The sequence below is a fragment of the Micromonospora sp. L5 genome (assembly GCF_000177655.2).
In the GTDB taxonomy this organism is placed as follows: Bacteria; Actinomycetota; Actinomycetes; order Mycobacteriales; family Micromonosporaceae; genus Micromonospora; species Micromonospora aurantiaca.
Genome location: NC_014815.1, coordinates 277,766 through 504,191, shown reverse-complemented (window position 1 = coordinate 504,191; position 226,426 = coordinate 277,766). Strand labels below are relative to the sequence as shown.

General features: G+C 72.6%; 213 protein-coding genes, 1 tRNA gene, 1 pseudogene and 1 riboswitch (2 of these 216 cut by a window edge). Of the genes and pseudogenes, 82 read left to right on the top strand and 133 right to left on the bottom strand.

Features of this window, described 5'->3' with window-relative positions; all coding sequences use genetic code 11:
- Positions 1–479 carry the 5' portion of a M23 family metallopeptidase gene (locus tag ML5_RS02500; RefSeq protein ID WP_013473627.1) on the bottom strand. 232 nt of this gene lie to the left of the window's left edge, so 479 of the gene's 711 nt are visible here — the first part of the coding sequence; the start codon lies at positions 477–479; its stop codon lies off the left edge, out of view.
- A 402-nt stretch (positions 480–881) separates the two neighbouring features.
- On the opposite strand from ML5_RS02500, the gene ML5_RS02495 reads away from it, so the two are divergent.
- The 3 genes from ML5_RS02495 (at position 882) to sucD (ending at position 3,810) form a co-directional block, all read left to right on the top strand.
- The gene (locus ML5_RS02495; protein ID WP_013288515.1) at positions 882–1,286 is read left to right on the top strand and encodes a cobalamin B12-binding domain-containing protein; all 405 of its coding nucleotides are present in this window, start codon (positions 882–884) and stop codon (positions 1,284–1,286) included.
- 455 nt (positions 1,287–1,741) lie between these two features.
- Positions 1,742–2,920, top strand: a complete 1,179-nt coding sequence (gene sucC, locus ML5_RS02490; RefSeq protein ID WP_013288514.1) for an ADP-forming succinate--CoA ligase subunit beta — start codon at positions 1,742–1,744, stop codon at positions 2,918–2,920.
- A 2-nt stretch (positions 2,921–2,922) separates the two neighbouring features.
- Positions 2,923–3,810 carry a succinate--CoA ligase subunit alpha gene (sucD, locus tag ML5_RS02485; protein WP_013288513.1) on the top strand — a complete coding sequence of 296 codons (888 nt, stop codon included), beginning with the start codon at positions 2,923–2,925 and terminating at the stop codon, positions 3,808–3,810.
- Between the two features lie 56 nt (positions 3,811–3,866).
- Here the strand turns inward: sucD and ML5_RS02480 are convergent, their stop codons facing one another.
- Positions 3,867–4,136 (bottom strand): hypothetical protein, encoded by a 270-nt coding sequence (locus ML5_RS02480; RefSeq protein WP_013288512.1) that lies wholly within the window; start codon positions 4,134–4,136, stop codon positions 3,867–3,869.
- Between the two features lie 158 nt (positions 4,137–4,294).
- Here ML5_RS02480 and ML5_RS02475 point away from each other — a divergent pair, with 158 nt between their 5' ends.
- A complete protein-coding gene (locus ML5_RS02475) occupies positions 4,295–5,611 on the top strand; it encodes a DUF6350 family protein (protein ID WP_013473626.1) in 1,317 nt (438 codons plus the stop codon).
- Positions 5,612–5,681: 70 nt separating this feature from the next.
- Here ML5_RS02475 and ML5_RS02470 read toward each other — a convergent pair whose 3' ends face one another.
- Together ML5_RS02470 and ML5_RS02465 are read right to left on the bottom strand one after the other, a co-directional pair.
- Positions 5,682–6,242, bottom strand: a complete 561-nt coding sequence (locus tag ML5_RS02470) for a DUF4190 domain-containing protein (RefSeq protein ID WP_013473625.1) — start codon at positions 6,240–6,242, stop codon at positions 5,682–5,684.
- Between the two features lie 34 nt (positions 6,243–6,276).
- Complete coding sequence (locus tag ML5_RS02465; protein ID WP_013288509.1) at positions 6,277–6,573, bottom strand: CD225/dispanin family protein; 297 nt, start codon at positions 6,571–6,573, stop codon at positions 6,277–6,279.
- A gap of 178 nt (positions 6,574–6,751) precedes the next feature.
- Here ML5_RS02465 and purN point away from each other — a divergent pair, with 178 nt between their 5' ends.
- The 3 genes from purN to ML5_RS02450 all read left to right on the top strand — a co-directional run bounded on the left by purN (position 6,752) and on the right by ML5_RS02450 (position 9,540).
- Entirely contained in the window at positions 6,752–7,372 is a 621-nt protein-coding gene (gene purN, locus ML5_RS02460) for a phosphoribosylglycinamide formyltransferase (protein WP_013288508.1), read from the top strand.
- On the top strand, positions 7,369–8,943 hold the full coding sequence (gene purH, locus ML5_RS02455; RefSeq protein WP_013473624.1) for a bifunctional phosphoribosylaminoimidazolecarboxamide formyltransferase/IMP cyclohydrolase: 1,575 nt from the start codon (positions 7,369–7,371) through the stop codon (positions 8,941–8,943). The genes purN and purH overlap by 4 nt, the downstream gene beginning before the upstream one ends.
- Positions 8,944–9,090: 147 nt before the next feature.
- Complete coding sequence (locus tag ML5_RS02450; RefSeq protein ID WP_013473623.1) at positions 9,091–9,540, top strand: hypothetical protein; 450 nt, start codon at positions 9,091–9,093, stop codon at positions 9,538–9,540.
- A gap of 220 nt (positions 9,541–9,760) precedes the next feature.
- On the opposite strand, the gene ML5_RS02445 is transcribed toward ML5_RS02450, so the two are convergent.
- The 5 genes from ML5_RS02445 to ML5_RS02425 all read right to left on the bottom strand — a co-directional run bounded on the left by ML5_RS02445 (position 9,761) and on the right by ML5_RS02425 (position 15,419).
- A complete protein-coding gene (locus ML5_RS02445) occupies positions 9,761–10,789 on the bottom strand; it encodes an ABC transporter ATP-binding protein (protein WP_013288505.1) in 1,029 nt (342 codons plus the stop codon).
- Positions 10,773–11,810, bottom strand: a complete 1,038-nt coding sequence (locus tag ML5_RS02440) for an ABC transporter ATP-binding protein (RefSeq protein WP_013473622.1) — start codon at positions 11,808–11,810, stop codon at positions 10,773–10,775. The genes ML5_RS02445 and ML5_RS02440 overlap by 17 nt, the downstream gene beginning before the upstream one ends.
- A gap of 7 nt (positions 11,811–11,817) precedes the next feature.
- Complete coding sequence (locus ML5_RS02435) at positions 11,818–12,774, bottom strand: ABC transporter permease (RefSeq protein WP_013473621.1); 957 nt, start codon at positions 12,772–12,774, stop codon at positions 11,818–11,820.
- A gap of 18 nt (positions 12,775–12,792) precedes the next feature.
- On the bottom strand, positions 12,793–13,731 hold the full coding sequence (locus ML5_RS02430) for an ABC transporter permease (protein ID WP_013473620.1): 939 nt from the start codon (positions 13,729–13,731) through the stop codon (positions 12,793–12,795).
- A gap of 89 nt (positions 13,732–13,820) precedes the next feature.
- Entirely contained in the window at positions 13,821–15,419 is a 1,599-nt protein-coding gene (locus tag ML5_RS02425) for an ABC transporter substrate-binding protein (protein ID WP_013473619.1), read from the bottom strand.
- A gap of 390 nt (positions 15,420–15,809) precedes the next feature.
- On the opposite strand from ML5_RS02425, the gene ML5_RS02420 reads away from it, so the two are divergent.
- Together ML5_RS02420 and mdh are read left to right on the top strand one after the other, a co-directional pair.
- A complete protein-coding gene (locus ML5_RS02420) occupies positions 15,810–16,673 on the top strand; it encodes a bifunctional methylenetetrahydrofolate dehydrogenase/methenyltetrahydrofolate cyclohydrolase (protein WP_013288500.1) in 864 nt (287 codons plus the stop codon).
- A gap of 98 nt (positions 16,674–16,771) precedes the next feature.
- Positions 16,772–17,722 (top strand): malate dehydrogenase, encoded by a 951-nt coding sequence (gene mdh, locus ML5_RS02415; protein WP_013288499.1) that lies wholly within the window; start codon positions 16,772–16,774, stop codon positions 17,720–17,722.
- 124 nt (positions 17,723–17,846) lie between these two features.
- Here the strand turns inward: mdh and ML5_RS02410 are convergent, their stop codons facing one another.
- The gene (locus ML5_RS02410) at positions 17,847–18,644 is read right to left on the bottom strand and encodes an MBL fold metallo-hydrolase (RefSeq protein ID WP_013473618.1); all 798 of its coding nucleotides are present in this window, start codon (positions 18,642–18,644) and stop codon (positions 17,847–17,849) included.
- A gap of 139 nt (positions 18,645–18,783) precedes the next feature.
- On the opposite strand from ML5_RS02410, the gene ML5_RS02405 reads away from it, so the two are divergent.
- The gene (locus tag ML5_RS02405) at positions 18,784–20,001 is read left to right on the top strand and encodes an NADP-dependent isocitrate dehydrogenase (RefSeq protein ID WP_013288497.1); all 1,218 of its coding nucleotides are present in this window, start codon (positions 18,784–18,786) and stop codon (positions 19,999–20,001) included.
- Positions 20,002–20,313: 312 nt separating this feature from the next.
- Here the strand turns inward: ML5_RS02405 and galT are convergent, their stop codons facing one another.
- From galT to cysC, 3 genes are all read right to left on the bottom strand, one after another.
- Complete coding sequence (gene galT, locus ML5_RS02400) at positions 20,314–21,387, bottom strand: galactose-1-phosphate uridylyltransferase (RefSeq protein ID WP_013473617.1); 1,074 nt, start codon at positions 21,385–21,387, stop codon at positions 20,314–20,316.
- Positions 21,384–22,172 (bottom strand): DeoR/GlpR family DNA-binding transcription regulator, encoded by a 789-nt coding sequence (locus ML5_RS02395; RefSeq protein WP_013288495.1) that lies wholly within the window; start codon positions 22,170–22,172, stop codon positions 21,384–21,386. Before ML5_RS02395 ends, galT begins: the two co-directional genes overlap by 4 nt.
- Positions 22,173–22,350: 178 nt before the next feature.
- The gene (gene cysC / locus ML5_RS02390) at positions 22,351–23,880 is read right to left on the bottom strand and encodes an adenylyl-sulfate kinase (RefSeq protein WP_013473616.1); all 1,530 of its coding nucleotides are present in this window, start codon (positions 23,878–23,880) and stop codon (positions 22,351–22,353) included.
- A 370-nt stretch (positions 23,881–24,250) separates the two neighbouring features.
- Between cysC and ML5_RS02385 the strand changes: the two genes are divergently transcribed.
- The 5 genes from ML5_RS02385 (at position 24,251) to ML5_RS02365 (ending at position 28,285) form a co-directional block, all read left to right on the top strand.
- The gene (locus ML5_RS02385; protein WP_013288493.1) at positions 24,251–25,165 is read left to right on the top strand and encodes an ABC transporter ATP-binding protein; all 915 of its coding nucleotides are present in this window, start codon (positions 24,251–24,253) and stop codon (positions 25,163–25,165) included.
- Positions 25,158–26,036 (top strand): ABC transporter permease, encoded by an 879-nt coding sequence (locus ML5_RS02380; RefSeq protein ID WP_013288492.1) that lies wholly within the window; start codon positions 25,158–25,160, stop codon positions 26,034–26,036. The genes ML5_RS02385 and ML5_RS02380 overlap by 8 nt, the downstream gene beginning before the upstream one ends.
- Complete coding sequence (locus ML5_RS02375; protein ID WP_013288491.1) at positions 26,033–26,992, top strand: ABC transporter ATP-binding protein; 960 nt, start codon at positions 26,033–26,035, stop codon at positions 26,990–26,992. Before ML5_RS02380 ends, ML5_RS02375 begins: the two co-directional genes overlap by 4 nt.
- A complete protein-coding gene (locus ML5_RS02370) occupies positions 26,992–27,702 on the top strand; it encodes an ABC transporter permease subunit (protein ID WP_013288490.1) in 711 nt (236 codons plus the stop codon). Before ML5_RS02375 ends, ML5_RS02370 begins: the two co-directional genes overlap by 1 nt.
- Before the next feature lie 157 nt (positions 27,703–27,859).
- On the top strand, positions 27,860–28,285 hold the full coding sequence (locus tag ML5_RS02365) for a hypothetical protein (protein ID WP_013288489.1): 426 nt from the start codon (positions 27,860–27,862) through the stop codon (positions 28,283–28,285).
- A gap of 118 nt (positions 28,286–28,403) precedes the next feature.
- On the opposite strand, the gene valS is transcribed toward ML5_RS02365, so the two are convergent.
- From valS to ML5_RS02345, 4 genes are all read right to left on the bottom strand, one after another.
- Positions 28,404–30,968: a valine--tRNA ligase gene (valS, locus tag ML5_RS02360; RefSeq protein WP_041784054.1), complete on the bottom strand. Its 2,565-nt coding sequence runs from the start codon at positions 30,966–30,968 to the stop codon at positions 28,404–28,406.
- Between the two features lie 82 nt (positions 30,969–31,050).
- Positions 31,051–32,130 carry an IS110 family transposase gene (locus tag ML5_RS02355; protein WP_013473518.1) on the bottom strand — a complete coding sequence of 360 codons (1,080 nt, stop codon included), beginning with the start codon at positions 32,128–32,130 and terminating at the stop codon, positions 31,051–31,053.
- Positions 32,131–32,548: 418 nt separating this feature from the next.
- Positions 32,549–33,250: a TIGR03089 family protein gene (locus tag ML5_RS02350; protein WP_013473614.1), complete on the bottom strand. Its 702-nt coding sequence runs from the start codon at positions 33,248–33,250 to the stop codon at positions 32,549–32,551.
- Positions 33,251–33,277: 27 nt separating this feature from the next.
- Entirely contained in the window at positions 33,278–33,856 is a 579-nt protein-coding gene (locus tag ML5_RS02345; protein WP_013473613.1) for a TetR/AcrR family transcriptional regulator, read from the bottom strand.
- Between the two features lie 88 nt (positions 33,857–33,944).
- Here ML5_RS02345 and ML5_RS02340 point away from each other — a divergent pair, with 88 nt between their 5' ends.
- Both ML5_RS02340 and ML5_RS02335 read left to right on the top strand, forming a co-directional pair.
- Positions 33,945–34,319: a DUF4267 domain-containing protein gene (locus ML5_RS02340; RefSeq protein WP_013283693.1), complete on the top strand. Its 375-nt coding sequence runs from the start codon at positions 33,945–33,947 to the stop codon at positions 34,317–34,319.
- A 95-nt stretch (positions 34,320–34,414) separates the two neighbouring features.
- Entirely contained in the window at positions 34,415–35,497 is a 1,083-nt protein-coding gene (locus ML5_RS02335; RefSeq protein WP_013473612.1) for a hypothetical protein, read from the top strand.
- On the opposite strand, the gene ligD (ML5_RS02330) is transcribed toward ML5_RS02335, so the two are convergent.
- The gene (gene ligD, locus ML5_RS02330; RefSeq protein ID WP_013473611.1) at positions 35,430–36,338 is read right to left on the bottom strand and encodes a non-homologous end-joining DNA ligase; all 909 of its coding nucleotides are present in this window, start codon (positions 36,336–36,338) and stop codon (positions 35,430–35,432) included. The genes ML5_RS02335 and ligD (ML5_RS02330) overlap by 68 nt on opposite strands.
- Positions 36,328–37,266 (bottom strand): non-homologous end-joining DNA ligase, encoded by a 939-nt coding sequence (gene ligD / locus ML5_RS02325; protein ID WP_041784406.1) that lies wholly within the window; start codon positions 37,264–37,266, stop codon positions 36,328–36,330. The genes ligD (ML5_RS02330) and ligD (ML5_RS02325) overlap by 11 nt, the downstream gene beginning before the upstream one ends.
- Positions 37,267–37,353: 87 nt before the next feature.
- Between ligD (ML5_RS02325) and ML5_RS02320 the strand changes: the two genes are divergently transcribed.
- Complete coding sequence (locus ML5_RS02320) at positions 37,354–38,346, top strand: Ku protein (RefSeq protein WP_013473609.1); 993 nt, start codon at positions 37,354–37,356, stop codon at positions 38,344–38,346.
- A gap of 48 nt (positions 38,347–38,394) precedes the next feature.
- Here ML5_RS02320 and ML5_RS02315 read toward each other — a convergent pair whose 3' ends face one another.
- A complete protein-coding gene (locus ML5_RS02315) occupies positions 38,395–38,787 on the bottom strand; it encodes a PPOX class F420-dependent oxidoreductase (RefSeq protein WP_013283688.1) in 393 nt (130 codons plus the stop codon).
- Between the two features lie 63 nt (positions 38,788–38,850).
- On the opposite strand from ML5_RS02315, the gene ML5_RS02310 reads away from it, so the two are divergent.
- From ML5_RS02310 to ML5_RS02290, 5 genes are all read left to right on the top strand, one after another.
- Complete coding sequence (locus ML5_RS02310; RefSeq protein WP_013473608.1) at positions 38,851–39,603, top strand: FKBP-type peptidyl-prolyl cis-trans isomerase; 753 nt, start codon at positions 38,851–38,853, stop codon at positions 39,601–39,603.
- 139 nt (positions 39,604–39,742) lie between these two features.
- Positions 39,743–40,591, top strand: coding sequence for a hypothetical protein (locus tag ML5_RS02305; protein ID WP_191971201.1), 849 nt, complete (start codon positions 39,743–39,745; stop codon positions 40,589–40,591).
- Positions 40,592–40,614: 23 nt separating this feature from the next.
- Positions 40,615–41,277, top strand: coding sequence for an HAD family phosphatase (locus tag ML5_RS02300; RefSeq protein ID WP_201766731.1), 663 nt, complete (start codon positions 40,615–40,617; stop codon positions 41,275–41,277).
- 41 nt (positions 41,278–41,318) lie between these two features.
- Entirely contained in the window at positions 41,319–42,455 is a 1,137-nt protein-coding gene (locus ML5_RS02295; RefSeq protein ID WP_030274411.1) for a glutathione-independent formaldehyde dehydrogenase, read from the top strand.
- Positions 42,456–42,545: 90 nt separating this feature from the next.
- Positions 42,546–43,559 carry an NADPH:quinone reductase gene (locus tag ML5_RS02290; protein WP_013283683.1) on the top strand — a complete coding sequence of 338 codons (1,014 nt, stop codon included), beginning with the start codon at positions 42,546–42,548 and terminating at the stop codon, positions 43,557–43,559.
- A gap of 180 nt (positions 43,560–43,739) precedes the next feature.
- On the opposite strand, the gene ML5_RS02285 is transcribed toward ML5_RS02290, so the two are convergent.
- Positions 43,740–45,389 (bottom strand): fatty acid--CoA ligase, encoded by a 1,650-nt coding sequence (locus ML5_RS02285; RefSeq protein WP_013473605.1) that lies wholly within the window; start codon positions 45,387–45,389, stop codon positions 43,740–43,742.
- Positions 45,390–45,474: 85 nt separating this feature from the next.
- Between ML5_RS02285 and ML5_RS02280 the strand changes: the two genes are divergently transcribed.
- Positions 45,475–45,966 carry an NUDIX domain-containing protein gene (locus tag ML5_RS02280; protein ID WP_013283681.1) on the top strand — a complete coding sequence of 164 codons (492 nt, stop codon included), beginning with the start codon at positions 45,475–45,477 and terminating at the stop codon, positions 45,964–45,966.
- 7 nt (positions 45,967–45,973) lie between these two features.
- Here the strand turns inward: ML5_RS02280 and ML5_RS02275 are convergent, their stop codons facing one another.
- Both ML5_RS02275 and ML5_RS02270 read right to left on the bottom strand, forming a co-directional pair.
- Entirely contained in the window at positions 45,974–47,641 is a 1,668-nt protein-coding gene (locus ML5_RS02275) for an MDR family MFS transporter (RefSeq protein ID WP_013283680.1), read from the bottom strand.
- Positions 47,642–47,694: 53 nt separating this feature from the next.
- Complete coding sequence (locus tag ML5_RS02270; RefSeq protein WP_013473604.1) at positions 47,695–48,252, bottom strand: type 1 glutamine amidotransferase domain-containing protein; 558 nt, start codon at positions 48,250–48,252, stop codon at positions 47,695–47,697.
- 126 nt (positions 48,253–48,378) lie between these two features.
- Between ML5_RS02270 and rfaE2 the strand changes: the two genes are divergently transcribed.
- Positions 48,379–50,217, top strand: a complete 1,839-nt coding sequence (gene rfaE2, locus ML5_RS02265) for a D-glycero-beta-D-manno-heptose 1-phosphate adenylyltransferase (RefSeq protein ID WP_013473603.1) — start codon at positions 48,379–48,381, stop codon at positions 50,215–50,217.
- Entirely contained in the window at positions 50,214–51,086 is an 873-nt protein-coding gene (locus ML5_RS02260; protein WP_013283677.1) for a glycosyltransferase family 2 protein, read from the top strand. Before rfaE2 ends, ML5_RS02260 begins: the two co-directional genes overlap by 4 nt.
- Here ML5_RS02260 and ML5_RS02255 read toward each other — a convergent pair.
- Genes ML5_RS02255 through ML5_RS02245 form a run of 3 tightly spaced genes read right to left on the bottom strand, consistent with a single transcriptional unit; the run spans position 51,061 to position 53,265 of the window.
- Entirely contained in the window at positions 51,061–52,218 is a 1,158-nt protein-coding gene (locus ML5_RS02255) for a glycosyltransferase family 9 protein (protein WP_013473602.1), read from the bottom strand. The two genes, ML5_RS02260 and ML5_RS02255, sit on opposite strands and share 26 nt — an antisense overlap.
- 7 nt (positions 52,219–52,225) lie before the next feature.
- Positions 52,226–52,762, bottom strand: coding sequence for an Hsp20/alpha crystallin family protein (locus ML5_RS02250; protein WP_013473601.1), 537 nt, complete (start codon positions 52,760–52,762; stop codon positions 52,226–52,228).
- Positions 52,759–53,265: a DUF2231 domain-containing protein gene (locus ML5_RS02245; RefSeq protein ID WP_013473600.1), complete on the bottom strand. Its 507-nt coding sequence runs from the start codon at positions 53,263–53,265 to the stop codon at positions 52,759–52,761. The genes ML5_RS02250 and ML5_RS02245 overlap by 4 nt, the downstream gene beginning before the upstream one ends.
- Positions 53,266–53,432: 167 nt before the next feature.
- On the opposite strand from ML5_RS02245, the gene ML5_RS02240 reads away from it, so the two are divergent.
- Positions 53,433–54,053: a pyridoxamine 5'-phosphate oxidase family protein gene (locus ML5_RS02240; protein WP_013473599.1), complete on the top strand. Its 621-nt coding sequence runs from the start codon at positions 53,433–53,435 to the stop codon at positions 54,051–54,053.
- A gap of 39 nt (positions 54,054–54,092) precedes the next feature.
- Here the strand turns inward: ML5_RS02240 and ML5_RS02235 are convergent, their stop codons facing one another.
- Together ML5_RS02235 and ML5_RS02230 are read right to left on the bottom strand one after the other, a co-directional pair.
- Positions 54,093–54,677, bottom strand: a complete 585-nt coding sequence (locus tag ML5_RS02235) for a DUF3592 domain-containing protein (protein ID WP_013473598.1) — start codon at positions 54,675–54,677, stop codon at positions 54,093–54,095.
- Positions 54,678–54,719: 42 nt separating this feature from the next.
- The gene (locus ML5_RS02230; RefSeq protein ID WP_013283671.1) at positions 54,720–56,894 is read right to left on the bottom strand and encodes an acyltransferase family protein; all 2,175 of its coding nucleotides are present in this window, start codon (positions 56,892–56,894) and stop codon (positions 54,720–54,722) included.
- Between the two features lie 129 nt (positions 56,895–57,023).
- Here ML5_RS02230 and ML5_RS02225 point away from each other — a divergent pair, with 129 nt between their 5' ends.
- Positions 57,024–57,851 (top strand): TrmH family RNA methyltransferase, encoded by an 828-nt coding sequence (locus ML5_RS02225; protein ID WP_013473597.1) that lies wholly within the window; start codon positions 57,024–57,026, stop codon positions 57,849–57,851.
- A 53-nt stretch (positions 57,852–57,904) separates the two neighbouring features.
- On the opposite strand, the gene ML5_RS02220 is transcribed toward ML5_RS02225, so the two are convergent.
- Entirely contained in the window at positions 57,905–58,342 is a 438-nt protein-coding gene (locus ML5_RS02220) for an Atu4866 domain-containing protein (protein ID WP_236619346.1), read from the bottom strand.
- A 93-nt stretch (positions 58,343–58,435) separates the two neighbouring features.
- On the opposite strand from ML5_RS02220, the gene ML5_RS02215 reads away from it, so the two are divergent.
- On the top strand, positions 58,436–59,299 hold the full coding sequence (locus ML5_RS02215) for a helix-turn-helix transcriptional regulator (RefSeq protein ID WP_114919315.1): 864 nt from the start codon (positions 58,436–58,438) through the stop codon (positions 59,297–59,299).
- 821 nt (positions 59,300–60,120) lie between these two features.
- On the opposite strand, the gene ML5_RS02210 is transcribed toward ML5_RS02215, so the two are convergent.
- Positions 60,121–60,194 (bottom strand) — tRNA-Thr (locus ML5_RS02210).
- A 132-nt stretch (positions 60,195–60,326) separates the two neighbouring features.
- Here ML5_RS02210 and ML5_RS02205 point away from each other — a divergent pair.
- Positions 60,327–62,057, top strand: a complete 1,731-nt coding sequence (locus ML5_RS02205; protein ID WP_013473594.1) for a metallophosphoesterase — start codon at positions 60,327–60,329, stop codon at positions 62,055–62,057.
- A 102-nt stretch (positions 62,058–62,159) separates the two neighbouring features.
- Here ML5_RS02205 and ML5_RS02200 read toward each other — a convergent pair whose 3' ends face one another.
- The 6 genes from ML5_RS02200 to tmk all read right to left on the bottom strand — a co-directional run bounded on the left by ML5_RS02200 (position 62,160) and on the right by tmk (position 68,191).
- Positions 62,160–63,002, bottom strand: a complete 843-nt coding sequence (locus ML5_RS02200) for a regulatory iron-sulfur-containing complex subunit RicT (protein WP_013473593.1) — start codon at positions 63,000–63,002, stop codon at positions 62,160–62,162.
- A gap of 260 nt (positions 63,003–63,262) precedes the next feature.
- Entirely contained in the window at positions 63,263–63,931 is a 669-nt protein-coding gene (locus ML5_RS02195; protein WP_013473592.1) for a hypothetical protein, read from the bottom strand.
- Entirely contained in the window at positions 63,931–64,236 is a 306-nt protein-coding gene (locus tag ML5_RS02190; protein ID WP_013283662.1) for a hypothetical protein, read from the bottom strand. Before ML5_RS02190 ends, ML5_RS02195 begins: the two co-directional genes overlap by 1 nt.
- Before the next feature lies 1 nt (position 64,237).
- Positions 64,238–64,567: a YbaB/EbfC family nucleoid-associated protein gene (locus ML5_RS02185; protein ID WP_013473591.1), complete on the bottom strand. Its 330-nt coding sequence runs from the start codon at positions 64,565–64,567 to the stop codon at positions 64,238–64,240.
- Positions 64,568–64,700: 133 nt separating this feature from the next.
- Positions 64,701–65,972: a DNA polymerase III subunit delta' gene (locus ML5_RS02180; RefSeq protein WP_013473590.1), complete on the bottom strand. Its 1,272-nt coding sequence runs from the start codon at positions 65,970–65,972 to the stop codon at positions 64,701–64,703.
- Complete coding sequence (tmk, locus tag ML5_RS02175; RefSeq protein WP_255348692.1) at positions 65,969–68,191, bottom strand: dTMP kinase; 2,223 nt, start codon at positions 68,189–68,191, stop codon at positions 65,969–65,971. The genes ML5_RS02180 and tmk overlap by 4 nt, the downstream gene beginning before the upstream one ends.
- Positions 68,192–68,339: 148 nt before the next feature.
- Between tmk and ML5_RS02170 the strand changes: the two genes are divergently transcribed.
- On the top strand, positions 68,340–69,548 hold the full coding sequence (locus ML5_RS02170) for an amino acid deaminase/aldolase (protein ID WP_013473588.1): 1,209 nt from the start codon (positions 68,340–68,342) through the stop codon (positions 69,546–69,548).
- A gap of 79 nt (positions 69,549–69,627) precedes the next feature.
- Here the strand turns inward: ML5_RS02170 and ML5_RS02165 are convergent, their stop codons facing one another.
- On the bottom strand, positions 69,628–70,203 hold the full coding sequence (locus tag ML5_RS02165; RefSeq protein ID WP_013473587.1) for a TetR family transcriptional regulator: 576 nt from the start codon (positions 70,201–70,203) through the stop codon (positions 69,628–69,630).
- A gap of 219 nt (positions 70,204–70,422) precedes the next feature.
- Between ML5_RS02165 and ML5_RS02160 the strand changes: the two genes are divergently transcribed.
- Positions 70,423–71,739, top strand: coding sequence for a D-arabinono-1,4-lactone oxidase (locus ML5_RS02160; RefSeq protein ID WP_041784052.1), 1,317 nt, complete (start codon positions 70,423–70,425; stop codon positions 71,737–71,739).
- 60 nt (positions 71,740–71,799) lie between these two features.
- On the opposite strand, the gene ML5_RS02155 is transcribed toward ML5_RS02160, so the two are convergent.
- The 7 genes from ML5_RS02155 to ML5_RS02125 all read right to left on the bottom strand — a co-directional run bounded on the left by ML5_RS02155 (position 71,800) and on the right by ML5_RS02125 (position 80,639).
- Positions 71,800–72,753, bottom strand: a complete 954-nt coding sequence (locus tag ML5_RS02155; RefSeq protein WP_236619345.1) for a DUF559 domain-containing protein — start codon at positions 72,751–72,753, stop codon at positions 71,800–71,802.
- 100 nt (positions 72,754–72,853) lie between these two features.
- Positions 72,854–75,670, bottom strand: a complete 2,817-nt coding sequence (topA, locus tag ML5_RS02150; RefSeq protein WP_013473584.1) for a type I DNA topoisomerase — start codon at positions 75,668–75,670, stop codon at positions 72,854–72,856.
- 268 nt (positions 75,671–75,938) lie between these two features.
- Positions 75,939–76,547: a hypothetical protein gene (locus tag ML5_RS02145; protein WP_013473583.1), complete on the bottom strand. Its 609-nt coding sequence runs from the start codon at positions 76,545–76,547 to the stop codon at positions 75,939–75,941.
- Positions 76,538–77,080: a hypothetical protein gene (locus tag ML5_RS02140; RefSeq protein ID WP_013473582.1), complete on the bottom strand. Its 543-nt coding sequence runs from the start codon at positions 77,078–77,080 to the stop codon at positions 76,538–76,540. Before ML5_RS02140 ends, ML5_RS02145 begins: the two co-directional genes overlap by 10 nt.
- Positions 77,081–77,181: 101 nt before the next feature.
- Positions 77,182–79,530, bottom strand: a complete 2,349-nt coding sequence (locus tag ML5_RS02135) for a sodium-translocating pyrophosphatase (RefSeq protein WP_013283651.1) — start codon at positions 79,528–79,530, stop codon at positions 77,182–77,184.
- A 321-nt stretch (positions 79,531–79,851) separates the two neighbouring features.
- Positions 79,852–80,289, bottom strand: a complete 438-nt coding sequence (locus tag ML5_RS02130) for an ATP-binding protein (RefSeq protein WP_013283650.1) — start codon at positions 80,287–80,289, stop codon at positions 79,852–79,854.
- The gene (locus ML5_RS02125; RefSeq protein ID WP_013283649.1) at positions 80,289–80,639 is read right to left on the bottom strand and encodes an STAS domain-containing protein; all 351 of its coding nucleotides are present in this window, start codon (positions 80,637–80,639) and stop codon (positions 80,289–80,291) included. Before ML5_RS02125 ends, ML5_RS02130 begins: the two co-directional genes overlap by 1 nt.
- A gap of 91 nt (positions 80,640–80,730) precedes the next feature.
- On the opposite strand from ML5_RS02125, the gene ML5_RS02120 reads away from it, so the two are divergent.
- The 3 genes from ML5_RS02120 to ML5_RS02110 all read left to right on the top strand — a co-directional run bounded on the left by ML5_RS02120 (position 80,731) and on the right by ML5_RS02110 (position 84,493).
- On the top strand, positions 80,731–83,250 hold the full coding sequence (locus ML5_RS02120; protein WP_369752217.1) for a DEAD/DEAH box helicase: 2,520 nt from the start codon (positions 80,731–80,733) through the stop codon (positions 83,248–83,250).
- 256 nt (positions 83,251–83,506) lie between these two features.
- On the top strand, positions 83,507–83,713 hold the full coding sequence (locus ML5_RS02115; protein WP_013283647.1) for a hypothetical protein: 207 nt from the start codon (positions 83,507–83,509) through the stop codon (positions 83,711–83,713).
- 201 nt (positions 83,714–83,914) lie between these two features.
- A complete protein-coding gene (locus ML5_RS02110) occupies positions 83,915–84,493 on the top strand; it encodes a hypothetical protein (protein ID WP_013283646.1) in 579 nt (192 codons plus the stop codon).
- A 54-nt stretch (positions 84,494–84,547) separates the two neighbouring features.
- On the opposite strand, the gene ML5_RS02105 is transcribed toward ML5_RS02110, so the two are convergent.
- From ML5_RS02105 to ssd, 7 genes are all read right to left on the bottom strand, one after another.
- Positions 84,548–84,994 carry an Rv3654c family TadE-like protein gene (locus ML5_RS02105; RefSeq protein ID WP_369752215.1) on the bottom strand — a complete coding sequence of 149 codons (447 nt, stop codon included), beginning with the start codon at positions 84,992–84,994 and terminating at the stop codon, positions 84,548–84,550.
- A 44-nt stretch (positions 84,995–85,038) separates the two neighbouring features.
- Entirely contained in the window at positions 85,039–85,467 is a 429-nt protein-coding gene (locus tag ML5_RS02100; protein ID WP_013473579.1) for a TadE family type IV pilus minor pilin, read from the bottom strand.
- Positions 85,468–85,529: 62 nt separating this feature from the next.
- A complete protein-coding gene (locus tag ML5_RS31340) occupies positions 85,530–85,697 on the bottom strand; it encodes a DUF4244 domain-containing protein (protein ID WP_013283643.1) in 168 nt (55 codons plus the stop codon).
- A 23-nt stretch (positions 85,698–85,720) separates the two neighbouring features.
- Complete coding sequence (locus ML5_RS02095) at positions 85,721–86,449, bottom strand: type II secretion system F family protein (protein WP_013473578.1); 729 nt, start codon at positions 86,447–86,449, stop codon at positions 85,721–85,723.
- Positions 86,449–87,357: a hypothetical protein gene (locus ML5_RS02090; protein WP_041784399.1), complete on the bottom strand. Its 909-nt coding sequence runs from the start codon at positions 87,355–87,357 to the stop codon at positions 86,449–86,451. Before ML5_RS02090 ends, ML5_RS02095 begins: the two co-directional genes overlap by 1 nt.
- Positions 87,354–88,565 carry a TadA family conjugal transfer-associated ATPase gene (locus tag ML5_RS02085; RefSeq protein WP_013473577.1) on the bottom strand — a complete coding sequence of 404 codons (1,212 nt, stop codon included), beginning with the start codon at positions 88,563–88,565 and terminating at the stop codon, positions 87,354–87,356. The genes ML5_RS02090 and ML5_RS02085 overlap by 4 nt, the downstream gene beginning before the upstream one ends.
- A complete protein-coding gene (ssd, locus tag ML5_RS02080; RefSeq protein ID WP_013473576.1) occupies positions 88,562–89,665 on the bottom strand; it encodes a septum site-determining protein Ssd in 1,104 nt (367 codons plus the stop codon). The genes ML5_RS02085 and ssd overlap by 4 nt, the downstream gene beginning before the upstream one ends.
- Before the next feature lie 247 nt (positions 89,666–89,912).
- Between ssd and ML5_RS02075 the strand changes: the two genes are divergently transcribed.
- The 3 genes from ML5_RS02075 (at position 89,913) to ML5_RS02065 (ending at position 92,759) form a co-directional block, all read left to right on the top strand.
- The gene (locus tag ML5_RS02075) at positions 89,913–90,608 is read left to right on the top strand and encodes a hypothetical protein (protein WP_013283638.1); all 696 of its coding nucleotides are present in this window, start codon (positions 89,913–89,915) and stop codon (positions 90,606–90,608) included.
- A gap of 42 nt (positions 90,609–90,650) precedes the next feature.
- Entirely contained in the window at positions 90,651–91,619 is a 969-nt protein-coding gene (locus ML5_RS02070) for a phosphotransferase enzyme family protein (protein ID WP_013473575.1), read from the top strand.
- Positions 91,620–91,952: 333 nt separating this feature from the next.
- Complete coding sequence (locus ML5_RS02065; RefSeq protein ID WP_013283636.1) at positions 91,953–92,759, top strand: HAD family phosphatase; 807 nt, start codon at positions 91,953–91,955, stop codon at positions 92,757–92,759.
- Positions 92,760–92,772: 13 nt separating this feature from the next.
- On the opposite strand, the gene ML5_RS02060 is transcribed toward ML5_RS02065, so the two are convergent.
- Positions 92,773–93,519: a hypothetical protein gene (locus tag ML5_RS02060; protein WP_013473574.1), complete on the bottom strand. Its 747-nt coding sequence runs from the start codon at positions 93,517–93,519 to the stop codon at positions 92,773–92,775.
- A gap of 222 nt (positions 93,520–93,741) precedes the next feature.
- Between ML5_RS02060 and acs the strand changes: the two genes are divergently transcribed.
- From acs to ML5_RS02035, 5 genes are all read left to right on the top strand, one after another.
- The gene (gene acs / locus ML5_RS02055; protein ID WP_013473573.1) at positions 93,742–95,730 is read left to right on the top strand and encodes an acetate--CoA ligase; all 1,989 of its coding nucleotides are present in this window, start codon (positions 93,742–93,744) and stop codon (positions 95,728–95,730) included.
- Between the two features lie 232 nt (positions 95,731–95,962).
- Positions 95,963–98,746, top strand: coding sequence for an immune inhibitor A domain-containing protein (locus ML5_RS02050; protein WP_225319751.1), 2,784 nt, complete (start codon positions 95,963–95,965; stop codon positions 98,744–98,746).
- 356 nt (positions 98,747–99,102) lie between these two features.
- Positions 99,103–101,505, top strand: a complete 2,403-nt coding sequence (locus ML5_RS02045) for an immune inhibitor A domain-containing protein (protein WP_030274498.1) — start codon at positions 99,103–99,105, stop codon at positions 101,503–101,505.
- A 170-nt stretch (positions 101,506–101,675) separates the two neighbouring features.
- Positions 101,676–102,014 carry a hypothetical protein gene (locus ML5_RS02040; RefSeq protein ID WP_013473570.1) on the top strand — a complete coding sequence of 113 codons (339 nt, stop codon included), beginning with the start codon at positions 101,676–101,678 and terminating at the stop codon, positions 102,012–102,014.
- Positions 102,015–102,145: 131 nt separating this feature from the next.
- The gene (locus ML5_RS02035; protein WP_013283630.1) at positions 102,146–103,078 is read left to right on the top strand and encodes an alpha/beta fold hydrolase; all 933 of its coding nucleotides are present in this window, start codon (positions 102,146–102,148) and stop codon (positions 103,076–103,078) included.
- A gap of 1 nt (position 103,079) precedes the next feature.
- On the opposite strand, the gene ML5_RS02030 is transcribed toward ML5_RS02035, so the two are convergent.
- Both ML5_RS02030 and ML5_RS02025 read right to left on the bottom strand, forming a co-directional pair.
- Positions 103,080–103,445, bottom strand: coding sequence for a hypothetical protein (locus tag ML5_RS02030; protein WP_013283629.1), 366 nt, complete (start codon positions 103,443–103,445; stop codon positions 103,080–103,082).
- Positions 103,442–106,666, bottom strand: coding sequence for an SseB family protein (locus ML5_RS02025; RefSeq protein ID WP_013473569.1), 3,225 nt, complete (start codon positions 106,664–106,666; stop codon positions 103,442–103,444). The genes ML5_RS02030 and ML5_RS02025 overlap by 4 nt, the downstream gene beginning before the upstream one ends.
- Before the next feature lie 152 nt (positions 106,667–106,818).
- Here ML5_RS02025 and mycP point away from each other — a divergent pair, with 152 nt between their 5' ends.
- Positions 106,819–108,033, top strand: a complete 1,215-nt coding sequence (mycP, locus tag ML5_RS02020; protein WP_013473568.1) for a type VII secretion-associated serine protease mycosin — start codon at positions 106,819–106,821, stop codon at positions 108,031–108,033.
- A gap of 61 nt (positions 108,034–108,094) precedes the next feature.
- On the opposite strand, the gene ML5_RS02015 is transcribed toward mycP, so the two are convergent.
- Positions 108,095–108,388, bottom strand: coding sequence for a WXG100 family type VII secretion target (locus tag ML5_RS02015; protein ID WP_013473567.1), 294 nt, complete (start codon positions 108,386–108,388; stop codon positions 108,095–108,097).
- A gap of 20 nt (positions 108,389–108,408) precedes the next feature.
- Positions 108,409–108,726 (bottom strand): WXG100 family type VII secretion target, encoded by a 318-nt coding sequence (locus tag ML5_RS02010; protein ID WP_041784049.1) that lies wholly within the window; start codon positions 108,724–108,726, stop codon positions 108,409–108,411.
- Between the two features lie 245 nt (positions 108,727–108,971).
- On the opposite strand from ML5_RS02010, the gene eccE reads away from it, so the two are divergent.
- From eccE to rarD, 4 genes are all read left to right on the top strand, one after another.
- A complete protein-coding gene (eccE, locus tag ML5_RS02005) occupies positions 108,972–110,774 on the top strand; it encodes a type VII secretion protein EccE (RefSeq protein ID WP_013473565.1) in 1,803 nt (600 codons plus the stop codon).
- 67 nt (positions 110,775–110,841) lie between these two features.
- Complete coding sequence (locus tag ML5_RS02000; RefSeq protein WP_013283623.1) at positions 110,842–111,228, top strand: phage holin family protein; 387 nt, start codon at positions 110,842–110,844, stop codon at positions 111,226–111,228.
- Between the two features lie 104 nt (positions 111,229–111,332).
- Positions 111,333–111,821, top strand: coding sequence for a GNAT family N-acetyltransferase (locus tag ML5_RS01995; protein WP_013283622.1), 489 nt, complete (start codon positions 111,333–111,335; stop codon positions 111,819–111,821).
- Entirely contained in the window at positions 111,818–112,744 is a 927-nt protein-coding gene (gene rarD / locus ML5_RS01990) for an EamA family transporter RarD (protein WP_013473564.1), read from the top strand. Before ML5_RS01995 ends, rarD begins: the two co-directional genes overlap by 4 nt.
- A gap of 91 nt (positions 112,745–112,835) precedes the next feature.
- Here the strand turns inward: rarD and ML5_RS01985 are convergent, their stop codons facing one another.
- Positions 112,836–113,525 (bottom strand): anti-sigma factor, encoded by a 690-nt coding sequence (locus ML5_RS01985; RefSeq protein WP_013473563.1) that lies wholly within the window; start codon positions 113,523–113,525, stop codon positions 112,836–112,838.
- On the bottom strand, positions 113,522–114,091 hold the full coding sequence (locus ML5_RS01980; protein WP_013283619.1) for a sigma-70 family RNA polymerase sigma factor: 570 nt from the start codon (positions 114,089–114,091) through the stop codon (positions 113,522–113,524). The genes ML5_RS01985 and ML5_RS01980 overlap by 4 nt, the downstream gene beginning before the upstream one ends.
- Before the next feature lie 170 nt (positions 114,092–114,261).
- Between ML5_RS01980 and ML5_RS01975 the strand changes: the two genes are divergently transcribed.
- Entirely contained in the window at positions 114,262–116,388 is a 2,127-nt protein-coding gene (locus ML5_RS01975; protein WP_013473562.1) for a PhoX family phosphatase, read from the top strand.
- A gap of 117 nt (positions 116,389–116,505) precedes the next feature.
- On the opposite strand, the gene ML5_RS01970 is transcribed toward ML5_RS01975, so the two are convergent.
- The gene (locus ML5_RS01970) at positions 116,506–117,288 is read right to left on the bottom strand and encodes an IclR family transcriptional regulator (RefSeq protein WP_013283617.1); all 783 of its coding nucleotides are present in this window, start codon (positions 117,286–117,288) and stop codon (positions 116,506–116,508) included.
- Between the two features lie 153 nt (positions 117,289–117,441).
- Between ML5_RS01970 and ML5_RS01965 the strand changes: the two genes are divergently transcribed.
- Positions 117,442–118,644 (top strand): MFS transporter, encoded by a 1,203-nt coding sequence (locus tag ML5_RS01965; RefSeq protein ID WP_013473561.1) that lies wholly within the window; start codon positions 117,442–117,444, stop codon positions 118,642–118,644.
- Positions 118,645–118,785: 141 nt separating this feature from the next.
- On the opposite strand, the gene ML5_RS01960 is transcribed toward ML5_RS01965, so the two are convergent.
- The 22 genes from ML5_RS01960 to ML5_RS01855 form a co-directional block, all read right to left on the bottom strand.
- Positions 118,786–119,826 (bottom strand): polyprenyl synthetase family protein, encoded by a 1,041-nt coding sequence (locus tag ML5_RS01960; RefSeq protein WP_013473560.1) that lies wholly within the window; start codon positions 119,824–119,826, stop codon positions 118,786–118,788.
- 87 nt (positions 119,827–119,913) lie between these two features.
- A complete protein-coding gene (nuoN, locus tag ML5_RS01955) occupies positions 119,914–121,467 on the bottom strand; it encodes an NADH-quinone oxidoreductase subunit NuoN (protein WP_013283614.1) in 1,554 nt (517 codons plus the stop codon).
- Positions 121,464–122,996, bottom strand: a complete 1,533-nt coding sequence (locus ML5_RS01950) for an NADH-quinone oxidoreductase subunit M (RefSeq protein ID WP_013473559.1) — start codon at positions 122,994–122,996, stop codon at positions 121,464–121,466. Before ML5_RS01950 ends, nuoN begins: the two co-directional genes overlap by 4 nt.
- A gap of 64 nt (positions 122,997–123,060) precedes the next feature.
- Positions 123,061–125,022: an NADH-quinone oxidoreductase subunit L gene (gene nuoL / locus ML5_RS01945; RefSeq protein WP_013283612.1), complete on the bottom strand. Its 1,962-nt coding sequence runs from the start codon at positions 125,020–125,022 to the stop codon at positions 123,061–123,063.
- Between the two features lie 7 nt (positions 125,023–125,029).
- Complete coding sequence (gene nuoK / locus ML5_RS01940; RefSeq protein ID WP_013283611.1) at positions 125,030–125,329, bottom strand: NADH-quinone oxidoreductase subunit NuoK; 300 nt, start codon at positions 125,327–125,329, stop codon at positions 125,030–125,032.
- Positions 125,330–125,384: 55 nt separating this feature from the next.
- Positions 125,385–126,155, bottom strand: a complete 771-nt coding sequence (locus ML5_RS01935; RefSeq protein ID WP_013283610.1) for an NADH-quinone oxidoreductase subunit J — start codon at positions 126,153–126,155, stop codon at positions 125,385–125,387.
- A complete protein-coding gene (gene nuoI, locus ML5_RS01930; protein WP_013283609.1) occupies positions 126,152–126,799 on the bottom strand; it encodes an NADH-quinone oxidoreductase subunit NuoI in 648 nt (215 codons plus the stop codon). Before nuoI ends, ML5_RS01935 begins: the two co-directional genes overlap by 4 nt.
- Position 126,800: 1 nt before the next feature.
- Positions 126,801–128,156 carry an NADH-quinone oxidoreductase subunit NuoH gene (nuoH, locus tag ML5_RS01925; RefSeq protein ID WP_013283608.1) on the bottom strand — a complete coding sequence of 452 codons (1,356 nt, stop codon included), beginning with the start codon at positions 128,154–128,156 and terminating at the stop codon, positions 126,801–126,803.
- Positions 128,153–130,594 (bottom strand): NADH-quinone oxidoreductase subunit G, encoded by a 2,442-nt coding sequence (locus tag ML5_RS01920; protein ID WP_013473558.1) that lies wholly within the window; start codon positions 130,592–130,594, stop codon positions 128,153–128,155. Before ML5_RS01920 ends, nuoH begins: the two co-directional genes overlap by 4 nt.
- The gene (gene nuoF / locus ML5_RS01915) at positions 130,594–131,910 is read right to left on the bottom strand and encodes an NADH-quinone oxidoreductase subunit NuoF (protein WP_013473557.1); all 1,317 of its coding nucleotides are present in this window, start codon (positions 131,908–131,910) and stop codon (positions 130,594–130,596) included. The genes ML5_RS01920 and nuoF overlap by 1 nt, the downstream gene beginning before the upstream one ends.
- Complete coding sequence (gene nuoE, locus ML5_RS01910; protein WP_013283605.1) at positions 131,907–133,001, bottom strand: NADH-quinone oxidoreductase subunit NuoE; 1,095 nt, start codon at positions 132,999–133,001, stop codon at positions 131,907–131,909. Before nuoE ends, nuoF begins: the two co-directional genes overlap by 4 nt.
- Positions 132,998–134,323, bottom strand: coding sequence for an NADH-quinone oxidoreductase subunit D (locus tag ML5_RS01905; protein ID WP_013473556.1), 1,326 nt, complete (start codon positions 134,321–134,323; stop codon positions 132,998–133,000). Before ML5_RS01905 ends, nuoE begins: the two co-directional genes overlap by 4 nt.
- Positions 134,320–135,051: an NADH-quinone oxidoreductase subunit C gene (locus tag ML5_RS01900; protein WP_013473555.1), complete on the bottom strand. Its 732-nt coding sequence runs from the start codon at positions 135,049–135,051 to the stop codon at positions 134,320–134,322. The genes ML5_RS01905 and ML5_RS01900 overlap by 4 nt, the downstream gene beginning before the upstream one ends.
- Complete coding sequence (locus tag ML5_RS01895) at positions 135,048–135,728, bottom strand: NADH-quinone oxidoreductase subunit B family protein (RefSeq protein ID WP_013283602.1); 681 nt, start codon at positions 135,726–135,728, stop codon at positions 135,048–135,050. Before ML5_RS01895 ends, ML5_RS01900 begins: the two co-directional genes overlap by 4 nt.
- Before the next feature lie 11 nt (positions 135,729–135,739).
- Complete coding sequence (locus tag ML5_RS01890) at positions 135,740–136,105, bottom strand: NADH-quinone oxidoreductase subunit A (protein ID WP_013283601.1); 366 nt, start codon at positions 136,103–136,105, stop codon at positions 135,740–135,742.
- A 134-nt stretch (positions 136,106–136,239) separates the two neighbouring features.
- Positions 136,240–137,514 (bottom strand): geranylgeranyl reductase family protein, encoded by a 1,275-nt coding sequence (locus tag ML5_RS01885; protein ID WP_013473554.1) that lies wholly within the window; start codon positions 137,512–137,514, stop codon positions 136,240–136,242.
- Positions 137,515–137,648: 134 nt separating this feature from the next.
- The gene (locus ML5_RS01880) at positions 137,649–137,867 is read right to left on the bottom strand and encodes a hypothetical protein (RefSeq protein ID WP_013473553.1); all 219 of its coding nucleotides are present in this window, start codon (positions 137,865–137,867) and stop codon (positions 137,649–137,651) included.
- Positions 137,868–137,941: 74 nt separating this feature from the next.
- On the bottom strand, positions 137,942–138,652 hold the full coding sequence (locus tag ML5_RS01875; RefSeq protein ID WP_013283598.1) for a demethylmenaquinone methyltransferase: 711 nt from the start codon (positions 138,650–138,652) through the stop codon (positions 137,942–137,944).
- 99 nt (positions 138,653–138,751) lie between these two features.
- Positions 138,752–140,008: a hypothetical protein gene (locus ML5_RS01870; RefSeq protein WP_013473552.1), complete on the bottom strand. Its 1,257-nt coding sequence runs from the start codon at positions 140,006–140,008 to the stop codon at positions 138,752–138,754.
- Positions 140,009–140,450: 442 nt separating this feature from the next.
- On the bottom strand, positions 140,451–141,641 hold the full coding sequence (gene mqnC, locus ML5_RS01865) for a cyclic dehypoxanthinyl futalosine synthase (protein WP_013283595.1): 1,191 nt from the start codon (positions 141,639–141,641) through the stop codon (positions 140,451–140,453).
- Between the two features lie 73 nt (positions 141,642–141,714).
- A complete protein-coding gene (locus ML5_RS01860) occupies positions 141,715–142,125 on the bottom strand; it encodes a type II toxin-antitoxin system VapC family toxin (RefSeq protein WP_013473551.1) in 411 nt (136 codons plus the stop codon).
- A complete protein-coding gene (locus ML5_RS01855; protein WP_013283593.1) occupies positions 142,122–142,400 on the bottom strand; it encodes a type II toxin-antitoxin system Phd/YefM family antitoxin in 279 nt (92 codons plus the stop codon). The genes ML5_RS01860 and ML5_RS01855 overlap by 4 nt, the downstream gene beginning before the upstream one ends.
- 104 nt (positions 142,401–142,504) lie before the next feature.
- On the opposite strand from ML5_RS01855, the gene ML5_RS01850 reads away from it, so the two are divergent.
- Positions 142,505–143,155: a hypothetical protein gene (locus ML5_RS01850; protein ID WP_143766922.1), complete on the top strand. Its 651-nt coding sequence runs from the start codon at positions 142,505–142,507 to the stop codon at positions 143,153–143,155.
- A gap of 12 nt (positions 143,156–143,167) precedes the next feature.
- On the opposite strand, the gene paaE is transcribed toward ML5_RS01850, so the two are convergent.
- The 5 genes from paaE to paaA are packed head-to-tail and all read right to left on the bottom strand — an operon-like array spanning position 143,168 to position 146,876.
- The gene (gene paaE / locus ML5_RS01845) at positions 143,168–144,280 is read right to left on the bottom strand and encodes a 1,2-phenylacetyl-CoA epoxidase subunit PaaE (RefSeq protein WP_013473549.1); all 1,113 of its coding nucleotides are present in this window, start codon (positions 144,278–144,280) and stop codon (positions 143,168–143,170) included.
- Positions 144,277–144,753, bottom strand: a complete 477-nt coding sequence (paaD, locus tag ML5_RS01840) for a 1,2-phenylacetyl-CoA epoxidase subunit PaaD (protein ID WP_013283590.1) — start codon at positions 144,751–144,753, stop codon at positions 144,277–144,279. The genes paaE and paaD overlap by 4 nt, the downstream gene beginning before the upstream one ends.
- Positions 144,754–144,808: 55 nt before the next feature.
- Positions 144,809–145,531 carry a 1,2-phenylacetyl-CoA epoxidase subunit PaaC gene (paaC, locus tag ML5_RS01835; protein WP_013473548.1) on the bottom strand — a complete coding sequence of 241 codons (723 nt, stop codon included), beginning with the start codon at positions 145,529–145,531 and terminating at the stop codon, positions 144,809–144,811.
- Positions 145,528–145,815, bottom strand: a complete 288-nt coding sequence (gene paaB, locus ML5_RS01830) for a 1,2-phenylacetyl-CoA epoxidase subunit PaaB (protein ID WP_013283588.1) — start codon at positions 145,813–145,815, stop codon at positions 145,528–145,530. The genes paaC and paaB overlap by 4 nt, the downstream gene beginning before the upstream one ends.
- A complete protein-coding gene (paaA, locus tag ML5_RS01825; RefSeq protein ID WP_013283587.1) occupies positions 145,812–146,876 on the bottom strand; it encodes a 1,2-phenylacetyl-CoA epoxidase subunit PaaA in 1,065 nt (354 codons plus the stop codon). The genes paaB and paaA overlap by 4 nt, the downstream gene beginning before the upstream one ends.
- 359 nt (positions 146,877–147,235) lie before the next feature.
- Here paaA and ML5_RS01820 point away from each other — a divergent pair, with 359 nt between their 5' ends.
- Together ML5_RS01820 and ML5_RS01815 are read left to right on the top strand one after the other, a co-directional pair.
- A complete protein-coding gene (locus tag ML5_RS01820; protein WP_013473547.1) occupies positions 147,236–148,216 on the top strand; it encodes a hypothetical protein in 981 nt (326 codons plus the stop codon).
- The gene (locus tag ML5_RS01815) at positions 148,216–149,151 is read left to right on the top strand and encodes a hypothetical protein (protein WP_013283585.1); all 936 of its coding nucleotides are present in this window, start codon (positions 148,216–148,218) and stop codon (positions 149,149–149,151) included. Before ML5_RS01820 ends, ML5_RS01815 begins: the two co-directional genes overlap by 1 nt.
- A 67-nt stretch (positions 149,152–149,218) precedes the next feature.
- Here ML5_RS01815 and ML5_RS01810 read toward each other — a convergent pair whose 3' ends face one another.
- The 5 genes from ML5_RS01810 to ML5_RS01790 all read right to left on the bottom strand — a co-directional run bounded on the left by ML5_RS01810 (position 149,219) and on the right by ML5_RS01790 (position 152,830).
- Positions 149,219–150,070, bottom strand: coding sequence for a menaquinone biosynthetic enzyme MqnA/MqnD family protein (locus ML5_RS01810; protein ID WP_013283584.1), 852 nt, complete (start codon positions 150,068–150,070; stop codon positions 149,219–149,221).
- Positions 150,071–150,206: 136 nt separating this feature from the next.
- Positions 150,207–151,463: an MFS transporter gene (locus tag ML5_RS01805; RefSeq protein WP_013473546.1), complete on the bottom strand. Its 1,257-nt coding sequence runs from the start codon at positions 151,461–151,463 to the stop codon at positions 150,207–150,209.
- 41 nt (positions 151,464–151,504) lie between these two features.
- Positions 151,505–152,086 (bottom strand): helix-turn-helix transcriptional regulator, encoded by a 582-nt coding sequence (locus ML5_RS01800; protein WP_013473545.1) that lies wholly within the window; start codon positions 152,084–152,086, stop codon positions 151,505–151,507.
- Positions 152,087–152,141: 55 nt separating this feature from the next.
- A complete protein-coding gene (locus tag ML5_RS01795; protein WP_013473544.1) occupies positions 152,142–152,462 on the bottom strand; it encodes a helix-turn-helix transcriptional regulator in 321 nt (106 codons plus the stop codon).
- Complete coding sequence (locus ML5_RS01790; RefSeq protein ID WP_013473543.1) at positions 152,459–152,830, bottom strand: type II toxin-antitoxin system RelE/ParE family toxin; 372 nt, start codon at positions 152,828–152,830, stop codon at positions 152,459–152,461. Before ML5_RS01790 ends, ML5_RS01795 begins: the two co-directional genes overlap by 4 nt.
- A gap of 222 nt (positions 152,831–153,052) precedes the next feature.
- Here ML5_RS01790 and ML5_RS01785 point away from each other — a divergent pair, with 222 nt between their 5' ends.
- Positions 153,053–155,098: an AAA family ATPase gene (locus ML5_RS01785; RefSeq protein WP_013283581.1), complete on the top strand. Its 2,046-nt coding sequence runs from the start codon at positions 153,053–153,055 to the stop codon at positions 155,096–155,098.
- Between the two features lie 104 nt (positions 155,099–155,202).
- On the opposite strand, the gene ML5_RS01780 is transcribed toward ML5_RS01785, so the two are convergent.
- From ML5_RS01780 to ML5_RS01765, 4 genes are read right to left on the bottom strand one after another with little or no spacing between them, the layout of a single operon-like run.
- Positions 155,203–155,802 carry a hypothetical protein gene (locus tag ML5_RS01780; RefSeq protein WP_013473542.1) on the bottom strand — a complete coding sequence of 200 codons (600 nt, stop codon included), beginning with the start codon at positions 155,800–155,802 and terminating at the stop codon, positions 155,203–155,205.
- 4 nt (positions 155,803–155,806) lie between these two features.
- On the bottom strand, positions 155,807–156,160 hold the full coding sequence (locus ML5_RS01775; protein ID WP_013283579.1) for a YbaB/EbfC family nucleoid-associated protein: 354 nt from the start codon (positions 156,158–156,160) through the stop codon (positions 155,807–155,809).
- A gap of 9 nt (positions 156,161–156,169) precedes the next feature.
- Entirely contained in the window at positions 156,170–157,096 is a 927-nt protein-coding gene (locus ML5_RS01770; RefSeq protein ID WP_013283578.1) for a WXG100 family type VII secretion target, read from the bottom strand.
- A gap of 9 nt (positions 157,097–157,105) precedes the next feature.
- On the bottom strand, positions 157,106–157,426 hold the full coding sequence (locus tag ML5_RS01765) for a type VII secretion target (protein ID WP_013283577.1): 321 nt from the start codon (positions 157,424–157,426) through the stop codon (positions 157,106–157,108).
- A 149-nt stretch (positions 157,427–157,575) separates the two neighbouring features.
- On the opposite strand from ML5_RS01765, the gene ML5_RS01760 reads away from it, so the two are divergent.
- From ML5_RS01760 to ML5_RS01745, 4 genes are all read left to right on the top strand, one after another.
- Positions 157,576–158,463, top strand: coding sequence for an ABC transporter ATP-binding protein (locus tag ML5_RS01760; RefSeq protein ID WP_013283576.1), 888 nt, complete (start codon positions 157,576–157,578; stop codon positions 158,461–158,463).
- A 9-nt stretch (positions 158,464–158,472) separates the two neighbouring features.
- Positions 158,473–159,210 carry an ABC transporter permease gene (locus ML5_RS01755; RefSeq protein ID WP_013283575.1) on the top strand — a complete coding sequence of 246 codons (738 nt, stop codon included), beginning with the start codon at positions 158,473–158,475 and terminating at the stop codon, positions 159,208–159,210.
- A gap of 93 nt (positions 159,211–159,303) precedes the next feature.
- Positions 159,304–160,062 (top strand): VOC family protein, encoded by a 759-nt coding sequence (locus tag ML5_RS01750; RefSeq protein ID WP_013473541.1) that lies wholly within the window; start codon positions 159,304–159,306, stop codon positions 160,060–160,062.
- Positions 160,063–160,472: 410 nt separating this feature from the next.
- Positions 160,473–161,552 carry an IS110 family transposase gene (locus ML5_RS01745; RefSeq protein ID WP_013473518.1) on the top strand — a complete coding sequence of 360 codons (1,080 nt, stop codon included), beginning with the start codon at positions 160,473–160,475 and terminating at the stop codon, positions 161,550–161,552.
- 44 nt (positions 161,553–161,596) lie between these two features.
- On the opposite strand, the gene ML5_RS01740 is transcribed toward ML5_RS01745, so the two are convergent.
- From ML5_RS01740 to ML5_RS01725, 4 genes and pseudogenes are all read right to left on the bottom strand, one after another.
- Positions 161,597–162,376 carry an ABC transporter ATP-binding protein gene (locus ML5_RS01740; RefSeq protein WP_013473540.1) on the bottom strand — a complete coding sequence of 260 codons (780 nt, stop codon included), beginning with the start codon at positions 162,374–162,376 and terminating at the stop codon, positions 161,597–161,599.
- Positions 162,373–163,467 carry a FecCD family ABC transporter permease gene (locus ML5_RS01735; RefSeq protein ID WP_369752213.1) on the bottom strand — a complete coding sequence of 365 codons (1,095 nt, stop codon included), beginning with the start codon at positions 163,465–163,467 and terminating at the stop codon, positions 162,373–162,375. Before ML5_RS01735 ends, ML5_RS01740 begins: the two co-directional genes overlap by 4 nt.
- Positions 163,468–163,544: 77 nt before the next feature.
- On the bottom strand, positions 163,545–164,477 hold the full coding sequence (locus ML5_RS01730) for an ABC transporter substrate-binding protein (RefSeq protein ID WP_013473539.1): 933 nt from the start codon (positions 164,475–164,477) through the stop codon (positions 163,545–163,547).
- A 107-nt stretch (positions 164,478–164,584) separates the two neighbouring features.
- Positions 164,585–164,678: riboswitch (cobalamin riboswitch) on the bottom strand.
- 120 nt (positions 164,679–164,798) lie between these two features.
- A pseudogene (locus tag ML5_RS01725) lies at positions 164,799–166,118 on the bottom strand (M14 family metallopeptidase); the annotation flags it as partial.
- 205 nt (positions 166,119–166,323) lie between these two features.
- Between ML5_RS01725 and ML5_RS01720 the strand changes: the two are divergent.
- Positions 166,324–167,664 carry a C39 family peptidase gene (locus ML5_RS01720; protein ID WP_013473537.1) on the top strand — a complete coding sequence of 447 codons (1,341 nt, stop codon included), beginning with the start codon at positions 166,324–166,326 and terminating at the stop codon, positions 167,662–167,664.
- Between the two features lie 84 nt (positions 167,665–167,748).
- On the opposite strand, the gene ML5_RS01715 is transcribed toward ML5_RS01720, so the two are convergent.
- From ML5_RS01715 to mqnE, 3 genes are read right to left on the bottom strand one after another with little or no spacing between them, the layout of a single operon-like run.
- A complete protein-coding gene (locus ML5_RS01715; protein ID WP_013473536.1) occupies positions 167,749–168,033 on the bottom strand; it encodes a DUF4229 domain-containing protein in 285 nt (94 codons plus the stop codon).
- A 26-nt stretch (positions 168,034–168,059) separates the two neighbouring features.
- Positions 168,060–168,488 (bottom strand): hypothetical protein, encoded by a 429-nt coding sequence (locus ML5_RS01710; RefSeq protein ID WP_013283567.1) that lies wholly within the window; start codon positions 168,486–168,488, stop codon positions 168,060–168,062.
- Between the two features lie 7 nt (positions 168,489–168,495).
- The gene (gene mqnE, locus ML5_RS01705) at positions 168,496–169,665 is read right to left on the bottom strand and encodes an aminofutalosine synthase MqnE (RefSeq protein WP_013283566.1); all 1,170 of its coding nucleotides are present in this window, start codon (positions 169,663–169,665) and stop codon (positions 168,496–168,498) included.
- 222 nt (positions 169,666–169,887) lie between these two features.
- On the opposite strand from mqnE, the gene ML5_RS01700 reads away from it, so the two are divergent.
- The 4 genes from ML5_RS01700 to ML5_RS01685 all read left to right on the top strand — a co-directional run bounded on the left by ML5_RS01700 (position 169,888) and on the right by ML5_RS01685 (position 176,070).
- The gene (locus tag ML5_RS01700; RefSeq protein ID WP_201766720.1) at positions 169,888–171,528 is read left to right on the top strand and encodes an NlpC/P60 family protein; all 1,641 of its coding nucleotides are present in this window, start codon (positions 169,888–169,890) and stop codon (positions 171,526–171,528) included.
- Between the two features lie 109 nt (positions 171,529–171,637).
- Positions 171,638–173,275: a hypothetical protein gene (locus ML5_RS01695; protein ID WP_013473534.1), complete on the top strand. Its 1,638-nt coding sequence runs from the start codon at positions 171,638–171,640 to the stop codon at positions 173,273–173,275.
- A gap of 189 nt (positions 173,276–173,464) precedes the next feature.
- Entirely contained in the window at positions 173,465–175,354 is a 1,890-nt protein-coding gene (locus tag ML5_RS01690) for a DEAD/DEAH box helicase (protein ID WP_013473533.1), read from the top strand.
- A 95-nt stretch (positions 175,355–175,449) separates the two neighbouring features.
- Complete coding sequence (locus ML5_RS01685; protein WP_013473532.1) at positions 175,450–176,070, top strand: putative glycolipid-binding domain-containing protein; 621 nt, start codon at positions 175,450–175,452, stop codon at positions 176,068–176,070.
- 16 nt (positions 176,071–176,086) lie between these two features.
- Here ML5_RS01685 and ML5_RS01680 read toward each other — a convergent pair whose 3' ends face one another.
- Genes ML5_RS01680 through ML5_RS01670 form a run of 3 tightly spaced genes read right to left on the bottom strand, consistent with a single transcriptional unit; the run spans position 176,087 to position 178,535 of the window.
- Positions 176,087–177,181 carry a PLP-dependent cysteine synthase family protein gene (locus ML5_RS01680; RefSeq protein WP_013473531.1) on the bottom strand — a complete coding sequence of 365 codons (1,095 nt, stop codon included), beginning with the start codon at positions 177,179–177,181 and terminating at the stop codon, positions 176,087–176,089.
- Positions 177,182–177,191: 10 nt separating this feature from the next.
- Positions 177,192–178,034: an SDR family oxidoreductase gene (locus ML5_RS01675; protein WP_013473530.1), complete on the bottom strand. Its 843-nt coding sequence runs from the start codon at positions 178,032–178,034 to the stop codon at positions 177,192–177,194.
- 42 nt (positions 178,035–178,076) lie between these two features.
- Positions 178,077–178,535 (bottom strand): Lrp/AsnC family transcriptional regulator, encoded by a 459-nt coding sequence (locus ML5_RS01670; RefSeq protein WP_013283556.1) that lies wholly within the window; start codon positions 178,533–178,535, stop codon positions 178,077–178,079.
- A gap of 257 nt (positions 178,536–178,792) precedes the next feature.
- Between ML5_RS01670 and ML5_RS01665 the strand changes: the two genes are divergently transcribed.
- Positions 178,793–179,059 (top strand): BldC family transcriptional regulator, encoded by a 267-nt coding sequence (locus ML5_RS01665; RefSeq protein ID WP_013473529.1) that lies wholly within the window; start codon positions 178,793–178,795, stop codon positions 179,057–179,059.
- Between the two features lie 57 nt (positions 179,060–179,116).
- Here the strand turns inward: ML5_RS01665 and ML5_RS01660 are convergent, their stop codons facing one another.
- Positions 179,117–179,761, bottom strand: coding sequence for a UbiX family flavin prenyltransferase (locus tag ML5_RS01660; protein ID WP_013283554.1), 645 nt, complete (start codon positions 179,759–179,761; stop codon positions 179,117–179,119).
- 142 nt (positions 179,762–179,903) lie between these two features.
- Here ML5_RS01660 and ML5_RS01655 point away from each other — a divergent pair, with 142 nt between their 5' ends.
- Positions 179,904–180,869: a terpene synthase gene (locus ML5_RS01655; protein WP_013473528.1), complete on the top strand. Its 966-nt coding sequence runs from the start codon at positions 179,904–179,906 to the stop codon at positions 180,867–180,869.
- Positions 180,870–180,888: 19 nt separating this feature from the next.
- Here ML5_RS01655 and mqnP read toward each other — a convergent pair whose 3' ends face one another.
- From mqnP to ML5_RS01640, 3 genes are all read right to left on the bottom strand, one after another.
- Complete coding sequence (gene mqnP, locus ML5_RS01650) at positions 180,889–181,794, bottom strand: menaquinone biosynthesis prenyltransferase MqnP (protein WP_013283552.1); 906 nt, start codon at positions 181,792–181,794, stop codon at positions 180,889–180,891.
- Complete coding sequence (locus ML5_RS01645) at positions 181,794–183,251, bottom strand: menaquinone biosynthesis decarboxylase (RefSeq protein ID WP_030273542.1); 1,458 nt, start codon at positions 183,249–183,251, stop codon at positions 181,794–181,796. The genes mqnP and ML5_RS01645 overlap by 1 nt, the downstream gene beginning before the upstream one ends.
- A 94-nt stretch (positions 183,252–183,345) precedes the next feature.
- Positions 183,346–183,900 (bottom strand): carboxymuconolactone decarboxylase family protein, encoded by a 555-nt coding sequence (locus ML5_RS01640; protein ID WP_013473526.1) that lies wholly within the window; start codon positions 183,898–183,900, stop codon positions 183,346–183,348.
- 63 nt (positions 183,901–183,963) lie between these two features.
- On the opposite strand from ML5_RS01640, the gene ML5_RS01635 reads away from it, so the two are divergent.
- Complete coding sequence (locus ML5_RS01635) at positions 183,964–184,434, top strand: MarR family winged helix-turn-helix transcriptional regulator (RefSeq protein ID WP_013473525.1); 471 nt, start codon at positions 183,964–183,966, stop codon at positions 184,432–184,434.
- Positions 184,435–184,443: 9 nt separating this feature from the next.
- Here ML5_RS01635 and ML5_RS01630 read toward each other — a convergent pair whose 3' ends face one another.
- Positions 184,444–185,925 (bottom strand): ATPase, encoded by a 1,482-nt coding sequence (locus ML5_RS01630; protein ID WP_013473524.1) that lies wholly within the window; start codon positions 185,923–185,925, stop codon positions 184,444–184,446.
- Positions 185,926–186,021: 96 nt separating this feature from the next.
- On the opposite strand from ML5_RS01630, the gene ML5_RS01625 reads away from it, so the two are divergent.
- Entirely contained in the window at positions 186,022–186,246 is a 225-nt protein-coding gene (locus ML5_RS01625; protein ID WP_013283547.1) for a hypothetical protein, read from the top strand.
- Here the strand turns inward: ML5_RS01625 and ccsB are convergent.
- From ccsB to hemL, 6 genes are read right to left on the bottom strand one after another with little or no spacing between them, the layout of a single operon-like run.
- Positions 186,215–187,189, bottom strand: a complete 975-nt coding sequence (ccsB, locus tag ML5_RS01620) for a c-type cytochrome biogenesis protein CcsB (protein ID WP_013283546.1) — start codon at positions 187,187–187,189, stop codon at positions 186,215–186,217. The genes ML5_RS01625 and ccsB overlap by 32 nt on opposite strands.
- A complete protein-coding gene (locus ML5_RS01615; protein ID WP_013473523.1) occupies positions 187,189–188,808 on the bottom strand; it encodes a cytochrome c biogenesis protein ResB in 1,620 nt (539 codons plus the stop codon). Before ML5_RS01615 ends, ccsB begins: the two co-directional genes overlap by 1 nt.
- Positions 188,808–189,719 (bottom strand): cytochrome c biogenesis CcdA family protein, encoded by a 912-nt coding sequence (locus tag ML5_RS01610; protein WP_013473522.1) that lies wholly within the window; start codon positions 189,717–189,719, stop codon positions 188,808–188,810. Before ML5_RS01610 ends, ML5_RS01615 begins: the two co-directional genes overlap by 1 nt.
- The gene (locus ML5_RS01605; RefSeq protein ID WP_013473521.1) at positions 189,719–190,294 is read right to left on the bottom strand and encodes a TlpA disulfide reductase family protein; all 576 of its coding nucleotides are present in this window, start codon (positions 190,292–190,294) and stop codon (positions 189,719–189,721) included. Before ML5_RS01605 ends, ML5_RS01610 begins: the two co-directional genes overlap by 1 nt.
- Positions 190,294–190,941, bottom strand: coding sequence for a histidine phosphatase family protein (locus ML5_RS01600; RefSeq protein ID WP_013283542.1), 648 nt, complete (start codon positions 190,939–190,941; stop codon positions 190,294–190,296). Before ML5_RS01600 ends, ML5_RS01605 begins: the two co-directional genes overlap by 1 nt.
- Before the next feature lie 3 nt (positions 190,942–190,944).
- Positions 190,945–192,282: a glutamate-1-semialdehyde 2,1-aminomutase gene (hemL, locus tag ML5_RS01595; protein ID WP_013473519.1), complete on the bottom strand. Its 1,338-nt coding sequence runs from the start codon at positions 192,280–192,282 to the stop codon at positions 190,945–190,947.
- 157 nt (positions 192,283–192,439) lie between these two features.
- Between hemL and ML5_RS01590 the strand changes: the two genes are divergently transcribed.
- Both ML5_RS01590 and ML5_RS01585 read left to right on the top strand, forming a co-directional pair.
- Positions 192,440–192,772 (top strand): STAS domain-containing protein, encoded by a 333-nt coding sequence (locus ML5_RS01590; RefSeq protein WP_013283540.1) that lies wholly within the window; start codon positions 192,440–192,442, stop codon positions 192,770–192,772.
- Positions 192,773–193,148: 376 nt separating this feature from the next.
- Entirely contained in the window at positions 193,149–194,228 is a 1,080-nt protein-coding gene (locus ML5_RS01585; protein ID WP_013473518.1) for an IS110 family transposase, read from the top strand.
- Positions 194,229–194,254: 26 nt separating this feature from the next.
- Here the strand turns inward: ML5_RS01585 and ML5_RS01580 are convergent, their stop codons facing one another.
- Positions 194,255–195,847 carry an ABC transporter permease gene (locus ML5_RS01580; protein WP_013473517.1) on the bottom strand — a complete coding sequence of 531 codons (1,593 nt, stop codon included), beginning with the start codon at positions 195,845–195,847 and terminating at the stop codon, positions 194,255–194,257.
- A complete protein-coding gene (locus ML5_RS01575) occupies positions 195,844–196,806 on the bottom strand; it encodes an ABC transporter ATP-binding protein (protein WP_013473516.1) in 963 nt (320 codons plus the stop codon). Before ML5_RS01575 ends, ML5_RS01580 begins: the two co-directional genes overlap by 4 nt.
- Positions 196,807–196,859: 53 nt before the next feature.
- Between ML5_RS01575 and ML5_RS01570 the strand changes: the two genes are divergently transcribed.
- Entirely contained in the window at positions 196,860–197,384 is a 525-nt protein-coding gene (locus ML5_RS01570) for a GbsR/MarR family transcriptional regulator (protein WP_236619344.1), read from the top strand.
- A gap of 4 nt (positions 197,385–197,388) precedes the next feature.
- Here the strand turns inward: ML5_RS01570 and ML5_RS01565 are convergent, their stop codons facing one another.
- Both ML5_RS01565 and ML5_RS01560 read right to left on the bottom strand, forming a co-directional pair.
- Complete coding sequence (locus ML5_RS01565; RefSeq protein ID WP_013473514.1) at positions 197,389–197,946, bottom strand: two-component system response regulator; 558 nt, start codon at positions 197,944–197,946, stop codon at positions 197,389–197,391.
- Positions 197,943–202,307 carry a HAMP domain-containing protein gene (locus ML5_RS01560; protein WP_013473513.1) on the bottom strand — a complete coding sequence of 1,455 codons (4,365 nt, stop codon included), beginning with the start codon at positions 202,305–202,307 and terminating at the stop codon, positions 197,943–197,945. Before ML5_RS01560 ends, ML5_RS01565 begins: the two co-directional genes overlap by 4 nt.
- A gap of 170 nt (positions 202,308–202,477) precedes the next feature.
- On the opposite strand from ML5_RS01560, the gene ML5_RS01555 reads away from it, so the two are divergent.
- Complete coding sequence (locus ML5_RS01555) at positions 202,478–204,538, top strand: SpoIIE family protein phosphatase (protein WP_013473512.1); 2,061 nt, start codon at positions 202,478–202,480, stop codon at positions 204,536–204,538.
- Between the two features lie 451 nt (positions 204,539–204,989).
- On the opposite strand, the gene ML5_RS31130 is transcribed toward ML5_RS01555, so the two are convergent.
- Positions 204,990–206,465: an FAD-binding oxidoreductase gene (locus ML5_RS31130; RefSeq protein WP_049800088.1), complete on the bottom strand. Its 1,476-nt coding sequence runs from the start codon at positions 206,463–206,465 to the stop codon at positions 204,990–204,992.
- A gap of 100 nt (positions 206,466–206,565) precedes the next feature.
- Here ML5_RS31130 and ML5_RS01540 point away from each other — a divergent pair, with 100 nt between their 5' ends.
- A complete protein-coding gene (locus tag ML5_RS01540; protein ID WP_013473510.1) occupies positions 206,566–208,659 on the top strand; it encodes a S9 family peptidase in 2,094 nt (697 codons plus the stop codon).
- 84 nt (positions 208,660–208,743) lie between these two features.
- On the opposite strand, the gene ML5_RS01535 is transcribed toward ML5_RS01540, so the two are convergent.
- The 10 genes from ML5_RS01535 to ML5_RS01490 all read right to left on the bottom strand — a co-directional run bounded on the left by ML5_RS01535 (position 208,744) and on the right by ML5_RS01490 (position 217,760).
- The gene (locus tag ML5_RS01535) at positions 208,744–210,255 is read right to left on the bottom strand and encodes an FtsX-like permease family protein (protein ID WP_013473509.1); all 1,512 of its coding nucleotides are present in this window, start codon (positions 210,253–210,255) and stop codon (positions 208,744–208,746) included.
- Positions 210,252–210,953 carry an ABC transporter ATP-binding protein gene (locus ML5_RS01530; protein WP_013283530.1) on the bottom strand — a complete coding sequence of 234 codons (702 nt, stop codon included), beginning with the start codon at positions 210,951–210,953 and terminating at the stop codon, positions 210,252–210,254. The genes ML5_RS01535 and ML5_RS01530 overlap by 4 nt, the downstream gene beginning before the upstream one ends.
- Entirely contained in the window at positions 210,950–211,486 is a 537-nt protein-coding gene (locus ML5_RS01525; RefSeq protein ID WP_013473508.1) for a PadR family transcriptional regulator, read from the bottom strand. Before ML5_RS01525 ends, ML5_RS01530 begins: the two co-directional genes overlap by 4 nt.
- A 72-nt stretch (positions 211,487–211,558) precedes the next feature.
- Positions 211,559–212,125: a TIGR03086 family metal-binding protein gene (locus ML5_RS01520; RefSeq protein ID WP_013473507.1), complete on the bottom strand. Its 567-nt coding sequence runs from the start codon at positions 212,123–212,125 to the stop codon at positions 211,559–211,561.
- A gap of 54 nt (positions 212,126–212,179) precedes the next feature.
- Positions 212,180–213,718, bottom strand: coding sequence for a SpoIIE family protein phosphatase (locus tag ML5_RS01515; protein WP_013473506.1), 1,539 nt, complete (start codon positions 213,716–213,718; stop codon positions 212,180–212,182).
- A 2-nt stretch (positions 213,719–213,720) separates the two neighbouring features.
- Positions 213,721–215,067, bottom strand: a complete 1,347-nt coding sequence (locus tag ML5_RS01510) for a sensor histidine kinase (RefSeq protein ID WP_013283526.1) — start codon at positions 215,065–215,067, stop codon at positions 213,721–213,723.
- Positions 215,064–216,077 (bottom strand): SpoIIE family protein phosphatase, encoded by a 1,014-nt coding sequence (locus tag ML5_RS01505; RefSeq protein ID WP_013473505.1) that lies wholly within the window; start codon positions 216,075–216,077, stop codon positions 215,064–215,066. The genes ML5_RS01510 and ML5_RS01505 overlap by 4 nt, the downstream gene beginning before the upstream one ends.
- The gene (locus ML5_RS01500; protein ID WP_013283524.1) at positions 216,074–216,493 is read right to left on the bottom strand and encodes an ATP-binding protein; all 420 of its coding nucleotides are present in this window, start codon (positions 216,491–216,493) and stop codon (positions 216,074–216,076) included. Before ML5_RS01500 ends, ML5_RS01505 begins: the two co-directional genes overlap by 4 nt.
- On the bottom strand, positions 216,490–216,900 hold the full coding sequence (locus tag ML5_RS01495; protein ID WP_013473504.1) for an STAS domain-containing protein: 411 nt from the start codon (positions 216,898–216,900) through the stop codon (positions 216,490–216,492). The genes ML5_RS01500 and ML5_RS01495 overlap by 4 nt, the downstream gene beginning before the upstream one ends.
- On the bottom strand, positions 216,900–217,760 hold the full coding sequence (locus ML5_RS01490; RefSeq protein WP_013473503.1) for an STAS domain-containing protein: 861 nt from the start codon (positions 217,758–217,760) through the stop codon (positions 216,900–216,902). Before ML5_RS01490 ends, ML5_RS01495 begins: the two co-directional genes overlap by 1 nt.
- Positions 217,761–217,919: 159 nt before the next feature.
- On the opposite strand from ML5_RS01490, the gene ML5_RS01485 reads away from it, so the two are divergent.
- Positions 217,920–218,276, top strand: a complete 357-nt coding sequence (locus tag ML5_RS01485; protein WP_013473502.1) for an STAS domain-containing protein — start codon at positions 217,920–217,922, stop codon at positions 218,274–218,276.
- Between the two features lie 10 nt (positions 218,277–218,286).
- Here ML5_RS01485 and ML5_RS01480 read toward each other — a convergent pair whose 3' ends face one another.
- Positions 218,287–219,555 carry an MFS transporter gene (locus ML5_RS01480; RefSeq protein WP_013283520.1) on the bottom strand — a complete coding sequence of 423 codons (1,269 nt, stop codon included), beginning with the start codon at positions 219,553–219,555 and terminating at the stop codon, positions 218,287–218,289.
- Between the two features lie 49 nt (positions 219,556–219,604).
- On the opposite strand from ML5_RS01480, the gene ML5_RS01475 reads away from it, so the two are divergent.
- The 5 genes from ML5_RS01475 to ML5_RS01455 all read left to right on the top strand — a co-directional run bounded on the left by ML5_RS01475 (position 219,605) and on the right by ML5_RS01455 (position 222,385).
- The gene (locus ML5_RS01475; RefSeq protein WP_013473501.1) at positions 219,605–220,288 is read left to right on the top strand and encodes a FadR/GntR family transcriptional regulator; all 684 of its coding nucleotides are present in this window, start codon (positions 219,605–219,607) and stop codon (positions 220,286–220,288) included.
- A 40-nt stretch (positions 220,289–220,328) separates the two neighbouring features.
- On the top strand, positions 220,329–220,799 hold the full coding sequence (gene mscL / locus ML5_RS01470; protein WP_013473500.1) for a large conductance mechanosensitive channel protein MscL: 471 nt from the start codon (positions 220,329–220,331) through the stop codon (positions 220,797–220,799).
- Between the two features lie 77 nt (positions 220,800–220,876).
- Entirely contained in the window at positions 220,877–221,125 is a 249-nt protein-coding gene (locus ML5_RS01465) for a hypothetical protein (RefSeq protein ID WP_013283517.1), read from the top strand.
- Between the two features lie 29 nt (positions 221,126–221,154).
- Positions 221,155–221,520: a hypothetical protein gene (locus ML5_RS01460; RefSeq protein WP_013283516.1), complete on the top strand. Its 366-nt coding sequence runs from the start codon at positions 221,155–221,157 to the stop codon at positions 221,518–221,520.
- A 79-nt stretch (positions 221,521–221,599) separates the two neighbouring features.
- Positions 221,600–222,385, top strand: a complete 786-nt coding sequence (locus ML5_RS01455) for a DUF3800 domain-containing protein (RefSeq protein WP_013473499.1) — start codon at positions 221,600–221,602, stop codon at positions 222,383–222,385.
- 7 nt (positions 222,386–222,392) lie between these two features.
- On the opposite strand, the gene ML5_RS01450 is transcribed toward ML5_RS01455, so the two are convergent.
- Positions 222,393–223,607 carry a benzoate/H(+) symporter BenE family transporter gene (locus tag ML5_RS01450; RefSeq protein ID WP_013473498.1) on the bottom strand — a complete coding sequence of 405 codons (1,215 nt, stop codon included), beginning with the start codon at positions 223,605–223,607 and terminating at the stop codon, positions 222,393–222,395.
- A 58-nt stretch (positions 223,608–223,665) separates the two neighbouring features.
- Between ML5_RS01450 and ML5_RS01445 the strand changes: the two genes are divergently transcribed.
- From ML5_RS01445 to ML5_RS01430, 4 genes are all read left to right on the top strand, one after another.
- A complete protein-coding gene (locus ML5_RS01445) occupies positions 223,666–224,229 on the top strand; it encodes a helix-turn-helix domain-containing protein (protein WP_013283513.1) in 564 nt (187 codons plus the stop codon).
- Positions 224,230–224,322: 93 nt separating this feature from the next.
- Positions 224,323–225,042, top strand: a complete 720-nt coding sequence (locus ML5_RS01440; RefSeq protein ID WP_013283512.1) for a PP2C family serine/threonine-protein phosphatase — start codon at positions 224,323–224,325, stop codon at positions 225,040–225,042.
- 52 nt (positions 225,043–225,094) lie between these two features.
- A complete protein-coding gene (eis, locus tag ML5_RS01435; protein ID WP_013473497.1) occupies positions 225,095–226,294 on the top strand; it encodes an enhanced intracellular survival protein Eis in 1,200 nt (399 codons plus the stop codon).
- Positions 226,295–226,333: 39 nt separating this feature from the next.
- A protein-coding gene (locus tag ML5_RS01430) for a ZIP family metal transporter (RefSeq protein ID WP_013473496.1) crosses the window boundary here: on the top strand, positions 226,334–226,426 show its beginning. The gene runs 657 nt beyond the window's last position; 93 of the gene's 750 nt are visible here — the first part of the coding sequence; it begins with the start codon at positions 226,334–226,336; its stop codon lies beyond the right edge, outside the window.

Below are 226,426 nucleotides of genomic sequence, written 5' to 3'. Positions count from 1 at the left end.
CTGCCGTCGGAGTGCTGGACGATGACGGCGTAGCCGTAGCCGCCGAACCAGCCGGCCTTGGTGACGGTGCCGGCGTGGACCGCCTTGTAGGGCGTGCCCTCCGGGGCGACCAGGTCGATGCCGGTGTGCAGCTTGCCCCACCGCATGCCGTAGGGGGACTTGAAGTCGTAGCCGTGCAGCGGCAGGAGCCACGGGTCCTGCTCGGCGGCCTTGCTGTCGGAGCGGTCGGCACGGGACGGGCGCTCCGCGCTGTCGGCGCGGGCGGCGGCGTCCTGGCTGGCGATCGAGGCCTGCCGGAGCTCGTCGAGGACCGACGGGCTGACGCTCTTGGCGTCGGGGAGGGCGTTCGCGCCGATGGCGACGATGCCGGCGCCGACGAAGGCGGTGGTGACCACCGCGGCGTAGCGGCTCCGCGGGGGGGTGGGTACGCGGCGGCGGCCGCGATAGCGATCGGGCTCAGACGACAGGCGCTGGCGCACGCACACCCTCCGTTGTCGGGGATCCGATGCGACTCCGGACCGTTCGGTGAAGCTCGGTCGAACCTCCGGTGCCGCGTCGTCACCCGTCCGTGGACCTGATGACAACCGTGGACACGTTAGCCAACCGCCACTCCTGTCACAAGCCGAAGCGCCGAAATGCTGATTCGTTATGTCCAATTCCATCCGACCTTGTCATAGCTCGTGCCGCCGGTCGGATGGTATGTCGACTGCCCATTCGTCGCGGACAGTGACCGAACGGCGGAGGTGTCCGGCTTTCCGCGTACCCGGGTGGGCGGTAGTGGGCCGGCTCGTATGTGGGAAGGTCCGGCCCGGCTTCCCGCCTCCGGTCCGGCCGGGTTACCGTTCGTTCAGGTCAGGAGTGCCGGTGAAAGGTGTGCGCAGATGAGCTCTCGTATCCGGGTCGTCGTCGCGAAGCCCGGCCTGGACGGCCACGACCGGGGGGCGAAGGTGGTCGCCCGCGCCCTGCGTGACGCGGGCATGGAGGTCATCTACACCGGCCTGCACCAGACGCCCGAGCAGATCGTCGAGACCGCCATCCAGGAGGACGCGGACGCGGTCGGCCTGTCGGTGCTCTCGGGCGCGCACATGACGCTGTTCAAGCGCGTCGTCGAACTGCTCACCGAGCGGGACGCCACCGACATCGTGGTGTTCGGCGGCGGCATCATCCCCGAGGCCGACATCCCGGAGCTGGAGCGGCTCGGCGTCGCGAAGATCTTCACCCCGGGCGCCACCACCGGCTCGATCGTCGAGTGGGTGCGGGAGAACGTCGCCCAGCCGGTCGGCTGACCCCGCCCGGTTCCCGGCCCCTGCGTGCCCGGCCCCCGCGTTTCCGGCTCCGGGCACGGGGGGAGGGGCCGGACGCACCCCTCACACGCCCGGCCCCTCTATGCACGATGCCCCGCCGCCACCCCTCGACCGACAGGGCATCGGCCGCTCCCGTCGCCGCGCTTGACCAGCGCGCCGACATCACACTCAACGACGCCCCCGACGGGCGGTTACGCCCGGGCCCGGACATCCCCCGGACGGCTGACGCCCCCGTGCGCCGGGGCCTCAGTGATCGGCCCGGCCGAGCCCGGTCTGTGCATTACCGCACACCCCGCACCCGCTCGGTTGCCGCCCGTTCCCATCTCGTTAGGCTGCGGCAAATGGCCTGTCTCATCTGATGACAGGCGTCAAACTGATTTTCCGAAGCTGGTGGCGGCGCGACGGCGCGCCGCGGAGACGGGACGGGACGCGCAATCGTGGACCTGTACGAGTACCAGGGGCGGGACCTGTTCGAGCGGCACGGCTTGCCCGTGCTCGCCGGCGGCGTCGCCACTACCCCGGAGGAGGCCCGCGCGATCGCCGAACGCCTCGGCGGCCGGGTGGTCGTCAAGGCGCAGGTGAAGGTCGGTGGCCGCGGCAAGGCCGGCGGCGTGAAGCTGGCCGAGGGCGCGGAGGAGACGGTGGCTCGGGCCACCGACATCCTCGGCATGGACATCAAGGGTCACACCGTCCACAAGGTCATGATCACCGTGACCGCGGACGTGGCCGAGGAGTACTACTTCTCGTACCTGCTCGACCGGGCGAACCGCACCTTCCTCTGCATCGCCAGCGTGGCCGGCGGTATGGACATCGAGCAGGTCGCGGCCGAGACCCCGGAGCGGGTCGTGAAGGCGCCGATCGACGCCAACACCGGCGTGGACGAGGCCAAGGCGCGCGAGATCGTCACCGCGGCCGGCTTCCCGGCCGAGATCGCCGACCAGGTGGTCGAGGTCGCGGTCAAGCTGTGGCAGGCGTTCGTGGCCGAGGACGCCACGCTCGTCGAGGTGAACCCGCTGGCCACGACCAAGGACGGCAAGCTGCTGCTCCTGGACGCCAAGGTCACCCTGGACGAGAACGCCGGGTTCCGGCACCCGGACCACGAGGCCCTGGTCGACCAGGCGTCGGTGGACCCGCTGGAGCAGGCCGCGAAGGCCAAGGACCTCAACTACGTCAAGCTCGACGGCGAGGTCGGCATCATCGGCAACGGCGCGGGCCTGGTCATGTCCACGCTCGACGTGGTCGCGTACGCGGGCGAGCGGCACGGCGGCGTCAAGCCGGCCAACTTCCTCGACATCGGCGGCGGCGCGAGCGCCGAGGTGATGGCGAACGGCCTGGAGATCGTCCTGTCCGACCCGTCGGTCAAGAGCGTCTTCGTCAACGTCTTCGGCGGCATCACCGCCTGTGACGCGGTCGCCAACGGCATCGTGCAGGCGCTGGCGCTGCTGGAGCAGCGCGGCGAGAAGGCCACCAAGCCGCTCGTCGTGCGCCTCGACGGCAACAACGCCGAGGCCGGCCGGGCGATCCTCGACGGCGCGGCCAACCCGCTGATCCAGCGGGTCGACACCATGGACGGCGCGGCCGAGCGGGCCGCCGAGCTGGCAGCTGCGGGGGTCTGACAATGGCTATCTGGCTGACCAAGGACTCCAAGGTCATCGTGCAGGGGATGACCGGTTCCGAGGGCTCCAAGCACACCCGGCGGATGCTCGCCGCCGGCACCAACGTGGTCGGCGGCGTGAACCCGCGCAAGGCCGGCACGACCGTCGACTTCGACGGCACCGAGCTGCCCGTCTTCGCCTCCGTCGCGGACGCGATGAAGGAGACCGGCGCGGACGTCACCGTCATCTTCGTGCCGCCGCAGTTCACCAAGGCCGCCGTGGTCGAGGCGATCGACGCCGGCATCGACCTGGCCGTGGTGATCACCGAGGGCGTGCCGGTGCACGACACCGCCGCGTTCTGGGCGTACAACCGGGCCCAGGGCGAGCGCACCCGGATCATCGGCCCGAACTGCCCGGGCATCGCCTCGCCGGGCGCGTCGAACGCCGGCATCATCCCGGCCGACATCACCGGCTCCGGCCGGATCGGCCTGGTCAGCAAGAGCGGCACGCTGACCTACCAGATGATGTACGAGCTGCGCGACATCGGCTTCTCCACCTGCGTCGGCATCGGCGGTGACCCGATCATCGGCACCACCCACATCGACGCCCTGGCCGCCTTCGAGGCGGACCCGGAGACCGACGCGATCGTCATGATCGGTGAGATCGGCGGCGACGCCGAGGAGCGGGCGGCCGAGTTCATCAAGGCCAACGTCACCAAGCCGGTGGTCGGCTACATCGCCGGCTTCACCGCCCCGCCCGGCAAGACCATGGGCCACGCCGGCGCGATCATCTCGGGCTCGGCGGGCACCGCCGACGCCAAGAAGGCGGCGCTGGAGGCGGTGGGCGTCAAGGTCGGCAAGACCCCGACCGAGACCGCCAACCTGATGCGGGAGATCATGTCCGGCCGCTGAGCGGCCGAGCGACGTGTCGAGGGGGCCGACCGGGGAACCGGTCGGCCCCCTCGCGTTCAGCGATACCAGTACGGGTAGTACGAGTTGCCCCGGGCGCGCACGATGGCGCTGGCGACGATGTTGATCACGCCGAACGCGATGGCCAGCCAGCCGAGCAACTGCGACCGGCCGTTGCGCCGGGCGTCGCGGATCGACAGCGCGCCGAAGACGATGCCCAGGATCCCGCAGCAGAGCAGGCCGAAGACGATGCCGAGGACGCCCCAGAGCGTGGTCCGGTCCCGGCCGACGGCCGGTGGCGGCGGGGGCGGCGGATACGGAGCGTGCACGGCTTCCTCCGAGCGGTCGGCGCCGCGACGGGAACGGTCGCGTCTGAGGCCGAGGCTAGACCGGATCACCACCGCGGGACCGGGGTTCGGCGAACTCGCCACGCTGCCGACCCGGTATCGGACTGCCGTCCTTCCCGCGGCGTGCCAGAGTAGACACGATGTCACGCGTCACCCCTGACCAGCCCCGCCGTCCGGCCACCGGTCCCCCCGCCGGCGCCCGGCCGCCCGGCCGTGCCCGCCCGGCCGCGCGGGTGCCCGCACCCCGATCGGGTGAGGAGCCCCGCAGCCGGGCCCCGCTGCCGGTCGCCGCCGGGGTGGCCGCGCTCTGGGCGGCGCTGACCTCCTGGCTGCCGGTGTCCGCCGTGCTGGGCCTCGCCCAGCTCAGCGAGGACGCCGGATCGTTCGGCGGCGCGTTGCGCGCCGGCCTGGCCGGCTGGCTGCTCGGGCACGGGGTGCCGTTGCAGACCACCGCCGGGCCGCTCGGCCTGGCGCCGCTCGCGCTCAGCGCGCTCGCCGTCTGGCGGCTCACCCGCGCCGGGGTGCACGTCAGCCGGGCCGTCGGCGCGCGCGGGGCCGGCTCACCCCGCCAGGCGCTCACCGTCGCGGTCGCCGTCGGCATCGGGTACGCGCTGCTCGGCGCACTCGCCGCGTTCGCTGTCGACGCGGGCGGCCTGCGGGTCTCCCCGGTCACCGCCGCGCTCACGTTCGCCGCGTTCGGCGTACCCGCCGCCCTGGTCGGCGCGCTGCGCACCACAGGTGTCTGGGCGCTGCTGGCCGAGCGCTGCCCACCGCCGGTGCGCGACGGTCTGCGTACCGGACTGGTGGCGGCGCTGCTGCTGTGCGGCGCGGGTGCCGGTGCGGCCGGGCTGGCGGTGGCCACCGGTGGCGGCGACGCGGCCGACATGATCGGGGCGTACCGGACCGGGGTGGCCGGTCAGGCGGGCATCACACTGGTCAGCCTCGCCTACGCGCCGAACGCGACCGCCTGGTCGGCGAGCTACCTGCTCGGCCCTGGGTTCGCGGTCGGCACCGACACCGCCGTCCGCACGAGTGAGGTCTCCGTGGGCGCGCTGCCGGCCGTACCGCTGCTGGCGGGCCTGCCGCGCGGCCCGATGGACGGGCTCGGTGGCGCGCTGCTGGCCGTGCCGGTGCTGGCCGCGATGGCGGCCGGCTGGCTGCTGGCCCGGCGGCTGCTGCGCGCGGCGGCCGAGGAACGCACCGAGGTGGGCTGGCCGGCGCTGCTGCTGCCGGCCGCGCTCGCCGGACCGGTCGCGGGCGCGCTGCTGGGGCTGTTCGCGGCGGCCTCCGGCGGGTCGCTCGGCGGTGGCCGGCTGGCCGAGGTCGGGCCGTCACCGTGGGCGGTGGCCGCGGTGGCCACGCTCGTGATCGGAGTGGGCGCGGTGCTCGGCGCCGCCGCCACCCGCACGCTGACCTGCCCGACCCCTCCGCCCCGCGCCACCCCGGCTCCCCGCTGACCTCGCGGCGCGGCTCGGGAACGCGAGAGGGGCGCCCACCGGATGGTGGACGCCCCTCGTCGGACGCCGGTCAGGCGCCGAAGTTGTTCATGTTGATCGCCGCGCCCGCGATGGCGCTGACGATGCCGACGACCACGCCGACGGCACCGCAGATCAGGGCGGCCCGGGCCTGGCCGGCGTTGCTGGCCTCACCGGCCTGGACCTTCTTCTGGCCCAGCACGCCGAGGACGACGGCGACGATGCCGGCCGGGACGCCCAGCAGCGGGCAGCACAGGCCGAGCACGATCGACGCGATGCCGACGATCATGCCGGCCAGGCCCATGGTGTTGTTCTGGCCCTGGCCCTGCCCCGGCCCGCTGGGGTAGCCGGCGGCCGGGTACTGCGGCGCGGCGCCGTACGGCTGCTGCTGCGCGTACGGGTCCTGGCCGTAGGCGGGCTGACCCGACGTGGGCTGGCCGTACGGCTGGCCCGAGGTCGGCTGCTGGCCGTACTGCGGCTGCTGCCCGTACGGGGGCTGCTGGCCGTACTGCGGGGCCTGCGGCGGCTGCGCGTACGGGTCGTGCGGCTGCGCGTTCGGATCCTGGTTCGGCTGCTGGCCGTACGGGTCCTGTCCGGGGTAACCGGGCTGCATGTCTGGTGCTCCTCAGATCGGTTCGGGTTGTCGGTCAGTTGCTGCCGCTGTTGCCGGCGAGACCAGCAAGGCCGCCGAGGAGGCAACATCCCACCACGATGATGCCGATCCAGATCAGGCCGACGATGAGGGCCCACTTGGACCACTTCTTGGACTCGGCGGCGGCGGCTTGGGCGCCCGCGTAGTCACCCTGCTGGATCAGCGGGTTGACCTTCGACGCGTTGATGATGGCCGGGATCGCGAGCGGCCAGAACAGGAAGATCGCGACGATGGACATCGTCATGTTGTTGTCGATCTGCTGCGGCTGCTGCGGGGGGTATCCGGGCTGCATGCGAAGTACTCCTCGGTCCGGTGGCACGCGGCGTGCCGGGTTCACTGGGGGTGCGGGCCGGGCACGGGGCCGGACACCGGGCGACCGGCAGCGTACCGCGATCACGCCACCGGGGAGGTCACCCGATGAGCCGCCGCCCCGCGGCCGGGCCGCCTGACCTGCCCGATAGGGTTGCCCGGTGACCGAGCCCGCGTCCGTCGCCCGCCTCGTCGTCCTCGTCTCCGGTTCCGGCAGCAACCTCCAGGCGCTGCTGGACGCCACCGCCGACCCCGGGTACGGCGCCCGGGTGGTCGCCGTCGGCGCCGACCGGGACGGGATCGCCGGCCTGGACCGGGCCGCCGCAGCCGGTGTGCCGTCCTTCGTCGAGCGCGTCAAGGACCACCCCACCCGCGCCGACTGGGACAAGGCGCTCGCCGCGCGGGTCGCCGAGCACCGGCCCGACCTGGTCATCAGCGCCGGGTTCCTCAAGCTGGTCGGTCCGGAGTTCCTGGCCGCGTTCGGCGACCGCTACCTCAACACGCACAACACGCTGCTGCCGGCGTTCCCCGGCATCCACGGCCCCCGCGACGCGCTGGCGTACGGCGTCAAGGTCACCGGGGCCACCCTGTTCTTCGTCGACGCCGGCATGGACACCGGCCCGATCGTGGCCCAGGTCGCCGTGCCGGTGCAGGACGACGACGACGAGGACACGCTCACCGAGCGCATCAAGTCCGCCGAGCGGCGCCAGCTCGTCGAGCAGGTCGGCCGCCTGGTCCGTGAAGGTTGGACGATCACCGGCAGAAAGGTCACCATCCCGTGAACGCCACTGAGGACGCCGGCCGCCGCCCGATCCGGCGCGCGCTGGTCAGCGTCTACGACAAGACCGGCCTGGCCGAGCTGGCCCGTGCCCTGCACGAGGCCGGCGTGGAGATCGTGTCGACCGGGAGCACCGCGTCGACGATCTCCGGCGCCGGGGTGCCGGTGACGCCGGTCGAGCAGGTCACCGGCTTCCCGGAGATCCTCGACGGGCGGGTCAAGACGCTGCACCCGAAGATCCACGGCGGCCTCCTCGCCGACCTGCGCAAGGACGCGCACGCCGCGCAGCTCGACGAGCACGGCATCGCCGGCATCGACCTGCTGGTCTCCAACCTGTACCCGTTCCAGGCCACCGTCGCCTCCGGCGCCGACACCGACGAGTGCGTCGAGCAGATCGACATCGGCGGTCCGGCGATGGTGCGGGCCGCGGCGAAGAACCACGCCTCGGTGGCGGTGGTGACCGACCCGGCCGCGTACCCGGCGGTGGTGGCCGCGCTCGCGGAGGGCGGCTTCACGCCGGCCCGGCGCCGGGCGCTGGCGGCCCGCGCGTTCGCCGACATCGCCGACTACGACGTCGCGGTGGCCGACTGGTTCGCCACCACCGTGTCGCCGGCCGAGGACGGCTGGCCGGAGTTCGCCGGGCTGGCACTGCGCCGCCAGGCGGTGCTGCGGTACGGCGAGAACCCGCACCAGGCGGCGGCGCTCTACACCGACCCGGGCGCGCCGGCCGGGCTGGCCCAGGCCGAGCAGCTGCACGGCAAGGAGATGTCCTACAACAACTACGTCGACGCGGACGCCGCCTGGCGGGCCGCCAACGACTTCGCGGACCAGCCGGCGGTGGCGATCATCAAGCACGCCAACCCGTGCGGCATCGCTGTCGGTGCGGACGTGGCCGAGGCGCACCGCAAGGCGCACGCCTGCGACCCGGTCTCCGCGTTCGGCGGCGTGATCGCGGTGAACCGGCCGGTCGACGCGGCGATGGCCGGCCAGGTCGCGGAGATCTTCACCGAGGTGCTCGTGGCGCCCGGCTTCGACGAGGACGCGCTGGAGCTGCTGCGGGCCAAGAAGAACCTCCGCCTGCTGCGGGCGCCCGAGTTCGCCGTGCGGCCCGCGGAGTGGCGGCAGGTCAGCGGTGGCGTGCTGGTGCAGACGCGGGACGCCGTCGACGCGCCCGGCGACGACCCGTCCGGCTGGACGCTCGCGACCGGCGACCCGGCCGACGAGGTGACACTGCGCGACCTGGCGTTCGCCTGGCGGGCGGTCCGCGCGGTCAAGAGCAACGCGATCCTGCTGGCCCGCGACGGCGCCACCGTCGGTGTCGGCATGGGCCAGGTCAACCGGGTGGACTCGGCGCGGCTGGCGGTCAGCCGGGCCGGTGACGAGCGGGCCCGCGGCTCGGTCTGCGCCTCGGACGCGTTCTTCCCGTTCGCCGACGGTCCGCAGATCCTCATCGACGCCGGGGTGCGGGCGATCGTTCAGCCCGGCGGATCGATCCGGGACGAGGAGACCATCGCGGCCTGCAAGGCGGCCGGCGTGACCATGTACCTCACCGGCACCCGGCACTTCTTCCACTGACGAGTCCGGCCTCCGGGTGCGTCGGTCGTCCATCCGACGACTGACGCACCCGGACGTCGTGCCGTTGCCCGCCGCGGGAGGCGGTTGCTAGCGTGTGGGCGGCGACGATCGAGCGTCTCCGCTGTCTGTGAGCCCGGCAGGTGTGCCATGCGCGTTCGCGACCGGTTGACCGCCGTCGTCGTCACGCTGGCGTTCGTCCTGGCCGGACTGGGAGCGGCAGCCGCACCCGCCGTCACCGCACCGGCCGTCGCCCCGATCGTCGAAGCGCTCGCCGCCGCACGGCCCGCTCCCGACGTCGCACCACCCGTCGAAGCGCTCGCCGCCGAGCCGGCCGCCGCCTCGGCGAGCGGAACGAGCCCGGCCGCGCTGCGTGCCGCGTACCCCCGAATCTCCTGGTCGGAGCTTGCCGCCGGGCCGTGGGACGACCACGGCGGCGGTCTCGGCTACGCCGACGGACCGGACGACCTGGCCCCGGCCGCGCTCCCGCGCATGGCCGGTCCGGCGGTGCCGGAGCCGGTCGTGCCCGCGCCCCGGCCGCCTGTCGTGCCGCTGCCGCCGCGCGGCCCGCTCGCCGCGCGCGCCCCGCCGGCCGCCTGAGCCGCACCGAACCCGCAGCCCGCACCGGGACGCGCGCTCGCGCCGCACCGGACACCGCCGCGTCGACCCGGCGGTCTCCGCCGCGAGCTGCCGTCCACCGGTACGGCGGCGCGCCTCACGCCGCCGGGCCGCCTCGGGTTCGTCCCGGGTCCGCCTTCCGCACGCGTGCCCGCATCGGAGGCCCCGCCCCCTCTTCCTCCGGGGGACGGGGCCTTCGTCGTCACGCCTCGGTGCGTACCTCGGCGAAGTGGCAGGCGCTGGGGTGCGGGTCCGCCGCGCGCGGTACCGCCTGCGGGTCCTGCGTCGCGCAGACCTCCTCGGCCTTCCAGCAGCGGGTCCGGAAGTGGCAGCCGGACGGCGGCTCGGCCGGGCTCGGCACGTCGCCGGTGAGCCGGATGATGGTCCGCCGGTCGCGGGCCTCCGGGTCGGGCACCGGCACCGCCGACAGCAGCGCCTGGGTGTACGGGTGGGTCGCGCGCTGGTAGATCTGCTCCTCGGTGCCGATCTCCACGATCCGGCCCAGGTACATCACCGCCACCCGGTCGGAGATGTGCCGGACCACCGACAGGTCGTGGGCGATGAAGATGTACGACAGCCCCAGCTCGTCCTGGAGCTGCTCCAGCAGGTTGATCACCTGGGCCTGGATGGAGACGTCCAGGGCCGACACCGGCTCGTCGCAGACGATGATCTCGGGCCGCAGCGCGAGCGCCCGGGCGATGCCGATGCGCTGCCGCTGACCGCCGGAGAACTGGTGCGGGTAGCGGTTGACGTGCTCCGGGTTGAGCCCGACCACGTCCAGCAGCTCCTGCACCCGCTGCCGCCTGCTGCGCTTCGGTGCCGCCTCCGGGTGGATCTCGAACGGCTCGCCGATGATGTCGCCGACAGTCATGCGCGGGTTCAGCGAGGTGTACGGGTCCTGCATCACCATCTGCATGTTCCGCCGCAGCCGGCGCAGGTCCGCCCCTGCCGCCCGGAGCAGGTCGCGCCCCTCCAGCGTGACCCGCCCGGCGGTCGGCGTCTCCAGGCGCATGAGCAGCCGGGCCAGCGTGGACTTGCCGCACCCGGACTCGCCGACCACGCCGAGCGTCTCACCGCGCCGCAGCTCGAACGAGACGCCGTCGACCGCCTTGACCTGGCCGATGGTCTTCTTGAACAGCACGCCCTGGCTGATCGGGAAGTGCTTGACCAGCTGGTCGACGGCGAGGATCGTCTCGCCGCGCACCTTGGCGGGTTCAGCCGTCGCGGTCATCGTGCACCTCCTGGGCGAAGTGGCACGCGCTGGTCCGCCCGTCGGCGAGCACCAGGTCGTGCGGCACCTCGTCCACACAGACCGGCTGGACGTACGGGCACCGGGGGTGGAACGGGCAGCCGGACGGGATCGCCATCAGGTTCGGCGGCAGCCCGCGGATGCTGGACAGCGCCTGGCCGCGCACGTCCAGGCGCGGGATCGACTCCAGCAACCCCTTCGTGTACGGGTGGGCCGGCGCCCGGTACAGCGCATGCACGTCGGCGTGCTCGACGATGCGGCCCGCGTACATGACCGCGATCCGGTCGGCGACGCCGGCGACCACGCCCAGGTCGTGGGTGATCAGGACGAGCGCCATGCCGAGATCCCGGCGCAGGTCGGCCAGGAGGTCCATGATCTGCGCCTGCACCGTGACGTCCAGCGCGGTGGTCGGCTCGTCGGCGATCAGCACCTTCGGGTCCAGCGCCAGCGCCATCGCGATCATGACGCGTTGCCGCATGCCGCCGGAGAACTGGTGCGGGTAGTCGCCGAGCCGCTTCGCCGCGGCCGGGATCCGGACCAGATCCATCAGTTCGACGGTGCGCCTGCGCGCGTCGGCCCGCGACATCCCGGCCCGCTCGCGCAGCGACTCGCCGATCTGCCAGCCGACCGGGAAGACCGGGTTCAACGCCGACAACGCGTCCTGGAAGATCATCGCGATCTCGGCGCCGCGGATCTGCCGGCGCTCCTCCTCCGGGCGGGTGAGCAGGTCCCGCCCCTGGTAGAGGATCTGCCCGGCGCGCACGTACGCGGGCGGGGTGTCCAGGATGCCCATGATCGCCTGGGCGGTGACGGACTTGCCGGAGCCGGACTCGCCCAGCACCGCGAGCGTCTCACCGGCGTCCAGGTGGTACGTCACCCCGTTGATCACCCGGGCCACGCCCTCCCGGGTACGGAACTCGACGTGCAGGTCCCGTACCTCCAGCAGGTGCCCGCCGGGCGGCGTGGGTGAGGCCGGCGTGGGCCGGACCGCGTTCTGCGTCATGAGGAAGTCACCGCAGCTTCGGGTCGAAGGCGTCGCGGATCGCGTCGCCGAGCATGATGAAGGCGAGCACGGTCAGGGCCAGGAACGTCGACGGCACGATCAGCGGTGTCGCCGACTCGCGCATGTGCACCCGGCCGGCGTCGATGTCGATGCCCCAGGAGATGGTCGGCGCCTTCAGGCCGATGCCGAGGAAGCTCAGCGTCGCCTCGGCCGCGATGAACGACCCGAGCGCGATGGTGAGCACCACGATGGCCGGGGCGAGCGCGTTCGGCAGGATGTGCCGCCACATGATCCGGCCGTTGCCGGCCCCGAGCATCCGGGCTGCGGCCACGTAGTCCTGCTCACGGGCGGTGATCACCGAGGAACGGACCACCCGGGCCGCGGTGGTCCATCCGAGCAGCGCCAGGACGAGGATCACCGCGAACAGGCGTACCGTCTCGCCGCTCGTGCTCACGCGCTTGAGCAGCACGATCGCGGCGAGCAGCAGCGGGATCCCGAGCACGATGTCGATCACCCGGGACAGCACCGCGTCGACCCACCCGCCGAAGTAGCCGGCGACCATGCCGACGACGAGCGCGATCACGCCGGTGATCAGCGCGGAGAACGCGCCCACGAGCAGCGAGGCGCGGGCGCCGTAGACCGCGCGGGCGAACGTGTCGCAGCCCTGGAAGTCGTACCCGAAGACGGCTCCGCCGGACGGCCCGGCGTGCTGCCGCGACAGCACGCAGTCGCGCGGGTCGTTGGCGGCGAACAGCCCCGGCGCCACGGCCATCGCGGCGACCAGCACCACCAGGAGCAGGCTGATCCAGAAGACCGGGTTGCGGCGCAGGTCCCGCCAGGCGTCACCGGCCAGGCTGCGGGCCCGGTCCGGCCGCCCGGCCCGCCCGGGCGTGCCCGGTTCGCCTGACACACCGCGTCGCGCGGCCTGGTTCTCGGTAGCCGCCACCGTCTCGAAGTCGCTCACTGCGGCACCTCGCTGCGCTCACTCATAGCGGATCCTCGGGTCGAGGACGGCGTAGAGCACGTCCACCACCAGGTTGGACAGCAGGTAGACCACGACGAGCACGCTGACGATGCCGACCACAAGCGGGCCGTCCTCGGTGCGGATGCCGCGGAACAGGTTGAAGCCGACGCCCGGGACGTTGAACACGCCCTCGGTGATGATCGCGCCGCCCATCAGGTTGCCCAGCTCGACGCCGAGGAAGGTGACCACCGGGATGAGCGAGTTGCGCAGCACGTGCACGCCGACGATGCGGCGCCGCCGCAGGCCCTTGGAGCGGGCGGTGCGGACGTAGTCGGCGCGCAGGTTCTCGGTCACCGAGGTACGCGTCAGCCGCAGCGCGGTGGCCAGCGACAACGAGCCGAGCACGATGCCGGGCAGCAGCAACGCGTAGAAGGAGGGTTGCGCTCCGGCGGTGGGCGGGAAGATCGGCCAGCGTACGCCGAGGAAGTACTGCGCCAGCGGGGCCAGCACGATGGTGGGGATGCCGAGCACCAGCAGCGTGAGCACGAGCGTGGCGTGGTCGAACACGCCGGAGCGGCGGATCGCCGCGATCACGCCGGCGGTGACCCCGAAGATCACCGTCACGGCCATCGCGATCACCGCGAGCTTCAGGGTGACCGGCCAGGCGGCGGCGAGGATGTCGCTGATCTGCCGCCCGGTCAGCGACTGCCCGAGGTCGCCCTGGACCAGGCCGCCCAGGTAGTCGAAGTAGCGGTAGAAGAAGCCGCCGACACCCGTCGCGTCCAGGTGGTACTTCTCGGTCAGGTAGGCCCGCTGCGCGGCGGTCACCGGCCGCTCCCCGGCGAGGGCCTGGATCGGGTCGCCCTGCCCGGCGAACATCAACGCGTAGACGATCAGCGTGGTCCCGAAGAAGGCGAGGACCATCTGGAGTAGTCGCCGCAGGATGAAGCGGAGCATGCTGGCAAGTCTGCCGAAATCAGGCTAAATACGTGCCAATGCGAGGGCCGGGCCACCCGGTGGGGGTGGCCCGGCCCGTCAGCGGGGTGTCAGGCGCGTTCGATCTTCAGCAGATCCACCCGGTCGAAGAGGTCCACGTGGACGTTCTTGACCTTGGTCGAGTGGCCGAAGTTGTTCTGCCCGTACCGCAGCGGGATCACCGGCATGTCCTGCGCGAGCAGGTCCTCCGCCGCCTGGTACTTCTTGATCGCCTCGTCCTCGGTCGCCGCGCGGGCGCCCTCGGCGAGCAGCTTGTCGAACTCCGGGTTGCTGTAGCCGTAGTAGTTCGACGAGCCGGTGGTGCTGTACAGCGGGCCGAGGTAGTTCTCCATGGACGGGTAGTCCATGACCCAGCCCATCCGGAACAGGCCGACCGGCTGCTTCTGCTTGAGCTTGGTCAGCAGGTCCGCGAACTTCGGCTCGGCGGTGCCCACGCACTCCACACCCAGGTTGGCCTTGAGCTGGTTGCATGTGGCGTCGATCCAGTCCTTGTGGCCGCCGTCGCCGTTGTAGGACAGCTCGATCTTCTTCGGGCCGCCCGCGGCCTCGTACATGGCCTTGGCCTTGACCGGGTCGAACGCGCCCGCCGTGCCGATGGTGTTCTCCCGGTAACCGGCGACCACCGGCGAGACGAACGAGCGAGCCGGCTGCTGCGAGTCCTTGAAGATCGACTTGGTGATCTCGTCCCGGTCGATCGCCATCGAGATCGCCTTGCGCACCTCGGGCTTGCTGAACTCCTCCTGGAACGTCGGGAAGGCCAGCACCTGCAGCGACGAGGCCGGGCTCTGCTGGAAGCGGTCGCCCAGGTCGGTCGCGGCGGTCGACAGGTTCTCGGTCGGGATCGTCTTGATCACGTCGAGGTTGTCCGACAGCACGTCCGCGTACGCCGCGGTCGGCTGCTGGTAGATGCGGAACTCGACGCCGCCGACCTTGGGCTGCTGGCCCGGGAACGCGTCGTAGCGCTCCACCTCGACCTTGGCGTCGTGCTGCCAGCTGCCCTTCATCTTGAACGGGCCCTGGCCGATCGGCGCCTGCTCGTAGCCCTCGGCGAGCACGCCCGGGGCGGAGAAGGCCGCCTTGGGCAGCGGGTAGAAGGCGGTGTAGCCGAGCATGGACTTGAAGTCCACGTACGGCTGGCTGAGCGTCACGGTGAAGGTCAGGTCGTCGACCTTCTTCAGGCCGCTCATCGTCGTCGCCTTCGGGCTCTCGCCCTGGAGGTCGTCGTAGCCGGCCACCTTCTCGAAGAAGTAGCTGGAGTTCTGACCGTTCGGCGCGTATGCGCCGTAGTTCCAGGCGTCGATGTAGTTGTCGGCGGTGACCTTCTCGCCGTTGTGGAACGTGTAGCCGGGCTTCAGCTTGACCGTCCAGACCTTGTTGTCGGACGTCGTCACCGAGTCGGCCGCCACCTCGTGCGGCTTGTTCGCCTCGTCGTAGTCGACGAGCGGGCTGAACAGGGCCGACAGGACCTGGGAGCCGCTCGTCTCGTTGGTGTTTGTGGGCACGAGGTGCTGCGGCTCGGCGATCTCGATCCGCACGGCCGCATCGGAGTCGCCGGCACCGCCGCCGCCACCGCCCGAGCCGCAGGCCGTCAGGCCGAGCGTCACCGCGAGCGGAAGCGCGGCCCAGGCCGCGAGCCTACGAACACGCATGGAGTCTCCTCATCTCCTCACGCTGCGCGGTCGTCCCGGCGCTGGGTGACTCTGCGCAACGAGCGGTAACGGTAGGTCGCGATCCGGCCCGTCGACAACTAGTGCGTGGTCAGCTGATGACGGATCGTGTTCGGCGGGCCTTGCCGCTGTTGTCCGCGCGTGCTAAACCTCGCCCCTACCTGGCCTTTTATTCGCCCCTGGTGGTCCGTTCGAGGTCGGTCAAGCGCGTCTGCGACGTCCGGCCCGCCTGTCCGGTCCCTGCCCGTCCGGGCGTGTCAGGGCCGCCGTGTCACGGTGACTGGTCACTCTCCGTGAGTTAGGGCACGTTGCGGAGCGTGATCGTCGGCCGTCGTCGTCCGGGCCCGCCCGCAGCCGTGAGACGATCACGACGTGACGGCGACGATCCTGGACGGCAAGGCCACCGCGGCGGAGATCAAGGACGAGCTACGGGCCCGGGTGAAGGCGCTCGCGGAACGCGGCATCACCCCTGGCCTCGGCACCGTGCTGGTCGGGGAGGACCCCGGCTCCCAGGCGTACGTCAACGGCAAGCACCGTGACTGCGCCGAGGTCGGCATCGCCTCGCTGCGGGTCGCACTGCCGGCCGACGCCAGCCAGGAGCAGCTCGACGCGGCGCTGGCCGAGCTGAACGCCGACCCGGCCTGCCACGGCTACATCGTCCAGCTCCCGCTCCCCGGGCACCTCGACACCCAGCGCGCGCTGGAGTCGATCGACCCGGACAAGGACGCCGACGGGCTGCACCCGGTCAACCTGGGCCGGCTCGTCCTCGGGTACGACGCGCCGCTGCCCTGCACCCCGCGCGGCATCGTGGAGCTGCTGCGCCGGCACGACGTGCCGCTGCGCGGCGCGAACGTGGCTGTCGTCGGCCGGGGCAACACGGTCGGCCGCCCGCTGGGCCTGCTGCTGACCCGGCGCAGCGAGAACGCCACCGTGACGCTCTGCCACACCGGCACGCTCGACCTGGCCGCGCACACCCGCGCCGCCGACGTCGTGATCGTCGCCGCCGGTGTGCCCGGGCTGCTCACCGCCGACATGATCAACCCGGGCGCGACGGTGGTGGACGTCGGGATCACGCGGGTCATCGGCGAGGACGGCAAGGGCCGCTACACCGGCGACGTGGACCCGGAAGTCGCCGAGGTCGCCGGGAAGCTGGTGCCGATGCCCGGCGGCGTCGGTCCGATGACCCGGGCGATGCTGCTGACGAACGTGGTCGAACGGGCCGAGCGGACCGCCTGACACCCACCCAGGTCATAACCGTCCGCCCCTGACCCGATCGGTGCCAGGATGGCTGATACGGTCCGGAAAACCGACTGGTATCAGGGAGTGGGACGACCATGGGTAAGAAGGTCACTGTCGTCGGCGCCGGCTTCTACGGCTCGACCACCGCACAGCGCCTGGCCGAGTACGACGTCTTCGACACCGTCGTGATCACCGACATCGTGGAGGGCAAGCCGGCGGGTCTCGCGCTCGACCTCAACCAGTCCCGCGCGGTCGAGGGCTTCGAGACCAAGGTCGTGGGCGTCACCACCGGCCCGAACGGCGAGGGCTACGAGGCCATCGAGGGCTCGGACGTCGTCGTCATCACCGCCGGCCTGCCGCGCAAGCCGGGCATGAGCCGGATGGACCTGCTGGAGACCAACGCCAAGATCGTCCGGCAGGTCGCCGAGAACGTCGCCAAGTACGCTCCGAACGCCGTCGTCATCGTGGTGTCGAACCCGCTCGACGAGATGACCGCGCTGGCCCAGCTCGCCACCCAGTTCCCGAAGAACCGGGTGCTCGGCCAGGCCGGCATGCTGGACACCGCCCGCTTCACCAACTTCGTCGCCGAGGCGCTGAGCGTACCGGTGAAGTCGGTACGGACCCTGACGCTCGGCTCGCACGGCGACACGATGGTCCCGGTGCCGTCGAAGAGCACCGTGAACGGCAAGCCGCTGCGTGACGTCATGCCGGCCGAGCAGATCGAGGAGCTGGTCGTCAAGACCCGCAACGGTGGCGCCGAGGTCGTCGCGCTGCTCAAGACCGGTTCGGCGTACTACGCCCCGTCCGCCGCCGCGGCCCGGATGGCGAAGGCCGTCGCCGAGGACTCCGGCGCCGTCATGCCGGTCTGCGCCTGGGTCGACGGCGAGTACGGCATCTCCGGCGTCTACCTGGGCGTCGAGGCCGAGATCGGCGCCGAGGGCGTGAAGCGGGTCGTCGAGACCGACCTGGACGCCGACGAGCTGGCCGCGCTGAAGGAGGCCGCCGAGGCGGTCCGCGCCAAGCAGGGCGACGTCGCCAGCATGTGACGCCCGTCCCACCGCATCGAAGGCCCGCCGGCTCCGCCGGCGGGCCTTCTGCCGTCCCACCCGCGGTTCTCCCCGTCGATCATGAAGTTGACGGCGTAGTCGATCTCCAATTCCGCCGTCAACTTCATGATCGACGGGGTGGGGGGTGGAGGGTGAAGGGGGCGGTCAGGTGGGGAGTGGCCAGGACGGTGGGGGAGAGGGACGTGAGCAGGTGCTGCCGGGAGTGGCGGGCCGTGGGCTGGTCCTCCTCGTGGGCGTACGCCAGCTCCGGGTCGACCAACTGGATCGCGTGCACCAGCAGGTCGCCGGTGATCAGGAGGCGCTCGTCATCCGCCTCGATGAGCACCGACTGGTGACCCGGCGTGTGGCCGGGCGTGTGCAGCAGCCGTACCCCCGGGGTGAGGGGCGTGTCGCCGTCGACCACCCGCAGCCGGCCGGCGGCGCGCAACGGCGTGAGCAGCCGGGCCGGCAGTTCCGGGTGGAACAGCTCCAGCGCGTCCACCTCGGCGCGCTGGACCAGATGGTCCGCGTTCGGGAACAGCGGACCGGCCCAGCCCACGTGATCGGTGTGCAGATGGGTGAGGACCACGGTGCGGACGTCGGCCGGGCCGATCCCGGCGGCGGCCAGCTCGGCCGGCAGCCGGCCCGGCACCGGCGCCCAGCTCGCGGCGAGCGAGTCGGCCGGGCCGATACCGGCGTCGACAAGCGTGACCGGCCCGTCGCCGGCCCGCACCGCGAACGCGCGGAACCGCAGCCACCACCTGCCGTCGTCGGTGACGGCACCCGGATCGAGCCGGTCGGCAGCCGCCCAGTGCGCCTGGGTGGCACCGGGAAACGCCTCGCCGCGGGGCTGGAAGAAGGGCCCCTCGCCGTCGGAGAGCGCGGTGACCGTGATAGACCCGATGGTGCGGCTGCGCGGCATCGGACGATGATGCCAGCGGCCCGAGGCGCGGCGCAGCCCGCTTTTCCGGCGGCCCACCCGGGCCGCCTGGGGACTGCCGGCCAGTTTCCAGTACGCTCGTACTGCTTGAGCACGTGTCCCCCGAGAGGAGCGCCGGCCGATGGCGAAGATCAAGGTAAACAACCCGGTCGTGGAGATCGACGGCGACGAGATGACCCGGATCATCTGGAAGCAGATCCGGGAGCAGCTGATCCTGCCCTACCTCGACGTCGACCTGCACTACTACGACCTGTCGATCCAGCACCGTGACGCCACCGACGACCAGGTCACGGTCGACGCCGCCAACGCCATCAAGGAGCACGGCGTCGGCGTCAAGTGCGCCACCATCACCCCGGACGAGGCCCGGGTGGAGGAGTTCGGCCTGAAGAAGATGTGGCGGTCGCCGAACGGCACCATCCGCAACATCCTCGGCGGCGTGGTCTTCCGCGAGCCGATCATCATGTCGAACGTGCCGCGGCTCGTCCCGGGCTGGACCAAGCCGATCATCATCGGCCGCCACGCGCACGGCGACCAGTACAAGGCCACCGACTTCGTCGTCCCCGGCCCCGGCACTGTGACCATCACCTACACCCCGGCCGACGGCGGCACGCCGATGGAGATGGAGGTCGCCAACTTCCCCGGCGGCGGCATCGCCATGGGCATGTACAACTACGACGAGTCGATCCGGGACTTCGCCCGCGCCTCGTTCCGGTACGGCCTGGACCGCGGCTACCCGGTCTACATGTCGACCAAGAACACCATCCTCAAGGCGTACGACGGCCGGTTCAAGGACATCTTCGCCGAGGTGTTCGAGAACGAGTTCAAGGCCGAGTTCGAGGCCGCCGGCCTCACCTACGAGCACCGGCTGATCGACGACATGGTCGCCGCCGCGCTCAAGTGGGAGGGCGGATACGTCTGGGCCTGCAAGAACTACGACGGTGACGTGCAGTCCGACACCGTCGCGCAGGGCTTCGGCTCGCTCGGCCTGATGACCTCGGTGCTGCTGTCCCCGGACGGCCGCACCGTCGAGGCCGAGGCCGCCCACGGCACCGTCACCCGGCACTACCGGCAGTACCAGAAGGGCGAGAAGACCTCGACCAACCCGATCGCCTCGATCTACGCCTGGACCCGGGGCCTGGCCCACCGGGGCAAGCTGGACGGCACCCCGGCGGTCACCGAGTTCGCCGACACGCTGGAGAAGGTCATCGTGGACACCGTCGAGGGTGGCCAGATGACCAAGGACCTCGCGCTGCTCATCTCGCGGGACGCCCCGTGGCTGACCACCGACGAGTTCATGAACGCGCTCGACGAGAACCTGGCGCGCAAGCTCGCCGCCTGACGTGCAAGGAAGGGCCCCTTCTTAACGCCTCGCGTTGTAGAAGGGGCCCTTTTTAACACCTCAGGCCCGCCGGGGCGGCGTGACCTCGTTCGGTGCGCCCTCGTTGACAAGGTGGACGAGATGCCAGTCGCGTCCATGAAGGTGGGCCGTGGCCGCGCGCCGGCCGGCCGACCTTCGAGGCTGCTGAGCGCAGCCAGCCGTCCCTTCCCTGCGGGGGGTCCTGTCCCGGGCCCCCCGCGCCCCCTGCTCGGGCCGCGGCTGTTAAGAAGGTGCCCTTCCTCTACCGCAGGCGTTAACAAGGGGCCCCTCCTTTCATCCGGCGCGGAGCAGTTCGGCGGCGCGTTCCGGGGCGATGTCGTTGATGAACACGCCCATGCCGGACTCCGACCCGGCGAGGTACTTCAGCTTGTCCTTGGCCCGCCGGATGCTGAACAGCTGAAGGTGCAGGTGGCCCAGCTCCCTGTCGATCCGTACCGGCGCCTGGTGCCACGCCGCGATGTACGGCATCGGCAGGTCGAACAGCCCGTCGAAGCGGCGCAGCAGATCCAGGTAGAGCGGCCCGAAGGCGTCCCGCTCGGCGTCGTCGAGCGCCGGGATGTCCGGCACCGGCCGGTGTGGCGCCACGTGCACCTCGAACGGCCAGCGCGCCGCCGCCGGGACGTACGCGGTCCAGTGCTCGTTGCTCGTCACCACCCGGTCCCCGGAGGCGCGTTCGGTGGCCAGCACGTCGGCGTAGAGGTTGCCCCCGGTGCGGTCGGCGTACCGGCGGGCGGCGGCCAGCATCGTGCGGGTGCGCGGCGTGACGAACGGGTACGCGTAGATCTGCCCGTGCGGGTGGTGCAGGGTCACCCCGATCTCCACGCCCCGGTTCTCGAACGGGAAGACCTGCTCGACGCCGGGCAGCGCGCTCAGTGCGGTGGTGCGGTCGGCGAGCGCGTCCAGCACCGTCCGCACCCGGTGCGGGGAGAGGCGGGCGAAGGAGGCGTTGTGGTCGTCGGTGAAGCAGACCACCTCGCACTTTCCACGTCCGGGGCGTACCGGGGTGAACGGCGTGATCTCGGCCGGCTCGTCGGCCACCCGCTGGCTCAGCGAGGGGAACCGGTTCTCGAAGACCACCACGTCGTAGTCGGGTGCCGGGATCTCACTGTGCCGCTCACCGCGGGACGGGCACAGCGGGCACTGGTCGGCCGGGGGCAGGAACGTGCGGGTCTGCCGGTGCACCGCCACCGCCACCCACTCGTCGGTCAGCGGGTCGTACCGCAGCTGCGAGGCGGGCGGGGGAGGGGGCAGGTCCCGCCGGTCCGGCTGGTCGCGGACCGCGTCGTCCCGCTCGTCGAAGTAGATCAGCTCGCGGCCGTCGGCCAGCGCGATCTGCGTACGCTTCACTCCGCCCCCCTCGTCGTGGGCACCGTCACCAGCTCACCCACCCTGTCGTCGAGTACCCGTCGGGCCTCGGGTGCCAACCGGTCGTCGGTGACCAGCACGTCCGCCGCCTCCAGCGGCACGATCGACGAGATGCCGACGGTGCCCCACTTGGTGTGGTCGGCGAGCACCACGAGCCGGTCCGCCGCTGCCACGAGCGCCCGGTTCGTGTCCGCCTCCATCAGATTGGGGGTGGTGAAACCGGCCCGTTCGCTGATCCCGTGCACGCCCAGGAAGAGCAGGTCCAGGTGGAGCGCGGCGATCGCGGCCACGGCGAGCGGGCCGACGAGCGCGTCCGACGGTGTGCGTACGCCGCCGGTGAGCACCACCGTCTGGTCGGGCCGGCCGCCGACGTGCAGGGCCTCCGCCACCGGCAGCGAGTTGGTGACCACTGTGAGGCCGGGCACGTCCACCAGCCGCCGGGCCAGCTCGGCGGTGGTGGTGCCGGCGGAGAGCGCGATCGCGGCGCCGGGCCGGACCAGCCCTGCGGCATGCTCGGCGATGGCGGCCTTCTCCGCCGACTGGCGGACGGACTTGGCGTGGAAGCCGGGCTCGTCGGTCGAGCCCGGACCGGCCGGCGTCGCGCCCCCGTGCACCTTGGCGAGCAGGCCCTGCTCGTGCAGCGTGTCCAGGTCGCGCCGGATGGTCATGTCGGAGACGCCGAACTCGGCCGCCAGCTCGGTGACCCGGACGCCGCCGGCGCGGCGCAGTCGTTCCAGGATGGCCGTCTGCCGCTGCCGCGCCAGCATCCCCGGCTCACCTCCGCGCCTCACCGACCCACGCGGGCGCTCCACGCGGTCGAACGTGTTCCAACAAAGACGAACACTACCGCGCAACGAGGGGTGATGCGAGACCGCCGCCGTCCGGAAGCCGGACGACGGCGGTCGAGGGTGCTGGAGTGCCGGGACTCGGCCGGCGGTCAGGCGGTCACGCGGGCTGGAGGCGGGGCTCCACCCAGCCGGTCTCGGTCAGGTGCTCCATCACCTTCCCGATGGCCTCCTCGACGCTCAGATCCGAGGTGTCCACCACCAGGTCGGCGTCGGTGGGCGCCTCGTACGGGTCGTCGATGCCGGTCATCCCGGTGATCAGGCCGGCCCGGGCGCGGGCGTACAGGCCCTTGCGGTCGCGCTGCTCGCAGACCGCCAGCGGCGTCGCCACGTGGACCAGCAGGAAGCCCGCCCCGGCCGTCTCCGCCATCTCCCGGGCGGTGGCGCGGGCCGCCGCGTACGGAGCGATCGGGCAGCAGATGCCGACGCCCCGGTGCCGGGCGATCTCGGCGGCCACCCAGCCGATCCGGCGCACGTTGAGATCCCGGTCGGCCTTGCTGAACCCCAGCCCGGCGGAGAGTTCCCGCCGCACCACGTCGCCGTCGAGCAGCGTGATGGTGCGGTCGCCCTGCTCGCGGAGCACGTCGGCCAGCCCTCGGGCGATCGTCGACTTGCCCGAGCCGGACAGGCCGGTCAGGAAGATCACCAGCCCTCGGTGCCGCCGCGGCGGGCGCGCCCGGGCCAGTTCCTTCGCCACCGCCGGCGGGGTGTGCCACTCGGGCAGCGGGAAACCCCGGTCCAGCAGGTCGTCGATCTCGCGCGCGCTCAGCGCCAGCCGCCGGTTGCGCGGCGGGATGTCCTCGCGCCAGCGCCACTGCCCGTCCCGGTTGTCGTAGGCCAGCTCGCGGGGGACCAGCACGCGCAGACCGGCGCCGGAGAGCATGCCCTCGGTGGAGAGCAGGTGGGTCACGCCGTACGCGGCGGCGACCCGGGCCCGCAGCAGCGCGTCGCTGATCTCGTCGCGCCGCCGGGCCAGCGGCACCGCCACGAGCGTCGCCGGGGGCATCCGGTCGCGGGCGGCGAACACGCTGCGCACCAGCGACTCGGCCGGCAGGCCGCCGATCGACTCCTCGCCCACCGGGATCATCACCAGCAGGTGCGCGCCGAGCGTACGGGCCGCGTGCGCGATCTGCGCCAGCTGCGGCCGGTGCAGGGGACGGTCGGCGAACACGCCGAGCACCCGGCCCGGCGGCAGCAGTCCGCGTACCTCGTCGGGGCCGCGCCGCAGCCGCTGGAACGGCCCGTGGCCGCCGTCGCCCAGGCGGCGCACCGTGCCGCCGACACCCACCATGCCCTCGCGGCCCGGCCAGACGTCGGTCACGTCCATCGCCGCCACCGGCGCGCCCTCGCCGTCGGTGAGCACCACCGCCCGGCGGGCCGGGTCGGCCGGGTCCAGCCCGTCGGCGAGCGCCGCCGGCACCTGGAGTGTCACCGGCACCGGCCACGGCGTGCCGTCGGCCAGCCGGCCGCGCCGGTTCAGCGAGGACAGGTCGGCCCGGCTCATGAAACCGGTGAGCGGTGCGTACGCCCCGCTCAGCAACAACTGGAGATCGGCCAGCTCAGCGGGTCTGGGCGCGTACGACGGCGCATCCCGCAGAACGTCCTCGGGCAGCAGCCACCCGTTGCTCATCGAACCCCCAACTCACCGGCCGGCACACAGTTTCGCAGCCCACCGGCGATCGGTCGAGAGCGCCACCCGGCCTCCCGGTGATCGCCTGTTCCGGCGACCGTGCCGAGGACGAGTCGGGGTCACCGAATCCTTACCGGCGGGCCGCGGCCGGTCGATCGTGCGAACGGCTGCCTGCGCGCGCCGACCGGCCGAGCGCGCGGTCCCGTATCCGCCGGACCGCTCGGCGGAGACGGGACCGGAGCCGGCGCGAGTCCTCCACCCGAGGCGCGCCGCCGCTCCCGCCACCTAAGGGCCGCGGAGGCCGAGGATCAGGGGATCGCAGGGGTCAGGAGAGGCTCCGGCGAGGCACCGGAGTTCTACGCTGAACGGCGTGACACTGCTCGCGACCGAGTCGCTGACCAAGACGTACGGAGGCCGGGTCACCGCGTTGGCCGACCTCACCGTGTCGGTCGAGCCGGGGATCATCGGGCTGGTGGGCGCGAACGGCGCCGGCAAGTCCACTCTGATCAAGATCCTGCTGGGTCTGCTCCCGCCGACCAGCGGCCGGGTGCAGGTGCTCGGCCTCGACCCCACCACCGACCCCGCCGCGGTCCGCGCCCGGGTCGGCTACATGCCCGAGCACGACGCCCTCCCGCCCGACCTGTCCGCCGCCGAGCTGGTCACCCATCTGGGCCGGATCAGCGGGCTGCCGCGCACCGTCGCCCGCGAGCGGGCCTCCGAGGCGCTGCGCCACGTCGGTCTGCACGAGGAGCGGCACCGGGCCGTCGGTGGCTACTCCACCGGCATGAAGCAGCGGGTCAAGCTCGCCCAGGCGCTCGTGCACGATCCCGACCTGCTGCTGCTCGACGAGCCGACGAACGGCCTCGACCCGGCCGGCCGGGACGCCATGCTCGCGCTGATCCACCGGATCGGCACCGAGTTCGGCATCTCGGTGGTGGTCTGCTCGCACCTGCTCGGCGAGGTGGAGCGGATCTGCGACACGCTCGTCGCCATCGACGGCGGCCGGCTGCTGCGCGCGGACCGGGTGTCCGCCATGACCACCGCCACCGACGTGCTCGCGGTCGAGGTGAGCGAGGGCACGGAGGAATTGGCCGCCCGGCTCACCGCGCTCGACCTGCCGGTGACCCGCGACGGGCGGCTGCTGCTCGTCCCGCTCGCCGACGACGCCACCTACGACCAGATCCTCGGCGCGGTCGCCGAGCTGGACCTGCCGCTGCACCGGCTGGACCAGCGGCGGCACCGGGTGGCCGAACTCTTCGCCGCGAGGGAGCCCAGCCATGTCTGACGCGACCGGGGTCATCCACGACATCGGCTACCAGCGCTACACCGGTCCGCGGCTCGGCCGCCGGCAGGTCTTCGGCGCGCTCTACCTGCACGGCGTGCGTACCGTCTTCGGGCTGGGCCGCAGCGCCAAGGCCAAGATCTTCCCGTGGCTGGTCGTCTCCGTGGTCACAGTGGTGGCCGCCGGCGTCACCGCGGTACGCAGCCAGATCGGCGAGGTGGTGATGACGTACGCCCAGTTCGCCGACGCGATGAGCTGGCTGGTCATCTTCTTCGCCGCGGTGGCCGCGCCCGAGCTGGTCTCCCGCGACCTGCGCAGCGGCGTGCTGCCGCTGTACTTCTCCCGGCCGCTGCCGCGCGGCGACTACGCCCTGTCCAAGCTGCTGGCGCTGGTGACCGCGCTGTGGCTGCTGCTCGGCGGCCCGCAGCTGGTGATGTTCCTCGGCGCCGCGTTCACCACGAACCGGGGTGTACGCGGGGTGTGGGACGAACTGCTCGACCTGCTGCCCGGGCTGCTCTACGCCGGGCTGTGGGCGGTGGTGTTCGCCTCGATCGCCCTGCTCGTCGCCTCGCTCACCGGCAAGCGCGCGTTCGCCGCCGGCGGCATCGTGGCGGTCTTCCTGATGACCACGCCGGTCGTGGGCGTGCTGTCCATCCTGCCCTCGCGGACGATCAACGAGCTGGCCTTCGTGGCCTCTCCGCCGACGCTCGTCGGCGGCGTGGGCAACTGGGCGCTCGGCGACCGGCTGACCCAGGGACGGGGCGGCATGCCGATCGGCGACTTCGGGCCGGTCTACGCCGTGGCCGCCGTGCTGCTGGTCGCCGCCTGCGTCAGCCTGCTGCTCCTGCGATACCGGAAGGTGGCCGCCCGATGACGGCGATCAGCACCCAGTCGACGGCCGGCGCGCCCGCCGCCGCGACGAGCACGCTCGACCTGGCGGGCGTCTCCCGCTGGTACGGCAACGTGGTGGCGGTCAACGACGTCACCATGCGGCTCGGCCCCGGCGTGACCGGCCTGCTCGGCCCCAACGGCGCCGGGAAGACCACGCTGCTGCACATGATGGCGGGCTTCCTGTCCCCGTCGCGCGGCACCGTGACGCTGGACGGGGAGCCGACCTGGCGCAACCCCGCCGTCTACCGGCGGCTCGGCCTGGTCAGCGAGCGCGAGGCGGTGCACACGTTCCTCAGCGCGTACGAGTTCGTGCTCGCCAGCGCCAAGCTGCACCGGCTGCCCGACCCGGAGGCCGCCACCCGGCGGGCGATCGAGCTGGTCGAGATGGAGGACGCGCAGACCCGCCGGATCGGCACCTACTCCAAGGGCATGCGGCAGCGCACCCGGGTCGCCGCCGCGCTCGTGCACGACCCGCAGGTGCTGCTGCTCGACGAGCCGTTCAACGGGATGGACCCGCGCCAGCGGCTGCACATGATGGCACTGCTGCACCGGCTCGGCGACGCGGGGCGGACCATCCTGTTCAGCTCGCACATCCTGGAGGAGGTCGAGCAGGTCTCCGGCACGGTCCAGGTGATGGTGGCCGGCCGGCTCGCCGCCTCCGGCGACTACCGGACCATCCGCCGCCTGATGACCAACCGGCCGCACGTGTTCGGGGTGCGTTCCACCGACGACCGGGCGCTGGCGGTGGCGCTGATGGCCGAGGCGTCGGTCTCCGGCGTCGAGCTGGACCGAACCGGCCTGACGGTCAAGGCCGGCGACTACGGCGCGTTCACCCGGGCACTGCCCCGGATCGCGCTCCGGCACGGCATCCGGGTCCGGCAGCTCCTGCCGGAGGACGAGTCGCTGGAGAGCGTCTTCTCGTATCTGGTGGAGGCATGATGTCGACAGTCACCTGGATCACCGCGCGCGGCCTGTTCGGCCGGAGCCGGTTCCTCATGCTGCTGCCGTTGCCGCTGGTCCTGATCGGCCTGGCGGTGCTCTGCCGGTCGCTCGGCGTCGACCCGGGCCAGTGGGGACCGCCGGTGCTCGTCGGCCTCGGCCTCGCGGTGGTGCTGCCGGTGGTGGCGCTGATCGTGGGCACCGGCGTGCTCGGCGCGGAGATCGACGACGGCACCGTCGTGCACATCCTCACCAAGCCGCTGCCGCGCTGGCAGATCGTGCTGCCGAAGCTGGCGGTCGCGGCCGGCGTCACAGCGGTCACCGTCGGCGTCCCGATCTACGTCGCGGGCGTTCTCGCCGATTCGGTACGCCTCGGACTCGCACTGGTCGCCGCCTCGGCGGCGGGCGCGCTGGCGTACTCGGCGCTGTTCCTCGCGCTGAGCCTGGTGACCCGGCGGCCGGTGCTGCTCGGCCTGGTCTACGTGCTGATCTGGGAGGGGCTGCTGGGCCGGTTCGTCGGCGGCACCCGGGTGCTGTCGATCCAGCAGTGGGTGATCGCCCTGGCCGACCGGATGGCGCCGACGCCGCTGCTCGGCACCACCGTCTCGGTGCCGGTCGCGGCGGTGCTCACCGCCCTGGTGGCGGTCGGGTTCACAGTGCTGGCGATCGACCGCCTGCGCTCGTTCAGCGTGGCCGGCGAGACGAGCTGAACCCCGGGGCGGAACCCGTTTTCCGGCACGAGCGCCGGAAAACGGGTTCTGCCCTGCCGTGTCCGGTCTGTTAGTTTGCGGCGGCTACGCACACCGACACGGGGAGAACACCTTGCGTTCAGCTCGCCTCGCCCTGCTGGCTCCGGCCGCGGTCGCGATGATCGTCATGTCCGGCTGCGATGACGACAAGCCCTCGGCCGGGCCGGCGGCGCCCTCCGCCCCCGCCGCCACCTCCGTGCCGCCGGTGACCCCGGCGCCGGCGGGCCTCGACGAGGCCACCCGGAAGACCTGCGCGACGGCGGAGAAGGACATCACGGCCGCGCTGAAGGAGGTGGCCGAGGCGGAGAAGATCGGCCCGCCGGCCGGCCACTCGGCGGTCAGCGCCCAGTACTCGGCGGGCGCGGCCACGCTCTACACGCACGCCTTCACCAGCAGCGACGAGGTGAACGCCGCGGTGAAGGGGGTCGCCACCGCCATGACCGACCTCGCCGACACCTGGGCCAAGGCGCCGGGCAAGGCGCCGAGCAAGGCGGATCTGACCACCGCCCGGGACAAGCTCAAGGCGGCCTGCGCGGCCGAGTGAGGCATGCACCGCCGAGGGGCCGGCCCGGTCGGCCCTCCGGGGTGTTAAGAAGGGCCCCTTCTACAACGCCAGGCGTTAAGAAGGGGCCCTTCCTTACATCCGGCCGCCGTGCGGCGGTTCAGAACGCGCAGGCGATGACCAGTTCCGTGGTGCGGTCCGGCAGCAGGTCCAGCTTCGCGATCCGGCCCGCGGCCCGCAGGTCGTCGGCGACGGTCCCGAGCCGGTCGAGCACCGCCGCCGGTCCGAGCGCCTCGGCCAGCGGCACGTCCGCCTTCATCGACAGCTTCCGTTCCGACTTGGCGCGGCGCACCTGACCCAGCGCGTCAGCGGCCAGCCGCAGCAGCTCCGGGTCACCCGGCGCCTCCATGGCGCGGCCCACCTCGTACGTGGTCGGCCACGGTGAGCGGTGCACCGACCCGTACCGCCACCACGACCAGACCTCCTCGGTCACGAACGGCAGCACCGGCGCGAACAGGCGCAACTGCACCGACAGCGCGGTCGCCAGCGCCGCCCGGGCCGAGTCGGCGGCCGGCCCGGTGCCGTAGGCGCGCTCCTTCACCAACTCGATGTAGTCGTCGCAGAACCGCCAGAAGAACGCCTCGGTGGCCATCAGGGCGGCCGTGTGGTCGTACCCGTCGAAGGCGGTGGTCGCGGTCGCGACCACGCCGGACAGTTCGGCGAGCATCGCGGTGTCCAGCGGTTGGGTCGCCGCGGCCCGCAGCGCGTCGGCGGCGCCCAGCCCGAGCGCGAACCGCGACGCGTTGAGCAGCTTGGTGGCCAGCCGGCGGCCCACCTTGACCTGGGCCGGGTCGAAGGCGAGGTCCATGCCCGGCTTGCCGTTGGCGGCCCAGTAGCGGACCGCGTCGGACCCGTTGCGCTCCAGCAGCGCCATCGGCGTGACCACGTTGCCCTTGGACTTCGACATCTTCTTGCGGTCCGGGTCGAGGATCCAGCCGGAGAGCACAGCTGTGTGCCACGGCAGCGCGCCGTGTTCCAGGTGGGACCGGGCCACAGTGGCGAACAGCCAGGTCCGGATGATGTCGTGCCCCTGCGGGCGCAGGTCCATCGGGAAGACCCGGGCGAACAGGTCCGGGTCGGTCTCCCAGCCGCCGACGATCTGCGGGGTCAGCGACGAGGTGGCCCAGGTGTCCAGCACGTCCGGGTCGCCTGTGAAACCGCCCGGCTCACCGCGCTGCGTCTCCTCGTATCCGGGCGGCGGCTCGCTCGTCGGATCGATCGGGAGCATCGCCTCGTCCGGTGTGAGAGGGTGGGACCAGTCCGGCTCGCCAGCGTCGTCGAGCCGGTACCACACCGGCACCGGCACGCCGAAGAACCGCTGCCGGCTGACCAGCCAGTCACCGGTGAGACCGCCCACCCAGTGCTCGTACCGGTGCCGCATGTGCTCCGGCACCCAGCGCAGTTCCCGCCCCCGGGCCAGCAACTCCTCGCGCAGGCCGGCGTCCCGGCCGCCGTTGCGCAGATACCACTGCCGGGTCGAGACGATCTCCAGCGGCCGGTCGCCGCGCTCGTAGAACTTCACCGGGTGGGTGATCGGCCGCGGCTCGCCGACCAGGTCGCCCGCGTCGGCGAGCAGCTCCACGAGCGTCCGCCGGGCGCCGTTCACCGTCTGCCCGGCCAGTGCCGCGTAGGGCTCCGCCGGCACGCCGGCCGGCGGCTCCGGCAGCAGGCGTCCGTCCCGGCCGATCACCACGCGGGTGTCCAGCCGCAGTTCCCGCCACCAGGTCACGTCGGTCAGGTCACCGAACGTGCAGACCATCGCGATGCCCGTGCCCTTGGCCGGGTCCGCCAGCGGGTGCGCGCGCACCGGCACCTCGACCCCGAACACAGGGGTACGCGCAGCGGCGCCGACCAGGTCCGCGTACCGCTCGTCGTCGGGGTGGCAGACGAGCGCCACGCAGGCCGGCAGCAGCTCCGGCCGGGTGGTGTCGATCAGCACCTCGCGGCCGTCCGGCCCGGTGAACCGCAGCCGGTGGTACGCGCCGGGCCGCTCCCGGTCCTCCAGTTCCGCCTGCGCGACGGCGGTGCCGTACCCGACGTCCCACAGCGTCGGCGCCTCGGCCTGGTACGCCTCGCCCCGCGCCAGGTTGCGCAGGAACGCGCGCTGGCTCGCCGCGCGGGCCGCCGACCCGATCGTGGTGTACGTCAGCGACCAGTCCACCGACAGCCCGAACCGCCGCCACAGCGCCTCGAACGCCTTCTCGTCCTCCACAGTGAGCAGCTCGCACAGCTCGATGAAGTTGCGCCGGGAGATCGCTGTCGGGTTCTTCCGGGCCGCGTCGTCCACCGGTGCGGCCGGCGGGCGCCAGTCCTTGTCGTACGGCAACGACGGGTCGGGACGCACGCCGTACACGTTCTGCACCCGGCGTTCGGTGGGCAGCCCGTTGTCGTCCCAGCCCATCGGGTAGAAGACGGTGCGTCCGCGCATCCGCTGGAACCGGGCCACCGTGTCGGTGTGGGTGTACGAGAAGACGTGACCCATGTGCAGCTCGCCCGACACGGTCGGCGGGGGAGTGTCGATCGCGTATACGTCCGACCGCTCCTTCGTGCGGTCGAACGCGTACGTGCCGTCCTCCTGCCAGCGGCGGGCCCAGGTCTCCTCGAGGCCGTCCAGGCTCGGACGCTCGGGGACGCCGCCGCGAGGGCTGATCGTCGTGTCGGTCATCAGCCGATGGTAGGCAGCCACCCTGCCGCACTCCACGACTTTCCCCACCCCGCGCGTCCTCGTCGATCTGTGAGTGGGGTTGTCAAGGGGTTTGGTGGTGGGTGGTGATGGTGCGGTAGAGCTGTCGGGCGATGTAGCGCTTGAGGCAGCGGGTGATTTCTCTGGTGGTGCGGCCTTCGGCGTGGCGTCGGGTGATGTAGTCGCGTGTTTCGGGGTGGATGCGTCGGCGGGTCAGGGCGATGGTGTGCAGGGCGCTGTTGAGGGTTCTGTCGCCGCCGCGGTTGAGGCGGTGTCGGTCGGTGCGGCCGCTGGCCACGGGGATGGGGGCGGCGCCGGCGAGGGTGGCGTAGGCGGCTTCTGAGCGGACGCGGCCGGGGTGGGACCAGGCGGTGAGGGCGATCGCGGCGGTGACGGGTCCGACTCCGGGTTGGTCGAGCAGGGGCGGGCACAGTTCGGTGACGAGGGCTCGTAGGCGCTGGTGGTTGTCGGCCAGTGTGGCGTCGAGGATGTGGATGTGCCGGGCGAGGGTGACCAGTTCGCGGCGGCGGGTGTGTTCCTCGCAGGGCAGGGCGGTGGTTTCGGGCAGTTCGAGGGCGGCCAGGCGGGCGATCTGGATGGTGGTGGACAGCCCGCGTAGCGCCTCGCGCAGAGTGTCGTCAGCGGTCAGGATCAACGCTTTGACCAGGTTGACCGCGGCGGTGCGGGCATCGGTGTGGTGCCGGCGGCAGATCAGCAGCAGACGCAGGGCCTCGCGTGGGCCGTCGCTGCGGGGCACGGCGATGCGCTCAGCGGGCAGCGCCAGCACCGTATGGGCGGCGGCGACCGCGTCCAGCTGGTCGGACTTGCCGCCCCGACGACGGGCCGCAGCGGGGGGCTTGGGTGCCTCGCAGACGGGTTCGTCAGCAGCGGTCAGCAGCCGGCACAGCCCTTGCCCGTGTGACCGGGTGCCCTCCACCGCCCACAACCGGCGCCCCTGCGGTGGGGTGTGCGCGACGGCGAAGGCCAACAACCGGCTCAACCCGTCCGGGTCAGTGGACACCGTGACCTGCGCCAACACCCCACCGAGTCGGTCCACCACGGCGGCGGTATGCGTATCGGTGTGAGTATCGACCCCCACCACCACGTCATAGCGATCCGCGACCCGTTCTACGATCCTTCTCATCTCGGATTGTTGCTCCTTTGCCAGCGACGACCGGGACAGTCGGCGTCGGCTCGGGAAGACATCACCTCGGCGGCAAATCTGTGATGGGCCACGTGTGCTCGCACGGGCAGGCTTCTGATCAGGCCAGCAGGGTGGGCCGGGCCGGCGCCGACGATCACCCGGGGACAGGTCTTGCACAAGGCACACCCACACCACAGGCGGCCGGATCAACGAAGAGCCACCCAAGTGATCACCAACGCCGAACCCTAACGGCAATCAGCCGAACCGATCACCACAGACATAGAAGCGTCATGCAGTTGCTGCCCTGACAAAAGTCGCAACCCGGGCATCAGGAGGGCCGAAACCGCAAGATCGACGAGAGCGAGAGCGAGAGCGAGGGCGGTAGGCGCGGCGCGGGCGGGGAGGGCGGGGCTAAGGGCTAGGGGGTGGGGGTGGGGGTGGGGGTGGCGTGGATCAGGACCGTGGCGCCTGCCGAGAGGGGGGCCAGCAGCCACTTCAGGGGCTGCTCGTCCTCGGTCGGGTCGATCACGAGGCGATCACCTTGGTGCAGGTTCATCTGGGTGGCGATCTCGGCGGCCAGACGGCGCCACGCGCCGAAGCTGGTGCCGTCGGGCGTGGCCGGGCCAGCCGGGTCGACGGCGACGTAGTCCGGCGGGTCGGTGGGGTGCCGCAGCACCTCGGCCGACCAGTCCAGCCAGCCCGGTGGCACCTCGGCCAGCTGCCCCGGCCCGGTGCCCACCAGGTACCGGTGCGTCCCCTCGGGCACGTCCTCCAGCCAGTCGTCGAGGCGTTCCGGGGTCACGAACACCGCGTCGTACGGCCGGTCCGCGCCGGGTTCGAGGACCGGCAGCCCGGCCAGCGCACGGGGACGGAATGACACCGTGAGCCCGATCGACCAGGCGCCGATCAGCACCGCCGCGGTACGCCAGTGCGGCGGCAGCAGCACCGCCACCCGGTCACCGGGGCGCAGCCCGCACCCGTCGCGCAGCAGCCCGGCACTACGGGCCGCCCACCGGCCCAACTGCGGCCCGGTCAGCTCGGTTCGCTCGCCGGTGGCGTCGTCGAGATAGGTCAGCAGTGGCTCGTCGGTCGCGACGGCGGCGGGTGCGCGGGTGGCCATCGGATGTACTCCTCCCTGGCGGTCAGCTCACCCTAGCCGGGCGAACCGGTCGACCAGGAGGGCCAACCGCCGCTCGTGTTCGTCCCGCCGCAGACGGCCGCCGCGCATCAGCGTGACCTGGCCGTGCAGCGCGCTCCAGAACGTCTCGGTGAACGTCTCCAGGTCGTCGTCGCCGGTGAACGGGCGCAGCGTCTCGGCCAGTTCGGCGAAGGCCCGGACCAGCTCGACGGGTGTGTCCTGGCTGGCGAAGGAGAGGGCGACGGGGAGGGTGAAGATCGCGTCGTAGAGCGCGGGCCGGCGTTCGGCGAACGCGGCGTACGCCGTGGCGATGGCGGCCACCGCGGCCCGCGGGTCGGTGGCGGCGGCCCGGGCGGCGGCGAGTTCGACTGCCAGTTCGGCGCAGCCCTCCAGGGCGACGGCCGCCATGATGGCGTCCTTGCCCTTGAAGTGGCTGTAGAGGACGGGCTGGCTGTACTCGATCTCGGCGGCGAGGCGGCGGGTGGTGACCGCGTCCCAGCCCTCCGACTCGGCGAGGTCCCGGGCGGCGGTGATGATCGCCCGTTCGCGTTCCGCCCGCTCCCGCTCCCGGCGCGCCTGAATCGACATGACCGGCACTCTAGCACCGCTAGCCAATCTATCGGCGCTCTGCTAGCTTCGCTCTCATCCCTAGCAGCGCTAGAATCTTGGAGTCGGCATGCTCACCCTCGTCGCCTACGGGCTCGCCATCGTCCTCAGCCTCTTCATCGTCCTGATCGGCGCGCGCTTCCTCCTCGTTCCCCGAGCCGCCGCCGCCGGCTACGGCGTCCCCGCCGCGGAGGGCACGGGAGATCCCGCGTACCTCACGATCAAAGGGCTGCGTGACCTCACCTACGGCCTGGTCGGCCTCGCCCTGATCGCCTTCACCAGCGCCGACGCCGTCGCCTGGTTCATGCTCGTGGTCGCACTCGCTCCGCTGGGCGACACCCTCATCGTGCTGCGGCACGGCGGCTCCCGGGCGACCGCCTTCGGCATCCACTTCGCCACCGCCGTGGTCGTCCTCCTCGACGCCGCGCTGCTGTTCGCGCTCTAGCCGGGCCCACCGGTCCGCGACCGTCGACTTTGGTCGCGGGCCCGGTCGTCCGACGGCCGTATCGGGGGGCCGGGTGGCTGCGGGACCGTGCGGGCATGACGACCGAACCCCCGCGCCGGCGGCTGGTGCCGGCGATCGCACTGCTGCTGCTCGCCCCGTGGACCGCCGAGTGCTCCTGGGGCGGCTTCACCCTCACCGGCATGCCGTTCGTGGTGCTGGTGCTCGCCCCGATGTACGGCGGGGCCGCGCTGCTGATCCGCGAGACGGCCCGGCGGTTCGGGCTCGGCTGGCCGGGGATCGCGCTGCTCGCTGCCGCGTTCGGCGTGATCCAGGCCGGCCTGGTCGACCAGTCGTTGTTCAATCCGGGGTTCCTGGACGACACCGAGTTCGCCGACACCCGGGCCGCGGCGGAGGCCACGCTGGTGCCCGGTCTCGGGTTCAGCGCGAGGCAGGCAGTCGACTACGTGGGCAACCATGTGGTGCTGACCGTCTGCGCGCCGATCGCGCTCGTCGAGTCGTACCTCGGCGCGGGCCGCCGGGCGCGGCCCTGGCTGGGCCGACCGGGGCTGACCGCGGCGGCGCTGCTCTGGCTCGGCGGCAGCCTGCTGGTGTTCGCCGACGACGGCGGCCGCAAGAACTTCCTGGCCTCGCCGGTCCAGTTGGCGGTCGCCACCGGCGTGGCACTGGCCCTCATCACCGCCGCCCTGCTCCGCCACCGGCACGCCGGGCCACCGCCCGACGCGCCGACGCCCGCCGGGCCGACGCCCGCAGGCCGACCGCAAACCGAAGCCGGCCCGCCCCGGCCGCTCCGGCCCGCGCTGGTCGTGGCGGCGGCGTACGTGGGTTCCACGATCGCCCCGGGATGGCCGGGAGTGGTGCTCGCCCTCGCACTCGCCGGGATCGCCGCCGCCCTGCTGACGCGCTGGTCCCGGCGACCCGGCTGGGGGCAGCGGCACGTGCTCGCCACCGGTACGGCAGGCCTGGTCGTCGCCGCAGCGCTCGCGTACACCGTGCCGACCTATGCCCCGGCGAACCCGGTGGCGGCGCTGGTGGGTGACGTGGCGATCAGCGTGATCGTGCTGCTGCTGGTGGGCGGCGCGTGGTGGCGGGTCACGGCAGTTCGGGACCGCCGTCGAGCAGCGGCGCCAGCAGGTCGCCCTGCTTCTCCACCCGCTTGAGCACCTCACCAGCGGTGTACGGCCGCGTCGACGGCCGCTTCCCCGCCGCCCCGGCCTCCACCTCGTCCCAGGTCAGCGGCGTGGACACCGAGGGCACCGACTGGGCCCGCAGCGAGTACGGCGCCACAGTCGTCTTCGCCGCGTTGTTCTGACTCCAGTCGATGAAGATCTTGCCGGGGCGCAGGTTCTTCGCCATCTTCGACACGACCAGCTTCGGGTGTGCCTGCTCCAGCTCCTGCGCGATGCGCTTGGCGTAGTCGGAGACGAAATCGGCGTCCTGCGTGCCGGCGATAGGGCAGCAGAGCTGCATGCCCTTCTTCCCGGACGTCTTCGGGAACGAGGAAATCCCGTCGGAGGCCAGCCGGTCGCGCATCAGCAGCGCCACCCGGCAGCACTGCTTGAGCGCGGCCGGGGCGCCCGGGTCCAGGTCGACCACCATCATGTCCGGGTGGGCGCCGATCTTCCACTGCGGAGTGTGCAGCTCAAGCGCGGCCAGGTTGGCCAGCCACACGAGTGTGGGCAGCTCGTCGCAGACCACGTAGTCGATGGTCTCCCGCCCCTTCGTGGACCCGGGGGCGGGCAGGTTCTCGGTGCGTACCCAACCGGGGGTCGCGGCGGGTGCGTTCTTCTCGAAGAACGAGCCGCCGTCGACGCCGTTGGGGAACCGGATCCGGGTCAGCGCGCGGTCGCTCAGGTGCGGCAGCAGCACCGGGGCGATCCGGGTGTAGTAGTCGATCACCTCGCCCTTGGTGAAGCCGGCCTTCGGGAACAGCACCTTGTCCAGGTTGGACAGCTCCAGTGGGCGCCCCTCGACCTCGACCTTCAACCGCTCAGAGGGCATCGTCGACCTCCTCGGGCGGCTTGTCCGGGCGCAGGCGCAGGATGCGCGGGAAGCGCAGCCGGCCGTCCGGCGTGCGCTGGCCGTACTTGACCTCCACCACGATCCGGGGAGTTACCCAGATCGCGCCCCGGGCATCCTCGCGCGGCACGCCGGCGGCGAACGGCGAGTCGGTGGCGCGCAGTGGTTCCAGCTCGCGCAGCAGTTCCCGTTCGAGCGCCGCGCCGATCCCGCCGCCGACCCGCCCCCGGTAGACCAGCCGTCCGTCCGGGCCGGGCACGCCGACCAGCAGGCCACCGACGCGCCGCGCGCCGGGCCGCCAGCCGCCGACCACGAAATCGGCGGTGACCTCCAGCTTGACCTTCACCCAGTCCGGCGAGCGCACGCCGGGCCGGTAGAGCGAGTCGACCCGCTTGGCCATCACCCCTTCCAGCCCGTGCTCGCCGGCCGCCGCGTAGGTGGCCGGGCCGTCGCCGAAGACCGGCGGCACCGCCCACCGGGCGGCGCCGAGCCCGAGCGACTCCAGCGCCGCCCGCCGCTCCCGCCACGGCCGGGCGGTCAGGTCGACGCCGTCGAGCCGCAACAGGTCGAAGATCATGTATGTGACGGGTGCTGTCGCCGCCAGCCGCGCCGCCTTGGCCGGGTTGCGGACGTGCATCCGCTCGGCGAGCGCGGTGAACGAGGGCTGCCCGTCGGTGAAGAGGACGACCTCGCCGTCGAGCAGCGCATCGCCGACCTGCTCGGCCAGGTTGAGCAGTTCCGGGTACGCGGTGGTGATCTCGACGCCGGAGCGGGCGTAGAAGTGCCTGTCGCCGCGCGAGATGTCGGCGAGCGCGCGGACGCCGTCCCATTTGAACTCGTACGACCAGGCGGCGCCGGCCGGGAGCTGCCCGGTCGTCGCGAGCATCGGCTTCAACGGCGCGCCGGGCACCTCCTGACTGTAGTTGCGCACGGAAGCGCGTGCGTCCCGTTCGATCGTTTGCGATTCTGGTTGTCAACCGGGGAGAGGAGCGCGGGAATGCGGGCGATCTGGAAAGGAGCGGTGTCGTTCGGCCTGGTGTCGATCGGGGTGAAGGTCTACTCGGCCACCGAGGAGAAGGACATCCGTTTCCACCAGGTGCACCGTGAGGACGGCGGCCGGATCCGCTACAAGCGCACCTGCTCGGTCTGCGGCGAGGAGGTCACCTACGACGACATCGCCAAGGGGTACGACATCGGCGGCGGCGAGATGGTGATCCTCACCGACGAGGACTTCGCCGACCTGCCGTTGAGCACGTCGCACGCGATCGACGTGCTGGAGTTCGTACCGGCCGAGCAGGTCGACCCGATCCTCTACAACAAGGCGTACTTCCTGGAGCCGGAGGGCTCGGCGACCAAGCCGTACGTGCTGCTGCGTGACGCGCTGTCCGACTCGGAGCGGGTGGCGATCGTCAAGGTGGCGCTGCGCCAGCGGGAGCAGTTGGCCACGCTGCGCGTCCGCGAGGGCGTGCTGCTGCTCAACACCATGCTGTGGCCGGACGAGATCCGCCGGCCCGACTTCGGTTTCCTGGACGAGGACCTGAAGGTACGCCCGCCGGAGCTGGCGATGGCCAGCTCGCTGATCGACTCGATGGCCGGGGAGTTCGAGCCGGACGCGTTCACCGACGACTACCGGGCCGCGTTGCAGGAGGTCATCGACGCGAAGGTCGAGGGCCGCGAGGTGGTGCAGCCGGAGGAGGAAGAGGCCGCTCCGGCCGCCGCCGTGGACCTGATGGCCGCGCTGAAGGCGTCGGTGGAGCGGGCCCGGGCGGCCCGGGGCGAGGCGCCGTCCGGTGGCGGCGCCGAGCCGACGCCGATCTCGTCGGCCCGCTCGGCGAAGAAGGCCGCGAAGAAGGCGCCGGCGAAGAAGGCCGAGCCTGCGAAGAAGACCACTGCCAAGAAGGCGCCCGCGAAGAAGACGGCGGCGAAGAAGGCCGAACCGGCCAAGAAGACCGCCGCCAAGAAGACGCCCGCGAAGAAGAAGACCGCCTGACGCGTACGGCGATCGCCCCGCCCCCGGTGGCGGGCGGGGCTCCGCCGTTCAGCCGCGGCCGAGCTTCTCGGTGGGGGTGACGCGGACGATGACGCGCTCCTCGCCGGGGCGGCGCCAGGGGTAGGTGTCCTGGCCGAGGTACTTCTTCGCCATCCGGTCGATGTGCTCGTCGGCGCCTTCGGTGACGAACTCGACGGTGCCCTTGATCCAGAGCGTGCGGAAGTCGTCGGCCTTGTCCGCCACCGACACCGCGACCACCGGGTTGCGGGACATGTTCAGGTACTTCTGCCGGCCCTTGGCCGTGTTGAACACGATGTGCTCGCCGTCGGTGTCTACCCAGACCGGGGTGACGTGCGGGGTGCCGTCGGCCTCGATCGTCGCCACGTGCGCGAGCTGCGGCTCGCCGAGCAGGGCCAGGTCTTCTTCGCTGAGGATCGCCATGGTCGGAACGTACCCCGTGCGGTGCCCCCGTATCGGGCATCGTGTCCGGATCGTGGCGGCCGTATGGGCACGCTGGGGCTCCGGGCGGGTACCGTGTGCGCTGGCCTCGGCGGCGGCCCGCCGGGGGCGCACCCACCCACCCTGCAGGGAGTCGACGTGAGCGAGCGTGTGGAGAACCGGTCGGCGGGCCAGGCCCCGGCCACCAAGGCACAGCGGCGGCTGGCCGCCCAGCTGGCCGAGAAGAAGGCAGCCGAGGCGCGTCGCCGCCGGCAGTCGATCCTCGGCGCGGCGGTCGGCGTGCTCGCGGTGGTGGCCCTGGTCGGCGGTCTGGTCTGGCTGAACAGCGGGGACGACGACAAGACGTCCACCGCCGGCTCCTCGGCCAGCCCCACCGCGCCGGCCGAGCCCACCGCGGCGCCCGCTCCGGAGCTGCCCGCCGGTTTCGACCCGGCGCTGAAGACCAAGCCGACAGTGCAGGCCGGTACCGGCGAGCTGAAGAAGCTCACCGTCACCACCCTGGTCAAGGGCACCGGCCCGGCGGTGAAGGCCGGGCAGAACATCACCACGAACTACGTGGGCGTGTTCTACAAGGACGGCAAGCAGTTCGACGCGTCCTGGGACAGCGGCCAGCCGGCCACCTTCCAGATCGGCGTGGGCCAGGTCATCAAGGGCTGGGACCAGGGCCTGGTCGGCGTGCCGGTGGGCAGCCGGGTCCAGCTGGACCTCCCGGCCGAGCTGGCGTACGGCAACGACGCCGCGGGCGGCCGTCCGGCCGGGCCGCTGCGCTTCGTCGTCGACGTGCTGGCTGCGCAGTAGATCACTCCGGGCTTCCGTCCGGTCACCCAGCGGCAGTAGGTTCATGGTCACCACGGGCGGCACGTTCGCCCGTGGTGATCTGCCCACCGACGCGGAGGTGCACGTGGCGGCGCTGGACGAGTCCGGGGTGACCCGGCAGATGTGGACGCTCTACGAGCCGGTCCACGCGGTGACCTACTTCCACCCCCGGGCCCGGGCCGCGTTCGAGGCGGTCGGGCTGCGGGGCTACTGGCGCGGCTACTTCGCCGGCCGGGCCGCGCCGCTCGGGCCGGTCGACGCGCCGACCGTCACGGCCGCCTTCTTCAGCTTCGCGCCGGCCATGGTGGCTCGCGCGCTGCCCTCGGTGTGGCGCCTGGCCACCCCGGAGGAGACGCTGCGGGCCCGGCTCACCGGTGGCGTGCAGGCGCTCGCCGAGTTCACCTACGAACTGCCCGAGTCGCACCTGGTCGAGGCCGCCGACCTGCTGGAGGAGGCGGCCGGCCGGGTGGACGTCGCGGGCCGGGTGCTCGGCGCGGTCAACGCCGCGCTGCCCCGGGGCGAGTACCCGCTGGCCCGGCTCTGGCAGGCCGCCACCACGCTGCGCGAGCACCGCGGCGACGGCCACGTGGCGGCGCTGGTGACGACCGGGCTGGAACCGGCCGAGGTGGTGGCCTGGCGGTGCCGGGTCGACCAGTCCCGCGAGTTCCACCAGCCGGCCCGGGGCTGGACCGACGAGCAGTGGACCGCCGCCGAGCAGCGCCTGGTGGACAAGGGCTGGCTGACCGCCGACATGGACCCCACGCCGTACGCCACGGAGACGTTCCGCGTGGTCGAGGAGGCCACCGACCGGGCCGCCGCTGGTCCGTGGCGGGCGCTGGGCGCGGAGCGTACCGGCCGGCTGCGGGAGCTGCTGGAGCCGATCGCGACGCGCTGCCGCACGATCATCCCGGCCAAGGCCCCGATCGGCCTTCCGGCTCAGCGTTCGGCCGGAGCGGCGCTGCCACGGTGAGTCCGGCCGCCGGCTGGGGCAGGATGGTCGGCGTGGTGGACGCGGTGCTCTTCGACCTGGACGGCGTGATCGTGGACTCCGAGCCGGTCTGGGAGGAGGTCCGGCGGGCGTACGTGGCGCGGCACGGTGGCGTCTGGCAGCCGGACACCCAGCGCCGGCTGATGGGCATGAGCACCGCCGAGTGGGCCGCCTACCTGAGCGGTGAGCTGGGCGTCGACAGGTCGGCCGAGCAGGTCGCCACCGAGGTGGTGACCGAGATGGCCCGGCGGTACGCGCAGCACGTACCGCTGATCGACGGCGCCGACGCGGTCGTGCGCCGCATCGCCGCGCGGTGGCCGCTGGGGCTGGCCAGTTCCTCACCGACCCGGCTGATCGCGGCGGCGCTGGACGCGACGGGCCTGGCCGGCGCGTTCGGCGCGACGCTGTCGACCGAGGAGACCGCCCGGGGCAAGCCCGCGCCCGACGTGTGGCTCGCGGTGGCGCAGCGGCTGGGCGTCGACCCGGCCCGGTGCGTGGCTGTGGAGGACTCGTCGAACGGGGTCCGCTCGGCGGCCGCCGCCGGGTGCCGCGTGGTGGCGGTGCCGCACGCGTCGTACCCGCTCGACCCGGACGCCGAGGCGCTCGCGGCCGTGCTGCTCCCCTCGATCGGCGCGCTCACGCCCGAGGTGGTGGCGGGGATCGACTGAACCACCCACCCGCCGCCGCCACCCGGCCTACGGTCGGTGACATGAGGGCTGTGGTGTACGAGGGGCCGCACGAGGTGGCCGTCAACGAGGTCGACGACCCCCGGATCGAGGATCCGAACGACGTGGTCGTCCAGGTCACGACGACCGCGATCTGCGGTTCGGACCTGCACATGTACGAGGGACGGACGGCCGCCGAGCCGGGCATCGTGTTCGGCCACGAGAACATGGGCGTGATCGTCGAGACCGGGCCGGGCGTGACGAGCCTGCGCGTGGGCGACCGGGTCTCGATGCCGTTCAACGTGGCGTGCGGGTTCTGCCGCAACTGCCGGGAGCAGCGCACCGGTTTCTGCCTGACGGTGAACCCGGGCTTCGCCGGCGGCGCGTACGGCTATGTGTCGATGGGGCCGTACCGGGGTGGGCAGGCCGAGTACCTGCGGGTGCCGTTCGCCGACTTCAACTGCCTGAAGCTGCCGCCGGGCACCGAACACGAGAACGACTACGCGATGCTCGCCGACATCTTCCCGACCGGCTACCACGGTGTGGCGATGACCGGGCTGCGGCCGGGCGAGAACCTGACAGTGATGGGCGGCGGGCCGGTCGGACTGATGGCCGCGTACTCGGCGGTGCTGATCGGGGCGTCCGAGGTGTTCGTGGTGGACCGGGTGCCGGACCGGCTGCGGCTGGCCGAGTCGATCGGCGCCACAGCGATCGACTTCAGCGCGGGCGACCCGGTCGAGCAGATCCGGGACCGGACCGACGGGGTGGGGACCGATCACGGCGTGGACGCGGTGGGATACCAGGCGTCCGCGCCCAGCGGCGAGGAGCAGCCGGCGCTGGTGCTGAACACGCTCGTGGAGGTGGTGCGCGCGACCGGGGCGATCGGCGTGGTCGGGCTCTACCTCTCGGCGGACCCGGGCGCCCCGGACGAGCACTCCGCCCGGGGTGAGCTGCTGTTCAAGGTGGGCAAGCTGTTCGAGAAGGGCCTGCGGATCGGCACCGGGCAGGCGAACGTGAAGACGTACAACGCGTACCTGCGGAACCTGATCACGGCGGGGCGGGCGACGCCGAGCTTCGTGGTGAGCAAGGAACTGCCGCTGGACGCGGCGCCGGAGGCGTACCAGCGCTTCGACCGCCGCGAACCGGGCTACTCGAAGGTCGTGCTCAAGCCGGCCGCCTGACGAGCCGTCGTACGGTGGCCGGGTGCGCCCGGACCGAATGTTCGGGCGGCTGCCGGGTAGCGCACCCGGGAGGACGGCGGAGGGACGGCGATGAAGGCGATCGTGTACGAGCGCAGCGGGGACGCCTCGGTGCTCCAGGTGGTCGAGCGGCCGGTGCCGGAACCCGGACCGGGCGAGGTGCTGGTCCGGATGGCCGTGTCGGGGGTGAACCCGACCGACTGGAAGGCCCGCCAGGCGTGGCCGCTGCCGGCCGGCTGGCAGATCCCGCACCAGGACGGCGCCGGGGTGGTCGAGGCGGTCGGCGAGGGCGTGGACCGGACGCTCATCGGTGAGCGGGTCTGGGTGTGGGAGGCGGCGTGGCAGCGGCCGTGGGGCACCGCCGCCGAGTACACGCTGGTCCCGGTCCGGCACGCGGTGCCGCTCGGTCCGGCCTCGTTCGACCTGGGCGCGGCGCTCGGCATCCCGTTCATGACCGCGCACCGCTGCCTGACCGCCGGCGAGTTCATGCCGGACAAGCTGCACGCCGGCGCGTTGAGCGACCACGTGGTGCTGGTGCAGGGCGGCGCGGGGGCGGTGGGCAACGCGGCGATCCAGCTCGCCCGGTGGGCCGACGCGTGCGTGATCACCACGGTGAGCAGCCCGGAGAAGGCGCAGCTCGCGGCGGCGGCGGGTGCCAGCTTCGTGATCAACTATCGCGAGCAGGACGTGGTCGAGGAGGTCCGCAAGGTCGCGCCCGACGGGGTCCACACGATCGTGGAGGTGTCCGCCGCCCGCAACGCCGCCGCCGACGTACGGATGCTGCGCACCGGCGGGGCGGTCTGCGTGTACGCCGACGACGGCGGTGGCGAGGTGACGTTGCCGATCCGGCCGCTGATGGGCCCGAACGCCCGCTGGCAGTTCGTGCTGATCTACACCGCGCCGAAGGTGGCGAAGGCGCAGGCGGTCACGGACATCGCGGCGGCGGTGGCGCAGGGCGCGATCCGGGTCGGTGAGGAGGCCGGGCTGCCGCTGCACCGGTATCCGCTGGCGGAGGCCGCCGCCGCACAGCAGGCGGTGCAGGACAGCGTGGTGGGAAAGGTGCTGGTGAGCACCGCCGACGAGTAGGCGACCGGATTTCCCCGACAGCCGGACAGACGCGAACAAGTTTCGCAACAATGACGGTGCGGGTCACCCCGTAACGGACGGGCGGCCCCGGCGCGGTGCGAACGCCGGGGCCGCCCTCTGGGAGGAATGTCCGTTGGGAACGCGTTCCTACCCGTGTAGGCGACGGTACGCCGCGAAACGTTACGACGCGGTCAGTTCCCGCACGTCGAGCCCGCCGTCGGCGTACCGCGAGCGCACCACCTTCTTGTCGAACTTGCCGACGCTCGTCTTCGGCACCGCGTCGATGAACGCCCAGCGCTCCGGCAACTGCCAGCGGGCCACCGAGCCGGCGAGGAAGTCCCGCAGTTCCTCCGCGGTCACCGAGGCGCCCTCGCGGATTACCACCGTGGCCAGCGGCCGCTCGTCCCAGCGCTCGTCCGGTACGCCCACCACGCACGCCTCCAGCACCGCCGGGTGGGCCATCAGGGCGTTCTCCAGCTCGACCGAGGAGATCCACTCCCCACCCGACTTGATCACGTCCTTGGCGCGGTCGGTGAGCGTGATGTAGCCGTCCGGCGAGAGCGTGCCGACGTCACCGGTCCGCAGCCAGCCGTCCCGGAACTTCTCCTCCTCCGGGGCGTCGTCGCCGATGTACCGCGCGGTCACCCACGGCCCGCGTACCTCCAGCTCGCCCACCGACGTCCCGTCGGCGGGCAGCGGCTCGCCGGCCGGGCCGACGATCCGCGCCGTCACGCCGGCCGGAACACGGCCCTGCGTGTAGCGGTAGCGCCAGGCGTCGTCGCCGGTGGCGCCGGCCGGTGCCCGGGAGACCGAGCCCAGCGGCGACATCTCGGTCATGCCCCAGGCGTGGATGACGTCGATGCCGTACCGGTCGTGGAACGCGTGCATCAGCGCCGGAGGGCAGGCCGATCCGCCGACGATGACCTCCTTCAGCGAGGAGAGATCCACCTCGTGCGCGTCCAGGTAGGCCAGCAGGTCGGTCCAGATGGTCGGCACCGCCCCGGCGAGCGTGGGGCGCTCGGCGGCGATCATCGCGGCGATCGGCTCGGCCTGGAGGAACCGGTCCGGCATGATCAGCGAGGCGCCGGACAGGAACGCCGCGTACGGCAGGCCCCAGGACATCGCGTGGAACATCGGCACGATCGCCAGTTCCCTGTCGTTCGGGCCGAGCCCGAAGCCCTCCGGCATGCAGACCTGGAGCGAGTGCAGGTAGATCGAGCGGTGCGAGTAGGCGACGCCCTTGGGGTTGCCGGTGGTCCCGGAGGTGTAGCAGAGGGCGGCGGCGTCACGCTCGTCCACCTCCGGCCAGTCGAAGTGGTCCGGGCGGTCGGCCAGCAGCGCGTCCCAGTGGTGCACTGTGATCCGGTCGCCGGCCGCGGTCAGCAGCGGCGCCGGGTCACCGCCGCCGACCACCACCACGTGCGCCACGGTGGTCATCTCGCCGATCACCCGGGCGAGCAGCGGGATGAGCGTGGTGTCGACGAGGACCACCCGGTCCTGCGCGTGGTTGGCGATGTAGGAGACCTGGTCGGGGAAGAGTCGGATGTTGAGCGTGTGCAGCACCGCGCCCATGCTCGGTACGGCGAAGTACGCCACCAGGTGCTCGTTGTTGTTCCACATGAACGTGCCGACCCGCTCGTCGCCGGTCACCCCGCACTCGTCGCGCAGCGCGTGGGCCAGCCGGGCGGCGGCGCGGCCGACCTCCGCGTACGTCATCCGGCGGGGTTCGGCGCCGGTCCAGGTGACCACCTCCGCCGCGCCGTGCACGGTGGAGCCGTGTTCGAGGATCCGGGCGACCTGGAGAGGGGCATCCATCATCGTGCTACGCATGGGTAACAACGTAGTGGCGGCGGTCACATCTGCGGAACCCCCCGGAATCGCCGAGGTGATCACGGATGATGCGTAGATTGTCCGGGTGAGCATCTCGTGGGCCGACTCGTACGTGGGGCAGCTCCGCGCCCTGGCCGGTGACCGCACCCTGATGTTCGTCGGCGCCCGCGCCGTGGTGCGCGACAACGCCGCCCGGGTGCTGCTGATCCAGCGTTCCGACAACGGCCAGTGGGCCCTGCCGGCCGGCGCCATGGAACTCGGCGAGTCGATCGCCGACTGCGCGGTCCGGGAGGTCCGGGAGGAGACCGGGCTGCGGGCGCTGCGGGTCAGCGCGTTCGCGCTCTACACCGGCCCGGACCGCACCCACACCAACATGTACGGCCACACGTACCAGGTCTTCACCACGGCGTTCCGGGTCGACGAGTGGGACGGCGAGCTGGCCCGGTTCACCGACGAGACCACCGACTCGGGCTTCTTCCGCCCGGCGGACTTCCCGCACCCGCTGTCGTCGAGCGTGCACGAGACGCTCGCCGACCTCGACGTGTTCGAGCAGACCAACCGGCTGATCCTCAAGTAGCCGCCTGTCACAGCATCGTCTGCGACTTCGCCTCCATGTCGGCGGCGGCCTCGTCCTTCGACTCCTTGGTCAGCGGCTTGCCGCCGGGCGCGGGCGCCTTCCCGCCGAGCGGGTCGGCACCGCCGGTGGCACCCTGCGGGCCGGTGCCGCGCAACTGAAGGTTCGGCATGGCCAGCGTGACCAGCACGGCGATCACGGCGATCAGGCCGGTGGTCAGGAAGACCAGGTGCAGCGACTCGACGAACGCGGCCTGGACGGCGGCGCGTACCGGGGCGGGCAGCGCGAGGATCGCCGCCGGGTCGTTGATCGAGAAGTCCCCGCCGGCCGTCACCGCGGCCCGCTGCTCCGGCGGGAGCTGCGCCAGCGCACCGGGCAGCCGCGCGGACATCTCGGCGGTGAGCCGGGACGACAGCACCGCGCCGAGGATGGCCACGCCGAACGATCCGCCGAGCGACCGGAAGAACGTCGCCGACGAGGTGCCCGCGCCCAGGTCGCGCACGCTCACCGCGTTCTGCACGGCCAGGATCAGCGACTGCATGCACAGGCCCAGCCCGACGCCGATCACCACCATGTAGCCGAACGCGAGCCAGAGCGAGGTGGCCACCTGGAGCTGCTGGAAGAGCAGCATGCCGACCACCAGCACGGCCGCGCCCGCCACCGGGAACCACTTGTACCTGCCGATCCGGCTCATCGCCCGGCCGGTGAGCACCGAGGTGACGATGACGCCGGCCATCATCGGCAGCATCAGCAGACCGCTGCGGGTCGGCGAGGCGCCCTTGACGATCTGGAGGTACAGCGGGATGAAGATGATCGACCCGAACATCACCAGACCGAGCACGAAACCCGCGCCGTTGGCGAGCGCGAACGTGGCGCTGCGGAACAGCCGCAGCGGCAGGATCGGCTCCTTGGTCCGGGCCTCCTGGGCGACGAACAGCACGCCCAGCACCGCGCCCGCGGCGAACAGCCCGACGATCACGCCGGAGCCCCAGGCGTACTCGGCGCCGCCCCAGCTCAGCGCCAGCAGCAGGCAGCTCACGCCGGCCACCAGCAGCGCCGCGCCGATCCAGTCGACTGTGTGCTCCCGCCGCTCGAACGGCACCAGCCGCATCACGTGCCAGCAGACCACGATGGCGAGGATCGCCAGCGGCACGTTGATGTAGAAGATCCACCGCCAGTTGTTCTCCGCGAAGTAGCCGCCGACCAGCGGTCCGGCCACCGACGACACACCGAACACGGCGCCGAACAACCCCTGGTAGCGGCCACGCTCCCGGGGCGACACCACGTCCGAGATGATGGTGAACGCCAGCGTCATCAGGCCGCCCGCGCCCAGGCCCTGCACGCCCCGCGTGACGATCAGCTGGGTCATGTCCTGCGACAGCCCGGCCAGCAGCGAGCCGAGCAGGAACATCCCGATCGAGAACAGGAAGACCGGCCGGCGTCCGTACAGGTCGGCCATCTTGCCGTACAGCGGCGTCGAGGCGGTCGAGGCCAGCAGGTACGCGGTGACCACCCACGAGTAGTGGTTGATGCCGCCCAGCTCGCCGACGATGGTCGGCAGCGCGGTGCCGACGATGGTCTGGTCCAGCGCCGCCAGCAGCATGCCGGTCATCAGACCGAACATCAGCAGGCGGATCTGTCGGGCGGGCAACGCGGGACGGGCGGCCTGGGCGGTCATCCCGCTTCCTATCCCACCGGGGGCGGATCATGCCCCCGGTGGGCGTACGAGTTTCATCGGGCGGCGTGCCGCCCCTCGGCGAACTCCTCGACGATCTTGGCGCAGAACGCCGGCAGGTCGTCCGGCTTGCGGCTGCTGACCAGCCCGTTGTCGGTGACGACCTCCTGGTCGACCCACTTGGCGCCGGCATTGGTGAGGTCGGTGCGCAGGCTCGGCCAGGAGGTGATGGTGCGGCCCCGCACCACGTCCGCCTCGACGAGCGTCCACGGGCCGTGGCAGATCACGCCGACCGGCTTGCCCGCGTCGAAGAACGCCCTGACGAACCGGACCGCCTCCGGGTCCGTCCGCAGGAAGTCGGGGTTCGCCACGCCACCGGGCAGGACCAGGCCGTCGTACGCCCCGGCGTCCGCCTCCTCGGTGGTGACGTCGACCTGGTACTGCTTGCCGTGGTCGAGGTGGTTGAAGGCCTGGATCGTGCCGGACTCGATGGAGACCAGCTCGACCTGGGCGCCGGCGTTCTCCACCGCCTCCCGGGGCTTGGTGTACTCGACCTCCTCGACGCCGTCGGCGGCCAGGAAGGCGATGCGCTTGCCCTGAAGTGTCGCTGCCATGCTGTTCTCTCCTCTCCGGGGTACGTCTGAGACGGTTCCCCCGCCCGATGCCGCGAAACCGGACGCATCGGGTGGCCCGCGTCGCACCAAGGTTTGGCCCGACGGCCCGGGGGGATCCGCAGAGGCATGGCAGGAGCAGCAGCGGAAGAGCGCCGGCTGGCCACCGTCGTGGCGAGCTGGCAGCAGCGTCCCGTGCTGGTCGTCGGGGACGCCATGCTGGACGAGTGGCGGTTCGCCGAGTCGGAGCGGCTCTGCCGCGAGGCGCCCGCGCCGGTCCTCACCCTGCGGCGGCGGATCTCCGCTGCGGGGGGCGCCGCCAACACGGCGGTGAACGTCGCGGCGCTCGGCGGCCGGGCCGCGCTGGTCGCCCCGGTCGGCGCCGACGTAGCCGGCGACGAGCTGCACGACTGCCTGGACCGGGCAGCGGTCTGGGACCGCACGGTGAGCCAGCCCGGCCGGCCCACCCCGGTCAAGCGGCGGATGCTCGCCGGCAACCAGATCCTGCTCCGCGAGGACTCCGGCGGTCCGGAGGACGGGCTGGACGCCGACGGCGTGGCCCGCCTGCTGACCGCGCTGCACTGCGCCACCGAGGAGCTGCGGGCGGTGGCCGCCGGTCAGCCGCTCACGCTTGTGGTCTGCGACTACGGCCTGGGCGCGCTGCCGTCGGCGGTACGCGCCTGGCTGGTCGCCAACCGCGACCGGTACGGCACCGTGGCGCTCGACGCGCACGACCTGGCCGACTGGCGCGGGCTGAACCCGACAGTGGTGACGCCGAGCTTCGCCGAGGCGACCCGGCTGCTGGCCCGCGCCGCCGCCGGGTTCGCGCACGCCGAGCGGGGCGCCGTCCCCAGCGGTGACGTGCACCTGAACCACCCGGCGGAGGCCGACGGCCCGTCCGAGCTGATGGTGGGCGCCGCGCCCGGCGGGTCCGGTGAGCGCGTACCCGGCAGCCCGCACCCGACCTCCGGTACGCCCGCAGCCGAGGTCCCCGCCGGCCCGACCGGCGAACCGGTGCCGGGCGAGGAGCGGGTGGCGCTGACCGGCGACGGGCTGAGCGTCACCGGGACCGGCGTGACTGTGAGCGCGGCGGCCGGCGCCGGCGTGGACCGGGCCGTGCTGGCCGAGTCACGCCTGCCCGAGCTGCGCGAACACACCGGCGCCGACGTGGTGGCGGTGACCCTGGACACCGAGGGCGCGGTGGTCGGCGGCGCCGAGGGCGAGCCCCGGCGCAGCCACAGCACCCCGGTTCCGGCCAGTCACGCGGTGGGTGCCGGGGACGCGTACCTGGCGGCCATGACGCTGGCGCTCGCCGCCGACGCGGGCCTGCCCACCGCCGCCCAGCTCGCCCAGCTCGCCGCCACCATCACTGTGGCCGACACCGGCACCTGCGTGTGCCGCCGGCAGGACCTGCTGGCCGCGCTCGGCACCGGCGCGGACGAGGGCGGGCATCCGGCGCTGGTCGGCGCCGACGAGCTGGCCGCCCTGGTGGACGAGCACCGGCAGGCCGGGCGGTCGGTGGTGTTCACGAACGGCTGCTTCGACGTGCTGCACCCGGGGCACGTCCGCTACCTGACCCAGGCCCGCGCGCTCGGCGACCTGCTCATCGTGGCGGTCAACTCGGACGGCAGCGTACGGCGGCTCAAGGGCCCGGATCGGCCCGTCAACCCGGTCGAGGACCGGATCGCCCTGCTGGCGGCGCTGGCCTGCGTCGACCACGTGGTGGTCTTCGAGGAGGACTCGCCGGCCCGGCTGATCGAGGCGGTCCGGCCCGACGTCTACGTCAAGGGCGGCGACTACCCGCCGGAGATGGTGCCGGAGGCGCCGCTGGTACGGCGGCTGGGCGGGCAGGTGCGCACGCTCGGGTACGTACCGGACCGCTCCACCTCGGCGATCATCGACCGGATCCGCGCCCACCCGGTCGGCGACCCGGTCGGCGACACGGTCGGCGAGGGCAGGCCGGCGTGACCCGTCCGCTCGACCCGGGCACGCCCGGACGGTTCCGGCACCACCGGCGGCTCGACGTGCTGATCCCCACCCGCAACCGGCCCGCCGAGCTGGCGGTCACGCTGTCCGGGCTGGCCGCTCAGGAGGGCGTACCCGGGTTCGGGGTGGTGGTCAGCGACCAGTCCGACGGCGATCCCGCGTACGCCCACCCGGCCGCCGCCACGATGGTGCGGGCGCTGCGGCACCGGGGGCATCCGGTGCTGCTGACCCGGCGGCTGCCCCGGCGCGGCCTGGCCGAGCACCGGTCGTACCTGCTGGCCCAGTCGGCGGCCGACGCGGTGCTCTGCCTCGACGACGACGTGTGGCTGGAGCCGGGCGCGCTGTCCCGCCTGGTCACCGCGCTCGACGAGTTGGGCTGCGGGTTCGTCGGCAACGCGGTGCACGGCCTCTCCTACGCCGACGACGTCCGCCCGGAGACGCACCAGCACTACGAGGAGTGGACCGGGCCGCCGGTGCCGGAACGCATCCAGCCCGGCACGCCGGAGTGGCACCGGGCGTCCATCCACCCGGCGGCGAACCTGCTGCACGTCACCGAGAAGCTCGACCTGGCGGCGGACGAGTGGCGGGCGTACAAGATCTCCTGGATCGGCGGGTGCGTGCTCTACGACCGGGCCAAGCTCGTCGAGGCCGGCGGCTTCGACTTCTGGGAGCGGCTGCCCGAGCGGCACCAGGGCGAGGACGTCGCCGCGCAGCTCGCGGTGCTGGAGCGCCACGGCGGCGCCGGGGTGCTGCCCAGCGGGGCCTATCACCTGGAGTCGCCGACCACAGTCACCGAACGCGACGTGGAGGCGTGGGAGGTCGTGCTCAGCGAGTCGCCCGCGGAGGTGTGAGCAGCTCGCGGGCCGCCTCGACCACCTCGGCGACTGGTACGTCGGCCACGAACGACACCCGGTGCGGGCACTCGCCGTCGCCCGGCCGGTGCGGGTAGATCCCGGGTGTGCAGTCGACGCCGCAGACCGGGCAGTGGGTGGTCCAGGCCGCGATCGGGCGGTGCCGCCCGCGCAACGGCGACGCCCCGTTGATCAGGTTGCCGACCCAGAAGACACCCACTGTCGGCGCTCCCACGGCGGCGGCCAGGTGCAGCGGGCCGGTGTCGTTGGAGACCACGAGCGCGCAGTCCGCGTACGCGGCGGCCAGCGCGCCCAGGCTGAGCGTGCCGACCTGGGGACGCACCGGCACCCCGGCCGCCGCCACCACCGCGTCGACCGTCTCCTGCTCGGCCGGGGTGCCGGTGACCAGCACCTCGTACCCGTCTCCGGTCAGCTCGCGGGCGACCTCGGCGAAGCGTTCCGGCGGCCAGCGTCGCCGCGTGTCGGTGGCGCCCGGGTGCAGCGCGACCCGCGGCCGGGTGGGTTCGCCGAGCACGGCGGCGGCCTCCGCCCGGTCGGCGGCGGTGACCGCGAGCGACGGGGTGATCGTGGTGGCGGGCGCGCCGACCAGGGCGACCACCTCCAGGTAGCGGATCACCTCGTGCTGGTAGTAGACGTAGCGCAGCCACCGGTCCAGCGGCGGCGCGCCCTCGGCCCGCAGACCGGCGGTGACCCGGGCGCCCAGCCCGGCCACGAACGGGTTCGAGTTGCCGCCGCCGCCGTGCACCTGCAACGCCAGGTCGAATCGTTCGGCGCGGGCGGCGGCCAGGAACGCCGGGACGTCACCCGGCGACTCGCCGGGCCCCGGGTCGCGGATGCCGGGCGCCGCCGGTACCACCAGCACCCGGTCCACCGGGCCGGGCCGGTCGCGCCAGAGCGCCGCGTGCCACGGCGCGCCGAGCAGCACGATCTCGGCCGACGGGTACGCGGACCGCAGCGCGTCCAGCGCGGGCAGCACGAAGATGAAGTCACCGAGCGCGTTGGCGCGCAGCACGGCGATCCGTTCGACGTCAGGGACGCGCTCGCCCACCGGCCCGAGCGCCGACGGCTCCAGGTCGCGGCGCGGCGAGCGGGAGTCAGGCGGGCTGGTCACGCGGCCCCTACGGCCTGTCGATCTCGTCGAGCGCGGTGTCCGGGTGGTGCAGCTCCCGGTCCGCGGCCGGGTCGGCGGGCATCGGCGTACGGTCGGCGCCCGGTCGCGGGCCGGTCCGGCCGACGGTGATGGTGCGCGGCGCGGGCCGGGTCGCCCGGGGCAGGTGGACCCGGAGCAGGCCGTGGTCCATCACCGCGTCGATCCGGTCCGGGTCCACGCGGGACGGCAGGTCCACGCGGTACTCGAAGCCCCGGGTGGTGAACCCGCCCGGGATGCCGTGGTCGGCGTTCACCTCGGCCTCCGACCGGGCGCGTACGCACAGCTCCCGGTCGTCCAGCTCGACGGTGACCTCCTCCGGCGCCACGCCGGGAAGCCGGACGACTACCTCCCAGCCGTCGGCCGTCTCGGCCAGATCCACGTCCTGGCTGCCGGAGCGTCCGCCGACCAGCCGGCTCAGCTCGGAGCGCAGCGACTGGAGTTCGCCCATCGGATCCCAGCCCTGCTGGCGACCACGCCAGCCCCGTCCGCTGCCCTGTTCCGTCATCGCGCGTCTCCGATCCGCTGTGTCGCCGAGGAGGGTCGCAGCGAGCTGGGCGCGTTGAGATCGTGCTCCGGGTCGACGCCGACACCGAGCCGGTCCACCAGTTCGCCACCGAGCCACGCGCTCACGCCGAGGATCGCCAGGGCGACCACCTCGATGGCGACGAGCGCGCCCCCGGCCGCCCGGGAGTCGGCGTTGAGCCGGACCGCCCAGACCGCGGCGAACAGCAGGATGACCGCCACGTTGGCGGCGGCGTGGGTGACACCGACCCGCTTGGCGCGGGTGCCGGCCGGCAGGGCGAGCAGGTCGAACGCCCCCGCCGCCGCGGCCAGCAGGCCGCCGATCAGACCGACGGTGATGTTCCAGTACGCGACCTCGGCCAGGAAGCCGGGCCCGCCCACGGTGTCCACCACGTCGAAGATCACCGCGGTCACGAAGAGCGCCACCGGGAACATCACGAGCATCGGATGCACGGGATGGCCGAGCACCTTGAGTCGGCTCTCCATCTCGGCCTCCATCCGTCGCGTCCGGACGCACGCTGCGAACCGGTCCCTACCCGCCGGCTCCGGGGGCAAACCCGGCGCTCGACGCGCTCTCCTAGGCTGACAGTGGCGGATCACGGCCCGTCGCGGGCCGGAACCGTCGTCGAGGTCAACGGACGGGGGAGGAAGACGTGACGACCCGGGAGATCACCAGCGAGGCCGAACTACGCGAGCTGATCGGCACACCGATGCCGCGGGCGGCCGCCAAGGACCGCCGTACGCTGCACGAACGCGACCGGGAGTGGCTCGCCGCCTCGCCGTTCTGCCTGATCGCCACCGCCGGCGCGGACGGCACCTGCGACGTCTCCCCCAAGGGTGACCCGCCCGGTTTCGCGCTGGTGCTCGACGACACCACGATCGCGATCCCGGAGCGGCCCGGCAACCGGCGGGCCGACGGCTACCGCAACGTCCTGGCCAACCCGCACGTCGGGTTGATCTTCCTGATCCCCGGCCGCACCGACACGCTGCGGATCAACGGCCGGGCCCGGCTGATCTCCGACGCGCCGTGGTTCGCCGACATGGAGGTGAAGGGCCACCGGCCGCTGCTCGCCGTCGAGGTCGCGATCGAGCAGATCTTCTACCACTGCGCGAAGGCGTTCCTGCGCTCCGAGCTGTGGCAGCCGGAGACCTGGCAACCGGACGTGCTGCCGACGCGGGCCCGGCTGATCAAGGAGGTGGAGGCCCCGGCGGAGAGCCTGGCCGACCTGGAACGCCACTACGGCCCGGCCTACCTGGAGACGCTCTACCGCTGACCCCGTCGCCGGCGGCCGGCACCGAGCGTTGCGCTTGCGTCAGCGCCGGGCGTTGCGCTTGCGTTTGCCCCGGCCGGTGTAGCCGCGACCGTCTCCGACCGGCGTCGGCGCCACCCGGCGCGGCCGGTCGCGGCGCGCCGCGTCGTGGCTCGCCCGGCCGGCGCGGTCGCCTGGTCGGGCGGCGCGCCGGATGCGGGACAGCGTCAGCACCACCCCGGCGCCCAGGGCGAACAGCCCGACCACACCGAGTACGCCCTGCACCCGCCCGCGATGCCCGCTGAGCTGCCCGAAGTCGGTGACGAAGTCGTTCGGGTCCGCCGGGTTGACCCAGATCGGCACCTCGGTGCCCGCGGCCCGGCACACCTCGAAGCAGGGCACCTCCTGCGAGTGCGTCCGGCCGTCGACCGCGTAACTGAAGTACATGGTGCGCGACGAGGAACTCCGGTTTCCACCGCTCTTTGTCACCTGGTCGACCACCGTCGCCTGTGTGGGCGTACCCCGCTCGCGCAGCGTCACTCCCCAGTCGTCGAGCGCCATCTGGGTGTGGAACGGCAGCCAGAGCAGGGCGCCACCGGCGACCGCCAGCAGCACGTACGCGAGGCTGAGCCAGAGCGGCCGACGCATGATCACGCCGCCATCGTGGCCGGGCGCCGCAACCCCGGCGACCTACCCGGCCGGGGTGAAGCGCGCGGGCACGCCGACGTCGGACAGGGCACGGGCGAGGTGCGGCGCGGTCGTCTTCACGTACGCCGCGCCGATGTGCGAGCCACCCCGGTAGATGAGCACGTTGCCGAACACCACAGGGCACCTGTCGGTCGGGCAGACGGCGTCGAACAGGTCGATCATCTTGACCTTCGGCGCGCCCGCGACCGCCTGCCGCTGCATCCGGTAGGCCGGGTCCTGGTCGTGCTTCTCCCTGTCGAACGCGCAGGCGGACAGGCGCTTGCGGTTCTTGTCGGCGCACGCCACCGCCGCGCCCGGATGCGGGTTGTTGGCGAGGACGACGACCTTGGTCCCCACCGAGTCGAGCTTCTTCCACGAGGCCCGTACGCCGGACACCATCGCCGCGACGGTGGCGCGCTCACCCCCGCTGTCCAGGGCCGTCGACGCCGACTGCGAGGTGACCACGTAGTCGGGGCGCTCCTGCACCAGGCGGTCCAGCAGCGCACGGTTCCACTCGATGCAGTCGGTGTACGGCTTGCCGGACCCGTCGCCCTTGAGCACCTGGGCGCTGGTGAAGGCGCATCCCGCCTTCGCCATGATCAGCAGCTTCCAGTCGTTCTGGGCGGCGAGCACCTGGAACGCGGGCAGCCACTGGTCCATCTTCGAGTCGCCGACGAGCGCGACGGTGGTGGACCCGTTCGGAACGCCGTACGTGCAGGACAGCACCTCGGCGCCCTCGACCTGCTGGAAACACTTGTCCCGGTTGGTGTCCGGCACGTCCATGAAGCCCTGCCGGATCTGCAGCGGGTCCGGCGTGATCGCGTCGAACCGCTCCGGGACCGGGCCGATCGGCGCCGTGCCGGGCGCTGTCGACAGCAGCGCCGCGCCCGGGGCGTACCGGCCCTTGGTCGTGGTCGCGGCGGCGGCCCACGCGCCCATCAGCACCAGGACCAGACCGGCGCAGATGCCGGCGAGCGTGAAGTTGCCGCCCAGGCTCAACGCCAGACGCGGCGACGTGGAGATCTTCCGCGAGTACCGCAGCGGGTTCTCGACCAGCCGGAAGGTGAGCCAGGCCGGGATCACCGAGGCGAGCGCCACCACCAGGCCCTCGGTCACCGACAGGTCACCGAAGTGCGCGGCGGCCACCACGAGCATCGGCCAGTGCCACAGGTACAGCGAGTACGACAGGTCACCGATCCACTGGAACGGACGCATGCCGAGCACCAGCACCGGCCCTCGGGAGCCGGCCGCGGCACCGGCCGCGATCACCGCCGCCGCGCCGAGCGTGGGCAGCGCCGCCGCGTACCCCGGCCATGCGGTCTTCCCGCTGACCAGCAGCGCCGCCGCCACGATCGCGGCGAGGCCGAGCCACCCGAGGACGACAGCCACCGACCGGGGCATCCGCGCGGCGCGGACCGCCAGCAGCGCGACCGCCGCGCCGACCGCGAGCTCCCACAGCCGCGTGGTGGAGACGAAGAACGCGCGCTCGGGCGAGTTCGCCGTCTCGACGATCGACCAGACGAACGACGGCACCGCCAGCACCGCGAGACCGACCCACAGGACCGGCCGTACGTTCGCCCGCCGGAGCCTGCGCGCGGCGAGGATGGCCAGCACGATCAGCAGCGGCCAGAGGAGGTAGAACTGCTCCTCCACGGCGAGCGACCAGAAGTGCTGGACCGGCGACGGCGCGACGTCCTCGGCCAGGTAGTCGACCGCGCGGTCGGCGAACCGCCAGTTGACGACGTAGGTCGCCGCGGCGGCGATGTCGCCGCCGATGACCTGCCACTCACCCCGGGGTACGAACAGCCGGACCGCGACGGCGGTGGCCGCCAGCACCACAGTGGCCGCGGGCAGGATCCGCTTGGCCCGGCGCGCGTAGAAACCGGTGAGCGAGACCCGTCCGCTGCGCTCGATCTCCGAGATGAGCTGCCCGGTGATGAGGAAGCCGGAGATCACGAAGAAGACGTCGACGCCGACGAAGCCACCGGGGATGAACGGCAACCCGGCGTGGTAGAGCAGCACCAGCCCCACGGCGACAGCCCGGAGCCCGGCGACGTCTGCCCGGAACCGGCTCGGCGTCGCCTCCCTGCCCGGCTCGCGTCCGGTCGCCGTGCCGGCCGGTTCCTCGGCGGGCGAACCTTCCCGATCGGCAACTTTCGTCAACGGCGGGGAAGTCATCGCGATCCTCAAACTCTGCGGGCTGGGGGCGAGGGAACGATAGCGGCTGGTCACTCGGCGGGACAATCGCGCCGCGTCACCACCTCACCGGCGCGTGACCTCGAACCCGGATGCGGTTGAATCGGCTGCGTGGCGAAGACCCTGACGATCACCACCCGCAACGCGAGCTTCCAGCAGTGGCAGGCGCTGCTGACCAACCGCACCAAGCGGCAGCGTTCCGGGGAGTTCCTGGTCCAGGGGGTGCGCCCGATCACGGTGGCCCTGGAACAGGGCTGGGAGATCCGTGCCCTCCTCCACCCGGACCGGCAGCCCCTGTCCCGCTGGTGCCGCGACCTGCTCGACCGCGCCGACGCCAGGCGGGTGGCCCTCGCGCCGGAGCTGATGCGGGAACTGAGCGGCAAGGAGGAGGAGTCACCCGAACTACTCGCAGTCGTGGCGCAGCCCGCTGACGACCTGGCCCGCATCCCGGTCGGGCCGGCCATGCTCGTGGTGGTCTTCGACCGCCCCAAGACCCCGGGCAACATCGGCACGCTGATCCGCTCCGCTGACGCCTTCGGCGCCTCCGGCGTGATCATCACGGGCCACGCCGCCGACCCGTACGACCCGAAGGCGGTCCGGGCCACCACCGGGTCGCTGTTCGCCCTGCCCGTGGTGCGCGTCCCCAGTCACCGCGACGTCCTGGACTGGGTCGCCGCGGTGCGCGCGGACGGCCTTCCGCAGGTCCAGATCATCGGTACGGACGAGCACGGGGACGTGGACGTCGCCGAGCACGACCTGACCGGCCCCACTCTCCTGCTCATCGGCAACGAGACGCACGGGCTCAGCAAGGGCTGGCAGGAGGCCAGCGACCGGATGGTGCGCATCCCGATCGTGGGGGCGGCGAGTTCCCTGAACGCGGCGGCGGCCGGGACCGTGGCGCTGTACGAGGCGGCCCGGCAGCGCGCCGAGCGCCGGTAGCGGTTGCGCCGCCACCGGACGCCCGACGCTCCCCTGTCCGTCGGCGTTCTCCCCTACCCGGACGGGCGGGTGGACGCCCGCCCCGCGACCGCCTGCCGGTGGGCCGCACTGCCCTCCCGATAGAACAGGTAGCCGCCGTGGTGCAGGACGTCGCCGTCGAACCGGCCGTCGGCGGTGAACCCGCTGTCGTCCCAGTAGTCGATGTGCTCGCCGGTCACCTCGTACCGGCCGGTGTAGGCGCTCGCCCGGTCGCCGCGCGCCTCGTCGTACCGGCCGTCGGGCAACAACTCCTGCCGGATGTGGCCGTCGGCGGTGACCCACATCCCGACGTACGGATGAAGGGCCTCGGAGACCGAGGGCCGCGCCGGCGTCGCGGACGGGGCGGCCTGCGGTACGGGCGGTGTCTCCGTGCCGCAGGCGGTGAGCGCCGCCGTCAGGAGGACGGTGGCGGCCTTGCGGTGGCTGGTGCCGGACATCTGTGTGGATTCCATGAGTCCACGGTGCGGAGTACGGCCGGTCGCAACCACGGTGCGTCACACCCCGGCTGGGCCTCCTGGCGGCCGACCGCCCGCGGTTATGTTGGGGTGGTGGACGGCAGCAACCCGCTCGGCGAGTTCCTGCGCGCCCGGCGTGAGACGACCAGCCCGGCGGAGGCCGGCATCGTCTCCTCGGGCCGGCGCCGGACGCCGGGTCTGCGGCGCGAGGAGGTCGCCCAGCTGTCCGGGGTCAGCGCCGACTACTACGCCCGCCTGGAGCAGGGGCGGGAACAGCACCCGTCGGAACAGATGCTGAACGCCCTGGCCCGCACCCTCGGACTCGACGCCGAGGAGGCGGCGCACCTGCACCTGCTGGCCAGGAGCGGCCGCAAGCCCGCCCGCAGGGGTACGCGGGAGACCGTCCGGCCGAGCCTGCTGCGCCTGATGGACGGCTGGCTGCACACACCCGCGCTGATCGTCGACCGCAGGATGGACGTGCTGGCCGCCAACCGGCTCGGACGCGCCCTGTTCGCCAAGCTGTTCGAGGCCGATGAGCCCAACCTCGTCCGGTTCGTCTTCCTCGACTCGGCGGCCCGTTCCTTCCATCCCCACTGGGACCGGGTCGCGCAGTCCAGCCTGGGCGCGCTGCGGGCCGCCGCAGCCGACATGCTCGACGACGCGCGGCTCACCGAACTGGTCGGGGAACTCTCGCTGAAGAGTCCGGAGTTCCGCCGGCTGTGGGCCCGCCACGACGTACGGGGAAAGACGCACGAGGCGAAGCTGTTCCACCATCACGACGTCGGCGAGCTGACCCTCACGTACGACTCCTTGACCGTCGCCGGGGCGACGGGCCAGCAGCTGGTCGTCTACCAGGCCGAGCCCGGCAGCCGGTCGGCGCAGGCGCTGGCGCTGCTGGGCACGGTGGCCGCCGACCTGCCCGCTCCGGGCAGAAGAACTCGGGCGGCCTCGTAACGGCGTCTACAGCCGACACGCTAGCGATGATCCCGACTGTTCTCCTGATGGGATTTCCCAGCGACGCTAGGACGATCATCCGATGCGACAGGAGCATCCGCAGCGCGTACCCGACCGCACCGACCGGCCCGGTGTCGAGGGCAGGTGGGCGGTCGCCCGCTGGCGGCGCGCCCTTGCGGTTCTCGCGCCGCTGGTCGCAGCGGTGCTCGGCGCCGCGATGGCCACGCAGTGGGAGGTCGGCGGCGGCCGAGCCGTCAGCTCTCTCCCCGCTCCGGCGCGATGGATGGCCGAGAACCTGCCGTTGTTCGACGGTGGGGAGCCGGCCTGGATCTGGCGTGGTCCCTTCTTCGTGTCGATGCTGCTGACGCTGCCGCTCGTCTGGACGGTGACGGGCCACGCCACCGCGACGCCTCGGCGCCTCACGAGATACGGGCTCCTCGCCGCGGCCATCGCGATCGGCCTGGAGTACAACAGCCCCGGATACGGGTGGATGTTCGACCTCGTGGCCCTGCTGACGGCGCTGGCGGGCACCGTCTGGTGCGGGCTGCAGGGGCTGCGTCGCGGTGTGCTGCCACGCCGCGTCGCGTGGGCGCTCATCGCGGCACTGCCGTTGACGCCACCGGCCGGCTTCCTCACGTTCTGGTACCTGCCGCCTGGCCTGACCATGGGCGTACTGCTGGCCTGGGCGGCTGCCGCCGGCTGGCCCGGCCGGCCGAAGCAGCCGCGGCGCGGACGATTTACGGACCGGCACCCGTCGGCGGAGGGGCGATCGCCCTCGGGAAACGGCGAAGCCCAGGTCGATGACCTGGGCTTCTGTACCGAGCCGCCTGACGGAATCGAACCGTCGACCTACGCATTACGAGTGCGTCGCTCTAGCCGACTGAGCTAAGGCGGCAACGACCGCCAAGTGTACGGCACGCCCGACCGGAAGCCGAACCGGATCCCCCGCCTCCGAAGCCGGACACCCGACCACATCCGCCCCGGTACGGGAGAGACTTCGCGCCCGGTCCGGACTACCCTGCGGCGGGTGACCGACGAACCGCCGCGACCACCGGCTCCCGAGGCGCGTCCCGGCGAGCGTGCCACCCGCCGCCCCCGCAGCATCGACCCCCGGGAGCTGGGTTTCACCCCCCGCCGGCCGGTGCCCTGGCTCGCGCCACTGCTCCTGATCAGCACCGGCCTGCGTACGTTGCTGGCCATGCTGTTCGGGGCGTACCTGGACAAGCGCGAGTTGCAGAACGCGTTCAGCGACGGCACGTTCCGGCAGGTCGGGCCGGACGGTGGGCTCTGGCTCGACTACGTGGCCGACCTGGGTGACGGCTTCGACGCCACGTACTCGGTGGCGTACCTGCTCGCCCAGCCGGAGCTGACAGTGGACGGGCACACCCTTCCCCGCGCACAGACGCTGGTAATGGGCGGCGACCAGGTCTATCCCGCGGCGGGCTACGAGGCGTACGAGGACCGGTGCAAGGGTCCGTACCAGGCGGCGCTGCCTGTTGCCCCGCCGGAGCAGCCGAAGCTGTTCGCAGTGCCCGGCAACCACGACTGGTACGACGGCCTGACCGCGTTCCTGCGCCTGTTCGTGCGTACCCGGGACCGGCACTTCGCCGGCTGGGGCACCGGCCAGTCCCGCTCGTACTTCGCCGTCGAGCTGCCGGCCGGCTGGTGGCTGCTCGGCCTCGACGACCAGTCCGGCTCGTACCTGGACGACCCGCAGCTCACCTACTTCGACGAGGTGGCCCGCAAGCTCACCCCGGAATCCAAGGTGATCCTGGCGGTGCCGGCGCCGACGTGGGTCAAGGCCGTCGACCACCCCAACGCGTACGACTCGATCGACTACTTCATCCGTACCCTCGTCGCGCCGACCGGGGCGCAGGTACGGGTGCTGGTCTCCGGCGACCTGCACCACTACGCCCGCTATGCCGGGACGGACCGGCAGCTCATCACGTGCGGCGGCGGCGGCGCCTACCTCTACCCCACGCACCGGCTGCCGGAGAAGCTGGAGGTGCCGCCGCGTGACACGCTGACCCGGCGGGCCAGCAACACCCGGGAGTACGACCTGGCTGCGCGCTATCCGGACAAGGCGCGCTCCCGCCGGTACGGCTGGGGGATCTTCGCCCGGCTGCCGTTCCGCAACCCGGGCTTCACGACGCTGCTCGGCACGCTGCACACGCTGCTGATGCTGGCCATGGCCGGGGTGGCGGTGCAGCAGGTGGGCACCACCGAGCAGCGGCTGTTCAGCGTGCCGCTGGCGATCATGCTGGTGGTGGCGATGATGGGCGCGGTGTTCTTCGCCAAGCCGCCCACGGCGGGCGGGAAACGGCACGCCCGGCACTGGATCCTCGGGGTGGCGCACGGGCTGGCCCAGGTGGCGCTCGCCGCCGGCGGCACGTGGGTCTGGTTGCAGCTGCCGTTCTACGACTGGCCGTGGCCGCTGCCGGCGGTCGCCGCGGTGGTGCTCTACGGGCCGCTGAGCGGGCTGGTCGCCAGCCAGCTCGTGGCGCTCTACCTGCTGGTGGCGGGCGCGTTCGGGGTCAACCTGAACGAGTTGTTCGCGGCGCAGGGCATCGAGGACTCGAAGGCGTTCCTGCGGTTCCGGATCGACCCGAACGGCACGCTGACGATCTACCCGATCGCCGTGGACAAGGTGTCGCACGACTGGCAGCTGAACCCCGACCAGTCCCCCACCGCCTCCTGGCTGACCCCGAAGACCCCGCTGACCCCCCGCCTGGCCGAACCCCCCATCGTCATCCGCTGACCCCGGCCCCCACCCCGTCGATCATGAAGTTAACGGCGAATTCGATCACCATTTCGACCGCTAACTTCATGATCAACGGGGAAACGGTGGGGAGGGGGACGGTCAGGGCTGGGGGTAGTGCTGGTCGTGGGCCTGCCTCGGGCCGCACACCGACGCGCGGGAGCACATCGAGCGGGAGCCGTCGGCGTCCAGCCGGACCGTGACCGCGTCGCGCGGAACACTGTGGCCGACCACCTTGCCCTCGCCCTGCGGAGTGGACACCCGGCTGCCGACCGCCGGGGCCGACTCCTGGAACTTCTGGTACAGCGGGTGCTCGTACTTCAGGCAGCACATCAGCCGCCCGCACGCCCCGGAGATGCGCAGCGGGTTGAGCGGCAGGTCCTGGTCCTTCGCCATCCGGATGGTCACCGGCTCGAAGTCGGTGAGGAACGTGGCGCAGCACAGGTCGCGCCCGCAGGAACCGATGCCGCCCTGCACCCGGGCGGAGTCGCGGGCGGACAGCTGCCGCAGCTCGACTCGGCAGTGCAGCGTGGCGCCCAGGTCGCGGACCAGCGAGCGGAAGTCGACGCGGTGCGGCGCGGTGAAGTAGATGGTGGTGCGGTCACTGCCGTTCTCCGGCGTGGCCAGGACGTGGTCCACGGCGACCACCTTCATCGGCAGGCCGTGTTCGCGGATCAGCCGCTTGGCGGCGACCTTCGCCTCGGCCTTGCGCCGGCGCAGCATCTCGTCGCGGCGCAGGTCGTCGTCGCCGGCGATCCCTGCGAGCTTCGGGAAGCTGTCGGTGTCCTCGCTGACCCACTGCGCGGCCCACACGCACTCGGCCACCTCGGGCCCCTCGTCGGTGGGCACCAGCACCCGGTCGCCCACCTGCGGGCGCAGCTCGCCCGGGTCGAGGTAGTAGAGGCGCCCGTACCGGTTGAAGCTGACCGCGCAGAGCATGCCCATACGCCACACCCTACGCGGATCGACGACCGCCGCACGGCGCACCTGTCGCCGCCCGGTCACCCACCGCAGCGATCATCGACCTCGACCCGGCCGAACCGGCCCCATCGCCTCGCCCGGACGGCTGAATCTCCGGCGGGCCCCTGACAAACACCGCCCGGGCGCGTTGAGTGAAGGCATACCTGCGGGGGGTGCAGGGGAAGGCCACGGCGCCGCCGCCGTCACCCGGCCACGGCCGGTCCGGTGCGCGGCGCCGTGGACCGTCAGTAGCCGATCCGGGTGGTGCCGCCGTAGCGCGGAGCGGTGGTGGCGCGGTCCCGCCACGGCGTCTCGGCCAGGCTCGGCCCCCACTGGCGCAGCAGCGTCTCCGCGCCGTCGTAGGCCACCCCGAGCACACCCAGGACCCTCGTCGCGATCTCGGCCGCCGCCGACGCCCCGGCCCGTCCGGCCTCGGCGCCGGGCCGCGTCGCCGCGTGCACCGCGACCGCCTCGGCCGAGCCCAGCACCTCGGCCAGCGCCCGGGCCAGCGCCGCCCGGCTGCCCTCCACCCAGCCGGCCAGCGCGTCGGCGTAGCCCGCTGTCGACTCCAGCCGCCCGACCAGGCTGTCCGGCCCCTCGTCCAGGTGCCGCATCAGGGCGGCACGTGCCTCGTCGTACGCCGACGCGGCAGCGCCGGACCAGGCGACCTGGTCGGCCAGCAGCGCGCAGGTGTCGTCGTACCCCCGGACGAGCCGGCGCACCGCGTGGCCGGCGCCGGTCAGCGGCGCGGGATGCAGGTCGAGGAACTCGCGCACGGCCGCGCCGGGAAGCACCTGCATGCGGCGCAGCAGCGGCCAGAGCCGGTGCCCCTCGGGCGCGCCGGCGGCCAGCAGCGTGTCGACGCGGCCGAGCAGGTCGAGCCCCGGCTCGGCGAGGCGGTCGAGCGCGTCCATCAGGCCTCCCGGGCCAGCCGCCGGGCGACCGCGTCGTCGGCGGCGGCGTAACGGTCGGCGGCGCTGCGCAGCGCCGCCGCTGCGGCGGCCAGCCGGACGGCGGCGGCCTGCGCCTCGCGCGCCCGGTCGGCAGTGGCCACTGTCCACTGGCGGTGCAGCGCACGGCCCACCTCACCGGGGCGGCCGGCGGCGTGCGCGCCGAACGCGGGATGCGGCGGGTCGGTGGCGGTCACCGTGCGGGACAGGGTGGCGAGGGTCGCGCCGGCCTCGTCGAGACGGGCGGCCAGGGCACGCAGCGTCTCCATGTCAGGCCCCCGCCAGCGGCCGGTACGCCGCGAAGGTCTCGTTGTGCAGCTTCTCCCGCGCCCACTGCGCCGCGTCGGCGGCGGCGGTGACGGCGGCCTGCACCGAACCGGCCACGTCGCGCGGGCTGCGGTGGTGCAGCGGGCCGAGGAAACGCACGTCGGTGATGCGCCCGCCGGCGGTCACCACCACCTCGACGAGCCCGTCGGGTGAGCGGACGGTGACCTCGACCGTCGCGACCGCCTGGTCGAACTCGGCCTGCAGGTTCTCGATCCGGCGGTAGCGCCGCACCGCCTCCTCGATCCAGGCCTCGTCGATCTCGCCCCGCGGCATCGGCGGACTCCTCCCGGCCGGTCGGCCCGACCCTCACTGAGCGTGCCGCCTCGGTCACCGCGGCATCACCGGACCGTACCGCACGCCAATCGCGCGTGTCGATGCCCTGTGGACAGTGCGGAAAGTGCCCGGCTCAGCCGCGCCAGAGGGCCAGCATCATCGCCTCCACCGCGATCCGCGGCTTGACGTTGGCCTCGATCGCCGCGCGGCACTCCAGCACCGCCTCCAGGCGGCGCAGCGAGCCCTCGGCGTCCCACTTCTGCGCGCCCGCACCGGCGAGCGACGCCGTGTCGGTGTGCACCGGGGCGACCGGCGCCCGCCACGCCATGGTGAGCGCGTCCCGGTAGAACCCGGCCAGGTCGACCAGGGCGCGGTCGAGCGCGTCCCGCTGGGCACGGGTGGCACGCGACTTCTGCCGCTTCTCCAGATCCTTGAGCTGACCGGCCGCGCCGCGCATGGCGCCGGCCGCGCCCCGGCCGGTGCCGCCCGCGCCGAGCGCGGTCTGCAACGCCGTACGCTCCGCCTCGTCGATCTCCGCGACGGACGCGGCGGCCTCCGCCTCGGCGGCCTCGATGAGCGCCGAGGCCGCGTCGAACGCCGCGCCCACGCCGGTCAGCCGACGCGGTACGGCCAGCACCGCGTCACGCCGCTGCCGGGCCTCCGGGTCGCGGGCCAGCCGCCGGGCCCGGCCCACGTGCCCCTGCGCCGCCGCGGCGGCCCACTCGGCCACGTCCGGCGCGACGCCGTCGCGGCGGACCAGCACCTCGGCCACCGCTGCCGGCGGCGGCTGCCGCAGGGGTACGACGCGGCAGCGCGACCGGATGGTCACGGAGATGTCGTCCGGGTGGGTGGACGGGGCGCAGAGCAGGAAGACGGTACGCGGCGGCGGCTCCTCGATCGCCTTGAGCAGCGCGTTGCCGGCGGCCTCGGTGAGCCGGTCGGCGTCCTCGATGATCACGATCTGCCACCGGCCGCCGGACGGCGCGCTGGCCGCCCGCAGCACCAGCGCGCGCATCTCGCCGACGCCGATGGACAGGCCCTCGGGCACCACGAGGCGGACGTCCGCGTGGGTGCCGGCGAGCGTGGTGTGGCACCCGGGGCAGGTGCCGCACCCGGTGCCGTGCACGCACTCCAGCGCGGCGGCGAACGCGCGGGCGGCCACCGAGCGGCCCGATCCGGGCGGCCCGGTGAAGATCCAGGCGTGGGTCATGCCGCCGCCCGGGTCGGCCGGCGCAGCCGGGCCCGGGTCGCCGTCGTGCTCCTCGGCGAGCGCGTCGAGGTCGTCGTGCCCGCCCGCGGGGGACGTCACCGGCGCGCGCAGCAGGGCGGCGGCCGAGGCGGCGGCCCGCCGCAGCATGGCCACCGCCTCGTCCTGCCCGACCAGATCGCCGAAGACGTCGGTCATCGTCGGGGTTGCTCCATCGTCACCAGCTCCGCGTCGGATAACTCGGGCTGGACCGAGGTGTCCGGGCCCTGCGCCGGACGGGGGTGCACGATGCCGGCCGGATCGGTGAGCAGCTCGCCCACCCGGCGGGCGACCGCGTCGGCGGTCTCGTCGATCGGGCGGGACGCGTCGAGCACCAGGTATCGCTTCGGGTCACCGGCGGCGAGGTCGAGGAAGGCGTACCGGACCCGCTCGTGGAACGTCAGCGACTCGGCCTCCAGCCGGTCGGTGCCCTCGTTGCGGTCCTCGACCCGGCTCAGGCCGGTCCGCGGCTCGACGTCGAGCAGCACCACCAGGTCGGGCTTGAGGCCGCCGGTGGCCCAGGAGGAGAGCCAGGAGACCTCGTCCACCGGCAGCGTCCGGCCGGCGCCCTGGTAGGCGAGCGACGAGTCGACGTACCGGTCGCTGATCACCACAGCGCCGCGCACGAGCGCCGGGCGGACGACAGTGGCCACGTGGTGCGCCCGGTCGGCGGCGTAGAGCAGCGCCTCGGCGCGCGGCGACGGCGCCTCGCCGGGGTTGGTGCCGAGCACCAGGGAGCGGATCCGCTTGCCGACCGGTGTGGCGCCCGGCTCGCGGGTGACCACCACGTCGCGGCCCTGCGCGCGCAGCCGCTCGGCCAGCTCGGCGAGCTGGGTGGACTTGCCGGCGCCCTCGCCGCCCTCGAAGACCACGAACAGGCCGCTGGAGACGAACGGCTCGGCCGGCATCAGCGGGCGGCCCCGGATCGATCCCCAGAGGTCGGCGAGGACCGGTACGCCCTTCTTGTCGTCCATCTGCCCGAACGCGCTGATGCCGGCGATGATGCCGGCCGCGCCGGCGGCGAGCAGCAGCAAGCGGGTGGAGGAGATGGAGATGCCCAGGTCGGCGATGGTGAGCTGGCGGGAGCTGCCGACGCCGACCAGGAGGCTGCTGAGCGCGATGGCCAGGATCAGCACCAGCCGGGTGCCGATCTGCACCACCGCGAACACCCGGCCGCGCACCTCGTCGGCCACCTCGCCGCCGAGCAGCGTGGTGCCGGCCAGGAACGCCATGCCGGCGCCCGCGCCGACCAGGATCGCGCCGAGGATGGCCATGGACAGGTGGATGGCGAAGGCGAGCACCAGCACCGAGGCGCTGGCGAGCACGATGCTCATGCCGAACCAGCGGCGGCGGGACATGTCCCGCACGATCATCGGCCCGAGCCCGATGCCGAGCGCCAGACCGACGAAGATCGCGCCGAAGAGCAGCGAGAACGCGGCGTCACCGGCGCCGAGCGAGTTGGCGAAGAACTTGCCCGTGCCGACCACGATCCCGCCGCCGGCGAACGCGCCGAAGATGCCCAGCACCAGGCCGCGGACGAGCGGGGTCTGGCCGATGTATTTCCAGCCCTCGGAGAACTGCCGGAACATGCTCTGCTCGGTGCGCTCCGCCTCGCCGCGCTGGGCCTCGCTGATCTCCTTGATCCCGAACGCCACCACGAGCGCGGTGGCCAGCCGGGAGAAGGCGTTGAACCAGAGCGCGAGCTGGGCCGGTTCGGCCCAGTTCGGCAGGTCGCCGCCGAACGCGCCGGGCAGGCCGCGGGTCAGCACGGCCAGGGCGACGGCCGCCGCGACCGGCGTCAGGCCGTACGTGGTGATCAGCGTGAGCTGGTTCGCCGCCTCCAGCCGGGTACGCGGGATGAGGTTGGGGACCGCCGCCTCCTTGGCCGGGATCCACAGCAGGGTGATCGACTCGATCAGGAACGTGGCGATCAGCGCCCAGCCGACCACCAGCCCGCCCGCGGCGCCGGTGAGCGCGTACAGCGGGATCGAGGCGAACAGCACGAAGCGCAGCAGGTCGCAGATGACCATGGTCCACCGGCGGTCGAACCGGTCGGCGAGCACGCCCGCCACCGGGCCGAGCACCAGCGCCGGGAGCAGCCGGATCGCGGTCACGCCACCGAACGCGGCGCCCTGGGCGGTGCTGCCGGAGACCTGGGAGGCGGCGAACAGCGCGGTGGCGAGCAGGCCGAGCCAGTCGCCGAAGGAGGCGGCGCTGAGCACGATCCACAGCCTGCGGAACGGCCGGATGCGCAGCACCGACCGGATGGCGGCGACGCCCGAGTGGTCGGCGGCTGTCCCGGACGACACGCCGGGCGACTCGCCGTTGTTCTGGCTTTCGATGGCCGTACCTCCACGTGCCGGCCCAGGTCTGGGCATCCCCGGTGGAACACTCTAGTCGCGCAGGAGGGGTCGTCCCCCGCGACATTCACCTGCTCGCCGAGCCTAGGCCGCCGGGACCACCGCCCGCAGCCCGGACAGACGCGAGGGTATTTCGCATTGCCGTCCAGACAGTTAGCGTGCAGACGTGGCCATCGACCGTGACAAACTTCGCGATCGTCTCGACCGGGCGACCGCTCACCTCGACCCGCCGTACGCGGTGGTCGACCTCACCGCGTTCGACGCCAACGCCGAGGCGCTCGTCGGCCGGTCCGGCGGCAAGCCGCTGCGCGTGGCGAGCAAGTCGGTACGCGTCCGCGAGCTGCTGACCCGGGCGCTCAAGCGGCCCGGCTGGCACGGCGTGATGGCCTTCACGCTGCCCGAGGCGCTCTGGCTGGTCCGCTCCGGGGTCAGCGACGACGTGCTCGTGGCGTACCCGACGGCCCACCGGGGCGGCCTCGCCGACCTGGCCGCCGACCCGGCGCTCGCCGACGCGGTGACGCTGATGGTCGACGACACCGCACAGCTCGACCTGATCGACCGGGTGTGCCCGCCCGCGGGCCGCCCCGCGCTGCGGGTCTGCCTCGACCTGGACGCCTCCTGGCGCCCGCTGGGAGGCCGGGTGCACGTCGGCGTGCGCCGCTCCCCGGTACACAGCGCGACGGCGGCCGGCGCGCTCGCCGCCGCCGTCGCCGGCCGGCCGGGCTTCCGGCTGGTCGGCCTGATGTCGTACGAGGCACAGATCGCCGGCCTCGGCGACGCGCCACCCGGACAGGCGATGCTCGGCTCGGCGATCCGGGTCGCGCAGCGCGGGTCGTACCGGGAACTGCTGGCCCGCCGCTCGGCCGCGGTCGGCGCCGTCCGCGAGCACGCCGACCTGGAGTTCGTCAACGGCGGCGGCACCGGCAGCGTGGCCGCCACCAGCGCGGACCCCGCGGTCACCGAGGTCACCGCGGGCTCCGGCCTGTACGGGCCGACGCTGTTCGACGCGTACCGTGCCTGGCGGCCCACCCCGGCGGCGTTCTTCGCCTGCGCGGTGGTCCGCCGCCCGGCGCCCGGGCTGGCGACGGTGCTCGGTGGCGGCTGGATCGCCTCCGGCCAGGCGGCGACCAGCCGGCTGCCCCGGCCGTGGCTGCCGGACGGGCTGAAGCTGCTCGGCGCGGAGGGCGCCGGCGAGGTGCAGACCCCGCTGGCCGGGAAGGCCGCCGACGGCCTGCGCGTCGGCGACCGGGTGTGGTTCCGCCACGCCAAGGCGGGCGAGCTGTGCGAGCACGTCAACGAGGTGCACCTGGTCGAGGGGGACGCGGTGGTCGCCACCGTGCCGACCTACCGGGGCGAGGGGCACGCGTTCCTCTGAGCCGCCCGCGGCTCTGCCCCACCACGTGACGACGGCGGGTCCCGACGCACTCTCGGGAACCCGCCGTTCAACGTGCCGCTCAGCCCTGGTGGGCAACCTCCGTGGGGGCGTTCACCTGCCGGTGCAGGTACTCCCGGATGAGCGCCTTCGCCTCGACCAGCACCCGCTCGTCGCCGTCGGTGCGGCGGCGGAAGGCCAGCTTGATCAGGGCATCAGCGGCCTCCACCGCGACCTCCAGGTGGAACCGCAGGTCGGGCACCCCGGCGAGGCCGAAACGCTCGGTGAGTACGCGGGCGAGCTGCTCCGCGATGACCCCGTTGTTGTCCCGCTGGTCGTCCAGCAGGTGCAGGTCGACCACGTCGCCGAAGTGCAGGGTACGGAAGCCGGGAACGGTGCGGTGCATCGAGATGTACTCGTCGATCGCCGCGTCGACCCCGTCCCACCAGTGGGTCAGGTCGTCCGAGGAGAACCGCTCGTCGAGCCGCTGGAGGTAGGACTCCATGGTGCGCAGGGTCAGTGCCTGCACGATCGCCCGCTTGTCCGGAAAGAACTGGTAGACCGACCCGATCGCCACCTCGGCACGCTCGGCGAGCAGGGTCGTGGTCAGCCCTTCGTACCCCACCTCGTCGACGAGCTCGGCGCAGGCGTCCAGCATCCGCTGGACCCGCGCGACACTTCGGCCCTGCACCGGTACTCGACGCAGCGGCCCGGTCGTGGCGGCTGGTGTGGACACTCGGCGCCACCCCCCTTCGACGGATGAACATATCTGCACGTCACGAGTCTGTGACTACCGGTACAACGAGCCGGGCTCGATTGCGGTATTTACCAGGCACAACGTTCCTGATATGAATTCAGTTCATATTCATGTCGAGGAGTGGCCGCGATGACCGGTACCACCGCCACCTGGTCCAACTGGGCCGGCAACCAGCACAGCACCGCGCTCCTCACCGTGCGCCCGCGTAGCGTCTCCGACGTCGTCGAGGCGGTCCGCCAGGCCGCCGCGGCGGGCCGGACCGTCCGGGCCACCGGCAGCGGCCACTCGTTCACCGCCACCGCCGTCGCCGACGGGCACCGGATCGACCTCGCCGAGCTGGAGACCGACGTCACAGTCGACGTGGCGCGCCGCCTGGTCACCGTACCGGCCGGGATGACGTTGCACACGCTCAACGATCTGCTCGCCGGGCACGGCCTCGCGATGCCGAACCTCGGCGACATCGACGCCCAGACCATCGCCGGTGCGCTCTCCACAGGCACCCACGGCACCGGGGCGAAGCTGGGCTGCCTGTCCACCTTCGTGGCCGGGCTGACGCTGGTCACCGGCACCGGCGAGGTGCTGCGCTGCTCGGCCGAGGAGAACCGCGACGTCTTCGACGCCGCCCGGGTCGGGCTCGGCGCGGTGGGCGTGCTGGTCGAGGTCACGCTGCGCTGCGTGGACGCCTTCGTGCTGCGCGCGCACGAACGCCCGGCCCCGCTCGCCGAGGTACTCGACGACCTGCCCGGCCTGTACGACGCGCACGACCACGCCGAGTTCTACTGGTTCCCCTACACCGACCGGGTGCAGGTCAAGACAAACGACCGGGTACCCGCCGACGACCGGCCGCTGCCCCGCTGGCGCGGCTGGCTGGACGACGAGTTCCTCTCCAACACCGTCTTCGCCGGCGCCTGCCGCCTCGGCCGCGCCGTACCCGCCCTCGCACCCCGGATCAGCGCCGTCTCCGCCCGCGCGCTCACCGAACGCACCTACACCGGCCGCTCCGACCGGGTGTTCTGCACACCGCGCCGGGTCCGCTTCGTGGAGATGGAGTACGGCCTGCCACGCGAGGCGCTGCCCACCGCGCTGGCCGAGCTGCGCCGGATCGTGGACCGGCTGCCGTTCAAGGTGCTGTTCCCGGTCGAGGTGCGGTTCACCGCCGCCGACGACATCTGGCTGTCCCACTCGTACGGGCGGGACTCGGCGTACATCGCCGTGCACCAGTACGTGGGCATGCCGTACGAGCCGTACTTCCGCGCGTTCGAGCAGGTGGCGACCGAGTTGGGCGGCCGGCCGCACTGGGGCAAGCTGCACTGGCGCACCGCCGAGTCCCTCGCGAGCGCCTACCCGAGATTCGCGGACTTCCAGTCCGTCCGCGCCCGCCTCGACCCCCACAACCTTTTCCAGAACCCCTACCTGACGCAGGTCCTGGGCGCTTGAGGATCTTGGAAGGAAAGGGCCCTTATCGGGGCCGTTTTCTTCCAAGATCTCGGCTGGCGGTCACCCCGGCCAGCCGGCCGCCCGCAGGGCGGCGCGGAGTTGGGCGATCACCTCTTCGGGACGGGCGCGCAGGACCCAGGCGGGGAACCGGAGAACACGGTCGCCCTCGACCCACAGGTCGTTCTGCCGCCGCATGTCCGCCCAGGCGTGTGCCGGATCGAGATGCTGCCCGCCGTCCACCTCGACGTGCACCCGCCACTGCTCGAAGTACGCGTCGAGGTAGCGCCGCCGGCCGGCGGAATCCCGGCGGACCACCTGACGGCTCGGTTCGGGCAGGCCGGCACGGCGGACGAGACCGAGCAGGTCGAGTTCGCCCAGGGAGTGCGCACCCCCGGCCGCATCCGTGGCGGTGGACAGGATCAGCCGTCGTCGGCGGACCCGGGGCATCCGCTCCACCACCTCGTGCACGTCGTCGCCACCCACCAGACGCTGCTGGAAGGCAGCCGCGACGATCGCACGGGCCCTGGTGTCGGTCGGTGCCCACTGCGCGGCGTCGACGATCGACCGGGCCGCCGCCGTCCGGGGCGGCGCCGCGACCGGCACCACGTCGGAATCGGGCAGGTGGGTCGTCCGGTGCGCCAGCACACCGGCCGGCAGCGGTGATCGACGGGTCGTGGCTGGCAGAAGCAGGTGGACCACCCGTTCAGAAAACCCGCGCAGCCCGCCCGCCTGAGCCGCGGTCATGCCGCCCAGCAGCGCGGTGGGCCCGGCCGCCAGCACCGCGATCCACCGGAGTTGCGCGGGACCGACCGGGCCGTTGTGCGCGACGAGAACCGCGCGATGCGCCTGTCGCCACCGGCCGGTCGTCACCCGGTGGCGGATCGCCCTACGCGTGAGATGCGCTCGTGCCTGCTGAAGGCTGAGCACGTCCTCCTGCCGGAAGAGCAGCCAGGTCAGTTCGTCCGCGTCATCCGACGGCAGCGCCCGCCGCATCCCCGCCCAGGAGTTCCCCACCCACCCACGGTGCCCCCGACGCGGCCCTTCCGCCGCCCCTGTGGACAACCACCAGATCTTGGAAGGAAACGGCCTCCATGAGGGCCCTTTCCTTCCAAGATCACTCGTTCGGGGTTGAGGTCGCCTTCTTGGGGGCGGCCTTCTTCGCGGGAGCCTTCTTGGCGGCCGTGGTCTTCTTGGCCGCCGTGGTCTTCTTCGCCGCCGTCGTCTTCTTGGCCGGGGCGGCCTTCTTCGCTGCCTTCTTCTTCGGCGCCGGGCCCTTCGCGCGCTTCTCGGCCAGCATCTCCGACGCCTGCTCCAGCGTCAGCTCCTCCGGCGTCTGCCCGCGCCGCAGCGACGCGTTGAACTCGCCGTCGGTCACGTACGGCCCGAAGCGCCCGTCCTTGATCACCAGCGGCTTCTCGGTGAGCGGGTCGTTGCCCATCTCCCGCAGCGGCGGCGCGGCGGCCCGGCGCTGACGCGTCTTCGGGGCGGCGAGCAACGCCAGCGCCTCGTCCAGCGTGACGGTGAACATCTTGTCTTCCGAGTCCAGCGAACGGAACTCGTCACCGCGCTTGACGTACGGGCCGTAGCGGCCGTTGTTGGCGAACACCTCGACGCCGTCCGGGGCCACGCCGATCAGCCGGGGCAGGCGCAGCAGCTGCAACGCCTGCTCCAGGGTCAGGCTGTCCGGCGTCTGCGAGCGCAGCAGCGACGACTTGCGCTCGCCGCTGGCCACGTACGGGCCGAACCGGCCGGACTTGAGCACGATCGGCTCGCCGGTCGACGGGTCGTCGCCGAGCTTGCGCTCACCGCCGCCGCCGAGGAACAGCTCGTGCACCTTCTCCGGGGTCAGCTCGTCGGGCGCCAGGCCCTCCGGGATCGGCGCCCGGTCACCCTGCGAGCCGCTCTCCTCGCCCTCACCCGGGGCCGCCGGTGCCGGCGTCGGCGCCTGCTGCTCGCCGGGCAGCGCCCGCTGGAGGTACGGCCCGTAACGGCCGACCCGGACGACGACCTCGCGGCCCTCGTCGTCGGTGAACAGCGGGATGGAGTTGACGCTGCGCGCGTCGATCTCGCTGAGGTTCTCGGTGACCAGCTTCTTCAGGCCACCGGCGTGCGCGATGGCCTGGTCGCCGGTGCCGTTGGTGCTGCCGAAGTAGAAGGAGGTGAGGAAGTCGACGGCGGCGTGGTCACCACCGGCGATCTCGTCCAGCTCGTTCTCCATGCTGGCGGTGAAGTCGTAGTCGATCAGGCGCGGGTAGTGCCGCTCCATCAGCCCGATCACCGCGAACGCCAGGAACGACGGGATCATCGCCTGGCCGCGCTTCACCACGTACCCGCGGTCCTGGATCGTCTGCATGATCGACGCGTACGTGGAGGGCCGCCCGATGCCCAGCTCTTCGAGCGCCTTGACCAGCGACGCCTCGGTGTAGCGGGAGGGCGGCTGGGTGTGGTGGCCCTGCGCGGCCAGCTCGTCGGCGGTCAGCGGCTGGTCCTTGACCAGCGTGGGCAGCCGCCGCTCGGCGTCCTCGGCCTCGGCGTTCTCGTCGTCGCTGGACTCGACGTACGCGCGCAGGAAGCCCGGGTCGGTGATGGTCTTGCCGGTCGCGCCGAAGTCGGCCTCCTCCTGCGCGGAGGAGACGGCGCGGATGCGCACCGACACGCTGGAGCCGACCGCGTCGGTCATCTGCGAGGCGATGGTGCGCCGCCAGATCAGCTCGTAGAGCTTGAACTCCTCGGCGGACAGCTCCTTGGCCACCTCGCCCGGGGTGCGGAAGTTGTCGCCGGCGGGACGGATCGCCTCGTGCGCCTCCTGCGCGTTCTTCACCTTGCCGGTGTAGCGGCGCGGCTCCGGCGGCACGCTGCGCTCGCCGTACAGCTCGACGATCTGCCGACGGGCGGCCGCGATGGCCGTCTCGGACAGGTTCACCGAGTCGGTACGCATGTAGGTGATGTAGCCGTTCTCGTACAGGCGCTGCGCGGTGCGCATCGTCTGCTGCGACGAGAACCGCATCTTGCGGGCCGCCTCCTGCTGGAGCGTGGAGGTGATGAACGGCGCGTACGGGCGGCGGCGGTAGGGCTTCTCCTCGACCCGGGTGACGGTGAACGGCTGGTCGGCCAGGCGGGCCGCCAGCCCTCGGGCCCCGCCCTCGTCGAGGTGGACGACACCCGCACCGGCGCGAACGCGACCCGTGGTCGGCTCGAAGTCCTTGCCGGTGGCGATCCGGTCACCGTTGAGCGCGACGAGCGTGGCGTTGAACGTCCGCGGGCCCTCGCCCGGCTTCGCCACGGCGAGCGTGGCCAGGATGTCCCAGTACTCGGCGGTGCGGAACGCCATCCGCTGGCGCTCCCGCTCGACCACGATGCGCGTCGCCACCGACTGCACCCGGCCCGCCGACAGCTTCGGCATGACCTTCTTCCACAGCACCGGCGAGACCTCGTAGCCGTAGAGGCGGTCGAGGATGCGCCGCGCCTCCTGGGCGTCGACCAGGTCGCGGTCGATCTCCCGGGGGTTCGCCACGGCGGCCTGGATGGCCGGCTTGGTGATCTCGTGGAAGACCATCCGCTTGACCGGCACCTTGGGCTTGAGCGTCTCCACCAGGTGCCAGGCGATGGCCTCGCCCTCGCGGTCCTCATCCGTCGCCAGGAAGATCTCGTCGACCTCCTTGGCCAGCTTCACCAGCTTGCTGATCTGCTGCTTACGGTCGGGCGAGACCACGTAGAGGGCGTGGAAGCCGTTGTCGACGTCGACGCCGAGGCGCGCCCAGGGCTCACCCTTGTACTTCGCCGGGACGTCGGCGGCGTTGCGGGGCAGGTCCCGGACGTGGCCGAAGCTGGCCTCCACGACGTACCCCGGGCCGAGGTAGCCCGAGATCGTCTTGGCCTTCGCCGGTGACTCGACGATGACCAGACGGGTGGTTCCAGCGTTGCTCGGCACGTCTCTCCCCGACCTCACTCCTACGCCATGCCCGCTTCGGGCCGTGTTGCGCCACCCGGACCACAGGCGGTCCGGATGTCCAACGTAACGCGCCGTCCGCGTTCCGGGTTTCGTGGGCGGCAAACGGGCCGCCCTCCCGGCGACCGCCGGCCGCACCCTGCCGGACGGCGTCACGGTACACCGTGGGTAGGGCGACAGGCGGGTCACTGTGACGATCGCGTACCCCCGGCGGAGCCCTCCCCGGGTGTCCGGCTTCGGACAGCGGCGGTCAGCCCCGAGAGCCCGGCCAGTCCGCCACCGGCGCCGTCGCCGGCCGTTCCCCCACCAGCTCGGCGAGCCGCGACATCCGCCGTCCGCCGATCCGGAACGCGGGCCCGCCCTCGTCCGGCTCCACGAACGCGGCCGGCAGACCCACCGCCGCCAGCGCGGCGCGGACCACCGGCCAGGACTGCTCGTCGGCCGGTCCGAGCCGCAGCCGGAATCCGGCCGGCTCGGCCGTGCCGGCGGCGGCCGCCCAGAGCCGCAGCCGCCGCCCGTCCAGGTGGAAACGGGCCGGTGGCCGCTTCACCGCGCCGCGCAGCCAGGCCCGCGCGAGCGGCGCCAGCATGCTCGTGTACGCGGTGCGCACCCGGTGCCGCCCATCCTCGGTCGGCTCCCAGCTCGCCGGCACACCCCGGGCGCCCAGCTCGGCCACCAGCACGTGCACCCGCCAGGCGGCGTCGACCACCACGGAGATCCGGGCCGTGCCGCCCATCCGCCCCACCTCACCCGGCCCGGCGAGCAGGCCGGCGAGGTCCGCCAGCGCGGGATCGGCCGCCTCGGTGGAGAACAGCGAGGGCTGGCGGGCCGGTTTCGGGGTGGGAGGGGTCAGCGACACTCCGGGACCTCGTCGAAGGCCTCTTTCAGCTCGGTCGAGTTGAGTTTGCTGGTGTCCAGCGCGCTCGCGTCGTACTCCTTGTTGAGCGTGCCCACGGCGGCGCGCACGCCGTCGTAGAACGGACCGGCCTGGGCGGTGTCGAGCCGGTCGATGGCGGACCGGGCCCGGCCGTACGCGTCACGCATCTTGCTCAGCGACCCGAGGAACCCGGCGGACACCTCGGCGCCGCGTTCGGCCTCGGGCACGCCCGCCTCCTCGACCTTGCGCCGGGCCGTCTCGCTGGCCTGCTCGGCACCGGCGAAGAGCCGGACCAGGTTCTCCTTGGCCTGCGCCGGCGTGGTCTGCGCGGTCATCTGCTGCTGCGTGCTGCTGGTCAGTTTGGAGATCTCCGCGCGCCACGGGGTGAGCGCCTGGCACACCGACGCGGCCCAGACCCGGGGGTTGGGACCGCCGCCGCATCCGGCGACCACGAGGACCAGCGTGGCCAGGACCACCGTGAGCTTTCCGGCGGTTGCCGCCCGGCGCGTACGCATGCGATGCAGCGTACGACCTCCGGGCGGAACCGCCACCGGTCAGGTTTGCCGGGCACGGGGTTCCCGGCCGGCCGGGGCCGGCCGGGAACCGTCGCGTGCGATCAGGCGTTCACCGTCTCCGGACGCTGGTCCGGGGTGCCGGCCCCGCTGTCCTCGTCGGTCATCGCCACACCCTTGCGCTTGCTGAACACCACTGCGGCCGCGATGATCAGCGCGGCCACCACGGCGATCGTGATGCGCAGCGCCGGGTTCTTGTCGTCGCCCACGCTCCAGGCCACCACGGCCGGGGCGATCAGCAGCGAGACCAGGTTCATCACCTTGATCAGCGGGTTGATCGCCGGGCCGGCGGTGTCCTTGAACGGGTCACCGACGGTGTCGCCGATGACTGTGGCGGAGTGCGCGTCGGAGCCCTTGCCGCCGTACGCGCCGTCCTCCACCAGCTTCTTGGCGTTGTCCCAGGCGCCACCGGAGTTGGCCAGGAACACCGCCATCAGCGTGCCCGCGCCGATCGCGCCGGCCAGGTACGCGGCCAGCGCGCCCGGGCCGAGGCCGAAGCCGACAGCGATCGGGGCCAGGATGGCCAGCAGGCCGGGGGTCATCAGCTCGCGCTGCGCGTCCCGGGTGCAGATGTCCACGACCTTGCCGTACTCGGGCCGCTGGGTGCGGTCCATGATGCCGGGCAGCTCGCGGAACTGGCGGCGTACCTCCATCACCACGGCGCCGGCCGAGCGGGAGACCGCGTTGATGGCCAGGCCGGAGAAGAGGAAGACCACCGCCGCGCCGATGATCAGGCCGACCAGGTTGCGCGGGTTGGACACGTTGAGCGAGTTGAGGATCTCGGTCCCGACGTCGCCTACGCCCGCGTCCTCGTACGCCGAGCGAAGCGTGTCGGTGTACGAGCCGAACAGCGCGGTGGCGGCCAGCACCGCCGTGGCGATCGCGATGCCCTTGGTGATCGCCTTGGTGGTGTTGCCGACGGCGTCCAGCTCGGTGAGCGTCCGCGCGCCGTGCTCGTCGATGTCGCCGGACATCTCGGCCACGCCCTGCGCGTTGTCGGAGATCGGGCCGAACGTGTCCATCGCGACGATGACGCCGACGGTGGTGAGCAGGCCGGTGCCGGCCAGCGCGACCGCGAACAGGGACAGCGTGATCGAGCTGCCGCCGAGCAGGAACGCGCCGAAGACGCCGGCGCCGATCAGCAGCGCCGAGTAGACGGCCGACTCCAGGCCGACGCTGATGCCGGCGAGGATGACGGTGGCCGGGCCGGTCTGCGAGCTCTTGCCGATGTCCTGCACCGGGCGCCGGTTGGTCTCGGTGAAGTAGCCGGTCAGCGCCTGGATCGCGGCGGCCAGCACGATACCGATCACGACCGCGCCGATGGCGACCAGCCGCGGGTTGCGGTCGACGTCGGTCAGCCCGCCCTCCAGCTCGGCGAACGTGGCCGGCAGGTACGCGAACGCGGCGATCGCGACGAGCACCGCGGCGATCAGCGCGGACAGGTAGAAGGCCCGGTTGATCGCGGTCAGGCCGTTGCGGTCGCTGGCGCGCAGCCGGGTGATGAAGACGCCGACGATCGCGACCAGCACGCCGATGGTGGAGATGATCAGCGGGAAGACCAGGCCGGTCTCGCCGAACGCGGCCCGGCCGAGGATCAGCGCCGCGACGAGCGTGACCGCGTACGACTCGAACAGGTCGGCGGCCATGCCGGCGCAGTCGCCGACGTTGTCGCCCACGTTGTCGGCGATGGTGGCGGCGTTGCGCGGGTCGTCCTCCGGGATGCCCTGCTCGACCTTGCCGACCAGGTCGGCGCCGACGTCGGCGGCCTTGGTGAAGATGCCGCCGCCGACCCGCATGAACATGGCGAGCAGCGCGGCGCCGAAGCCGAAGCCCTCCAGCACGGTCGGGGCGTCACCCCGGAAGATCAGCACGACCAGCGCCGCACCGAACAGGCCGAGGCCGACGGTGAGGAAGCCGACCACGCCGCCGGTGCGGAAGGCGATCTTCATGGCGGCCTCGCGGCCACCTTCCCGCTCCCGCGCGGCCGCCGCCACCCGCAGGTTGGCGCGGGTGGCCAGCCACATGCCGGCGCCGCCGATGAACGCGCTGAACAGCGCACCCACCACGAAGAACGCCGAGCGGCCGGCCTTCACGAGCGTTTCGTTGCCGTCGGTGTCGTGCACCGGCAGCAGGAAGAGCAGCACGACGGCGATCACCACGAAGATCGCCAGCGTGCGGAACTGCCGCAGCAGGTACGCCGACGCGCCCTCCTGCACCGCGCCGGAGATCTCCTGCATGTTGGTGGTTCCCTTACCGGCCGCCAGGACCGCCCTGGTGAGGGCGGCCGCGAAGACGAGCGCCACCAGCGCGATGACCGCGGCGATGACGACGTACGTCACGTTGGCTCCGGTAAGGGACAGTGCGCCGCCGTCGGCGGCCAAGGTCCCGGACATCTATGTCCTCCTGTACCGAACAACTCGCGCCGACCTGTGGAGACGCACGGGCCGACGCCTGGATGCGGACTCGCAAGCGCGCGCCGACCCACTCCGGCGGACCAGCGATGAACTCCCGTTCCCGCTGGCTACGGGACGGGATCACTTGCTGACAACCCGCGTACTGTAGCCCTCTGGCGTGGCGGAGGTCACACCGAGGGGGCACCGTGTCTCGATGATCTTCGTAACTGTGTTATGCGAAGAAATCTGATATATGGCGCGGCCAATACGACGAGGCCGCGCTCCCCCTTCGGGGAGCGCGGCCTGCGTGTGCGTTTCGGGTCAGGCGCGGCCGGCCGGCCAGGACATCCGTACCTCGGTGCCGACGCCGTCGTCGACCGGACGGACCTGGAGATCCTCCACGAAACCGGCGAGCAGCGCGAAGCCCACCCCGGTGGTGAGCGCGTCCTCGCTGAGCGACTCCTTGGCCAGCTCGTCCGGGCCGAGCGCGGCCAGGCCGAGGCCCGCCTCGATCGGGGCCCGGTCCACCACCCGGACCGTGTAGCCGCCGCCGTCGGACATCTCCACGTACACCGGGTCGGCCAGGCCGTACTGCCGGTGCAGCGCGACCGCCCGGGTGCACGCCTCACCGATGGCCAGGCGCACCTCGTCCAGCAGGTCCTCGCGTACGCCGGCCCGCCGGGCCACCGCGACGCCGACCAGGCGGGCGGTGCGCACGTGCACCGGGGCCGGAGAGAAGGACAGCTTGACGGTCGCCATCACGCGCCGGTGGAGTCGGCGGCGATGGCCGCGTCGACCGTCGGATGCAGCGGGAAGACCTGGTCCAGGGCGGTGATCCGGAAGATCTTGAGCAGCGGCTCCTTGTCGCAGACCAGCGCGAAGGAGCCACCGGCCGAGCGCAGCCGCTTGAGCGCGCCCACGAGCACACCCAGACCGGTCGAGTCGAGGAAGTCCACCCGGCCGAGGTCGACCACCACGTGGCGGGCCCCGCCGTCGATCAGCTCCAGGAGCCGTTCCCGCAGGCGGGGGGCGGTGTAGACATCCACCTCACCACCGACCTCGAGCACCGTGTGCTCCCCCACGGCGCGGGTCGCCAGCGACAGCTCCATCGGTCCCTCCTCGGTAAACTCTCCTGGGCATCTAACCATCTCCCCGTGCGGCCCCCTCGGTCACCGGCCACGCCCTCCCCATACCCCCACCCTGCGGTTCCCAATTCCGAACACCAGTGCGAGAGTGCAGGACGTGACCGACCACAGCCCCGGCCCGCGGCGTGCGCCGGGCGAGCTGCTGCGCCGGCTGCGGCTGCGTCACCCCACCGACCCGGTCACCCACGTCGAACGCGTCCCGGCCCGCGCCGGCGAGCCCGTCGGGTGGCCCGGCTGGGCACCGGAGGAACTGCGGGCGGCGTTCGCGCGGCGCGGCGTCACCGCCCCGTGGCGGCACCAGGCCGAGGCCGCCGAGCTGGCGTACGCGGGCCGGCACGTGGTGGTCGCCACCGGCACGGCGTCCGGCAAGTCCCTGGCGTACCAGCTTCCCGCGCTGAGCACGCTGCTCGCCGACCCGCGCGCCACGGTCCTCTACCTGGCGCCGACCAAGGCGCTCGCCGCCGACCAGCTCCGCGCCGTCGCCGGTCTCGAACTCGACGGGGTACGCCCCGCCACCTACGACGGGGACACTCCGCGCGCCGAGCGGGAGTGGATCCGCCGGCACTCCCGGTTCGTGCTGACCAACCCGGACATGCTGCACCACGGCATCCTGCCCGGGCACGCCCACTGGTCCGGGTTCCTGCGCCGCCTCGCGTACGTGGTGGTCGACGAGTGCCACACCTACCGGGGCGTCTTCGGCTCACACGTCGCGCACGTACTGCGGCGGTTACGGCGGCAGTGCGCGCGCTTCGGGCGTACCCCCGTCTTTCTGCTGGCCTCCGCAACCTCGGGTGACCCGGCGACGGCGGCCGGGCGGCTCACCGGCCTGCCGGTCACCGCCGTCACCGAGGACACGTCGCCGCGCGGCGGGGTGACGTTCGCGCTCTGGGAGCCGCCGCTGCTGCCGCCCACCGAGTCGTCCGTCGACGCCGACCTCGTCCAGGTCCGGCGCTCCGCGCTGCGGGAGACCGCCGACCTGCTCGCCGACAGCGTGGTCGAGGGGGTACGCACGCTCGCGTTCGTGCGGTCCCGCCGGGGCGCCGAGGTGGTCGCCGCGAACGCCCGGCGGTCGCTCGACGAGGCGGTACCCGGGCTGGGCGACCGGGTGGCCGCCTACCGGGCCGGCTACCTGCGCGAGGAGCGCCGCGAGCTGGAACGGGCGCTGCTGCACGGCGACCTGCTCGGCCTCGCCTCCACCAACGCGCTCGAACTCGGCGTCGACCTGGTCGGGCTGGACGCGGTACTGATCTGCGGCTGGCCCGGCACCCGCGCGTCGCTGTGGCAGCAGGCCGGGCGGGCCGGGCGCTCCGGCGACGAGGCGCTCGCCGTGCTGGTGGCCCGGGACGACCCGCTCGACACCTACCTGGTGCACCACCCGGAGGCGCTGTTCGGGCGACCGGTCGAGGCGACGGTACTCGACCCGGCCAACCCGTACGTGCTCGCGCCGCAGCTCGCCTGCGCCGCCCACGAGTCCCCGCTCACCCCGGCCGACCTGGACCTGTTCGGGGAGGGCGCGAAGGAGGCGGTGGACTCGCTGGTCGAGGCGGGGGCGCTGCGGCAGCGACCCACCGGCTGGTACTGGCGGCACCGGGAACGCCCCGAGGTCGACCTGCGCGGCGAGGGCGGCGCACCGGTGTGCGTGGTGGAGGAGTCCACCGGCCGGCTGCTCGGCACCGTCGACGGCGGGTCGGCGCACTTCCTGCTGCACACCGGCGCGGTCTACCTGCACCAGGGCGTCTCGTACGTGGTCGACTCGCTCGACCTGACCGACGGGTGCGCGCTCGTGCACGCCGAGGAGCCGGACTGGTCCACCCACGCCCGCGATGTCACCTCGCTGTCGGTGGTGTCGGTCCGCTCGTACGTGGACGCCGGACCGGTCGGCCTGTTCCTCGGCGAGGTGGACGTGACCAGCCAGGTGGTGTCGTACCAGCGGCGGCGCATCGCCACCGGCGAGGTGATCGACACCCGCCCGCTGGACCTGCCCGCGCGGGAGCTGCGCACCGTCGCGGTGTGGTTCACGCTCTCCCCCGAGTCGCTGACCGCCGCCGGTGTCGAGGCGGCTGACGTGCCGGGCGCGCTGCACGCCGCCGAGCACGCCGCCATCGGCCTGCTGCCGCTGATGGCGACGTGCGACAGGTGGGACATCGGCGGGCTGTCCACCGCCCTGCACCCGGACACCGAGGCGCCGACCGTCTTCGTCTACGACGGCCACCCCGGCGGGGCGGGTTTCGCCGAGCGGGCGTACGGCACCGCCGCCGCCTGGCTGCGCGCCACCCGGGACGCGATCGCCGAGTGCGGGTGCGAGACCGGGTGCCCGTCGTGCGTCCAGTCCCCGAAGTGCGGCAACGGCAACAACCCGCTGGCCAAGGCGGAGGCGGTGAAGGTCCTCGACGTGGTGCTGACCAACCTCGCCACGGCCGGCGGCGAGGCGGCGGTGGCCGGCCCGGAGGCGGTGACCGGCCCGGAGGCGGTGACCGGCCCGGGCTCGGGCGGCCCGGAGCGCGGCGAGGTGTTGCCCCGGCAGGACGACCGGGCGGCCCGCCCAGCTCAGGCGGCCGGTGCCCCACCCGCCTGACCGCACCGGGCCGGTTGGGGCTGCCCGCCGCCACTTCGGGGAGGTTGCGGTATCGACAGGTGCTGGACCCCGCCACTTCCCCGAACTGGTGTCGATCAAGCTGGGCCGTGCGGCTCCGCGGGTGCCCAGGTGTCTGGTTGGTGGGACGGGTGCATGAGGGTAGGGCCGTCGGGGCATTGATGCATGGGAGCGCTTCCATGCATCATTTCTGGTAGCGCGCAGGTGACCCGAGACCCGTCCCGCCGGAGGTGCCGCCGTGGCCGACACGATCGCCGAGACCGTCGAGCTGCTCTACACCATCGACCAGGAAAACCTCACGCCCGACCAGCAGATAGCGCTGGGCACCGCGATGGCCACGCTCGCCCAGGCGGAACGGCTGGAGCAGATCAACGAGCGTCTGCGCGGCATCCATCAGGTGCTGAACAGCTGGGCGATGAAGGCCACGGTCGACGGCGGCCGCTGACCTTGCGTCCCGCCTCCACTTCCGGCGCGCGGTCGCGCAGTCCCGGCCCGCGCCGGTCACGGCAACGGCGCCATGCTTCGCCTCATGCCACCGTGCGGCTCCTGCGTGCGGGCCCGTCCGTCCAGGCAGCGGTGGGTGCGCTCGGGCGAGCGGTCGTCGGCCCGCTGTGCAAGACTCCGGCGACCCCTCGAAGGAGAGCCCATGTCGCCCGACAACCTGCAGGCCCAGCACCGGTTCATCATCCGTCAGCGACTCCGGATGATGGTCAACCAGTACGAGGTGCACTCGGTCGCGCCCGACGGCTCCGAGGGTGGGCTGCTCGCGTTCGCGCAGCAGAAGCGGCTCGCCTTCAAGGAGCAGGTGACCATCTACACCGACGACTCCAAGCAGTACCCCCTTCTCGGCTTCAAGGCCCGTCAGCGGCTCGACCTCGGCGCCACCTACGACGTGACCGATCACGCGGGCAACCCCATCGGGCTGTTCCGCAAGGACTTCGCCCAGTCGCTGCTGCGCTCGACGTGGCACGTCGAGCAGCCCGGCCTGCCGCCCGCCACCGGGCAGGAGCGCAGCCTGCCGGTCGCGCTGCTGCGCCGGTTCGTCGACTCGCTCTCCTGGCTGCCGTACCACTTCGACTTCATGGCCGGCGGCCAGCCGGTGTTCTCGGTCGACCGGAAGTGGGGTCTGCGGGACCGGTACAACGTGGAGATCCAGCACCCGCAGATCGACCGTCGGCTGGTGATCGCCATGGCGGTCGGACTGGACGCCCTCCAGTCCCGCTGACCTGCGGCACTCGGGCCCGGCCCGGCTCTCGGTTCCGGCACTGGCGTCCGCCCGTCAGGACCGGGCCGGGCCGGCCCGGGACGTCGCGACGGCGTCCCGGGCCAGCCCCGGCAGCGGGGCGACGCGTACCCGCGCCGTGACGATCAGGTCCAGTCCGTCAGCCCGGCATCCGGTCATCCGGCCGCCGTTGGCCGAGACCAGGTCGGCGGCGCGAGCGCACGCGACGCCGGCTCCGTCGAGCACCTGCACGGCACCGGCCAGCGCACCGAAGTCCGCCGCGTTGCGGGCCTGATGCCGGGCGCACCGGGCCGCCCCGACCGCGGCGCCGAACACCCCGACCAGCACGAACACCATTCCGATCGCGAGCAGGCACACGGTCGCGCCGCCCCGGTCGGTCGAGGACGTCCTCACACCAGGCTTCCCACGCTCCCCTCTCCCCGCAGGCCCGCCCACCCGGGATCTGCTCGCCCCGCGCCTGCTCGGGTCGGCCCGGCCTCCCACGACGACCTGGCGGAAGGACGAGTCGGCCCAGGCACCGCCGGCTCTCACGGCACCGGCCCCGGCGCTCCGGGTTCCACTGCGGCCACCGCCTCCGCCGACACGACCAGCCGGGGCAGCCGCGTACCGAACGTCCGGACCGGTGCCCGGACCGTCGCCGTGACCCGATCGCCTGTCACAGTCACCGACACCTCGGCGCCGTCCGGGGCGTACCGGGTTGCGGCAACCGTGCCGGGCTCGCCCCGGGCCGCCGCGAGCGCCGCCTCCCGGGCCGCGTCGACACACGCGACCCGGGTACCCACAGCGTTCACCGCGGTCAGACCGGCGACGAGGAGCAGCATGAGCGCCGGCAGGCCGGCCGCCAACTCGGCGGTGAAGGAACCCCGCTCGCACGCGACCCACGAGCGCCACCGGCGCCGCACCTCCCCGGCCCGGGTGCCGACGGCGTCCCGGGTCGAGCCGGGCTCGGTCGACACGTCGAGTGGGACTGCTGGTTCGTGGAGCCACCCACCACCACGGCCGGCCCGCCGGCGCCCGATCACTTCAGGGCCCGGTCGATGACGGCGGTCAGCGCGGACTGCACGTTGCCGGAGGTGAGCACCTTCAGCAGGATCCCGGCGAAGGCGACCGCGGCGAGGGTGCCCACCGCGTACTCGGCGGTGTTCATACCGGCGTCACCCCGCAGGCGGGTGAGGAGCTTGCGCATGTCGTACGTCCCTTCTCGATGGTTCACAGCACGTCGCCGAGCACGGCGACGATCACCGGCACCAGACCGGCGAGAATGAAGGCGGGCAGGAAGCACAGCCCGAGCGGCAGCACGATGAGCACGCCCGCGCGGCGGGCCGCCGCCTCGGCCGAGGTCGACCGTTCGGCGCGCAGGTCGTCGGCCAGCCGGGTCAGCGCGCGAGCCAGTGCGGCGCCGCTGTTCGACGAGCGGACCGCCGCCGCGACCACGGGTTCGGCCCCGGTGACGCCTTCCAGGTGCGCCCAGGCCTCGCCGGGGCTGCCTCCGAGCCGTAGCGTCCGGCCGACCCGGCCGAGCCGGTCCGCGAGTGGCCCGCCGAGCGCCTCGGCGACGGCGAGCACCGAGCGGTCGACCGGCGCGCCCGCCCGCAGCGCGGCCGCCAGCAGGTCCGCGGCGAGCGGCAGGTCGGCGGTCTCCCGCAGCCGCCGTTCCCGGGCGGCGCGCGGCTCGATCCGGCGTAGCAGACGGTCGGCGGCGGCACCGGCCAACAGCCCGAGGAACACGCCCGTGACACCGCCGACCACCACCGCCACCGCGATTCCGGCCAGCGCTGCGCCGAGGCGTACCCGATCCGGCCACCACGCCGGGCGAGTGGGCGGCGGCGTCGGAGCGAGCCGGCGCAGCCGCCGTGCCGGGCGGACGACCGGACCGGCGACGACCAGGAGCGACGCGGCGCCGCCGAGACACACGGCGGCCAGTACCTGCCGTGACATCAGGCGGCCCGCCCGGGCGTGACGCCGAGTCGCTCGGCCCAGAGCAACCCGCCGACCTGCAACACGACTGCCGCCACCGCACTGCCGGCACCCACCGGCGTGTGCAGGAGCACCGCCACCGGGTCCACCCCGATGCCGTAGCCGAGACCTATGCCGCCGAGCGGCAGCGCGGCGAGCAGCCACGCGGTCGCCCGAGCCCCGGCGGCCTGGGCGGCGGCAGCGGCAAGGCCCCGGTCGGCGGCGCGGGCGTCGGCCTCGATCCGTTCCAGCAGATCGGCCAGCGGCGCACCCGTCTGGTCGGCCAGCCTCCCGGCGGCCCGGGCCAGCCGCGCGACGCGTCCCGGGCCGTCGTCGACACCGCCGTCGACGGGTAGCCCGGCCCGCAGGTCGGCGGCGACGGCGGCGAGGCGGTCGAGATCGCGGCGGTGCGCGAGGGTGGCTGTCCGGTGGGTACGTCGGCGCAGCACCGCCCGGGCCGCGAGCACGCCGTAGGTGGCGAGCACCAGGGCGGCCACCGGACCGCCGAGCAGTGCCCCGGTCACGGCCCCGCACAGCGCCGCCACTGGCAGCACGCGTCCGGCGGAGAGCGGCGGCGCAGGAGCCGACGCCGGAGAGGGTGTCACCGGAGCCGGCACGAGGCCCGTCCATCGCCGTACCTGATGCCCGACACCGGGTCGACGCCGTTCCCGGCCCCGGCCGGGAGGCCGTGCGGACGCCTTCGGCCCGGCGTCGAGCGGACGTCGTCGCAGGTCCGGGAATGCTGGACGTGCGCCCTTCACCCGCTCGACCGGGATGTCCGCACTGCCCAGGACCGCCAGCCGCCGGGCGCGAGCGGCCCGTACCGGCCAGGCGACGGCGACCGCCGCAGCCACCAGGAGCAGGACCGCCGGCCAGAGGTGGCCGGTCACGACGGTTCTGCCGGACCGGGCCACGCCGCCTGGAGGATCGGCGGTACCGGCGCTCCCCGCTCCCGCAGCAGGCCGGCGAGCAGCAGGGCCGCCGGGGCAAGACCCCGGCCGCGCGCCCAGGCCGGAACCACCGTCACCACCCGGTCGGGCCCGTCGGGCAGCAGCAGGCCGATGGAGTCGAGGACGCGCCCCTCGCCAGTACGGCGGAGCTGGAGGACGACCTGCAACGCGGCGGCGACCTGGGCGTGCAACGCGAGCCGGGGCAGGCCGCCGAGCATCCCGAGCGCCTCCAGCCGGGCCGGAACGTCGGCCGGGGCGTTCGCGTGCAGCGTTCCCGCCCCGCCGTCGTGGCCGGTGTTCAACGCGGCGAGCAGGTCGACCACCTCGGCGCCCCGGCACTCGCCCACTACCAGCCGGTCCGGCCGCATCCGCAGCGCCTGCCGGACCAGGTCGCCGAGCCCGACGGCTCCGGCGCCCTCGACGTTCGCCGTCCGGGCCTGCAACCCGATCACGTGCGGGTGCACCGGGCGCAGCTCGGCGGCGTCCTCCACCAGCACGATCCGCTCGGTGCCAGGTACCAGCCCGAGCAGCGTGTTGAGCAGCGTCGTCTTGCCGGATCCCGTGCCGCCGCTGACCAGGTACGCGAGGCGGGCCTCCACGAGTGCGGCGAGCAGCGGGGCGATCGGCCGGGGCACCGTGCCCCTCTCGACGAGTTCGTCGAGGGTGAACGGCCGCTGCCGGAAGGTACGCAACGACAGGTAGGGCCCGTCGGTCGCCACCGGAGGCAGCACCGCGTGCAGCCGGGTGCCGTCGGGCAGGCGCGCGTCGGCGTACGGGGAGGCGTCGTCGAGCCGACGCCCGGCGGCCGAGGTGAGGCGCTGCGCCAACCGGCGTACGTCGTCGAGCGTGCCCAGCGGCACGGCGACCTGCCGTAGTCCCCGTCCCCTGTCGACCCAGACCCGCACCCCGTTCACCAGCACGTCGGTGACCTGCGGGTCGGCGAGCAGCGGCGCCAGTGGACCGGCGCCGACCAGGTCGTCGTGCACCCGGTCGGCGATCCGCAGCAGCGTGGTGTCGCCGAGCACCGCCGTCGCCGGTTCGGCGCGTACCGCGGAGACGATCGCCGCGGGCGTGACCGGGGTGGCCTCGGCGGCGAACCGGTGCCGGACCCGGGCGGCCAGCTCCCCCGGGTCGGCCGGCGCGGTCATGCCGCACCCGCAGCCGGCGACCCGACCAGCTCGTCCACGATCCGCTGGCACAGCGCGGCGAGCGGCCCCTTCCCACTCGCGCCCGGCGCCTCGCCCCGCTCCAGCCCACGGCACAGCCCCGGCTCGGGTCGCAGCGTGCCGGCGAGCGGCAGCCCCAGCGCCCGGGACACCTCGGCCGCGCGCAGCCGGCCGGGCGCCGGACCACGCACGATGACCGACAGGTCGACGCAGTGCGGCGCGGCGACGGCGGCGACCCGGGCCGCGGCGGCCGCCGCCCGCAGCTCGGCCGGTACGACGAGCAGCGCCCGGTCGGCGGCCTGGAGCGCGACCACAGCCGCGTCGTCGAGGTGCCGGGGCAGGTCGAGTACGACCAGGTCCCGCCCGCGTCGGCCGGCGTCGACTGTGGCGGCCATCGCCTCGGCCGGCAGGTGCCGCAGGTCGCCCCGGTCCCAGGAGAGCACCACCAGGTCGCCCCGGCTGGGCAACGCGCGGATCAGCGACGGCGGGTCGACCCGCCCGTCCGTGCCGGCCAGCTCGGGCCAGCGCAACCCGTCGAGCTGCTCCCAGCCGAGCACCAGATCGAGACCGCCGCCGAGCGGGTCGGCGTCGACGAGCAGCGTGCGGAGCCGGGACCGGGCCGCGCTGACGGCGAGCCCACCTGCAAGCACGCTGGCTCCGGCGCCGCCCCGGCCGCCGAGCACAGCCACCACCCGGCCCTGATCCGGGCCCGCCGGACCGGCCACGCACTCGGCGAACCGGTCGACCAGCCAGGGCTCGGCCGCCGGCAGCGTCGCGACGTGCTCCGCGCCGATGAGTTCGGCCAACTCCGTACCCGGATCGAGCTCTCCGGAGCGACCGACCAGGACCGTGCGGGCGCGGCGGGGAAGGCGCGCCCGCAGGCAGGCCGCCGCCTGGTCGGCGCCGATGAGCACCAGCGGCGCCGGCGCCCAGCGGGCCCGGGCGGCGGCCGGGTCGGCCGCCAGCTCGACCTCGGTGCCGCCGGCCGCCGCGAGTCGCAACAGCTCGTCGAGAAGGTCGCCGTCGGAGGTGACGAGCAGGGGCAGGCGACGGTACGGCGGGAGCGGGGTACGGGGCGGCATGGCGGCCTCCATCGGTCGGACTCGGACGTGCCGCGGTGCAGCCTGCCCGGCCGAGGGATGCGGGACCGGTGCCCTGTGGACAACGGAGGGCGTTGTGGACAGACCTCGGTGGCCCGGTTGATCTGCTATGTGCCGGAGACGGAGGCAACGAGTGGCCCGTCGGCCATTGACGACAGGGATGATCAGTAGCGGATAATCGGGGCCCCTCGCCGCTCGATGAACGGCACCGGCTTGCGGAATCGAGGCCATGACCGATTCGCCGCACCCCCTCACGCCCCCCTCGGTACGACCCCATTCACGGTCCGCCCCAACGGCCGGCGGCGAGATCTGGCTCCGCGATCCGTCGCCGACGCTGCTCGCCGCCATCGCCATCGGGCTCGTGGTCGTGGTGCTGGCGAGCATCGTCAGCGTCTTCGCCACGCCGCGTCGCCCCGACCTCCCGCCGCCGCTCGAGGGCCAGGCGATCCTGGCGTCCCCGACGAGGGCGGGGTCGGTGACGGAGACGCCCGCCGAGTCCTACGCGCCGCCGTCGGTGTCGTTCTCCAGCCGCGCCGTCGCGCCCAGCCGCACCGCCGCACCGACCCGCCGCCCCACCCCGAGCAGCCGGCCGACCTCGCCGAAGCCGTCGATCCCCCGGTCGAAGCCGCCGGTGGTCGGCCCGGGGGAACTGGCCCCACTGCCGGCCTCGCGTGAGTCGCGGCTGCGCTCGCACGGCGGTGGCCCGTCGACCTTCATCGACTTCGTCAACAGCCACGGGTCGACAGTCGTGGTCCACTGGATCAACTACGATGGCCGTCGACAGCAGTACGCGGTGCTGCGGCCCGGGCAGTCCTACCGGCAGCAGACGTACGTCGGTCATCCGTGGGTCGTGGCCGACGAGCGGGGCCGAGGCTTGGTGTGCTTCGAGCCGGACCGGCAGACGCTGCGCGCGGTGATCCGGTAACTCCCTTGCCGGGCCCGGCCGGCGGCTGCGACGCTCCGCCGGGTGATCGACAAGCCGGACATCGACGAGCGGCTGCTGGCGGCCGAGGTCGCCGCCGCCTGGTCGGTGGACGTCGTCGACCTGGCGTTCATGCCGGTCGGACTCGACGGGCACGCGTGGGCGTACCGGGTGGAGACGTCCGACGGCGGGCGCTGCTTCCTGAAGGTGCGCCGCGGCGACTTCACTCCGGCCGCCGTCCTGCTGCCCGGCTTCCTCCGGACGCAGGGCCTCCGGCAGGTGGTCGCGCCGCTGGACCTTCGCCTCGATGGCGGGGTTGCACGTCGGTTCGGGGACTACCGACTACTGCTCTACCCGTTCCAGGACGGCGACAGCCTGTGGGGCCGCGGTCTCACCGACCGCCAGTGGACCGAGTACGGCGATTTCCTGGGCCGGCTGCACCGGGTCACGCCGAGCGCTGAGGTAGCAGCCGTCCTGCCGGTCGAGACGTACCGATCGAGCGCGGGCGACCGACTGCGGACCCTCGGCGGGCAGGCCGCAACGAGCGAGGTCCTGGGCGCCTTCTGGAAGCGGTATGGTGCCGCGCTGCGCCGGTTGGCGGAGACTGTCGACGACCTGGCGTCGCGCGTGACGCCGGGACAGCACGTCATCTGCCACGCCGACATCCATCCCGGCAACCTGATCGCCGACGGCGACGGTCCGCTGCACGTCGTGGACTGGGACGCGCCGATCCTCGCGCCGCGCGAGCGGGACCTGATGTTCGTCCACAGCGCCGACTTCGGCGACCACCCGATAAACGCGCACCGGGCTGAACTCTTCCGCGAAGGCTACGGGGCGCTGGAGCCGGACCCGGTCCTGCTGAGTTACTACCGCGGCGAACGGCATCTCGACGATGTCGCCGCGTTTCTGGGCAGCATCCTCGGTCCCGAGGCGAGTGCGGAGTCCCGGGCCAACGATCTGCACTGGCTCATCCGCATCGCCGAGGCGGTCGCCGACCCCGGCTACGCGCCCTGAGCTGACGCGGAACGCTCGTCCCGCAAAGGGACGACCCCCGTCGGGGGGAGACGGGGGTCGTCTTGTGGTTCGGCTCCGGGGGGGTCGAGCCGAACCGACTCAGCGGTCACGGGGGGTGCAACCGCCGAGGCCCATCGGCGCCGGGTCTGCGAACTCCCGCCGCGAGGACAAGCATGCCGCAGTCGACCCTTATACGTCGAGTGTTGTTCACTCCACGCAAAGCTAAATTCATCGATAGCCGCCTGTGACCGCCGTCACTCCACCGGGTGCTCATCGGCTTTCGCGACCCGGGCGGACGCCTCCGCGCCTTCCGTCGGGCTAGACTTTCGCGCCGTGGGCCGCAGCGCCGCTTTCTTCGATCTCGACAAGACCGTCATCGCCAAGTCGAGCGCCTTGGCGTTCGGTCGGCCGTTCTACCGGGACGGGCTGATCACCCGGCGTGACGTGGTCAAGTCGGCGTACGCGCAGTTGATGTTCCGGCTGGGCGGCACCGACGAGCAGACCATGGCCCGCACCCGGGACTACCTGGCCACGCTCTGCAAGGGCTGGCCGGTGGAACAGGTCCGCCAGATCGTCGCGGAGACACTGCACGAACTGATCAACCCCTACGTGTACGCCGAAGCGGCCGCCCTCATCGAGGAGCACCAGGCCGCCGGGCGGGACGTGGTGCTGGTCTCCGCGTCGGGCGACGAGATGGTCCGGCCGATCGGCGAGCTGCTCGGGATCACCGACGTGATCGCCACCCGGATGGGCGTGGTCGACGGCCGGTACAGCGGCGAGGTCGAGTTCTACGCGGCCGGTCCGAGCAAGGTCGAGGCGGTCAGCGAACTGGCTCTTGAGCGGGACTACGACCTGGCCGACTCGTACGCGTACTCCGACTCGTACTCCGATCGGCCGCTGCTGGAGTGCGTGGGGCATCCGACGGTGGTCAACCCGGACCGGGCGCTGCGCAAGCTGGCGGTGGAGAACGCGTGGCCGGTGCTGGAGTTCCGGCACCCGATCCCGCTGGGCCGCCGGCTGCGCGAGCGACCGGCGGTGCCGGTCGCGGCGGCGGCGCTCGGCGTGGGCGTCGGCGTGGCCATCGGCATCGCCTGGTACGGCCGGCACCGGCGCACCCGCGCCGCAGCACCCACCGCCTGACACCCCGCGCGCGTCAGGACGCGGCGAGGATCTCGTCGCCGATCAGCGTGATCTGGTCGGCGCCGACCTCCACCGCCTTCATGTAGTGCCGCAGCCAGGAGCGCAGGCCGTCGGGCGTGCCGGTGGCGAACGCGCCGGCCGCGCCCACGTACTCCGGTTCGCGCTCGCGGTGCCCGACGTCCACCGCGACCAGCCCGCGGGGGTCGAACCCGGTGGAGATCAGCACCAGCCGGGCGGCGGCACGGGCCACCACCCCGGACGGACCCGGGAACGGGCGCAGGTTCAGCAGCTCGCCGTGTACGACGGCCGCCAGCACCAGCGGTGGCACCTTGGTGCCGCCGGCGACGAGGGCGGCCAGGCCGTCGAGGCGGGCCGCGACCACCGGGTCGGCGACCGGGCGGCCCAGTTCCTCCTCGGTCACCACGTCGCGGGCGGCGAGTACGTGCAGCCGGGCCATCACCTGCCGGGGAGCCTTGGGCCAGAGGTCGCTCAGCCCGGGCAGCGCCCCGGCGACCCGGAGCGCGCCCTGGAGCACCGGGTCGGTGACGGTGCCGGCGCGTACCTCCTCGCGGTCGTGGACGCGGCCCTCCAGCGCGGCGCTGGCCACTGCCGAGCGGAGGCTGACCTCGGCGGCGACCTGGCCGCCCTGGCGGCGCAGCGCGCGGTGCCGGTGGGCCAGGTCGACCCGCTCGCGGGCCTGCTCGACGGCGGTGGCGACGTCGGCGAGCGCGAGCAGCGGGGCGAGCGGATCGGTGGTCACCCCGTCACGCTAGCGACCGCCGGGCTCCTCCCAAGCCGGGGGTTGTCAATAAGGGGCCCTTCCTCTACCGGAGGCGTTAAGAAGGGGCCCTTCCTTACACCTCGGCGCGAGGGAAGGGCCACTGGGCGCGCGGTGAGGGGCCGGACGGTCGCGAGCGGGGTACGGCGGGACTAACCTTCCCCGGAGTAGGAGACGCAGGTCACGCGACGAAGGAGTCACCGCATGAGCGAGGCATTGGCCAACTTGCTGAACGAGACGCGCCAGTTCCCGCCGCCGGCTGAACTCGCCGCGAACGCCAACGTGACCGCCGAGGCGTACGAGGAGGCGGCCGGGGACCGGCTGGCCTTCTGGGAGCGCCAGGCCGGCCGGCTGGCCTGGGCCCAGCCGTGGGAGCAGGTGCTCGACTGGTCGAACGCCCCGTTCGCGAAGTGGTTCACCGGGGGCAGGCTCAACGTGGCGTACAACTGCCTGGACCGGCACGTCGAGGCGGGCCTCGGTGACAAGGTGGCGATCCACTGGGAGGGCGAGCCGGGCGACACCCGTACCGTCACCTACGCCGACCTGCACAAGCTCACCTGTCAGGCGGCGAACGCGCTGACCGAGCTGGGCGTGACCGCCGGTGACCGGGTGGCGATCTACCTGCCGATGATCCCGGAGGCGGCGGTGGCGATGCTCGCCTGCGCCCGGATCGGCGCCACGCACAGCGTGGTGTTCGGTGGCTTCTCCGCCGACGCGCTGACCAACCGGATCCAGGACGCCAGCGCCAAGGTGGTGATCACCGCGGACGGCGGCTTCCGCCGGGGCAAGCCGTCGGCGCTCAAGCCGACGGTGGACGAGGCGGTGGCGAACTGCCCGTCGGTCGAGCACGTGCTGGTGGTCCGGCGTACCGGTGAGGAGGTCGCCTGGTCGGCGAAGGACCACTGGTGGCACGAGACGGTGGAGACGGCGTCGCCGGAGCACGAGGCGCAGGCGTTCGACGCCGAGCACCCGCTGTTCATCCTCTACACCAGCGGCACGACCGCCCGCCCGAAGGGCATCCTGCACACCACCGGCGGCTACCTGACCCAGACGTCGTACACCACGCACGCGGTGTTCGACCTGAAGCCGGAGACGGACGTCTACTGGTGCACGGCCGACATCGGCTGGGTGACCGGGCACTCCTACATCGTGTACGGCCCGCTCTCCAACGGCGCCACCCAGGTCATGTACGAGGGCACGCCGGACACCCCGCACAAGGGCCGGTTCTGGGAGGTCGTCGACAAGTACAAGGTGACCATCCTGTACACCGCGCCGACGCTGATCCGCACCATGATGAAGTGGGGCGAGGACATCCCGGCCGGGTACGACCTGTCGTCGCTGCGCCTGCTCGGCAGCGTCGGTGAGCCGATCAACCCGGAGGCGTGGATCTGGTACCGGCAGCACGTCGGCCGCGGCGAGCTGCCGGTGGTGGACACCTGGTGGCAGACCGAGACCGGCGCCATCATGATCTCGCCGCTGCCCGGCGTGACCGAGGCGAAGCCCGGCTCGGCGATGAGCCCGCTGCCCGGCATCGTCGCCGACGTGGTCGACGACCAGGGCCAGTCGGTGCCGAACGGCGGCGGCGGATACCTCGTGCTGAAGGAGCCGTGGCCGTCGATGCTGCGGACGATCTGGGGCGACGACAACCGGTTCCTGGAGACGTACTGGTCCCGGTTCGGCGCCGGTGCGAACACCGGGGACGAGTGGGTCTACTTCGCCGGTGACGGCGCGAAGAAGGACGACGACGGGCACATCTGGCTGCTCGGCCGGGTGGACGACGTGATGCTGGTGTCCGGCCACAACATCTCCACCACGGAGGTGGAGTCGGCGCTGGTCAGTCACCCGTCGGTGGCGGAGGCGGCGGTGGTGGGCGCGACCGACCCGACCACCGGCCAGGCGATCGTCGCGTTCGCCATCCCGCGCGGCAGCGCGGAGATCTCCGGTGACGCGGGCGAACAGCTCATCGCCGAGCTGCGCAACCACGTGGCGAAGACGCTCGGCCCGATCGCCAAGCCGCGGCAGATCATGCTGGTGCCGGAGCTGCCGAAGACCCGCTCCGGGAAGATCATGCGCCGGCTGCTGCGGGACGTGGCGGAGAACCGGTCGCTCGGCGACGTGACCACGCTCCAGGACTCCTCGGTCATGGAATTGATCTCGTCGGGGATGAGCGGCGGGAAGTCCGACGAGGACTGACGTCGACCGACGACGAGGGGGCGGGCCGCCGGACGGTCCGCCCCCTCGTCGCATCCGGGATCCGCGCCGGTCGATCGGGGGATCCGGGACTGACCTGATCGGCCAGAGGGCCTGATCAACTCTGTCGATGTCGCTCGTCGTCGGTTACGTTCAGCCAACCGGCGGATTTCGACGAGCGTCACTGAGACGGCCGGTCCCCACCATTCCCTACGAACGGAGTGGCATGCTCCCCATGTCGCAGCACAGGGCACGGCGACGCTTACTCGTCGCGCTGCCCGCCATCGCGCTCGCGGCCACGTCGCTGACCGTGACGGGCAGCGCGGCGGCCCAGCCGGCCCGCTCCGCACCGGTCACGATCGGGGCGGACGAGCACTACATCAACTACGCCGAGCCCGAGGTCCAGCCGGACACCGGCGGCAAGGAGGTCAAGGGCCGCGACGGCGTCTTCTCCTCGCCTGCGGACGAGGCCCGCGCCTACGACCGCAAGTACGCCGGGGGCAACCCGATCGCGGCCCGCGAGCTGGCCAAGCTGGAGGCCAAGTCCATCCGGACCGGCCACAGCCCTCGGAAGATCAAGAAGGCCAAGAGCACGCAGACCGCCAAGCTGCTGACGCTGCTCGTCGAGTTCAACGACAAGGCCAACGACGACTTCACCGACGTGATGGTCCCGAAGACGGTGTTCGAGGACCGCACCTGCGTTCCCGGCACCGTGCAGAACGGGCCGCGGCACAACACGATCCCGAACCCGGCCACGCTGCCGCACAAGGACAACAACTCGATGTGGGTGCCGGACTTCTCTCCGGCCCACTACGACAAGATGCTGTACAGCAAGAAGGGCATCACCGAGCGGGTCCGCAAGGACCTGAAGGGGCCGGACGGCAAGCCGGGCATCAGCCTCGCCGGGCGGACCATGCACAACATGTACCTGGAGATGTCCAAGGGCGCTTACACCGTGGACGGGCAGGCCAGCCCGTGGATCACGGTGCCGCACTCGGAGGGCTGGTACGCCGCCTCGCGCTGCTTCCAGGACGAGAACGGCAACTGGGTCGCCGGGCGTGAGCAGTCGATGAACGGCCACCCGGACAACCCGCAGGGCGCGGGCCGGCTCGCCACCGACGCGATCGACGCGCTGGCCGCGGCCGACCCGAACTTCCCCTGGGCCGACTACGACATCGAGGACCAGAGCGACCGCGACGGCGACGGCAACTACCACGAGCCGGACGGCGTGATCGACCACCTCGTGCTGGTGCACGCCAACCAGGGCAAGTCCCGCGGCGGCGGCGACGTCGGCATCTACTCGGTCTGGGCGCACTCGTCGACCGTGACCGGTGGCTACACGATTCCGGGCACCAACCTGAAGGTGTCGAACTACATCGTGCAGCCGGAGGACGCCGGCGTCGGCGTCTTCGCCCACGAGTTCGGGCACGACCTGGGCCTGCCGGACCTCTACGACACCTCCGGCAACGCCGACTCCGACGTGGACTTCTGGGACCTGATGGCGTCCGGCTCGCACTCCGGCGAGATCTTCCAGGCGCTGCCCACCCACATGGGCCTCTGGGACAAGTGGGTGCTCGGCTGGGCCGAGCCGAAGACGTTCGGGCCGGGTGACCGGTCCAAGCTGGTCAAGCTCGGGCAGACGTCGCGTACGCCGGTCGGCACCGAGGACGGCATCAAGATCGACCTGCCGGACAAGGTGATCTCGCTGGCCACGCCGCACAGCGGCTCGAACATGTGGTACTCCGGTGCCGACCAGAACTGGGCCGACGTCAAGCTCAGCCGCACGGTGACCGTCCCGAACGCCGCTGATGCGAAGTTCTGGATGTGGAACAACTACGTCATCGAGGCGGACTGGGACTTCGGCTTCGTCGAGGTCTCCACCGACGGTGGCGCCACCTGGAGCGAGCAGAAGGTGTACGCCGAGGGCGGCGCGCTGGTCTCCACCAACGACGGCTACGCCGACCCGAACGGCCGCATGGTCGACTTCGGCAACAAGAAGTACGGCCTGACCGGCAGCACGAACGGGTGGCGGCACGACTACGTCGACCTGTCGTCGTACGCCGGGCAGACCGTGCAGGTGCGGCTGCGCTACGCCACCGACGAGGCGTTCGTGGAGCGCGGCTGGTTCGCCGACGACTTCTCGGTGACCGGCGGCGGCGCCACCACCTGGAGCGACGACGTGGAGAGCGGCGCGGCGGGCTGGACCCAGACCGGTGGCACCTTCACCGACACCAGCGGCGCGGGTTGGTACATCGACTCGGGCACCCAGGTGAAGTCGCACTACTACCTGGCCGAGTGGCGTAACTTCGACGGCTTCGACAAGGGCCTGAAGTACACCTACGACACCGTCTACTCGCACGAGGCGTGGAAGGTCGACCGGATCGCGTACAACGCGCCGGGCATGCTGGTCTGGTACCGGGACACCCAGCTCGGCGACGTCAACCACGTCACCGCGCAGATGACCGCGCTGCCCAGCTACGGCGCCAAGGGCGGTCTGCTGATCGTCGACTCGCACAACGACCCGCTGCGCCGCAAGGGCGTCGCGGCCGAGAAGGACCCGTCGGTGCTGAAGAACCTGCCCAGCCGGCCGCAGTCCTCCAACGCCGCGTTCGGCCTGAAGCCGACGTACCCGTTCAAGGAGTGCCTGGAGGCGGCGGACGAGCCGTACAGCGAGTACTGCACGAAGTTCGGCCCGCAGGCTCCGGTGCGCGGCTTCACCGACGCCAAGGGCTGGTACCCGGGCATCGAGATCCGTGACGGCGCCGCGTACGCGCGGGACAACGACGCCTCGGTGGTCGTCCCGTCGCGGGGCAACCAGCAGTACACGACCCGGGTGGTGAACCCGGACGGCACCCCGGCGACGGACTACTACGGTTCGACGCTGGGTGGCGGGGCGATCGTGCTCGGCACCGGCAACCCGGGTGACGCGGGCGTCCAGTACGGCGTCTCGATCATCATCAAGCGGGCCGCCAAGGACAACTCGTACGCCACTGTGTACGTGGTTCCGCCGCGGAGCTGAACCGCACGTTCAAACCGGAACCGGAATGACCGAAAAATGAGCTGAACAGGCTCGATGGGGGAAGGGTCGGGAGCGCGAGCGCTCCCGACCCTTCCGCGTTACCGCTTAATCCATGACTGTCACTGCAATCCATGATCCAGGCATCGCTGCTGGTCAACGGCTCGGTGACAGGCAGGCGTGTGACGGTGAAAAGCATCCCCAACAAAAAGTTGCTACAAATCGACGCACACATCTTCCCACCAGTCGCAGCAGTGTCTATGTTCACCCTTGGTCCCACTAGTGGGACGTTCCACCGGCCCGTACCCCCAGTTGGGCCGGTTCCCTCACACCGGAGGTACCACGTGCGCAAAGTCGCAGTGGGTCTGCTCGGGCTTTCGCTGACCGCGACGGGACTGGTGGCAGGCACGTCCGCCAGCGCCGCGCCGACGCCGAAGTTGCCGGCCGCCGCCCCGTCGGTGGCCGAGCCTGCGCAGGCTGAGCACGACCTGCCCAACCCGCTCGAGGAGAAGCGGCGCGCGCTGCGCCAGGAGGGCCTCAGCGAGGTCCTGTCCGGCAGGGCGAAGGCCCAGAAGATCAACGGCAGCACGGTCGTCAAGGTCGGCGAGCGGGCTGCCGAAGGTGCCGCGGCGGGCAGGTCCGCCAAGAGCACCAAGGCCGGCAAGGGTCCGACCAAGGACCAGTACGTCGAACTCTCCCGCGAGCGGACCGACAAGATCTTCGTCATCCTCGCGGAGTTCGGCGACGAGCGGCACCCGAACTACCCGGACCAGGACACCGACCCGGACACCCCGGGCCCGTCCCGGTTCGACGGTCCGCGCGTCAACCAGATCCCGGAGCCCAACCGGGCGGTGGACAACTCCACCGTGTGGCAGGCCGACTACAGCGCCGACCACTTCCGGAAGCTGTACTTCGGCACCGCCCCCGGTGACGAGTCGGTGAAGCAGTACTACGAGGCCCAGTCCTCGGGTCGGTACAGCGTCGACGGCGAGGTCACCAACTGGGTGAGGGTGCGGTACAACGAGGCCCGCTACGGCCGTTCCGACGGCTACCCGTGCGCCTCGAACGTCTGCACCAACACCTGGGCGCTGGTCCGCGACGCCGCCAACCAGTGGGTCGCCGACCAGAAGGCGCAGGGCCGCTCCGACGCGGAGATCGCCGCGGACGTCAAGGCGATGGACGAGTGGGACCGGTACGACTTCGACGGCGACGGCAACTTCAACGAGCCGGACGGCTACATCGACCACTTCCAGATCGTCCACGCCGGCGGCGACCAGGCCGACGGTGACCCGTACCAGGGTGAGGACGCCATCTGGAGCCACCGGTGGTACGCCTTCGCCAGCGACCAGGGCAACACCGGCCCGGAGAACTTCCCGGCCGGCGGCACCCAGATCGGCAACACCGGCGTCTGGATCGGTGACTACACCATCCAGCCGGAGAACGGTGGCCGGAGCGTCTTCTACCACGAGTACGGCCACGACCTCGGTCTGCCGGACGACTACAACGTGGTCAGCGGCGGGGACAACAACAACGAGCACTGGACCCTGATGGCCCAGAGCCGGCTCGGCGCCAAGAACGACGGCGGCATCGGCGAGCGCGGTGGCGACCTCGGCGCCTGGAACAAGCTCCAGCTCGGCTGGCTCGACTACGAGGTCGTCGTGGCCGGGCAGAAGCGCACCCTGGAGCTGGGCCCGCAGGAGTACAACTCCAACAAGGCCCAGGCCGCCGTGGTGGTGCTGCCGCAGCGGGAGTACACGTTCCAGAACGGCAAGCCGTTCGAGGGTACGAAGCAGTTCTTCTCGGGCAACGACGACGACCTGAACAACACGATGACGCGCACTGTCGACCTCACCGGGAAGACCAGCGCCGCGCTGTCGATGAAGGGTCGCTACAGCATCGAGGCGGACTACGACTACCTGTTCTTCGAGGCGTCCACCGACGGTGGCCAGACCTGGACCTCGCTGGCCGGTACGGCCAACGGCACCCCGCTGAAGGAGATCTCCCCCGGGCGCTACGCCCTGGACGGCTCCAGCAACGACCAGTGGGTCGACGTCAACATCCCGATGGACGCGGTCGCCGGCAACGTCGTGCAGTTCCGGCTCCGCTACCAGACGGACGGCGGTGTCTCCGAGGGCGGCTTCTACGGTGACGCGATCACCGTGACCGCCGACGGCCAGACGGTGCTCACCGACGGCGCCGAGGCCGGTGCGAACGGCTGGACCCTCAGCGGCTTCAGCATCGTCGAGGAGACCTACACCCGTAAGTTCGACAACTACTACATCGCCGGCAACCGGTCGTACGTCTCGTACGACAAGTACCTCAAGACCGGCCCGTACTTCTTCGGCTACGCGAACACCCGCCCGGACTACGTGGACCACTACGCGTACCAGGAGGGTCTGCTGATCTCCTACTGGAACCTCCGGTTCGCGGACAACGACACGTTCGCGCACCCGGGTGAGGGTCGGAACATGATCATCGACGCGCACCCGCGGCCGATCTACAACCTGACCGGGCAGCCCTGGCGGGCCCGCGTCCAGGTCTACGACGCGCCGTTCAGCCTGAAGAAGGCCGACTCGTTCACGCTGCACCTCAACAGCCAGCCGCAGTACATCCGCGGCCAGGCGGCGCAGCCGCTGTTCGACGACACCAAGCAGTACTGGTACCCGGAGCTGCCGAACCACGGCGTCAAGCTCCCGGCCACCGGCACCAAGATCAAGGTTCTGGAGCAGAACGGCACCTCGGTGAAGGTCCGCTTCTCCTGATCCACTGATCGACGCACCACGCGATGCCCGGGCGGTTCACCCGCCCGGGCATCGCCCTTTCCGGGGAACCCGGCGTACCCCACCCGCGTCCCATCCGTTCGACACCCGCACCACGCTGCCGGCCGCTCCGCGATGGCGCTGATCGCCGGCGCGGCCGAGACGGAGGATCCGTGTCCGACGACCACCAGCCGGCCGCGAGCGGCCCCGCCTCGCCCTCCGGCCGCCCCACGCCGCTGTCCGCCACCGACCTGCCGACGCTGCGCCGGCCCGCCGGCCCGCCGAAGAGACCGACTGACAACCGGCCCACGGGCGTCGTCGCCGGCTGGATCACCCGGGGCGGTCCCGGGCCGTGCTACGGGCTGATGGACGAGAACGGCACGGAGTACGCGGTGTACGGCCCGAACGCCGGCGAGCTGCGCAAGGGCGACCTGGTCACGCTGCGGCTCACCGCGCGGGACCGCTCCGTCGACTGCGGACCCGGCATCCCGATGCGGATCATCGAGGAGTGACAGGCAGTATCGATGCCCTCACGCACCCGGTGGACGGCCGGGGATGCGGTTCCGGGTGACCGCCCGGAGAAATCCCTGATCCTGGTCACCTGCGGGGCCGGTGGGTGACCGGCGGCCCTAGGCTGTGCCCCATGACCGACCAGCGCGGCGGACCCGTCGACGAGTCCTGCGTCCTGCCCGAAGGGCCGTGGACGCACCGGTTCGTCGGCGCCAACGGCAGCCGGTTCCACGTCGTCGAGGCGGGCACCGGCCCGATGGTGCTCTTCCTGCACGGCTTCCCCGAATACTGGTACGCCTGGCGCGAGATGCTGCCGGCGGTCGCCGACGCGGGCTTCCGCGCGGTCGCTGTCGACCTGCGCGGTTACGGTGCGAGCGACAAGCCACCCCGGGGGTACGACGGCTACACGCTCGCCGCCGACGTCGCCGGCCTGATCCGGGCACTCGGTGAGCGGTCGGCCACCGTGGTCGGCACCGGCGCGGGCGGGCTCATCGGCTGGACCGCCGCCTCCTTCCACCCGACCCTGGTCCGGCGGCTCGTGGTGCTCGGCGCGCCGCATCCGCTGCGGCTGCGGGCGGCCATCTTCGCCGACCCGCGCGGCCAGTTCACCTCGGCCACCGCGACGCTGAAGTTCCAGCTCCCCCGCTACGAGCACGTACTGGCCCGCGACGGTGCCGCCGAGGTGGAGGAGATCCTGCGCCGGTGGGGTGGCCCGCGCTGGGTGTCCGGCCCGGACTTCGCCGACTACGCCCACTGCTGCCGGGTGGCGATGCAGATCCCGCAGGCCGCGTTCTGCGCGATGGAGGGCTACCGCTGGGCGTTCCGCTCCGTGCTGCGGCTGCACGGCTACCGCTTCGTGAAGCTGATGCAGAAGCCGCTGGTCACGCCGACCCTGCAACTGCACGGCGCGCTCGACCGGGCCTCGCTCCCCCGTACCGCCCAGGGCTCCGGCCGCTACGTCACCGCCCCGTACGAGTGGCGGCTGCTCGACGACGTGGGCCACTTCCCGCACGTGGAGGCCCGGGACGTGGTGCTCGGCGAGATCCTGCGCTGGGCGAAGTCCTGACTCAGACCCGCTGCTCGCCCAGGTCGGCCACCTCGGCCGCCGGCGCCCAGCCCTGATAGACGCCGAAGTCGAACGCCTCCAGCCCCATCGCCTCGGCCACCGGCCAGCGCCCGCCGGTGTACTCCAGCCGCAGCCAGCCCTCGTGCTCGGCCAGCACGATGAACGGCTGGCCCTGCCAGGTGCAGGTGGTCCGCACGTACGCCAGATCGTCGACCTCGGCGGCCGGCACCACCCGGACGTACCGGCCGGGGCGCACCTCGGTGAATCCCTCGTCCGGGCCGGGCTGGTACAGACGGATGTCGTCGCCGTCGGGGCTGGCCTGGTACTCCCGCCCCCGCCAGCGGGCCACGTAGCCGTCCCGGCTCACGCCTCGCCCGCCTTCCGCCACAGCAGCTCGTCGGTGTCCAGGACCGCGACCAGCCTGCTGTCACCGTCCGCGCCGACCCGCCACAGCTCGGCGCCGTGGGGGAGCCGGGCGCTGTCCACCTTGAACTCGGCGATCACGTCGCTGCTCTCCCCCGGCGCGAAGCCGTTGCCGCGGAACGGGGACCGCTCGATCACCCAGCCCTCCATCGCCCGCATCGCCGCCTCGTTCGGGCCGCCGTACGGGATCCGGTAGAGGCTCGGCCGGTAGGCGGGCCAGCGCAGCAGGTAGATCTCGTCGTCGTCCGGGGAGAACGGCGAACCGGGGTGGCCGAGGCCGAGCGCGCGGTACAGCTCCGCCGGGGTACGCAGGTGTGCCAGTTCCCCGGCCCGGTGCACGAATCCGGAGACCCGGTCGTAGCCACGCTCCAGGTAGTACGCGAGCTGGCTCGCCGCGATCGCCTTCTGCATGGTCACCGGCCGGTCCGCAGTGGTCGTGGGCGCCTCCGGACGCTGCCGCTCCGCCGACTGCGGCGCGGCGGCCGGCTCCGGGTCGTCGCCGAGGCCCACCTCGGCCGCCCAGTTGGCGAGCGCGAGGACCTGCTCCCCCGGGTACGTCGCGCCGACCGGGCTGCCCGGGTTGACCCGGAACGACCACGCCACGTCCGGCCACCTGCGGATGAGCTGGACGAACTTGACCCGTACCGTCTCGATCCGGCCCTCGGTGTGCTCGGCCAGGCGTTCCGGCGAGGTGTAGACCGAGACGCACCTCCCGCCGTCGACCTGGTCGGCGTGCCAGACGAAGCCGGGGTCACCCGGCCGGCTGCCGGTGGCCGAGTCGGGCGCGACCGGCAGCAGCACCCGGGCCAGCAGCAGGGTGGTGAGGAAGCCGTCGGTGCTGCCGCTGCCCGCGGCGGCCAGCAGGTCCTCCTCGACGTCGTTCGCCGGTACGAACTCGGCGGCCGATTCGTCGCCTGACGGCTGATCGTCAGTCGTTTCGGAGGCCGCGGGCCCCGCCGTGTCCGGCGCCTGCGTGGACAGCGCCACGGTCGGCTCACCGGGCGCGAACAGCGACGTGGTGACCTGTTCGTCGCCGGTCGCCGGCTCGAAGAGGGACACGGTCGGCTGTTCCGCCGGCACGGGGTCGGACAGCGACGCGGTCGGCTCGGCCGGCGGGCTGGTCAGTGGCGCAGTGGGGTCGTCCGGCGCGGGGTCCGACAGCGACGTCGTCGACTCGGACGGCACCGGATCGAACAACGAAACGGTCGGCTCGGCCGGTGCCGGGTCGAACAGCGAGACCGTCGGCTCGGCCGACGGCGACGGCGCGGTGGCGTCCGCTGCGGGAGCCGGCGGCTCGAACAGCGACGCCGTGGGCTCGGACTCCGTCGTGAGCGACACCGTCGGCTCGGCCTCGCCCGGGCCGGCCGGCGGCGCGGTCGGCCCGGTCGGCACCCGGTCGAACAACGAGACAGTCGGCTCGGCCGGGGCCGACGGCGTGAACAGCGGCGCGGTGGCCTCGCCTGCCGGGGACGGCGGCTCGAACAGCGACCTCGTGGGCTCGGACTCCGACGCGAGCGACACGGCCGGCTCGTCGCGCGGCGCACTCCGGTCCGTGGCGCCGGTGGCCCCGGCATGGGCCGGCGTCGGCTCGGTGAGGTTCACCGTGTCGTCGGCGACCGGCGGGTCCACGGGAAGCGGCACCGTCGGGTCGGTGGTGCCGGCCCACGGCGTGGCCGCCCTCTCGGCCGGTTCCGCGCGCACCGGACCGGTCGGCTGCGCCGACCAGGGCGGCGCGGGCTCGGTCAGGTCGCGGGCCTCGATGACGGTGCCCTCGATGACGATGGGTGTGAAGTCGCGGCGTGAGGCGGGCGGCGCGGAGACCGGTTCGGCGATCGACGGAGGCAGCTCCTCCACCGGCTCGTCGATCGTCTCCCACCGCGTCGTCTCGCCCTCGGTGCCGCCCGGGGCGGTCTCCCATCCGTCAGCAGCGGCGGCGGTAGCGGGGCCGGCGTCCGCCGCGGTGGCCGGTCCGGCGTGCCGCCGGGGCAGCGCCTCGGTGGCGTCCTCGGACGGGCGGGTCGGCCGGAACGCCTGAGTCGCCTCCTCCGACCGGGGCACTCGCGACGGCTCGTCCGTCCGGGCCGGGAAGGCGTGGGTCGGGCCCTCGCGTACCGGCTCGTTCAGCGGCCGTCGGCGCGGGAACGGCTGCCCGCCGGCGAACCGCGTCGGCGGGGTGGCCCGGTCGCCGGCCCGGCGCGACGGGTCCAGCGGCGACGGGCGCCGGGCCGAGCGGCCACCGGACGAGGGTTCGAAGAAGGAGCGGGACGGCGGCGGCGCGGAGGCATCCGGTGGCTCGTCGACGGGTGCCGCCGGGGCGGTGGTGAACGGGTCCGGCTCGTCCGGCCGGCGGCGCAGATCGGTGAGCCAGCCGTCGAGGGCGTCCGCATCCGACTCGGTGCCGGGGGCGGTCCGGCTCGGGACGTCGCCGTCCGGCGCCCGGCGGCGGGGCGGCACGGTGGGCATCCGCCGCCCCAGGACCGAGGCGGCCCGCATCGGCACCGTGGGCGGCTCGTCGGTCTTCATCAGCCGCTCGTCCCGGCCGGGCGCGCCGGCAACCGTCGGCACGACCGGAGGCGGAACAGCCGGAGGCGGCACCGCGGGCGGCGGCACGAGCGGAGGCGGCACAGCGGCCGGCGGGACGGCGGCGGAAGGCACCGGAGCAGGCGTGACAGCAGCCGGCGGGACGGGCACGGCCGCCGGACGGGGCGCGGCCTCGGGCACCGCGTTCCGGGCTCCCCGGGTGGCGTTCTCCACCCGTTCCAGCCGGGCACGGGCGCCCATGGTGCGGCCGGGCAGCCGGACGTCGCCCCGGGACAGCTGAGCCACGTACCAGGCGGGCAGGTAGCCCTCGATCGGCAGGCCGGGATTGACCGCCAGCCACCACTCGGGGTTGGGCCAGCCGGCCGCCAGATCCGGGTAGGGGACGCGGCGGGTGGGGCCCGCGTTCTCCCCCAGGCTCGCACGCAGCGCGGCGACGGAGGTGAAGGCCAGCACGTGGGTGCGACCCCCGGAGGTCCAGGTGCCCCACCCGGCGGTCGGTCCGTTCGCGACCGGAAGCAAGAGATCGACACGGGTCAGCGCACGGAAGTACTGCTGCTGGTCCTGGGCGCGCAGCGCGTCCCGCATCGCCACCTCGGCCTCGGTGGCCGGCTCCCATCCGGTCACGGCCACCTCTCCTTCCGCGAACAGGCCACAGGCATCGCATACAACCTACAAGGTGGCAGCAAGATCAGGACTTCTGGCCATCGACGGTCGGCCCCGACGTGAGTGAGCCGCTAACATCCCGTTCCGGAGCCGACACGTTACGGAGGTCGTCGATGTCTCGGCCAGTCGCGTACCCCGTCGTGGCCGCCCTGGCGACGCTCCTCGTCGCCGGGGTTCCGGCCGCTCCGGCGACGGCTCGCGCACCCGCCGGCTGCGCCTCGCCGCCCGCGCCGGCCCGCCCGGTGGCGGACCAGCCGTGGCCGCAGCAGCGGTACGCCCCGGAACGGCTCACCCCCCTCGCAACGGGGGCCGGGGTCGTGGTCGCGGTCGTCGACTCGGGAGTGGACCGGTCCCACCCGCAGCTGGCCGGTCGCGTCCTCGACGGCGCCGACTTCCTCGATCGGAGCGGGGACGGCACCCAGGACTGCGCCGGGCACGGCACCGGGGTGGCGAGCATCATCGCCGCCGCGCCGCAGCCCGGCGTCGCGTTCCGCGGCCTCGCGCCGGACGCACGCATCCTGCCGGTACGGGTGAGCGAGCAGCAGGTGGTCGACGGGCGGGAGTCGGGGCGTACCGTCGACGCGGCCGGGTTCGCCCGGGCCATCCGCTGGGCCGTGGACCACGACGCCGACGTGCTCAACCTCTCGGTCGTGCTGTACGCGGACGACCCGGCCGTACGCGCCGCCGTCGCCTACGCGGTGCGGCGGGACGTGGTGGTGGTGGCCGCCGCCGGCAACCTGCACGACAACGGCGATCCCCGGCCCTACCCGGCGGCGTACGACGGGGTGCTCGGCGTCGGCGCGATCGGGCGGGACGGGACACGCTCGGCGTTCTCCCAGACCGGCTCGTACGTGGACGTGGTCGCCCCTGGTAGCGAGGTGCTGATGGCGGCGCCCAGGTCGGGCCACCAGCGGGCGGAGGGGACCAGCTACGCCACTCCGTTCGTGGCGGGTACTGCCGCGTTGCTGCGCCAGTACCGGCCCCGGCTGAGCGCGGCCGAGGTGGCCGGCCTGATCGTGGCCGCCGCCGACCCGGCGCCCGGGCGGGACGCGGGCTACGGCGCGGGGGTGCTCAACCCGTACCGGGCGGTGACCGAGTCGGCCGGCGCGACCGATTCCCGCACCCGGCCGGGGGCGGCGCTTCCCGCCGAGCGGCCCGATCCGGCCGCACTGGCCCGCCAGTCCCGCCGGGACACGGCCCGGGACCGGGCGCTGCTGGCCGCCGCCGTCGCGGGCGGGGCGGTGGCACTGGTGGCGGCGCTCGCCCTGGTGCTGCCGCGCGGCGCACGCAGGCGCTGGCGGGCGGCGGACCCGGCAGTTCCGAGCTGATCGCCGGCCACGCGCGAAGCCGCGCGGCCCGGGTCACCTGCCCGGGCCGCGCGGCGTCGGTTCACTGGAACAGGTTGGCGTTGCGCTTCTCGGTGTCGAGGTAGTCGGTCGCGGAGTCCTCGACGGCGAGCTTGATGTCACGCAGCATCGCCTGGAGGTCCTGCGAGGCGGCCCGCCACCGGGACTGCCGCACCTCGTACGCCTCGCGGGCCTCGCCGTTCCAGCTCGCCACCAGTGGGGCGGCGTCGCGTTCGAGCTGACCGAGCTGACTCTCCAGCGTGGACAGCGCCCGTTGGATGTCGGCGCCCGCCTGTTGCAGGGCGGCGAAGTTGACGACCAGCACACCGTGCTCCATGGATTCGATCCTTCCGGTTGTCAGAGCGGCAGCTGGATGCCGCGGTTGGTGCCCGCCACCCGGCCGGCGGCCTCGGTGTCGGCGACGTCGTAGTGGCGGCCGGCGCTGCGGATCGCGGTCGCGGTCTCGCGCAGCGCCCGCTGAAGGGCTGCCTGGTCCTGCGCCCACTGCTGCTTGACCTGCGCGAACGATCGCCCACCGGCACCCCGCCAGGCCTGCTGCAACACCTCCAGCTCGGCCATCAGGCCGCTGAGCATGGTCTGGAGCGACTGGTCGACCTGCTCGAACTTCGCGGCGGTCTGCTGCATCACCGCGGCTTCTGCCTGGGTCTGGGACATCCCGGACGTCACCTCGTCTCCTCGGTCGTGGCTGGCCACCGTGTGACCACCGTGGACTCGTCGGCGGGGGTCCGGGGCCGGTGGAGGGGGAAGCCCGGTGGCGGCGGACACGCAACTCGACGATTTCGTCGCTGACGGTAGCCGCCCGACTCCGGTTCTGCTACCCCCTCGGGCTCCCCTGTGGACAACCCGCCCACTACGATGAGCCACGGCAGCGTCACGCGGAGACCCGGCGAGGAGGTGCGGTGACCGCGAGCACGTCCGAGCGGCCCGCGTCCGTCCCGGTCCGCACGTCACAGTGGACGAGTCGTCCGACCGCTCGCCTGCGCGCCGGCCAGATCGTGGCCACCCAGGTCGCGGCGGCGGTGCTGGTCGCAGCCGCCGGGCGGGGTGTCGTGCCGACGGCCGTCGCGCTGCTGTCGGCGGCCCTGCTGCTGCCGGCCGCGTGGGTCCGGGTGCGCGGCCGCTGGCTGCACGAGTGGCTCGTCACCGCTGCCGCGTACGTGACGCGGCGGCGCGCCCTGCCACCGGCGGCCGATCCGGCGGCGCTGCTGGGGCTGCTCCGGCCGGGCTCGGTGGTCGGCGCGACCGAGGCGTCCGGCGGGGCGGCCGTGCTGCACGACGCCGCCGGGCTGACCGCCCTCCTGGAGCTGGGCGACCCGGACGACCTGCTCGGCGACCACGCGCACGAGCTGCCCACGCCGTTCGACCTGCTTCCCCCGGCCGGTCCGGACGCCCCCGCGATCCGGCTGCAACTGGTGTTCTCGTCGTCGCCCGCACCGGTGCCCGCGGTTGCCGGCGGTCCGGCCGGGACGTCGTACCGCCAGCTCACCGACGGGCGGGTGGCCGCGCGGGCACGGGTGGTGCTGGTCGTCCAGGTGCTGCGCGCAGACGGCTGGCCGGACGAGGACCTGTTGCGGGCACTGTCCGGCACCCTGCGGCGACTCGTCCGCCGGCTCGGCCCGCTCACCGCCCGGCCGCTGGGCGGCGACGCGGCGCTGCGGGTGATCGCCGAACTTGCCCACCACGAACCCGGCGCCCCGGTACGGGAGACCTGGCCGCTGCTCACTGTCGGTGGCTTGACGCAGGCCACCTGGCGACTGCGCCGGTGGCCGGATCCGCGTGGCGAGGCGGCCCGAGGGCTGGTGGGCCGCCTGCTCGCACTGCCCGCGACCGCCACCACAGTCGCGCTCACAGCCGGTCCGCGCACCGGCACCGCGCCGGTCCCGGCCGAGCTGGCGGTACGGGTGGCGGCCGGGAGCGCGGCCGGGCTGTCGACGGCGGAACGCACGCTGCGCCGGATCGCCGGTGACGTCGGCGGCGAGTTGCGCCGGCTCGACGGTGAGCACCTCGCCGGGCTGGCCGCCACGCTGCCGTTGGCGGTGACCGGCGGTGCCGCGTCCCCGGCCGGGTCGCCTCCGCCCGCGCTGGACCTGCCCTCGGCCACCGCCGGCCTGATGGTGGGCGCGAACCGGCACGGCGCCGCACTCACCGTCCGCCTGTTCCGCCCGGCCACGACCCGGGTGCTGCTCGTGGGCGGCGTGCCCGCGGCGCAACTGCTCGTGCTGCGGGCGCTGGCGCTCGGCGCGCGCGTGGTGGTGCAGACCGGCCGCCCCCGCTTCTGGGAGCCGTTCGTGCGGGGTGTCGGGACGGTCGGCGGCGGCGTACCGCTGCTCCCGCCGGGCCGTCCGGCCGGTGGCGCGCCCGGCTCGCCGCTGCACCCGCTGCTGGTGGTGGTGGACGCCGGCCCGGTGCCGCCGGAGGCCGGACCGGCAGCCGCCTGGCAGTCGGTGCTGGTGGTCCGCGACGAGCTGACCTCGGCCGACACGCCCGCGCTGGCCCGCGCCGACCTGGCGATCCTCCAGCCGCTCGACCCGGACGAGGCCGCGCTGGCGGGCGCGGCGCTGGGCCTGGGCGGCTCCGCCGAGTGGCTCACCCGGATCCGCGACGACATGGTGGCTGTGGTCAACCGGCGGGCCCTGCGCTGGGCGCTACTCTCGCCCACACCTGTCGAGTCGCAACTGGTCGGTCGCCCGGCCCGGCACTGACGAGCCGCCCCGCCGCGTACCAGGTCGAGCCTTCCCCTGGTGGTACGGCCGTGGCACGATCCCGGCCATGGATTTCCTGAAGGGTCTTCTGATTCGCGTGGGTTCGACGGCGGTGGCGTTCTGGCTCGCCACCCTGCTCATCCCGGGCATCTCGCTCGACTCCGACTCGGCCACCGAGACGGTGATCACGCTGGTGCTCGTCGCGGTCATCTTCGGTGTGGTGAACGCGGTGCTCCAGCCGATCATCAAGACCGTGGGGTGCGGCTTCTACCTGCTGACCCTCGGCCTGATCGCGCTCGTGGTGAACGGCCTGCTCTTCCTGCTCACCAGCTGGATCGCCGGTGAGGCCGGACTGCCCTTCCACGTGGACGGGTTCTGGCCGGAGGCGGTGCTGGGCGCGCTCTTCGTCGGCATCGTCACCTGGATCCTCGGCGCCGTCCTCGACCGCGACTGACACCGGACCCCGGCCGGCCGCCGTCGCGGCCGGCCGGGGCCACCAGGCCAGCCGTAGGGAATTGGCTGGCGAGGGCCCCGGCCGGGGGTACTAGCCTCGGCCGGGTGTTCACCCTGACCCGCGCGGACGGCTACGAGATCAGCACCGACCCGGATCGGATTGACCTGGACCGGGTGCACGTCTGGCTCTCCACCGACGCGTACTGGGCGCTGGGGCGGGAGCGGGAGACGGTGGCGCGCGCGTTCACCGGCTCGATCGGCTTCGGCGTCTACCGGCCGGGTGACGGACGGCAGGTCGCTGTCGCCCGGGTGGTCACCGACGGGGCCACGTTCGCCTGGCTGTGCGACGTGTACGTGGACCCGGCCGAGCGGGGTAGCGGGCTGGGCACCTGGCTGGCCGGCGCGGTCCGCGACCACCTGAACGAGCTGGGCGTACGCCGGATCCTGCTGGCCACGCTCGACGCGCACGGGGTCTACGCGAAGATCGGCTTCAAGCCGGTCGCAGCGGATCGGTGGATGGAGCTGGATCAGCGGGTGACGCCGGTCACCGATAAGGACCAAGATAAGGATCCACCACTTACGGTGGAGCGGTGAACCAGCTCCGGCTCGGCTACCTGTACGGCGTCGGCGCGTACCTGATCTGGGGTTTCTTCCCGATCTACCTGAAGCTGCTGCGCCCGGCCGGGCCGGTGGAGATCCTCGCGCACCGGATCCTCTGGTCGGTGGCGTTCGTGGCGTTGCTGCTGGCCGCCACGCGGCACGCCGGCTTCCTGCGCAAGCTGGCCCGGCGACCCCGGGCGCTCGCCGGTATCGGGCTCGCCGCCGCGCTGATCGCCGTCAACTGGGGCACGTACATCTACGGCGTGAACTCCGACCGGGTCGTGGAGACGGCGCTCGGTTACTTCATCAACCCGCTGGTGTCGGTGCTGTTCGGCGTCCTGGTGCTGCGGGAACGGCTGCGTCGCGCCCAGTGGGCGGCGCTCGGCGTGGGTGCGCTCGCGGTCGCGGTGCTCACCGTCGACTACGGCCGCCTGCCCTGGCTGGCGCTCACCCTGGCGTTCAGCTTCGCCGGGTACGGGCTGGTCAAGAAGCAGCTCGCGCTGCCCGCCACGGAAGGGCTGTTCGTCGAGTCGGCGGTGCTGGCGCTGCCCGCACTGGCGTACCTGGGGTGGCTGTCGGCGCGCGGCGACTCGACGTTCGGGCACGTCTCGGCCGGGCACACCGCGCTGCTGGTGCTGGCGGGGGCTGCCACCGCGATCCCGCTGCTGCTGTTCGCCGGGGCGGCGAACCGGCTGCCGCTGTCCACTGTCGGCATGCTGCAGTATCTCGCGCCGATCCTCCAGCTCGGCTGCGGCGTGCTGATCTTCCACGAGCCGATGCCGCCGGCCCGGCTGGCCGGTTTCGCCCTGGTCTGGCTCGCCCTGGTGGTCTTCACCGCCGACGCCCTGCGCCACTCCCACCGCACCCGCCAGGCCGCCCGCACCCCGACCGCCCCCACCCCCACCCCGTCCCGCTGATCTTGCACTTACCGCCCCGGCGAAAGGGGCGAACCAGCCGCACCAAGGGCCGCAAGTGCAAGATCAACGGGGAGAGCGGGCGGGGGCAGGGTCAGCGCAGGTCGTAGGCCAGGACGGGGGCGTTTGTTCCTCGGAGCAGCTCCAGGCGGACCAGCTCGCCCTTGGTGAAGCGGGTGACGCCGGAGAAGCGCAGGTCGTCACCGGGGGCGGCGAGCCACGAGCCGATCTGCTCCGTCGCGCCGTCCGGGCCGTGCGCCACCAGCCGGAACGTGTACGCCTCCCGGTGCCCGGCCCGCCTGTCGTACCCGCAGTGCATGGTGACCTCGGTGCCCCACGGCGTCTCGGTCAGCCCCACCTCGGCGTGCACCGGCACCGTCCCGGCCACCGGCCGCATCGAGGCCAGCGCCACCGGCGGCTTCGACGGCTCGGCCGGCGACTGCACGAGTCCCACCCCGACGCCCGCCAGCACCGCGAGCGCGGCGGCGGCGAGCGCTGTCAGCGCGTACCGTCGGCGGGAGCGGGACCGCTCGCGGCGCTTGCGCTCGCGCGCGGCGTCGAGCAGCGCGGGCACCCGCGACGTCTCCGGCCCGACCTCCAGGAACTGCTCCAGCCCGGCCGGGTCGAGCCGCCCCAGCAGGCCGGGCAGCACGGCGATCTCGGCCACCGCCTCCCGGCACTGCGCGCACCCGGCCAGGTGCCGCTCGTAGGCGACCCGGTCCGCCGGGGCGAGGGCACCGAGCACGTACGCCCCGTCGTCGTGCGCGAACTCGCAGCGTGTCACCCGGTCACCCCCATCTCGGCCAGCGCCAACCGTAGTGAGCGCAGCGCGTAGTGGGTACGCGACTTCACCGTCCCCGGCGGTACGCCCAGCCGTGCCGCCGCCTCCGCCACCGAACGTCCCTGGTAGAAGCACTCGACGAGCACCTCCCGGTGGGTCGGGCTGAGCCGGTTGAGCGCCTCGGCCACGGTCCACGCCTCCACCGCGCGCTCCGTCTCGTCGACCGTCTCGGCGGTCTCGGGCAGTTCGTCCGTGTAGACCTCGCCGACGCGGGCCGAGCGCCGCCGCCAGGCGTCGATCGCCAGGTTCCGCGCGGTGGTGAACAGCCAGGCGCGTACCGAGCCGCGTCGCGGGTCCAACGACTCGGGGTGCCGCCAGGCGCGCAGGAGCGTCTCCTGCACCAGGTCCTCGGCCCGGGGCCGATCGCCGTTGACCAGCCGCAGGGCGTGCGCGTACAACGCGTCGGCATGCTCGTCGTGCAGCGCGCGCAGCAGTTGGGCGTCGTGGTCGCTGATGGCGGTACCTCGCTTCCGGCGGCGGGGAAACCGGCGATGCGTTCGCCCTTCCATACGTGCCGTGACGCCGAACGGTTCATCCGCAGGTCAACGCGGAGCTGTTCACGTCCGGTTCAGGTCCGGGCCGATCCCCGCTCACCGTGCCCTGGCAGCGTCCGGCGGGTGAGCGCCCGGGCCGTCTCGCCCGCGCGCCTTCCGACGTTGAGATCAGGAGGCTCCACCTCATGAGCGACCGGCCTCGCCTGCTTCCGCTGCTGGGTGGCACCCGCCACGGCAGCCGCGACGCGATGACCTGTCTGTACCGGTGCGGCAACGCGTGTGACCACCCGGTGCCGAACCCGACCGACAACCCGTACTTCGGCGACGTGGTCGACACCGAGATCTCCCGGCGCGGCGTGGTCCGGGCCGGCGCGGTCGGCGCGCTGGTGCTCGGCTTCGGCGGCGCCGCCGCGGGCGCGCTCGCCGGCGCCGCGCCGGCCGCCGCCGCACCCGCCGCCCCGCCCGTGCCCGGCGGCGGCGAGGTCTCGCCCGCCGGCGCGGGCCGCCCTGGTAGCGGCGCGTTGACGTTCAAGCCGATCCCGCCGAACAAGCTCGACACCCTCGTGGTCCCCAACGGGTACGACCACTCCGTGGTGATCCGCTGGGGTGACGAGGTCGTGCCCGGCGCGCCCGCGTTCAGCCTCGGCCGGCAGACCGCCGCCGCCCAGTCCAAGCAGTTCGGCTACAACAACGACTTCGTCGGGGTGCTCCCGATCGACCGTCGGCGCGCGCTGCTCGTGGTGAACCACGAGTACACCAACGAGGACCTCATGTTCCCCGGCTTCACCAGCCAGGACGCGCTCACAGTGGAGCAGTTGCGGGTGGCGATGGCCGCGCACGGCATGTCCGTGGTGGAGCTGGAGCGGGTGGAGAACACCGGGCAGTGGCAGCCGGTACGGCGTGGCCGGCGGGAGTACAACCGCCGGGTCACGGCGCTGGCGACGAAGTTCGAGCTGACCGGCCCGGCCGCCGGCTCGTCGTGGCTGCGTACCGCCGCCGACCCGAAGGGCCGGACGGTGATCGGCACGCTCAACAACTGCGCCGGTGGCGTCACCCCGTGGGGCACGGTGCTCTCCGGCGAGGAGAACTTCAACCAGTACTTCGTCGGCGGAGACGGCGCGCCGGAGGAGCAGAAGCCGAAGCTGGCCCGGTACGGCATCCCGACCGACGTGCGCCACCCGAGCGGCAGCCGCAAGTGGGAGCGGGCGGACGAGCGCTTCGACCTGGCCAAGCACCCCAACGAGGCGAACCGGTTCGGCTGGATCGTCGAGATCGACCCGTTCGACCCGCAGGCCAAGCCGCGCAAGCACACCGCGCTGGGCCGGTTCAAGCACGAGGGCGCAAACGTCATCGTGGCGCGCAACGGCCGGGTGGTCGCGTACATGGGCGACGACGAGCGCTTCGACTACCTCTACAAGTTCGTCTCGGACAAGAAGTTCATGCCGGGGAAGTCCTCGGTGGCGCGGCGGCACAACCTGACGCTGCTGGAGTCGGGCACGCTCTACGTCGCGAAGATCGAGGGCGACAGCCCGGCCGCCGAGATCGACGGTTCCGGCAAGCTCCCGGCCGACGGTGGGTTCGGCGGCCGGGGCCGCTGGATCAAGCTGGTCAGCGGCAACCGCTCGTACGTCGACGGCATGACCGCCGCGGACGTGCTCACCTTCACCCGGCTGGCCGGGGACAAGGTCGGCGCCACCAAGATGGACCGGCCCGAGGACGTCGAGCCGAGCCTGCTCACCGGCAAGGTCTACGTGGCGCTGACGAACAACAGCGACCGCGGCAAGGCCGGCAAGGCGCCCGCCGACGAGGCGAACCCGCGCAACAGCAACAAGCACGGGCAGATCCTGGAGCTGGTCGAGGACCGCGGCGACAACACCGCCGAGACCTTCGCCTGGTCGCTGCCGATCGTCTGCGGCGACCCGGCCGACGCCTCGACCTACTTCGCGGGGTACGACAAGACGAAGGTCTCCCCGATCTCCTGCCCGGACAACGTCGCCTTCGACGCCACCGGCAACCTGTGGATCTCGACCGACGGCAACGCGCTGGGCAGCAACGACGGCCTGTTCGCCACCGCCGTCGAGGGTCCGGAGCGGGGCCACCTGAAGCAGTTCCTCACCGTGCCGCTCGGCGCGGAGACCTGCGGCCCGTTCATCACCGGCGACAACCGTTCGGTCTTCGTGGCCGTGCAGCACCCGGGCGAGGTTTCCGGCGCGTCGGTGGAGAACCCCGCCTCCACCTGGCCGGACGGCGACTTCGCCAAGCCCGGCGTGGTGGTCACCTGGCGCCTCGACGGCGGCCCGGTCGGTAGCTGACCCACCCCGGGGGCGGTCCGGCGCTGGACCGCCCCGCGAGGGGCCGCCGACCCACCAGGTCGGCGGCCCCTCGTCAGTTCTCGGAGGCGGTCCCGGCGGGGATCGGCGCGCGGCGAGTCAGTTCTCGGAGGCGATCCCGTCGGCGATGGCGCGCGCGGCGGTGAGGAGCTTGGCGCGGACCACCCGGGCCGATGTCATCATCTCGCCGGCCGGCAGCGCGCAGGCCAGCACCACCCGGCGCTCGATGTCCTTGTCCGGGCTGACGAGCACCGCGGCGCACGCCACGCCCTGCCGGAACTGCCCCAGCTCCAGCTGCATGCCGCGCCGGTCACCGGCGGCCAGGTCCGCCTCGAACGCCTCGACAGTGGTGAGGGTGGCGGTGGTGAACGGGCGCATGCCGTACTCGCGCAGGTAGCGGAAGCGCTGTTCGGTGGTGAGCGTGGCGAGCAGGCTCTTGCCCAGCGCGGTGGCGTGCGCGCCCTCGTCGAAGCCCGGCACCAGGTCTTCCATGTAGGGCGAGCGCGGCCCCTCGGCGGACGCGGTCACCGCCACCTGCCCGCCGACGAAACGGCCGAGGTAGTGGCTCCAGCCGGTGTCCGACGCCGCGCGGCGCAGCGCCTCACCCACCGCCGGCGGCCCCCGGAACGCGGTGACCAGCTCGCGGTAGCGGTCGGCCACCTCCAACCCCACGATGTACGTCCCGTCCTCGCGCCGGATCACGTAGCCCTCGTACGCGAGCGTGCGCACCAGGTGGTAGGTGGTGGCGACGGTCAGCTCGCAGCGCCGGGCGATCTGCTTCACGGTGAGCCCTCTCGGCGCACGGCCGACCGACTCGAGCACTCGAAGCGCGCGAGACACACTACGGATCAGGTCCGAAGGTTCCGCCAAGGGGTCGCGCACAACCACCTCCGCCGCCGGGGACTTACACCATATGAAAAACCGGCCGAGTGCGAAATGCCTGTTCGGATGGAGGATGCCAGAAGACCGGACACAGAACGTGTGTCGACGGACACGATGAGCAGCCAAAACGTCCGGGCGTAAGGTGTGCTCGCGATGACTGAAACAGTTTCGCGAGTCGCCTCTCCGGCGTCCCGCCACGCCGTCACGGTCGGCGCGGGCGCCACCCTCACCACGATCGTGTGCGTCCTGCCCGTCTTCCTGGTCGGTGGGCTCGCCGTCCAGCTCGCTGACGAACTCCGCTTCAGCCCGGCCGGGCTGGGCCTGGCCGTCTCGATCTACTTCGGCGTGAGCGCGCTCGCCTCGGTGCCCTCCGGCGCCCTGGTCGAGCGCTTCGGCTCGGCCCCGGTAGCCCGGGCCGCCATCCTGCTCTCCGCCGCCTCGCTGCTCGCAGTGGCCGGGCTGGCCCGGTCGTACCCGATCCTGGTGGCGCTGCTGGCGCTCAGCGCAGCCGCCAACGCCCTCGGGCAGCTCGCCAGCAACGCCGCGCTGGCCGAGCACGTACCCGCCCACCGGCAGGGCCTCTCGTTCGGCGTGAAGCAGGCTGCCGTACCGGCCGCTACGCTGCTGGCCGGTCTGGCGGTACCCACTGTCGCGCTCACCGCCGGCTGGCGCTGGGCCTTCGTGGCCGCAGCGGTGGCCGCGCTCGCCGTGCTGCCGGCCGTACCCCGGGCCGGACGGGACCGGCGGGCCCGGACCGCCTCCGGTCGCGGTCCCGGCGGCACCGGCCCGCTCGTGGTGATCGGGCTGGCCGCGACGCTCGCGGCAGCCGCGGCGAACGCCCTCGGCACGTTCCTGGTCGACTCGGCTGCGGCGCGAGGGCTCTCCCCCGGCCTGGCCGGCCTGACGCTGACCCTGGGCAGCGTGGTGTGCGTGCTCGCCCGGGTGGGCGTCGGCTGGCTGGCCGACCGGCGCACCAGCGGGCACGTCGGGCTGATCGCCGGGATGCTGCTGACCGGCTCGGTCGGCCTCATCCTGCTCGCGGTGGCCGGATCGGCGCCGCTGGTAGCGGGCGTGGTGCTCGGCTTCGGTCTGGGCTGGGCCTGGCCGGGGCTGATGAACTTCGCCGTGGTCCGGCTCCACCCGCAGGCCCCGGCCGCCGCCACCTCGATCACCCAGACCGGGGTGTACGCGGGCGGCTGCCTGGGTCCGCTCGGCCTGGGCGCGCTGGCCGGCGCGGCGGGCTACCCGGCGATGTGGCTGACTGCTGCCGCGGCGATGCTCCTGGCCGCCTTCCTGATGCTGCTGGGCGCCCGCCTCCTACGCCCCACCCCCACCCCCACCCCCACCCTCCCCTGACCGTCCGCGTCGCCCCCGAGCCCCGTCGCGTCGATCATGAAGTTAGCGGCGCGACACGCCGTATGGGCGGCCGTCAACTTCATGATCGACGAGAGCCCGGACGGGCGGCGACAGGCCGAGGGGGTGAGGGCGGCCGGGAGGTCAGCTGGTGCGGTCGGCGATGTAGTCGCAGAGGGACTCCAGCGCGCGACGCGCCGGCCCCTCGGGCAGCGGAGCCAGCCGGGCGCGTGCGTCCTCGGCGTAGCTACGCACCGTCTCCCGGGCGCGCTTGAGCGCCGGCGACTCCCGCAGCAGGCCCAGCGCCTCGGCGTGCAGCGCGTCGTCCACCAGCGGGCCGGTGGCCAGGATCTCGCGCAGCCGTACGCTCGCCGCGTCCGCGTCGTCGGAGGCCATCGCGTAGAGCACCGGCAGGGTGGGTACGCCCTCGCGCAGGTCGGTGCCGGGCGTCTTGCCGGACTGGACCGACTCGCTGGCGATGTCCAGCAGGTCGTCGGAGAGCTGGAACGCGACGCCGATGATCTCGCCGTACTCGGCCAGGGCCTCGACGTGCTCGGGAGCCGCGCCGCCGAACATGCCGCCGAAGCGGGCCGAGGTGGCGATGAGTGAACCGGTCTTCTCGGCGATCACGTGCAGGTAGTGCGCGACCGGGTCGGTGTCGCGCGGGCCGACCGTCTCGGCGATCTGGCCGTGCACCAGCCGGGCGAACGTGCGCGCCTGGAGGCGTACCGCCTCGGGGCCGAGGTCGGCGGCGATGTCCGCGGCCCGGGCGAAGAGGTAGTCGCCGACCAGGATGGCGACCGAGTTGGTCCAGCGGGAGTTGGCGCTCGGGGCGCCACGCCGCACGGCAGCCTCGTCCATCACGTCGTCGTGGTACAGCGTCGCCAGGTGGGTGAGCTCCATCACCACGGCGGCGGGGACGACCTGGTCGGTATCCGGGTCGCCGAACTGGGCGCCCAGCGCCACCAGCAGCGGACGGAACCGCTTGCCGCCGGCCTCGACCAGGTGCCGGGACGCCTCGGTCACCAGCGGATCGGCGCTCGCCACGCTCGCCCGCAGGCTCGTCTCGACCCGGTCGAGCACGCCCAGCACGGAGGCTTCGACGCGCGGGTCGGCGAGATGCAGGCCGAGCGCGCCGAACTGACCTGAACGCTCGCCAGCCGGGTTCGCCACGTCCTCAACCATGCCACACCCGTTCGACCTGCTCGTCGACGGGGATACGCCGGGGGCCGGCACGCCACGGCGTACCGGCCCCCGGTGGGATCACCTCTGTCATCTGACGAATTCGGCGGCACCGGTCGTCAGGTCGAGCAGCGGGCCGGGCACCACGCCGAGGACCAGCGTGGCGAGCACGCCGATGACCAGGGCGGCCGAGGTGAGCGCACCGGGCACGGTCACCGTCGGGGTGGACTCGCCCGGCTCGGACAGCCACATCATGACGACGACCCGCAGGTACGGGAACGCCAGCACCATGCTGGTCAGCACGCCGGCGATCACCAGCCACGCCTGGTTCGCCTCCAGGGCCGGGCCGAAGACCGCGAACTTGCTGGTGAAGCCGCTGGTCAGCGGGATACCGGCGAAGGCCAGCAGGATGAACGTGAAGATCGCCGCGAAGAACGGCGAGCGGCGGCCCAGCCCGGCCCAGCGGGACAGGTGGGTGGCCTCCCCGTCGGCGTCGCGCACCAGCGTCACCACGGCGAACGCGGCGAGCACCGAGAAGCCGTACGCGGCCAGGTAGAACATGGTGCCGGAGAGCCCTTCACGGCTCGGTGCCAGCACACCGACGAGCAGGTAACCGGCGTTCGCGATCGACGAGTACGCCAGCAGGCGCTTGATGTCGGTCTGGGTGACCGCCAGCACCGCGCCGACCAGCATGGTCAGCACCGCGATCGCGCCGAGCACCGGGGTGAAGTCCCAGGAGGCCCCGGCGAACGCGACGTGGAAGACGCGCAGCAGCGCCCCGAACGCGGCGACCTTGGTGCAGGCCGCCATGAAGCCGGTGACCGGTGTCGGCGCGCCCTGGTAGACGTCCGGCGTCCAGACGTGGAACGGCGCAGCGGCGGCCTTGAACAGCAGGCCGATGGCGAGCAGCGCCATACCGGCGAACAGCAGCACCGGGCTGGACGGGGAGTCGGTGACCGCGGCGTGCACGGTGGCGAAGTCGACGCCGGCCGTACGGCCCGGGATGCCGGAGGTGAAGCCGTAGATGAGGGCCACACCGAACAGGAAGAACGCCGAGGCGTACGCGCCGAGCATGAAGTACTTCAGCGCCGCCTCCTGGCTCAGCAGACGCCGGCGGCGGGCCAGCGCGCAGAGCAGGTAGAGCGGGAGCGAGAAGACCTCCAGCGCGACGAACATGGTCAGCAGGTCGTTCGCCGCCACGAAGATCAGCATGCCGCCGATCGCGAACGACATCAGCGGGTAGACCTCGGTGGCGCCACCGACGCCCTCGGCCTGCCGCCGGTCCTCCGCCGACTCGGCGGTGACAGCGGCGTGCGCCACGAAGGCGCCGCCCCGCTCCACGGTGCGCTCACCGACGAGCAGCAGCGCCATCACCGCGAGCACCAGGATCGCGCCCTGGAGGAACAGCGTCGGGCCGTCGATCGCGATGGCGCCGCCGATGGTGATCAGCCGGTCGTCGGCGTTGAGAATCACCATGACGATCGCGGCGAGCATCGCCACCAGGGCGAGCCCGAGTTGCACCGCGTTGCGCAGACGACGCGGCACGAACGCCTCGACCAGGACCCCGAGCAGCGCCGCACCCAGCATGATCAGGATGGGAGCGAGCGCCGCGTAGTCGATCGACGGCAGCCTCAGTTCACTCACTTCGCGGCCTCCTGGACGCTGCCGACCTCAGGGGCGGGGTCGGACTTGCCGACGTCCTGCATGGTCGCCTGGACGGCGGGGTTGATGACGTCGGTGACCGGCTTCGGATAGAAGCCGAGCAGCACGATCAGCGCGATCAGCGGCGCGACGACCACCTTCTCGCGCAGGGTGAGGTCACGGCGCATGCCCTCGACCTCGGTCAGCGCCGGGTTCAGCGTGCCCTGCGTGGTGCGCTGCACCATCCACAGCACGTACGCCGCCGCCAGGATGATGCCGAGCGTGGCGATCACCGCGACCGGCTTGTTGACGGTGAACGTGCCGATCAGCACCAGGAACTCGGAGACGAACGGCGCGGTACCCGGCAGCGCCAGTGAGGCGAGACCGGCGAAGAAGAGCACACCGGCCAGCACCGGCACCAGCTTGCCCGCGCCGCCGAAGTCGCTGATCAGCGCCGAGCCGCGCCGGGCGATCAGCATGCCGACCACGAGGAACAGCAGGCCGGTGGCCAGGCCGTGGTTGAGCATGTAGAGCACCGCGCCGGTGCCGGCCTGGGTGGTGAACGCGAAGATGCCGACGCCGATGAACCCGAAGTGCGCGATCGAGGTGTACGACACCAGGCGCTTCAGATCGTTCTGACCGACCGCCAGCAGCGCGGCGTAGATGATGCCGATGACACCGAGTGCCAGGGCCCACGGTGCGAACCAGCGCGACGCCTCCGGGAACAGCGGGAGGCAGTAGCGCAGGATGCCGAACGTGCCGACCTTGTCCAGCACGCCGACAAGCAGCGCGGCGGCGCCGGCCGGTGCCGCGCCACCGGCGTCCGGCAGCCAGGTGTGGAACGGGAAGAACGGCGCCTTGATCGCGAAGGCGACGAAGAAGCCCAGGAACAGCCAGCGGGCCGTGTCGGTGGCGAACTCCGCCTGGCTCAGCGCCTGCCAGTCGAAGGTCTTCCCGCCGACCACCCAGAGGCCGATCACCGCGGCCAGCATGAACAGACCGCCGACCAGCGAGTAGAGGAAGAACTTCACCGCCGCGTACTGCCGCTGGTGGCCGCCGTAGCTGCCGATCAGGAAGTACATCGGCACCAGCATGACCTCGAAGAACACGTAGAACAGGAAGACGTCGGCGGCGGCGAAGACGCCGATCATCGTGCATTCGAGGACGAGCAGCAGCGCGAAGTACGCGGGCACCGAGCGCTTCGACGCCTCGGCGTCGTGCCAGGACGCCAGGATCACCAGCGGCACCAGGATCGCGATCAGCATCAGCATGACCAGCGCGATGCCGTCCACCTCGAAGGTGAAGTTCACGCCCCAGTTCGGGATCCACGGGTACGACTCGCGGAACTGGAACCGGTCACCGCCGGCGGAGAAGGCGAACCACATCACCACCGAGAGCACCAGCACCAGCAGCGACCAGCCGAACGCCACCAGCTTGGCCAGGTCCGGACGGCTGCGGGGCAGCAGTGCCACCACCAGGGCGCCGACCAGCGGCGCCACGGTCAGCACCGAGAGGAACGGGAAGTTGGACATTATTCGGCCTTACCTCCGTCGTGACTGCGTGGCCCGCCGGCGGGGGCGGCCGCGTTGAGGTCGATCACGCCAGCCACCCCGCCTGCACCGCCAGGAACGCCGCCACCACGAGCAGCGCGCCGGTCAGGATCGAGGTCGCGTACGACCGCACGAAGCCGGTCTGGAGCCGCCGGAGCCGGCCCGAGCCCCCGCCCACGGCGGCGGCCAGGCCGTTGACCAGCCCGTCGACGCCCCGGTTGTCGAGGAACACCAGCGCCCGGGTGAGGAAGATGCCCGGCTTCTCGAAGACCGCCTCGTTGAAGGCGTCCGTGTAGAGGTTCCGGCGGGCGGCGGTGACCACCACGCCGGCCGGCTGCGGCTCGGTGGCCGTGCCGGAGCGGAACAGGAACCAGGCCAGCCCGGCGCCCAGCACGGTGAGCAGCAGCGACAGCGCGGTGAGCAGCCAGTGCGCCAGCACCGGCGCGTGCTCCCCGCTCTCGGCGGCGAGCCCGTTGGTGGCGGTGAGCCAGTCCGGCACGGAGGTGGCGAGCAGGAAGCCCGCGCCGACCGAGCCGACCGCCAGCAGGATCAGCGGGACGGTCATCAGCTTCGGCGACTCGTGCGGGTGCTCGATGTCCTCGGTCCAGCGCTTCGGGCCGTGGAACGTGAGCACGAACAGCCGCGTCATGTAGAACGCGGTGAGCCCGGCGCCGAGCAGCGCGGCCATGCCGAACAGCCAGGCCGTCCAGCCCTCCCGCTCGAACGCGGCCACGATGATCGGCTCCTTGGAGAAGTAGCCGGAGAACGGGAACATGCCGATGATGGCGAGCCAGCCCATCATGAACGTCAGCCAGGTGACCTTCATGTACTTGGACAGCCCGCCGAAGCGGCGGATATCCACCTGGTCGTTCATGCCGTGCATGACCGAGCCGGCGCCGAGGAACATGTTGGCCTTGAAGAAGCCGTGCGCCAGCAGGTGCACGATGGCGAGCGCGTACGCGCCGCCGCCGAGACCGACGCCGAGGAACATGTAGCCGATCTGGCTCACGGTCGACCAGGCCAGCACGCGCTTGATGTCGTCCTTGGCCGCGCCGATGATGCAGCCCATCAGCAGCGTGAGCGCGCCGACGCTGACCACCACGAGCTGGAGCGTCTCGTTGGCCGAGAAGATCGCGTTGGAGCGCGCGATCAGGTAGACGCCCGCGGTGACCATGGTGGCCGCGTGGATGAGCGCGGACACCGGGGTCGGGCCCTCCATCGCGTCCGGCAACCACGCCTGGAGCGGGAACTGACCGGACTTGCCGGCCGCGCCGAGCAGCAGCAGCAGGCCGAGCACCAGCACGGTGGTCGAGGTCATCGAGCCGACCCCGTTGAACACCTCGTCGTACTGGGTGGTGCCGAGCACGGCGAACATGATGAAGATGCCGATGGCCAGGCCGGCGTCGCCGACCCGGTTCATCAGGAACGCCTTCTTGCCGGCGGTGGCCGCGCTGGGCCGGCCGTACCAGAAGGAGATCAGCAGGTACGACGCCAGGCCGACGCCCTCCCAGCCGAAGTAGAGCATCACGTAGTTGTTGCCGAGCACCAGCAGGAGCATGGCGGCGACGAACAGGTTGAAGTACGCGAAGAACAGCCGCCGGCCCGCGTCGTGCGCCATGTACTCCACGGCGTAGAGGTGGATCAGGAAGCCCACCCCGGTGATCAGCAGGACGAAGACCGCGGCCAGCGGGTCGAAGAGCAGACCGAAGTCCACCTTCAGGTTGCCGACCGCCATGAAGTCCCAGAGGCTCAGCTCGACCTGCTTGTTCTCCAGCCCGCGCAACTGGAAGAAGTAGGTGAGCCCGAGCACGAAGGCGGCGCCGATGGCGCCCACTCCCAGCCAGTGGCCCCAGCGGTCGGCCCGCTTGCCGAGCAGCAGCAGGATCGCCGCGCTGACCAGCGGGATCGCCACCAGCAGCCAGACACTGCCCAGCATCCCGTCCGCCGTGGCGAAGGTGACGGCTTCGGCTGGCTCAGACTGGGCGATCGTCAGAATCTGTTCCACCACGAGCCCCTCAGTACTTCAGCAGGTTGGCGTCGTCGACGCTGGCCGAGCGCCGGGTCCGGAAGATCGCCATGATGATCGCGAGCCCGACCACGACCTCGGCCGCCGCCACCACCATCACGAAGAACGCCATGATCTGGCCGTTCAGGTCGCCGTTGATCCGGCTGAACGTGACCAGGGTCAGGTTGGCCGCGTTGAGCATCAGCTCGATGCACATGAACAGCACGATCGCGTTGCGCCGGACCAGCACGCCCACGGCGCCGATGGTGAACAGCACCGCCGCGAGGATGAGGTAGTAGTCCGGGGTCACCGTGCCAGCCTTTCGTTCGCGACTGCGGGGCTCCGCTTCGCTGCACTCCTCGCGCTCACCGATCAGTCCCCTTCGGTGCGGTCTCCTCGGCCGTCAACTCGCGCACCGGCATGATCTCCGGGATGCTGCGGTCGGTCAGCCGGCCGTCGGGCAGACGGGCCGGGGTGGCCACCGAGGAGGACGTGGCGTAGACGCCCGGGCCGGGCTTCGGTCCGGGGTAGTTGCCGGGGCGGAACCGCGCCTTCATGGTGGCGATCTGGTCCATCCGGTCCGCCTTGCGCCGCTCCACGTGCGCCAGCACCATCGCGCCGACGGCGGCGGTGATCAGCAGCGCCGAGGTCAGCTCGAAGGCGAAGACGTACTTGGTGAACAGCAGCCGGGCGATGCCCTGGACGTTGCCCTCGCCGTTCGCCTCGTCGAGCCCGACCGGCTGGACGCCGTCGAGCGCGCGGTAGAGGCCGGTGCCCACCAGGCCGGCGAAGCCGAGCCCGAGGACCACTGCGGCGACCCGCTGGCCGCGCAGCGTCTCGATGAGCGAGTCGGACGCGTCCCGGCCGACGAGCATCAGCACGAACAGGAACAGCATCATGATCGCGCCGGTGTAGACGATGATCTGCACCATGCCGATGAACGGCCCGGCCTGGAGCACGTAGAACACGCCCAGGCAGAGCATGGTCAGCACCAGCCAGAGCGCGGAGTGGACCGCGTTGCGGGCCCACACCATGCCGATCGCCCCGAGCAGGGCCAGCGGCGCGAGGATCCAGAAGGTGACCTCCTCACCCCCGGACACCTGGCCGGCGGCGGCGAGCACCGTAGCCGAGGTCATGCCTTGCCTCCCTTGCCCGCCGCGGCGGCGGACCGCTGCTCGGCCTGCTCGGCACCGGGGAAGGTCACGCCGGGGTGCTCCTCCACCTGGTACCGGCCGGGGCCCATCGGCGAGCGCTCGGCGCCGGCCGAGGTGCCCGGGTTGGTGAGCGCGCCGACGTAGTAGTCCTTCTCGCTGTCGCCCAGCCGCATCGGGTGCGGCGGCTGCTCCATGCCTTCGAGCAGCGGCGCGAGCAGCTGCTCCTTGGTGAAGATCAGGTCCTGCCGGTTGTCCCGGGCCAGCTCGTACTCGTTGCTCATGGTGAGCGAACGGGTCGGGCAGGCCTCGATGCAGAGCCCGCAGAAGATGCACCGGGCGTAGTTGATCTGGTAGGTGCTGGCGTACCGCTCACCAGGAGAGAAGCGCTGCTCCTCGGTGTTGTCGCCACCCTCCACGTAGATCGCGTCGGCCGGGCAGGCCCAGGCGCACAGCTCGCAGCCGATGCACTTCTCCAGCCCGTCCGGGTGCCGGTTGAGGATGTGCCGCCCGTGGTAGCGCGGCGCCGAGACCGGCGGCTTGAACGGGTAGTCGGTGGTGACGACCTTCTTGAACATGTGCGAGAAGGTGACACCGAAGCCCTTGAACGTTCCGGTGATCGCGCCCACGTCACACCTCCCTGGAGTCCGGGCCGGCGACCACGTTGGCCGGCTCCCGCTCGGCGAGCACGCGCTTCGTACGCGGGCTCGGCGGAACCTGAAGATCCATCGGCGGCAGCGGGAAGCTGCCGTACGGCCGGGTGTCCGCCTGCTCCTGGAGCGACGGCTTCGGCTCCTTCTTCCGCGACGGCCAGAAGAGCGTGGCCAGCAGCAGCACGCCCGCGCCGACGGCGGTGACGAGCAGCCGGTCCCGGGTCTGCCAGTCCTCGATCGAGCGCAGCCCGGCGAGCACCATGATCCAGACCAGGTTCAGCGGCAGCAGCACCTTCCAGCCGAACCGCATGAACTGGTCGTACCGGAGCCGGGGCAGCGTGCCGCGCAGCCAGACGAAGACGAACACCAGCATGATGACCTTGCCGAAGAACCACAGCATCGGCCACCAGCCCTCGTTGGCGCCCGACCAGATCGTGATCGGCCACGGCGCGTGCCAGCCGCCGAGGAACAGCGTCACGGTGAACGCCGACATGGTCACCATCGCGACGTACTCGCTGAGCATGAACAGCGCGAACTTCAGCGAGCTGTACTCGGTCTGGAAACCGGCCACCAGCTCCGACTCCGCCTCGGGCAGGTCGAACGGCGCCCGGTTCGTCTCACCGACGATGGCGATGAAGAACATGATGAAGCTGGGCAGCAGCAGGATCGCGTACCAGCCAGGCGCGGCGAGGTCGAAGCCGCCGATGCTCAGCCGGGTGCCGTCGCCCTGCGCGGCGACGATCCCGCTCGTCGACATGGTGCCCGCGGTCATGAACACCGCGACCACGCTCAGGCCCATGGTGACCTCGTACGAGACCAGCTGGGCCGCCGAGCGGAGGCCGCCGAGCAGCGGGTAGGTGGAGCCGCTGGCCCAGCCGCCGAGCACGATGCCGTACACGGCGAGCGAGGAGAAGGCCAGCACCACCAGCACCGCCACCGACACGTCGGTGACCTGGAGCGGCGTCCGGTGCCCGAAGATGCTCACCATCGGCCCGAACGGGATCACCGACAGCGCGGTGACCGCGCAGACCACCGAGATCACCGGGGCGAAGAAGTAGACGACCTTGTCGGCCTTGCGCGGGAGGATGTCCTCCTTGAAGGCCAGCTTCACGCCGTCGGCGAGCGTCTGGAGCAGACCGAACGGACCGGCCTGGTTGGGGCCGGGCCGCACCGCCATGCGGCCCACGACCCGGCGCTCGAACCAGACGCCGAGCAGCGTGGCCGCCACGGCGACGACGAACGCGAACAGGATCTTGCCGAGGACCAGCCACCACGGGTCCTTGCCGAAGTCGGCAAGCGTCGGGTCCTGCGCCGCGAGGATGACGGGGTTCACTGCACCCACCTTTCGTTCCCGACTGCGGAGACGCTCACCACGTCGCCGGACGTCGCGCCGAGGCCGCGCCGCACGGTGGAGCCGGGTGAGTTGGTCGGCAGCCAGACGACGCCGTCGGGCATCTCGGTGATCGCCGCCGGCAGCGTGATCGCGCCGCGGTCGGTGCCCACCGTGACCGGGTCGCCGTCGGCCACACCCAGCGCCTCGGCGGTGCCCTTGCCGAGCCGGACCACCGGCGGGCGGGCGGTGCCGGCGAGGTGCTCGTCGCCGTCGGTGAGGCTGCCCAGGTCGATCAGCTGGTGCCAGGTGGCGAGGACCGCCTCGCCCGGTCCGGGCTGCCGCACGGCGGCCGGCTCGACCGAGGGCGCCGACGGCCGCTCGACCCGGGTGCGCGGCAGCGCGCCCAGCTCGCGCCGGATGCTCGGCACGTCACCGGTGCCGAGCCGCACGTCGAGCTGCGCGGCGATCGCGTCGAGGATGCGGGCGTCGGTCATCGCGCCGGTGTCCAGCACCTTCTCGAACGTGCGCAGCCGGCCCTCCCAGTCCAGGAAGCTGCCGGCCTTCTCGACCACCGGCGCGACCGGCAGGACCACGTCGGCGCGGCGGGACACCGCGCTCATCCGCAGTTCCAGGCTGACCAGGAACGGCACCGCGTCCAGTGCGGACTCGGCCAGGCGCGGGTCGGCCAGGTCGGCCGGGTCGACGCCGGCCACCACCAGGGCGCCGATCTGTCCGTTCGCGGCGGCGGTGAGGATGCCGTCGGTGTCGCGGCCGGCCTGGCTGGGGATCACCCCGGCCGGGATGTCCCACGCCTCGCCCAGCTCCGCGCGCGCGGCCGGCTCGGTGACGACCCGGCCGCCGGGGAGCAGGTTGGGCAGGCAGCCCGCGTCGACAGCACCGCGGTCACCCGCGCGCCGCGGCACCCAGACCAGCCGGGCACCGGTACGCCGGGCGACGTCCGCTGCCGCCGACAGGCCGCCCGGCACCTCGGCCAGGCGCTCGCCGACGATCAGGATCGCGCCGGGCTGACCCAGCGCCTCGGCCACTGTGGCGTGCTCGGCCAGCACGCCGGCCTCCTCGCCGGGCACCACCCGGGCCAGCTTGGCCCCGAGCTTCTCCAGGCCGCGCGTGGCGAACGGCGCGAGCGCGTACACGGTGAGCTTCTTCTTCAGGTACGCCTTGCGCAGCCGCAGGAAGAGGATCGGGCACTCCTCCTCCGGCTCCAGGCCGACGAGCACCACAGCGGGCGCGTTCTCCACGTCCGTGTAGGTCACGTCGGTGACCCCGGCGACGCTGCTGGCCAGGAAGTCGGCCTCCTCGCGGGAGACCGGGCGGGCCCGGAAGTCGATGTCGTTCGTGTGCAGCGCGATGCGGGCGAACTTCGCGTACGCGTAGGCGTCCTCGACTGTCAGCCGGCCGCCGGTCAGCACCGCCGTGCCGGTCGCGCCGTCGCGGGCCGCGCGCAGCCCCTCGGCGGCCCGGGTCAGCGCCTCGCTCCAGGACGCCTCGCGCAGCTCACCGGTCTTCTCGTCGCGCACCATCGGCGTGCTGATCCGGTCGAACGCGCGGGTGTACTGGAAGCCCCAGCGGCCCTTGTCGCAGTTCCACTCCTCGTTCACCGCCGGGTCGTCGCCGGCCAGCCGGCGCAGCACCTTGCCGCGCCGCCAGTCGGTGCGCTGCGCGCAGCCGGCCGAGCAGTGCTCGCAGACGCTGGGCGTGGAGACCAGGTCGAACGGGCGGGCCCGGAACCGGTACTGGGTGCCGGTCAGCGCGCCCACCGGGCAGATCTGCACGGTGTTGCCGGAGAAGTACGAGTTGAACGGGACGTCCCCCTCGTCACCCTCCTCGCCGTACGCGTCGTCCCGGTAGATGTTGATCTCCTCGTGCGAGGAGCGTCCCATCAGGTCGATGAACTTGTCGCCGGCGATCTCCTCGGAGAACCGGGTGCACCGCTGGCAGAGCACGCAGCGCTCGCGGTCGAGCAGCACCTGGGTGCTGATCGGCAGCGGCTTCGGGTACTCCCGCTTGTGCTCGTGGAACCGCGAGTCCGTCCGGCCGGTGGACATCGCCTGGTTCTGCAGCGGGCACTCGCCGCCCTTGTCGCACATCGGGCAGTCCAGCGGGTGGTTGAGGAGCAGCAGCTCCATCACACCCTCCTGGGCCTTCTTGGCGACCGGGGAGGTGAGCTGCGTCCGCACCACCATGCCGTCGGCGACGGTCTGGGTGCAGGAGGCGACCGGCTTGCGCTGGCCCTCCACCTCCACCAGGCACTGCCGACAGGCGCCGGCCGGGGCCAGCAGCGGGTGGTCGCAGAAGCGCGGGATCTCGGTGCCGAGCTGCTCGGCGACGCGGATCAGCAGCGCGCCCTTGGGCGCGGTGACCTCGACGCCGTCGATGGTCAGCGTGACGGTCTCGGTCTGCTTGGCTACGTCGGTCATCAGTGCGCCCCTACCAGGGTCTTCTCCGACAGCTTCGGAGCGGTACGTCCCTCGATGTAGTCGAGGTAGTCCTGCTTGAAGTACTTCAGCGACGAGGTCACCGAGCTGGTCGCGCCGTCACCGAGACCGCAGAACGAGCGGCCGAGGATGTTGTCGCAGGTGTCGAGCAGGGTGTCCAGGTCCTCGTGGGTGCCCTGGCCGGCCAGGATGCGCCGGTAGACCCGGACCATCCAGTAGTTGCCCTCCCGGCACGGGGTGCACTTGCCGCACGACTCGTGGTGGTAGAACTCCAGCCACCGGTAGGTCGCGTACACCGGGCAGTCCTGGTCGGAGAAGATCTGCGTAGCAGTGGTGCCCAGGATCGAGCCGGCCGCCGCCACCCCCTCGAAGTCCAGCGGCACGTCCAGGTGCTCGGCGGTCAGCAGCGGCGTCGACGAGCCACCAGGGGTCCAGAACTTCAGGTTGTGCCCGGGCTTCATGCCGCCGGCCAGCTCGATCAGCTCGCGCAGCGTGATGCCCATCGAGCACTCGTACTGGCCGGGGTCGGCGATCCGGCCGGACAGCGAGTAGATCATCGGGCCGGACGACTTCTCCGTGCCCATCGTCTTCCACCAGTCCGCGCCACCGAGCACGATGTACGGCACGCTGGCGATGGTGCCGACGTTGTTGACCACGGTCGGGCTGGCGTACAGGCCGTGGGTCGCCGGGAACGGCGGGCGCAGCCGGGGCTGGCCGCGGAAGCCCTCCAGCGAGTCCAGCAGCGCGGTCTCCTCACCGCAGATGTACGCCCCGGCGCCGGAGTGCACCACCAGGTCCAGGTCGAAGCCCGAGCCGAGGACGTTCCGGCCGAGATAACCCTTGGCGTACGCCTCGTCGACGGCGCTGCGCAGCCGCCGGGCGGCGTGCACCGCCTCACCGCGGATGTAGATGTACGCCCGGTTGGCCCGGATCGCGTACGAGGCGATGATGACGCCCTCGACGAGCGAGTGCGGGTCGTGGGTCATCAGCGGCAGGTCCTTGCAGGTGCCCGGCTCGCCCTCGTCGGCGTTCACCACCAGGTAGTGCGGCTTGCCGTCGCCCTGCGGGATGAACCCCCACTTGAGACCGGTCGGGAAGCCCGCGCCGCCTCGCCCGCGCAGTCCGGAGTCCTTGATCAGCTGGATCAGGTCGTCCGGGTGCGCCTTGAGCGCCTTGCGCAGGGCGGCGTAGCCGTCCAGCTTCTCGTAGGTGCCGAGCCGCCACGCGTCCGGCGAGAGCCAGCGCTTGGTGAGCACCGGCGTGAGCTTGGCCAGCGTCTCCGGCCGAGGAGTGGTCACTTCCGGACCCCCGTTCCGCTCGCGTCCGCCGGGTCGGCGCCGTCCGCGCCCGTACCGGACTCCGCTTCCTTGAGGTTGCGCTCCTGCGCGCCGGCCGCGTCGCCGGCGGGCTTGCCGTCGCCGGCCGGCGGGTTCGCCGCCACGCCGGCCGCCTCCGCCGCCCGCGCGTCGCGCGGTGCCGGGGCCGGGCCGTCCACCGGGACCTTGGTGCCGGGCGCGTCCGGCACCGGGGTGCTCGCGTCCGGCTGCCGGGTCTCGGCGGTACGCACCTGCGGCGACTTGTCGTCCGGCGCCTTCACGTCCGGCGCGGTGCTGCCGGTGGCCGCCTCCGGCTCGGCCGGCTCGGGCGCGGGGGCCGGCTTGGCGGCCTCGGCCTTCGCCTTCGCCTCGGCGGCGGCCCGGTCGGCCTCGGCCTTGCTGCGGATCGGGGTCTTCGGGTCGAAGCCCGGTACCGAGACGCCGTGCTGCTCGGCCAGGCGCAGGCCGCGCAGGCTCGGCTCGCCCGGCCCGCCGTCGGCCACCGCGCCGTCGCGCTCGTCGGCGAAACCGGCGAGCTGGACCGCCATCTCCTTGAGCGTGCAGAGCCGCGCGCCACGGGTCGGCATCGGCCGGCCGCCGGCGCGCAACTCCTCGACCACGTCGAGCGCGGCCTGCGGCTCCACGTTGTCGAAGAAGTCGTAGTTGACTGTCATCACCGGGCCGTAGTCGCACGCCGCCAGGCACTCGGCGTGCTCCAGGGTGATCTTCCCGTCGGCGGTGGTCTCCTCGTGCCCGACGCCGAGGTGCTCGGCCAGGGTGTCGTAGACCTTCTGCCCGCCGAGCACGTCGCACATGGTGTTGGTGCAGACGCTCACCAGGTAGTCACCGGTGGGCTTGCGCTTGTACATGGTGTAGAAGGTGGCGACGGCGCCGACCTGGGCCTTGTTGAGCCCGAGCACCTCGGCGCAGAACTCGACACCGGCCGGGGAGACGTAGCCCTCCTCGGACTGGACCAGGTGCAGCAGCGGCAGCAGCGCCGAGCGGGACCGGTCCGCCGGGTACCGGGCGATGATCTCCCGCGCCCGGGTGCGAGTCGTTTCGGAAAAGCTCATCGGTCACAACCACCCATCACGGGGTCCAGCGAGGCGCCGCCGGCGATCACGTCGGCGATCAGGCCACCCTCGGCCATCGCCGGGAGGGCCTGGAGGTTGACGAAGCTCGGCTCCCGGTAGTGCACCCGGTAGGGCCGGGTGCCGCCGTCGGACACCGCGTGCACGCCCAGCTCGCCGCGGGGCGACTCGATGCCGACGTACACCTGGCCCGGCGGAACCCGGAAGCCCTCGGTGACGAGCTTGAAGTGGTGGATCAGCGACTCCATCGACTGACCCATGATCTTGGCGACGTGCTCCAGCGAGTTGCCCATGCCGTCCACGCCGATGGCGAGCTGCGCCGGCCAGGCGATCTTCTTGTCGGACACCATCACCGGGCCGGGCTTCAGACGGTCCAGCGCCTGCTCGATCAGCTTCAGCGACTCGCGGATCTCCGCCACCCGGACCAGGTAGCGGCCCCACACGTCACCGTCGGTGTGGGTCGGCACGTCGAACTCGTACGTCTCGTAACCGCAGTACGGCATGGTCTTGCGCAGGTCCCAGGCGAGACCCGCGGACCGCAGCACCGGGCCGGTGACGCCGAGCGCCATGCAGGCGGTCACGTCGAGCACCGCGACGTGCTGCGTACGCTCCAGCCAGATCGGCTGGCCGGACAGCAGGTTCTCGTACTCCTTGAGCCGCTTCGGCATCAGCTGGAGAAAGTCGCGGATCTTGCGGATCGCGTCGTCCGGCACGTCCTGCGCCACACCGCCCGGCCGCACGTACGCGTGGTTCATCCGCAGGCCGGTGATGGTCTCGAAGATGTCGAGGACGTACTCCCGCTCGCGGAAGCCGTACAGCATCATGTTGATCGCGCCCAGCTCCATGGCGGTGGTCGCCAGCCAGACCAGGTGCGACGAGACCCGGTTGAGCTCCATCATCAGCACACGGATGGTGGTGGCCCGCTCGGTGACGTCGTCGGTGATGCCGAGCAGCTTCTCCACCGCGAGCGCGTACGCCGTCTCGTTGAACAGCGGCGAGAGGTAGTCCATCCGGGTCACGAACGTCGAACCCTGGACCCAGTTGCGGTACTCCAGGTTCTTCTCGATGCCGGTGTGCAGGTAGCCGATGACCGAGCGGGCCTCACGGACCGTCTCGCCCTCCAGCTCCAGGACCAGCCGGAGCACGCCGTGGGTGGACGGGTGCTGCGGACCCATGTTGACGACGATCCGCTCGTCGTTGATCGGGTCCGTGCCGGAGACGACCTCGTCCCAGTCCCCGCCGGTGACGGTGAAGACCTTGCCCTCGGTCGTCTCGCGCTCGGTCGCGTAGTTCGACGTGGTCATTGGTACGACCTCCTACGGTCCGGCGGGGGGATCTCCGCACCCTTGTACTCGACGGGGACGCCGCCCAGCGGGTAGTCCTTGCGCTGCGGGTGCCCCTCCCAGTCGTCCGGCATGAGGATCCGGGTCAGGGCGGGGTGGCCGTCGAAGACCACGCCGAACATGTCGTACGTCTCCCGCTCCTGCCAGTCGGCGGTCGGGTAGACGGCGGTGACGCTCGGGACGTGCGGCTCCTCGACGGAGACCGCCACCTCCAGCCGGACGCTGCGGCGGTAGGTCATCGAGGTCAGGTGGTAGACCACGTGCAGACGGCGCTCCTGCGCGCCCAGGTAGTCCACACCGGACACCGACGAGAGCAGCTCGAAGCGCAGCGCGAGGTCGTCGCGCATCACCTGGCAGACCTCGGCGATCCGCTCCGGGCGGACGTGCAGGGTCAGCTCGCCCCGGTCGACCACGACCTTCTCGATCGCGTCGCCGAAGTCCGGGTACGCCTCTTCCAGCGCGTCCCGCACCTCGTCGAAGTAGCTCCCGTACGGCCGGGCCGCCTCCTCGATGGGCTTGCGCGGGCGGACCAGGCCGCCGTAGCCGGAGACGTCGCCGGTGCCCTGGTTGCCGAACATGCCCCGGCCGGCCGGGCTGGCCGGCGGGTACTCCGCCGGGGCGGTCGAGCTGGCACCGACCGGGGTGGTGGGTACCGGCACCCCGCCGTCGTTGTTCTTGTCGTTGCTCATTTCGGGCCCCTATGCGACGCCTGAAGGTGGTTCTGCGCCTTCATCCAGTTCTCGATCCGCAGCTGCTCCTCACGCCCCTCGCGGACCGCCTTCGTCCACTCGGCACGCCGGGCCTTGTCGCTGCGGTACGACGAGGGCATCGAGCCGTACGGCACCACCGGCACGTCGCCGCGCGCCTGGCGGGCCTCCAGCATCTTGCGGCCGTTCGGGCCCAGCGGCTCGTGCATGATCTTCTCGCGCAGCTTGAGCACCGCGTCGATGAGCATCTCCGGCCGGGGCGGGCAGCCGGGGAGGTACATGTCGACCGGTACGACGTGGTCGACGCCCTGCACGATGGCGTAGTTGTTGAACATGCCGCCGCTGCTGGCGCAGACACCCATCGAGATGACCCAGCGGGGCTCGGCCATCTGGTCGTAGATCTGGCGCAGGACCGGGGCCATCTTCTGGCTCACCCGGCCGGCCACGATCATCAGGTCCGCCTGGCGGGGCGAGGCGCGGAAGACCTCCATGCCCCAGCGGCCCATGTCGTAGTGCGGACCGCCTGCCGCCATCATCTCGATGGCGCAGCAGGCCAGACCGAACGTGGCGCCCCAGACCGAGGTCTTCCGCGTCCAGTTGACCAGCTTCTCGACGCTGGTGAGCAGGACGCCGGAGGGGAGCTTCTCCTCGATGCCCATCTGCTACCTCCTCAGTCCCAGTCCAGGCCGCCGCGACGCCAGACATAGGCGTACGCGACGAAGACCGCGACGATGAACAGGACCATCTCCACGAAGCCGAAGATCGGCAGGGCGTCGAAGGAGACCGCCCAGGGGTAGAGGAAGATGATCTCGATGTCGAAGACGATGAAGAGCATCGCCGTCAGGTAGAACTTGATCGGGAACCGGCCGCCGCCGACCGGCTGCGGGCTCGGCTCGATGCCACACTCGTACGCCTCGAGCTTGGCCTTGTTCAGACGCCGCGGGCCGGCGAGTCGGGCAGCGGCCACGGAGAACAGCGCGAACGCCGCAGCGAGGGCGAACAGCCCGATGATGGGTGCGTAAGGAGAGAGCGTCATCGTTGTCCCCTGCTCGTCCTTCCCTGACCTCGGTGGTTGGCCAAAATCACACTATTCACGTCCCTCACGACCTCGGTCGGCGGGGGTCGATCTCTGTCCGGCCCGTGGACGTTCCGCCTCGGGCCGGTCGTCTTCTACACGGCCGGAGCCACCTTCGTCATCGCGTTGATGACCCGGTCCATCGCGTCCCCGCCGCGCGGGTCGGTCAGGTTGGCCAGCAGCTTGAGCACGAAGCGCATGAGCATCGGGTGCGGCATGCCGTGCTTGGTCGCCATCCGCATGATCTCGGGGCGGCCGATGAGCTTCACGAAGACGCCGCCGAGGCGGTAGTAGCCGCCGAAGCGGGCCTTCAGCTCCTGCGGGTACGCCATCAGCGCCCGCTCCCGCTCCGCGCCGGCCGGGCGGGCGAGCGCCTGCACCACGACCTCCGCGGCCATCTCGCCCGACTCCATCGCGTACGCGATGCCCTCGCCGTTGAACGGGTTGACCATGCCGCCGGAGTCACCGACGAGCAGCACGCCGCGGGTGTAGTGCGGCACGCGGTTGAAGCCCATCGGCAGCGCGGCGCCGAGGATCGGACCCTCCGCGTTGGACTCGTCGGTCATCCCCCAGTCCTCGGGGGTGTTCGCGAGCCAGTCGGTGAGCAGCTTGCGGTAGTTCGTCTTGCCGAACGCCGAGGAGGAGTTCAGCACGCCCAGGCCGACGTTCACCCGGCCGTCGCCGAGGCCGAAGATCCAGCCGTAGCCGGGCAGCAGCGCGTCGCTGCCCTTGGCCCGCAGCTCCAGCCAGGACTCCAGGTAGTCGTCGTCGTGCTTGGCGGGCGAGCGGTAGTAGCGGCGGACGGCCACGCCGATCGGGCGGTCCTCCCGCTTGGCGAGCCCGAGGGCGAGCGGGAAGCGGCCGGAGACGCCGTCGGCGGCGACCACGAGCGGCGCGTGGAACGTGGCGGGTTCCTTGTCCGGGCCGACCTCGGCCTGCACGCCGATCACCCGGTCGTCGGCGCCGAGCACCGGCCCGAGGACGCTGACGCTGGTCTGGAGCTTCGCCCCGGCGGCGACCGCACGCTGGGCGAGCAGGTCGTCGAAGTCGAGCCGGGTGCGCACCAGGCCGTAGTTGGGGAAGCTGGCCAGGTCGGGCCAGTCCAGTTCCAGGCGTATGCCGCCGCCGATCACCCGCAGGCCCTTGTTGTGCAGCCAGCCCGCCTCGGGCGAGGTGTCCACGCCCATCCGGATCAGCTGCCGTACGGCGCGAGGCGTGAGCCCGTCGCCGCAGACCTTCTCCCGGGGAAACTCCGTCTTCTCCAGCAGCAGCACGCGTACGCCGTGCCGCGCCAGGTGGTACGCCGTGGCCGATCCTCCGGGACCGGCGCCCACGACGATGACGTCGGCGTCGTTCTCCACCGCGGTCATCCGCGCCTCCTCCCGCATGCTCGTGAAATGCTTCACAAGCCGATCCGGTTGGAGTCTATGACCGGCGTTACACCAGTACGCGCTGAGGGGGGCCTAACTTCGCGGAAACGCGCCGGTAAGAGCGTCGAGACCGGTCAGGGGCGCACCTGCGCGGCCGGTCCGAGCCCGGCGTCGAGGCGGATGGCCTCGGGCAGGTGGTCGCGCAACGCGCCACCGGCGGCCCGGTCCAGCGCGGCCAGCACCTCGGCGACGACCTGCCGGACATCGGCGGGATCCGCGCCGGCCAGCTCGCGGAGCTGCGCGATCAGCTCGGCGGCGTCGTCGTCGGTGGCGGCCTGGTCTGGTCCCGTCATGGGGGCGAGCCTACGGGACAAAGTAGACCAAAATCGGATATTCACGAAATGACCAGCGTTCGCTGGCCGGGCGGTCAGTTTCGGACTGCCCGGTGCAGCGCCACAACGCCGCCGGTCAGGTTGCGCCACGCCACCCGGCCCCAGCCGGCCGCGCCGATCCGCGCGGCCAGCGCCGCCTGGTCCGGCCAGGCCCGGATCGACTCCGCCAGGTAGACGTAGGCGTCCGGGTTGCTCGACACCGCGCGGGCCACCGCCGGCAACGAACGCATCAGGTACGACAGGTAGACGGTGCGGAACGCCGGGTTCACCGGAGTGCTGAACTCGCAGACCACGAGCCGCCCGCCCGGCCGGGTCACCCGGGCCAGCTCGGCCAGCGCCGCGTCGGTGTCGTTGACGTTGCGCAGCGCGAAGGAGATGGTCACCGCGTCGAAGCTGGCGTCGGCGAACGGCAGCCGAAGCGCGTCCCCGGCCAGCAGCGGCACCGACGGACGGGTGCGCTTGCCGGCGTGCAGCATGCCCAGCGACAGGTCCGCACCCACCGCGTACGCCCCGGAGTGGGCCAGTTCCTCGGTCGACACGCCGGTGCCGGCACCCACGTCCAGCACCCGCTCGCCCGGCCGCAGCCCGAGCGCCGCCCGGGTGGCCCGCCGCCACGACCGGTCCTGGCCGAACGACAGGACGGTGTTCGTCAGGTCGTAGCGGGCCGCGACACCGTCGAACATCGCGGCGACCTCGTGCGGCTGCTTGTCCAGGCTGGCGCGCTGGCCCTGCGGGGTACGGCTCACCCCTCCACTCTGCCAGCCGCGTCGCCCCCGCCTCCCTCCGGGTACGCGACAGGGCGGGGTGGTCACCCACCCCGCCCTGGTCGCGTATCGGTGCCCCGGTCAGTCGCCGGTGCGCTCCTCGCCCGGAGCGACAAGGACCACCTTGCGGCGGCGGGACAGCATCATCAGCGCCGCGCCGGCGGCGAGCACGGCCGCGCCGACGCCGCCGATCAGGCCGACCTGCATACCGGTCACCGGCAGGCCACCGTCGCCGCTACCGCCACCCGCGCCACCACCGGCGGTCGGGGTCGGCACCGCCGTCGCGTCGCCGGTCGGCGTCGGCTGGGCGGTCGGCGTCGAGGTCGGCTGGGTGGTCGGCGTCGGGCTCGGGGTCGACGGGCTCTGGTCGACGAAGACGTCGAACACCGCGCTGTTGTCACCGTCGTCGGTCTCGGCGAACGCGCGCCGCTGCGCCGAGCTGGCGACCCGCGGCTCCTCCTCGGGCGCACCCGAGGCCGCGTCCAGGCCCTCGGCCCAGAGGATGCCGGGCCGGAGCAGCTTCTCGGTCACGTCCGCGCCGACAGTCACCCGGACGTCGGCGGTGTAGTACTGGCCGGGCTTGAGCACCGCGCCCAGGTCCTCGCAGTACGCGTTGAGGAAACCACCCAGGTTCTGCTCGACGCAGCCGTCGGGCAGCTTCGCGAAAGTGACACCGGCCGGCAGCGCGATCCCGTACTTGATGCCGGTGGCGCGCTTGCTGCCGTCGTTGAACACGGCCCAGTCCAGCGGCGCGGTCCCGCCCGGCCGGACCGGGCGCAGGCCGGACTCGTCGGCGTCGTCGCCGTCCACGCGCACGTCGGCGTACACGTCCTGGACCCAGGTCGTGAGGTCGTAGCCCGGCTCGGTGACGGTGATGTCGTGGTCGATCGTGTCCAGCACTCCGGCGCCGTTCGCCGCGCTGATCGAGACCGTGAGCGTGCCGGCCGCGCCCTTGCCGCCGGTGGAGAACAGCGGGAGACCGAAGTCCTCAGTGGTGCCGGCGGGCAGGTCACCGAGCAGGCAGGAGAAGGTGGTGCCACGGATGTCGCAGCCGGCCGGGACCAGCACGCCGACCTTGGCGGTCTTGAGGCCCTTCGTCTCGACGGTGACCCGGACGTCCTTCGCGTCGACGGTCCCCAGGGTGTTGTTCACCTGGAACTTGAACGGCTTGGCCTTCGCCTCGCTGACGCCCTTGGCGAGCTGGTAGCTGAGCGGGATGAGCTGGAGGTCGGCCTTGTCGGCGGCCTGTGCCGGGCCGGCGGCGGCGCCGAGACCGGCGGTGGAGAGCAGGGCCACGACGCCGGCGCGGGCCAGCGTGGACCGGTAGCGGAAGGTCATTGTTCCCCCGGGGGTAGGGACACGTGATCACGTACCGAACGAACGGACGGTACCGGAGCGACGCCTCGTCACGCCACCGCGCAGCGGTGGGAATTCCCATCGATCCCGGCAGACGGCAGGGGCGGGATGGAAGACCCATCCCGCCCCTGCCGCGGTGCGTTATGTGAACGGCCCTCATGGGCCGATGGAGGACGACGGTCCGACGGACGCCGCCAGCGTAATGGCGTCGTCGGCTCACCGGGCCGTGCTCACCCGGGTCGCCGCCGACCTGTTACCTGCCTGCTCGCGGCCCGGATCGGTGGTGTCGCGCGGGCAGGCTAGCCGCCGGTGATCACGCAGGTGAAGACCCCTGGCCGAAGCTTCACCGGAAACGGGCGGAGCTCCGGCCGCACGACGGACACCGACCGGCCGAACGGCGGAACGGCGGAACGGCGGGACCGGGTCAGTTGACCTCGACCAGCGGCAGCGACTTCCCGGCACCGCCGCCGGGCAGGGCGATCGACGAGAAGTGCGAGACGACGCGGTCGTCGCTCGGGTCGTCGGCGGGCGTGTGGTGCACCGCGAGCCGGTTGTAGAGCGTGTCCCGCTGGGCCGGGATCCGGTCGGCCGACCGGATCATGCCGATCAGCTCGTGCAGGTTGGACCGGTGCCGGGCGCCGGCCGAGGAGATGACGTTCTCCTCCAGCATGATCGAGCCGAGGTCGTCCACGCCCATGTGCAACGCGAGCTGCCCGACGTCCTTGCCGGTGGTCAGCCAGGACGCCTGGAGGTGCGGCACCGTCTCGAAGAACAGGCGGGCCACCGCGACCAGGCGCAGATATTCCAGCGTGGTCGCCTGGGTGCGGCCCTTCAGGTGGTTGTTCTCCGGCTGGTACGTCCACGGGATGAAGGCCCGGAAACCACCGGTGCGGTCCTGCACGTCGCGGATCATCCGCAGGTGCTCGATGCGCTCGGCGTTCGTCTCGCCGGTGCCCATCATCATGGTGGCCGTCGACTCCAGGCCCTGCCGGTGCGCCAGCTCCATGACCTCCAGCCAGCGCGCGCCGGACTCCTTCAGCGGCGCGATCGCCTTACGCGGCCGGTCCGGCAGCATCTCGGCGCCGGCGCCGGCGATCGAGTCCAGGCCGGCGGTCTTGATCCGGGCGATGGCCTCGTCCAGGCTCACGCCGGAGACCTTCGCCATGTGCAGGATCTCGCTCGGGCCGATCGAGTGGATGGCGAGCTGCGGGTACGCCTTCTTGACGGAGGAGAACAGCTCCTCGTAGTACTCGACGCCGTAGTCCGGGTGGTGCCCGCCCTGGAGCATGACCTGGGTGGCGCCCAGCTCGACCGCCTCGCCGCAACGGCGCAGGATCTCCTCGGTCGGGTGGGTCCACCCCTCCTTGTGCTTGGGGGCCCGGTAGAACGCGCAGAACTTGCACGCCGTCACGCAGACGTTCGTGTAGTTGATGTTGCGGTCGATCAGGTACGTGACGATGTTGTCCGGGTAGCGGCGCCGCCGTACCGCGTCGGCCGCCTCGCCCAGCGCGTGGAAGGGCGCGTCGGTGTAGAGCAGCAGCGCCTCCTCGGGCGTGATCCGCCCGCCGTCCGCGCCGCGTTGCAGGATGTCGTCGATCTCCCGGTTCGCCGTCACATCCCCGAGCGTACGTCGCGGGCCCGACGGCGGGAAACGCCACTCCTCACCCGGTGACGAGAGACCCACCCGGTCAGGGCATGCCCGGACTGGCCACTGGCAGCCCGATCGCCTTGGCCGCCTCCAGCAGCCGCTCGTCGTACGTGACGAACGCGACGAACTCGGCCGCCGCCTGCCGGGCCAGGATCTCGGCGGTGGCGAGGTGAACGGCGTCCAGGCTGCGCAGCATCGGCTCCGGATACGCGCCCGCTGTCGCCCGGACCGTGGCGTCGATCTCGACCCGGTAGAGACGTCCCAGCACCGAGGGCACACCCACCAGCGCCTGTGGAGCGGCGCGACGCAACGCCCGTGGCACCTCCACCTCGACCAGGGCCGACGACACCAAGGCGGTGCCGGCGCGCTCGTTCAGCCAGCCGAGCAGATCCGCCGTCTCCGCCTCCCGCCGCAGCATCTTGATGACCGCCGCCGAGTCGAGGTAGATCACCAGCGCTCCTCGTCGCGCGCCTCGACCAGCGCGGCCGCCGCGTCCACCGTGGGATCCCCGAGCACCGGCGGCATCGGGACCGGGCCGGTCGTGGTCGGGGCCGTGGCCCGGCCCTCGGCCACCAACCGGCCGAGAAGCGCGTCACCGGCCAGCACCGGGACGAGGCGGGCGATCGGCTCACCCCGATCGGTCACCTCGACCGTCTCACCGGCGCGCACCCGCGCCAGCACCCGGCTGGTGTGCTGATTCAGCTCCCGGACGGCGATCTGCTCCATGAGGCAAGTGTAGGACGTAACGTTCTACGCGTCACGGACGGCGGTCGACTCGAAACGCCACTGCGGGAAGCGGAGCGCTGGCGCCGCCCGCCTACGCTCTCGGCGTGCCAGTCGTATCGCCGCCGCCCACCCCCGTACGCGTGGCCGGCGCCCGCTCCGCCCTCTGGTCCCTCACCATGACCGCCGTGCTCGTCGGCTTCGGCCTCGCCGTGATCGTGGTCAGCGCGGTGGTCGCCCACCTCACCGTGGGACTGCCGATCGCGGTGCCGATCTCCGTCGCCCTGGTCGGGTGCCTCGCCTTCGCGGTCGGCCTGCGCCTGCTGCACCGGGGCTGGTGGCTGACCCTGCTGTCGGTGCTGCCTGCGCTGTTCGTGCTGGTGGGCACCGTGCAGCTCGCCCCGGAGTCGGTGCTTCGGGAGCGTGGCGTCGCCCAGCAGGTGACCATCACCGACGTGCAGACCGTCGGCAAGCGGCACGAGTTCGTCCTCCAGGGCGGCACCGGCCGGCTCGACGAGCCGCTGGTCTACCGGGGCAGTTCCCCCGGCTACCGGGTCGGCCAGCGACTGACAGTGCTCGTCGACCCGCGGGGCGAGGTGGAACTGGCCGACGCGCAGGACGTGGACCCGGCCGGTAAGCGGGGCATGCTCGTGCTCGGCGCGGCGGGATGGACCCTGCTCGCGCTGGTCGGCGGGTGGCGCGGGCACGTCAGCCGGGCCCGTGGCCGCGCCGCCACGGCACCGCCCGTGGTGTTCTGACCGGCGGCGCCGCTAGGCGTCGTAGTCGACAGTGAGTTCGTCGGTGACCGGGCTGGACTGGCAGGTCAGCACGTAACCGGCTGCCACCTCGTCGGGCTCCAGCGCGTAGTTGCGCGCCATCGTCACCTCACCTGAGGTCACCTTGGCCCGGCAGGTCGAACACACGCCGCCCTTGCAGGCGTACGGCAACTCGCCGCGCACCCGCAGAGCCGCGTCGAGCACCCGCTCGTCCCGGCCCATCGTGAAACTGGACGAGCGGCCGTCCAGCAGGATCGTCACCTCGGTGCCGGCCCCGGGCCGGTCGGTCTCGCGCCGGACCGGCTCCGGCGGGGCGTCGACGTGGAACAGCTCGGTGTGCACCGCCGCGTCCGGCACGCCGCGACCCGCGAGCACCGCCTTGGCGTCCACCACCATGCCGTACGGGCCGCAGAGGAACCACTCCTCGATCTCGTCACCGGGTACGACGGTGTCGAGCAGCCGGGTCAGCCGGTCGGCGTCGATCCGCCCGGACAGCAGCGCCGACTCGCCCATCTCCCGGGACAGCACGTGCACCAGGTGCAGCCGGGTCGGGTAGCGGTCCTTCAGGTCGGCCAGTTCCTCGGCGAACATCACCGAGTTCGCCGTGCGGTTGCCGTACACGAGCGTGAACGTGCTGCGCGGCTCGGTCGCCAGCGCGGTCGCGGCCAGCCCGAGGACCGGGGTGATGCCGGAACCGGCGACCACCGCGCCGTACCGGCGGGCCCGGTCCGGGGTGAACGCGGAGGTGAAGTGGCCCAGCGGCGGCAGCACCTCGACGGTGTCGCCGCCGCGCAGCGCGCCGCAGGCGTACGCGGAGAACGCCCCACCCGGAACCTCACGCACCCCGACCCGCAACCGGCCGTGCCGGGCCAGCTCGTCGGGGGTGGAGCAGATCGAGTACGACCGCCGCACCTCCTCGCCGTCGCCGTCGGCCGGGCGGCGGACGGTGAGGTGCTGCCCGGCGGAGAACGCGAAGGTCTCGCGCAGCTCCTCCGGTACCGCGAACGTGATCGACACCGAGTCGTCGGTGAGCCGGTCCACGGAGGCGACGGGCAGCGGATGGAAGACCGGCCGGCGGCGCACCGGCCGGGTGATGGTGACAGTCACAGCGCCTTCAGGTGGTCGAAGGGTTCGGAACAGGAGCGGCAGCGCCACAGCGCCTTGCACGCGGTGGAGCCGAAGCGGCTGATCTGGGTGGTCTCCGGCGACCCGCAGCGCGGACAGCGTACGGCGAGGGTCAGCGGCACCACCGTGTCGTCGCCGCGCGGCGCGGGCGGGGCGATGCCGGCGGCGGCGAGCTTGGCCCGGCCGGCCTCGGAGATCCAGTCGGTGCTCCACGCCGGGTGGTAGACGGTGCGGACCTCGGCGTCCGGGTGCCCGGCGGCGGCCAGCGCCCGGCGGATGTCCTCCCGGATCACGTCCATGGCCGGGCAGCCGGTGTAGGTGGGGGTGATGGTGACGACGACCCGGCCGGTGTCCGGTTCCTCGTCGACAGCGCGCAGGATGCCCAGCTCGTCGATGGTGATGACGCGGATCTCCGGGTCCACCACCGCCGCCGCGGCCGCCCTGGCGTCGGTCACCAGCGCCACCCTCCGTTCGCGACTGCGGGGCTCCGCTCCGCTGCACTCCTCGCGCTCACCAGCTCGCTCCGGGGTGGGCGCGGTGCAGCACCTGCATCTCGGCGAGCAGGTAGGAGAGGTGCTCGGTGTGCAGGCCGTCCCGGCCGCCACCGGGCGCCCAGCCCGTCTCCGGCCGGATCAGCGTGGCCTCGTCCAGCACGGCGGACACGGCGGCGTCGAAGTCGGCCCGAAGGGTGGACGGGTCGACCGGCGCCGCCGGGTCCGGGGCGAACAGCTCGTGGACGTACGGCCACACCTGGTCGACCGCGTCCTGCATGCGCCGGTGCGACTCCTCGGTGCCGTCGCCGAGCCGCTTCACCCACAGCGAGGCGTGGTCCAGGTGGTACGCCGACTCCTTGCGCGCCTTCGCCCCGACCGCGGCCAGCCGCTCGTCAGCGCAGCCGGCCAGCGCCGTGTAGAGCGGCGACTGGTACGCGGCCAGGAAGAACAGCTTCGCCATGGTCACGCCGAAGTCGCCGTTCGGCAGCTCGACCAGCAGGCAGTTGCGGAACTCGCGGTCGTCGCGAAGGTAGGCCAGGTCGTCCTCGTCGCGGCCCGCGCCCTCCAGCTCGCCCGCGTACGTGAGCAGCAGCCGCGCCGCGCCGAGCTGGTCCAGGGCGATGTTGGCGAGGGCGATGTCCTCCTCCATCTCGGGCGCGCGGGAGGTCCACTCACCGAGGCGCTGCGCGGCGATGAGCGCGTCGTCGCCGACGGCCAGCGTGAAGTCGAACAGGCTCATAGGTGCGCAGCCCCTTCGGGGACCTCGTAGAACGTCGGGTGGCGGTAGACCTTGTCGGCGGCCGGGTCGAAGAACGCGTCCTTCTCGTCCGGGCTGGACGCGGTGATCGCGCTCGCCGGCACCACCCAGATGGAGACGCCCTCCTGGCGGCGGGTGTAGAGATCCCGCGCGTTGCGCAGGGCCAGCTCGGCGTCGGGGGCGTGCAGGCTGCCGACGTGCGTGTGCGACAGGCCACGGCGGGCCCGCACGAAGACCTCCCACAGGGGAGAGGACGCGCTGTTCATGCCGCTACCGCCTTTCGTTCCGCCCGCTTCGCGGCGTACGCCGCGGCGGCCTCCCGTACCCACGCGCCGTCGGCGTGCGCCTTGCGCCGGTGCGCCATGCGCTCCCGGTTGCACGGCCCGTTGCCCTTGATCACCCGCATCAGCTCGTCGTAGTCGGGCTGGGTGTAGTCGTACGCCTGCCGCTCGTCGTTCCAGCGCAGGTCCGGGTCGGGGAGGGTGAGGCCGAGCACCTCCGCCTGGCCGACGCACATGTCGACGAAGCGCTGGCGCAGCTCGTCGTTGGAGAAACGCTTGATCTTCCAGGCCATGGACTGGGCGCTGTGCGTCGAGTCGCCGTCCGGCGGGCCGAACATGGCCAGTGACGGGTACCACCAGCGGTCCACCGCGTCCTGGGCCATCGCCTTCTGCGCCGGGGTGCCGTGCGCCAGCGTGTGCAGGATCTCGTAGCCCTGCCGCTGGTGGAACGACTCCTCCTTGCAGACCCGGATCATCGCCCGGGCGTACGGGCCGTAGGAGCAGCGGCACAGCGGCACCTGGTTGACGATCGCCGCGCCGTCCACGAGCCAGCCGATCGCACCCACGTCGGCCCAGGTCAGGGTCGGGTAGTTGAAGATCGAGCTGTACTTCTGCCGGCCGTCGAGCAGCAGATCCACCAGCTCGTCGCGGCTGATCCCGAGCGTCTCGGCGGCCGCGTAGAGGTAGAGGCCGTGACCGGCCTCGTCCTGCACCTTGGCCAGCAGGATCGCCTTGCGCTTGAGCGAGGGCGCCCGGCTGATCCAGTTGCCCTCCGGCTGCATACCGATGATCTCGGAGTGGGCGTGCTGGGCGATCTGCCGGATCAGCGTCCTGCGGTACGCCTCGGGCATCCAGTCGCGGGGTTCGATCTTCTGGTCCGCGTTGATGACGTCGGCGAAGTACGCCTCGACGTCCTCGTCCGGGGCCGGACCACCGCGCCGGGCGCGCGCCGCCGCCTCGCGCAGCGCCGCCTCCGCCGCCTCCACCTCGCCGAGCAGGCCGCCGCCCGGAGCGTCCTCCGGCGGGGCGAAGTCGTTGCCATACATGCAGCCAGTGTTACAGCTCGCCACGAATGACACCAGAGGGTGTAACAGGTTTCGAGGGCCACCTCGCGTCACCGGACGTGCGCACGCCGCCATCGGCCCTGGTGGCTGTGATGTCGATCACTGCGAATCGCAGAAATCCCCCAAGAGCGGCAAAGCCGCTCAATATCCCGCCCACCCGGCAAAGTCACGGGTGTCGAGACCTGGCATCCGCGCTGTCCGGAAGTAGACTTCCGACCGGCAAACCGTTCGGCTTCATGATCGTCACCGTTCAGGCCACCGTCCCCCGGCCTAGTGGCGACCGGGCCGAACCCATGCGGAAGCGCCGGTCCCCCCGGCCAGACATCTGGAGCTCACCACTCATGCGACCTCGCGTGACCTTGGTGCTCGCCATCGTGGCGGTCCTCATCGGCGGCGTCATGCTGGTGCCGGCCGCGTACGCGAAGCTCTCCGGCGGAGACGGCGCGGGCGGCCTCGGCGGCGGCGAGCAGGTCCCGGCGCCGGCACCGACCGCGCCGGCGCCCCCGACGCTCGCCGACGCCCCGGTGTCGGTGAACTTCAAGGGTGAGTTCTTCTCCTGGGCCCTGATGGACCGCGAGACCGGCACCGTCACCGGCGCGAAGAACATGAACCAGACCAGCTCCACCGAGTCGATGCTCAAGGCCTGGATCATCGCGGACTACCTTCGCCAGCTCGGCGACAAGCAGCCGAGCGCCGGGCTCAAGAAGGCGGCGATCCTGGCGATCCGGGACAGCGACGACGACGGCGCGAACGCGGTGTACCGGGCGGCGGGCGGTTCCTACAAGCCCCAGCCGGGCGGCCGGCCCGACCCGGTCATCGCGCGGGCGATCCAGATCTGCGGCCTGACCGACACCAGGCCCGGCAGCGTGCCCGACTACAAGGGCTGGTGGAGCTTCACCGAGATGTCCCCCCGGGACGCGGCCCGCCTCGGCGACTGCATCGCCGACGGCCGCGCCGCCGGCCCCAAGTGGACCAAGTGGCTGCTCAGCGAGATGACCAAGGTGGCCGGCAGCGTCAGCAAGCAGGGCGCGCGGTCCGGCGGCGGCCGGTGGGGCATCATCGACGGCCTGCCGGCGACGATCAAGTCGCAGGGCCCGGTGCACATGAAGAACGGCTGGACGCAGCTCGCCTACGACGGCAACTGGCACGTCAGCTGCCTGGCGTTCACCGACAAGTGGAGTCTCTCCGTGATGATGCGGTACCCGGGCAGCTCCGGTCTGCCGTACGGTGCGAAGATGTGCGCCGCCGTCGCCACCCAGCTCGTGGCGCCGCAGCCCGGCGCCGCGCTCAAGGTGCCGCAACAGCCGGTCGGGAAGCTCTGATGGCCGGTGCCCGGCGTCGGCCCGGCAGCTACCGGCGCCCGCTCGCGTTCAGCGCCCTGGCTGCGGCCCTCGTCGGCCTGCTCGGCCTCTCCCTGCGTGTGATCCCCGGCTCCCCGCTGGAGGCCACCGCGAACTCGCATCCCGAGCCGACGAGCGAACGGTCCACGCAGCAGTCCGTCGACCGCAACGCGCCGCGTGTCGCCCCCTCACCGTCGATCGCCCCGCTGCCGTTCCAGGCGAAGAACCTGGACAGCCTCAAGATCAAGGGCTGGTACGCCTGGTCCGTCCTGGACAAGCGCACCGGGAAGATCATCGGCTCGGCGAACATGGGCGAGACGAGCACCACCGCGTCCCTGATCAAGTCCTGGGTGGTGGCCGACTACCTGCGCCTGAGCGCCGCGGAAGGCCGGACGCCGAGCGACGCGAAGCTGGCCGACGCCACGAAGATCATCCGGGACAGCGACAACACCCGGGCGCAGGAGTTCTACGAGAACGTCGGCGGCTCGGACTCGATCGAGCGGCTGATCTCGATCTGCAGGCTGACCGACAGCGAGGTCGCCTCCGACGGCGGCTGGAGCCGCACCGAGCTGTCCCCTCGGGACACCGCGCGCCTCGGTCTCTGCATCGACGACGGTCGGGCGGCCGGGCCGAAGTGGACCAAGTGGCTGCTCAACGAGATGCGCCAGGTACGCGCCCCCGGCGACTTCGGCATCCGCAAGGCGTTCCCGGCGGCCCAGCAGAAGAAGATCGCCATCAAGAACGGGTGGATCGACCGGGACAAGGAAGAGGAGTACCACGTCAACTGCCTGGCCATCGGCGACACCTGGACGATGGGCGTGATGCTGCGCACCCCGTTCGGCGTCGAAGGCGGCTGGGAGTACGGCATGGACGCCTGCGAACGGATCACCAAGGCGCTGCTGCGCCCCGCGACCTGACCCAGGCACGCCCGGCCTGACTCCGCGCGGCCGGCCCTCGCGCGGCCCGCGCGGCCATCCCTCTCGGTCAGCCCTGGAAGAACTCCGGGCCGCCGGCCGGCAGCGCCGGCACCTCCCCGTGCGCGGCCGCCCGGCGGGCGAACTCGCGCAGCCCGGCCACCTGCCGCTCGCCCAGCGAGAAGTCGAGCGCCCGGAAGTACGTGGCGAGCGTGGCCGCGTCGAACGTCTCCCAGCGGGCCGCCGCCTCCGCCACCTGGTCCAGCTCGGCCAGGCACAGGTCGCGCGAGCGCAGGAACGCCTCGTGCACCTCCTTGACCAGGCCCGGGTGGGCGGCGGCGAACTCGCGGCGTACCGCCCAGACGGCGAACACCATCGGCAGGCCGGTCCAGTCGTGCCACGCCTGCCCCAGGTCGGTCACCTCGAGGCCCTTGGCCGGCGCCTCGTAGAGCGCGCGCAGCGCCACGTCGCCGATGAGCACTCCGGCGTCGGCCTCCAGCAGCATCTGGGTCAGGTCCGGCGGGCAGCGGAAGTACTCCGGGCGCACGCCGTGCCGCTCGGCGAGCAGCAGCTGGGCCAGCAGCACCCCGGTACGCGAGGTGGAGCCGAGCGCCACCCGGGCGCCGTCCAGCTCGCCCAGCGGGCGGGTGGACACCACGTTCACCGAGAGCACCGGCCCGTCGCTGCCGACCGCCAGGTCGGGCAGGAGCAGCAGGTCGTCGGCGTGCTTGAGGAACTCCACCAGCGTGATCGGGCCGATGTCCAGGTCACCGGCGACCAGGTCGGCGCTCAGCCGGTCCGGCGAGTCCTTGTGCAGGTCGACGTCGATCAGCGCGCCGGACCGCATCAGCCCCCAGTAGATGGGCAGGCAGTTGAGGAACTGGATGTGCCCCACCCGGGGGCGGGCGATGCGGTCGGCCATGACCCGACCGTATCGCCGTGGCTTCCGCCGCGCCGCCGGGGGATCCGATCGAGTGGTGAACTCCGCACCCGGCGGGAAGGAAGGGCCCCTTGTTAACGCCTCCGGTAGAGGAAGGGCCCCTTCTTAACACCAGCGGTCAGACGGACTTCGCCACCACGGAGACGGCGGCAGGCGTGGCCGTACGGGCGGCGGCGCGCTCGGCGCGTACCGCGCGGCGAACCGGCCCGAGCAGCGCCACCACGACCAGCAGGCCGGCCACGCCGCAGCCGGCGATCAGGACGCGCGGGCCGGCCACCTCCAGCAGCAGGCCCCCGACCAGGTAGCCGCCCATCGCCGCCCCCTGCGCCGCCGCTCCGAAGACCGCGAACGCCCGACCCCGGGACGCCTCGGGCACCCGCCGGGCCAGCAGCAACTGGTCGAAGACGTTGTTGCCACCGTTTGCCACGCCGCCCGCCAGCCAGATGGGCACGAGCAGCCAGGCCGAGGGCACCGCGGCCGAGACGAGCACCGCCAGGCAGCAGCCGCCGAGCAGCACCAGCCCGGCCCCGAGCAGCGCGCCGTCGTCGGCGAGCCGGCGGGCGACCCGGGCGAACAGCCACGCGCCGAGCACGATGCCGAGCGTCCAGGAGCCGGTGACCAGGCCGTACACGGTGGTGCTGCTGCCGAGCGTCTCCCGGATGAAGAAGACCTCGATCACGTTCACCGCGCCGACCGCGCCAATCACGGCGGCCACGCTGCCGACCATCACCGTCAGCAGCGGGTCGCGGCGCAGCCGCCACGCGGGCGCGACCGCCGCGGCGACCGCGGCCGGCGTCCGGCGCCCTCCCCTGCGGGTACGGATGAGCAGCCCGGCCGCCACCAGCGCGAGGTAGCTGAACGCGTCGACGAGCAGCGGCACCCGGGTGCCGAACTGCCCGACGAGCAGCCCGGCCAGCGCCGGACCGGCGAGCGCGCCGAGCGTCCCGGCGGTCTGGTTGAGCGCGCCCGCCCGGGGCAGGTCCTCGGGCCGGACCATCACCGGCACCAGCGCGGCGATCGCCGGCTGGGTGACCGCGAGCCCGGTCGCGAGCAGCGCCACGAGTGCGATCACCAGCACCGGATCCCGCGCGTACGCGAGGGCCAGGCAGACCGCGGCCTGCGCGAGACCGGCGGCGACGAGCAGCAGCCGGCTGTCCACCCGGTCGGCGAGCCGGCCGGTCAGCGGCGCGAGCACCACGAGCGGCAACGTCGCGGCGAGCAGCAGCCCGGAGACGGCGAGTCCGCCGGCGCCGGCGGACTGGAGGGCGAGCGTGAGCGTGGCCGCGGCGAGGAAGTCCCCGCAACTGGAGATGCCGCGCGCGGTGGCCGCGAGCCAGACGTCCGGCCAGCGCGACTCGTCAGTTGTGAAGGACATGCTTCGAAAGTAATCCTTCACAAATGACGCGCGCAACCCCCTCAGTCGACGGGCATCGCCCGGTACTGCGTCGCCACCGGCCGGACCCCGGCCGGCGGATCGGTCCGGGTCCGCCGCCGGTACGGCTCCATCAGCGCCTGGATCGCCTGGTTCAGCTCGGTCAGCTCCTCGGCGGTCATGAGCAGCATGCTGTCGCTGAACCAGGTCGCCGCGTACCACTCCGGCGACTCGTCCGGCGCGCGGCGCAACCAGTCCCGGACCCGCTGGGCGTCGCGGACCATGTGCGCCTCGACCAGGGCCGCCTCGGCGGCACGCGCCTCCGGGTCGGCGTCCGGCCCCACCTCGACGTGGTACGACGGATTCACCGCCTGCCAGAGCCGCTCCCGGGCGTCACCCCGCCCGGGTGCCTGCTGGACCAGCCCGAACTTCGCCAGCTCGCGCAGGTGATAGCTGGTGGCGCTCGGCGAGAGGCCGGCGATCTCGGCGCACTCGGTGGCCGTCGCACCGCCCTCCAGCGTGCCGAGATGTTCCATGATCGCCATGCGGGCCGGGTGAGCGAGTGCCCGCATCACCTGCGGATCACTGATCGTCACCCGGCTCCGGCCGGGAAGCGCCTCGGTCATGCCTCAATGATCCCGCGTCGGCGGACGCCGGGATCCAGCGGTGGAACCATCGGATTCAGGCGACCTTGAGCTGCTCGTCGCCGAAGTCGGCGATCAACTTGAGGGTGCCGCCGAGCGCACCGATGTAGCGCGCGAGCACCTCCTGGGTCGCGACGTTGCCCGCCTCGATCTGCGAGACCCGGGCGACCGAGACACCCATCCTCGACGCCACCTGCTCCTGCGTCATCTCCCGCCGCTTGCGCAGCTCGGCGAGCCGCCACCCACGCGCCTGATCGAGCATCTCCCCGACCTCGGCCTCGAACGCGCGCGGGCCGCCGGCAGTGTCGATCGCCCAGTCCAGGTGGGTGGTGTCACGCCAGCGCTTGACGCCGCTCATCGGTTCTCCTCCTGCCGTTCCTTCAGGTACGTGTCGTACAGCTGCTCCGCCTCCGGTATGGCTTCGCGGTACCACCGTGTCCACTGCCCGGACTTGTCGCCGGCGACCAGCAGCACCGCTGAGCGCCATGGATCGAAGACGAACAGGATCCTGATCTCGGTGCGCCCCGCCGACGGCGGTCGCAGCTCCTTGAGGTTGCTCAGACGCGAGGCGGTGATGCTGTCGACGAGAGGTCGCCCCTCGGCGGGCCCGTTGCGTTCCAGCACCAGGATGGCCTGGTTGACGAGGCGATGGGAGTCGCGGTCGAGGACGTAGAGCTGATCGAGGAACTCCTCCACCTGCCCTGTCATCAGGATCTCCCACTCCATCCCCCACCTCCGGACTTAATAATATTATTAAGGTGGAGGCCGGGTCGAGCGAAACGCCAGCCATCCCGAAAATCGTTGGCGTGACCGGCCGGTGCTCCCGTAGCGTGGAGGACCGCCCGACGGCCGCGGTGAGCATGCACCGCAGCGGACGTCCCCGCGCCGGGAGCAGGCCAACCGCCCCGGACACGCGAGCGAGCCTCAGTTGAGCCATCGGAGTTCATCGTGCCCGCAACCGACCTTGACGCCACACCGAGCCTCGACGCCGAACTGGCCGCCGAGCGTGCCCACCTCGACGCCTCCCGCGCCGCGCTGACCCGGATGCGGGAACGCGCCGAGGCGCTCTTCTCCACCGGCGACAAGGTGGCCGGAGACTCGTACACCGCCGAGCAGCTCGGCCGGCACATGGCCCGGCGGGTCAAGGAGCTGGCCGACGACCCGACCACCCCGCTGTTCTTCGGCCGCCTGGACTTCGGCGGCGACGACCCGGACCACGCCGGGCGGGAGTACCACGTCGGGCGGCGGCACGTCACCGACGAGCTGGGCGAACCGCTGGTGCTGGACTGGCGGGCCCCGGTCTCCCGGTCCTTCTACCGGGCGAGCGCGCGCGACCCGCAGGGTGTCGCCGTACGCCGCCGGTTCGGGTTCAGCGCCGGGACGCTGACCAGCTTCGAGGACGAGCACCTGGACCGGGGCGAGGAACTCGGCACCGCCAGCCGCATCCTCACCGCCGAGATCGAGCGCCCCCGCGTCGGCCCGATGCGCGACATCGTCGCCACCATCCAGCCGGAGCAGGACGAGCTGGTCCGGGCCGATCTGACCGACTCGATCTGCGTGCAGGGCGCGCCCGGCACCGGGAAGACGGCGGTCGGGCTGCACCGCGCCGCGTACCTGCTCTATCTGCACCGGGAACGGCTGCGCCGCTCGGGCGTGCTGATCGTCGGGCCGAACCGGGCGTTCCTGTCGTACATCGCGGCGGTGCTGCCCGCGCTCGGTGAGGTCGAGGTCGAGCAGGCCACAGTGGAGGACCTGGTCGCGCGGGTGCCGGTCCGCGCGGTCGACGACCCGGCCGCCGCCGCGCTCAAGCACGACGTCCGGATGGCCGAGGTGCTGCGCCGGGCCGTCGAGGCCCACATCGGTACGCCGACCGAGCCGATCATGGTGTCGGACGGCTCGTACCGGTGGCGGATCGGGCTGGACCCGCTGCACCGGCTGGTCACCGAGACCCGCGGGGAAGGGCTGCCCTACGCCACCGGCCGGGAGCGGGTCCGGGCGCGGGTGGTGGGGCTGCTGCAACGCCAGGCGGAGGCGCGCCGGGCGGAGTCACCGAGCGACGCCTGGCTGCGCCGGATGAGCCGGATCAAGCCGGTCACCGACCTGCTCGACGCGGTCTGGCCGGCGCTCACCCCGGACGGGCTGGTGCACCGGCTGCGCACCGACGCCGACGCGCTCGCCGCCGCCGCGGACGGTCTGCTCACGCCCGAGGAGCAGGAGCTGTTCCGCTCCGGCAAGATCAGCCGCACCGCGAAGGCGACCCGGTGGACCGCCGCCGACGCGGTACTCATCGACGAGGTGGCCGGGCTGCTGGAACGGCCCGCCGGCTTCGGGCACGTGGTGGTCGACGAGGCGCAGGACCTCTCCCCGATGCAGTGCCGGGCCATCGCCCGGCGCAGCGAGCACGGCTCGATCACGCTGCTCGGCGACCTGGCCCAGGGCACCGCGCCGTGGGCGGCCACCGACTGGCGGGACTCCCTGGCCCACCTGGGCAAGCCGGACGCGGCAGTGGTGCCGCTGAGCGTGGGCTTCCGGGTGCCCGCCGCCGTGGTGGCGTTCGCGAACCGGCTGCTGCCGGCGCTCGCCGTCGACGTACCCCCGGCCCGGTCGCTCCGCAACGACGGCGCGCTCGATGTGCGTACCGCCGAGGACCTGACGGCCGCGACGGTGGCCGAGGTGCGGGCGGCGCTCGCGCACGACGGCTCGGTCGGTGTGATCGCGGCGGACGACGCGGTCGACCGGCTCCGCGCGGCGCTCGCCGACGCGGGCGTCGAGACCGCTACGGCCGACGACGTCGAGGCCGCGGCGCGCGTCACTGTGGTCCCGGCGACGCTGGTCAAGGGCCTGGAGTACGACCACGTGGTGGTCGTCGAGCCGGCTGCGATCGTGGCCGCCGAGCCGCGTGGGCTGCACCGCCTCTACGTGGTGCTGACCCGGGCGGTCTCCCGCCTGGCCGTGCTGCACCGCGAGCCGCTGCCCGCGCCGCTGACCGCCTGACGAGGAGGCCCGGCCGCGCGGACGTGGACGGCCCGGCCGCCCGGACGTGGCCGGCCGACCGCGGTCCTGGACGGCCCGGCCGCCGTCGCGGCGAGTGGGTCCGGTCAGGCGGACAGCGCGGCGGCGACCTCGCGCAGCGGACGGCCGGACTCGGCGATCGGCACGGTGAACGACAACCAGGAGCCGTCGGTGAAGTCGATCCGCAGCCGCTTCGGGTTGAGCCGGTGCCAGCCCACCCGCGCGGAGGCGATCTCGCCGCGCGCGGCCGACCACGCCACGGCGGTCTCGGTCAGAGCGCGTTCCTCGGCCTCGCGCCCGGCGAGCAGCTTGACCCCGCCGGTGCGGCAGGCCAGCAACCGCCGCTCGGTGACCGCGAGCAGCGTCTCCCGGACCTGGAGGTCGGGCCGGGGCGGGCGGAGCGCGCGATGTAGGCGGGAGGCGGCGGTGCCGGGGGCGCCGCGTCCGGCGATCCCCCAGCCGATCGCGTCGACCAGGCGGTCGCCGCGGTCCCAGGTGGCCAGTGGCAGCAGCACGTTGAGCAGCACCGAGCCGATCGTCCGCCGGCTCGGCTCGGCAGTGGACTCCGGCTCGAGCGGCGGCGCCGGAGCGAGCCCCTGGCCGACGTCGGCCTTGGCGTGGGCCAGGACACGCTCGCCCGGCTCGACGAGCATGCCGATCCGGTCGCGGTATCTGGTCTCGTCCATCGGCTCAGTATCGGTCGTGGCCGTAGCCGTCGTCGGCGGGGCGCTCCGCACCCGGCGCGTTGCCCATCACCTCGCCGACGATCTCGCGTACGCGGGCGGCGGCGGCCTCCTGCGCCCGGTTCGCCGCCGAGGTGATCTCCTCGGCGAGCGTGTACGAGTCGAAACGCATGGCCCGTGCGTTGATGTCGGTGGAGAGGATCTTGCCGTCGGCCGCGGCCACGACAGTGACCAGGCCGGAGTCGCTCACCCCCTCGGCGCTGCTCTGCTCCAGCTCGGCCATCCGCGCGCCGAGTTCGCGCTGCCACCCGTCCAGGTTGCGGGCCAGCGCCTCGATCCGGTCCAGGGCCGGGAACGTCATTGCTGCCTCTCAGTTCACGATCGAGTCGAACACGTTCTGCACGCCGTTGGTGTACGGGCCGAGATCCTCGCGGTACGTGCCGTCCACCAGGTAATTGCGGTCCTTGCGCCCGTCGGAGACGTCGTGCAGGCCCATCCCGGTGTCGAGCAGGGCACCACCGATGCCCGGGATGTTCACCGGGGACGCCTGGTTGATGGCGAACTTGCCGGGGAAGAGGATCGCAGCGCGTTTGATCTTGAACGCGAACGCCTCCCTGGTGTAGCCGGACTTGTTCCACGCCCGGTACGCCTTCTTGGCCTGCCGCAGCTCCAGCACCACCCGGCGGTAGCGCATGAGAAGCTCGGCGACCTTCTCCAGCTTGGTGACCAGCTTGGTGAGGATCTCCGCGAACCGGGCCACGATCTTGACCATGCGGCCGACGGTGGTGGCCAGCCGGGCCAGCACGCGCACCACAGTGGCCGCCAGTGTCACACCGGCGCTCAACACGGCCGCCACGGCGGCGATGATGACCTCGGTCAGGAACCAGAGCAGGAACTCCAGAATCAGCTCGACCAGCAGGTTGAAGGCGTCCACAGCGGCGTTCGCCGCATCGACCAGCACCTCCTTGGTGCCGTCCAGGCCTTTCGCCAGCTCCTCGATCGCCTCCTCGACCGACTCCATCGAGGCGTGGAACTTGTCCGCCGCGTCGCCGTCCCAGGCACCGCGCAGCCGGGCCCGGTCGGCGACCTGGTCCCCGGCGATCCGCCGGACCGCCTCCCCGGTGGTCAGCGCGAGCTGGGCCGCCCGCATCAGATCGTCCGGCTCACCGGCGACCAGTTCCAGGAGCTGCTCGAACGGCCACAGCACCGCGTTCGACAGCGGCTTGAACGGGTCGGGCGTGCCCGACACGATCTGCTCGAAGTAGGTCTTGTTGCGCTGCAGCGCCTCGGTGCTCATCCCGCCCCCTCAGACGCCCGGCTTGAACATGTCGGTGTTCGCCACGTCCGTGCCGGTGTAGGCCTCTGCGGTGTCGTCGAGCCCTTCGGCGATGTCGGCCATCACCTCGGCTCCGTCCGCCAGCCCTTCCAGGCACGCCTCGAACTGCTGCTCGTACGCGGCGGCGAGGCTGAACGACGCGGGCATCACGCCGAAGGAGTGCCGGGCCACGTGGCCGTCGCGGAACGCCCGCTCCAGCTCGCGGAACCGGCCGGCCCGGTCCCGGGAGGCGGCGGCGAACGACCTCAGCGCCTCCGGCTGGACGTCGAGATTCCTGCTCGGACTGGTCACGGACCCTCCCCAGTGTCCGGTCGGAACTTCCACCGTCGTCGACGGCGCCACCAGACTAGGGGATGCGAGCACCCGGTCAGGGGACAGCGCGGCTGGCGGGCGCACGGTAGACAGGGGAGGCACAGCCCTTCCGCCCGAGGAGATCGCCGATGATCCTGGCCCAGGCCGAACAGGTCAGCCGCCGCTACGGCGACGTGCTGGCGCTGGACCGGGTCGACCTGACCGTCCGCGCCGGCGAGCTGGTCGGCCTGCTCGGGCCGAACGGCGCCGGCAAGAGCACGCTGATCAACCTGCTGGTCGGGCTGCGCCGCCCCACCGCCGGCCGGGTCGAGCTGTGCGGCGGCGACCCGCGCGACCCGGCGAGCCGGCGGCAGCTCGGGGTCACCCCGCAGGAGACCGGCCTGCCCGGCACGCTGCGGGTCGGCGAGGTGGTCGACTTCGTCTCCGCGCACTTCCCCGACCCGGTGCCGCGAGGCGAGCTGCTCGACCGGTTCGGCCTCGCCGACCAGGTCCGCCGGCAGACCGGCGGCCTCTCCGGCGGGCAGCGTCGCCGGCTCGCCGTGGCGCTGGCGTTCGTCGGCCGTCCCCGGCTGGTGGTGCTCGACGAGCCGACCACCGGCCTCGACGTGGAGGCGCGGCACGCGCTCTGGGACGCGATCCGCGGCTTCCACGCCGACGGTGGCACCGTGCTGCTGAGCAGCCACTACCTGGAGGAGGTGGAGGCACTCGCGCAGCGGGTGGTGGTGATCGGCCACGGGCGGGTGCTCGCCGACGACTCGGTGGCGGCGATCCGCGGGATCGTCGGCGTACGCCGGGTCAGTCTGGTCGCCGACGACCTGCCGGCGCTGCCGGGCGTGGTCACCACCGAACGCGCCGACGGGCGGGTCCACCTGCTCACCACCGACGCCGACCAGCTCGTCCGCGACCTGGTCACCTCCGGGGTGCCGTTCCACGATCTGGAGGTCCGGCCCACCTCGCTGGAGGAGGCGTTCCTCGCCATCACGGCCGACGACCGGCCCGCGCCCACCCCTGCCTAGGAGACCGCCGTGCCGCTCGCCCTGATCCACGCCCGCTACCACCTGTTGGAGATCATCCGGGTGCCGGTGGCTGTGGTGGGCAGCGCGTTCTTTCCCGCCGCCTCGATGCTCTTCTTCGTGGTGCCGTTCGCCGGCGACGACCCGGTCGGCGCCACCTACGCCACCGCCGCCATGGTGACCTTCGCGGTGATGACCGCCAACATCTTCCAGTACGGCGTAGGCGTCTCCGAGGACCGCGACCAGCCCTGGAACCCGTACACCCGGACCCTGCCGACCGGACCGGCGCCGCGGCTGGCCGGGCGGATCCTGGCCGGGGTGGTCCTGACCTACGTCTCGATGATCCCGGTGGTGGTGATCGCGGCGGTCGCCACCGACGCCCGGGTCAGCGCGGTGCAGTTCCTGCTCGGCCTGGGCGCGGTCGCCGTGGTCTCGGTGCCGTTCACGCTGCTCGGCCTGGCGATCGGCTACTCGCTGCCGAGCAAGGCCGCGATCGTGGTGGCGCAGGTGATCTTCTTCCCGCTCGCGTTCGGCGGTGGCCTGCTCTCCGGGCCGGACGACGCGCCCGGCTTCATCAAGGCGATCGCGCCCTACCTGCCGACCCGGGGCGCCGTGGAACTGATCTGGGCGGCGGTCACCGACTTCCGGCCGGACACCCGGGCGCTGGTGATGCTCGTGGTCTGGGTGCTGGTGCTCGCCGCGCTCGCCGGGTGGGCGTACCGGCGGGACGAGGGACGCCGCTTCAGCTGACCTTTTGTCCGGTTCCGGCCCGGTGGCCGACCCGGCGGTGCCACGATGCCGACAGGGCGGGCGAGCGGGCCGCCCCCGGCGAGAGGGGTCACCGTGAACGGCGTCGAGCCCGGCACGCCCTGCTGGACGGACCTGGCCACGCCCGGTCTGGACGACGCCCGACGGTTCTACCCCGAGCTTTTCGGCTGGACCGGAGAGATCTCCCCCGAACCGGAGGCCGACGGCTACACCGTCTTCCGCAAGGACGGCAAGGCGGTCGCCGGGGCCGGGCCACCCGGTACGCCGGACCAGGTGCCGGTCTGGTCCACGTACGTGGCGACCGACGACGCCGATCTGGTCGCGACCCGGGTGGAGGCGGCCGGCGGGCAGGTGGTCGTATCCCCGTTCGACGTCGCGCAGCAGGGCCGCATGGCCGTGCTCGCCGACCCGGCCGGCGCGGTGTTCAGCGTGTGGCAGCCGATGGCGATGCGCGGGGCCGAGCTGTACAACGCGCCGGGCGCGATGTGCTGGAACGAGCTGGTCACGCCCGACCCGGAGGGTGCGAAGGAGTTCTACGCGCTGGTCTTCGGCTGGCATCCGGAGGAGCGCCCGGCTGGACCGGTCGCGTACACCGGGTGGCGCTGCGGCGCCCGGATCGTCGCCGGGATGCTGCCCCGGGCCGAGCCGATGCCGACGGACCTGCCCGCGTACTGGGCGGTGTACTTCGCGGTGGAGGACGCCGACGCCACCGCCGCCCGGGCCGCCGAGCTGGGCGGCACCATCCTCGTCCCGCCGCGCGACAACCCGGCCGGACGCAGCGCCGCCCTGCGCGACCCCGACGGCGCCCTCTTCTCCGTCTCCACCCTGCGCTGACCCACCCCCGCGCCCGCACCGCCCCCGTCCCGCCCGCGCCCGCCCGGTACTGCTGTCGATCTTGCAGTTACGGCCCTCGCGATGCGGCATACACACCTTTTGCCGGGGCCTGAAGTGCAAGACGCTTCTATGTCTGTGGTGATCGGTTCGGCTGATTGCCGTTAGGGTTCGGCGTTGGTGATCACTTGGGTGGCTCTTCGTTGATCCGGCCGCCTGTGGTGTGGGTGTGCCTTGTGCAAGACCTGTCCCCGGGTGATCGTCGGCGCCGGCCCGGCCCACCCTGCTGGCCTGATCAGAAGCCTGCCCGTGCGAGCACACGTGGCCCATCACAGATTTGCCGCCGAGGTGATGTCTTCCCGAGCCGACGCCGACTGTCCCGGTCGTCGCTGGCAAAGGAGCAACAATCCGAGATGAGAAGGATCGTAGAACGGGTCGCGGATCGCTATGACGTGGTGGTGGGGGTCGATACTCACACCGATACGCATACCGCCGCCGTGGTGGACCGACTCGGTGGGGTGTTGGCGCAGGTCACGGTGTCCACTGACCCGGACGGGTTGAGCCGGTTGTTGGCCTTCGCCGTCGCGCACACCCCACCGCAGGGGCGCCGGTTGTGGGCGGTGGAGGGCACCCGGTCACACGGGCAAGGGCTGTGCCGGCTGCTGACCGCTGCTGACGAACCCGTCTGCGAGGCACCCAAGCCCCCCGCTGCGGCCCGTCGTCGGGGCGGCAAGTCCGACCAGCTGGACGCGGTCGCCGCCGCCCATACGGTGCTGGCGCTGCCCGCTGAGCGCATCGCCGTGCCCCGCAGCGACGGCCCACGCGAGGCCCTGCGTCTGCTGCTGATCTGCCGCCGGCACCACACCGATGCCCGCACCGCCGCGGTCAACCTGGTCAAAGCGTTGATCCTGACCGCTGACGACACTCTGCGCGAGGCGCTACGCGGGCTGTCCACCACCATCCAGATCGCCCGCCTGGCCGCCCTCGAACTGCCCGAAACCACCGCCCTGCCCTGCGAGGAACACACCCGCCGCCGCGAACTGGTCACCCTCGCCCGGCACATCCACATCCTCGACGCCACACTGGCCGACAACCACCAGCGCCTACGAGCCCTCGTCACCGAACTGTGCCCGCCCCTGCTCGACCAACCCGGAGTCGGACCCGTCACCGCCGCGATCGCCCTCACCGCCTGGTCCCACCCCGGCCGCGTCCGCTCAGAAGCCGCCTACGCCACCCTCGCCGGCGCCGCCCCCATCCCCGTGGCCAGCGGCCGCACCGACCGACACCGCCTCAACCGCGGCGGCGACAGAACCCTCAACAGCGCCCTGCACACCATCGCCCTGACCCGCCGACGCATCCACCCCGAAACACGCGACTACATCACCCGACGCCACGCCGAAGGCCGCACCACCAGAGAAATCACCCGCTGCCTCAAGCGCTACATCGCCCGACAGCTCTACCGCACCATCACCACCCACCACCAAACCCCTTGACAACCCCACTCACAGATCAACGGCGCGGGAGGGTGGGGTGGGGGTCAGGTGGGGCGGACGGGGACCACCAAGGGGCCGTGGTCGCCGGGGATGACGCGGATGTGGGCGCGGTAGTGGCGGGCCAGCAACTCCTCGGTGAGCACCTCCTCGGGCGGCCCGGCGGCGGCCACCCGGCCGTCGGCGAGCAGCACCAGGCGGTCGGCGTACTCGCCGGCGATGGAGAGGTCGTGCATGGTGGCGAGCACTGTGAGCCCGTGTGCGCGGCGGAGCTGGTCGACGAGTTCCAGCACCTCCTGCTGGTGCCCGATGTCCAGCGCGCTCGTCGGCTCGTCGAGCAGCAGCAGGGTGGCGCCCTGGGCCAGCGCCCGGGCCAGGAAGACGCGCTGCCGCTCGCCGCCGGAGAGGGTGGCCAGCTCGCGGTGGGCGAACGGGCCCAGGTCGAGCCGGTCCAGCACCTCGTGCACGGCGGCCAGGTCGGCGGCGGACTCGCGGCCCAGCGGCGGGATGTACGGGGTGCGCCCGAGCAGCGCGTAGTCGAACACCGACATGCCGATCGGCACGACAGGGGACTGCGCCACCGTGGCCACGATCCGGGCGCGGTCGCGGCGACGCAGCGCGCCGATCGGCGTACCGAAGAGGGCCACCTCGCCCGGGCCGGTGAGCAGGCCGCCGACGGCGCGCAACAGCGTCGACTTGCCGGCGCCGTTGGGTCCGATCACTGTGACCCACTCGCCCGCCGTGACTGTGAGGTCGACGCCGGCCAGGACCGGGATGCCGCCGAGGGCGACGCGCAGGTCGTGGACGCGCACCGCGGGGGCGTTCACATCGCCACCCGGCGGGCGGTCCGCAGGACCAGCACGAAGAACGGGCCGCCGAGCAGCGCGGTGACCACGCCGATCGGGATCTCGGCGGGCGCGGCGGCGGTCCGGGCGACCACGTCGGTCAGGGCGAGGAACGCGCCGCCGAACAGCATCGACAGCGGCAGGATCACCCGGTGGCTGGAACCGGCGAGCAGCCGCATCGTGTGCGGCACGATGATGCCGACGAAGCCGATCAGCCCGGACGCGGACACGGCGGCGGCGGTGCCGAGCGACGCGGCGGCGATCAGCAGGTAGCGGGAGCGCTGCGGGTGCAGGCCGAGACCGGCGGCCTCGTCGTCGCCGACGGAGAGCACGTCCAGTTCACGCCGGTGCAGCAGCACCACCACGGAGGTGAGCACGAAGTACGGCAGGACCAGCCACACGTCGTGCCAGCCGGCGGTGGCCAGCCGCCCGAGCAGCCAGGAGTAGACCTGCTGGATGTTGTCGGAGTGCTGTTGCAGCAGGTACGTCTGCCCGGCGGCGAAGAACGCCGACACCGCCACCCCGGCCAGGATCAGCGTGGCCGGGGACCGGTCCCGGCCACCGGCGGCGCCGAGCAGGTACGTCAGCACGACCGCGCCGAGCGACCCGACGAACGCGGCCAGCGGAATGGTGATCGGCAGCCCGGTCAGCGCCCCGCCCGCACCGGCGCCGAGCACGATCGCCGCGGTGACCGCGAATCCGGCTCCGGCCGCCACGCCGAGCAGGTACGGGTCGGCCAGCGGGTTGCGGAAGACGCCCTGGTAGCAGCCGCCGGCCAGGGCGAGGAGCGCGCCGACGAGCAGGCCGAGCACGACCCGGGGCAGCCGCAGCTCGGTGATGATCGCGACTTCCCGCTCGGTGAGCCCGCTGTCCAGGTGCACCCCGGGCAGCAGGTTGAGCAGTTCGGCCGCGACGCTGCCGGGCGGCAGGCTGACCGGGCCGAGCGAGACGCCCGCGACCAGCGCGACGAGCACCGCCACGACACCGGCGAACAGCCAGCGCTTGCGCAGCCCGGCGGGCCGGATCGGGGCACCGGCCGCGCCGCGCGCCCCACGCCGCCCCGGCCGGGACAGCAGCCGGGCACCCGGCCGGGGCGCGTCGGGCGTCCCGGCCGGGTTCGGGGCGGATTCCGCCTGTCGTAGGGCCACGGTCAGGCCGGGACCTTGGCGGTGGCGTCGACGATCACCTTGAGCAGTTCGACCACGCGCGGGCCCCAGCGCGAGGCGATGTCGTCGTCCAGCTCCACGATCTGGTTGTTCTTCACGGCGGTGATGCCGGACCAACCGCTGCGCGCCTTCACCGTGTCGGCGCTCTGCTTGCAGCACTTGGTGTCGGAGAGGAAGACGAAGTCGGGGTTCGCCTTGACGATGACCTCCTGGGAGAGCTGCGGGTAGCCGCCGTTCTTCCCGTCGGCGTCGGACGCGTCGGCGATGTTCTCCAGGCCGGCGAGCGCGTAGATGGTGCCGATGAAGGTCTTGCTGGTCGCGCTGTACAGCTCCGGGCCCAGCTCGTGGTAGTAGGTCGGCTTCTCCGTACGCTTCGGCAGGTCCTTGGTCAGCGCGGTGATGTCGTCCTTCATCTTCTGCACCACGGCGTCCGCCTCGGACCGGTGGCCGGTGAGCGTGCCCAGGTCGGTGAGCTGCCGGTACGTGTCGTCGAGCGTGGCCGCGGCGGGGATCTGCAGGACCGGGATCTTCAGCGCGACGAGCTGGTCGGCGATCTTGTTGAGGTTATCCGAGATCACCACGAGGTCGGGGTTGCGGGAGGCGACGGCCTCGGCGTTCGGCTGGTAGCCGGACAGGTCGGTACGGGGCGCCTCGGCCGGGTAGTTCGACTGGTCGTCGACGGCGGTGACCTGCTTGCCTGCGCCGATGGCGAACAGCATCTCGGTGGAGGTCGGCGAGAGCGAGACGATCTTCTCGGGCCGCTTCTCCAGCGTCAGCTTGCCGACTGTGGCCGGGAACGCGCCGCCGGAGCCGCCGGCGGCGGGGGTGTCGGTCGAGGTCTTCTCGGCGCAGCCGCCGAGGAGCAGCACGCCGGCCGCGAGGGCGGTGGCGAAGAGCCGGGGGGTACGTCGGGACATGGGGCCTCCTGTCGGTCGAGGAGTGTGGTGCTTCGCCGACAGGGGGAAAGGCCCGTCCGCGAGGCGCCCTTCCTCGAGAGCGCGTGTCGCGACCGGGCCTCAGGCGACCTGGCTCGTCCCACGTCCGTCGGCGCCGTCGGAAGGCCGGCGCCGCGCGTACGGGGCATCACAGTTGCGGGACAGCGCCGGTTTCACACCGGCTTCGCTGTGGCACGGTCGGTGCCACGGTAGCGCACGACCAGCGGAGATCGTCCGGACGGGCGGGGTGGGCGGGAACCCCGGCGGGGGTGGAACCGGGGTTCCCGCCCGGTGGTGAGGTCAGCAGTACTGGCTCTGCTTGCCGATCGCCCGGTACGGGCAGTCGGCGTACTCGGACAGGATCAGCACGGCCTCCCGGTTGCGTGAGGTCTGCGCCGGGATCACCTCGTCCGGCGGGTAGAAGCCGCCGCCGGAGGCCGAGCCGGGGTACATCTCGAAGGTGTACGCCCAGATCTTGTGGGCGCCCCACATCCAGTCGATGCTGGTGCCGTCGGCGATGTAGAGGTCGCTCGACTGTTCCGGGGTGTAGTTGTTGGTCGCCGCCATCTGCCGCCCGATGGTGGCGAAGGTGTTGTACTGGTCGGTGTTCATCCCGGTGGCGGTGTTGCTGTACGTGTATCCGTACGGCCAGAGCACCAGCTGCGAGTAGGTGTGGAAGTCGATGTTCGCCTTGATCTGCTGCACCCCGCCGACGACCCGGCTGTTGACGAAGTTGCGCAGCGCCGCGGTCTCCGGGGCGGAGAAGGCGGACGGGCCCCGGTAGGTGTCCGACGACTTGGTGCCGGACGAGCCGCCGCAGCAGCCCCACTGGTAGGCCCAGTTGCGGTTCAGGTCGGTGCCGATGGCTGTCGAACCGCTGTTGGGCTGCCGGTTCTTGCGCCAGGAGCGGTAGGAGCCGGTGGCGATGTCGTACTCGCTGCCGTCCGGGTTGACTGTGGGGACGATCCAGATCTCCCGGGAGTTGACGATGCTGCTGATCCGGGAGTCGCTGCCGTAGTTGTCGGTGAAGAGGTTGAGCAGGTAGATCGCCATCTCGACGGTCAGGTGCTCACGGGCGTGCTGCTGGGCGTTGAACAGGATCTCCGGCTCGGCCTCGTCGGTGGCGACGTTGTCGGAGATCTTCACCGCCATCAGGTCCCGGCCCTGGTACGACGTGCCGATGCTCAGCTTGCGGGCGATCGTCGGGTGGTCGGCGACCACCTTGTTCACCACGGCGGTCAGCTCGGCGTAGTCGTGGTAGTTCGAGTCGGCGGGCGGGAACGCGTTGGCGGTCATGCCCCCGTCGGCGTGGTTGTGCTCCGGCACGACGTCCTTCTCGAGCCGGAACCCGAGCCGGGTGATCGCGTTGGCCTCGGCCTTGGTCGCCGTGACGTGCAGCACGCCGTGCTCGGAGTAGTCGATCGCGGCACCGGTGGAGGCGACCGCGGTGCGGTCGGCCGCCGTACGCGGGCCGAGCACCCGGTAGGCGACGGTGGCCGGCTCACCGGAGCCTTCCGGTGCGGGCCGGGCGACGGCGGGCGCGGCGGCCGCGGTGACGATGGTCAGGCCGATGACGGCGGCGAGCGCCAGCCGGCGGCGGAGCGGAGAGGAGCGGAAGGCCATGGACAACCTCCTGGGGGTACGGGAGATCCCGTTGTCCGCACACTCCACCAGGAGACACATGGTCATATCAATATCTGTCTTTGCCTTGGGTCATCCCGACCTGATCGTCACTTCGGCAATGATTTTCTACGCCTGAACATCTGGCGAAACTTCCCGCCAAGCGCGACAGTGAACGGCAACGATGCCGTCTCCCTGTGGAGCTGCCATGTTCGGACGACCCATGCGCGCGGCCGCCCTCGCCGGCCTCACCGCGCTCACCCTCCTCGCCACCAGCGCACCGGTCCAGGCACAAGCCCCGCGACCGGGCGTCACGCACGACGAACAGATCACCTTTCAGGAGTTCTCCCGCTTCCCCGACTGGCGTAGCGGCTCCCACCAGGGCACCCGCGCCGTACCGGGCCGCCACCCGGCGCTGACCATCGGCCGCCCGGCGGGCACCACCGAGTTCACCGACGAGCACACCGGCACGACCCGCACCTGGGAGTACGCCACCTGGACCTCGCCCGAGCGGCGGATCGGCTTCGACGCCACCGAGATGGTCGCGTCGTGGAACGCCGCCACCCCGGCCGGCACCTGGATCCAGGTCGAGCTGCACGGCACGTACAACACCGGGGCACAGACCCCGTGGTACGTCATGGGCCGGTGGGCCTCCGGCGACCAGGACATCAAGCGCTCCACGCTGGACGGCCAGGGCGACCCGTGGTCGAGCATCTGGACCGACACGTTCTCGGTCGACGACGCCGACGCGGGGGTGCTGCTGCGCTCGTACCAGTTGCGGCTGACGCTCTACCGCGCGCCCGGCCAGGCCGCCGCGCCGCAGGTCCGGATGGTCGGCGCGATGGCGTCGAACGTCCCGGACCGGTTCACCGTCACCCCCAGCCGGGGCGGCATCGCCTGGGGCACCGAGCTGGCCGTGCCGCGCTACTCGCAGAACATTCACATCGGCGAGTACCCCGAGTACGACGGCGGCGGCGAGGCGTGGTGCTCGCCCACCTCGACGGAGATGGTGGTCGAGTACTGGGGCCGCAAGCCCTCGGCCGAGGACACCTCGTGGGTCGACCCCTCCTACCCCGACCCGACCGTCGACCACGCCGCCCGGATGACCTACGACTACGAGTACGAGGGTGCCGGCAACTGGCCGTTCAACACCGCGTACGCGTCGAGCTTCCCCGGCCTGGAGGCGCGGGTCACCCGGCTGCACTCGCTCGACGAGGCGGAACGGTTCATCAAGGCGGGCATCCCCGTGGTGACCTCGCAGTCGTTCCTCGCCAGCGAGCTGGACGGGGCCAACTACGGCACCTCCGGGCACCTGTTCGTGATCGTCGGCTTCACCGCCGACGGCGACGTGATCGTCAACGACCCGGCGTCCTCGTCGAACGACGCGGTCCGCAACGTCTACAAGCGGGAGCAGTTCGAGCAGATCTGGCTGCGCACCAAGCGCTACCGGGCCAACGGCACAGTGGCCTCCGGCTCCGGCGGCATCGCGTACCTGATCAAGCCGGCCGACCGGCCGTGGCCGGTCGTCCCGGGCTCGACCAACTGGTGAACGGGCCGGCCGGCCGGTGAACGGTTCGGCTGACCGGTGAAGGGCCCGGTGCCGTGTGCGGCGCCGGGCCCTTCGTCCGTCCGCTCAGCCGTCGCGGCGCTCGGCGTCCGGCTCGGCGCCCGGCTCGTCCTCACCGGCGAGCGCCGAGCGCAGCCGGTCCTTCTCCGCGCGCCGCCGCTCCGACGCCTCCGCCATCTCGCCGGCCATCTCGTCCCGCCAGTTGCGCAGCAGAAAGAACGACAGCGCGGCGGAGGAGATCAGCGCCACCATCAGCCGCAGGAACATGTTCATCTCGACGAACCAGAGGGCTGCCAGCACGGCGACGAACAGCCCGACCCGGCCCAGCGTGTACTTGACCGCCGCGCTCATTCCCGCATTCCCACTCTCTCCGTGCCTCAGCCCGTACGCCGGGCCAGCCAGTGCACGCCATGAAACCAGATGACGGCGTAGACCACGGTGAACACCGCCGCAGCCAACGCGCCGGTGAACAGCGCGGGCAGCCCGGAGGCCAGGCCCGCCGCCAGCAGACCGGCGAGGACGCCGAGCCCGAGACCGGCCAGCGCGGCCACCACCCGGGCGGCGCCGAACTCCCAGGCCCGGAACTCGTCCCAGAACAACCAGAGCGGCAGGATCACCGCGAGCCAGCCGTTCGTACCCCCGAAGCCGCTGTCGCCCACCGTGGCGAACGCGAACTCGAAGACCAGCAGCGCCAGCACCCCGATGACCAGGCCGGCCAGGCTCACCCCGAGCAGGTCACCGAGGGTGAGGATGCGCCCCTCGGCGTCGCGCCGGGGGAAGCCGCGCTGCTGTTCCTCGTCGCTCATCGCCAGGTCAGGCCCAGACCTGCTGCGGCTCGGACCGGCGCTCCGCCAGCGACGGCGGCCCGTCGTACTCGCGGACGATCTCGTAGCGGGTGTTCCGCTCGACCGGACGGAAGCCGGCGTCCCAGATCATGTGCAGCAGGTCGTCGCGGTGCATGGTGTTCGGCGTGCCGTACGAGTCGGCGTCATGGGTGATCTTGTATTCGACCACCGAGCCGTCCAGGTCGTCGACGCCGAAGTTCAGCGAGAGCTGCGCGACCGACAGCCCGTGCATGACCCAGAAGCACTTGACGTGCGGCACGTTGTCGAACAGCAGCCGGGAGACCGCGAACGTCTTGAGCGACTCGGCCGGCGAGGCCATCGTGGTCCGGGCCTGGATCCGGTTACGGATCTTGCCGTCCGCCGAGTCGACGAAGTCGTGCTGGTAGCGCAGCGGGATGAAGACCTGGAAACCGCCGGTCTCGTCCTGCAGCTCACGCAGCCGCAGCACGTGGTCGACCCGGTGCCGGGGCTCCTCGATGTGGCCGTAGAGCATGGTCGACGGCGTCTTCATGCCCTTCGAGTGGGCCAGCCGGTGGATGCGCGACCAGTCCTCCCAGTGGCAGTTGTGGTCGACGATGTGCTGCCGGACCTCCCAGTCGAAGATCTCCGCGCCACCGCCGGTGAGCGACTCCAGGCCGGCGTCCATCAGCTCGTCGAGGATCGCGTCGGCGGTGAGCCCGCTGATCTTCTCGAACCACTGCACCTCGGTGGCGGTGAACGCCTTGAGGTTGACCTTCGGCAGCGCGGCCTTCAGCTCGCGCAGCACCTTCGGGTAGTAGCGCCAGGGCAGCGTCGGGTGCAGGCCGTTGACGATGTGCAGCTCGGTGAGCTGCTCGTCCTCCATCTCCTTGGCCTTGCGGACGGCCTCGTCGATGCGCATCGTGTAGGCGTCCTTCTCGCCCGGCTTGCGCTGGAACGAACAGTACGCGCACGACGCGGAGCAGACGTTCGTCAGGTTCAGGTGCCGGTTGACGTTGAACATCACCCGGTCGCCGTTGAGCTCCGTACGCCTGTGGTGGGCCAGCCGGCCCAGCCAGGTCAGGTCGTCGCTGGCGTAGAGGGCGATGCCGTCCTCGCGGGTCAGCCGCTCCCCCGCGTACACCTTCGCCTCGAGTTCGCGCTTGAGTCCGGCGTCCATCCGAAAGCCACGTCCTTCCACCTGGGTTCCCGATCGAGCGTACGTCGCGGGTCCGACCGGCCGCCGACGTGGTCGCGCCGGTTCACCGGCCGTCACGCTCCGCACATCGACATCGTCGCAACCGTGAGGTAAGACAGGGTGGGGCGGAACACACACCAGGGCCGTCCTGTCCCGACACGCCCCAATCACGCGTGACGGACCCCAGACCGGACGGGGAGCGGTATGGCTCACAGCACCAAGGCCCGACGGCGACGAGGACGGCAGCCGGTGATCTCACCGATCCTGCGCCCGGCGCTCTGGTCCGTCCTTCTGGGGGCGGTCGCGGCCGCGGCGCTCGCCACACCCGCCTGGGCCGACCCGCTGCCCGACGTCGTACCCGACACCGGCTCCCGGCCCCAGGTCACCGGCCCCCTGCAACTGCCCGGCTCGTCCGGCACCGTCCGCGGCGTACCCGGCACCGTTCCCGGCGTACCGGGCGCCGTTCCCGGCCTCCCCGGCACCGTCCCGGGCCTGCCCGGCGTCACCACCCCGGGCGGCACTGCGGGCCTGCCGGGCACCACCGGCGTGACCAACCCGGCCGACGGCCCGCTGATCGCCCAGATCAACCAGCTCGACGCCCGGGTCACCCTCCTCGGCGAGGAACTGCTCCGGATCAAGACCGAGCGGGACGCCGCACAGACCGAGCTGACCCAGTCCGCCGCCCGGCTCAAGGAGGCCCAGGACGCGCTCACCCGCGCCCAGGACAACGCCAAGAGCGCCGCCGCCGACGCCGTGAAGGCCGACGCGGCGCTGCCGCCCGGTGAGTTCGGCGCCAGCCTGCGCGACTTCGCCAACCTCCAGCGCATCACCCGCGGCGACAAGGCCGAGGGCGCCACCACGTCGGTGACCGGCGAACTCCTCCGGGCCACCAGCGCCGAGGAGGCCGCCCGGAAGGCACACGAGTCGGCCCAGCGCCGGGCCACCGAGCAGACCACCGCGTTCACCCGCGCCGAGGCCGACCTGCGCAAGCAGGAAACCGCGCTCGTCGCGCTGCGCAAGGAGAACGCGGCCAAGCTCCTGGAGATCGAGCGCCTGGCGGACGCCGCCGAGCAGCGGCTCGGCACCTCGTACGTGGTCGATCAGAGCATCGACGGCCTGGTGGCGGACCCGCGGGCGCTCGCCGCCGTGCGCTACGCCCTCGCCCAGCTCGGTGACCCCTACCTGTGGGCCGCCGAGGGCCCGGACCGGTTCGACTGCTCCGGCCTGATGCTCGCCTCCTACCAGGCGGCCGGCTACCGGGGCCTGCCCCGCGTCGCCAAGGACCAGTACTTCGCGACCCGTTCCCGCACCGTCTCGCCGAACGCCCTGCTCCCCGGCGACCTGCTGTTCTTCGCCTCCAGCAGCAGCTGGACCAGCGTCCACCACGTCGCCATGTACATCGGCAACGGCAAGATGGTGGAGGCGCCGCGGACCGGGGACGTCGTCAAGATCTCGGTGGTCCGCTGGTCCCGGCTCTACGCCGCGACCCGGGTGATCGGCGCCGTACCCGCCCCGGCCACCCCGGTCCCGCCGCCGACCGTGCCGGCCACGCCCAAGCCGTCGACCACGCCCAAGCCGACGCCCACCACGCCCAAGCCGTCGACCACGCCCAAGCCGACGCCGACCACGCCGAAGCCCACCACGCCGACGCCGAAGCCGACGACGTCCAGCCCGGCGCCGAGCACGCCGCCGCCGAGCCCGACGGACTCGCCCGACCCGACGCCGAGCCAGAGCGCGAGCGCCGAGCCGGAGACCAGCAGCGCCGCGCCGAGCAGCAGCAGCGCCGCGCCGTCGAGCAGCACGTCCGGCAGCGGCTCCGCCAGCCCGAGCAGCAGCACCGACTGACCCAACCGCCGCTCCGGCTGTGCTCCCGGGCCGGAATGTGGCACGGTGAGATCCAGGCACTTCCGGTCGGCGCCACGGCCGGAGGCGAGCGTGGGTGCGGAGGGGCGAGATGGGCGAGCAGGACGTTCCGGCGGAGAAGGTCCACCCGGGACCGACGCCCGACCCCGCCGACCCGGCCGGCGACGACGACCACGGTTCGGCCCCACCCGGGCCGGTAGCCGTCGCGCGGGCGCGGGTGTCGGTCGCGGGCTCGGCCGTGCCGCCGCCCGCCGGTGACGAGCAGCCGCTGCCGCAGGCCGGTCCAACCACGTACCGGGCGGCCACCCCGGCGGACACCCCACCGCCGCTGGACCGGCGCCTCCCCGGCGCCACCGTGCCGCCGTCCAGTTGGTCCGCCTTCGCCGTGGGCGAACGCCAGGCGACGTCCCAGCCCGCCGCCGCGGAGGCCGACGGCGACGCCTCCCCGGGTACGCCCGGCAGTGCTCCGGCCGCCATCCCGGCACCCCGCGTCTCCGGTTCCGCACGCGTGCCCACGCCGCCCGTCGCAACCGCGGACGCGGCAGCACCGGCCGACGCCGCACCGGACCGCGACACCGCACCGGCCGAGCAGGCGGACGGGACCGCCGTCGGGCCGCAGGACGACTCCCCGTCCTCGGCAGCCGGTTCGGCCGAGTCTCCGCCGAACGCGGCGCCGGCCTCCGCAGCCGGCCGCCCGGCCCCGCTCACCGGCTCTTCCACACCCGCTGAGCAGGCCGGATCCGCACCCGCGCGGGCCAGCGCATCGGTACCCGGCCTGCGCCGTGTCTCCGCCGAGGAGGTCGCCGCCTCCGTGGTGGCCGCGCCGCCCGCCGCCGCCACCGTCTACCGGGCCGGTCCGGTGAACCCGGAACCGCCGGAGCCGGTCCAGCCGCCGGAGCCCGCGCAGCCCCCGGCGCCGAACGGCCCCGAGCCCGAGCCGGCGCCGACCCCTGTGCCCGGTCCGACGCCACCGTCGCCCGCGCCGCCGGTACCCGAGCCGGAACCACCGCTCCGGCCCACGCCACCCCTGCCCACGCCGCCCGCACCCGCCCCGCCGACGCCGACGCCCGGACCGGTGCCACCGATCCCCGGGCCGCCGGTACCGCCGCCGGGTCCGCCCGTACCCCCGCCCCCGCCCCCGCCGGGTCCGATGCCCGCGCCGCCGTTCCCGCCGCCACCGGCGATGACCGGCGGGCCGGGCCCACTGCCCGCGCCGCTGTTCCCCGCCCCGGCGCCCGGCCCGTCGTTCCCGCCCGCGCGGGCCGCCGTGCCGGGCCCGCCGGCCACGCCCGGCACGCCGGACGGTGCGCTGCCGTCGTGGGCCGCCGCACCCGTGTCGGCACCGCCGCCGCCAGTGGTGCCGGCCCCGGCGCTGCCGACCTGGCCGCCGCCGGCCACGCCCGCCCGCGACGCCGACACGACCCGTCCGGTACGCCCCCAGCCCGCCGGCCCGGATCTCGCCGGCACCGCGTACGGCGGGACCGACGGGCCCGGGTTCGCCACCGTGTCGTTCCCGCAGGGCAACCCACTGGAGAACTCCGGATCGCTGACCGGGCACATCCTGGCCCAGGGCTGGTCCGAGGAGAGCCCGGCGGCCCGGGGCGGCAACACCAAGGTGATCATCGTGCTGGCCGTCGCGCTGACCATGCTCATCGCGATCAGCCTGCTCGTGGTCTTCCTGGCCAACGACGCATTGAGCAGCCTGACCGGGACCATGCTCATCGAGTGACAGGGGTGAGCCCGCCCACTACGGCTTCGCGTTGCCGTGGCGGAGTCGGCGATGCGCCGTACACTTGTCTCCGATCACTGACCCGGCGCGCCCCGACTGCGCGCCCATGGGCGATCTTGCGGGCGATTCGGCGGCGTGACAGGCCGCGGCGGGCCATCGCGAAGATGCGCCCCGCTCGAGAGGTATTTCTTGACCACGTTCGCTGAATCCAGCACGTCCCCGTCCGTCGACCCGACGCCCGACACCGTCGACTTCGCCTCGCTCGGCCTGCCCCGGCAGGTCGTCGAGGTGCTCGCCCGGCAGGGCATCACCACCCCGTTCGAGATCCAGCGGGCCACGCTGCCCGACTCGCTCGCGGGTCGCGACGTCCTCGGCCGGGGCCAGACCGGCTCGGGCAAGACGCTCGCCTTCGGCCTGCCGGTGATCGCCCGGCTCGCCGACCGCAACCGGGCCCGGCCGCTGCACCCGCGCGCCCTGGTCCTGGTCCCCACCCGTGAACTGGCCATGCAGGTCAACGACGCGCTCATGCCGCTCGGCAAGGCGGTCGGCGTGTTCCTGAAGACCGCCGTCGGCGGTGTGCCGTACGACCGGCAGATCGACGCGCTGCGCCGCGGCGTGGAGATCGTCGTGGCCACCCCGGGACGGCTCGGCGACCTGATCGAGCGCGGCGTGTGCCGCCTCGACGACGTCGAGATCACCGTGCTGGACGAGGCCGACCAGATGGCGGACATGGGCTTCCTGCCCGAGGTCACCCAGCTGCTGGCGAAGACTCCGGCGGACGCGCAGCGGCTGCTGTTCTCGGCCACTCTGGACAACGACGTCGACACGCTCGTCAAGCGGTTCATGACCGACCCGGTCACCCACTCGACCGCACCGGCCACCGCCGCCGTGTCCACCATGGATCACCACCTGCTGCTGATCCCGCCGCACGACAAGTTCGCCGTCGCCGCGTCCATCGCCGCCCGTGAGGGCCGCACCATGCTGTTCGCCCGTACGCAGCTCGGCGTGGACCGGCTGGTCGAGCAGCTCGCGGCCGTCGGTGTGCGGGCCGGTGGGCTGCACGGCGGCAAGACGCAGCGCATGCGTACCAAGACGCTCGCCGAGTTCCGCGAGGGCCGCACGCCCGTGCTGGTCGCGACCGACGTGGCGGCCCGCGGCATCCACGTCGACGGCGTCTCGCTGGTGCTGCACGTGGACCCGCCGAAGGACCCCAAGGACTACCTGCACCGGGCCGGCCGCACGGCTCGGGCCGGCGAGTCGGGCGCGGTGGCGACGCTGGTGCTGCCCAAGCAGCGCCGCACCACCCTGGCCATGATGGAGAAGGCGGGCGTCGAGCCGGCCGAGACCCGGGTCCGGGCGGGCGACGAGGCGCTGGCCGAGCTGACCGGCGCGCGCGAGCCCAGCGGCGTACCGGTGCGGGACGAGCCGGAGCCGCGACGCGGCGGCGGCTCGCGCCGCTTCGGCGACCGCGACGGCCGGGGCTTCGACCGGGGCGGCCGGGGCGGCTTCTCCGACCGTGGTGAGCGCCGGTTCGGCGACCGTGACGGCCGGGGCGAGCGCCGCTTCGGCGACCGGCCCGCGGGCGAGCGGTCCGGCGACCGGTTCGCGGACCGCGGCGGTGACCGCCGGTTCGGCGACCGGCCGGCGGGCGAGCGCTACTCGGGCGAGCGATCCGGCGGCGAGCGCCGCTTCGGACGGCCGGAGCGCCGCGACGACCGGAGCTTCGGCGACCGGCGGTCCGACGGCCGGAGCTTCGGCGAGCAGCGGTCCGACGACCGCGGCCAGCGCGGTGACGACCGGCGCTTCGGCGAGCGGTCCGAGCAGCCGTACGGGGACCGGCAGCGGCCGGCGACCGGACGCGGGTACGACCGCGACGAGCGGCGGTACGACGACCGGCCGAGCGGCTCGCGCGGCTTCGGTGACCGGCGCCAGGACGACCGCCCGCACGCCGAGCGGCGTTTCGGTGACCGGGGCGACGCGCGTCCGGCCGAGCGCCGGGCCGGCGGCTTCCGGGCCGAGGGGCGGGGCCGGGACGACAGGCGCGGCTTCGGCGGGCGCCCGCCGGCACGTACCCACTGATCTGAGCGCACCCACCGCCGCCGCCGAGCACCCGCTCGGCGGCGGCGTTCGCGCATCCGCTGCCGCCGACGGCCGGGTCGCGTAACGTCCGGTCCATGCCGAAGTCGCTCTTCTGGGCCCGGACCGACACCGCCGGCTCCGAGCACGTCGTGCTCGACGACGGTCAGGGGCTGACCGCGCAGGGTGTGGCGCTCGCCGTGGATCCGATCCCGTACACGTGCCGGTACCGCCTGACTGTCGGGCCGGACTGGTCGACGAACCGGCTGGAGGTCGAGTCCGAGGGCGCGGGCTGGTCGCGGAGCGTACGCCTGGAGCGGGGCCGGGACGGGTGGCGCGTGCGTACCGGCGAGGAGGGTGACCTGGACGCGGCGCTGAGCGCGGCGGGCCACCCACCGGCGGGCCTGCCTGGTACCGACGACCCGGGTCGGCTGGCCGAGGCGCTCGACGTGGATCTGGGCGGTTCCCCGTTGACGAACACGCTGCCGATCCGCCGGATCGGGCTGGGGCGGCTGCCCGCCGACCTGGCCACGGCCGTGAATGTGGCGTGGGTGCTGCTGCCCGGCCTGGCCGTGGTGCCCGCCGAGCAGGTCTACACCTCGCTGGGTCCGGGCCGGGTCCGGTACGCGAGCGGCACGTTCACCGCCGACCTGGAGGTCGACCCGGACGGCTTCGTGGTGCGTTACCCGGGGCTGGCCGAGCGGGTCGACCCGCGCTGACCGGCCGGGGTCGGGCTCAGGCAGCCGGCCAGGTGGCGTCGGTCAGGAACCGGTCGATGGTGGCGAGGTGCGGGGCGAGGTCGAGGCCCTGGGCGGCCACCCACTCGTCGGAGTAGTAGGTGTCGACGTACCGGTCGCCCGGATCGCAGATCAGCGTGACCACCGAGCCGGTACGTCCGGCCGCGCGCATCTGCGCGATCAGCCCGAACGCGCCCCACAGGTTGGTGCCGGTGGAGCCGCCCACGCGGCGGCCGAGCACCGCCGAGCCGGCCCGCATCGCGGCGAGCGACGCGGCGTCCGGCACCTGCACCATCCGGTCCACCACGCTGGGCAGGAAGGACGCCTCGACGGTGGGCCGCCCGATGCCCTCGATCCGGGATCCGCGGTCGGTGCGTACCGACCAGTCACCGGCCTGCCAGGCGGGGTAGAACGCGGAGTTCTCCGGGTCCACCACGCAGAGCTTGGTGGGCAGCCGGCGATACCGGGCGTAGCGGCCGATGGTGGCGCTGGTGCCGCCGGTGCCGGCGCCGACCACGATCCAGGCGGGCACCGGGTGCCGTTCCAGCGCGAGCTGGGCGTAGATCGACTCGGCGATGTTGTTGTTGCCCCGCCAGTCGGTGGCCCGCTCGGCGTACGTGAACTGGTCCATGAACCGGCCGCCGCTGTCCTCGGCGAGCCAGCGCGCCTCCACCACGACCTTCGACGGGTCGTCCACCAGGTGGCAGCGTCCGCCCTGGAATTCGATCTGGGCGATCTTCTCCGGCGACGTGGAGGCGGGCATGACAGCGATGAACGGCAGCCCGAGCATCCGGGCGAAGTACGCCTCGGAGACAGCCGTCGAGCCTGATGACGCCTCGACGATCGTGGTGTCCGGGCCGATCCAGCCGTTGCAGAGCCCGTAGAGGAACAGCGAGCGGGCCAGCCGGTGTTTCAGCGAGCCGGTGGGGTGCACCGACTCGTCCTTGAGGTAAAGGTCGATCCCCCACTCGCGGGGCAGCGGGAAGGGCAGCAGGTGGGTGTCGGCGGAGCGGTTGGCGTCCGCCTCGACCGTGGCGATGGCCTCGGTCACCCAGCGCCGGCTGGCCTCGTCGCACCGGTCGAGATGAGTCACGTCGGCAACGTTACAAGCGAGGTGGGCTCGGGTTCTCCCGGACCCGGCGGGCCTGCCGCCGCTGACCGGCCCGCCCGGTGGCCCGGATCACCGGCGTGAGGGCCAGGGCGAGCCGGGGGAAGGCGTCCAGGAGTCGCACCTGGGCACCGCGCCAACGCGGCAGGCTGACCACCGGCCGGGGCCGCCGGGCCAGCCGGACGGCCCGCGCGGCCACCCGCTCCGGCGTGAGCAGCGAGCCGGTGAAGGACGCCAGCGCTCCCGGGTCGTCCAGCTTGTCGTGCAGCATCGGCGTCCAGATCCCGTCCGGGCACAGGCACGACACGTGTACGCCCCGGACGCCCGCCATCCGCAGGTCGCTCAGAGTGCCGAGGCTGAACGCGAGCAGGGCGTGCTTGCTGGCCGCGTACACCGTCTCGCCGGGCGCGGCGATCAGCCCGGCCAGCGAGACGACGTTGAGCACGTGGCCGCGGCCCTGTTCGCGCATCACCTCGACGGCGGCGAGCGTTCCGTTGATCGCGCCGAGCGCGTTGACCTCGACCACCGCGCGGCGGGTCGGGGCGTCGTGCGCCCAGGACGGGCCGGTGGCCAGGATGCCCGCGTTGTTCACCCAGAGCCCGAGGCCGCCGGGCGCGGCCGCCGCCTCGGCGGCGACGTCCGCGCAGGCGGATTCGTCGCGTACGTCGAGCGGGCGGGACCAGCCACCCAGCGGCGCGGCGGCAGCCGCCACGGCCGTGGCGTCGGTGTCGGTGAGCAGCACGTTCCAGCCGTCGGCGTGCAGCGCGGCGGCGAGCGCCCGCCCCAGCCCGCCGGCCGCTCCGGTCACCACGGCGGCACCCCGCACCGAGCTCGTCATCGGCGCACGGTAACCGCAACCCCCGGCCCGGGGCCAGAGGCGTCAGGCGGTGGGCGGTTCCAGCGGCTGCGGGCGGTTCTCCCACTTGGTCGACAGGGCGATGCTGGTACGGGTGGACGCCACACCCGCCGTCCGGTTCAGCCGGACGATCAGCTGCTCCAGCTCGGCGATCGTGCCGACTCGCGCCTTGAGCAGGAAGGACTCGACGCCGGCCATGAAGTAGCAGGACTCGATCTCGGGGATGCGGCGGAACGCCTCCAGCACCTCGTCGGTGTCCGCGTCGGAGTCCTCGATGATGCCGATGAGCGCGGTGACGCCGAGCCCGATCGACTCCGGCTCGACCTCGGCCCGGTACGCCCGGATCACGCCGCTGGACTCCAGCTTGCCGACCCGCTCGTGCACGGCCGGGGCGGAGAGGCCGACCTGACGGGCCAGCTCGGCGTACGACAGACGGGCGTTGCCTCGCAACAACTCCACGAGGCTCAGGTCGATCGTGTCCACGGAGAGTGACCCTATCCGTTTAGCGACCACGGAACACTGTCGGTACCCGTGGATCAACCCTTCACAAACGTACGATCACGGGGGTTCTCCGCCTGTACCATTTCCTAACCTTCCCAGTGTGTGCGTTTTTCGCGTTTGGCGGACACGTCCGGTAGCCGGTGCTGTAATTGCCATACGTCCCTCATGACGGCTCTGGGCTCGCACCGGCCGGGGGCAGTGTGTTCAGCCGGGGGCTTCGTCGACGCGAGGAGGGGGCTGTGGACACTGGAGATCGCCTGCTGACACCGGGTGAGGTCGCTGCGCTGTTTCGGGTGGACCCGAAGACCGTGACCAGATGGGCAGCGGCCGGCCGGATCGGCAGTATCCGGACTCCAGGAGGGCACCGCCGGTTTCGGGAATCCGAGGTGCGGGCCCTGCTCGAGGGGGAGGGCATGCTGGACGAGGCGGAGGACATGGGCAAGGCCCGCAACATGGGCCCGACCGCTTCCACCGGCCCCGGACCGGCGAACGCCGGCATGTACTGAACGTACGGGGCGCGGTCCGGCCGAGGGCCGCGCCCCGTACGTCGGCAACCGGGACCGTCAGTCCGGGTCCGCCTCCCGGCGGCCGGCTGCCAGCTCGCCGGACCACCGCCGGAACAGCGTGTGCTCGACACCGAGCGCGTCGAGCACCTTCCCGGCCACGAAGTCCACGAGCTGCCCGGCGGACGCCGCCGCCCCGGCGCCGTAGAAGCCCGGACTGGCCGGCAGCACCACCGCGCCGGCGTCGTGCAGCGCGATGAGATGTTCCAGGTGACTGCGGGTCACCGGCGTCTCCCGGGGCACCACGACCACCGGGCGGCGCTCCTTGAGGTTCACCTCGGCGGCGCGCTGGAGCAGATCCTTGGAGAGCCCGATGGCGATGCCGGCGCACGCGGCGGTGCTGGCGGGCACCACCGCCATGCCGCGTACCGGGTAGGAGCCGCTGCTCGGGCCGGCGGCCAGGTCACCGGCGGGCCAGTGCCGCAGGTCCGCGCCGGTGAGGTCGCGGTCGAGCCAGGCGGCCAGGTCCTCGGTCCAGTGCGCGTCCCGGAAGGGCCGGCCGGTCTCGTCCAGCACCGTCAGCCGGGCCGCCCGGGAGACGATCAGGTCCACCGCCTGGCCGGCGTCGAGCAGGCCCCGGACGACAGCCGCCGCGTACGGCGTCCCGGACGCCCCGGAGACACCCACCACCCATGGTTCGCGCATGCCTCAAGCGTGCCTGGTCGCCACGGACGGCGGGCGGCGACCCCCTTTCGGTCGCCCCGCCCGGGATGTCCAGAGGGTTCACGGAACGTCCCGCGGCATGAAATTCTTCGATCGGCGATCCACTTCCACGGAGGGGCCGGTGATGACGGCGGCGGTGCTGCGGGCGCTCCGCTCCGACTGCCCCATCCCGCCCCGCCTCTCCCCGTACGCCGACGACGTGCAGGCCTGGCTGGTGGCGCAGGTCGACCGGCTCGGTCTGCCGGCTGACCCGGCCACCCGGCAACGGCTGGCGCGGGCCGGCTTCGCCCGGTACGCCGGGCGCCTCTATCCGGACGCCACCGAGCCCGACCTGCGCGTGCTGACCACACTGTTCACCTGGTTCTTCCTCGTCGACGACGCCTGCGACGGGCGGGACGGCCTCACCCCGGCGCAGATCCGCGCGTTGCGTGACGGCGCGCTCGCCCTGCTGCGCGAGGGCCCGCGTGCCCGCCACCCGGGCTTCTCCGGCCCGCTGCGCCGGCTGCTGGTGCAGGCGTGGCGCGAGCCCCGCCGCCGGATGCCGGCCCGGTGGCGGCTTCGCTTCGCCGACGCGGTCGCCGACCACCTCGACGGGGTCCACCGGGAGGCCACCGCCACCACGTCCGGCCGCCCACCGGGCGTCGCCGAGTACGTACGGCTGCGCCGGGCCACGTCGGCGGCGTACGTGTCGTACCCGCTGATCGAGTTCGCGTCCGGGCGTCCGCTGCCCGACGCGGTCTACCACCATCCGGCACTGCGGCGGCTCGCCGGCCTCGCCAACGACCTGCTGTCCTGGTTCAACGACATCGCCTCGCTTGAGCGCGACCGGGCCACCGGCGGCGGGCACAACCTGGTGCTGGCGACGGCGGCCGAGCGGGGCGTGCCGGTGCCGGCGGCGGTCGACCTGGTCGCGGGGCACTGGCGGGCCGAGATGGACCGGTTCGCGGCACTCCTGGCGGCGGCACCGTCGTTCGGCCCGACGCTCGACGACGCCGTCGCCACCCATCTCGACGGGCTGGCCGCCGCCGTGCGCGGCACGGTCGACTGGACGCTGGAGAGCGCCCGCTACCCGGTCGGCGCGGCGCCCTGACCGGGTTCCGGCGTTGCCGTTACGGCCGCAGGCCGAGCCGGATCACCAGGTCGAGCAGCGCGAGGACGAACAACGCGATGCCGACGAAGCCGTTCGCGGTGAAGAAGGCCCGGTTGACCTTGCTCAGGTCGGTGGGGCTGACCACCATGTGCTGGTAGGCGAAGGCGACAGCGGTGAGCGCCAGCCCGATCCACCACAGCCAGCCGAAGCCGACCCAGGCGCCGAACCAGATGAACAGCGCGAACGTCACCACGTGCGCGACCGTGGAGGCGTGCAGCGCGAAGCGCCGGCCGTACCGGGCGGGGACGCTGTGCACGCCGATCTCCCGGTCGATCTCCGAGTCCTGGCAGGCGTAGATCAGGTCGAAGCCGCCGATCCACAGGCCGACCGCGGCGCCGAGCAGCCAGGCCGGGCCGGAGCCGTCGAGCGTGCCGGTGACCGCCAGCCAGGCGCCGACCGGCCCGACCGCCTGGGCCACCCCGAGGATGGCGTGCGGCCAGTTCGTGAACCGCTTGGCGTACGGGTAGACCACGAGAGGCACCACGGCGAGCGGCGCGAGCACCAGGCAGAGCGGGTTGAGCAGGGCGGCGGCGGCCAGGAACACCACGAGCGCGACGGCCGCGCCGGTCCAGGCCGTCCGCACGCTCACCGCGCCGGTGACCAGTTCCCGGTTCGCCGTACGCGGGTTCCGCGCGTCGATCCGCCGGTCGAGGATCCGGTTCGCGGCCATCGCGAACGTCCGCGCGCCGACCATCGCCACGGTGATCAGCAGCAGGTCTCCCCAGCGCACCCGGCCGCCGTTGAGCTGCATGGCGGTCAGCGCCGACAGGTACGCGAACGGCAGCGCGAAGACCGAGTGCTCGATGGCGACGAGCTTGAGGAAGGACGAGACCCGGCCGGGTCGTTCCTGTACTGCCGCCGTCATCAGATCCCGTATTCCTTCCAGCGCTTGTCGACGAGCGAGACGACCTCGGGCGACATGCGCATCTCCTCCGGCCAGCCCCGGCTGTAGCCCTCCTCGGGCAGCTTGCGGGTCGCGTCGATGCCCGCCTTGCCACCCCAGAACTGCTGGTACGAGGCGTGGTCCAGGTGGTCCACCGGTCCCTCGGTGACCATCAGGTCGCGGGCGTAGTCGACGTTGCCGAAGGCACGGAACGCGACCTCGTTGTAGTCGTGCACGTCGCAGTCCTCGTCGACGATCACGATCAGCTTGGTCAGCGACATCATGTGCGCGCCCCAGATCGCGTTCATGACCTTCTGCGCGTGCTTCGGGTAGCGCTTGCGGATCGACACGATCGCGCAGTTGTGGAAGACCCCGGCGGCGGGCAGGTCGTAGTCGACGATGTCCGGGATCAGGAAGCGCAGCAGCGGCGCGAAGATCCGCTCGGTGGCCTTGCCGAGGCCGTGGTCCTCCTGCGGCGGCTGGGACGTGACGATCGAGTGGTAGACCGGGTCGCGCTGCATGGTCATGCACTCGATGTGCATCACCGGGAACGGCTCGACCGGCGTGTAGAAGCCGGTGTGGTCGCCGAACGGCCCCTCGGGCAGGCGCTCGCCCGGCTCGATGTAGCCCTCCAGCACGATCTGCGCGTGCGCCGGCACCTGCAACGGGACGGTCAGGCAGTCGACCATCTCGACCCGCTCACCGGCGAGGAACCCGGCGAACAGGTACTCGTCGATGTCGGCCGGCAGCGGCGCGCTGGCCGAGTACGCCACCACCGGGTCCGCGCCGATCGCGATCGCCACCGGCAGCCGCTGGCCGAGCCGCTCGGCGACCGCGTGGTGCGCGGTGGAGTTCTTGTGGATCTGCCAGTGCATGCCGATGGTGTTGTGCGAGTGCTGCTGGAGCCGGTAGAGCCCGAGGTTGCGCTTGCCGGTCTCCGGGTGCTTGGTGTGGGTCAGCCCGAAGTTGTGGAAGATCCCGCCGTCACCGGGCCACACCTGCAACCCGGGCAGCCGGTTCAGGTCGACGTCGTCGCCGCGGTAGACGACCTGCTGGCAGGGCGCGGTCTTGACCTTCTTCGGCGGCATCGACTTGAGCTGCATGACCTTGCCCAGGCCGCCCATCATCCCGGAGAAGCCCTGCGGCAGCTCCGGCTTGAGCATGTCGCCGATGCGCTCGCCGATCTCGTCGAGGTGTTCCACCCCGAGCGCCATCGCCATCCGCTTCTCGGTGCCGAACAGGTTGATCGCCACCGGCATCTCGCCCCGGGTGGGGCGCTCGAACAGCAGCGCGGGCCCGCCGGCCCGGACGGTGCGGGTGACGATCTCGCTGATCTCCAGCGTGGGGTCGACCGGCGCGCTCACCCGCCGCAGCTCGCCCGCACGCTCCAGCGCCGCGAGGAAATCCTTCAGATCGGTGTACGGGAAGCGAGCCGCCATACCGCCCATCCTCCCGTACCCTCCTGCGGAGGTAAGGACGGGCCCCCTTTTAACGCCTCCGGTAGAGGAGGGGCCCCTTCTTAACACCCGCAGCTCAGGCGGCGGGCTGCCAGGCGTACGCGGCCAGCGGCTCGTCGAGCGGCGCCTCGGTGAGCCGGTTGGCGAACGTGGAGATCGTGTAGGTGCCGACGCCGAGCACCACGTCCAGCGCGTGCCGGGCCTGCCATCCGGCGGCGAGCAGCGCGTCCAGGTCGGCGTCGGGGACCGCGCCCCGGTGGTCGAGCACGGCGGCTGTGAACCGGCGCAGCGCCTCCAGCCGGGGGTCGGGCAGCGTCGCGCCGGTCCGCAGCGCCCCGATCAGCTCGGGCGCGGCGCCGTGCCGGACCAGCGTCGCGGTGTGCATGGCCACGCAGAGGTGGCAGCCGTTGCGGGTGGCGACCGTCAGCACGACCACCTCCCGTGCGACCGGGTCCAGGTCGGTGGCCTCGAACGCGGCGTTGGCGGCGAGGAAGCCCTTGAGCAGTTCGGGCGAGCCGGCCATCAGGCTCACGGCGGCGGGCAGGTGACCCAGCGAGCGGCGTACTCCGGCCATGACCGGGCGGGCGGCGGCGGGCGCGGTGTCCGGCTCGTACGCGGTGAAGCGGGACATGACAGGGCCCCTCTCGTAAGATGGTCAACGTGGTTGACGAAATAGTAAACGTGGTTGTCGAACATGGCAACGCCTGACCGCCCCGGCTTCGCGCTGCCGCTGCTCCTGCTCGCCGGTTTCCGTACGCTCGTCGACGACCTGCACGCCGAACTGGCCCGCCAGGGTCACCCCGAGCTGCGCCCGGCACACGGCTTCGTCCTCCAGGCCGTCGGCCCGGCCGGCACCACCGCCTCCGACCTCGGTCAACGCCTCGGCGTCTCCAAGCAGGCAGCGGGCAAGACTGTGGACCGGCTGGTCGCGCTCGGCTACCTGGAACGCGTGGACGACCCCGCCGACGCCCGCCGCAAGCTGGTCCGGATGACAGCGAAGGGCCGCGACGGCCTGCACCGCTCGGCTGTGGTCTTCGACGAGTTACGCGACCGCTGGGCGGCCACGCTCGGCGCCGACCGGGTCGCCGCCATCGAGGACGACCTGCGCCGGATGGTCCCCGCCGACGTGTTCCGCCTCGACATCCCCGGCTGGTTCGGCGGATGAGGCGCCGGCTCAGCGCCCGTAGAGAAGTGCCGGGTCGACCAGGACCACATCCGCCCGACCGGCCGCGGCGTCGACGAGGTCGTCCTCGAAGCCGTGGCCGCCCGCCAGCAGCAGCCGTGCCCCGGCCGCGTCGAAGCCGGGTCGCCGTACCAGCACGGTGCGGATCCGTTCCAACCGCTGGAGGTCGGCCCGGCCCAGCCGTCGACCCCACTTGACCTCACCGATCGCCAAAAGCGGGCGAGGGCCGTCGCCCGGTGGCGGCTCGCCCACCGCGACCAGGTCGAGTTCGTGACGCGTCCGGGTGTCCGGATCGGTCAGCGTCGCCGCGCTCACCTCCGCGACGTGCCCGCCGAGAAGCTCGGGTTCGGCGAAGCGGAGCGACCACTGCCGCACGATCTCCTCGAACCTGGGTCCGAGCACCGCGCTGGCGTAGCGGCGCTGCGAGCGACGCCAGACGTCGGCTCCGCGCCGCTGCTCCAGAGCCGTCCACGCCGGACGCATCACGGCCTGGTAGAAGGTGATCAACGGCTCGGTGATCCGGTAGCTGCTGCGACCGCTGCGCAGCGGGTCGGGCTCGCGCAGCAGCAGTCCGGCGTCCTCCAGCACGGTCAGCGGGTGCTGGAGGTCGGTGGCCTTCCGCCCGATGTAGCCGGCAATGCCACCCCGGCTGGCGTTCCCCTCCGCGACGGCGGCGAGAACCGAGTGGTACAGCGCCGTGTCCCGCAGGTCCGGGTCCTCGGCCAGCAGGTACCGGGCCTCACGGAACAGCGGCCGGGCCGGGTTCAGGACCGTCCGCACGATCCACGCGTCGAAGTCGTCCGACCCGGCCGGGGTGTCGTCCTGGACGTACTCCCGGCGGTACGCGGGGGTGCCGCCGACGACGGAGAAGACGCGCACCGCCAGCAGCGGGTCGTCGATCTGCCAGAAGGCCGCCGCGGCGCGGAAGTCCAGTGGCTGCACCGGCAGTTCCAGGCCGGCCCGCCCGCGCAGCGGCGCCGACCCGGCGAGCAGTCTTCCCATGAAGGACAGCGCCGAGCCGCACAACAACAACCGCGCCCGGGACCCGGTCCGCTCCGGACGCCCGGGCGTCAGCGCATGCTGGATGATCGACGGCAGGTCACGGGCCGCACGCACCAGGTACGGGAACTCGTCGAGGACGACAGTGACGGGGCGTTCCCGTCCCAGCGCGAGCAGCGCGTCGACCGCAGCACCCCAGTCCGGCAGGTGGACGGGGCCGGGTGACCCGGAGTACGCGCCCAGCGCCTCACCCAACCGGCGCAGCGATTCCGTCGACGTCGCCTCGGTCGCGCCGAAGTAGAAGCCCTCGCTCGCCTGCGCCAGTTGGTACAGCAGCAGGGTCTTGCCCTGCCTCCGGCGGCCGCTGACCACGCCGAGCGTCGCACCGGGCCGGTCGTCGGCCACGAACCGGGCCAGCTCGGCCCACTCGACGTCCCGGTCGAAGATCTCTGCGGGCTTTCCGAACAGCGGCATTCCGACACCACACTTCTTATAACTACAGTTCTAAGAAGTGTAGTCCTACATTCTGCGTCACTGACAGCTTCGCCGACGGCGGTTCATCATCGACGGATGGACGACGCATACGTGGTGGGTGACCCCGACGGCCTCAGCCCGCTTCAGGCCGAGATCCGCGACGCCGTGGCCCGCGAGCTGCACGCCCAGTTCGCGCTGCGGGCGGACCGCCTCGAACTGGCCGACCTGCCGGAGGTGGCCTACCAGGTCACGCGCCGGGTGGACGAGGTGCTGAGCGCGCGCCCGGTCACTACACCCCGGCGTACGAGTGCAGACCGGTGAAGAAGAAGTTCACGCCGAACAGGTTCATCATCACGGTCAGGAAGCCCACGATGGAGATCCAGGTGGCCACGTTGCGCTTCACGCTCGGCGTGGCCCGTGCGTGCAGGTAGCCCGCGTACACCACCCAGGAGATGAACGCCCAGGTCTCCTTGGGATCCCAGCCCCAGGCGCGACCCCAGGCCGCCTCGGCCCAGATCGCCCCCGCGATCACCGCGAAGGTGAAGATCGGGAACGAGAAGGCGTGCAGCATGAAGGTCAGCCGCTCCAGCCCGGCCGCCTCCGGGAGGCGGCGGGCCAGGGTGTACGGGAAGCTGCGCCGCCCCTGCTCCCAGCCGGACCGCATCAGGTACGCGGCGGCGGGCACCACGCCCAGCAGGAAGATGCCCGAGGCGAAGATGATCGTCGAGACGTGGATGATGAACCACCACGACTGCAGCGCCGGCATCAGCGGCTCGATCGGCACGTAGAGCTTCAGCTCGGCGAAGGCCAGCAGCAGCACCATGACCAGCGTCAGGAACAGCCCGAGCCGGCGCAGCCACGGCTGCTTCCAGAGCACCACGAGCCAGGCCGCCACACCGATCCAGGTGCCGGTCAGCACGAACTCGTACATGTTGCCCCAGGGCATCCGGTCGGCGGCGAGGCCCCGGGTGACCACGGCGCCCAGGTGCACGGCGGCGGCGAGCACTGTGAGCCAGGCGGCGATCCGGCCGGCCAGCACGGCCCGTGCGCCGGTGCGGTCCGGGCGCGGCGGCGTGGCCGCGACGGCCGGCTCGTCGATCGTGCCGCCGGCTCCGCCGACGCCCGCGCCGACCAGCTCCCGCGCCGGCGCGGCCGCGGGCACCTTCCGCGCGTTGCCCAGCGCGAACTCCACGGCGTGGCTGATCATCGCGATCAGGTACGCCAGGATCGCGAACGCGACCAGCTGGTCGGAGAGTGCGGACATCAGTCGTCTCCTTCTCGCGCCCGCCGCGCGTCCGGCGCGTCACCGCTCACCGCGGCGACGAGCTGCGCGAACTCGTCGGCGAACCCAGGGTGCTCGGTGCGCGGCAGCCCACCGGCCTCCACCAAACTACTACCGCTCGTCGGAGATCCGCCCTCGGGGGGCGAAACCCGGAACCAGACCCGGCGCCGCCGGGCGAACAGCGAGCCCATCAGGCCCAGCAGCAGCGTGCCGCTCGCCACCAGCAGCAACGTCTGCCCGGGCGCGTGCCGGACCGCGAGCGTGATGTACGGCTTGGTGCCGACGAACTCCAGAGTGCTGCCGTCGTCGAGGGTCCACTTCTCCCCCGGCCGCAGCAGCTTGGTGCCGATCTCCTTGAGCTTGCCGTCGTCGATCTGCCGCCGGTCCAGCGCGTAGACCGAGCCGGGGATGCCCGCGTCCAGCCCGAGGTTGCCCCGGTACGCGGTCAGGTTCACCGCCGGGTTCCGCTCGGCCGGGTACTGCGACGAGACGTACGGCGCGCTCTCCGGCGCGGTCGGCAGGTAGAGCCCGTCGAAGGCGATCTGCTGGTCCGGGGCACGCGCGCCGGTCTTCGGGTCGACGTTGGCGTCCGGGAAGATCGCCACGCCCTCCTCGGTCGCGTTGGAGTCACCGGTACGCAGGAACGGCGCCTCGCTGGTCTGGCTGCGGCCGTACTTGTCGGTGTACTTCAGCAGCGGCGCGTAGCCGTTGCCGAGCAGGTAGACGTTCGCCGAGCCGAGCCGCAGCGGCGAGTTGACCGAGAACCCGGCGGTCCGTTCCGCGCCGCCCGGCTCGTCCACGGTCACCGTGGCCCAGTAGCGGGACGCCAGCCCGGACGGCAGGTAGTCGGCCTCGAACTTCTCCAGCGTCAGGCAGAACGGCGGCAGGTCGGAGCTGTCCACGCGCGGGCCGAGCGACGCCTCGGCGTACTGCTGGCGGGTGTTGCAGAAGGCGTTGTCCTCGCCCGCCACCAGGATGCGGTTGCCGTGCCATCCGTACCAGGAACCGAGCGCCACCCCGAGCAGGACGGCGACCAGCGACACGTGGAAGAGCAGGTTGCCGGTCTCCTTGAGGTAGCCCTTCTCGGCGGAGACCTCGTCGCCGCGCACGGTGACCCGCCACCGGCGGCGGCGCAGCACCGCCGCGATCGCCTCGGGGTCGGCGGCGGCCGGGGCCTCCAGCACCGCGTGCTGGGGCAGCCGGTCGAACCGCTTCGGCGCGGCCGGCGGCTTCATCCGCAGCGCGCGGACGTGGTCGCGGGCGCGGGGCAGGATGCAGCCGATCAGCGAGGTGAACAGCAGCAGGTAGATCGCGGAGAACCAGACCGAGCCGAAGACCTCGAACGCGCCGATCTGGTTCAGCCGGGGCGCGAGGTCGGGGTGGTCGACGAACCACTGGTTGACGCGTTCCGGGTTGACGCCGCGCTGGGGCAGCACCGAGCCGGGGATGGCCGCGACGGCGAGCAGGAACAGCAGGATCAGCGCCGTACGCATGCTGGTGAGCTGCCGCCACGAGTTGCGCAGCAGGGCCAGCACCGGGTTGACCCGCCGCCGGGGCGCCTGCGCGGGTGGGGTCGACGGCCTGTCGTCAACGGTCGTCATCAGATGCTCACCTCGCCCACGCCCACGTTCGTCTGCAACCAGATCACCACGTTCACCCAGCCGCCGGTGATCAGCGCCAGGCCGATCGCGATCAGCAGCGCGCCGCCGATCCGGGTGACCCACCGGCTGTTGCGCCGGACGGCGCGGAACACCCCGAGCAGGCGCTGGAAGCCCAGCCCGAAGACGACGAACGGTATCCCCAACCCGAGGCAGTACGCCACGGCGAGCACCACGGCCCGGTCGGTCCCGCCCTCGGTGGCCGCCATGCCGAGCACCGCGCCGAGCGTCGGGCCGGTGCAGGGCAGCCAGCTGAGCGCGAAGACCGCGCCGAGCACCGGTGCGCCGAGCAGCCCGGCGGAGGGCAGCCAGCGGATGCGGAACTCCCGCTGCATGCCGGGGATCACCCCGAGGTAGCCGAGGCCGAGCACCACCACGAGCGCGCCGATGACGATCTCCAGCGTGCGCTCGTACCGGAAGAAGAGCTTGCCGACGCCGGAGAAGAGGATCGCGGTGGCGACGAACACGACGGTGAAGCCCGCGATGAACAGCAGCGTGCCGGCGAGCACCCGGCCCTTGACGGCGGCGGTGGTCCGTTGCGGCGCCGCCCGCTCGGCGACGCTCACGCCACCCGAGCCACCCGAGCCACCCGAGCCACCCGAGCCGCCCGCGCTGCTGCCGGCGGCGGCGCCGGTGTTAAGAAGGGGCCCTTCCTCTACCGGAGGCGTTAAAAGGGGGCCCTTCCTTGCACCCTCCAGGTCGGAGCCGGCCAAGCCGGTCACGTACGACAGGTAGCCGGGCATGAGCGGGAGCACGCACGGGGACAGGAAGCTGACCAGTCCGGCCAGCGCCGCCGCGCCGACCGCGAGCAGCAGCGGGCCGGACTCGGCGAGCTGGCGGAACGTCTCGCCCATCAGCGGGCGCCGTTCGGCGGCGGCGCCTCGGCGGCGATGTCCTCGACGATCGGCCGCAGTTCGTCGCGGGTGACGGCCCGGCGGATCACCACGGCGATCCGGCCCTCGCGGTCGAGCACGACCGTGGCCGGGGTGGTGTTCGGCGGGATGTCGAAGTTCAGCGCCTGACGGCTGGCCGGGTCGAAGATGCTCGGGTACGTGACCCGGCCCTCCTCGAAGGCGATCGCCTTGTCCTTGCTGTCCTGCACGTTGATGCCGAGGAACGTCACGCCGGAGCCCTTGGTGGCCTGGTAGGTGGCCTCCAGGTCGTCCGCCTCGGCGCGGCAGGGCGCGCACCAGGAGCCCCAGAAGTTGACCACGACGACCTGCCCGCGGTCGCGGGAGATGTCGTAGCTGCCGCCGGTGAGCAGTTCACCGCTCACCTTCGGCGTCTTGGAGCGCTGGTCCGGGGCGCAGGTGACTGTGGAACCGTCGGCCGCGCACCGGCTCTCCTGGCTGCCGGAGGAACAGCCGACCAGCGCCGTACCGGCGGTGACGGCGGCGAGCAGGGCGGCGGCGAGCCTCCGGGTGAGCATCAGGCCCCCTTGGCCGTCCGGGCGGTCGGCGAGATCGAGACGAGGTGGGCCGCCGGCTCGGAGTACCCGATACCGACGATCTTGGCGCCGTCGAAGTGGAACGAGGTGAGGCTGGCCAGGCCGCACTGGCGACGGCGCGGGTCGTGCCAGAGGCGCTTGCGCTCGACGTGCCGGCGCAGCGTCCAGATCGGGAGCTGGTGCGACACGAGCACCGCCTCCCGCCCCTCGGCGGCGACCCGGGCGGCGTGCAGCGCGGCGAACATGCGCTCGGCGATGGCCCGGTACGCCTCGCCCCAGGACGGGGTCACCGGGTCGCGCAGCACCCACCAGTTGCGCGGGTCGCGGAACGAGCCGTCACCCGGCGAGACCTTCTTGCCCTCGAACCAGTTCGCGCTCTCGATCAGGCGCTCGTCGACGCCGACGGAGAGACCGAACTGCGCCGCGATCGGCTCGGCGGTCTGCTGGGCGCGCTCCAGCGGGCTGGCCACCACGTGCACCACGGTCCGGTCGGCGAGCGCCTGCGCCGCCGCCTTGGCCATCTGCACGCCCAGCTCGGAGAGGCGGAACCCGGGCAGGCGGCCGTAGAGGATGCCGTCCGGGTTGTGCACCTCGCCGTGCCGCAGCACGTGCACCACAGTCTCCGCCACTGGTTACCCCCCGTGTCCCGCCGCTGCCGCCGCCCGCGCCGCCACCGGCAGGGCGGCGGCGATCTGCTCCCACGCGGCGTCGTCGATCGCGGTCGAGACGAACCACGACTCGAACGCGCTCGGCGGCAGGTAGACGCCACCGGCCAGCATCGCGTGGAAGAACGCCTTGAACGCCGGCACCACCTGGGTGCGGGCGCTGTCGTAGTCGTGCACGTCCGCGTCGGTGAAGAAGACCGAGAACATGTTGCCCGCGGTGGAGAGGCGGTGCGGCACGCCCGCCGCGGACAGCGCCTCGGTGGTCAGCTTGCCCAGCGCGGCGGCGGTCTCGTCGAGCCGCCGGTAGAGCGCGTCGTCGGCCAGCCGCAGCGTGGCCAGACCGGCCGCGCAGGCCAGCGGGTTGCCGGAGAGCGTGCCGGCCTGGTAGACCGGGCCGGCCGGGGCGAGCTTCGCCATGATCTCCGCGCGCCCGCCGAACGCCGCGGCGGGCAGGCCGCCACCCATGACCTTCCCGTACGTCCACAGGTCCGCGTCCGACGGGTCGAGGCCGTGCCATCCGGCGCGGGACACCCGGAACCCGGTCATCACCTCGTCGACGATGAGCAGCGCGCCGTTGGCGTGCGCGATCCGGGCCAGCTCGGAGTTGAAACCGTCGCGGGGCGCGATCACGCCCATGTTGCCGGCGGCGGCCTCGGTGATGATCGCGGCGATGTGCTGCCCCTCGGCGGCGAACGCCTCCTCGACCGCGCGCAGGTCGTTGTACGGCAGCACGATGGTGTCGCCCGCTGCCGCGCCGGTCACGCCGGGCGAGTCGGGCAGGCCGAAGGTGGCCACGCCGGAGCCGGCGGCGGCGAGCAGCGCGTCGGAGTGGCCGTGGTAGCAGCCGGAGAACTTGATGATCTTGGCGCGGCCGGTGAAGCCGCGGGCCAGCCGGATCGCCGACATGGTCGCCTCGGTGCCGGAGTTGACCAGGCGCACCTGCTCCACCGGCGTCCGCGCGATGATCTCCTCGGCCAGGTCGACCTCACCCGGCGTCGGCGTGCCGAAGCTGGTGCCGAGCGGCGCCGCCTCGCGCAGCGCCTCCACCACTGCCGGGTGCGCGTGACCGAGGATCAGCGGACCCCAGGAGCAGACCAGGTCGACGTAGCGCCGACCGTCTGCGTCGAAGAGCCACGGACCCTCCCCCCGGACCATGAAGCGCGGGGTGCCGCCGACGGCACGGAACGCGCGCACGGGAGAGTTGACCCCGCCGGGCACGACGGCCTTGGCGCGGTCGAACAGGGCCTCGGAGGCCGGGGCGTCGGCCGGGTAACGGCCGGATCCGGCGGAAAAGGTCTCGGTCACGATGGGGCCATTGTGTCAGCGCCGGAGCGCTGCCTGGCAGGCACCCCGCAACGGGGGTTACCAGGCTCACCCGCCGCTCACCCGCCTGAGCGGCGCGGCGGACCGACGGCGATCCGCTCGACAGGCCCGTCGGTCGAGATCGCGATAGGCTGACCGGGTGGATCGTGCCGAACTGTCCATCACCGTACACCGGACGGGTGACGAAGCCGTGCTTCGCCTGGCCGGTGAGATCGACATGCTCACGGCCGCCCAGCTCTCGACAGTGGTGAACGAGGTGCTGGCGGATCCGCCCCCGCGCATCGTGCTCGACCTGGCCGGGGTCACGTTCTGCGACTCGCAGGGCCTCGGCACGCTCGTGGTGCTCAGCCGCAAGGCCAGCCACACCCAGTGCCTGCTGATGCTCACCAACGTCGGCGACTTCCTGATCCGCGTCCTGGACATCACCGGCCTCCGCAGCGCCCTGATGATCCGCAACGAAGCCACCCCGTAGCCCTCACCTCCGCCCTCCCCCGCGATCTTGCACTTGCGGCCCCCCGTGCGGGTGATTCGCCCGCTTTGTCGGGGCCACAAGTGCAAGACGCTTCTATGTCTGTGGTGATCGGTTCGGCTGATTGCCGTTAGGGTTCGGCGTTGGTGATCACTTGGGTGGCTCTTCGTTGATCCGGCCGCCTGTGGTGTGGGTGTGCCTTGTGCAAGACCTGTCCCCGGGTGATCGTCGGCGCCGGCCCGGCCCACCCTGCTGGCCTGATCAGAAGCCTGCCCGTGCGAGCACACGTGGCCCATCACAGATTTGCCGCCGAGGTGATGTCTTCCCGAGCCGACGCCGACTGTCCCGGTCGTCGCTGGCAAAGGAGCAACAATCCGAGATGAGAAGGATCGTAGAACGGGTCGCGGATCGCTATGACGTGGTGGTGGGGGTCGATACTCACACCGATACGCATACCGCCGCCGTGGTGGACCGACTCGGTGGGGTGTTGGCGCAGGTCACGGTGTCCACTGACCCGGACGGGTTGAGCCGGTTGTTGGCCTTCGCCGTCGCGCACACCCCACCGCAGGGGCGCCGGTTGTGGGCGGTGGAGGGCACCCGGTCACACGGGCAAGGGCTGTGCCGGCTGCTGACCGCTGCTGACGAACCCGTCTGCGAGGCACCCAAGCCCCCCGCTGCGGCCCGTCGTCGGGGCGGCAAGTCCGACCAGCTGGACGCGGTCGCCGCCGCCCATACGGTGCTGGCGCTGCCCGCTGAGCGCATCGCCGTGCCCCGCAGCGACGGCCCACGCGAGGCCCTGCGTCTGCTGCTGATCTGCCGCCGGCACCACACCGATGCCCGCACCGCCGCGGTCAACCTGGTCAAAGCGTTGATCCTGACCGCTGACGACACTCTGCGCGAGGCGCTACGCGGGCTGTCCACCACCATCCAGATCGCCCGCCTGGCCGCCCTCGAACTGCCCGAAACCACCGCCCTGCCCTGCGAGGAACACACCCGCCGCCGCGAACTGGTCACCCTCGCCCGGCACATCCACATCCTCGACGCCACACTGGCCGACAACCACCAGCGCCTACGAGCCCTCGTCACCGAACTGTGCCCGCCCCTGCTCGACCAACCCGGAGTCGGACCCGTCACCGCCGCGATCGCCCTCACCGCCTGGTCCCACCCCGGCCGCGTCCGCTCAGAAGCCGCCTACGCCACCCTCGCCGGCGCCGCCCCCATCCCCGTGGCCAGCGGCCGCACCGACCGACACCGCCTCAACCGCGGCGGCGACAGAACCCTCAACAGCGCCCTGCACACCATCGCCCTGACCCGCCGACGCATCCACCCCGAAACACGCGACTACATCACCCGACGCCACGCCGAAGGCCGCACCACCAGAGAAATCACCCGCTGCCTCAAGCGCTACATCGCCCGACAGCTCTACCGCACCATCACCACCCACCACCAAACCCCTTGACAACCCCACTCACAGATCAACGCGGGTCAGAGGACGGGGAGGTCGCGGCGGCGGAACGTCAGCAGGCCTGCTGTGGCCAGGGTCACCGCCAGGGCCGTCAGCACGTAGAGCGGGGTGGGGGTCCACGCGTCGCGCAGCACCTGCGGGGTGTGCGTGAACGGGGACACGTCCAGCAGCCACTGGTCCAGCTCCAGCACGGCGCCGAGCTGCCCGAGCAGCACGCAGACCGCCAGCACCACCCACGCGGCGGACGCGAGCCGGGGCAGCAGGCCGTAGAGCAGCACGGCGAGCCCGGCCAGCACCCACGCCGCAGGCACCTGGGCCAGGCCCGCGGCGAGCATCCGGCCCAGCTGGCGGGGCACGTCACCGGTGCTCAGCCCGTACGTCAGGCCGGTGGCCAGACCGGTCACTCCGAGCACCACGACCGGGCCGAGCAGCGCGAACGCCACGTGCGAGAGCAGCCAGGTCGAGCGCCGCGTCCCGGTGGCGAGCACCGGCTCGGCGTGCCCGGCGGCCTCCTCGGCGCGCATCCGCAGCGCGGCCTGGATGCCGTACCCGGCTGCTGCGAGCCCGGCCAGGCTCAACGTGACCCCCAGGTACGCGTCGGCCATCCCGGACGCGCCGCCGAGCCGGGCCACGATCTCCTCCATCCGCGGGCTCCCCTCGACCGACCGGCCGGCCGCCTCGGCAGCGCCCCCGAGGATCAGCCCGAGCAGGCCGAACCCGACCGACCACCAGAGGATCTGCCCCCGGTGCAGCCGCCAGGCCAGCCCGAACGGACCGGACAACGCGCCGCCCGCGCCGGCCGGGCCGAGCCGGGGCGGCAGCACGCCCGCGCCCAGGTCGCGGCGGACCGAGATCGGGTACGCGAGCGCGGCGAGCAGCACAGTGGCGGCCAGTGGCAGCAGCACCACCCACCACCGCTCCCCCTCGTACGGGCGGACGCGGGCGGCCCAGCCCAGCGGGGACAGCCAGCTCGGCCAGTCGTCGCCGGCGGTGTCCCCGGCCAGGCGCAGCCCGAACGCGGCGCCGAGACCGGCGAGGCCGATGCCCCGCGCCCCGCCCGCAGTCTCGGTGAGCTGGGCGGCCAGCCCGCCGAGCGTGGCGAAGACGGCGCCGGTCAGCACGGTGACCAGTCCGTATGCGACCGAGCCGCCGACCGGCAGCCCGGTCGAGACGAGCCCGGCGGCGGTGAGCAGCCCGAGCACCAGGTCGGCGCCGTACGTGACGAGCAGCGCGGCGGTCAGCCCGGCGTGCCGCCCGAGCACGCTCCCGCCGAGCAGTTCCCGCCGCCCGGCCTCCTCCTCGGTGCGGGTGTGCCGGATGACCGTGAGCAGGCTCGCCAGCGCGACGATGAGCAGCAGGAAGCCGCTGCGCTGGGCGGTCAGCCCGCCGACGCTGTCGCCGTACGCCGGGCCGAGCAGCGCGACGATCGACGGGTTGCGGGCGGTGCCCTCCAGGTACGCGGCCCGCTCGGCGGCGGTCGGGAACAGTTCGAAGTAGCTGGCCGCGTACGTCATCGGCAGCACCGCGAGGATCAGCACCCACAGCGGCAGCAGGAGGCGGTCCCGGCGCAGGATCAGCCGGACCAGGTGACGGGTGCCGGTGAGCGCACTCATGACCGGTCCGCCGTCTCGGAACGCGCCACGTCGGAGGAACGCGCCACGCCGGAGGCGGGGGCCGCGCCGGAGGCGGGCGCCGTCTCGTAGTGCCGCAGGAACAGTTCCTCCAGCGTGGGCGGCGTGCTGACCAGGCTGCGTACCCCCAGCTCGGTGAGCCGGCGCAGCGCGGCGTCGAGCGACGCGGTGTCCACGTCGAAACGGACCCGCTGCCCGTCCACCCGCAGGTCGTGCACGCCGGGCAGGTCGGCCAGGCCGTCCAGCGGCGCGGCGACCTCGGCGTCGATCGCGGTGCGGTGCAGGTGGCGCAGGTCGCCGAGCGTGCCGGACTCCACCGTCCGGCCGGCCCGGATGATCGTCACCCGGTCGCAGAGCGCCTCCACCTCGGCCAGGATGTGGCTGGAGAGCAGCACCGTGCGCCCGTCCTGCCGGGCCCGGCGGACCCAGTGCTGGAAGACCTCCTCCATCAGCGGGTCGAGCCCGGAGGTCGGCTCGTCGAGGATGAGCAGCTCGACGTCGGAGGCGAGCGCGGCGACCAGGCCGACCTTCTGCCGGTTGCCCTTGGAGTAGGTGCGGCCCTTCTTGCGCGGGTCCAGCTCGAACGACTCCAGCAGCTCGGCACGGCGTCTCGGGTCGAGCCCGCCGCGCAGCCGGCCGAGCAGGTCGATCACCTCGCCGCCGCTGAGGTTGGGCCAGAGCGTGACGTCGCCGGGGACATAAGCGAGGCGGCGGTGCAGCGCCACCGCGTCCCGCCAGGGGTCGCCGCCCAGCAGCCGGACGGCCCCCGCGTCCGCCCGCAGCAGGCCGAGCAGCACCCGGATGGTGGTCGACTTGCCGGAGCCGTTCGGGCCCAGGAAGCCGTGCACCTCTCCGGTGCGGACGGTCAGGTCGAGCCCGTCGAGAGCCCGTGTGCGGCCGAAGGTCTTCACCAGGCCGGACACATCGATTGCCGTTTCCATACTTCAGAAGCTACGCTCGTTTCACAAACTTGTGAAGACTGTAGGGTCACGGGGTGAGCGTCGAGGAGCCGACCATGAACGTGCCGCCCCACCACGACGAGGAAGAGGTCCACCTCTTCGTCGAGCGGATGGCGATGGCCTTCGCCGACGTGGGCTTCCCCCGGATGGCCGCCCGGGTCCTGTTCACAGTCATGAGCGCCGACGACCCGCTCACCGCGGGTGAGATCGCCGAGCGGCTCGGCGTCAGCGCGGCGGCCGTCAGCGGCGCGGTGCGCTACCTGACCCAGTTCGCCATGCTGGTCCGCGAGCCGGTCAAGGGCTCCCGGCGCGACCGCTACCGGATGCCCGACAACCCGTGGTACGAGGCGACGATCACCAAGACCACGATCTACAAGAACTTCATCGACATCGCCGCCGGCGGGGTCGACGCACTGCACGGCCGGAGCACCCCGGCCGGCGAGCGGGTCACCGAGATGCGCGACTTCTTCCTCTTCGTACAGGAGGAACTGGAATCGCTCGGCGACCGCTGGCGGGCCCGGCGGGCCGCGACCGGGCACGGCGGCCCGGCCGGCGGCTGAACCGTCAGCGGGTGTTGCCCCAGCGCGCCTGCTCCAGCAGCTCCACCGCGCGGTCCCGGGCCGACGGGTCGTCGTCGGCGCGCAGCAGCGCTGTCGCCTCGTCCACCGCGTCGGTCAGGTGCCGCCACTGGAGATCCCGCTCCCGCACCAGGTCCGACTGGGCGGCGAGCTGCCGCGTCTTCACCCACAGGTCGACGAAGACGGTCACCTTCGCCCGCAGCACCCACGGATCGAACGGCTTGGTCAGGTAGTCGACCGCGCCGGCCGCGTAGCCGCGCAGCGCGAGCTGCGCGTCCTTGTCCGCGGCGGTCAGGAAGATGATCGGTACGTGCCGGGTGCGCTCACGCCGCTTGATGTGGGTGGCCGTCTCGAAGCCGTCCATGTCCGGCATCTGGGCGTCCAGCAGGATCACCGCGAAGTCGTCCACCAGGAGCTGTTTGAGCGCCGCCTCGCCGCTCTCCACCGCGACCGACTGCACCGGGAGACCCTGGAGGATCGCCTCCAGCGCCATCAGGTTCTCCCGCCGGTCGTCCACCAGCAGGGCCTTGGCCGTCTGCGTCACGCGTTCTCCTCGCCTCGGCTCCGGCCGATCCAGGACGCCATCAGTTCGATCAGCTCGTCCAGGTCCACCGGCTTGGTGATGTAGTCGCTGCCGCCGGCGCCGAGCGCCGACTCCCGGTCGCCGGGCATCGCCTTGGCGGTCAGGAAGACGATCGGCAGGTCCGCGAACCGGTGGTTGCGGCGGATCTGCGCGGTCGTCTCGTACCCGTCCTGGTCCGGCATCATGGCGTCCATCAGGACGATGTCCACCTCCGGGTGCTCGGCGAGCTGGCGGACGCCGTCCGCCCCGTTGTCCGAGTACAACACGGTCATCCCGTGCAGTTCCAACGCGGACGTCAGCGCGAACACGTTCCGCACGTCGTCGTCGATGATCAGCACTGTCACGCCGTCCAGGCGCCGGGTCGCGGGCGTCTCCTGCGGCTGCGGCAGCTCCATCGGCATGAGCAGCGAAGACGGCAGGCCCGCGCGGCTCGGCGACGGTGGCGCCGGCGCCACCACCGCGTCCGGCGCCAGCACATCGGGTACGAAGAGAGTGAACGTCGAACCCTGACCGGGCGCGGACGAGACGGTGATCGTGCCACCGAGCAGGCGGGCCAGATCCCGGCTGATGGACAGCCCGAGGCCGGTGCCGCCGTAGCGGCGGCTGGTGGTGCCGTCCGCCTGCTGGAACGCCTCGAAGATCAGCGACAGCTTGTCGTCGGAGATCCCGATGCCGGTGTCGATCACGGTGAACGCGATCACCCGCTGCGCGTTCGTCAGCGCCGGCACGTCGAAGACGGCGTTCTCCGCCGCCGGGCCGATCCGCAGCGTCACGGCGCCGTTGTCGGTGAACTTCACCGCGTTGGACAGCAGGTTGCGCAGGATCTGCTGCAACCGCTGGGCGTCGGTGACCAGCGCGGGCGGCAGGTCTTGGCTCACCCGTACCTGGAAGTCCAGGCCCTTCTCCTCGGCCTGCGGCGCGAACGCCTGCTCCACGTAACCGCGGATCTCGGCGAACTGGATCTCGGTGGGCTCCACGTCCATCCGGCCCGCCTCGATCTTGGACAGGTCGAGGATGTCGTCGATCAGCGACAGCAGGTCGGACCCGGCCCCGTGGATGGTCCGGGCGAACTCGATCTGCTTCGCGCTGAGGTTGCGCTCCGGGTTCTCGGCGAGCAGCCGGGCCAGCAGGAGCAGCGAGTTCAGCGGCGTACGCAGCTCGTGGCTCATGTTCGCCAGGAACTCCGACTTGTACGCCGACGCGCGGGTGAGCTGCTGCGCCTTCTCCTCCAGGCCGAGGCGGGCCAGCTCGATCTCCCGGTTCTGCGTCTCGATGTTGGCCTTCTGCTCGGACAGGAGCTTCGCCTTGTCCTCCAGCTCCGCGTTGGTGCGCTGCAACTCGGCCGACTGGTCCTGCATCTCGTGCGCCAGCCGCTGCGACTGCGCCAGCAGCTCCTCCGTACGCCGGTTGGCCTGGATGGTGTTGACAGCGACGCCGATGGTGAGCACCAGCCGCTCCAGGAACGCCAGGTGCAGCTCGGAGAACGTGGCCACGCCGGCGAACTCGATCACACCGAGCAGCTCGCCCTCGAACTGGACCGGCAGCACCACCAGGTCGGCCGGGGGCGTGTCGGCCAGCCCGGACCGTACGACGAGGCGCCCGTCCGGCTGCGCCTTGACCCGGATCGTCCGGCGCGACAGGGCGGCCTGCCCGACCAGCCCCTCACCCGGGCCGAACGTGACGTCGTGGCCGCGTGCCACGTACCCGTAGGAGGCGGTGAGCCGCAGCCGCATGCTGCCCTCGGAGCTGTCCGCCAGGAAGAACGCGCCGAGCTGCGCGTCCACCAGCGGGGTCACCTCCTGCATGATCATGCGGCAGACCTCGCCCAGGTCGCGCTGGCCCTGGAGCAGACCGCCGATCCGGGCCAGGTTCGAGTCCAGCCAGCCCTGCTCGGCGTTCTTCTTGGTCGTCTCCCTGAGGGTGACGATCATCTGGTTGATGTTGTCCTTCAGCTCGGCGACCTCGCCCTGCGCCTTCACGTTGATCCGCTGGGTCAGGTCGCCGCGGGTCACCGACGTGGAGACCTGCGCGATGGCGCGCAACTGCGTGGTCAGGGTCGAGGCGAGCTGGTTGACGTTCTCGGTGAGGTCGCGCCACGTACCGGAGACGCCCTTGACCTGGGCCTGACCACCCAGCTTGCCCTCGGTGCCCACCTCACGGGCCACGCGGGTGACCTCGTCGGCGAACGAGGAGAGCTGGTCGACCATCGTGTTGACGGTGTTCTTCAGCTCCAGGATCTCGCCCTGCGCGTCGACTGTGATCTTCTGGCCCAGGTCGCCGTTCGCCACGGCGGTGGTGACCGACGCGATGTTCCGCACCTGACTGGTCAGGTTCGACGCCATCGAGTTCACGTTGTCGGTCAGGTCACGCCACGTACCCGAGACGCCCTTGACCTGGGCCTGACCACCCAGCTTGCCCTCGGTACCCACCTCACGGGCCACGCGCGTGACCTCGTCGGCGAACGACGAGAGCTGGTCGACCATCGTGTTGACGGTGGACTTCAGCTCCAGGATCTCGCCCCGGGCGTCCACTGTGATCTTCTGCGACAGGTCACCCTTGGCGACGGCGGTCGACACCTGCGCGATGTTCCGCACCTGCGCGGTCAGGTTCGACGCCATCGAGTTCACGTTGTCGGTCAGGTCGCGCCAGGTGCCGGCGACACCGCGCACCTGCGCCTGGCCGCCCAGCTTGCCCTCGGTGCCCACTTCGCGCGCCACCCGCGTCACCTCGTCGGCGAACGACGAGAGCTGGTCCACCATCGTGTTGACAGTGGACTTCAGCTCCAGGATCTCGCCCCGCGCGTCCACAGTGATCTTCTGCGACAGGTCACCCTTCGCCACAGCGGTGGTGACCGACGCGATGTTCCGCACCTGACTGGTCAGGTTCGACGCCATCGAGTTCACGTTGTCGGTCAGGTCACGCCACGTACCCGAGACGCCCTTGACCTGGGCCTGACCACCCAGCTTGCCCTCGGTACCCACCTCGCGCGCCACGCGCGTGACCTCGTCGGCGAACGACGAGAGCTGGTCCACCATCGTGTTGACCGTGTTCTTCAGCTCCAGGATCTCGCCCTGCGCGTCCACTGTGATCTTCTGACCCAGGTCGCCCTTGGCGACGGCCGTGGAGACCTGGGAGATGTTGCGGACCTGGCTGGTCAGGTTGCCGGCGAGCTGGTTGACGTTCTCGGTGAGGTCGCGCCAGGTGCCGGAGACGCCGCGCACCTGTGCCTGGCCACCCAGCTTGCCCTCGATGCCCACCTCGCGCGCCACGCGCGTGACCTCGTCGGCGAACGACGAGAGCTGGTCCACCATCGTGTTCACGGTGTCCTTCAGCTCCAGGATCTCGCCCTGGGCGGCCACCGTGATCTTCTGCGACAGGTCACCCTTGGCGACGGCGGTCGACACCTGGGCGATGTTTCGCACCTGCGCGGTCAGGTTCGACGCCATCGAGTTGACGTTGTCGGTCAGGTCCTTCCAGGTGCCCGCCACGCCCGGCACCTCGGCCTGGCCGCCCAGCTTGCCCTCGGTGCCCACCTCGCGGGCCACCCGGGTCACCTGCTCGGCGAACAGCCGCAGCGTGTCGGTGAGCGAGTTCATCGTGTCGGCCAGCTCGGCCACCTCGCCGCGCGCCCCGACCGTGATCTTCTGCGACAGGTCGCCCTTCGCGACGGCCGTCGCCACCTGGGAGATCGACCGCACCTGCCCGGTGAGGTTCGACGCCATGGTGTTCACCGAGTCGGTGAGGTCCTTCCAGGTGCCGGCCACCCCGCGCACGTCGGCCTGGCCGCCCAGCTTGCCCTCGGTGCCCACCTCACGGGCCACCCGGGTCACCTCGTCGGCGAACGACGAGAGCTGGTCCACCATCGTGTTCACGGTCCGGCCGATGCGCAGGTACTCACCGCGCAGCGGACGACCGTCGATCTCCAGCGCCATGTGCTGGGACAGGTCGCCGTCGGCCACCGCCACGATGACCCGGGCGATCTCGGTCGTCGGGCGGCCCAGGTCGTCGATGAGCGAGTTGACCGCCCGCTGCCCCTCCGCCCACGAGCCGTCCAGGCCCTCGTCGTCCAGGCGTTCGGTGAGCCGCCCGTCGCGGCCGACGATCCGGCTGATCCGCCGCAGGTCCAGGTGCTGCCGTTCCTGCAACGACACCACGTCGTTGAAGGCGTCGGCGACCTCACCGGGCAGACCAGCCCGCCGGGGCAGGCGCACCCGGAGATCACCGCGCCCCACCCGGCGCAACGCCTCGACCAGTTCACCGAGGAGCACCTCGTGGTCGGACGCGGACGGGTCCGCGGTCAGCGACTGATTCACCGTGGCCATCGTTCCTCGCTCCGCTCGGGCTCGTGCGGTCACACGGGCCATCCCATCATTGTGCCGCGCGATCCGTCGAGGTCACCGCGTGTGATCGCGCGTCACGTGCGGTATCAACCCGGGTGGTGGGTTCGCCGGGACGCTTGGCACCCGGGGTGGGCGCGGTGGAGGATACGAAGGTGTCAGCGGAGGCAGGGCCGGCCAGCGGCGGCGCGGACGAGCGCGTCCGCCGGGTCCGCCTCCCCGCCGACCGCCGCACCCCCGCCGCGGCCCGCGCGCTGGTGCGCACCATGCTGCTCGAAGCGCGGCTGCCCGAACTGCTGAACGAGGCGCTGCTGCTCACCACCGAGCTGACCACCAACGCCGTCGAACACGCGCGTACCGAACTGGACATCGAGGTCGACACCGACCGCAACGGCCTCACCGTGACCGTCACCGACTTCGCCTCCGGCCCGGTCGACGAGCTGATCGTGGGCGTGCGCAACACCACGTCCGACATCACCGAGGTCGCCGCCCGAGGGCGCGGCCTGCTGCTCGTCGACCACTTCTCCAGCCGGTGGGGCACCACGTACCTGCCCACCGGCAAGGGCGTCTGGTTCCGCCTCGACCGGCCCGGCCCCGGCGGGTCCGCCCGGCCGTCGGCCGGCCCGCTGCGCGTCGCCGAACCGGACCGGAACGGCGACGGTACGCCGAGCGCCGCGGCCATGAGCGAGTTGATGCAGCTCACCCCCGACTCGTACGCCGACGAGCCACTGCCCGAGTTCGCCACCGGACTGCTGACCCGGGTCGCCGAGATGGTCGGCGCCGCCGGTGGCACGGTCCGGCTCGACCGGGGCGACGGACTCGGCACCCAGGTCTTCGCCCGGTACGGCCGCCCGCCGCGCGAGGGCAACGAGCTGCTGCGCGTCCCGCTCGCCGTGCACCGGCCGTACTCCGGTGAGCTGGAGCTGGACGCGGCGCCCTCGGCGTACGCCCGGCCGCTCGCCGTACTGGCCGCCGAACGGCTGTCGCTGCACCTGGAGAACGACCGGCTGCGCCGCGCCGACGTACGCCGCTCCACCTGGCTGACGTTCCTGGCCGAGGCCAGTGAACTGCTCGCCCAGTCGCTGGACGTCGAACTGACCATGGCGCTCGTCCCGCAGCTCGTGGTGCCCCGGCTCGGCCAGTGGTGCGCCGTGCACACCACCGACGAGTGGGGCCGGCTGCGCCTCGCCGCGTCCAGCCACGCCGACGAGGCGATGCTGCCGCAACTGCACCGGATCCTCCAGGAGACCGGCCCCGACTCGATCCAGTCCCGGCTGCGCGAGGCGTCCCGCAACGCCGCCCAGGTGCCGCTCGGCGGACCGATGGAGGGCTTCGCCGTACCGTTGATCGCCCGTGGTCAGCGGCTCGGCACCCTGGCCGTGGGCCGGCACCAGCGGCAGCGGCACGACCCGGACGAGGTGTCGGTGCTGGAGGACGTCGCCCGCCGCGCCGCCCTCGCCATCGAGAACGCCCGCATCCACGCCGAGCGCCGCCGGGTCGCCCAGACGCTCCAGCAGTCGCTGCTGCCGCCGGTGCTCCCGGTGGTCGAGGGCATCGGCTTCGCCGCCGAGTACGTCCCGACCGGCGACGACGCGGAAGTCGGCGGCGACTTCTACGACGTGCTCCCGCTGCCGGACGGCCGCTGGCTCGTGGTGGTCGGCGACGTATCCGGCAAGGGCGTACAGGCCGCCGCCGTGACCGGGCTGGTCCGGGACGTGATCCGGGTGCTCGTCGGCGACGGCAAACCGCTGCCCGAGGTGCTCGGCCGGCTCAACGAGACGCTCGTCGAGCGTGGCGGCGGGCGCTACTGCACGCTGGCGCTGGCGGCTGTCGCACCCGGCGACGGCGACCAGCTCGACGTCTCGCTGCACCTGGCCGGCCACGACCGCCCGGTGCTGCTGCACGGCGGTGGAGGGGCGACGTTCGTCGGCGCCGGCGGTACGGCGCTGGGCCTGCTCGACACGATCACCACGCCGACCGCCGAGCTGACGCTCAAGCCCGGCGACGCGCTGATCTTCTACACCGACGGGGTCACCGAGCGGCGGCGCGGACGGGAGCTGTTCGGCACCGACCGGCTGCGCGAGTCGGCGGCGCCGCTGGCCGGGTACTCGGCCGACGTGGTGGCCGCCCGGCTGCGCGCCGCCACCATCGCCTTCTCGGTCGAGCCCCCACGCGACGACATAGCCATCCTGGTCCTCCGGAACGACACCCCCTAGCCCGCCCGCCCCGCCCCGCCCCGCGTCCGCTCCGGGTTCGGCGTCGGCGCCGGCGTCGGCGTCCGCCTCGACGATCATGAACTTAGCCGCTCATTTCGCCCGATTCCTCCCCGCCAACTTCATGGTCAACGAGCGCTCCCTCCTCCGCGCGGACGCCTCAGCCGTCGTTCGCGGCGCTCAGCTCGCCGTCATGGCTGTTGAGCCCGCCCCGTCGCGGCTGTTGAGCCCGCCCGTCGTGGCGCTCGCTCCCCGGCGCAGCCCTCCAGCCCTCCCCGTCTCGCCCTCAACTCCCCCCTCGTGACGCCTCCGCCCGCCCCGTCGGCGGTGATCAAGGAGTTTGTGGCTCAGGAGGGCGCGAAATCTGACACAAACTCCTTGATCACCGAGTGAGGGCGGGGCGGGCCGGGCGAGGGCCGGCGGGGACAGGGCCGGGCCAGGCGGGGCAGGTGGGTCAGAGGCCGCCGGGGAGGCGGCCGGGGGCCAGGCGGTGGTGCGGATCCAGGTGGGCCTTGGCGCTGCGCAGTCTCGGCAACGTGGGCAGCTCGCCCCAGAGGTCCACGGCACGGCGTACCGCCGCGGGCGCGGCCACCACCACGCACCGACCCCGTCGGGCGATCAGCACGCTGCGAACCGCGGTGAGGATCGAGGCGACCCGCTCGGGCGGCAGCGCGCCGGACAGGGCGGCGTGGACGGTGCCCGCGCCGGCCGAGCCGCGTACCGGCACCGGGCCGCCGGTGGCGTCGCGCAGCGCGTAGACGGCCGCGTGCAGGTCGTTGATGGGCACCTCGATGCGCAGCGCCGTGTCGCCGGGCGCGAACGGGTAACGCCCCCACCATTCCGGTGCGTGGTGGCTGACGATCGCCTCGGCGCCGAGGACGGCGGTGAGCCGCTCGGCCCGCTCGGTCACGTCGGCCGGGCCGCCCTCCAGCAGCACCACGAGGCTGCCCGCCGCGGGTCGTCCGGTCACGGCGGGATGGTCGGGGCGGTTGACCACCGACGGGTGCGTCGGCGGAATGCGACGCCGGGGCAGCGGCACCGGCACCGGCAGGTCCAGTTCGACGGCGGCCGGATCGACGCCCGCGGCCAGTACGGCACGGACCAGGTCGTGCACCTCCAGCGGTGTCCAGACCGGACGGGACACCCAGAGCCGGCCGGCCGGCACGGCGTGCACCCGCATGGTGGCCGAGACCAGCACGCCGAGCCCGCCCTGCGAGCCGCAGAGCAGCCGGGCCACGTCCAGCCCGGGCACCTCGCCCCGGCCGAGTATCGCGTCCCCGCCGCCGCGACCCGGATCGCCGCCGGCACCGCCCGCCGGACCGCGTCCACTCGCCCGGCCACCGCCGCTGCCAGGGGTGGCCCGGCCGAGCGCCTCCGTGCCGGACTCGCCTACGCTCACCAACTCGCCGTCGGCGTCGAGGTAACGCACCCCGACGAGCTGGGCGCACGGGCTGCCGTGCCGGTGACGCAGCGGACCGGACTCGTCGGCGGCGAGCACCCCGCCGAGCGTCGCGCCCGGCGAGGGCGCGTCGACCGGCAGCCGCCGGTTGGTGCGCGCGAGCGTGGCCTGGACGGCGCGCAGCGGCGTACCGGCGCCGATCTCGGCCACCGCCGCGTCGCGCGGCTCGTGCCAGACCCCGGCGAGGCGGCCGGTGTCGAGCATGATGTCCACCTGCGCCGGCGCGGCGCCCCAGTCGATCTTCGTGCCGGCGCCGCGCGGCACCACTGTCAGGTCGTGCGCCGCGGCCAGCCGCAACACCTCCGCCGCGGCGTGTGGGCCGCCCGGCACGGCCACCCATCGGGCGGTACGGCCGGCCACCTCGTCGGCCGGGCCGGCGAAGCGGGCGAACGGGGTGCCGCAGATCGCGGCCAGCTTCCGGGTGATGTCGAGGGCTTCGAGTCGGTCGGTGGAACGTGCCGCATCCGCCATGGCGGTTATCGTACACATGTTCGAAAGACCTGGCGGCGAGTCGCCGGATTCGGTCGGCGGGCGAGCCCGGCGGCGGCCCGCCGACCGGTAACGTGGCGCCGTGACCGAAACCCCACCGCCCGTCGCCAAGCGCGTCCCGACCGAGCGCCTTCATCACGGTGACACAGTCCTCGACGAGTACGCCTGGCTCGCCGCCAAGGACGACCCGGACACGATCGCGTATCTGGACGCCGAGAACGCGTACACCGAGGCGCGCACCGCCCACCTGGCCGGCCTGCGCGCGGAGCTGTTCGAGGAGACGCGCCGGCGCACCCAGGAGACGGACCTGTCGGTGCCGACCCGCAAGGACGGCTACTGGTACTACACCCGCACGGTCGAGGGCCAGCAGTACGGCGTGCACTGCCGGCGCGCGGTCCGGCCGGGCGAGACGGCGCCCCCGGTCAGCGCGGACGGCGCCCCGCTCGACGGCGAGGAGGTGCTGCTCGACGGCAACCAGATCGCCGAGGGGCACGACTTCTTCTCGCTCGGCGCGTTCGACGTCAGCCCGGACGGGCGCTGGCTGGCCTACTCCACCGACTTCTCCGGCGACGAGCGCTTCACGCTGCGGATCAAGGATCTGACCACCGGCGAGTCGCTGCCGGACGAGGTACCGGACACGTTCTACGGCACGGCCTGGTCCAGCGACGCGTCCACGCTGTTCTACGTGACTGTGGACGAGGCGTGGCGGCCGAACCGGGTGTGGCGGCACGCCGTCGGCACGGCGTCCACCGAGGACGTGGTGGTCTACCAGGAGGACGACGAGCGGTTCTGGGTCGGCGTCGAGCTGACCCGCTCCGAGCGTTTCGTGGTCATCGACATCCACAGCAAGATCACCAGCGAGGTGTGGGTGATCCCGGCGTCCAACCCGACCGGCGAGCCCGCCGTCGTGGCCCCGCGGCGTCAGGGCATCGAGTACGCGGTGGAGCACCACGGCCACCGCTTCCTGATCCTGCACAACGACGGCGCGGAGGACTTCGCGCTGGCGTACACCTCGGCGGACTCGCCGGGCGAGTGGGAGCCGCTGATCCCGCACACCCCTGGCACCCGGCTGGAGGCGGTCGACGCGTTCGAGAACCACCTCGTGGTGTCGCTGCGCACCAACGGCCTGACCGGCCTGCGGGTGCTGCCGGTGGGCACCGACGACAGCTGGGACATCGACTTCCCCGAGCCGATCTACAGCGTCGGGCTGGACGCCAACCCCGAGTACCGCACGAGCGAGGTGCGGCTGCGCTACACCTCGCTCGTCACCCCCGACTCGGTCTACGACTACGACCTGGTCACCCGGGAGCTGACGCTGCGCCGGCAGAAGCCGGTCCGCCCCGGGCCGGACGGGCGGGCGTACGACCCGGCCGACTACGAGCAGCACCGGGACTGGGCGCTCGCCGACGACGGCACCCGCGTACCGATCTCGCTCGTCTGCCGCCGCGACACCCCGCGCGACGGCTCGGCGCCCGCCGTCATCTACGGCTACGGGTCGTACGAGGCGAGCATGGACCCGTGGTTCTCGATCGCCCGGCTGAGCCTGCTCGACCGCGGCGTGATCTTCGCGGTGGCGCACATCCGGGGCGGCGGTGAGCTGGGCCGGCGCTGGTACGACGAGGGCAAGCTGCTGGCCAAGAAGAACACGTTCACCGACTTCGTGGCCTGTGCCCGGCACCTCGTGAAGGCGGGCTGGACGGCGAGCGACCGGCTGGTCGCCCGGGGCGCCTCGGCCGGTGGCCTGCTGATGGGCGCGGTGGCGAACCTCGCCCCGGACGCGTTCACCGGCATCGTCGCGCAGGTGCCGTTCGTGGACGCGCTCACCTCGATCCTCGACCCGTCGCTGCCGCTGACCGTCACCGAGTGGGAGGAGTGGGGCAACCCGCTCGACGACCCCGAGGTCTACGCGTACATGAAGTCGTACACGCCGTACGAGAACGTGGCCACCGTCGAATACCCGGCGATCTTGGCGGTGACCAGCCTCAACGACACGCGCGTGCTCTATCACGAGCCGGCCAAGTGGATCGCCCGGCTGCGGTCGCTCGCGCCGGCCGGCGACTACCTGCTCAAGACCGAGATGGGCGCGGGCCACGGCGGCCCGAGCGGCCGGTACGACTCCTGGCGCGAGGAGGCGTTCGTCAACGCCTGGATCCTCGACCGCGTCGGCCGCGCCTGAGGTGTAAGGAAGGGCCCCTTATTAACAGACGTCTGTTAATAAGGGGCCCTTCCTTACACGGGGGCCTGCTCGGCCGCTGACCGCTCAGCCCGCGCGCAGCTCCTCCACCGACGTCGCGGTGCGCAGGAACAGCAGGCCGGCCACGACCGTGCACAGCACCGCCGCCAGCCCGCCCGCCGCGAGCCAGGCCAGCTGATCCCACGGTACGTCCGGCGGAACTGTCGTCTTCGGCACCCATTCGGTACGGGTGTACCGCGCCGCGGTGGCCGGATCGCCGCACAGTTCCGAGCCGGCGTCGCAGATCGTCCGCGTGAAGCCGCCGTTGCTCGGTGCCGGCATGACGCCCCGGACCAGCAGGTAGCCGACCGTCAACGCGAGCCCGATCGCGGGTACGGCGGGGGCGAGCGCGGCCCAGAGCAGCGACCGGCCGATGGTGGCCCGTGGCACGCCGGTCGCCACCTGCGCCGCGTACGCCCGTCGCCGGCTGGTGATCCCCTCGACCACCGCCACGAGCAGCCCACCGCCGGCGATCGCCATCGCCACCAGGACCGCGAGGTCGACCAGGTCCATCGCGCCGAGGTAGAAGCCCGGGTCGGCCATTCCGGAGCCGGTGCGGCGGGTCACCTCGGCCTCGGCCTGGAAGTCGGCACGCAGCCCTGCGGCACCGGCGCCGAAGATCAGCGCGGCCAGCAACGCGGCGAAGGTGCGGCTGCCGGCCCACGGGTCGGCGGCCAGCCGGCGGGCGGCGAGCAGGGCGGCCGGGCCGCGTCCGTGCCGGTGCAGCAGCCGGCCGGTCCGGTACGAGATCCAGCCGGTGCCCGACACCACGCCGATCATCGCGGTCAGCCCGCCGACGACGAGCAATGTCGGCACCAGCCAGTCGGGGGCCACGGCGCCACGCCGTTCGTACCAGAGCAGGAGCGGGCGGATCGCGGCGAACATCGCCAGCGCGGCGAGGATGAGCACGCCCGGCCACGGCCAGGGCGCCCGGGTGCGGACCTTGCGTACGACGCCGAACGGGGTGGTGGCGACCCGCCGCAGCAGCAACGCGCTCACCAGCGCGGCGACCAGCGGCAGGCCGAGCACGACGGCTGCCACCGCCACCGGGGCCGGGTGCACGTCGGTGGGCAGCGGCAGCCGCCCGTCCGCGTCGGGCCGGTGCAGCAGCCGGCACCCGGCCAGGAAGACGGCCAGGCCGACGAGGGTGCCGAGCAGGCTCGCCACGCCGGTCTCGGCGACCGCGACCCGGGTGACCTGCCCGGGGGTGGCACCGGCCAGCCGGAACGCGGCCAGCCGCCGGTCCCGGCCCGGCGCGCCGAGGCGGGCGCACTGCCCGGCCAGCCCCAGGACCGGTACGCAGAGCAGCAGCAACGCGAACGCCACGCCGGGGCGCAGACCGGGTTCCCGCAGCAGGGCGTTGGTGTACTGGTCGGAGTTGAGCCCTTCGTCGCCGGACGGCTTCACCACCGACAGCACGGTCAGCGCGGCCAGCCCGGCCAGCGTCGCGAGCGCGGCGCTCACCGCCGTGAGCACCACCCGTGCGATGTCGGTGCGGGTGCCCGCCAGCACGAGACGCAGCAGCGTCCCCGGCCTCACCGCGACCCGCCCGGCAGCGCCGGGTCGAGCCCGAGCCCGGTGTGGTCGACCATGCCGTCGCGCAGGCTGACCTCCCGGTCCGCGTACGCGGCGATGCGCGGCTCGTGCGTCACCAGCACGACTGTGGTGCGCTGCTCGCGGGCCAGCCGGACCAGTTGGGTGAGCACCTGCTCGCCGGCCAGCGTGTCGAGCGCGCCGGTCGGCTCGTCGGCGAAGATCACCCGTGGTTCGGTGACGAGCGCCCGGGACAGCGCGCAGCGTTGCTGCTGCCCGCCGGACATCTCACCGGGCCGGGCGTCGGCGACGTCGGCCACGCCGAGCCGGTCCAGCCAGGAGAGCGCCGCCGTCCGCGCCGCTCGCCGCCCCGTGCCGGCGAGCAACAGCGGGAGCGCGACGTTCTCCGCGGCGGTCAGCTCGGCGACGAGCTGGCCGAACTGGAACAGCACCCCGAATTCGGTACGGCGCAGCCGCGAGCGGGCCGCCTCCGACCACGTGTCGATCCGTTCCCCGCGCCAGGTGACCTGACCGGCGTCAGGGCGCAGGATGCCGGCGAGACAGTGCAGCAGCGTGGACTTGCCGCAGCCGCTCGGGCCGGTGACCGCGACGATCTCGCCTTCGGCCACGTCGAGCGTCACACCGCGCAGCGCGGGGTTGTGACCGTAGGCGCGGACCACTCCGCGCGCTTGCAGGAACGTCACGTGCGCACCTCCCGGTGCCAGTCGGCGACCCGGTCGAGGGTGGTGTGCAGCCACCGGAGATCGGCGTCGAGGTGGGCGATGGCGAAGTCGGCGGCGACCACCTCGTCGAGGCGGGCGCCGGGGGCCGTCTTCAGCGCGGTCAGTTCGCGCAGGCGTTGCGTGTGCGCCTGCCGCTGCGCGATCAGGTAGACGCGGGCCTGGTCGACGTCGGCCACCAGGAGCGCGACCACCACCTTGGCGAAGAGCGTGCTGGCCACGTACGGCATCGGCGGCTCGACGGTGGCGAGCCAGTGGTCCAGCGCCGCCCGCCCGTCCTCGGTGAGCGCGTACGAGGTGCGGTCCGGTCCGCTCTCGCGGGTCTGCCCGGCCGTGGCCACGAGGCCGTCGCGGCACAGGCGGGCCAGTGTCGCGTAGACCTGCCCGAAGGCGAGCGGCCGGGCGCGGGGCAGCCGCTCGTCGTGCGCGCGCTTCAGCTCGTAGCCGTGGCGCGGGCCGGCGGCGAGCAGCCCGAGCAGGACGTGCGACGTGGACACGGCCCTACTATTCGCTGAGCGAATAGTGGTGTCAAGAACGGCCCGCGCGGCGCACCACGCGGGCCGTTCGGTTCAGCGGGTCCAGGCCGGGTCGCGCCCGGCCCGGCCGAGCAGCGCGTCCATGCTGTCCGGTGCCGCGCCGGTGGGCACCGGCGGGCCGAACGCGCCCATCTTCTGCCCCGTGTCGCCCATCCGGTCCATGAACTCGTGCCCCGCGGCCACCACTGCCGGGTCCACGGTCAGCTCCTGGCCGGTGGCCCGCGCCAGGTCCCATCCGTGGACGGTGAGGTCGATCAGGGCCATCATGCCGACCGTCTCCTGCGGCAGTCCCATGCCGGGGGAGACCCCCTCCTGCGTCGCCGGGTCGGACCACGCCTCGGTCAGCCGGGCCGCCTCGGTCGCGAACCGGTCCCGCCAGCCGTCGGTCAGGTGGTCGGTCTTGCCGGACCAGTCGACCTCCTCCCGGCGGGCCAGCGCCTGGAAGTTGACCACCACGTCGAACAGGTGGCCCAGCAGGTCGCGCACTGTGTAGTCCGGGCAGGGGGTGGGCAGCACGAGCTGGTCGTCGGAGATGCCGCGCACCACAGCGGCCGTACGCGGCGCCGCGACGGCGAGCAGTTCACTGGTCTTGGTATTCATCGGGCCAGCGTATGAGGACGGCGTCGATCGGCCCCACTTCTCAGGACCAGGGGATCAGCGGCGACGGACCGCTACCACAGCGACGTCGTCGTGGATCTCCGGCGGCGCCAGCTCGACGAGCAGCCGCCGGCAGAAATCGTCCAGGTCGTCGTCCACCCGGGTGGCGGCCACGCCGAGCGCCGCCATGCCGTCGTCGATCGTGGCGTCCCGCCGTTCGATCAGCCCGTCGGTGTAGAGCACGAGCGTGGCCCCGGCGGGCAGCACGAACTCCAGGTCCGGCGGGCGCGGCGCGCGTACGCCGAGCAGGGGCGCGGACTGCGTCACGAACTCGACCCTCCCGTCCCGGCTGAGCAACGCCGGCAGGTGCCCGGCGCTGGCCAGCCGGACCAGCCCGGTCGGCGGGTGGAGCAGCAGCACGCAGATGGTGGCCAGCTCGGTCGGCAGCAGGTTGCGCATCAGCTCGTTGACCCGGTCCAGGATCACGCCCGGCTGGTGCCCCTCGACCGCGTACGCCCGTACCGCGTGCCGCAGCTCGGCCATCACCGTGGCGGCGTGCAGCGAGTGCCCGGCCACGTCACCGATCGCCACGAGCAGGTGGCCGTCGAGCATCACCAGCTCGTAGAAGTCGCCGCCCACCTCGGTCTGCGCGCTCGCCGGCTCGTACCGGACGGCCAGGTCCAGGCCGACGACGTCGGGCAGCCGCTGCGGCAGCAGGCTGCGCTGCAACGTCACAGCGATCCGGTGCTCCTCGTCGAAGGACCGCTGCGCCTCGACCGCCGAGGCGACCGCCTGGGCGAGCTGCACCAGCACCGGCGTGCGTACGGTCTGGGTGGCGGTCGGCACCACCACGTAGAGCGGGGCCCGGTCCTCGCGCAGCCGGGAGGCGGCGACGGTCACGGTGTCGCCGTCCGGCCAGCCGGCCAGCGCCCAGTTGGCCGGCTCGTCGACGCGTACCCGGGTGCCGATCGGCACTCCGGTGTCGTCCACCACCCACGGCACGATGGTGGCCGGTGTGTGCGGGTCGGCCGCCACGCCCGCCAGGCAGTCCCCGTCGAACGTCTCGGCGACCACCGCCGCCGGGGCATTGAAGATCCGCGCCGCGCCGCTCGCGGCGGCCTCCAGCAGCCGGACGAAGTTCGGCGTCGCGTGCATCTCCACAGTGGCGTCGGCGAGCGCGGCGAGCCGTTCGGCGAGCTGCTCGGCCCGCCGCCGGGCCTGGTAGTAGCGCAGCACCGCGTGGGCGGTGGCGACCAGTTCCTCCGGCTCGATCGGCTCGGCCAGGTAGGCGTCCGCGCCCCGGGTGAGACCCTGCGCCCGGTCGACCACGTCGACCGCGTGCGCGGAGACGTGGATAACCGGGATCGACGGGTGCGCCTCCTTGATCCGCTCGCACACCTCGAAGCCGCTCATGTCCGGCAGACGGACGTCGAGCACCACGAGGTCGATGTGTTCCCGGTCCACCCGCTCCAGCGCCGCCGTGCCGTTCTCGGCCTCGACGGTGACGAAGCCGGCCCGGGTCAGCCAGTTGACCAGCAGGTATCGCTTGGGGCCGCTGTCGTCGACCACAAGCACGGTCACCGGCCCGCCGTCCACCGTCACGCTCCGCCCGCGGGGAGGACCACTGTGAACGTGCTGCCCCGGCCGGGTTCGCTGGTCAGCTCCAGCGTCCCGCCGAGCAGCGTGATCAGCCGGCGCGCGTACGGCAGGCCGAGCCCGGTGCCACCGACCCGGGTCGTGCCGGGCACCTGGTAGAACTCCTCGAAGACCCGTTCGTGCAGCTCCGGCGGGATGCCCACGCCGGTGTCGGTGACCGACAGCGTCCACTGGCCGCCGCGGCGCTCGGCGCGCAGGCGTACCTCGCCGCGTTCGGTGAACTTCAGTCCGTTGTGCAGCAGGTTGCGCAGCACCTGGGCGAGCAGCACCTCGTCCGAGCGCACAGTGGCCGGGGCCGGCGGTTCCTCGACCACCAGCTCCACCTCGGGGCGCGCGGCGAGCGCCCGCAGCGTGCCGCGCAACTGCCCGAACACGGCGCGCAGATCGACGTCGGACCAGTCCGGCTCGATCCGGCCCGACTCCGCCTTGGCCAGGTCGAGCAGCTCGTTGACCAGCCCCAGCAGGTCGCCCGCCGAGGAGCGGATCAGCCCCACCTGACGGGCCTGCTCGCCGGTGAGCGGGTCGGAGGCGGAGTCGGCGAGCAGCCGGGCCAGGCCGATGATCGCGGTGACCGGGGCGCGCAGCTCGTGGCTGACGTTCGCCAGGAACCGGCTCTTCGACTCGCTCGCGGCCCGCAGCTGGGCGGACTTCTCGTCCAGTTCGGCGTAGAGCGCCACCACACCGCGGTTGGTCTCCTCCAGCTCCTCGGTGAGCTGGTTGTAGAGCGCCATCACTCCGTGGTTGGTCTCCTGGAGTTCGGAGTTCAGCACCGCCAGCTCGTCGCGCTGGCTGCGTACCTCGTCGAGGGCGGCGATGAGCTGCGCGTTCTGGGCGGCCAACTCGTCCAGCGCGGAACCCGGCGCGCGCTCGGCCAGCTCGGCGCGGAGCTCGGCGGCGCGCTCGGCCGTCAGCTCCTCGGCGTGGTCGGGCACTCGTCGGGACATCCTCACGACGGTATCGCCCTCGACGGCCACCACCCGCAACGTGTCCACCAGACGCGCGACGGCGCCGGACTGCGGCTCGTACCGTCCACCGGGGAGCGGACGCAGCGGCGACAGGTCCACCTGGAGGACCCGGCGGCCGACCGCGTCCCGGTCGAGGGCGAACGTCACGTCCGCGCCGTCGGCCCCGTGCAACAGTTCCCGGGCCACCTCGCTGAGCGCGGTGGCGATCCGTACCTGGTCCTGATGTTCCAGCCCGACCGCCGCGGCCACCTCCCGGCCACGCTGCCGGACCAGGAAGATGTCCTGCTCCACCCGGAGCGCGAGGTGCAGGAGGGGCTCGGTCATGCCGCCCCCCGGGCCACCAGGACGCAGGCGTCGTCACGGCGGACACCGGCGTCGCGCAGCAGGGTCGCGGCGGCCAGCAGCGGGTTGCGGCCGGCGAGCCCGGGATAGTCGTCCAGATCCCAGCGGTCCACCACTCCGTCACTGTGCATGACCAGGGTGGCGTCGCGCGAGAAGGGGTAGTCGTACCCGCGGATCGCCGGACGCTGGTGCCCGGCGATGCCCGGCAGCGAGACCAGCCCGCGCCGCCGCTCGCCCGGCGCGACGATCATCGCGGCGATGTTGCCCAGCCCGGCGTAGCGCAGCACTCCGGCGGCCGGATCCGGTTCGGCCACCGCGAGCGCGGCGCCCCGGGTGTGCGAGATGGCGGCGTGCAGGTGCCGCACCACGACGTCCGGCGGCCCGTCCGGCGCCGAACGGAACGCGGACACGGCGGCACCTGTGGCGGCGGCGGCGAGCGGCCCGTGGCCCAGCCCGTCGGAGACCAGCACCTGCCGCCGGCCGTCGACCTGGCGGACCGCGTACCCGTCGCCGCTCGTCTGCTCGCCGGTGATCGGCCGGGCCAGCCCGCCCGCCCAGTCCGGCTCCGGCGGTGCGGCGTCCCAGACCTGGACGACCAGGACCGTGCCCCGCCCCGGCGACGAGTAGCCGTCGAACCGGCTCGACTGCCGGGTGATCGCGCCGAGCCCGATGCCGAGCGTGCCGGCGGTGGAGTGGCCGTCGGCGGAGGAGAGCGTGAGGTCGGCCATGCCGGGGCCGGAGTCGATCGCGACCAGCTCCACGCCGGCCCGCCCGCCCCGGCGTGCCGGACGCATCAGGAGCGTGCCCTCGCGGGCGTGCTTGACCAGGTTGCTGGTGATCTCGGCGGTGACGATGGCCAGGTCCGCGACGCGCGCCGCGCTCAGTTCGAGCTGCCGGCCGAGACGCTCGGCCGCCCGGCGTACGCTGCCGGCGGTCGCGCCGGTGTCGACCCGGAACCAGATGCCGTGGTCGGGCACCACGTCGGCGATCATCGCGACCACTTGGTGACGGTGATCCGCGTCCCCTCGCCGACAGCCGTCCGGATGTCGAAGTCGTCGACGAGCCGGCGGGCGCCGCTCAGTCCCAGGCCCAGCCCGCCGCCGGTGGTGTAGCCGTCGGTGAGCGCCAGGTCGAGGTCGGGGATGCCCGGGCCCTCGTCGGCGAAGACGATCCGCACGCCGCGCCGGCGGCCGTCGGACACGGTGCTCACCTCGGCGCTGCCCCCGCCACCGTAGATCAGCGTGTTGCGGGCCAGCTCGCTGGCGGCGGTGACGAGCTTCGTCTGGTCCACCAGGGAGAGGCGGACCGCGACGGCTGTGGTACGCGCCAACTGCCGGACCCGCACCACGTCCTCGTCGCTGCGGATCGCCTGGGTCGCCGGCACACCCAGGTCGACGCCCGTGGTCATGCCGTCGCCGTCGTCTCGGTGTCCTCGTCGTCGGCCGCCGCGTCCCACTCGTCGGCGCGGCTGGCCGCGATCAGCTCCATGCCGCGCTCGACGTTCAGCGCGGTACGGATGCCGTTGAGCGACAGCCCCAGCTCGACGAGCGTGATGGCGACGGCCGGGCGCATGCCGACCACCACCGTCTCGGCGTCCAGCACTTTCGAGATGGACGCGATGGTGGACAGCATCCGGCCGACGAAGGAGTCGACGATGTCCAGTGCCGTGATGTCGATGATCACGCCGTGGCAGCCGGTGGCGACGATCCGCTCGGCCAGGTCCTCCTGCAACTGGACCGCCGTCTGGTCGGACATGTCGACCTGGATGGAGACCAGCAGGATGTCGCCGATCTTGAGGATCGGCACCCGTTCCATCAGGACTCCCGGCGCGGGCGGCGAGCGGTGGTCTCGACCCCGGTCAGGCGCAGCACGTGGCGCAGCGCGTCGGCGAGGCTCGCCTTGGTGGCGATGTCACCGAACTCGATACCGAGGGCCACGATCGTCTGGGCGATCTGCGGGCGGATGCCGGAGATGATGCAGTCGGCGCCCATCAGCCGGGCGGCCACCACGGTCTTGAGGATGTGCTGCGCGACCTGCGTGTCCACCGCCGGTACGCCGGTGATGTCGATGATCGCGTACGGCGAGCCGGTGTCGACGAGCGTCTGCAGCAGCCGCTCCATCACCACCTGGGCACGGGCCGAGTCCAGCGTCCCGACCAGCGGGACGGCGACCACGCCCTCCCAGAGCTTCACCACCGGGGTGGACAGCTCCAGCAGCTGCTCCGCCTGATCGGCGATCAGGCTCTCGCGGGCCCGGACGAACGTCTCGAACGTGAACAGGCCCATCTGGTCGACGAGCGCGGAGAAGGCGACGAAGTCGCGCAGGGTGTCGTCGCCCTTCTCCTCCTCCATCAGCTCCAGCAGGGCGTCCTTGAGCGCGAACACGCTGATCGCGGTCTCGGTGGCGGAGAATCCCTGGCGGGCCCGGTTGGTGGACAGCTCGGACAGCACCGCCCGCAGCTCACCGCCGTGCTCGTCGGCCAGGTCGGAGACGCCCTGCCGGCCGGCGTCGACCAGCGCGCGGTGCAACTCCTGCACCTGGCGAGCCAGCTCGGCCCGGCTCAGGCGGCCGCGCAGCGAACTGCCGACGATCTCCGTCCAGCGGTTGGTCAACCGGTCCGCGTGCTGACTGAGCAGGTGGGCGAGCCGACCACCCTGTTCGGCGCTCAACGCCATGGTGACCTCCCTGATTTGGACGGGCGGACTCTATCACCGGAGGCCCGGGCGCTACTTGTCACGGAGCAAAGAATGATCGACCGCACCCGTGACCGCTCCCGTTCTGCGCGGCGCGCCCATCGTGGGATACCGTTTCCCCCGAACACAGGAGGTCGACGAATGTCCTTGACGGTGCACACGGAACAGCGCGGCGACGTGGTCGTCGTGTCGGTCGCGGGCGAGCTCGACATGGCCACGGCACCGCAGCTCCAGGACCAGATCACGGATCTGCTGGACAAGGGGCGCAGTCGCCTCGTCTTCGACCTGGCCGAGGTGTCGTTCTGCGACTCCACCGGCCTGTCGGTGTTCGTCCGGGCGAAGAACAACTGCGACGAGGCGGGCGGCGTGGTCCGGCTGGCCGCCCCGCAGCGCGGCGTGCTGCGCATCCTCGAGGTCAGCGGCCTGGTCGAGGTGCTGCACACGTACCCGACGGTCGAGCAGGCCGTCGCGGGCGATCCTAACCCGGCCTCCTCCTGACCGATCCCGCTCAGCGCTCGTCCTCGATGTAGCGGGGACGGGCGATCACCATGCCCGCCGCCGTCTGCACGGCCAGCGCCACCAGCAGGAAGCCGATCGGGGCGGTCCAGCCGCCTGTCGCCTCGTAGAGGATGCCCACCAGCAGCGGCCCGAGCGCCGCGATCACGTACCCGGTGCTCTGCGCGAACGCGGACAGCGCCACGGTGCCCTCGGCGGTCCGGGCGCGCAGCCCGATCGTGGTCAGGATGAGCGGGAACGCGCCCTGGCCGAGCGCCAGCAGCAGCACCCACAGCGGCGCCAGGCCGTGCGGGGCGAGCGCCAGACCGGCGTACGCGGCGGCGGAGAACACGGTCAGCGACAGCACCAGCGGGCGGAGCGTGGCCAGCCGTCCGGCGAGCGCCGGCATCATCAGCGCCACCGGCACGCCCAGCGCGGTCACCCCGGCGAGCAGCAGCCCGGCCGTCTCCGGCCGGTATCCGGCGTCCCGGAAGAGCTGGGCCAGCCAGCCCATGATCGCGTACCCGCTGAGCGACTGCGCCCCGAAGTAGACCGCCATGGCCCAGCCGAGCCGGGTCCGCCCCGGCTGCACGCGGGCCGGGGCGGCGACCGCCACCGCCGGGGGCGCGGCCCGTCGCGCGGCGCGGGCGCGCAGCGCCAGCGGCACCCACGGGAGTACGGCCAGCGCGGCCAGCCCGGCCCAGATGCCGAGTCCGGCCCGCCAGGAGCCGAACGCGTGCGCGACCGGCACGGCGGAGGCGGCGGCCACCGTCGTGCCCACAGTCAGGGCCATCGTGTACGCCCCGGTGACCAGTCCGGTGCGGTGCGGGAAGTGCTGCTTGACGAGCATCGGCAGCAGGATGTTCGCCACCGCGATGCCGGCCAGCGCGAGCGCGCTGGTGAGCACGAAGACCGCCGCCGAGCCGGTGACCGCGCGCAGCACCTGCCCGACGGTGAGCGCCACCATGGCCACCACCAGCACCCGGGGCGCGGCCCAGCGGCGGACCAGCCACGGGGTGAGCGCGCCGAGTCCGGCGAACGCGATGGTGGGCAGCGTGGTGACCAGGCCGGCCATCGCGCCGGAGAGCCCCAGACCGACCCGGATCTCGTCGAGCAGGGCGCCGAGGCTGGTCACCGCGGCCCGCAGGTTCAGCGCGACGAGCAGCATCCCGGCGAGCACGAGCAGACCGCCCCGGACCGGGCCGGCCGCCGGGGCGGGGCCCGCCGCGGGTGTGACGCCGGGGGCGGGCACTGTCGCGGCGGGCGCAGGTGGCGGAGTCATGACCTCGAACCTACAATCATGGGATGAATTTCGGCACGAGGTGTAACCGGTGACACCCGCCGTGGATTCCGTCGCCGTGCCTCCGCGCGGTCACCGGGTCCGGCAGACGATCGAGCAGCTCCGGGAGCGGATCCTCGGCGGCGAGTGGGCGGTGGGCGGGCGCATCCCCACCGAGCCGCAACTGGTCGCCGCGCTCGGCGTGGGGCGGAACACGGTCCGCGAGGCGGTCCGCGCGCTCGTGCACGCCGGGGTGCTGGAGTGCCGGCAGGGCTCCGGCACCTACGTGGTGTCGACCGACGAGCTGGCGCCGGTGGTGGCCCGCCGGCTCACCGACGACCGGATGACCGAGGTGATCGAGGTCCGGCGCGCGTTCGAGGTGGAGGCCGCCCGGCTCGCTGCGCTGAGGCGTACCCCCGAGGACCTGGCGGCGCTCGACGGCGCGCTCGCGGCCCGCGAGGCCGCGTGGCGCGGCGGCCGGGTGGACGAGTTCGTGGAGGCGGACGCCGCGCTGCACACGGTCGTGGTGGCGGCCGCGCACAACGCCATGCTCGCCGAGCTGTACGCCTCGGTCGGCGCCGCACTGCGCAGCACGGTGGCCCAGGCGATGGGCGAGGCGCTCACTCCGGAGCGGTACGTGGACCACAGCCGGCTGGTCGAGGCGATCCGGGCCGGCGACCCGCAGCGGGCGGCGATCGAAGCCGGTGCTTTTCTCGAAGGGCCCGCCGGGGCATAGGTTGTCTCCGACGCAGACTCATCAGGGCACGGGAGTACGGATGCTCAAGGGTTTCAAAGACTTCATCATGCGCGGCAACGTCGTCGACCTGGCGGTCGGTGTCGTCATCGGCGCCGCGTTCACCGGCGTGGTCACCCAGCTCACCAAGTCGTTCCTGGAACCGCTGGTACGCGTGTTCATCGCGCTGATCACCGGCAGCGAGGACGGCCTCAGCGGCTCGACCCCGAAGTTCCGGGGCATCCCGTTCGACTGGGTGGCCTTCGTCAACGCGGCGATCACGTTCGTGCTCACCGCGGCGGCGCTCTACTTCCTCGTCGTCTACCCGATGAACAGGCTCGCCGAGCGGCGCAAGCGCGGCGAGGAGCCGCCGCCCTCGGCCCCCAGCGAGGAGGTCAAGCTGCTCACCGAGATCCGGGACGCGCTGCTCGCCGGCAACCACGGCACGCCCGGCCAGCGCAGCGCCCTGGACGACGTGCTCGGCCGCCGGCAGGAGCCGCCCGCGCCGCGCTGACGCCATAGCCGATCGGCCCCCGCGACGATCTCGCGGGGGCCGACGTGCATCGAACACATGTTCGATAGAGTCCGGGCATGGAGCAGCGTAGGCACTGGTGGAACGGGAAATGGGGACGCCTCGCCCGGCGTGACGTCTTCCTCCGGGTGGACGGCGACCGCTGGCACGTCGAGCAGCGGGCCGGCGGTGCCGAGGGGATCTCCCGCTTCTACGAGCACGCCAGCGTCGAGGAGGCCGAGGAGACGATCCGGGCGCTGCTGGACGGCACCGACACCTGGCGCGAGCTGTCCCCCCGCCCGCCGGGCGGCTGGGCCCCCTCCGTTTAGCTCCCGCGCGCCCCGGGAACCGCTTCTGCATGAGCCAGCAGCAGGACACCGTCTCCCGGGTCACCACCGGCATGCGGGTGGTCGACTCCGCAGGCGTCGAGGTGGGCACAGTCGATCTCGTGCAGCGCGGCGACCCGGCCGCGGTGACCGTGCAGGCGCCCGCCCCGGTCGACCCGGGCAGCAGCCTGGACGAGCTGATCGAGTCGGCGGCGGCCGAGGAGCCCGACGTACCGGCCGACCTGGCCGCCCGGCTGCTCCGCGACGGCTACCTCAAGGTCTCCACCGAGCTGGTCCGCACCGGCGCGGTCTACGTGCTGGCCGACCGGATCGCCGCGGTGGGCGACGGCGCGGTACGCCTCACCGTCCCGGCCGCGGAGCTGCCCGCCGAGGAGTGACACCCGGGGTCGAATGCGCCGATTCGACGGCCCTGCGCGTCGAGGCGGCCACGCCCGGAAAGCGGCCTACGCTCGTCGGGTGCTCCTGACCTATGTGGACGAGTCGTACACCGATCGCTGGTACTGGATCGGCGCGCTTCTGGTCCCGGAGGCCGTGGCCATCCCGCTCAGCACCGCGCTCGACGAGGTGATGACGGACGCGGCCAAGGCGTACGGCATCGACCGAGCCGCCGAACTCCACGGGTACGACCTGTTCCAGGGGCGGACGGCCTGGGCGAGGGTGCCGCCACGCGCCCGGATCGCCGTCTACAACGCGGCGCTCAAGGCGATCGGCACGTACGACGTCACAGTCATCCTGCGCGGCGTCGACCGGCACGGCCTCACCCGGCGCTACGGGCTCACCCGCCCCGCTCACGAGGTGGTGCTGTCACACCTTCTGGAACGGGTGGACGGATACGCGGCGATGCGGGACGAACTGGCCCTGGTGATCGCGGACGAGGTCGACAACCCCGCAAGCCACCGCTCGGGCCTGACCCGTTACCGGGTCGACGGAACCGGGGGCTACCGTTCCCGGCGGCTCAGCCGGATCGTGGACACCCTGCACTTCGCCCCGTCGCACGCCTCCCGGCTGGGTGCAGGCCGTCGACCTGGTCACCTTCCTGTTCCGCAGGATGGCGAGCGGGGCGGGCGCGGATCCTCGGGAGGCGACGACGAACACGCGGCTGTGGTCCTGGGTCGAGCCGCGCCGATACCACTCGTGGTGCTGGCATCCGACCGGGCGGCCGACGCACGAAGGGCCCGCCTGAAAGCGGGCCCTAAGGCGGTTGCGGGAACCCTGACGGGCCTCCTGCGCACTCCAGGTTAACAGTTCGTCACCCGGTCCGGCCGGAAAGCGTCGGGGCGGATTCGGTCCGGGGCGGCTCGACCGGCGGGGATGCGACCGCCCGGCGGCGGAACAGCAGCAGCATCAGCCAGCCCGCGACCAGTCCCCAGAACGCGCCACCCACCCCGAGCAGGCTCACCCCGGAGGCGGTGACCACGAACGTCACCACTGCTGCCTCCCGCGCGTCCGGCTGGGCGACCGCCGCCGCGACGGCCCCGGCGAGCGCGCCGAGCAGGGCGAGCCCGGCGACGGCCTCGACCAGCACCGGCGGGGAGAGCAGCACCAGGGCGGTGGCCACGCCGGCGCCCAGGCCGAGCAGGGCCAGGCCGATCCCGGCGGTGACCGAGGCGATCCAGCGCCGCTCCGGGTCCGGGTGGGCGTCCGGGCCGGCGGCCAGGGCCGCGGTGATCGCGGCCAGGTTCACCGCGTGGCCGCCCGCCGGGGCGCCGAGGGCGGTGGCGAGGCCTGTCACCCGCAACGCCGAGCCCAGCGGGGCCCGGTAGCCGTACCCGGCGAGCACCGCGGTTCCGGGCACGTTCTGGGCGGCCATGGTGACCAGGAACAGCGGCAGCGCGAGCCCGACGACTGCGGGCAGCGTCCAGGACGGCGCGGTGAACGCGACGACCGGTGCGACGTCCAGCCGGGCCGGCCCGGAGGTGGTCAGGGCGATCGCGACCACCGCCACGGCGAGCGCGCCCGGTACCGCCCAGCGGCGGGCGAACCGGTGCAGCAGCAGCCAGACCAGCACCACCGGCCCGGCGAGCCGGGGCACCTCGACCAGGGCGCGTACCGGGGCCGTACACAGCGGCAGCAGCACCCCGGCGAGCATGGCGGAGGCGATCGGGGCGGGGATCGCGGCGACCGCACGGCCGAGCGCGGGGATCAGCCCGGCCGCGACGATCAGCAGCCCGGCGAGCAGGAAGGCGCCGACCGCTGCGGGCCAGCCGCCGGCGACCGGTCCGGTGGCCACGAGCAGCGCCGCACCCGGCGTGGACCAGGCGATCGACAGCGGCAGCCGGTGCCGCAGGCCGAGCCAGACCGCGCAGGCGCCGCTGGCGACGCAGAGCGCGAGCAGGCCGGAAGCGGCCTGGTCCGGATCGGCGCCGACCGCGCGCAGCCCGGCCAGGACGACTGTGAACGAGCTGGCGAAGCCGACCAGAGCGGTCACCACGCCGGCCAGGACGGGCTGGAGCCGACCGCCCATGCTCTCCTCCTCCGACCGTTCCGTTTACGGAACGGCACGGTGTAGCACGATAGCCCCCATGACAGCCGCCGCACCAGCCGATGACCGGGGCGCCCGGGAGGTCGGCAGGCGCATCCGCTCGCTCCGCACCGAGCGGGGCATCTCCCTGTCCGAGCTGGCCCGCCTCGCGGGCGTCGGCAAGGCCACGCTCTCCGGCCTGGAGAACGGCGTGCGCAACCCCCGGCTGGAGACCCTGTACGCGATCACCGCGCAGCTCGGCGTACCGCTGACCGCCGTGCTCGCCACGCCCGACCAGGCGCCGACCCTGCGCGGGGCCGCGGTGGGAGGCACGCTGCTGGAGGTCTTCAGCGACCGGGAGGCGACCTACGAGCTGTACCGGATGTGGGTCACCCCGGGTCCGGCGCAGCTCTCCCCCGCCCACTCCAGCGGCGTGACCGAACACGTGACGGTCTTCTCCGGCGTGCTCCGCGCCGGCCCGGCCGACGCCCCGCTGACCGCCGGTCCCGGGGGCTACCTGCGGTGGACCTCCGACGTGCCGCACACCTACGCGGCGGTGGGCGAGGAGGAGGTTCATGCGAGCCTCCTGCTGCGCTATCCTCGTCCGTCCACACCGGACAGTTGACGCATACCCAGGATGCAAGCTGATGACATTTCTTTCAGCAGACCCGCCAGCGCGTGCAGACGCGGACCCGTTCTTCTTGGCAAGCTTGTCGTCATGACGCTCATCCTCCGCTCGGCCATCCTCAACGACGTCGGCCTCGTCCGGACCAACAACGAGGACTCCGCCCTCGCCGGTGACCGCCTCGTGGCGGTGGCCGACGGCATGGGCGGGCTCCCCGCCGGCGAGGTGGCCAGCGAGATCGTCATCCGGATCCTGGACGAGCTGACGCCGCCCACCGGCGCCGACGAGGCCGCCGACGCGCTGCGCGCCGTCGTCAGCACCGCGAACCAGCGCATCCGCGCGGCCATCACGGTGGACCCGGCCCGCGACGGCATGGGTACGACGCTCACCGCCGCCCTGCTCGCCGGGGACACCCTGGTCCTGGCCCAGGTCGGCGACTCCCGCTGCTACCTGCTGCGCGACCACGAGCTGACCCAGCTCACCCGCGACGACACGTTCGTCCAGGCGCTCGTCGACCAGGGCGCGCTCTCCCGCGACCAGGCCCGGCACCACCCGCAGCGCTCGCTCGTCACCCGGGCGGTGCAGGGCTCGGACGCGCCGCCCGCCGTCGGGGCGCTCACCGTCTTCCCCGGCGACCGGCTGCTGCTGTGCAGCGACGGCCTCTCCGACTACGTGGAGGACGCCGCCATCGCCGCGGCACTCGCCACCTACGGGGACCGCCAGCAGTGCGGCGAACAACTGGTGAAACTGGCCCACCAGGCCGGCGCGCCGGACAACGTGACTGTGGTCATCTCGGACGTCACCGAGGCGTGAGCGGGCGCCCTTTCCGGTTGCGGACCACGGCGGGTGCGGTTGGGATGAACGGATGCACATTCGCCGGCTGGCCGCCGATGAACGACTGACCACCAGCTTCCCGCTCCAGGCGTACGCGTTCGAGGCCTCGCCGATGGGCGCCACCCGGACCGACCAGTTCCGCGCGTACCTGCCGTACAACGCCGGGAACACGACGCTGGTGGCCGAGGAGGACGGGGTCACCGCGGCGGCCGTGTCGGCGATACCGATGCGGCAGAACCTGCGCGGCGCGGTGCTGCCGATGGCCGGTGTCGCGGGCGTGGCCACCCATCCGCTGGCCCGCCGGCGCGGGCACGTCCGCACGCTCATGCAGCAGCTCCTCGACGGCGTGCGCGACGAGGGCCACCAGCTCACCGCGCTGCACCCGTTCCGCGCCTCGTTCTACGAGCGCTTCGGCTACATCGGGCTGCCCCGGCGGCGTACCGCGATCTTCAACCCGGCGGACCTGGCGCCGCTGCTGCGCGCCGACCTGCCGGACGAGCTGGTGTGGGAGCGGATCGGCGCGGGGTATGCGCGGTGGCGCGCGTACACCGAGCGGTGCCTGCGCGAACGCCACGGCTTCGCCGTCTTCCCGGACTTCCGGGCGGTCGGGCTGCGCGACCGGGACGACCGCTGGCTGGTCAGCGTGGTGCGCGGCGGCGAGACGGTCGGCGCTGTCACCTACCGCATCGACGACCACGCCGGCACGCTGTTGGCCGACGACCTGCTGGTCGACGACGCGTACGCCCGCGCGTCGGTGCTCCAGTTCTTCGCCCGGCACGTCGACCAGGTGGCCCGGATCAGCGTCCAGGTGACCCCCGACGAACTGCCCGAGCTGTGGCTCACCGACCTCGACGTGCAGGTGGAGGCGCGGGTCGCCCGGCCCGACCCGACCGCGCCGATGGCCCGCCTGCTCAGCCTGGACGCGCTCGCCGAGCAGCCGGTCGGGGTCGGCCGGGTACTGATCGAGGTAGTCGGCGACCGCTGGCTCGCCGGTCGCCACCTGCTCGACGGCACCACGGGCAAGCTCGCGGTGCTGCCCGCGCAGACCGCCGCCGAGGGCAGCGTGCCGGCCGCGCGGCTCACCGCCGCCGGGCTGTCCGCCCTGGCGTACGGGGTGCTCGACCCGGCCGAGGTGGTCGTACGCGGGCTGGGCGAGGTGCCGGTGGACGCGGCCGGTGAGCTGCGCCGCCTCTTCCCCCGGGAACTGCCGCACCTGTTCGCCGACTTCTGACCCGGTTGACGGCGCACGCCCCGGGGTAGGGTCCAGCGCGTGCCGGAGTGGCTGGAAGCGGGATTCTGGGGCCTGCTCGCCGGGTCGGCCCTGCTGATCGGGGCGGCCGTCGGGTTCTTCGCGCGCGTACCG

What these genes read in the sequence shown, in the direction of transcription:
- ML5_RS02495 (WP_013288515.1), top strand. Translation starts at nt 882, where the DNA reads ATGAGCTCTCGTATCCGGGTCGTCGTCGCGAAGCCCGGCCTGGACGGC.
- sucD (WP_013288513.1), top strand. Translation starts at nt 2,923, where the DNA reads ATGGCTATCTGGCTGACCAAGGACTCCAAGGTCATCGTGCAGGGGATG.
- ML5_RS02475 (WP_013473626.1), top strand. Translation starts at nt 4,295, where the DNA reads ATGTCACGCGTCACCCCTGACCAGCCCCGCCGTCCGGCCACCGGTCCC.
- ML5_RS02470 (WP_013473625.1), bottom strand. Translation starts at nt 6,242, where the DNA reads ATGCAGCCCGGTTACCCCGGACAGGACCCGTACGGCCAGCAGCCGAAC.
- ML5_RS02465 (WP_013288509.1), bottom strand. Translation starts at nt 6,573, where the DNA reads ATGCAGCCCGGATACCCCCCGCAGCAGCCGCAGCAGATCGACAACAAC.
- ML5_RS02450 (WP_013473623.1), top strand. Translation starts at nt 9,091, where the DNA reads ATGCGCGTTCGCGACCGGTTGACCGCCGTCGTCGTCACGCTGGCGTTC.
- ML5_RS02445 (WP_013288505.1), bottom strand. Translation starts at nt 10,789, where the DNA reads ATGACCGCGACGGCTGAACCCGCCAAGGTGCGCGGCGAGACGATCCTC.
- ML5_RS02440 (WP_013473622.1), bottom strand. Translation starts at nt 11,810, where the DNA reads ATGACGCAGAACGCGGTCCGGCCCACGCCGGCCTCACCCACGCCGCCC.
- ML5_RS02430 (WP_013473620.1), bottom strand. Translation starts at nt 13,731, where the DNA reads ATGCTCCGCTTCATCCTGCGGCGACTACTCCAGATGGTCCTCGCCTTC.
- ML5_RS02425 (WP_013473619.1), bottom strand. Translation starts at nt 15,419, where the DNA reads ATGCGTGTTCGTAGGCTCGCGGCCTGGGCCGCGCTTCCGCTCGCGGTG.
- mdh (WP_013288499.1), top strand. Translation starts at nt 16,772, where the DNA reads ATGGGTAAGAAGGTCACTGTCGTCGGCGCCGGCTTCTACGGCTCGACC.
- ML5_RS02410 (WP_013473618.1), bottom strand. Translation starts at nt 18,644, where the DNA reads ATGCCGCGCAGCCGCACCATCGGGTCTATCACGGTCACCGCGCTCTCC.
- ML5_RS02405 (WP_013288497.1), top strand. Translation starts at nt 18,784, where the DNA reads ATGGCGAAGATCAAGGTAAACAACCCGGTCGTGGAGATCGACGGCGAC.
- ML5_RS02395 (WP_013288495.1), bottom strand. Translation starts at nt 22,172, where the DNA reads ATGCTGGCGCGGCAGCGGCAGACGGCCATCCTGGAACGACTGCGCCGC.
- cysC (WP_013473616.1), bottom strand. Translation starts at nt 23,880, where the DNA reads ATGAGCAACGGGTGGCTGCTGCCCGAGGACGTTCTGCGGGATGCGCCG.
- ML5_RS02380 (WP_013288492.1), top strand. Translation starts at nt 25,158, where the DNA reads ATGTCTGACGCGACCGGGGTCATCCACGACATCGGCTACCAGCGCTAC.
- ML5_RS02375 (WP_013288491.1), top strand. Translation starts at nt 26,033, where the DNA reads ATGACGGCGATCAGCACCCAGTCGACGGCCGGCGCGCCCGCCGCCGCG.
- ML5_RS02370 (WP_013288490.1), top strand. Translation starts at nt 26,992, where the DNA reads ATGTCGACAGTCACCTGGATCACCGCGCGCGGCCTGTTCGGCCGGAGC.
- ML5_RS02365 (WP_013288489.1), top strand. Translation starts at nt 27,860, where the DNA reads ATGATCGTCATGTCCGGCTGCGATGACGACAAGCCCTCGGCCGGGCCG.
- valS (WP_041784054.1), bottom strand. Translation starts at nt 30,968, where the DNA reads ATGACCGACACGACGATCAGCCCTCGCGGCGGCGTCCCCGAGCGTCCG.
- ML5_RS02355 (WP_013473518.1), bottom strand. Translation starts at nt 32,130, where the DNA reads ATGAGAAGGATCGTAGAACGGGTCGCGGATCGCTATGACGTGGTGGTG.
- ML5_RS02350 (WP_013473614.1), bottom strand. Translation starts at nt 33,250, where the DNA reads ATGGCCACCCGCGCACCCGCCGCCGTCGCGACCGACGAGCCACTGCTG.
- ML5_RS02345 (WP_013473613.1), bottom strand. Translation starts at nt 33,856, where the DNA reads ATGTCGATTCAGGCGCGCCGGGAGCGGGAGCGGGCGGAACGCGAACGG.
- ML5_RS02340 (WP_013283693.1), top strand. Translation starts at nt 33,945, where the DNA reads ATGCTCACCCTCGTCGCCTACGGGCTCGCCATCGTCCTCAGCCTCTTC.
- ML5_RS02335 (WP_013473612.1), top strand. Translation starts at nt 34,415, where the DNA reads ATGACGACCGAACCCCCGCGCCGGCGGCTGGTGCCGGCGATCGCACTG.
- ligD (WP_013473611.1), bottom strand. Translation starts at nt 36,338, where the DNA reads ATGCCCTCTGAGCGGTTGAAGGTCGAGGTCGAGGGGCGCCCACTGGAG.
- ML5_RS02320 (WP_013473609.1), top strand. Translation starts at nt 37,354, where the DNA reads ATGCGGGCGATCTGGAAAGGAGCGGTGTCGTTCGGCCTGGTGTCGATC.
- ML5_RS02315 (WP_013283688.1), bottom strand. Translation starts at nt 38,787, where the DNA reads ATGGCGATCCTCAGCGAAGAAGACCTGGCCCTGCTCGGCGAGCCGCAG.
- ML5_RS02310 (WP_013473608.1), top strand. Translation starts at nt 38,851, where the DNA reads ATGGGCACGCTGGGGCTCCGGGCGGGTACCGTGTGCGCTGGCCTCGGC.
- ML5_RS02305 (WP_191971201.1), top strand. Translation starts at nt 39,743, where the DNA reads ATGTGGACGCTCTACGAGCCGGTCCACGCGGTGACCTACTTCCACCCC.
- ML5_RS02300 (WP_201766731.1), top strand. Translation starts at nt 40,615, where the DNA reads ATGGTCGGCGTGGTGGACGCGGTGCTCTTCGACCTGGACGGCGTGATC.
- ML5_RS02295 (WP_030274411.1), top strand. Translation starts at nt 41,319, where the DNA reads ATGAGGGCTGTGGTGTACGAGGGGCCGCACGAGGTGGCCGTCAACGAG.
- ML5_RS02290 (WP_013283683.1), top strand. Translation starts at nt 42,546, where the DNA reads ATGAAGGCGATCGTGTACGAGCGCAGCGGGGACGCCTCGGTGCTCCAG.
- ML5_RS02285 (WP_013473605.1), bottom strand. Translation starts at nt 45,389, where the DNA reads ATGCGTAGCACGATGATGGATGCCCCTCTCCAGGTCGCCCGGATCCTC.
- ML5_RS02275 (WP_013283680.1), bottom strand. Translation starts at nt 47,641, where the DNA reads ATGACCGCCCAGGCCGCCCGTCCCGCGTTGCCCGCCCGACAGATCCGC.
- ML5_RS02270 (WP_013473604.1), bottom strand. Translation starts at nt 48,252, where the DNA reads ATGGCAGCGACACTTCAGGGCAAGCGCATCGCCTTCCTGGCCGCCGAC.
- rfaE2 (WP_013473603.1), top strand. Translation starts at nt 48,379, where the DNA reads ATGGCAGGAGCAGCAGCGGAAGAGCGCCGGCTGGCCACCGTCGTGGCG.
- ML5_RS02250 (WP_013473601.1), bottom strand. Translation starts at nt 52,762, where the DNA reads ATGACGGAACAGGGCAGCGGACGGGGCTGGCGTGGTCGCCAGCAGGGC.
- ML5_RS02245 (WP_013473600.1), bottom strand. Translation starts at nt 53,265, where the DNA reads ATGGAGAGCCGACTCAAGGTGCTCGGCCATCCCGTGCATCCGATGCTC.
- ML5_RS02235 (WP_013473598.1), bottom strand. Translation starts at nt 54,677, where the DNA reads ATGCGTCGGCCGCTCTGGCTCAGCCTCGCGTACGTGCTGCTGGCGGTC.
- ML5_RS02230 (WP_013283671.1), bottom strand. Translation starts at nt 56,894, where the DNA reads ATGACTTCCCCGCCGTTGACGAAAGTTGCCGATCGGGAAGGTTCGCCC.
- ML5_RS02220 (WP_236619346.1), bottom strand. Translation starts at nt 58,342, where the DNA reads ATGGAATCCACACAGATGTCCGGCACCAGCCACCGCAAGGCCGCCACC.
- ML5_RS02200 (WP_013473593.1), bottom strand. Translation starts at nt 63,002, where the DNA reads ATGGGCATGCTCTGCGCGGTCAGCTTCAACCGGTACGGGCGCCTCTAC.
- ML5_RS02195 (WP_013473592.1), bottom strand. Translation starts at nt 63,931, where the DNA reads ATGGACGCGCTCGACCGCCTCGCCGAGCCGGGGCTCGACCTGCTCGGC.
- ML5_RS02190 (WP_013283662.1), bottom strand. Translation starts at nt 64,236, where the DNA reads ATGGAGACGCTGCGTGCCCTGGCCGCCCGTCTCGACGAGGCCGGCGCG.
- ML5_RS02185 (WP_013473591.1), bottom strand. Translation starts at nt 64,567, where the DNA reads ATGCCGCGGGGCGAGATCGACGAGGCCTGGATCGAGGAGGCGGTGCGG.
- ML5_RS02180 (WP_013473590.1), bottom strand. Translation starts at nt 65,972, where the DNA reads ATGACCGACGTCTTCGGCGATCTGGTCGGGCAGGACGAGGCGGTGGCC.
- tmk (WP_255348692.1), bottom strand. Translation starts at nt 68,191, where the DNA reads ATGCCCAGACCTGGGCCGGCACGTGGAGGTACGGCCATCGAAAGCCAG.
- ML5_RS02165 (WP_013473587.1), bottom strand. Translation starts at nt 70,203, where the DNA reads ATGCTGGACGCCTGCGCCGAGCTCGTCGACGAGGTGGGGTACGAAGGG.
- ML5_RS02140 (WP_013473582.1), bottom strand. Translation starts at nt 77,080, where the DNA reads ATGCGTACGCGCCGGGCGGCAACCGCCGGAAAGCTCACGGTGGTCCTG.
- ML5_RS02135 (WP_013283651.1), bottom strand. Translation starts at nt 79,530, where the DNA reads ATGTCCGGGACCTTGGCCGCCGACGGCGGCGCACTGTCCCTTACCGGA.
- ML5_RS02130 (WP_013283650.1), bottom strand. Translation starts at nt 80,289, where the DNA reads ATGGCGACCGTCAAGCTGTCCTTCTCTCCGGCCCCGGTGCACGTGCGC.
- ML5_RS02125 (WP_013283649.1), bottom strand. Translation starts at nt 80,639, where the DNA reads ATGGAGCTGTCGCTGGCGACCCGCGCCGTGGGGGAGCACACGGTGCTC.
- ML5_RS02110 (WP_013283646.1), top strand. Translation starts at nt 83,915, where the DNA reads ATGTCGCCCGACAACCTGCAGGCCCAGCACCGGTTCATCATCCGTCAG.
- ML5_RS31340 (WP_013283643.1), bottom strand. Translation starts at nt 85,697, where the DNA reads ATGCGCAAGCTCCTCACCCGCCTGCGGGGTGACGCCGGTATGAACACC.
- ML5_RS02095 (WP_013473578.1), bottom strand. Translation starts at nt 86,449, where the DNA reads ATGTCACGGCAGGTACTGGCCGCCGTGTGTCTCGGCGGCGCCGCGTCG.
- ML5_RS02085 (WP_013473577.1), bottom strand. Translation starts at nt 88,565, where the DNA reads ATGACCGCGCCGGCCGACCCGGGGGAGCTGGCCGCCCGGGTCCGGCAC.
- ssd (WP_013473576.1), bottom strand. Translation starts at nt 89,665, where the DNA reads ATGCCGCCCCGTACCCCGCTCCCGCCGTACCGTCGCCTGCCCCTGCTC.
- ML5_RS02075 (WP_013283638.1), top strand. Translation starts at nt 89,913, where the DNA reads ATGACCGATTCGCCGCACCCCCTCACGCCCCCCTCGGTACGACCCCAT.
- acs (WP_013473573.1), top strand. Translation starts at nt 93,742, where the DNA reads ATGAGCGAGGCATTGGCCAACTTGCTGAACGAGACGCGCCAGTTCCCG.
- ML5_RS02050 (WP_225319751.1), top strand. Translation starts at nt 95,963, where the DNA reads ATGTCGCAGCACAGGGCACGGCGACGCTTACTCGTCGCGCTGCCCGCC.
- ML5_RS02035 (WP_013283630.1), top strand. Translation starts at nt 102,146, where the DNA reads ATGACCGACCAGCGCGGCGGACCCGTCGACGAGTCCTGCGTCCTGCCC.
- mycP (WP_013473568.1), top strand. Translation starts at nt 106,819, where the DNA reads ATGTCTCGGCCAGTCGCGTACCCCGTCGTGGCCGCCCTGGCGACGCTC.
- ML5_RS02015 (WP_013473567.1), bottom strand. Translation starts at nt 108,388, where the DNA reads ATGGAGCACGGTGTGCTGGTCGTCAACTTCGCCGCCCTGCAACAGGCG.
- ML5_RS02010 (WP_041784049.1), bottom strand. Translation starts at nt 108,726, where the DNA reads ATGTCCCAGACCCAGGCAGAAGCCGCGGTGATGCAGCAGACCGCCGCG.
- ML5_RS02000 (WP_013283623.1), top strand. Translation starts at nt 110,842, where the DNA reads ATGGATTTCCTGAAGGGTCTTCTGATTCGCGTGGGTTCGACGGCGGTG.
- ML5_RS01980 (WP_013283619.1), bottom strand. Translation starts at nt 114,091, where the DNA reads ATGGAAGGGCGAACGCATCGCCGGTTTCCCCGCCGCCGGAAGCGAGGT.
- ML5_RS01975 (WP_013473562.1), top strand. Translation starts at nt 114,262, where the DNA reads ATGAGCGACCGGCCTCGCCTGCTTCCGCTGCTGGGTGGCACCCGCCAC.
- ML5_RS01965 (WP_013473561.1), top strand. Translation starts at nt 117,442, where the DNA reads ATGACTGAAACAGTTTCGCGAGTCGCCTCTCCGGCGTCCCGCCACGCC.
- ML5_RS01960 (WP_013473560.1), bottom strand. Translation starts at nt 119,826, where the DNA reads ATGGTTGAGGACGTGGCGAACCCGGCTGGCGAGCGTTCAGGTCAGTTC.
- ML5_RS01950 (WP_013473559.1), bottom strand. Translation starts at nt 122,996, where the DNA reads ATGTCCAACTTCCCGTTCCTCTCGGTGCTGACCGTGGCGCCGCTGGTC.
- ML5_RS01935 (WP_013283610.1), bottom strand. Translation starts at nt 126,155, where the DNA reads ATGACCTCGGCTACGGTGCTCGCCGCCGCCGGCCAGGTGTCCGGGGGT.
- ML5_RS01920 (WP_013473558.1), bottom strand. Translation starts at nt 130,594, where the DNA reads ATGACCGACGTAGCCAAGCAGACCGAGACCGTCACGCTGACCATCGAC.
- nuoE (WP_013283605.1), bottom strand. Translation starts at nt 133,001, where the DNA reads ATGAGCTTTTCCGAAACGACTCGCACCCGGGCGCGGGAGATCATCGCC.
- ML5_RS01905 (WP_013473556.1), bottom strand. Translation starts at nt 134,323, where the DNA reads ATGACCACGTCGAACTACGCGACCGAGCGCGAGACGACCGAGGGCAAG.
- ML5_RS01900 (WP_013473555.1), bottom strand. Translation starts at nt 135,051, where the DNA reads ATGAGCAACGACAAGAACAACGACGGCGGGGTGCCGGTACCCACCACC.
- ML5_RS01895 (WP_013283602.1), bottom strand. Translation starts at nt 135,728, where the DNA reads ATGGGCATCGAGGAGAAGCTCCCCTCCGGCGTCCTGCTCACCAGCGTC.
- ML5_RS01890 (WP_013283601.1), bottom strand. Translation starts at nt 136,105, where the DNA reads ATGACGCTCTCTCCTTACGCACCCATCATCGGGCTGTTCGCCCTCGCT.
- ML5_RS01885 (WP_013473554.1), bottom strand. Translation starts at nt 137,514, where the DNA reads ATGACCGCGGTGGAGAACGACGCCGACGTCATCGTCGTGGGCGCCGGT.
- ML5_RS01880 (WP_013473553.1), bottom strand. Translation starts at nt 137,867, where the DNA reads ATGACGGGACCAGACCAGGCCGCCACCGACGACGACGCCGCCGAGCTG.
- ML5_RS01870 (WP_013473552.1), bottom strand. Translation starts at nt 140,008, where the DNA reads ATGACCTTCCGCTACCGGTCCACGCTGGCCCGCGCCGGCGTCGTGGCC.
- ML5_RS01855 (WP_013283593.1), bottom strand. Translation starts at nt 142,400, where the DNA reads ATGGAGCAGATCGCCGTCCGGGAGCTGAATCAGCACACCAGCCGGGTG.
- paaC (WP_013473548.1), bottom strand. Translation starts at nt 145,531, where the DNA reads ATGAGCCTGTTCGACTTCACGCTGGCCGTCGGCGACGACGCGCTCATC.
- paaB (WP_013283588.1), bottom strand. Translation starts at nt 145,815, where the DNA reads ATGAACAGCGCGTCCTCTCCCCTGTGGGAGGTCTTCGTGCGGGCCCGC.
- paaA (WP_013283587.1), bottom strand. Translation starts at nt 146,876, where the DNA reads ATGTATGGCAACGACTTCGCCCCGCCGGAGGACGCTCCGGGCGGCGGC.
- ML5_RS01820 (WP_013473547.1), top strand. Translation starts at nt 147,236, where the DNA reads ATGCGACCTCGCGTGACCTTGGTGCTCGCCATCGTGGCGGTCCTCATC.
- ML5_RS01815 (WP_013283585.1), top strand. Translation starts at nt 148,216, where the DNA reads ATGGCCGGTGCCCGGCGTCGGCCCGGCAGCTACCGGCGCCCGCTCGCG.
- ML5_RS01810 (WP_013283584.1), bottom strand. Translation starts at nt 150,070, where the DNA reads ATGGCCGACCGCATCGCCCGCCCCCGGGTGGGGCACATCCAGTTCCTC.
- ML5_RS01805 (WP_013473546.1), bottom strand. Translation starts at nt 151,463, where the DNA reads ATGTCCTTCACAACTGACGAGTCGCGCTGGCCGGACGTCTGGCTCGCG.
- ML5_RS01800 (WP_013473545.1), bottom strand. Translation starts at nt 152,086, where the DNA reads ATGACCGAGGCGCTTCCCGGCCGGAGCCGGGTGACGATCAGTGATCCG.
- ML5_RS01795 (WP_013473544.1), bottom strand. Translation starts at nt 152,462, where the DNA reads ATGAGCGGCGTCAAGCGCTGGCGTGACACCACCCACCTGGACTGGGCG.
- ML5_RS01790 (WP_013473543.1), bottom strand. Translation starts at nt 152,830, where the DNA reads ATGGAGTGGGAGATCCTGATGACAGGGCAGGTGGAGGAGTTCCTCGAT.
- ML5_RS01780 (WP_013473542.1), bottom strand. Translation starts at nt 155,802, where the DNA reads ATGGACGAGACCAGATACCGCGACCGGATCGGCATGCTCGTCGAGCCG.
- ML5_RS01775 (WP_013283579.1), bottom strand. Translation starts at nt 156,160, where the DNA reads ATGACGTTCCCGGCCCTGGACCGGATCGAGGCGCTGGCCCGCAACCTG.
- ML5_RS01770 (WP_013283578.1), bottom strand. Translation starts at nt 157,096, where the DNA reads ATGAGCACCGAGGCGCTGCAGCGCAACAAGACCTACTTCGAGCAGATC.
- ML5_RS01760 (WP_013283576.1), top strand. Translation starts at nt 157,576, where the DNA reads ATGATCCTGGCCCAGGCCGAACAGGTCAGCCGCCGCTACGGCGACGTG.
- ML5_RS01745 (WP_013473518.1), top strand. Translation starts at nt 160,473, where the DNA reads ATGAGAAGGATCGTAGAACGGGTCGCGGATCGCTATGACGTGGTGGTG.
- ML5_RS01730 (WP_013473539.1), bottom strand. Translation starts at nt 164,477, where the DNA reads ATGTCCCGACGTACCCCCCGGCTCTTCGCCACCGCCCTCGCGGCCGGC.
- ML5_RS01720 (WP_013473537.1), top strand. Translation starts at nt 166,324, where the DNA reads ATGTTCGGACGACCCATGCGCGCGGCCGCCCTCGCCGGCCTCACCGCG.
- ML5_RS01715 (WP_013473536.1), bottom strand. Translation starts at nt 168,033, where the DNA reads ATGAGCGCGGCGGTCAAGTACACGCTGGGCCGGGTCGGGCTGTTCGTC.
- ML5_RS01710 (WP_013283567.1), bottom strand. Translation starts at nt 168,488, where the DNA reads ATGAGCGACGAGGAACAGCAGCGCGGCTTCCCCCGGCGCGACGCCGAG.
- mqnE (WP_013283566.1), bottom strand. Translation starts at nt 169,665, where the DNA reads ATGGACGCCGGACTCAAGCGCGAACTCGAGGCGAAGGTGTACGCGGGG.
- ML5_RS01700 (WP_201766720.1), top strand. Translation starts at nt 169,888, where the DNA reads ATGGCTCACAGCACCAAGGCCCGACGGCGACGAGGACGGCAGCCGGTG.
- ML5_RS01695 (WP_013473534.1), top strand. Translation starts at nt 171,638, where the DNA reads ATGGGCGAGCAGGACGTTCCGGCGGAGAAGGTCCACCCGGGACCGACG.
- ML5_RS01685 (WP_013473532.1), top strand. Translation starts at nt 175,450, where the DNA reads ATGCCGAAGTCGCTCTTCTGGGCCCGGACCGACACCGCCGGCTCCGAG.
- ML5_RS01675 (WP_013473530.1), bottom strand. Translation starts at nt 178,034, where the DNA reads ATGACGAGCTCGGTGCGGGGTGCCGCCGTGGTGACCGGAGCGGCCGGC.
- ML5_RS01660 (WP_013283554.1), bottom strand. Translation starts at nt 179,761, where the DNA reads ATGCGCGAACCATGGGTGGTGGGTGTCTCCGGGGCGTCCGGGACGCCG.
- ML5_RS01655 (WP_013473528.1), top strand. Translation starts at nt 179,904, where the DNA reads ATGACGGCGGCGGTGCTGCGGGCGCTCCGCTCCGACTGCCCCATCCCG.
- mqnP (WP_013283552.1), bottom strand. Translation starts at nt 181,794, where the DNA reads ATGACGGCGGCAGTACAGGAACGACCCGGCCGGGTCTCGTCCTTCCTC.
- ML5_RS01645 (WP_030273542.1), bottom strand. Translation starts at nt 183,251, where the DNA reads ATGGCGGCTCGCTTCCCGTACACCGATCTGAAGGATTTCCTCGCGGCG.
- ML5_RS01640 (WP_013473526.1), bottom strand. Translation starts at nt 183,900, where the DNA reads ATGTCCCGCTTCACCGCGTACGAGCCGGACACCGCGCCCGCCGCCGCC.
- ML5_RS01635 (WP_013473525.1), top strand. Translation starts at nt 183,964, where the DNA reads ATGGCAACGCCTGACCGCCCCGGCTTCGCGCTGCCGCTGCTCCTGCTC.
- ML5_RS01630 (WP_013473524.1), bottom strand. Translation starts at nt 185,925, where the DNA reads ATGCCGCTGTTCGGAAAGCCCGCAGAGATCTTCGACCGGGACGTCGAG.
- ML5_RS01625 (WP_013283547.1), top strand. Translation starts at nt 186,022, where the DNA reads ATGGACGACGCATACGTGGTGGGTGACCCCGACGGCCTCAGCCCGCTT.
- ccsB (WP_013283546.1), bottom strand. Translation starts at nt 187,189, where the DNA reads ATGTCCGCACTCTCCGACCAGCTGGTCGCGTTCGCGATCCTGGCGTAC.
- ML5_RS01615 (WP_013473523.1), bottom strand. Translation starts at nt 188,808, where the DNA reads ATGACGACCGTTGACGACAGGCCGTCGACCCCACCCGCGCAGGCGCCC.
- ML5_RS01610 (WP_013473522.1), bottom strand. Translation starts at nt 189,719, where the DNA reads ATGGGCGAGACGTTCCGCCAGCTCGCCGAGTCCGGCCCGCTGCTGCTC.
- ML5_RS01605 (WP_013473521.1), bottom strand. Translation starts at nt 190,294, where the DNA reads ATGCTCACCCGGAGGCTCGCCGCCGCCCTGCTCGCCGCCGTCACCGCC.
- ML5_RS01585 (WP_013473518.1), top strand. Translation starts at nt 193,149, where the DNA reads ATGAGAAGGATCGTAGAACGGGTCGCGGATCGCTATGACGTGGTGGTG.
- ML5_RS01580 (WP_013473517.1), bottom strand. Translation starts at nt 195,847, where the DNA reads ATGAGTGCGCTCACCGGCACCCGTCACCTGGTCCGGCTGATCCTGCGC.
- ML5_RS01575 (WP_013473516.1), bottom strand. Translation starts at nt 196,806, where the DNA reads ATGGAAACGGCAATCGATGTGTCCGGCCTGGTGAAGACCTTCGGCCGC.
- ML5_RS01560 (WP_013473513.1), bottom strand. Translation starts at nt 202,307, where the DNA reads ATGGCCACGGTGAATCAGTCGCTGACCGCGGACCCGTCCGCGTCCGAC.
- ML5_RS31130 (WP_049800088.1), bottom strand. Translation starts at nt 206,465, where the DNA reads ATGGCGGATGCGGCACGTTCCACCGACCGACTCGAAGCCCTCGACATC.
- ML5_RS01520 (WP_013473507.1), bottom strand. Translation starts at nt 212,125, where the DNA reads ATGAATACCAAGACCAGTGAACTGCTCGCCGTCGCGGCGCCGCGTACG.
- ML5_RS01510 (WP_013283526.1), bottom strand. Translation starts at nt 215,067, where the DNA reads ATGACCGAGCCCCTCCTGCACCTCGCGCTCCGGGTGGAGCAGGACATC.
- ML5_RS01505 (WP_013473505.1), bottom strand. Translation starts at nt 216,077, where the DNA reads ATGATCGCCGACGTGGTGCCCGACCACGGCATCTGGTTCCGGGTCGAC.
- ML5_RS01500 (WP_013283524.1), bottom strand. Translation starts at nt 216,493, where the DNA reads ATGACCACGGGCGTCGACCTGGGTGTGCCGGCGACCCAGGCGATCCGC.
- ML5_RS01495 (WP_013473504.1), bottom strand. Translation starts at nt 216,900, where the DNA reads ATGGAACGGGTGCCGATCCTCAAGATCGGCGACATCCTGCTGGTCTCC.
- ML5_RS01490 (WP_013473503.1), bottom strand. Translation starts at nt 217,760, where the DNA reads ATGGCGTTGAGCGCCGAACAGGGTGGTCGGCTCGCCCACCTGCTCAGT.
- ML5_RS01485 (WP_013473502.1), top strand. Translation starts at nt 217,920, where the DNA reads ATGTCCTTGACGGTGCACACGGAACAGCGCGGCGACGTGGTCGTCGTG.
- ML5_RS01480 (WP_013283520.1), bottom strand. Translation starts at nt 219,555, where the DNA reads ATGACTCCGCCACCTGCGCCCGCCGCGACAGTGCCCGCCCCCGGCGTC.
- mscL (WP_013473500.1), top strand. Translation starts at nt 220,329, where the DNA reads ATGCTCAAGGGTTTCAAAGACTTCATCATGCGCGGCAACGTCGTCGAC.
- ML5_RS01465 (WP_013283517.1), top strand. Translation starts at nt 220,877, where the DNA reads ATGGAGCAGCGTAGGCACTGGTGGAACGGGAAATGGGGACGCCTCGCC.
- ML5_RS01460 (WP_013283516.1), top strand. Translation starts at nt 221,155, where the DNA reads ATGAGCCAGCAGCAGGACACCGTCTCCCGGGTCACCACCGGCATGCGG.
- ML5_RS01450 (WP_013473498.1), bottom strand. Translation starts at nt 223,607, where the DNA reads ATGGGCGGTCGGCTCCAGCCCGTCCTGGCCGGCGTGGTGACCGCTCTG.
- ML5_RS01445 (WP_013283513.1), top strand. Translation starts at nt 223,666, where the DNA reads ATGACAGCCGCCGCACCAGCCGATGACCGGGGCGCCCGGGAGGTCGGC.
- ML5_RS01440 (WP_013283512.1), top strand. Translation starts at nt 224,323, where the DNA reads ATGACGCTCATCCTCCGCTCGGCCATCCTCAACGACGTCGGCCTCGTC.
- eis (WP_013473497.1), top strand. Translation starts at nt 225,095, where the DNA reads ATGCACATTCGCCGGCTGGCCGCCGATGAACGACTGACCACCAGCTTC.